The organism is Anaeromyxobacter sp. Red801, assembly GCF_049201065.2.
GTDB lineage: Bacteria > Myxococcota > Myxococcia > Myxococcales > Anaeromyxobacteraceae > Anaeromyxobacter.
In genome coordinates, this window is the sequence record NZ_CM181236.1 from 2,690,996 (window position 1) to 2,913,841 (window position 222,846).

The window sequence follows — 222,846 nt, forward strand, 5'->3', positions numbered from 1 at the left end:
GCGGTGTGGAAGGCGCGCGGCTGGACCATGGGCGTGCCCGCGGGCGCGCGGCTCTCGCCGGTGACCGGGTCGAGCAGCTCCTCGGTCGCGACCGAGCCCGGCGCCCTGCCCAGCCACGCGCCGCCCGTGACGAGCACGCGGCCGTCGCCGAGCAGCGCGAGCGCGTGGCCCGCGCGCGCCTGCGCCAGGGCGCCCGGCTCGCTCCAGCGCCCGTCCGCCGGATCCCAGACGGCGACCAGATCCTCGCGGTCGCGAAAGTTGCTCTGCCCGCCCGCCAGCAGCACCCGACCGTCCGGCAGCCGCAGCGCGACCGAGGCGGCCAGGCCCAGGCGCAGCTCGCCGGTCGCGGCCGAGGTCCCGGTGGCCGCGTCGTACACCTCCGCGGTCCAGCTGAAGGTGGAGATGTTCGCCGAGCCGGTGGCGAGGAGCACGCGCCCGTCCCCCAGGCCCACCGCGACGTGCTGCGCGCGGGCGCTCCGCGGCGGCCCGAGCGCGCGGACCGCGTCGCGGTAGGCGAACGGGACCTGCACCACCGCCTCGGCGCGCTCGGCGCCGTCCTCGACGATGAGCCGGTAGGTGCGCCCTTCCACCGCGGGGCCGACCGCGTAGCGGCCGCCGCTCGCCACCGGGCCGACGTCCGGCTCGATGCGCCCGGCGCCGCGCGCGAACGCCGGGACCAGCGTCACCGCCGCCCCGGGCGCGAACGCGGGCGGGTCGGCGGCGAGCGCCGCGGCGAGCGGGCGCGGGTCGGCGCCGGAGGAGCCGCCGGAGCAGGCGGCGAGCGGGGCCGCGGCGGCGCAGAGGGCGGCGACCATCACGGAGAGTGCGTGGCTGGAGCGCATGCGGGCGGCACGTGTACACCGGCGCGCGCCCGAAACGCACGCGCGCGGGCGGGTGCCGTCGGGGTGGCGCTTCCGGGCCACCCCGCGCGTCGTCCCCCCGCGGCCATCCCCCCGGGATCCTCCCCCGTTCCCCCCGGACAACGAACCGCAACGCCGGCCCGCCGGGGCGGGCTTAGGAGTGAAGAGGGGACGCGGATGTTCGACACGATCCTGAACCGGCGAGGCGCCGAACCGAGGGGGCAACGCAGCGCGCTGGACGCGGCGCAGGCGCGTCCGGCGGAAGGCGCGGCGCGGGGTGATCAAGCACCCTCCGTGAATCCAGGCACCGCGGACGGCCGGCCCACGCCGGTCGAGGTGCACGATCCGGAGCGCGCCCGGCGGCTGTTCGGCGACCTCGTCCCGCTGCCGCCCGGCGCGGCGGAGCCCCCGCCCCCGGACCTGAGCGCGCTGCTCTCCATCCTGTCCTTCCCGCCGCCGGATCCGGACCACCCGCTGTTCGAGCGGCTGGCGGGCCCGGGGACCTCGCCAGCCCCCCGTCGCGAGCGCCCAGAGGAACGCGCCGCGCGCCCGGCGATCGCGCCGGTGCCGGGCGTGGCCCCGCCGTCGTTCGCGTCGCTGCTCCGCCACGACCGCGCGGCGCGCGCCGGCCGCCGGGCGGCCTGGACCGGGCTCGGCGCGGGCGTGCAGGCGTGCCTCGTCGGCGCCGCGGTGGTCCTCGCCTCGACGGTGGCGGCGCCGGAGCGCGAGGAGATCGAGATGATCGTGCCGGTGCACCTGCCGGCGGCGGCGCCGCGCAAGGCGCCGGGGCCGCCCGGGCTTCCGGGGATGCCGGCGGCGCCCGCCCCGCGGCGCAGGGCGCCCGCGCCCGGGGCCCGCCCGCGCGCCACCATCCCGCCGCCGCCCCCGACCGCGCTGCTCCAGCCGCGCGAGCTGAAGAAGGCCATGCGCGTGCCGGATCCGGACGAGCCCATCGAGGCGCTGCCGGAGGGCGCGGACGAGGGCGAGTACGCGCCCGGCGAGGTCGAGGGCGGCGTCATCGGCGGCGTGGTGGGCGGCGGCGGGGGCGGCGCCTGGGGAGGCGGCGCGGCCGTGGCGGGGACCGCCGCCGGCGCGCAGCCGCAGGAGATCGAGGACGCGCCGCAGTACATGACCGCGGGCTTCCGCAAGCCGGTCGAGCTGGACCCGGGCTGCGTGCGGCGGGCCATCCGGCTGCCGCGCGAGCTGACCGGGTTCACCTCCGGGCCCATCACGGTGCGCGTGGCAGTGGGCGGCGACGGGCGCATCGGGCAGGTGGAGCTGCTCTCGAGCGTGCCCGACCTCCGCATCGCGCACGCGATCGAGGCCGCGGTGCGGGGCTGCGCCTGGCGCGGCGGCGCCGACGCGACCGGCCGGCCGGTGGCGATCTGGGTGGTGATGCCGATCCGCTTCGAGGGCGTGTAGCGACAGGCGAGGGCCCGCTCAGCCCGCCAGCCGGGCCCCGGCGCCCCCGATGCGCACCACCATCCAGCGCTGCTCGCCGAACGCGGCGGCGCTGCGCACGATCACGTCCTCGCCCGCGCCGCGCGAGCCGAGGCGCGCCTCGCTCATCACGTAGCCGGCCACGCCGCCGGCGTCGGCGTAGGTCACGCAGGCGAGGTCCTCGAAGCCGCGCTCCACCGCCTCGATGCGGAGCGCGCGGCCGCGGAGCGGCGCCGGGAGCGGGACGCACCAGGCGTCCGGCGGGAGCCGGAGGACCCGACCGTCGTCGAGGCTGCACACCGCGATGCCGTGGAGCGCCATGCGACACCTCCCGTGCGTGCGAGGCCCGACGCTACGCTGCGTCCGTGCCCGCCACCACTCCACGAACCGCGGGACGCGTGCGCTGGCCACATTCACACACGGGAAACGGGGCGGATCGTGGCGCCGCTCCACGCCCGGACCGCCCCGCTGCGCGCGGCCGCCGCACGTGATACACCAGGAGTGATGCAGACGCACCCACCTCCGCGCCTCTACGCGCAGGTCGCCACCGCCGCGCCGGTGGCGCTGGTGTTCCGCCGCGGGCCCGGCGGCTGGTGGCACCTGCTGCGCTGGCACCTGGAGCAGGACGCGCTCGAGCCGGGCGCGTGGTTCCGCGGGACGCTCTACCCGCGCCGCTGCGATCTCTCGCCGGACGGCGCGCTGCTCGCCGCGTTCGCCGGCTCGCCGACCTCGGCGGAGTTCCTCGGCGAGCACCCGTGGACCGCGTACCTGCTCGTCTCGAAGGCGCCCTGGCTGTTCGCGCTCGCCGCGTGGCACGAGGGCGGCACCTGGAGCCGCGGGCACCACTTCGCCGCCGCGGGCGAGGCGGGCGCGGTCGCGCCGGCGGATGCGGGCGACGCCTCGCCGCTCCGCGCGCGCGGCGGCCTCGCGCCGACGCCCGTCGTGCAGTACGCGGCCGAGCGCCGGCGCGGCTGGGAGGACGACCCGCGCGGCGAGCCGCGGGATCCGCGCCGCGATCCCTGGGACGAGCGGCGCCAAGCACGCTTGGTGAAGCCGCGCCCCGGCGGCGGCGCGCGGCTCGTGCTCGAGGACCAGGGGCTCGACCTGCGGGCGCCGCGCATCGAGGGGCGCAGCCCGGCCTACGCCGTCGAGCTGGGCCGGCGCACGGTCGCGCTGCCGGAGGCGGCCTGGGCCGACTGGGACGCGCGCGGGCGGCTGCTCGTCGCCACCCGCGACGCGCGGCTCGAGCTGCGCGACGGGCGCGCCGCGGGGCTCGCCCTCCGCGGCGCGCACGACCTCTCCGCCCTCCGCCCCGATCCGCGGCCGGCGCCGGGCTGGGCCCGGCGCTGGTGAGGGCTCAGCGGATCCAGTGCACCGCGTCCAGCTCCGCGTACGCGGGGATCCACTCGTACGCGATCCACGCGTCGGCGGCGCTCGCCGAGAGCAGCGCCGCGGTGCCGAGCGCGTCGTAGAAGTCCCAGTGGTAGAGCACCGGGATCCCGCCCGCCGGGGAGAGGCCGAGCTCCGTCCCGACCCAGCCCACCCGGATCGCGGGCCCCGGCTCGCCCCACGGCACCGGGTAGAGCTGCGCGTCGCCCCAGTCGATCGCGAAGCCGTCGCCGACCGGCACCGCGAGCGTCTCCGTCTCGTAGTCGAGCGGGCCGGCGAGCCGCACCGCGGCGCGCTCGGCCAGCGCACCCGGCGCCAGGCGGACCGCCGCGAGGTCGTAGGAGCCGTACGGCTGCCCCATGCGGCGCCAGGTGAGCAGGCACGCGGCGTCACCGCAGGCGAGGTCGCCCGGGTACTTGAAGTCCTGATCCGCGACCAGCCGGACCGGCGCCGCGTCGAGCGCCGCGCCCGCGGCGCTCACCCGCACGCCCACCACCTCGGTCCCGGAGGTCGGGCCGCGGCCCCAGATCACCACGTGCTCGGTCCCGCGACCGGCGGCCTGGAGGAACTGCACCGGCCCGGCGCCGAGGAAGATCGGCGCGCCCACCGCGCCGTCCGCGCCGACCGTGGCCGCGTACACCCCGGACGTCGGATCGTCGCAGCCCCAGGCGACCAGGGAGCCGTCGCCGGCGCGCGACGCCGCCACCGCGTAGCCCGTCCAGCGCGCGCACTGCGCCACCAGGATCCCGGAGGGCCCGTCCAGCGCGGCGCCGTCCGCGGTGACCCGCGCGGCGCAGATCTCGGCGGTGCTCGGCGCCTGGTCCGGCACCGCCGCGAAGGCGACCAGGTGCCGGTCCGGCCCCGGCGCGACCTGCGTGGCCATGTGCCAGGGCAGGTTCGCGTCGGCCGGCCACTGCGGGACCACCTCGAACGGCGCGCCGGCCGCGCCGCCGTCCACGAAGCGGCCCACCAGCCGCACCGGGCCGTCGCGCCAGGCGATCTCCAGCACCATCGCGCGGGAGGAGCCGCCGCGGGCGGGGACCACGCGCCACGGGGTCACGTACGGATCCGAGCTGGGCGGCGGGACCACGAGCCGGGTCAGCTCGGCGAGGCCGCCCCCGCCGGCCGGGCCGGACCAGCCCACCAGCTCGTAGACGGTGGTGGCGGACAGCTCGCCGCCGTCGCTCCGGCGCACGATGCCGACGCCGCGGGCGTACCAGGTCTCCTGCCAGGCGGTGGCGGTGACGACGGGCGGATATCCCGGATCCGTCACGTGCAGCGTGAGCGTCAGCGTGAGCCGGACGTGCGCGACGCCCGCGAACGTCCCCGCCGGCACGGTCACGTCCTCGAGCCCGAGCACCTGGCCGTGCAGCTCGAGGTCGAGCGTCTCGTGCTTCCCGTCGCCGCCCAGGTCCTCGCCGTAGTCGAGCCCGGCGCAGCGCTCCGACCACGTTCCACCCACGGTGATGGGGAAGCGGAGGTCGTAGGTGGACGGCGTCGGATCCGACGCGGTCCCGTCGCCCAGCTCGACCAGGCCGGCCGGCGCGGAGGCGAGGAGCGCGGTCGCGCCCGGGAGCTCGGCGCCGGTGGTCGGGTCCAGCTCGCGCAGCTCCATCGCCGCGAACCCGCGGTAGCTGCGCGTCCCGCCGACCTCGATGCGCAGGTCCGCGGGGCGGGTGACGGGCTGCCCGGCGATCCGGTAGCTCCAGCCCCATCCCGGCGCGAGCGGGAACCAGCCCTCCACGTCCCCTGGCCCGGCCGCCCCCGGATCCGGCGCTCCCTCGCACACCGCCGGCGCCGGCCCGTCGCCCCCTCCGCCGCTGCAGCCGCTGCCGCCCCAGGCGGCGAGCGCGAGCAGCACCCCAGCCGCGAGCCCGATCGGACGCGTCCGCATGGTCGCCCTCCCCCCCCGCGGCGCGCTCCCCCGCGCGCGCCGCTGCATCCGAGTGTCCGCCGATCGAGCGGGGGTCACAACGGCGCTCCGCGTCGCGGGCCTGCCGCGGTGCGGCACGGCTGCGCGTCGGTGCGCACCGTCCTCTCGGGGTCCAAGGGTTCGTTTGAATCCGGGCCCCCTCCCCAGTAGGAGTAGCGCGCAACCAACGCCCAGGGACCGACATGGACAAGCTCCCCGACCTCGATCCGCAGGAGACGCGCGAGTGGCTGGACGCCCTCGAGGGCGTGCTCCAGCGCGAGGGCACGGACCGCGCCCACTTCCTCATCGAGCAGCTGATCGACCGCGCCCGCCGCTCCGGCGCGTACCTGCCCTTCTCCGCCAACACGGCGTACGTGAACACCATCCCGGTGGAGAAGCAGCCCCGCTACCCGGGCGACTTCGCCATCGAGCAGACCATCCGCCACTACATCCGCTGGAACGCGATGGCGATGGTGGTGCGGGCGAACAAGCACACCAACGTCGGCGGCCACATCGCCAGCTTCGCCTCGGCCGCGACGCTCTACGACGTCGGCTACAACCACTTCTGGCGCGCCTGGACCCCGGAGCGCGGCGGCGACCTCGTCTACATCCAGGGCCACTCCGCGCCGGGCATCTACTCGCGCGCGTTCCTGCTCGGCCTGCTCAGCGAGGAGCAGCTCGAGAACTTCCGCCAGGAGGTGGACGGCAAGGGCCTGTCCTCGTACCCGCACCCCTGGCTCATGCCGGACTTCTGGCAGTTCCCCACCGTGTCGATGGGCCTCGGGCCGCACATGGCCATCTACCAGGCCCGCTTCATGCGGTACCTGCACGACCGCGGCATCGCCGACACCGCCGACCGCAAGGTCTGGGCGTTCTGCGGCGACGGCGAGATGGACGAGCCGGAGGCCATGGGCGCCATCGACCGCGCCGGCCGCGAGAAGCTCGACAACCTCATCTTCGTGGTGAACTGCAACCTGCAGCGGCTCGACGGGCCGGTGCGCGGCAACGGCAAGATCATCCAGGAGCTGGAGAGCACGTTCCGCGGCGCCGGCTGGAACGTCCTCAAGGTGATCTGGGGCCGCCACTGGGATCCGCTGTTCGCGAAGGACTCCGAGGGGATCCTCCGCCGCCGGATGATGGAGGTGGTGGACGGCGAGTACCAGCTCTACAAGTCGCGCAACGGCGCGTTCGTGCGCGAGCACTTCTTCAACTCGCCCGAGCTGAAGGCGATGGTGTCCGAGCTGTCCGACGAGGACGTCTGGCGGCTGAACCGCGGCGGCCACGATCCGTTCAAGGTGTACGCGGCCTACGACGCGGCGGTGAAGCACACCGGCCAGCCCACCGTCATCCTCGCCAAGACCATCAAGGGCTACGGCATGGGCGAGGCCGGCGAGGCCATGAACATCGCCCACCAGCAGAAGAAGATCGCGGTGGACGCCATCCGGCGCTTCCGCGACCGCTTCGACCTGCCGGTGCCGGACGACCAGCTCGAGAAGGTACCGTTCCTGAAGCTGCCGGAGGGCTCGAAGGAGCTCGAGTACCTGAAGGCGCGCCGGCAGGAGCTGGGCGGCGACCGCCCGCGGCGCCGCGCCAAGGCGAAGCCGCTGGAGGTGCCGCCGCTGTCCGCGTTCGACCGGCTGCTGAAGAGCAGCGAGGACCGCGAGCTGTCCACCACCATGGCGCTCGTGCAGATCATGACCATCCTCGCGCGCGACAAGGCCATCGGGAAGCGCGTGGTGCCCATCGTGCCGGACGAGGGGCGCACCTTCGGCATGGAGGGCATGTACCGGCAGCTCGGCATCTGGAGCCACGTCGGCCAGCTCTACACGCCCGAGGACGCCGACAAGCTCGCCTACTACCGCGAGGACAAGCAGGGGCAGGTGCTGCAGGAGGGCATCACCGAGGCGGGCGCGATGTGCGACTGGATCGCCGGGGCGTCGGCCTACGCCACGCACGGCGAGCCGATGATCCCGTTCTACCTGTTCTATTCGATGTTCGGCTTCCAGCGCGTCGGCGACTTCGCCTGGGCGGCCGGCGACATGCGCTGCCGCGGCTTCCTCGTCGGCGGCACCTCCGGGCGCACCACGCTGAACGGCGAGGGGCTCCAGCACGAGGACGGGCACTCGCACGTGCTCTCGTCGGTGATCCCGAACTGCCGCTCGTACGACCCGACGTTCTCGTACGAGGTGGCGGTGATCGTGCACGACGGCCTGCGCCGCATGCTCGCCGAGCAGGAGGACGCGTACTGGTACGTCACCGTCCTCAACGAGAACTACGCGCACCCGGGCATGCCGGAGGGCGTGGAGCAGGACATCGTCAAGGGCATGTACCTGTTCAAGCAGGGCGCGAAGGGGAAGGCGAAGGGGCCGCGGGTCCAGCTCCTCGGCTCCGGCGCCATCCTCCGCGAGGTGATCGCCGCGGCCGACCTGCTGAAGAGCCAGTGGGGCGTGGACGCCGACGTGTGGAGCTGCCCGAGCTTCACCGAGCTGGCGCGCGACGGCATGGCGGTGTCGCGCCACAACCGCCTCCACCCCGAGGACGCGCCGCGCCGCGCGCACGTGGAGACGTGCCTCGGCGGCACGCAGGGGCCGGTCGTCGCCGCGACCGACTACGTCCGCACCTTCGCCGAGCAGATCCGCCCGTGGGTGCCGCGCGCCTACCACGTGCTCGGCACCGACGGCTTCGGCCGCTCCGACACGCGCGAGAAGCTGCGCCGCTTCTTCGAGGTGGACCGCCACCACGTGGCGGTGGCCGCGCTGAAGGCGCTCGCCGACGAGGGCACCGTGCCCGCCGCCAAGGTCGCCGAGGCGATGAAGAAGTACGGCATCGACCCGGCCCGCCCCGCCCCCTGGACCGTCTAGACCGCGAGAACGAGGACATGCGCACGATCGAGGTCAAGGTCCCGAACATCGGCGACTACAAGGACGTCCCGGTCATCGAGGTGCTGGTGAAGCCCGGCGAGCAGGTGGACGCCGAGGCGCCGCTGGTCACGCTCGAGTCGGACAAGGCCACGCTGGACGTGCCCGCCCCCGCGGCCGGCACCGTCCGCGCGGTGAGCGTGAAGGTCGGCGACCGGGTCAGCGAGGGAACGCTGGTCGTCACCCTGGACGCGGCCGACGGGCAGGCGAAGGCGGAGGCCCCGGCCGCGCCCGCGAAGGCGGCCGAGGCAGCGCCGCCGAAGCCCGCCGCCGCGGCGCCCGCGCCGGCTCCCGCGCCCGCAGCCCCGTCCGCCGGGGGAGCGCCGCGCACGATCGAGGTCAAGGTCCCGAACATCGGCGACTTCAAGGACGTCCCGGTCATCGAGGTGCTGGTGAAGGGGCGACCGCGTGGAGGCCGACGCGCCGCTCGCCACGCTCGAGTCGGAGAAGGCCACGCTCGACGTGCCCGCGCCCGCGGCCGGCACCGTCCGCGAGGTGGCGCTGAAGGCCGGCGACAAGGTGAGCGAGGGGTCGCTGGTGGCGATCCTGGACGCGGTCGCGCCCGCCGCCGGGCCCACGGCGGCCGCTGCCGCGCCGCCCGCGCCGACGACGCAGGCCGCACCGCCCGCCGCCCCCGCGGCGAAGGCCGCCGCGCCCGCGCCGGTCCCGGCCCCGCCGCCGGTGCCGTCGGAGGGCGGCGCGCAGGGCCCGGTCCCGCACGCCTCGCCCTCGGTCCGCAAGCTCGCCCGCGAGCTGGGCGTGAACCTCGCCCGCGTGGAGGGCAGCGGCCCGCGCGGCCGCATCCTGCAGGACGACGTGCAGAAGTTCGTGAAGGCCTCGCTCGCCCGGATCGAGGCGGGCGGCGGCGGGGGCGGCGCGCTCGACCTCGCGCCCTGGCCCAAGGTGGACTTCGCCCGCTTCGGCCCGGTGGAGCGCCAGCCGCTCTCGCGCATCCGCAAGCTGTCGCGGACCAACCTGGCGCGGAACTGGGTGATGATCCCGCACGTCACGCAGTTCGACGAGGCGGACATCACCGAGCTGGAGCGCTTCCGGGTCGAGCTGAACCGCGAGCACGAGAAGCAGGGCGTGAAGGTGACGCTGCTCGCCTTCCTGGTGAAGGCCTGCGTCGCCGCCATGAAGCGCTTCCCCGAGCTGAACGCCTCGCTCGACGGCGACGAGCTGGTGCTGAAGCGCTACTTCCACGTCGGCTTCGCCGCCGACACGCCGCAGGGGCTGGTGGTGCCGGTGCTGAAGGACGCCGACCAGAAGGGCGTGTTGCAGCTCGCGAAGGAGCTCGGCGAGCTGGCCGCGAAGGCGCGCGACGGGAAGCTCGCGCCCGCCGACGTGCAGGGCGGCTGCTTCTCCATCTCCAGCCTGGGCGGCATCGGCGGCACCGCCTTCACGCCCATCATCAACGCGCCCGAGGTCGCCATCCTGGGCGTCTCGCGGAGCGCCATGCGCCCGGTGTGGGACGGCGCGCAGTTCCAGCCCCGGCTGATGCTGCCGCTGTCCCTCTCCTACGACCACCGCGTCATCGACGGCGCGCTGGCCGCGCGGATCACGACCTACCTGGCCCAGCTGCTCGGGGACCTGCGGCGGATCGTGCTGTAGGTCCCTCGACTCCGCGCCGCTGCCGCGGCGCTACGCTCGGGATGAGCGGGGGTCGAAGGCCAGGATGAGCGGGAGCCGAAGGGCCGGGATGAGTCGGCCATGAGGACTTCGCTCACCCTGAGCGTCCCTCGACTCCGCGCCGCTGCCGCGGCGCTACGCTCGGGATGAGCGGGGGGTTCGAAGGCCAGGGTGAGCGGGAGTCGAAGGGCCGGGATCAGCGGCCGGAGTCGAAGGCCTTCAGCTTCCGCCAGAGCGTGTTCCGGCCGATGCCGAGCACGCGCGCGGCCTCGGCCTGCGAGCCGCCGCAGCGCTCGAGCACCGCGAGCACGTGCGCCCGCTCCACCTCGGCGAGCGACGCCATCGGGGCCGGCCCGCCCGCGCCGTCGCGCGCCGCGGGGCCGGCCGGCGCGGTCAGCTCCTCCGGCAGGTGCTCGGGCCGGATCTCGGCGCCGCGCGCCACCGCCGCCGCGTAGCGGACCACGTTGCCGAGCTCGCGCACGTTGCCCGGCCAGCGGTAGGCGAGGAGCCGCCGCTCGGCCTCGGGGGAGAACCCCGGCCCGGGCCGCTTCTCCTCGGCGAGGAAGCGGCGCGCCAGCGGCAGCACGTCCTCCGGCCGATCGCGGAGCGGCGGGAGGCGCAGCACCAGCACCTTCAGCCGGTAGTACAGGTCCTCGCGGAACCGCCCCTCCGACACCAGGCGCGCCAGGTCCTGGTGCGTGGCGCACACGAAGCGGACGTCCACGCCGAACGCGCGCGTGTCCCCCACCCTGCGCACCTCGCCGTCCTCCAGCGCCCGCAGCAGCTTCGCCTGGAGCGGCAGCGGCATCTCGCCGATCTCGTCGAGGAAGAGCGTGCCCCCGTGCGCCGCCTCCAGCAGGCCCTGCTTCTCGGCGGTCGCGCCGGTGAACGCGCCCTTCACGTGGCCGAACAGCTCGGACTCGAGCAGCTCGGCCGGCAGCGCGGCCACGTTCACCGCCACGAACGGGCGGGCGCCCCGCGGGCTGCTCGCGTGGAGCGCGCGGGCGACCACCTCCTTGCCCGTCCCGCTCTCGCCCAGGACGACGACCGGCGCGTCGGCGTCGGCGAAGTCGCGCGCCCGGACCAGCACCGCCTGCATGGCCGGGCTCTCCGCGACCACGTGCGTGGTGCGCCGCACGCGCGCGACCACGGTCCCCAGGCCGCAGACCGCGCAGGCATCGCTCATCACCGGAAGGCGTTCCATGGTGTTCCAGGCTGGTGCTTAACCAGGCCCGCCCCCGCGCGCATCCGCGCATTCCGGCCGGAAACCGGGCCTCCCGCGGTCGGCACGGCCCGTGCTCTGGGGTCCCTCCGAGGAGACCCGAACGAACATGCCTGCCATCGACCGCAACGCCACCGTCGCCGAGATCGTCACCGCCCACGCCGTCACCGCCCGCATCTTCCAGAAGCACCGCATCGACTTCTGCTGCCACGGGGACGTGAGCGTCGCCGAGGCCTGCCGCCCGCGCGCGATCGACCCCGAGGCCGTCTTCGCCGAGCTGGACGCCGCGCTCCCGCAGGCGGACGGCGACGACGACCCGCGCGCGCTCTCCACCTTCGCGCTCGTCGCCCGCATCGTGGACCGCCACCACGCCTACCTGCGCCGGACCCTGCCCTTCCTCGAGCCGCTCGCGCACAAGGTCGCGAGCGTGCACGGGGACCACAACCCGCGCCTGTTCGGCGTGCGCGACGCCTTCCTCGAGCTGGCCGGCGCGCTCGAGCCGCACCTCGACCACGAGGAGGCGGTGCTGTTCCCCGCGCTCCTCTCGCCGGCGCCGGACCGCGAGATCCTCCGCAAGGAGCTCGACGGCATGATGAGCGACCACCTCCAGGTCGGCGCGCTGCTGGAGCGCATCCGCTCGCTGTCGGAGGGGTTCGACGTGCCGGAGTGGGGCTGCCGCAGCTACCGCGTCCTCATGAGCGAGCTGGAGACGCTGGAGGCCGACGTGCTCCGCCACGTCCACCTCGAGAACCACGTGCTCATGCCGCGCTTCGCCGGGCGCGCCGCCGCGGAGGCGCGCGGCTGATGGCCCGCCCGACCGACGCCCTGCGCGCCACGCGCGCCGGGATCCGGGCGCGGCTGCAGGAGGTGGCGGAGAAGGCGGGCGCGGTCACCGCCGGCCCGCCGGCGGCGCGCGCCGCCGCCATGCGCGAGGTGGTCGCCGGGCTCGACCGCTGCCTGCGTGGCCACCTGGAGTGGGAGGAGCGGACGCTCCACCCGGTGGTGGACAAGTTCGCCTGCGAGGGGCCGCGCGCGTTCAGCGCCTCGATGCGCTACGAGCACGACATCATCCACCGCTGGATGGCCGAGCTGGCGCGGCGCGCCGGCGACCCCGACGACGCCGCCGGCTTCGTCCGGCACACCGACCGCCTGCTGGGCGTGGTGCTCGCGCACTTCGAGCTGGAGGAAGCGGTGTTCTTCCCCATCCTCGACGAGACCGCGGCCGGACACGCCATCGGCGGTCCGCTGTCGCCCGCGCTCCCCTGAGCCCCGGCGGTCCGCGGCGCGCCCCGTCCGCGACCCATTCGTCGATGCCTCGACGCGGCGCGCGATCCCTGCCGGGCCGCGAGCACGCTCCGTGCGGGTCCACGCATTCACGAAGAGCGCGACCTTCACGGGGCGGCACACCTCGACAGGCCGTATCATCCTGCTTAATGGAGCCTTCCCCGGGGGCGGCGGAGGCGTATGGACGGCGAGACGATCCTGGAGACGCGCGAGCTGGTGAAGGCGTTCCAGGGGTTCGTGGCCGTGAACGGCGTCTCGCTGCGCGTGGCGCGCGGCAGCATCCACGCGCTCATCGGGCCGAACGGCGCCGGCAAGACCACCGTCTTCAACCTGCTCACCCGCTTCCTCCCCGCGACCCGCGGCAGCATCCTGTTCCGCGGCGAGGACATCACCCGCGCCCGCCCCGCCGAGATTGCGCGCCGCGGGCTGGTCCGCTCGTTCCAGGTCTCGGCGGTGTTCCCGGACCTCACCGCGCTCGAGAACGTGCGCGTCGCGCTGCAGCGCGGCCTCGGGACCTCCTTCCACTTCTGGCGGCCGGAGCGCTCGCTCGCGGTCCTCGACGCCCGCGCCCGCGAGCTGCTCGCCGCGGTGGGGCTGGAGGGGCAGGAGCAGGTCACCACCGTCGAGCTGCCCTACGGCCGCAAGCGCGCGCTCGAGATCGCCACCACGCTCGCGCTCGAGCCGGAGGTGATGCTGCTCGACGAGCCGACCCAGGGCATGGGCCACGAGGACGTCGGGCGCGTGGTGGGCCTCATCCGCAAGGTCGCCGAGGGCCGGACGGTGGTGCTCGTCGAGCACAACCTCTCGGTGGTGCGCGACCTCGCCGACCGCGTCACGGTGCTCGCGCGCGGGAGCGTGCTCGCCGAGGGGAGCTACGACGAGGTCTCGCGCGATCCGGCGGTGCTCGAGGCGTACATCGGGGCGTCCCCGTGACCGAGCCCTTCCCCGCGCCCGCGCCCGCCGGCGAGATGCTGCGCGTCTCCGGCCTGCACGCGTTCTACGGCGAGTCGCACGTGCTCCACGGCGTGGACCTCGCGGTGGCCGCCGGCGAGGTGGTGACGCTGCTCGGGCGGAACGGCTCCGGCCGCACCACCACGCTGAAGGCCATCCTCGGCCTCACCGGCCGGCGGAGCGGCTCGGTGGTGGTGAACGGGCGCGAGACCGTCCGCATGCCCACGCACCGGATCGTGCACCTGGGCGTCGGCTACTGCCCGGAGGAGCGCGGCATCTTCTCCCGCCTCACCGCCGAGGAGAACCTCACCCTGCTCCCCGAGGTGCGCAGCGGCGGGATGCCGCTCGAGCGCATCTACGAGATGTTCCCGAACCTGTGGGAGCGCCGCAGGAGCCCCGGGTCGCGCCTCTCCGGCGGCGAGCAGCAGATGCTGGCGCTCGCCCGGATCCTGCGCACCGGCGCGCGCCTGCTGCTGCTCGACGAGATCACCGAGGGGCTCGCCCCGGTGATCGTCCAGGCGCTGGGGCGGGCGGTCCGCGCGCTCAAGGACCACGGGTTCACGCTGGTGCTGGTGGAGCAGAACTTCCGCTTCGTCGCGCCGCTCGCCGACCGGCACCTGCTCGTCGAGCGCGGCCGGGTGGTCGGCGAGGTGGCGCGCGCCGAGCTGGACTCACGGATGGAGTCGCTGCAGCGGTTCCTGGGCGTCTGACGCCCGCACACACGGATGGGAGGAAGCATGCACCGGTTCGCCCTCGCAGCGCTCGTCGCCGGCCTCGCCGCCGGCGCCGCGCCCGCCCCCGCCGCGGAGAAGCTCTCCGACGGCAAGGTCAAGCTCGGCGTCCTCACCGACATGACCGGCTACTACGCCGACCTGGCCGGCCCCGGCTCGGTGCTGGCGGCGCGGATGGCCGTGGAGGACTTCGGCGGCAAGGTCCTCGGCAAGCCCGTCGAGCTCGTCTCCGCCGACCACCAGCTCAAGGCCGACGTCGCCTCCAACATCGCGCGCAAGTGGATCGACGAGGGGCAGGTGGACGCCATCGTGGATCTGGTGTCGTCGTCCACCGCCGGTGCGGTGATGCCGGTTGCGGCGGAGAAGAAGCGCATCACGCTCCTCTCCGGCCCGGGCACCACCGCGTTCACCGGCGAGAAGTGCACCCGCTACAACGTGCACTACACCTACAACAACTGGGCGCTCGCGAACGGCACCGGCCGCGAGGTGGTGAAGCAGGGCGGCGACTCCTGGTTCTTCCTGACCGCCGACTACATCTTCGGCAAGTCGCTCGAGGAGGACACCACCAAGGTGGTGAAGGCGGCCGGCGGCAAGGTGCTCGGCGCCGCGCGCTACCCCTCCCCCGGCACCACCGACTTCTCCAGCTACCTGCTCCAGGCGCAGGGCTCCGGCGCGAAGATCATCGGCCTCGCCAACGCCGGGGCCGACACCGTCAACTCGATCCGCCAGGCCGAGGAGTTCGGGATCACGCCGAAGCAGAGCCTGGCCGGCCTGCTCGTGTTCATCACCGACGTGCACAGCCTCGGCCTCGAGGCGGCCAAGGGCATGTACCTCACCACCGCGTTCTACTGGGACCTGAACGACGAGACGCGCAAGTGGTCGCGGCGCTTCTTCCAGAAGCACGGGAAGATGCCGACCATGGTCCAGGCCGGCGTGTACTCGTCGGTGATGCACTACCTGAAGGCGGTGCAGGCGGCCGGCACCGACGACGCCGACGCGGTGATGGCGAAGATGCGCGAGACGCCGGTGAACGACTTCTTCGCGAAGAACGCGCGCATCGGGCCCGACGGCCTGCTGCGCCACGACATGTACCTCGCCCGCGTGAAGGCGCCCAAGGACTCGAAGCAGCCCTGGGACTACTACCAGATCGTGAAGACCATCCCGGCCGCCGAGGCGTTCCCCTCGGTCGAGGCCCAGGCCTGCCCGCTGGCGAAGAGGTAGCCCGGCCCGCCCGCCCCCGCGCCCCGGGGGCGGGCCCGCTCCGCCATGACCCAGGCGCTCTTCGGCCAGCTGTTCCTCGGCCTCATCAACGGCTCGTTCTACGCGCTCCTCTCGCTGGGCCTCGCGGTCATCTTCGGCCTGCTCGACGTGGTGAACTTCGCCCACGGCGCGCAGTACATGATGGGCGCCTTCGCGGCGTGGATGGCGCTCACCTACCTGGACATCCCGTACGGCTGGGCGCTCCTGCTCGCGCCGCTCGCGGTCGGCCTCGTCGGCATGGTGGTGGAGCGCACGCTCCTGCGCCGCCTGCAGGGGCTCGATCCGCTCTACGGCCTCCTGCTCACCTTCGGCCTCACGCTCATCGCCGAGGGGCTGTTCCACCACGCCTACGGCAACTCCGGCTTCGCCTACCCGGTGCCGGGCTGGCTGCGCGGCGGCGTGAACCTCGGCTTCATGTTCCTGCCGCTGTACCGCGCCTGGGCGGTGGGGCTGTCGCTGGCGGTGTGCCTCGCCTGCTGGTTCGTGATCGAGCGGACCAAGCTCGGCGCGTACCTGCGCGCCGGCACCGAGAACCCGAGGCTCCTGCAGGCGTTCGGGGTGAACGTGCCGCTCATGTTCACGCTCACCTACGGCTTCGGCGCCGCGCTCGCCGCGTTCGCCGGCGTGGTGGCCGCGCCGGTCTACCAGGTGACGCCGCTCATGGGGTCGAGCGTCATCATGGTGGTGTTCGCGGTGGTGGTGATCGGCGGAATGGGGTCGATCGGCGGCGCCATCGTCACCGGCCTGGGCGTCGGGCTGCTCGAGGGGCTCACGCGCTTCTGGTACCCGCCCGCCTCGAGCGTGGTGGTGTTCGTGGTGATGGCGCTCGTCCTGCTCGTGCGCCCCGCCGGGCTGTTCGGGAGGGAGCGCTAGCCATGCCCGGCCGGCTCGTCACCTGGGGCTGGGTCGCGCTGCTCGCGCTGGGCCTCGCCGCGCCGTTCGTGGTGTACCCGGTCTTCGCCATGAACGTGCTCTGCCTCGCGCTGTTCGCGAGCGCGTTCAACCTGCTGCTCGGCTACACCGGCCTGCTCTCGTTCGGCCACGCCGCGTTCCTGGGCGCGTCCGCCTACGCCACCGGCTGGGCGCTCCGCAGCTGGGGGCTGCCGCCCGAGCTGGCGGTGCTCCTCGGCACCGCGCTCGCCGCCGCGCTGGGCCTCGTGTTCGGGGCGCTCGCCATCCGGCGCTCCGGCATCTACTTCGCGATGATCACGCTGGGCTTCGCGCAGCTCGTGTACTTCCTGGTGGTCCAGCTACCCTGGACCGGCGGCGAGGACGGGCTGCAGGGGATCCCGCGCGGCCGCGCGCTCGGGCTCTTCCCGCTCGACGACCCGCGCACCGCCTACTGGTTCGTGTACGCCGCGTTCCTCGGCGGCTTCTGGCTGCTCCACCGCGCCATCCACTCGCCGTTCGGCCACGTGCTCCGCGCCATCCGCGAGAACGAGCCGCGCGCCGTCTCGCTCGGCTACGACGTGGCCCGGTACAAGCTGCTCGCGTTCGTGCTCTCGGCCGGCGTGTCCGGCCTGGCCGGCGGGCTGAAGGCGCTGGTGCTCCAGTTCGCGTCCCTCTCCGACGTGCACTGGCACCGGTCGGGCGAGGTGGTGCTCATGACCCTGCTCGGCGGCATGGGCACCGTGCTCGGGCCTTCGGTGGGGGCGCTGCTGGTGGTGGCGCTCGAGAACTACCTTGCCGACACGGGATCCTGGGTGACGGTGATCACCGGCGCGGTGTTCGTCGCCTGCGTGGTCGCGTTCCGCCGCGGGATCGTGGGCGAGGTCCGCGCGCTGGTGCGGCGGTCGTTCACCGGAGGGAAGCCATGAGCGCTGGGCTGGAGGGGCGGGCCGCGCTGGTCACCGGCGCGGCGAGCGGCATCGGCCGCGAGATCGCGGAGCAGCTCGCGCGCGAGGGGGCCCGGGTGGTGCTGGCCGACCTCGACCCCGAGGGCGCCGGGCGGGCCGCCGCCGCGCTGGCCGCCGAGGGGCTCGCGGCGCAGGGCATCGGCTGCGACGTGACCCGCGAGGCGGACGTGGAGCGGGCGGTCGCCGCGGTGGTCGCGGCGCACGGGCGGCTCGACGTGCTCGTGAACAACGCCGGGCTGCAGCACGTGGCGCCGCTCGACGCCTTCCCGACCGAGCGCTTCGAGCTGCTGCTGCGGGTCATGCTGGTCGGCCCGTTCCTCGCCACCAAGCACGCGTTCCCGGTGATGCGCCGGCAGCGGCACGGGCGCGTCGTGAACGTGGCCTCGGTGAACGGGCTGGTCGGCTTCGCCGGCAAGGCGGCCTACAACAGCGCCAAGCACGGGCTGCTCGGGCTCACCAAGGTGGCCGCGCTGGAGGGCGCCGCCGACGGCATCACCGTGAACGCGCTCTGCCCCGGCTACGTGGACACGCCGCTCGTGCGCAACCAGCTCGCCGACCTGGCCCGGACCCGCGGCGTGCCGCTCGAGCGCGTGCTGGAGGACGTCATCTACCCGCTCGTCCCGCAGCGCCGCCTGCTCTCGCCGCGCGAGGTGGCCGACTACGCGCTGTTCCTCGCGAGCGACCGCGCCGCCGGCGTCACCGGGGCCGCGGCGGTGGTGGACGGCGGGTACACCGCCCAGTAGCGCGCCGCCCGGAAAGGCACGGCCCCGCCGCCCGTGAAGGGCAGCGGGGCCGTCTCCCCTCCCGGCGCGGCGCCGCTACGGCGCCGTGAGCGCCACGTTCGCCGTGGCGCCGTTCGTCACGGTCGCGGCCACCGGCGCGGCCACCGCGTGGCCGGTCTGGTCGCCGTTCGCGTCGAAGGTGTCGCGGACGAGCACCAGCGAGTACGCGCCCGTCGGCAGGTCCGGCGCCGCGAACGTCTCGGTCGCGGCCACCACCGGGGTGACCTCGCGGACGATCAGGTTCACCGGCGTCGCCCCGAAGGGCTGGATGACCTGCAGCAGGTCGCGCTGCGTGTCGGTGGCGATGGGCGTCACCGCCCCGGTGATCCCGCCGTGCTCGGCCGCCACGGTGAGCGCGACGTCCTGCACCGGCAGCGGCGCAGCCGCGGTGAGCGCGATGGGGCCGCTCGCGAACGTCTGGTAGACCGTGCCGGCGACCACCGGCTGCGTGACCACGTAGTAGGTGGCGGCGACCGGCAGCAGGCCGACCGCGTACTTGCCGTCGGCGCCGGTCACGGTGGAGCGGACCACGCTCGGCGCGCCGCCCTCGACCGTCTCGATCAGCACCTTTGCGCCCGCCACCGCCGTGCCGCCCGCGGTGACCGTGCCGGAGATCGTGCCGGTGACCACCTGGTCGAACGCGCGCACCACCGGCCGGAGGATGTACTGGTCGGAGTTGCCGGCGCGGTGGACGAAGATGGACTTGTGGGCGTCGAAGTCGATGAAGACGTCCTTGGTGGTGCCGGGCTCGACGTCGAAGTTGACGGTGAGCTTCACGCCGGACTGCATGCCCGAGGGCACCTTCAGCGGCTGCGGCTCGGCGATGCCGTCCACCACCACGGTGTTGTCCGGCCCGAGCAGCAGGCGCATCTGCCCGTAGTGGCCGGCGGCGATGGGCGCGTTGTCGGCCAGCGTCTGGCTCACGCCGTTGGTGAGCGTGAGCAGGTCGATGGGGCCGCCGGTCCAGGTGCCGAGCGTCTGCCAGCCGTCCGGTCCGTTGATCTGCACCTCGCGGACGTCGAGGAACAGCTGCACGTAGTCGCCGGGCGCGTCCACCAGCCGGACGTTGATCCGGGCGGGAGCGTCGTTGCTGCTGGACGAGCCGCACGCGGCGAGGCCGAGCGCGAGCGCGCCAGCGAGCGCGATGCGAAGACCCTGAAGCTTCATGTACGAACCTCCTTCGATGACCAGGGGAGCGACGCCAGCTACCGGGCTGGCGGTCGCAACCTTGAACACTCGGGCCCGGGGAACGCTCGTCTCAGGCCCTGAATTTCCTGTTAACGACCTCCACCCACCTCGGACGACTCCGGCGCCCCCGGGTTGCGCGACGCCACGTCAGGGCACAGCACGGCCCGCGCCGCCGCGGCGCTGCGACGCAGCGGGGAGAAGCTCCAGGCCGGCGCGGGTGCGGCGCGCCGGAGCAGCGCGCGCGGGCGTCGCGTCCCGTGGCCGATCGGGGCTAGGCGAGGTCCTCGAAGATCCCGGTCTGCCGGTTCTTGCGGACCTTGTCGCCCGCGAACACGCGGCCGTTCATGGCCACGTAGACGCCGGGCGGCAGCACCTGCGCGAACGAGAGCGCGCTGCCGAGGTTGAACAGGCCGTCGGAGCTGCCGAACGCGTACGGGATCATCGCGCCGGTGAGCACGACCGTCTTGCCCAGGCCGGCGGCGAGGAGCGCCCGCGCCGTCTCGGCCATGGTGTCGGTGCCGTGGGTCACGACGACGCGGTCCTCGGCGGCGGCGCGGCAGCTCTCCACGATGATGCGCCGGTCGGCGTCGGTCATGTCGAGGCTGTCCACCATCATGAGGTTCCGGACGCTCACCTCGAGGCGGCACCGCGCCAGCCGCAGCATCTCCGGCAGGTGCGTGTCCTTGAAGTAGAGCCGGCCGGACAGTTCGTCGTACTCCTTGTCGAAGGTACCGCCGGTCACGAACACGCGGATGGGCTGGCTCACGGGGCGCATTCTAATCCGGTCAGGCCGGGTTGCCGCGGATCCGTCGCGCGCCGCGGCGGGGGCGCGCCGCAGCCCGAGCGCCCACACGGCCAGCGCGGCCAGGAGGAACGCCGCGCCCGCCGCGCACACGCCGGCCCAGCCGCGGGCGGTCCAGGCCCAGGTGCCCACCGCGGTCCCGAGCGCGCCGCCGGCGAAGTAGGTCACCATGTAGATGGTGTTCATCCGGCTGCGCGCCTCCGGCCGGCGGGCGTGGACGCGGGCCAGGTTGGAGACGTGGTTCCCCTGCACGCCCACGTCGAGGAGCAGCACCCCCGCGACCAGCGCCGGGACGCTGCCGCTCGCGGCGAACACCGCGAACCCCGCCAGCGCCACCACGATGGAGATCCCGGCGTTCGCCCGCGGGCTGGTCCGGTCGGCGAGCCGGCCCAGCACCGGCGCCGCCAGCGCGCCGGCCGCGCCCAGCACGCCGAACAGCCCGGCCACGTCCGGCCCGAGCCCGTGCCGCGCCTCGAGCTGGAACGCGAGCGTGCTCCAGAACACGCTGAAGGCCGCGAACCCGAGCGCGCCGAGCGCCGCCGCCTCGCGCAGCACCGGCTCCTCGCGCGCGATGTCGAGCATCGACCGGAGCAGCGCCGGGTACGGCATGGCCGCGTCCGGCTCGCTGCGCGGGAGCAGCGCCCGGAGCGCGGCCGCCAGCGCCACCATGAGCGCCGCCGCGACCACGTACACCGCGCGCCAGCCCAGGTGCGCGCCCAGGAAGCCGCTCGCGGTGCGCGCGAGCAGGATGCCCACCAGCAGCCCGCCCATCACCGCGCCCACCGCGCGGCCGCGCTCCTCCGGTGGCGCGACGTGCGCCGCGAGCGGGACCGCCAGCTGCGGCACCACCGTCGTCATGCCGACCGCCAGCGACGCGCCCGCCAGCACCGGCAGCGCCGGCGAGGCGGCCACCGCGAGCAGCGCCACCGCCACCGCGCCGAGCAGCGCCAGCATGAGCCGGCGGCGCTCCACCACGTCGCCGAGCGGCACGAACAGGAACATGCCGGCGCCGTAGCCGACCTGCGTCAGCATCGAGACCAGCCCCACCGCCCGCGGCGAGGTCGAGAACGCGCGGGCCACCTCGGGGAGGAGCGGCTGGAGCAGGTACAGGTTGCCGACGCTCGCGCCAGCCGCGACGGCGAGCACGATCACGATGAACCGGACGGAGGGGGAGGCGCGCACGGCCCGACGTTGTAGATCCGATCGGGACGGCGCGCTCGCCCGAAGCGTTCGCCCGGACTTCCTGGCCGACCGCGGGTGCGCGGGAGCCGCTCGCGATGAGCCCGTCGAACCGCGGGCGGGCGCCCGTCAGCCGCGCGGCGCGTCGAACAGCGCCAGGAGCGCCGGCGGCTCCAGCTCCGACACCGCCAGCGCGGGCCGCCCCAGCGGCACCGCGCAGACCCGCTCGCCGAGCGGCCCCGCGGTGCAGCTCGCGCCGGCCCGGGACACGCGCTCGACGGCCGCGGACGCGGGCGAGCCCGCGCCGGGCACGAGCACCGTCAGCGCGCGCTCGCCGACCCGGTACAGGAGGTGCGCGGCCGGCTGCCCGCCCAGCGCGCACCGCCGCGCGCCCAGCAGCGTCGCGCCGGGGAGCTCCGGCACCGGGACCGCGAAGCCCAGCGCGCCCTCCAGCCAGGAGGCCACCGCGCCCGGGTCGCGCGACTCGAACTCGCAGGGCGAGGCGCGCGAGAAGGAGCGCAGGTGCGTGCGCTCCGCGTCGGAGGCGAGGCCGCGATCCAGCCCCGGCCCTCCCCGCCGCGCGAGCCAGGCGCCGCCCGCGATCCCGCCCGCCGCGAGCGCCAGGCCCGCCGCCAGCGCCGCCGCGCGGAAGGCCGGCCGGACCCGGCGCCGGCCCGGCAGGACCCGCCGCGCCCGGGCCACGCCCGCGCCGCGCCGGAGCGCCGCGCCGAGGCGCCCGAACGCCGCCGCCGCCGCGGCGCACCCGGGGCAGCCGGCGAGGTGGGCCTCCACCCGCAGCCGCTCCATCCGCTCGACCTCGCCGTCGAGCCAGGCCGAGACCCGCTCGTTCCACTCCGGGCTACAGGCCGACATGGCGGTCCTCCTCGCGCAGGCGTCCGGCCAGCTCCCGCCGCGCCCGCGCCAGGCGCGAGCGCACCGTGCCCACCGGGCACCCCTGCGCCCGCGCGATCTCCTGGTACGACAGCTCCTCCACCTCGCGCAGCCACAGCGCCTCGCGCCACTCCGGCGGGAGCGCGGCCAGCGCCGCCGCGAGCCCGTCGCCGAGCGCGCGGGCCAGCAGCGCCTCCTCGGCGGTGGGCGCCGCGTCCGGCGTCGCCTCCGCGGCGCGCCCGCCCTCCAGCACCTCCAGCCGCGGCCGCAGCCCGCGCACCGCGTTCAGGTGGATGGAGCGCTGCAGGGTGCCGAGCCAGCCGCGCAGGCGGGCCGGGTCGCGCAGCTCCTCCTGGCGCTCCAGCGCGCGCACCAGCGTCTCCTGCACGAGGTCGTCGGCGTCGGCGGCGTTGCGCGCGAGGCGGCGCCCGTTCCGGCGGAGGAACGGGACCTGCGCGAGCGCACGCTGGAGGAAGCCGCCGGCCACCGGAGGGTGAGACACGCGGGACCGCGAAAAGGTTCCCGGCGCGGGCGGCGGGGCCCACCGGGGCGCGTCGAGGCGGGAACTTTCCGGGCGCCCAGCCGTGTCGGGAGGTGCGCCGGCCCGCGTCCGCGGGCGGCGGGGGCCTCCCACATCGGCCCCGTGACGCCGGGCCCGCGCCCGGGGAGAATCCATCGATGGGCTTCGATCTGCCCGGCCTGTTCGGCGCCGGGATCCTCACCTTCGCGTCCCCCTGCGTCCTCCCGCTGGTGCCGGTCTACCTGTCGCTGCTCGGCGGCGCCTCGGTGGACGCGCTCCGGCGGGGCGAGCGCCCCCGCGGGCTGGTCCCATCCGCGATCGCGTTCTCGCTCGGCCTCGCCGCGGTGTTCGTGGCGCTCGGCGCGGGGGCGAGCGCGGCGGGGGAGGCGCTCTCGGCCCACCGGGACGCGCTGCTGGCGGTGTCCGGCGCGCTGGTCGTCGCGCTCGGACTGAAGGTGCTCGGCGTCCTCCGGCTGCCCGCGCTCGACGTGGAGCGGCGGCCGTGGCTGGCGCGCGTGCGCCCCGGCGGCTCGCTCGCCGCGTCGTTCGCGTTCGGCGGCGCGTTCGCGCTCGGCTGGACCCCCTGCGTCGGCCCGGTGCTCGGCTCGGTGCTCACCTGGACCGCGTCCGCGGGCGCGAGCCCGGCGCGCGGCGCGCTCTACCTCGGCACCTACGCGGCGGGCCTGGTGACGCCGCTCGTCCTCACCGCCGTGTTCGCGGGGCGCGCGCTCGGCTGGCTCGACCGGCTGAAGCGGCAGCTGCCCCGGCTCGAGAAGGCGACCGGGCTGCTGCTGGTCGGCGCCGGGATCCTGCTCGCCACCGACCGGCTGATGGTGCTGATGCCGCGGGCGGGCGACGCGCCGGCGGCCGAGGTCGCGGCGGGAGCTCCCGCGGCGCCGGCGGTCCCCCCGGCGCCGTCCGTCGCGGCGGCCGGCGCGGCCGCGGCCGGCGAGCCCGCGGTCTGCACCGACGCGACCTCGGCCGCCTGCGCCGTCACCGTGCCCGACGCCGCCGCCGCGGCTCCCGCGCGGCTCGCGCCGCGGCACGGCCCGGCGCTCGTCGAGATCGTGAGCCGGAGCTGCCCGGTGTGCCGGCGGATGGAGCCGGTGGTGGCGGCGGCGGAGCACGGCTGCCCGGGCGCGCGGGTCGAGCGGCACACGGTGGAGACGCCCGAGGGCGCGGCGCTGGCGCGGGCGCACCGCGTCGTGGCGGTGCCCACGTTCCTGGCGCTCGACGGCGCCGGCCGCGAGGTGCAGCGGCTGGTCGGGGAGCAGCCGCTCGAGGCGCTGGTGGACGCGCTCCAGCGCCTCTCCGGCCGCGTCTGCCAGGCGGCGCCGGGGGCGCCGCGGCCCGCCGCGGGCTGAGCGCCGGGCCGCGCGCCGCCGGGGCACGCCCGCCGGCGGCAACCCCGAAGACCCACCCTCCCCGGCGGACGCGGGCGCGCCGCGATGCGGCAGCGGGGGCACGATCGTCGCGTAGCCCATCTCTCGAGACGGGAGCGAACGGTCATGATCCCGACGATGATCGAGGCGCACCTGAAGGAGCATCACCGGGGGTACGAGCTGCACACGCACCCCTTCGCCATGTCGGCGCAGGACCTCGCCGCCACCGAGCACGTCTCCGGCCACCGCGTCGCCAAGGCGGTGGTGGTGCGGCTCGACGGTCGGTACGCGCTCGCGGTGGTGTCGGCCGCCGAGAAGGTCCGGCTCGGCGTGCTCGAGGAGGCGACGGGCGCCGCCGCCGAGCTGGTCCCCGAGCACGAGCTCGCGGAGCACTTCCGCCCCTGCGACCCCGGCGCGGAGCCGCCGCTCGGCCTGTTCGGCGTGCCGATCTTCGTGGATGCCACGCTGGCCCACGCGCCGCGGCTGCTCATGCCGGCCGGCACCTACATGGACTCGGTCCTGCTCGACACCGCCGAGTGGATGCGGTGCGAGCAGGTGCAGGCGGTCGCCAACCTGGGCGCGCCGGTGCACTGAACCGGAGTCCTCCCCACCGGGTGGGGCACGCCACGGCGTGCCGTGGATTCACGCCCTCCCGGAGCGACGAATGACTCTGGGTCGGGGGAAACAGGACGTAAGCGCTTGATTTCGCTCGGGGCCTGGACGGGCCCGGGCTGGTCCGGCGCATGCAATTCCGGGGGGTGGATGCCCGGCGCCCGCACGCCGGCCCGGCCCGGAGACGCTCCATGAAGAAGCCCGCCCTGCTCGCCCTCGCGCTGGTCCCGACGCTGCTCCTCCCCGCCTGCGTGACCACGACCACCACCACGCGCACCTGGGGAGATCCGTACGGCGGCGGCGGCAGCGACTGGGTCCGCTACGGCCGCGTCGAGTCGATCCGCGAGGTCGTCCAGAAGCAGCAGGGCAACCCCGGCGCCGGCGCGGTGGCCGGCGCGGTGATCGGCGGCCTGCTCGGCAGCGCCCTCGGCGGCCACACGCACTACGACCGCTACGGCTACGCGCACACGCACGCGAGCGCCGGCGGCGCGGTGGTCGGCGCGGTCGGCGGCGCCATGATCGGCGCGGCGGCCAGCCAGGGCTCGAACGCCGAGTACCGCAGCTACGAGGTGTTCGTGCGCTACGAGGACGGCGGCGTCGAGCGCTACGTGTACCAGGGCTACGCGCCGTTCCGCGTCGGCGACGCGGTGGCGCTCACGGCGAGCGGCCTCGCCCGCGAGTAGCCCCTCGCCGGCGCCCGGACCGCACGTCCGCACGTCCGCACGCAGCCTCGCGCCTCCCGCGCGCGCTCCCGCGGCTGCGCGCTCCGCACCCTGGGTGAACCCGGCGTTCCGGGGCGCGGCGCCCGGCCGCGCGGCCCGCGGGTGTAGGATCCGGCCATGGCCACCGTCCGCGCCGGGCTCCTCGCGGCCGGCCGCGCCGCTGCCGGCGCGACCCTGCTCCTCGCCTCCGTCCTCGCCTGCGCCGGCCCTCCGGCCGCCACCGCGCCGCTGCCGGAGCGCCGGACCGCCTTCGCGCGCCCGGAGCAGGATCCGGCGCTGCGCTCGCTGCCGCTCGACGAGCGCCTGCTGACCGGCGTGGAGCGCGTGGTGGTGCGGCTCTCGCCCGGCCCGAACGGCGGGGTGCGGCTGGTGGAGGTCGTGTCGCCGGACCTCACGCCCGCGGAGCGCGCCGATCTCGCGCGCGCCATCGAGGCCGGCGAGGCGAAGCCGGAGACCGGGCCGGAGCGCCAGGGCGCGACCTGGACCAGCACCGTGCTCCGCCGGCGCTGATCCACCGTCGGTGCACCCGCCTCAGCGGCCATCCCGGGTGGGATCGGGGTTGGAGCTCCCCGACCAGCCGCCCGTGGCGGTGTCCCCGCCGGACGACGTCCCGCCGCCCGCGTGCGACCCCGCCTAGCCGTCCGTCCGCGGCGCGGGCGGCTCCACCGGGCTCTCGGCGCTCGCGCCGGAGGCGGCGCCCACCTGCCCGCCCGCGGTGGTGCCGCGCTCGGCGCCGGTCCCGCCTCGCCGGCCGTGCACCGGGCGCCGGAGCTCCTGGGCGCTGCGCTGCTGCGGGACCGCCTTGCGCGCGCCCGGCGTGCCGGCCGCCTGGCCGCCCTTCGCGCGGGGAGCCTTGCTCGCGCCGGGACTGGACCCGGCCTTTGCATCGGCGGGCGCCTCGCGCTGCGCGCGCCCCGCGCCCGCGGGCCCGCGCCCGTCCTCCTGCGCGCGCTCCCCCTGCGCCCGCGCGCCGCCCGCGAGCAGCAGGCCCGCCGAGATGGCCCCGATCGCCCATCGCCGCGCCGCCATGGTCCCCTCCCCGCGGCGAGCCCGCCGCGCCCCCTCACGATGGGGAGCGGCGGGCGGCTTCGCAGCGACGGCGGGCGCCCGGGCGGCGGGCACCGGGGCGAGCGAGGGCTCCGGGACGACGCAGGCGGCGGGTCAGCCCAGCTCGAGCCAGGAGAACCAGACCGGGTGGTTCGCCTTGTACCACTCGAGCACGCGGCGGACCGCCTCCTGCTTGTGGCGCGGCACGACCTTCTCGTCCACGCGGTCGAAGTGGACGCGGATCTTCTCGCGGTCGTGCTCGAGCGCCTGCGAGAACATGGTCTGCAGCTCGTTCCGGATCCGGCCCGAGTCGGAGATCTTCACGGGGCGCTGCGTGTGGTCCACGCCGGACATGAAGCGCACCAGCAGCGGGCTGAAGACGTGCCGCGCCTGCTCGAGCGGCTCCATCAGCCGGAACGTGAACGCGATCTCCGCGGACGCGCTGTGCGTGGCGAGCCGGGTGGTGACCCGGTAGACGCCGTCGCGCACCTTCGTGACGCCGGGGCTGCCGGTGTACGGGTCGTCGCACATGTACCCGGTGCTCGCGAGCACCCGCCAGCTCTTCTCCGGCAGGAAGTCGGCCGCGCGCAGCACCCGGCGCCCGAGCGGCATGTTCGAGGTCTGGGCCTCGCGGATGGCCTCGGCGTAGCTCTCGACCTTGCCCACGTCGAGCTCGCGCCCGCCGAACACCTCCGCCAGCTTGCGCCCGAAGTCCGGCGCGGCCGGATCGAGCTGCATGATCCGCCCCTCGGCGTCGCAGGGCAGCTCGAACGACGGCGAGAACGGCGCCATGGTGGTCTCGACGTCGAGCACCTCCGAGAGGCTGGCCGCCTGCACCGCCTCGGCGGTCGCGGCGTAGCCGTCGGTGAGGAACACGTGCGTCGCGCCCTCGGCGTCCTTCCAGCTCCCCACCAGGAACGTGGGCGCGTAGGTGCCCGAGTCGGTGAACACCTCGACCCCGGACGGCGCCTTCCAGCCGTCCTCGACGAGGTCCACGCCGAGCGACTTCCACTCCTCCCAGAGCTTGCCGAGCCGGGCCACGCGGCTCTTCCCGCGCAGCGTCCACACGTGGACGTTCTCGCGGCGGATGCCCGGGTACGTCGCCTCGATCGCCTCCACCACCTGGCGGCGCGGGGTGCGGTAGTCGAGCAGCACCGAGGCGCGCTCGGCCGACTGCGCCACCGCGCGCGGCACGGTGAGGCTGCCCATGTACGACTCGTACGGCCGCGACATCGTCAGCGGCGAGTCGAACAGGTGGAACACCGCCATCGGCCCGGTGGGCTTCCCCTCGGCGAAGCGCGAGGTGTTCTCGAGCGTGTCCACCGCGGCGCCCCACACCGTGATGCCGCGCTTCTGCAGCCAGGCGTAGAAGTCCTCGAACGAGTGCGACGGGTCGTTGAGCAGGCGGCGCACGGCGCGATCGACCAGCCGCGCCACCTCGGGGCGGGCGTACACGCGCCCGAAGCCGAGCAGCGGGTTCGCGCCCATCTCCGGCGTCTCGCCGGCCTTGGGCATCAGCCCCTCGCCCAGCGACACCATGATGGCGTGGTTCTCGGGGAGCGTGCGGGTGAGGTGCCAGAGCCCCTCGCTCATCACGTAGGCGCTGATCGCGTCGGCGCCCTTCTTCACCTGGTTGTAGGTGGACTTGTCCTTGCCCGCGCCGCCGCCGTAGTCGCCGAACAGCCGCGTGCCGAGCGCGGTGGCGGCCGAGGTCATGGCCAGGCAGCGCGCGATGCCGCGCGGCGTGAAGGAGAACGCGGAGACCGGCTCGGTCTGCGCGCGCTCGACCTCGACGTCCTCCAGCCACAGGTGGAAGCGGAGGAGCACGGGCCGGGTGTCGAACGCCCACTGCGCGACCAGGTTTCGCTTTTCCGTGTCGGTCACAGGATCTCCGGAAGGTGGGCCGCTGCGGCGCGGCGCGGGCGGCATTGTAGAGGAAGGTCGGGCACTTTTGGGTCAGGATCGAAAAGCCGTCAATCCGGACTTCGAGTGACGGTGGGATCCCTCGATCCGGTGGCCAACGCCCCCTGCGGCCCGCGTGGATCCCCAGCGGCTGCCCTGTCGAGACGCCGGCGCAGCACGGACCGGCCCGGCGGCGCCGGCCGCACGCGCCCGGAGCGTCCGGGCGGCGGGGCCGGGGCCGCGACGCGTGTGCACCGTCCTGAGACGAGGGCTCGACCATGACCGCGCCGTTCATCTCGCCCACCGTCCACGGCATCCTCGATTACCTGCTCGGCGCGGTGCTCGTGGTGGCGCCCTCCCTGCTCGGCCTGCCCGCCGGGCCCGCGGTCATCGCGTACGCGGTCGGCGGCGCGCACCTCGCCATGTCGCTCCTCACCGGCTACGCCCCCGGCGCGCTGCGCCTGATCCCGTTCTGGGCGCACGGCGCGGTCGAGGCGGCCGGCTGGGCCGGGCTGCTCGTGTTCCTCGGCCTGCTCACCGCGCCGGCCGACGGGCTGTTCCTCGCGTCCGGCGTCGGGATCCTGGTCGTCTCGGCGCTCACCGACTACGGCGTCGAGGCCGACGGCGTCCGCCCTCGCGCGCGGCGGCACGCGCACGCGCGGACGTGAGGCGCGCGGCGCGCGCGGAGCGCGTGAATCCATCCCCGGACCGCCGCGGCGACGGGAGGGGATTGGTACACGCTCTCAGTCCCCCGGGCGCTCCGCGTCGCTCTCGTTCGGCGGCCAGGCGTCCACGTCGGGCGGGGCCACGCCCGCCACCGCGCGGAAGCGGATCTCCTCGGGCGTCTCCAGGATCAGCCGCGCCCCGCGCTTGAAGGTGAGGTAGTGCCAGAACCACTGGAACAGCACCGAGGCGCGGTTGCGGAAGTCGATGAGGAACCAGATGTGGATGAACAGCCAGGCGAGCCAGGCCAGGTAGCCGCTGATGCGGATGCGCCAGAAGCCCGCCACCGCGCGTCCGCGGCCCACGGTCGCCATCACGCCCTTGTCGAAGTAGGCGAACGGCGCGCGCGGCCGGCCGCGCAGCGTCGCGAGCAGGTTGCGCCCGGCGTGGCGGCCCTGCTGGATGGCGGCCGGGGCGACGCCCGGGATGGCGCCGCCGTGCTTGTCGCGGGCCAGCGCCAGGTCGCCCACCACGTAGATCTCCTCGTGCCCCGGCACCGTCAGGTCCGCGTTCACCGGGACGCGGCCGGCCGGGTCGAGCGGCACGCCCAGCGTCCGCGCCAGCGGCGCGCCGGCCACGCCCGCGGCCCACAGCACCGTCCGCGCCGCCACCCGCTCCTCGCCCACCTGCACGCCGCGCGGGTCGATGCCGGTCACCCGCTTGCCGGTCCACACCTGCACGCCGAGCCGCTCCAGGTCGCGCTGCGCCGCCGCGGAGAGGCTGGGCGGCAGGGCCGGCAGCACGCGATCGCTGCCCTCGATGAGGATCACGCGCGCGCGCTCGGTGGCGACGGTGCGGAAGTCGCGCGGGACGGTGAAGCGCGCGATCTCCGCGAGCGCCCCGGCCAGCTCGACGCCGGTGGGCCCGCCGCCCACCACCACGAAGGTGAGGAGCGCCTCGCGCCGCTGGCGATCCGGGTCCGCCTCGGCGCGCTCGAACGCGGTCAGCACGCGGCGGCGGATCTCGAGCGCGTCCTCGAGCGTCTTCAGGCCCGGCGCGAAGCGGGCCCACTCGTCGTGGCCGAAGTAGGAGTGCGTCGCGCCGGCCGCGACCACCAGGTAGTCGTAGTCGAGCGCGTACCCGTCGGCGAGCCGCAGGCGGCGCTGCTCCGGCTCGACCGCCGCCGCCTCGGCGAGCAGCGTCCGCACGTTGCGCTGGCGCGAGAGCACGTGGCGGATGGGCTCGGCGATGTCGGCCGGGCTCAGCGCGGCGGTGGCCACCTGGTAGAGGAGCGGCTGGAAGAGGTGGTGGTTGCGGCGGTCCACCAGCGTGATGCGCACCGGCGCGCCCGCCAGCTCTCGCGCCGCGTACAGCCCGGCGAACCCTCCGCCCACGATCACCACGTGCGGCGTGTGCTGCTCCTTCTGCTGCTGCGGATCCACGCCGCCTCCTTGCCCGCGGCCTGTATACACCGCCCCGCCGCGGGCCGGGGGAGCGCGCCGCGCGCGCCCGGTGCGACACGCGGCCGCCGCCGCCCCGCTCCTTCCCGGCCCCCCTCTCTTCCCGACCCAGAGTCATTTCCGCCGGTCCACCGCCTCCCGACCCTGCCCTTTCCCGCTTCTTCCCGACCCAGAGTCATTTTCGGGTCCCTGTCAGGCGCCTGCCCTCCCCGACCCAGAGTCATTTTCGGGTCCTGCCCGGCGCCTTGACGCCGCCCCCGCCGCCCGGCAGGTTCCGCGCACGGCGCCGGCGGACCGGCGCGGGAGGAACCCTCGATGTCCCAGGACGCACACGCCCTCGACGGCCTCGCGACCGGCCCCGACGGACGGGCCCGCTGCGGATGGGGCGTCTCGGCCGCGGACTACGTCCGCTACCACGACGAGGAGTGGGGCTTCCCCGTCTCCGACGACCGCCGCCTGTTCGAGAAGCTGTGCCTGGAGGGTTTCCAGTCCGGCCTGTCGTGGCTCACGATCCTTCGCAAGCGCGAGGCGTTCCGGGCCGCGTTCGCCGGGTTCGACTTCGAGAAGGTGGCCCGCTTCGGCGCCCGCGACGTGACGCGGCTGCTCGGGGACGCCGGCATCGTGCGCCACCGCGGGAAGATCGAGGCCACCCTGAACAACGCGCGGCGCGCCTGCGACCTCGCCGAGGAGGCCGGCTCGCTCGCGGCGTACTTCTGGGGTTTCGAGCCGGCGAAAACCTCGCGGCCGGAGCGGGTCACCTGGGCGGCGCTCCGGGCGCAGCCCGTCACCGCGGAGTCGACGGCGCTCTCGCGCGACCTGAAGCGGCGCGGCTGGGCCTTCGTCGGGCCGACCACCTGCTACGCGTTCATGCAGGCGATGGGGCTCGTGAACGATCACCTCGAGGGCTGCGCGCTGCGCGGCCGGGTCGAGCGGGCCCGGCGCGGGTTCGAGCGGCCGGTCGTGGTACCGGGGCCGGCGGCGGAGCCCGAGCCGGCGCCGCGACCGCGGGCCCGGGCGGCCGCGCGGGGCGCCGCTAGCCGCGATCGTCGGAGGGCGCGGGGGGACGCACCAGCCGCTCGAAGAGCCGCTCCAGCGCGCGCTGCGGGTCGTCGCACAGGCCGGAGTGGACCGGGGAGAGCTGGACCATGGTGCTGCGCGGCGCGGTGAGCCAGTGGAACCGCTCCCGCACCGAGAGCGCGCCGATGGGACCGGCGCCCGGGCCGCCCGCGCAGATGCGCGGGATCGCCTCGAGGTGGGCGGCGATGGCGTCCAGGTCCGCGTGCGGGCAGAGCGCCGTCACCCGCGCGCGGTCCAGCTCCACCCGCGCGCCCAGGAAGCCGCGCTCCAGGCAGAACAGCACCACGCCCGCGTTCACGAACTCCTCCCGCTCGACGCGCGGGACGACGCGGACCACCGCGTAGTCAAACGAGCTTCGCGCGGGCACGCTCGGCCTCCTCCACGAACGCGGGCGCCGCGGCCAGGCGGCGCGACAGGTGATCGACGTACGCGGCGCGGTGCGCGGCGGCCGTCCCGAAGCGCGCGTCGCCCTCCAGCCAGGCGTCCGGCACCTCGTCCAGCGCCCGCGCGATGGCGCCGCCGGCGAGCCGCGGCGCGAGCCGCTCGCCGGCGGCGGCCAGCTCGCCCGCGAACGGCAGGAGCACGTGCTGGCCGACCATCGGGAACGGCGCCCGCGCCGGATCGGCGGCGCGGTCCCAGTCGTGGTGGAAGTAGAGCGCCGCGCCGTGGTCGATGAGCCACAGCCGGCGGTGCCACCGGAGCAGGTTCGGGTTGCGCACGGTGCGATCCACGTTCGTCACCAGCGCGTCGAACCACACCACCTCCGACGCCTCGGCGGGCGACGGCGGCGGGTCGGCCACCGGGTCGAACGTCAGGCTGCCGGGCAGGTAGTCGAGGCCCAGGTTCTCGCCCGCGCTCGCCTTGAGCAGGTCGCGGATCTCGCCGTCGGGCTCGTTGCGGCCGAGCGCCGGGTCGACGATCACGCGCACGCGCTCCGGCACGCGCAGGCCGGCGGCCTCCGCCAGCGCGCCCGCGACGACCTCCGCCACCAGCGCCTTCGGCCCTTGCCCCGCCCCCCGGAACTTCACGACGTACAGGCCGTCGTCGTCGCCCTCCACGATGGCCGGCAGCGAGCCGCCCTCGCGCAATGGGGTGACGTAACGGGTGGCGACCACCGTCCTCATGGTCGGCACCGTAGCGCAGGGTCCGCGCGCAGTCGACGTGGCGGCTTGAACCGGGGCGTGCGGCGTGCGAGAACGCGCCCCTCGTGATCCGCCTCGACGCCATCTCCAAGCAGCACGGCAACCAGCTCCTGTTCGTGGAGGCCTCCGCGGTCGTCCACCGCGGCGAGAAGGTCGGCCTCGTCGGCCCGAACGGCGCCGGCAAGTCCACCCTGTTCCGCCTCATCACGCGCGAGGAGGCGCCCGACGAGGGCCAGGTCTCCATCGACCGCGGCGTGACCGTCGGCCACTTCTCGCAGGACGTCGGGGAGATGTCGGGGCGGACCGCGCTCGCCGAGACCATGGACGGCGCCGGCCCGGTGTCGGAGGTCGCCGCCGAGCTGCACGCGCTCGAGCACGCGCTCGCGGACCCGGAGCGCGCCGACGAGCTGGAGACGCTGGTGGAGCGCTTCGGCCACGTGCAGGCGCGGTTCGACGAGCTGGGCGGGTACGCGCTCGAGGCGCGGGCGCGGGAGATCCTGGCCGGCCTCGGGTTCACGCAGGAGATGATGGACGGCGACGTCGGCGCGCTCTCCGGCGGGTGGAAGATGCGCGTGGCGCTGGCGCGCATCCTGCTCATGCGGCCCGACGCCATGCTGCTCGACGAGCCCTCCAACCACCTCGACCTCGAGTCGATCATCTGGCTGGAGGAGTTCCTGCGCGGCTACGACGGCGCCATCCTCATGACCTCGCACGATCGCGAGTTCATGAACCGCGTCGTCGGGAAGATCATCGAGATCGACGCCGGCACGCTCACCACCTACTCCGGCGACTACGACCTGTACGAGCGCGAGCGGGCCGTCGCCGACCAGCACCAGCAGGCCGCGTTCGACCGGCAGCAGGCGATGCTGAAGAAGGAGCTCGCGTTCATCGAGCGGTTCAAGGCGCGCGCCTCGCACGCCGCGCAGGTGCAGTCGCGCGTGAAGAAGCTCGACAAGATCGAGAAGGTCGAGCCGCCCAAGGTGCGGCGCACCGTGGACTTCGAGTTCCGCCCGCCGCCGCGGTCCGGCGAGGACGTGGCGAAGCTCGCCGGCGTGGTGAAGCGGTACGGCGAGCGCACCGTGTACGGCGGCCTCGACTTCCTGGTCCGCCGCGGCGAGCGCTGGTGCGTGCTGGGCGCGAACGGCGCCGGCAAGTCCACGCTCCTGCGGATGGTCGCGGGCGAGTCGCAGCCGGATGCCGGGTCGGTGGCGATCGGCGGCAGCGTGAAGATGGGGTACTTCGCGCAGCACGCCATGGAGCTGCTGCGGGCCGACGAGACGGTGTGGGACGCGCTGCAGCGGACGTTCCCGCGCGCGTCGGTCGGGTCGCTCCGGACGCTCGCCGGCTGCTTCGGCTTCTCCGGCGACGAGATCGAGAAGCGGTGCAAGGTGCTCTCCGGCGGCGAGAAGGCGCGGCTCGTGCTCGCGACGCTGCTCTACGACCCGCCCAACTTCCTCGTGCTCGACGAGCCCACCAACCACCTCGACGCCGCCACCCGCGAGATGCTCGTGCGGGCGCTCGCCGGCTACGAGGGGACGCTCCTGTTCGTCTCGCACGACCGCCGGTTCCTGGCGGCGCTGTCGAACCGCGTGCTGGAGCTCGCGCCCGACGGCCCCGTCCCGTACGGGGGCGGGTACACCGAGTACGTCGCTCGGACCGGCCGCGAGGCGCCCGGCCTGCGCGCCGCCCCCGGCCGCAGCGCGAGGGCGTAGCCCGACGCGCGCTGCCCCGGACCCAGAGTCACCCGATTCCGAACCCAGAGTCATTCGGCGGCTCGCGGCTCGCCGCTGTAATGCCGCGGGGACACGGCGACCTCGCCGGCCCACGGGCACCCGATCAGGGGCTACGAACGACTCTGGGTCGGGAGCCAACGACTCTGGGTCGGGCGTCGACGGTGGGCGACGCCTGACTAGCCCGGCTCTGCTCCCCGGAGGGCCACGTAGACGCCCTCGTGGCGGCCACCGGCGCCGCCGCGGCAGGCCACCTCGCCCTCCACGGTGATGCGCGCGCGGGAGTGGCGGGCGAGCGTGGCGAGGAACCGGTCCCACTGCGCGGGCGGCGGCAGCCGGGCCGAGGCGGTGAAGTCGCCCTCGATCGACTCCAGGAAGTCGAGCGCGCTCCGCTGGATGACGAGCCGCACCTCGAGGCCGCGCTCCTGCAGGGCGAGGTGCAGGAGCGCCCACCCGGCGAGGATCGCGAGCGCCGAGAGGCTGCCGCCGAACGCCGTGCCGCGGTGGTTCAGGTTCGGCGCGAGCGGGGCCGAGAGCCGGATGGCGTTGCCCTCCCACGCCTCCACCCGCGCGCCCAGCGCTTGCGTGATCGGGATGTGCGCGTGGAGGTAGGCGGTGATCTCGTCGTGGCGCATGCCGCGATGGATACCGCGCGAGGCGGCGACGTGCCGCGCTTCCGTGTGGGAACCGCCGCGCGGGGCGACCTTCGCGGTTACGATGCACGCATGCGGCGCATCGAGAGCGTGGTGGTGTGTGGCGTGGGGGCGGTGGGCGCGGCCGCGGTCGAGCGGCTGGACGCCATGGATCCGGGGTGTGTGACGGTCGTGGCGCACGGCCCGCGCCGTGAGCGCCTGGAGCGCGAGGGGCTCACCGTCAATGGGCGGCGCATCACGCCGCGCGTCGCGGCGCCGGCCGAGCTGGCACCGGCGGATCTCCTCCTCGTCGGCGTGAAGCACGGCGACCTCGCGGCCGCGGTCGAGGACGCCCGCCGCGCCGTCGGCCCGCGCACAATCGTCGTGTCGCTGCTGAACGGGATCTCCAGCGAGGCGACGCTCGCCGAGGCCTACGGCGCCGACAAGGTGCTCCCGGCCTTCCTCGTCGGGAACGACGTGGTGCGCGAGGGAACGCACGTCCGCTACCAGAACATCGGCCGGCTCGTGTTCGGCGCGCCCTCGAACGACCCGGCGGACCCGCACGTCGTCGCCGTGAAGGACCTGCTCGACCGCGCCGGCATTCCGTGCCAGGTCGCCGCCGACATCCGGCGCGAGCAGTGGTGGAAGTTCATGCTGAACGTCGGCGTGAACCAGGTGTCGGCGCTGCTGCGAGCCCCCTACGGCGCGTTCCGGCTCGAGCAGGTCCGCGCGCTCGCCCGCGAGGCGGCGCTCGAGGTGGTCGCGGTCTCGCGGCACGAGGGCGTCGGACTGGAGCCCGCGGACGTGGAGCGGATCTTCCCGGTCATCGGCGGGCTCGCCCCGGCGGGGAAGACCTCGATGCTGCAGGACGTGGAGGCGGGCCGGAAGACGGAGGTGGAGATCTTCGCCGGCACCGTGGTCGAGCTCGGCCGCCGGCACGGGGTCGCGACGCCCGCGAACGCATTCCTCGGCCAGGCCATCGCGGCGCTCGACGCTATCGCGGCCGCGCGCGCCGCGAGGGACGTCCCATGACCGGCCATCCCGGGCTCGTCGGCCTGCAGGTCCGACCCGGCCACCCGGACTTCCTCGACCTGCCGTGGGATCTACCGCTGGCGCGCTGGGGCGAGCGGTGCGCGCGCATCGTGGAGGTGACGCGCGGGGTGTCGCGACACGACGTGCTCTTCCTCCAGTACGACCGGGCGCTGTACGTCGTGAAGGAGCTGCCGCCGGCGCTGGGCGAACGCGAGTACGGCGCGCTGCGCTGGCTCGAGGACCGCGAGCTCCCGGCGGTCGTCGCCGCGGGGCACGCCCACGTCCGGACCGGCGAGGGCGACGCGAGCGTGCTCATCACGCGGTTCCTCGACCGGTCGCTGCCCTTCCGCACCCTGTTCGAGAACGCCGGGCTGGAGACGTACCGGGCGCGCCTGCTCGACGCGATCGCGGGGTTGCTCGTCCGGCTCCACCTCGCCGGCTTCTACTGGGGCGACTGCTCGCTCTCGAACACGCTCTTCCGCAGGGACGCGGGCGAGCTGCGCGCGTACCTCGTGGACGCCGAGACCGCGGAGATGCACGAGCCCCTCTCCGACGGCCAGCGGCGCCACGACGTGGACATCCTGGAGGAGAACGTCACCGGCGACCTCCTCGACGTCGCCGCCATGCTGGGGCTCGCGCCGCCGCCGTGGCTGTACGAGACGGGCGCGGCGCTGCGCGCGCGGTACGAGCGGCTGTGGAGCGAGATCACGCGCGAGGAGATCATCTCCGCCGGCGAGAGCTGGCGCATCCACGAGCGCATCCGTGCGCTGAACGCGCTCGGCTTCACGGTCGGAGAGGTGAAGCTGGAGGCGACTGGGGACGGCAGCCGCCTCCGCATGCGGGCGGTGGTCACCGACCGCGACTACCACCGCGACCTCCTGCACGCGCTCACCGGGCTCGTGACGGAGGACCGCCAGGCGGCGCTCATGGTGAACGAGATCCAGGAGCTCCGCGCCACGCTGGTCCGCCGCGAGAACCGGAGCGTGGCGCTCGCCGTGGCCGCGTACCGCTGGCTGAACGAGCGATGGTTGCCCGCGATCCGCAAGCTCGCCCCGCACCCGGGCACCGACCCCGCCGAGCTGTACTGCCAGCTGCTCGAGCACAAGTGGTACCTGTCCGAGCGCGCCCGGCGCGACGTCGGCTTCGACGCCGCGCTCGAGGACTGGCTGCGGCGCTTCCCGCCCCCCACGCCTGCCGCTCCTCCCCCTCCCCCCGACCCAGAGTAGTTTTTCGCGGACGCGGGTCCGTCGCGCGGACCATTCCCCGCGTCGCGCATCGCTCCAGTACGGCGTTCTCGCGTGGCACGCCCGGTGCCACGGGCGACGCCTCATGACCGCGCCCCGCCAGATCTGCCCTGGGAAGACGTACTTCGTCACGCGGCGCTGCACGCAGCGCCAGTTCCTGCTCCGCCCTTCGCCCGAGACGAACGCCCTGTTCGGCTACGTGCTCTCGGTCGCCGCGGCTCGAACCGGCGTCCGCATCCACACGTGCGTCGTCATGTCGAGCCACGTGCACCTCGTGCTCACCGACCCCGAAGCACGCCTCCCCGAGTTCTCGCAGTACCTCTGGGCGCTGGTCGCGCGCGCGCTCAACGCGTCCCTCGGCCGCTGGGAGTCGTTCTGGGCCCCGTCCAGCTATAGCGCCGTCCAGCTCGAGACTGCCGAGAGCGTCGTGCGGGAGACGGCGTACGCGCTCGCCAACCCGGTGAAGGCCGGGCTGGTGCGTTCGGCGCGCGAGTGGCCGGGCCTGTGGCTGGCCCCCGAGCACATCGGGACGACGATGGTCTTCGAGCGGCCCGCGTTCTTCCGCGCCGAGGGGCCCATGCCCGAGTCCGCCCAGCTCACGCTCACCCCGCCGCCAGGCTTCGCCGGGGACGAGTACCTCACGCAGGTCCATGCGGAGCTCGCGGCGCGCGAGGAGGAAGCTCGCGCGGCGGTGTCGTCCAGCGGGCGGGGATTCCTCGGGATCCAGCGCGTGCTCACGCAGGACCCGACCGCCTCCCCCAGGACGCACGAGCCGCGCCGAAACCTGAGCCCGCGGGTCGCCGCGCGCGACCGATGGAGACGGATGGAGGCGCTCGCCCGACTCCGGTCGTTCCAGAGCGCCTATCACGACGCGCGAGCGCGCTTCAGCGCCGGGGTGCGCGACGCGCTGTTCCCGGCCGGCACCTACCTGCTCCGCGTCATGCACGGCGTACGCTGCGAGGCACCTTCCTAGCGCGCCGATGCGGGCTCCGGGCATGCGCCGCATCAGGCCGCGTTCGGCGTGGGCCGGTACACCTGCACCTGGACGGCGGCAGTCACGCGCACCGGTTCCTCGAGCGCCGCGACGCGTGCGGCGAGGACGTCCGCGGCGGTGTGGTGGGCGGACGGGCCCATCCGCGCAGCGGCGACCACGTCCTCACGCGCGAGCGAGAGCGTCCAGGCGAGCGACTCCGACGAAGCGAGCGCGAACCGGCCCTCCAGCGCCTCCGACACCCGTCGCGCCTTGTCGGGATCGACCTCGAGCAGCCCGAGCGGCCCGCGCAGCTCGGCGAGGTGCGCGGGCGCGGGCGTGACGAGCAGCAGCGCGCCGTCCGGCGCCAGCACGCGCCGGAACTCGGCGGCGTTGCGTGGGGCGAAGACGTCGAGCACCAGCGCGGCGCATGCATCCGCGACGGGCAGCCGCTCCCATGCGTCGGCGACGACCGCGGCCAGGCGCGGGTGCGCCCGCGCCGCCCGCCGCGCCGCGTGGCGGGAGAGATCCAGCGCGAGCCCGAACCGATCCGGAAGCGCCTCGAGCACGGAGCGGAGGTGATGTCCCGTGCCCGCGCCGACCTCCACCACCAGACCGTCGCGCCCGGCGTGCCCCTCCGCCGCCCGAGCGAGCGCGGCCCCGAGAGGCGCGAAGTGCCCCGCCCCGAGGAACGTCTCGCGGGCGGCCACCATGGCAGCGTCGTCGCCGGTTCCCGGCGAGCGGCCGCGGAGCAGGTTCACGTAGCCCTGGCGTGCGAGATCGAACGCGTGCCCCGCCGGACAGCGCACGGCGCCCGGAGCCGCGGCGAGCGGCGCCCCGCAGACCGGGCAGCGCAGGTGTCGGAGGACCTCGGGGAGCACGGGTCGCGGATGATACGCGAATCCCACCCCGGCGCCCCGACGCGCTACGCTTCTCGTATGCGCCTCGCCTCCCACCTCCCGCGGATCGGCCTGACTGCCCTCGCCACCGCCGCCGCGGCGCTCGCGGCGTGCTCCTCGTCCGCGCCGTACACGCTCGGGGCCGCAGCCGTGAACACGAGCCTCGCGCTCGGCGTGGCGGCAGGGCAGCGCGCCGGCGGTGGATGCTATGCGACCTGCACCGGCGGCACGGTCTGCAACCCCGTGAACGGCATGTGCGAGGCGGCCGCGGCGGAGCAGGTGTGCCAGGAGGCGCCGGGCGGCGGGATGCGGTGCGTGCCGGTCTCGGTCCGAGGCATGACCCGCGAGAAGGATGGCGGGCAGGTGCCGCCGCCCGTGCGCGCCGGCGTGTCGCCGGCCACCGGAACGGTGGCGCCGCCGCCGAGCGAAGCGTCCCCCCGCACTGCCCCCTGAGACGCGCGCATCGCGCGCACCGGGTCAGGGCTCCGGGTCCTCGGGCACGCTCGCGGCCTCGGGTTCCGATCCCGCTGCGTCAGCCGGGGCGTTTCCGGGCCCTGCCCCGGGCGGCCAGACGGGGGCAGGCACCTGGCCGTCCTGGAACTTCACTTTCCCGACCAGGATGCAGCCCTTCATCCCGGGGCGGCAGTACGCGCCCGCGACCTTCTTGCAGATTCCCTTCAGCTCGTAGCGGCAGCTCCAGGAGCTCAAGCCCCCTCCGTCGAACGGTCCACCCGGCAGGGCCGCCCGCCGGCGCAGGTCGCGGGGCGGGAGAATGACTCTGGGTCGGGTGGTCCGGCGAAATGACTCTGGGTCGGGTGGTGGCGGACAGTCTAGCCGAACGGGGTGGCGGCGCACTCCCGCGCTTGCGCCAGGCGCCGGGCGGGGCCTCGCCTGCTTCGGGGTTCGCCGCTGGCCGCGGTGACGGCGGGTGCCTAACTCACAGCGCGGCCGGGTGGACCCGGCCGACCGACCGCGTCAGGAGAGCACCACCCATGGCCATGATCCAGAAGCGCGACGACCCCATGCAGGCGCCGGCCGGAGACCTGCTGCTGGGCAAGGGGGTCGAGTTCGACGGCAAGCTCACCTTCGCCGGCACCGTCCGCATCGACGCGAAGTTCACGGGCTCGATCACCACCGAGGACGTCCTGGTGGTCGGCGAGCAGGCCCGCATCGACGCGCAGATCACCTGCGGCACGGTCATCGTCCACGGCGAGGTGAACGGCGACATCAAGGCGAAGACCTCGGTCGAGCTGCACCACACGGCCCGGGTCCGCGGCGACATCGAGACCCCCTCGCTCTCCATCGAGAAGGGCGTCGTGTTCCAGGGCTCGACCCGCATGCCGGGCGCCGGCGGAGAGCGCGGCGGCGGGGCGGTGAAGCCGGTGCCGCCGCCGGCGGGCACGCCGTAGGCGCTCGGCCGGGCCCCCGGTGTAGCATCCGGGCGAATGCCCGGCTCACCTTCCGCCGCTCCGCGCCCGCCCGCTCACCCGTCGCTCGTCCAGCGCTGCGCCCAGGTCATCCTCCACGCCGCCGGGTGGCGCGTGGACGTGCCCTGGCCGTCCACCCCGCGCTGCGTGATCGTCGTCTACCCGCACACGTCCAACTGGGACTTCGTGCTCGGGTACCTCGCGAAGCTCGCGACGGCGCTGCCGGTGCGATGGGTGGGGAAGCACTCGCTGTTCCGTCCGCCGTTCGGCGCCCTGCTCCGACGGATGGGCGGCATCCCCGTGGATCGGCGCGCACCCGCCGGCTTCCTCGCGCAGCTCGGCCGCGAGCTGGCGGAGGCCCCGTGGATGTGGCTCGCGCTCGCGCCGGAGGGCACACGCGCGCGCACGGATCACTGGAAGTCCGGCTTCTACCGGCTGGCGCTCGCCGCGCGCGTTCCGGTCGGGCTCGCGTTCATCGACTACCGGACCCGGACCATCGGCCTGGCGCGGTACCTCGACCTGACCGGCGACGAGGCGACCGACCTCGAGGGGATCCGGGCCGCCTACGCCGGCAAGATCGGACGCCACCCCACGCAGGCGAGCGACATCCGCTTCCGCCCCGGCGCCACCCCCTGAGCTCAGGGCGTCGTCTGCCCGGAGGCCTCGGCGACCCCGCGCCGCGCGCGGATCTCGCGGACGATCTCCGCGTCGATCGCGCCGGCCAGCAGCCGCCGCATGGCGGGGAAGATGATCTCCTCCTCGCGTCGCAGGTGGAGGTCGAAGTGGCGCTCCAGCTCGCCCACCGCGGCGGCCATCGCGCCGGCGAGCGCCGCGTGGCGCGACGGGTCGCGGGCGACCGCCTCGCAGGCCGCGACCAGCCGGCCCAAGGGCTCCTCGTGCTCGGCGTGCTCGTGGGCCATCGACGTGAGCGCGGCGTCCACCTCGGCCTCGCGCCCGCGCAGCCGCGGCAGGATCGACTCCTCCTCGTCCTGCGCGTGCAGCGGCAACGCCTGCGTGAAGTAGCGGCGCACCCGCGTCGCCGCCTCTGGCACCTCCGCGAGCTGGTCCGGCCGCGCCTCGGCCACCCGGCGCCCGAGCGCCAGGAACTGCCGGATGCGGTCGTGGCACTCGAGCAGGAGGTCCACCGCGTCCGCGGGCGCCGCCCGCTTTCCGATCACGTTCAGCATGGTCAGGTCCCCGCCTTGGCCTCCAGCTCCTTCACGCGCCGCGCGAGCTCCCGCTCGCGCTGAAAGCGCTTCGTCACGTCGCGGATGATGGCGAGCGGTCCGAGCAGCTCGCCGCCCGCGGTCCGCAGCATCTGGATCGTGAACTCGATCGAGATGTTCCGGCCGTCCTTCGTGATCGCGGGCACCGCGAGCACGTCGCCCGCGCCGTACCGGCTCTTGCCGGTCTGCATGGTCTTCATGTAGCCGTCCCAGTGCCGGCCGCGGAGCCGCTCCGGGATGATGATGTCCATCGACTGGCCCAGCGCCTCGGCCGCGGTGAAGCCGAAGATCGCCTCCGCGCCCGCGTTCCAGATCCGGATGCGGCCCTCGCGATCCCCGAGGACGAACGCGTCCGGGCTGCCGTCGACGATCTGCTGGTAGATGGCGGTGTCGGTCATTCGGCTCCTCTGCGGGCGGGCGGGCGCTCGAGCACCCATCCGGAAGGGGCTGCATGGCGGCCCGCCAAACGACTCTGGGTCGGGGTGGAGACGACCGAGAGTCGTTGGGAGCGGTGGCAACGTTCCCGCAGTGCGAGCCCCCTGCCATCGACCGGACCGGTCCAATTTCGCGGAGTTAACGCGCTATCCCCAGTTGAGCCACCCATTCCTCGGTGAATTGGGACCCACCCGTCGGTGCTCAAACGGCCGGCGGGTGTCTCTCCGCGCTCCATCCGGGCCGTGGCGGCGTTGAGCTCCGAGGCGCTTCCCTTGCGGAAGCGAGCAGCGTCACGGCGGATTTCGCGCCGGGCGCCGCGCGCAGCGGAGCGCGCCGGGGGCGTTGGCACACGGCGCGAAAACGTTCCGAACGTTCGCTTACGGTGAGCCCGAGGGCACCACCGACCGCTGCCGCGCACCCGCTGCCCAGAGTCGTCGAAAGGACTGCCTCATGGCCTCCGAGCACCTGCTCCGCGCCGGGGCGCTCGCGTTCCTGCTCGCCGCGCCGTCGCCGTGGCTCGCCGCGCAGCAGCCCGCCGCGGAGCCGGCCGCCGCCGCGCCCGCCGCGGCACCCCAGGAGCCCGCCGCGCAGGAACCGGCCGCCCCGCCCGGCGACCCGGCCATCGGCCGCGACCTCTTCATCGGCGCGCGCGCGCTCCGGAACGGCGGCGCGCCCTGCGGCGCCTGCCACGCCATCGGCGGCGAGGGCTCCGCGTTCGCCGCCTCCTTCGGCCCCGGCCTGCGCGCCAGCTTCGACGGCCTCGACGCGGCCGCGCTCGACGGGCTCCTCGCCGACCCGCCCTTCCCGTCGATGGTCCCGGTCTACGCCGGCCATCCCATCGATCCGGACGAGCGCGCCCACCTCGGCGCGTTCCTGCTCGGCGCGGCGGGGAAGCAGGAGCCGGGCGCCGGCCGCGCCGCCGGCATCGCCGCGCTGATCGCGCTCGCCTGCCTCGCCGTCATCGGCCTCGGCGCCCGCCGCATCCCGGGCTCCGCGCGCGCCGAGCTGGTGGCCCGCGCCCGCCTCGCGCCGCCGCCCCGGCGCTCGCGCTCTTCACAACCCACCCGGCCCGCAGCCTCCGCCGGTTCCCCCGCACCGGCCGCGCCGGCGAAGGCCACGCGCGCGCAGGGAGGTGTCCGATGAGCTGGATCGAGGACGTCATCGCCCCGTCGCAGCGCACCTGGGAGGACCTGTACCGGAGCCGCCACCAGGTGGACAAGGTCGTGCGCAGCACGCACGGCGTGAACTGCACCGGCGGTTGCTCCTGGAACATCCACGTGAAGAACGGGATCGTGGCGCTCGAGACGCAGGCGCTCGACTACCCGCGCTTCTCCTGCGACGTGCCGGGCTACGAGCCGCGCGGCTGCCAGCGCGGGATCTCCGCCTCCTGGTACCTCTACAGCCCGCTCCGCGTGAAGCACCCCTACCTGCGCGGCGCGCTCATGGACCTGTGGCGCGCCGCCCGCAAGGCGCACGCGGACCCGGTGGACGCGTGGGCGTCGATCGTGGACGACCCCGCCTCGCGCGCCCGCTACCAGCAGGCGCGCGGCATGGGCGGCCTGCGGCGCGCGAGCTGGGACGAGGCGCTCGAGCTGGTGGCGGCCTCCACCATCCACACCCTGAAGCGCCACGGCGCCGACCGCATCGTCGGGTTCTCGCCCATCCCGGCGATGTCGATGCTGTCCTTCGCCGGCGGCTCGCGCTTCCTGCAGCTCCTCGGCGCGGTGAACCTGTCCTTCTACGACTGGTACTGCGACCTGCCCAACGCGTCGCCCGAGGTGTGGGGCGAGCAGACCGACGTGGCCGAGAGCGCGGACTGGTATCACTCCAAGTACATCGTCTCGATGGGCTCCAACGTCGGGATGACCCGCACGCCGGACGTGCACTTCCTCGCCGAGGCGCGCCACGACGGCGCCAAGGTGGTGGTGCTCTCGCCCGACTACAGCATGACCTCGAAGTACGCGGACGAGTGGCTGCCGGTCCACGCCGGCCAGGACGGCGCGTTCTGGCTGGCGGTGAACCACGTCCTCCTCAAGGAGTTCCACGCCGACCGGCAGGTCCCATTCTTCGCCGACTACCTGCGCCGCTACAGCGACGCCCCGTTCCTCGTCGAGCTGGAGGAGCAGGACGGCCAGGTGACCCCGGGCCGCATGCTCCCGGCGAGCCGGCTGGAGCGCTACGCCGGCGAGGAGCACGGGGACTTCAAGTTCCTCGTGTGGGACGAGGGCGCGGACGCACCGCGCATGCCGCAGGGCACGCTCGGCTTCCGCTGGCAGCAGAAGAAGGGGCAGTGGAACCTGGAGATGAAGGACGGCCACGACGGCGCGGCGCTCTCGCCGCGGCTGGGCCTCCTCGACGCGCACGACGAGGTGGTGCAGGTCTCCTTCGTGGACCACGCCACCGGCCGGGTGTCCCGCCGCGGCGTGCCGGTACGGCGGGTCCCGACCGCGCGCGGCACGGTGACGGTCACCACCGTGCACGACCTGCTCTTCGCGCGCCACGGCGTGTCGCGCGGCCTCCCGGGCGACTACCCGGCGAGCTACGACGACGCCGACGCGGCGTACACGCCCGCCTGGCAGGAGCGCCACACCGGCCTCGACCGCCGGGACGTGATCCGCTTCGCGCGCGAGTGGGCCGGCACCGCCGAGCGCACGAAGGGCAAGTGCTCCATCATCATCGGCGCCGGCGTGAACCAGTGGTTCCACGCCGACCTCGCCTACCGCGCCGCCATCACCGGCCTCGTGCTGTGCGGCTGCGTGGGCCGGAACGGCGGCGGCCTCAACCACTACGTCGGCCAGGAGAAGCTCGCGCCGGTGGCCCCCTGGCAGGCGCTCGCGTTCGGCCTGGACTGGTCGCGCCCGCCGCGCCTCCAGAACGCGCCCAGCTTCCACTACGTCCACTCCGACCAGTGGCGCTACGAGGGCGCCGCCGACCTCGGGCAGCTCGACCCGGCGCGGAACGGCCACCCGCTCACGCAGGGTCACACGCTCGACCACCAGGTCCGGGCGGTGCGGCGCGGCTGGCTGCCGTTCTTCCCGCAGTTCGACCGGAGCCCGGCGCAGGTGGTCCGCGAGGCCGAGGCGGCCGGGGCGCGCAGCGACGCCGAGGTGGTGGACCACGCGGTGCGCCAGCTCCGCGACCGGAAGCTCCGCTTCGCGGTGGAGGACCCGGACGCGCCGGCGAGCTGGCCGCGGCTCTGGTTCATCTGGCGCGGCAACGCGCTCATGTCGAGCGCGAAGGGGCACGAGTACTTCCTGCGCCACTACCTGGGCACGCGCCACGGCACGGTGGCGCCGGAGGCGGCGAAGGGGGCGGTGACCGAGGCCACGTTCCGGGAGCAGGCGCCGGAGGGGAAGCTCGACCTGGTGGTCGATCTCAACTTCCGGATGGACACGACGGCGCTCTACTCCGACGTCATCCTCCCGGCGGCGAGCTGGTACGAGAAGGACGACCTCAACACCACCGACATGCACTCCTTCATCCACCCGCTGCAGGCAGCCGTGCCGCCCTGCTGGGAGTCGAGGAGCGACTGGGACATCTTCAAGGCGCTCGCGGAGAAGGTGAGCGCGCTCGCCCGCACGCACCTGCCGGAGAAGGTGCGCGACCTGGTGGCGACGCCGCTCATGCACGACACGCCGGCCGAGCTGGCGCAGCGCGAGGTGCTCGACTGGAGCCGCGGTGAGTGCGAGCCGGTGCCGGGCAAGACCATGCCGGGCCTGGCGGTGGTGGAGCGCGACTACGTGCACCTCCACGACCGCTTCGTCTCGCTGGGCCCGACGATCCGCACCGCGGGCCTCTCGGCGCACGGGATCAGCTGGCCGGTGGACGACCTCTACGACGAGCTGGTCCGCACCCGCCCGACCGTCGAGTGGGGCGGCGCGCGCTACCCGTCCATCGCCGAGGCGCGCGACGCGGCCAACGCCATCCTGCACCTCGCCCCGGAGACCAACGGCGAGTCGGCCTGGCGCGCGTACCACGCGGAGGAGAAGAAGGTCGGGCTCCCGCTGGCCGACCTCGCCGAGAAGACCCGCGGCGTGCGCATCACGTTCGAGGAGCTGGCGCGCCAGCCGCGGCGGCTGCTCGACAGCCCGTGCTGGACCGGGATCACCGGGGGCGGCCGGACCTACTCGGCGTACTGCCTGAACGTGGAGCGGCTGGTGCCCTGGCGCACGCTCACCGGGCGGCAGCACTTCTACCTCGACCACCCCGGCTTCATCGCGTTCGGCGAGGCGCTGCCCACCTACAAGCCGAAGCCGGAGCGCGACGCGGTGCGCGACCTGACCGCCGCGCCCGGCGGCGCCGAGGCGCTGACGCTCAACTTCCTCACCCCGCACGGCAAGTGGGGCATCCACTCCACCTACGGCGACAACCTGCGGATGCTCACGCTCTCCCGCGGCATCCACCCGCTGTGGGTGAACGACGAGGACGCCGCCGAGATCGGGCTCGCCGACAACGACTGGGTGGAGGTCGTGAACGACAACGGCGCGGTGGTGACGCGCGCGGTGGTGAGCGCGCGCATGCCGCGCGGCGTCTGCTACCTGTACCACGCGCCGGAGCGCACCATCGGCGTGCCCCGCTCGCCCTCGCGCGGCGGCCTGCGCGGCGGCAGCCACAACAGCCTCACCCGCGTCCGGCTCAAGCCCACGCTGATGATGGGCGGCTACGGCCAGTTCACGTTCGCCCTCAACTACTGGGGGCCCACCGGCAACAACCGCGACACCTACGTCCGCGTCACCAAGCTCGAGGGCGAGCCGCAGTGGTAGCGGCGGCCCGGCCGAGGACCCCCATGAACGTCCGCGCGCAGATCTCGTCGGTGTTCCACCTCGACAAGTGCATCGGGTGCCACACCTGCAGCGTCGCCTGCAAGAACCAGTGGACCGACCGGAAGGGCGTCGAGTACGCGTGGTGGAACAACGTGGAGACCCGGCCCGGCACCGGGTACCCGGTGCTCTGGGAGGATCAGGAGCGCCACCAGGGCGGCTGGAAGCTCGAGGGCGGTGAGCTCGCGCTCCGCCAGGCCAGCCCCGGCGCCACGCTGGGCCGCCTGTTCCACAACCCCAACCTGCCGGTGCTCCAGGACTACTACGAGCCCTGGACCTACAAGTACGACGACCTGTTCACCGCGCCCGCGGGCGACGTGCAGCCCACCGCCCGGCCGGTCTCGCTGGTGGACGGCAAGCCCATCGACATCGCCTCCGGGCCGGCCTGGGACGACGACCTGGGCGGCTCCGGCACCTACGCCGCGAACGACCCCGGCCTCGCCGCGCTCACCGAGGCGGAGCGGGCGCAGCTGTTCGACCTCGAGCGGATGGTGTTCTTCTACCTGCCGCGCATCTGCAACCACTGCCTGAACGCGGCGTGCGTGGCCGCCTGCCCCTCCGGCGCGATCTACAAGCGCGGCGAGGACGGCGTGGTGCTGATCTCGCAGGACGTCTGCAAGGGCTGGCGCATGTGCGTCTCGGCCTGCCCCTACAAGAAGGTCTACTTCAACTGGGAGACGGGCAAGTCCGAGAAGTGCATCCTGTGCTACCCGCGGCTCGAGGCGGGCGAGGCGCCGGCCTGCTTCCACACCTGCGTCGGCCGGATCCGCTACCTGGGCGTGCTGCTCTACGACGCCGACCGGATCGCGCAGGCCGCCTCGCGGCCGGACCAGGACCTGGTGGCCGCGCAGCGCTCGCTCATCCTCGACCCGTCCGACCCGGCGGTGATCGCGGCGGCGCGGGCCAGCGGCGTGCCCGACGCGATGGTCGAGTCGGCGCGGCGCTCGCCGGTGTACCGCTTCGTGAAGGAGTGGGAGATCGCGCTGCCGCTCCACCCGGAGTACCGCACGCTGCCCATGCTGTTCTACGTGCCGCCGCTCCTCCCGGCGCTGGCGCGCTCGGCGTCCGACCCGGACGGCCGGTTCTTCACCTCGCTCGAGTCGGCGCGCCTCCCGCTCCGCTACCTCGCCGGCCTGTTCGGCGGCGGCAACGAGGCGGTGGTGGAGGCCGCCTACCGCCGGCTCATCGCGGTGCGCGTGCACCGCCGCGCCGGGCAGGTGGGCGACGTCACCCCGGCGCAGGCGGCCGCGGCGCTGGAGGCCTCCGGGCTGCGCGCCGCGCAGGCGGACGAGATCCACCGCATGACCACGCTCGCGCCCATGGAGGAGCGGATCGTCATCCCGCCCATGGCGCGCGAGGCGGACACCGAGCCGGCCGTGGAGCCGCAGCCGCGCTCGGCGAGCGGGCTCGGCTTCCTGCGCCCGCTGGGGAGGTGAGCCGATGGAACGCACGCACGCCGAGCTCTGCCGCACCCTCTCCGCGCTGCTCGCCTACCCGACCGGCGACGCGGCCGCGCTGGCGCACGAGGCGCGCGGCCTCGCCGGGCCCGGCCCCGCCGCGGCGGCGCTGGGCCGCTTCGAGGACGCCGCCCGCGAGGCGGGCCGCGAGGGGCTGGAGGAGCTGTACACCGCCGCCTTCGACCTGCGCCCGGCCTGCGCGCCGTACCTGGGCGCGCAGCTCCTCGCCGAGGACAGCCCGGTGCGCGGGCCGCTGCTCGCGAAGCTCGCCGAGGTCTACGCCGCCGAGGGCTACCGGCCGCGCGAGGAGCTGGCCGACCACGTGGCCGAGGTGCTCGGGTTCCTGGCGGTGGCGCGCCCCGGCCCGGTGCGCGACGACCTGGTCCAGGACGGCCTGGCGCCGGCGCTCGACAAGATGATCCACGCGTTCGCGGATCGCGCGAACCCCTACCGCGAGCTGCTGGTGGCGGTGCGCGCGGTGTTCGCCGCGCCGGCCGCCGCCCGGCCCCGCGGCGCGGAGGCGAGGCCATGAGCGACACGTTCCTGTTCGCGGTGTTCCCCTACCTCGCGACCGTCTTCGCGGTGGGCGGCGCGATCTACCGGCGGCGGGCGCTGGGCGGCTCGGTCAGCGCGCGCTCCTCGCAGCTCATCGAGGGCCGCGCGCTGCGCTGGGGCTCGATCGCGTGGCACCACGGCATCCTCGCCATCCTGGCCGCGCACCTGCTCGCGGCGGTCGCGCCGGGCGCCTGGGGCCGGCTGCTCGGCGCGCCGGCCCGGCTCTACGCGCTCGAGCTCACCGGGATGGCGCTGGCGATGCTGGCGGTGTTCGGGATCGCGCTCCTGCTGGTGCGGCGCGCGTCGCTGGCCCGGCTGACCGCGCCGATGGACTGGGTGGTGCTCTCGCTGCTGCTCGTGCAGGCCGCGACCGGGCTGTGGATCGCCTACGCGCTCCGCTGGGGCGGGCTCTGGTACCTGCACACCGCCGCGCCGTGGCTCGCCTCGCTCGCGACGCTCTCGCCGCGGGTGGACGCGATGGCGGTGCTGCCGCCGGTGGTGAAGGTCCACGTGGTGAACGCGTTCCTGCTGCTCGCGCTCGTGCCGGTGTCGCGCCTGGTCCACGCCACCAGCCTGCCGCTCGCGTACCTGTGGCGCGCGCCGCAGCGCGTGGTGTGGCGCCGCGCGCCGGCGCCGTCCGGCGTGCCCTCCCATGACGCGAGGTGATCGATGAGCCCCATCCCCGCCCCCGCGCCGCTGCCTGCCCCCGCCGCGCCCGCGCGCCGCCGCGCGCACCTCATCACGCAGTGGGACCCGGAGGACCGCGCCTTCTGGAGCGCCGCGGGCCGCCGGGTGGCCCGCCGCAACCTGTGGCTGTCGATCTTCGCCCTGTTCCTCGCGTTCGCGGTCTGGATGGTGTGGAGCGTGGTGGCGGTGAAGCTGCCCGCCATCGGCTTCCGGTTCACCACCAACCAGCTCTTCTGGCTGGCCGCCCTCCCCGGCCTCTCCGGCGCGACGCTGCGCATCTTCTACGCGTTCGCGGTGCCGGTCTTCGGCGGCCGCCGCTTCACCGCGCTCTCCACCGCCTCGCTGCTCCTGCCGGCGATCGGCATCGGCGTCGCGGTGCAGGATCCGGACACCTCCTACGCGACGTTCCTGGTGCTCGCGCTCCTCACCGGCCTCGGCGGCGCGAACTTCGCCTCGAGCATGTCCAACATCAGCTTCTTCTTCCCGCGCGCGGAGAAGGGCACCGCGCTCGGCCTGAACGCCGGCCTGGGCAACCTGGGCGTCTCCGGCGTCCAGCTGGCGGTCCCGCTGGTGGTGGCGGCCGCGCTGCTCGGCCCGCTGGCGGGCGGGCCGCAGCTGCTGCCGGGCGGCAAGCAGGTGTGGCTGCAGAACGCCGCGTTCGTGTGGGTGCCGCTCATCGTGGTCGCGTCCGTGCTCGCCTGGTTCGGCATGGACGACCTCGCCACCGCGAAGGCGTCCTTCCGCGAGCAGTCGGTGATCTTCCGGCGCAAGCACAACTGGCTCGTGTCGCTGCTCTACCTCGGGACCTTCGGCTCGTTCATCGGCTACTCCGCCGGCCTGGCGCTGCTCACGCAGGCGTCGTTCCCGGCGGTGGACCCGACCCGCTACGCGTTCGTGGGGCCGCTGGTGGGCGGGCTGGCGCGGCCGGTGGGCGGATGGCTCGCCGACCGGCTCGGCGGCGCCCGCGTGACGCTGGTCACGTTCCTGGTGATGGGCCTCGCGGCGATGGGCGTGCTGGCGGCGCTCCCGCGCGGCGGCGGGGCCGGCAGCTTCGGCGGCTTCCTCGCCGCGTTCGTGGTGCTCTTCACCGCCACCGGCATCGGGAACGGCTCGGTGTACCGGATGATCCCGGTGATCTTCTCCACCTTCCACCAGCGGCGCGCGGGCTCCGACCCGGCGGCGCTGGCGCAGGCGCAGAAGGACGCGCTCCGCGAGGGCGGCGCGGTGGTCGGGTTCGTCTCGGCCATCGCCGCCTACGGCGCGTTCTTCGTGCCGCGCACGTTCGGCATGTCGGTGGAGCTCACCGGCGCGCCGCACGGCGCGGTGCTGGCGTTCGTGGCCTACTACGCGGCCTGCATCGCGCTGGTGTGGTGGTACTACGCCCGTCCGCGGGCCGAGATCCCGGCCTGACGGCGGCGCGCCGGGGCGCCGCGCCCGTGCGCGCGCCCCGGCTCAGCGCCGCCCCTCCGCCCCCATCCGCGCGAACGCCGCCGCGAGCCCGTCCACGCGGGCGAGGTACGCGGCGAGCTCGTGATCGCCGCAGCGTTCCCCCGGCGCCGCCGCGAACCCGCGCCGCGCGAACGCCGCGCCGCGCTCCCGCCCGCACAGGTGGATCACGGCGGCGAGCCGGCGCGCCTCGGTGGGCCCGGCGCCGGCGGGCCGCGCGGCCGCGAGCGCGTCGGCGGCGCACACGTGCAGCCACGCGGCGGTCATCTCGACGGCGTGGCTCGGCACGGTGCGCAGGTAGAGCGCGTTGAACCAGCAGGCGTCGGGGTCCCACCAGGCGCCGTCGCGCGCCACCCGGTGATCGTGGATGCAGAGCCGGCGCGCCTGCGCGTAGGTGCCGTCGGTGATCTGCAGGATCCCGACCGCGCTCGAGGCCGGCGCCCACACCCGCAGCGGATCCAGGGTCCAGCGCCAGCGCCAGTAGGTCCGCGCCAGCGGGTCCCCGGCGCTCTCCACCTGCACCAGCGCGGCGAGCAGCTCGGGCCGGACGAGGTCGGTGGCGTGCGCCTCGAAGAGCCCGCCGTACTCGGCCCAGGTCTCGGCGGGCGGCTTCGGCGAGGTCGGGACGACGGCGCCGAGCAGCTCGGTGGGCTTGCGGATCACCTGGACCGCCAGGTTCAGCGCGAGGAGCAGCGCGACGGCGAGGAGCGCCCAGGCCGCCACCGGCAGCTCCGCCCAGCGCCGCGCCGCGAGCCACCGGCGCACGCGCGCGACGAGACGCTGCCGCGCCGGCCCGCGCCCGGTCCGCCGCCGCCCCGTTCTCCGCGTGCCCTGCGCCCGCCGCCGCGCCATGGCCGCATGCTACCGCGGACCGGACGGCCGGCAGCCCGGCCTGCTCGGGCGCTCAGACGAACAGGTCGCCGGGCAGCGGCGGCGCGTCGGGGTTCACCTGCCGGTACACGTCGAGCAGCGTCCCGACCGCGCGCCGACCCGCCTCGCCCAGGTCCACCGAGTAGGCGTTCACGTACAGGTCGATGTGCTGGCGCATGACGGCCTCGTCCATCTCCTGCGCGTGGCACCGCACGTACCCGGTGACGAGCGGCCGCCGCGCGAGCGCGTGCTCGGCGCTGGCGCGCACGAGCCGCTCGAGCTTTCGCAGCACCTCCGACCCGAGCGACCGCCGCGCCACGATCCCGCCGAGCGGGATGGGCGACCGGGTCCGGGACTCCCAGTGCTCGCCGAGGTCCATCAGGCGCTCCAGCCCCTTCGCCTGGTACGTGAAGCGGCCCTCGTGGATGATCACGCCCGCGTCCACCGCGCCGGAGAGCACCGCCCGCTCGATCTCCGAGAACACCATGAACTGCTTGTGCGCGGCGCCGGGATACGCGAGCGAGAAGAGCAGGTGCGCGGTGGTGTTCCGGCCCGGGATGGCGACCGTCATCCGCGCCGGGTCGAACGCGCCGAGCCCGGGCCGCGCCACGAGCAGCGGCCCGACCCCGAGCCCGAGCGCGCCCCCGGACGCGAGCACCGCGTACTCGCGCGCGACGAGCGGCAGCACCCCGTAGCTGATCTTGCTCACGTCGAGCCGCCCGGCGAGCGCCCACTCGTTCAGCGTCTGCACGTCCTCGAGCCGGACGTCGAGGTCGAGCCCCTCCGCGTCCACGGCCCCGTTCACCAGGGCGTCGAAGATGAACGTGTCGTTCGGGCAGGGCGAGAAGCCGAGCGTGAGCCTCATGCGGCGCGGTCCTCCGCGCGGCCGCCACGGCCGCGGGCCGGGCATCATACGCCCCGGCGCGCCGGGGTGCAGCGGGCCCTCATCCAGCGGGGCCGCATCCAGCGGCGCCGGTCCTCCTGTGTCCGCTTCCAGCGGGCCCGGTCCTCTCGTTGTCTGCCTCCAGCGGGCCCTGTCCTGGAGGGGGCCGCGGGGTCGGCGCTCCGGGCATTCGCGGCGGTGCTCGCTCCGCAAGGCCCGGGACGTGGATGGATGGCCGGAACCGGGGCCGTGGGATCGATCAAGCCGACGCACCGGACGGGCCAGCCGCGGGATCGGGGCCGGCGCCGGCTGCGCCGGTCCCTTCGCAGCGGCTGTCCACGGCGGTGCAGGTCCAGGATCCTGGGGACGTGGCGAGGGCTTGCTGCGCTGCGCTCCGGCGCGAACGCCCGGATCGCCTCCGTGGCGGCCTGGCGTGGATGGGAGGCGTGGGAGGATCCGCGCGGCCGGCCCCTTCAACCGGCGCCTCGAAGCCGCACCCACTGCCTCCCGGCTTCGAGGAACGCGGTCCCGACCTGGGAACGCGGCCGCTCACGCCGTGTCGCGCAGGTACTCGCGGATGAGCTCGTCCACGACCTCGGCGCGACGGCCGGCGTCGAGGACGATGACGGGCGCGACGGGATGCGGCGTGCCCTCGCGCGCGAAGTCGGTGAGGACCGCGAACGCCCGGCGCCAGCCCTCGGGATCGGCGGTGGGGCGCGCGACGGTCACCGTCCCGGCGGCGAGCAGCGCGAGCACCGCGTCCGCGCCCGACTGCGAGCAGGCGATGACGCCCAGCGGATCGCCGCGGCGCACGCGCCGCAGCACCGCGGTCTCGGCCTCGCCCAGCGCGACGCCGGGCGGCGCGCCGAGCTGGAGCTGGACCGCGCCGAGCGCGCCCAGCCGCCCGCCGCGCCGCAGCACCGTCCGGAGGCGCTCCGCGAGCAGGCCGTCGAGCCAGGCGCCGTGCCCGGCCTCGGGCGCCGGGCCGCCGCGCACGTCGCCGGCGAACGCCACGCCGATCTCGAGCGGCGCGGTCCGGCGGGCCCACACCACCTGGCCCACCGCGAGGAGCGGCGCGCACCCGGTCTCGATGGCGATCTGCACCAGCGCGCCCGGGCTCACCGGCCGCCGCGCCGTCAGGCGGCAGCCGCGGGCGGCGATGTCGAGCGTCTCGCCCGTCCACTCCGCCAGCTTCTCGGTGACGACCACCCGGCAGGCGAGCGGGATCCGCGCCAGCCGGCGACGCTCGTCGTTGCCCGATGCCATCCCCCCTCCTCGCGCCCGGCGCCGGCCCCTCCGGCGCTCGTCCCAGTTGCTCAGCTTCCGGGCGGGCGCGGCATCGAGCGGTGAGGTGTCACCGGACCGCGGCGGTGGGACCGTGTCGGGCGCGCGGCGTGGCCGCCCCACGTGCCGGGGCGCCGCTCCACGCCGCCGGGGCGCGACGCCCCGGGCTCAGCCCCGGGCTCAGCCCCGGGCGAAGAACGCGGCCGCCATGGCGAGGCCGGTGGCGACGATGCCGCGGCGCAGCCACGCCCCCGGGATGTGCCGCGCGGCGCGCGCGCCGAGGTAGCCGCCGGCCGTCGCGCCGGCGGTCATGAGCGCTGCCTCGGGCCAGCGCACCAGCCCGCCGGCGGCGTAGAGCGCCACCGCGATGGCGGCGAGCGCGGCCGAGAGCAGGTTCTTCAGGCCGTTCATCGCGTTCAGGTCGGTCTGGCCGAGCAGCGCGAAGAGCGCCAAGAGGAGCACGCCCAGCCCGCCGTTGAAGTAGCCGCCGTACGCGCTCACCGCGAGGACGCCCGCCGCCGCCCAGCGCGCCGGCGATCCGGCCGCGTCCGCCGCGGCTTGCGCGGCGCCCCTCGCGTCGCGGCGCGCCGCCCGGAGCAGGCGCGGCGCGAGCGCGAACAGCGCGGTGGCCGCGAGCAGCAGCCACGGGACGAGGCGCCGGAAGGCGGGCGCCGGCGTGAGGAGCAGCAGCGCCGCGCCGGCCGCGCCACCCGCCAGGCCGAGCAGGAGCAGCGCGCGGAGCGAGAGGCCCGGCGGCGGCCGGATGTCCTCGCGGAAGCCCCAGGTGCCGGACAGGTAGCCGGGCAGGAGCGCCACCGTGCCGGTCGCGTTCGCGACGATGGGCGAGGCGCCCACCACCACCAGCGCCGGGAGGGTGAGGAAGCTCCCCCCGCCCGCCACCGCGTTGAGGGCCCCAGCCCCGAACGCCGCGGCCGAGAGCAGCGCCGCCTCGGCGAGGGTCACTGCCCCACCTCTGCGCGACCCCGCGCAGGCCGGACGCGCACGGTTGGCGCACCGCGGCCCCTGGCCGCTTCACCCTGCGTCCGGGTGCGCCCCGCGATCGGCCCCTCCGAGTCGGAGGCCCATCTCATTGACGTCAAAGGCATTCTCTCGCTCCGTCCGACCCGGAGTCCGCCGGGTTCGGTTCGACCGGCCCCAGCAGGGTGACTGATTCGTCGTGCTAGCGTATCGCGCCGGCGCTTATTTTGCGTGTCCCGCAAGGTATTTTTTGCGTTCACTCCGCGTCACCACCCACGGAGCACCATCCATGACCAAGCTGTTGGGTACCCTGCTTCTCTGTGCACTTGCCCTGCCCGCCGGGGCAGCAGACACCGTCAAGATCGCCGTCACCGGGCCGTTCAGCGGCGGGTCCGCGCCCATGGGCGCCTCGATGCGGGACGGCGCCAAGCTCGCCATCGCCGAGATCAACGCGGCCGGCGGCATCCAGGTCGGCGCGCGCAAGCTGAAGATCGAGGTGGTCGAGCGCGACGACGAGGCCAAGAACGAGCGCGGCGCGCTGATCGGCCAGGAGCTGGCATCCATGCCCGACCTCGCCGGCGTGATCGGCTCGGTCAACACCGGCGTGGTGATGGCCGGCGACAAGCACCTCCAGGAGAAGGGCATCACCAAGATCATCACGCCCGCCGCGGGCTCGGCCTCGATGACCCAGTGGGCCAAGGGCGCCGAGGGGCCGAAGACGCTCTCCATCTTCCGCTTCGCCGCGCACGACGGCATCCAGGCCGCCATGGTGGTCGAGGAGGCGATCAACCGGAAGCTCACCAAGGTCGCGCTCCTGCACGACTCGACGAACTACGGCGTGTCCGGCCGCGACGACCTGCTCCGGCAGATCAAGCTGCAGGGCGACAAGCTCCAGGTGATCGCCACCGAGAAGTTCAACATCGGCGACAAGGACATGACCGCGCAGCTGCTCCGGGCCAAGGCCGGCGGCGCGCAGGCGATCCTGATCTGGGGCATCGGGCCCGAGCTGGCCGTGGCCGCGAACGGCATGGCCAAGCTGAACATCAAGGCGCCGCTCATCGGCGGCTGGACGCTGTCGATGTCCAACTACATCGACAACGCCGGCAAGAACGGCAACGGCACGCTCATGCCGCAGACGTTCATCGAGGAGCCGGTGACGCCGAAGGCGAAGGCGTTCGTCGAGGCGTACCACAAGGCGTACGGCGTGACCCGCATCCCGTCGCCCGTCTCCGCCGCGCAGGGCTACGACGCCGTGTACCTGTTCGCCGCCGCGGTGAAGCAGGCCGGCACCACCGACACCCGCAAGATCTCCGAGGCGCTCGAGGACCTGAAGGAGCCGGTCCCGGGCGTGATCGCGACCTGGATCCGCCCGTACACGAAGTGGGATCCGTCGAACGTCGAGACGCACGAAGCCTTCCGCCGCGAGCAGGTGGTGATGGGCATGGTCAAGGACGGGCGCGTGGTGTTCGCGAACGAGTCCGACCGCGCCCGCCTCGCGAAGGGCGCCCAGAAGAAGATGTAGCGGGCGGGCGGGCTCGCGGGGAGGAGGCCGCCTCCTCCCCGCGCCCGCAGGCCTCTCCCCCGCCTCCCCGAGGACCACACCCGCGTGCCAGCGTCGATCATCGCGCAGATGGCCGTCAGCGGAGCGTTGATGGGGCTCGTCTACGCCCTCATCGCCTACGGCTTCCAGCTCACCTACGCCACCAGCAAGAGCCTGAACTTCGGCCAGGGCGAGCTGGTGATGGTGTCCGCCTTCTTCAGCCTGACGCTGCTCGACCTGGGCGTGCCCTACTGGCTCATGGTGCCGGGCGGCCTCGTCTTCGGGGCGCTGCTCGGCCTCGCGGTGGAGCGCGCCGGCGTGCGGCTCGCGCTGGAGCAGAAGAGCGAGGGCTGGATCCTCCTCACCATCATCCTCGGGCTGTTCCTGTTCTCCGCGGCCGAGAACGTGTGGGGCCGCGACGACCGGCCCTTCCCCACGCCCATCTCGTCCGACCCGATCCACGTGCTCGGCGTGGACGTGACCCGCTCGAGCTGTCCGTCGCGGTGGGCGTGCTCGCGGTGATGGCGCTCATCGAGGTGTTCAAGCGCCGCACGCTGCTCGGCAAGGCGTTCGAGGCGGTCTCCGCGGATCGCGACGCGGGCGAGCTGATGGGCATCTCCGCCACGCGCACGGTGATGCTGTCCTACGCGCTGTCCGGCACCGTCGCCGCGCTCGCCGGCATCCTGGTCTCGCCCATCACCACGGTGGGCCCGACCATGGCGTCCGCGCTGGTGCTGAAGGCGTTCTCGGTGGCGGTGGTGGCCGGGCTCGACTCCGGCTTCGGCGTGGTGCTGATCGGCCTGCTGCTGGGCGCGCTGGAGAGCCTGGCGAGCTTCTACGTGGGCAGCGGCTGGCGCGAGGCGCCGGGGCTCGTCCTCCTCATCCTGGCCCTGGCCGTCCGCCCCACCGGCGTGTTCGGCAAGGCCGCCATCCGCAAGGTCTGACCGGAGCCGCCCCATGCTGAGACGACTGCTCCTGGTCCGCGGCGCCGAGGTGGTGCTGTTCGCGCTGCTCGCCGCGGTCCCGCTCGCCGTCCACAACCCGTACGCGCTCGGCCTGCTCACGCTGCTCGCCATCTACGGCATCCTGCTCATCGGCCTCGACGTCACCGTCGGCTACCTGGGCCAGGTGAACCTGGCGCACGCCGCGTTCCTGGGTCTGGGCGCCTACACCGCCGGCATCGCGGTGACGAAGCTCGGCCTCGGGCTCGTGCCGGTCCTGCTGCTCGCGCCCACCGTCGCGTTCGTGATCGGCGCGCTCCTCGCCCTCCCCTCGCTGCGGCTGGAGGGCCCGCAGTTCGCGCTCGCCACCCTCAGCTTCCTGGCGCTCACCACCACCGCGCTGAACGAGCTGGAGTGGCTGACCGCCGGCGCGCAGGGCCTCAGCCTGGACCGGCCGCCGCTCCTCGGCCACGAGCTCAGCCCGCGCGACTTCTACTGGCTGTGCATGCTGCTGCTCGCCTGCGTCTGGGTGGCCATGCGCAACCTGCTCTCGTCGCAGTGGGGCCGCGCCTTCGAGGCGCTCCGCGACAGCCCCATCGCCACCGACGCCATGGGCGTGGGCACCTACCGCCACAAGGTGGCCGCGTTCGCGTTCGGCTCCGGCCTGGGCGGCCTGGCCGGCGCGCTCTACGCGTTCAACTTCGAGTACCTGCAGCCGCAGTCGTTCGTGTACGAGCTCACCATCACGCTGTTGCTCGGCGTGGTGCTGGGCGGGCGCAAGAGCCTGTGGGGCGCGTTCGTGGGCGCGACGCTGGTGGCGCTGCTCCCGAACCTGCTCTCCAACCGCGTCCTGTTCCAGGTGTTCTCGGGCCTCGGCCTGGTGGTGGCGCTCGCCGCCGGCGGCCGCGGCCTGGCCCGCCGCACGATGCGCCCGTTCCAGGCCATCGCCCCGGCGGTCGCCACCGGCGCGCTGGTGGTGGGCGGCATGCTGGTCGAGAACACCGAGGACTGGCGCAAGGCGATCTTCGCGCTGATGCTGTTCGCGGTGGTGGTGGGGCTGCCCGAGGGGCTGATGGGCTTCGCGGGCAAGTTCCTGGCGCGCCTGTTCCGCGTGGCGCCGCCGCCGCTCCCCGCGCCCGCCCCGCTCGACCACGTCCTGCCGCCGCGCACCGCCGACGGCGCCGCCATCCTCGAGCTGCGCGACCTGAAGCGCCACTTCGGCGGCGTGAAGGCGGTGGACGGGGTGAGCCTCACGGTGCGCGCCGGCGCGGTGCACGGGCTCATCGGCCCGAACGGCTCCGGCAAGAGCACGCTCGTGAACGTGGTCTCCGGGCTGTACACGCCCAGCTCCGGCGAGATGACGCTGCGCGGGAAGCCGCTCCCCGCGGGCAGCCTGTTCCACACCGCCCGCACCGGCGTCGCGCGCACCTTCCAGAACCTCCAGCTCTTCGTCGGGCTGACCGCGCTCGAGAACGTCATGGTGGCGCTCCAGGGCGTGTACCGCGCGCCGCTCCCGCTCGTGCTGCTCGGCCTCGGCCGCGCCGAGGAGCGCCGGGCGCAGGCCGACGCGCTCGCGCTGCTCGAGTTCGTGGGGCTGGCCGACCAGGCGCGCACGCCGGCCAGGGACCTCACCTACGGCGCCCAGCGCTTCCTGGAGATCGCCCGGGCCCTGGCGCGGCGCCCCGAGGTGCTCATCCTCGACGAGCCGGCCGCCGGCCTGGCCCACCCCGACGTGGTGAAGCAGGTGGAGCTGATCCGGCGGATCCACCAGCGCGGCGTCACCGTGGTGCTCATCGAGCACCACATGGACGTGGTGACCTCGCTCTGCAGCACGGTGACCGCGCTCGACGGCGGCAGGCTCATCGCCGAGGGCACGCCGGACGAGGTGAAGCGCAACCCCAGGGTGGTCGAGGCCTACCTCGGCAACGTGGCGCCCGACGCGGCGCCGCAGCCCGCCGCCGGCGCGCCGGCCTGAGACGGAGCCCAGATGCTGGTCGTCGAGGATCTCTACGCAGGATACGGGCTGAGCGAGGTGCTGGTGGGACCTCGCTCCAGGTGAAGGCGGGCTCGGTGGTCGCGCTCATCGGCGCGAACGGCGCCGGGAAGACCACCACCATGCGGGCGGTGTCCGGGCTGCTCCGGCCCGCGCGCGGGCGGGTGCTGCTCGACGGCGCGCCGGTGCAGGGGCAGGCCGCCTCGCGGATCGCGCGGCTCGGGCTCGCCCACGCGCCGGAGGGGCGCAAGGTGTTCGGGCCGCTCCCGGTCGAGGACAACCTGCTGCTCGGCGCCTACCGCCGGCTGCCGCGCTTCTTCGGCTTCCACCGCCGGGCCGCGGCCGACCTCGAGCACGTCTACGAGCTGTTCCCGCGCCTGAAGGAGCGGCGCCGGCAGGCCGCGGGCACGCTCTCCGGCGGCGAGCAGCAGATGCTCGCCATCGGCCGCGCGCTCATGGCCCGCCCGAAGGTGATGCTGCTCGACGAGCCGTCGATGGGGCTCGCGCCGGTGATCGTCCAGGAGGTCTTCCGGACCATCCGCCGGCTCAAGGCCGAGGGCATGACCATGCTGCTCGTGGAGCAGTTCGCGAAGACCGCGCTCGAGGTGGCCGACTACGCCTACGTGATGGAGCGCGGCCGGATCGCCATCGAGGGGACGCCCGCCGAGCTCGCCCGCGACGAGCGCGTGCTCGCGGCCTACCTCGGGTGAGCGCGCCCCCGGCCGCGGCCACGGCCGGCCCGCGGGCGCGCGGCGCGGCCGCCGCGTACCTGTTCCTCGCGCTCGCGGCCGCGTTCTGGTCCGGCAACTTCGTGGTGGGCCGGGCCGTCCACGGCCGCGTGCCGCCGGTCGGCCTCGCGTTCTGGCGCTGGGCGGTGGCGCTCGCCGTGCTCCTGCCGCTGGCGCGCCGCCCGCTCGCGGCGCAGTGGCGGACGATCCTCGGCGCGTGGCGGATCGTGATCCCGCTCGGCGTCCTGGGCGTCGGCAACTTCAACCTGTTCGTCTACCTCGGCCTCACCCGCACCACCGCCACCAGCGCGCTCCTGCTCCAGTCGGCCTGCCCCGCCTTCATCGCGGCGCTCTCCCCGCTCCTCGGCGGCGGCCGCCCCGGGCGGCGGCAGCTCGCGGGCATCGCGGTCTCGCTCGCCGGCGTGCTGGTCATCCTGGGCCGCGGCACGCTGTCGGCGCTGGCCGGGCTCGCGTTCGGCGCCGGCGACCTGTGGGTGCTCGCCGCGGTGCTGAGCTGGGCGTTCTACACGCTGCTCCTCGCGCGCCGGCCGGCCGGGGTGGACCCGGTGGCGCTGCTCGCCGCGCTGGTGGCGGTGGGCGTCGCCTGGATCGCGCCGTTCTACGCCTGGGAGCTGGCCTCCGGGGCGCGGATGGCGCTCGACGGCGTGACCGTGGCGAGCGTGGCGTACGTGGCGGTGTTCGCCTCGGTGCTGGCGTACCGGCTCTGGAACGAAGGGGTGGCCCGGGTGGGCGCGAACCGGGCCGGCCCGTTCATCCACCTCATGCCGGCGTTCGGCTCGCTGCTGGCCGTGGCGCTGCTCGGCGAGGCCCTCCGGCCCTTCCACCTGGCCGGCCTGGCGCTCGTGCTCGGGGGCGTGACGCTCGCCGGGACCTCCGGGCGCCGCGGGCGCGCCGGGGCCTGAGCGCAGCCCGCCGGGACGTCCCCGGCCCGGCGCTGGCCCGCCCGGCCGCCCCGCGCCGGCGGGACGCGGCTGCGGGAAGGTGTTGCGTCGGGGGCCGCGGGTGAGATATCCGCCGGGCGCGGGGACGACGGGCTGGACGCCGGTCCCCGGAGCGAGGACAGCCCATGGGTCGCATCTTCGAGACGCGCAAGGCCACCATGTTCGCCCGGTGGAACAAGATGGCGAAGGCCTTCACGCGCATCAGCAAGGACATCGCCATCGCGGTGAAGGCCGGCGGCCCGAGCCCGGACAACAACCCCGCGCTGCGGCGCGTCCTGCAGAACGCCCGCCACGTCAACATGCCGAAGGACAAGGTCGAGGCCGCCATCAAGCGGGCCAGCGGCCAGGACCAGCAGGCGTACGAGGTGGTGGTCTACGAGGGCTACGCGCCGCACGGGGTCGCGGTGATGGTCGAGACCGCCACCGACAACGTGGTCCGCACCGTCGCGAACGTGCGGATGCACTTCAAGAACAACGGCGGCAACATGGGGAACACCGGCAGCGTGGCGTTCCAGTTCCGCCGCATGGGCGTGTTCCGCCTCTCGCCCGAGGGCATCGACCAGGACGCGCTCGAGCTCGACCTCATCGACCACGGCCTGGAGGAGATGGGCGAGAGCACCGGCGAGAAGGGCGAGAAGGTGCTCGTCATCCGCTGCGCGTTCGAGAGCTTCGGCCAGCTCCAGGCGGCGCTGGAGCAGCGGAAGCTCAACGTGCTCTCCTCCGAGTCGGAGTACGTGGCGCAGACGCCGGTGCAGCTCCCCGAGGAGCAGGCGCGCGAGGTGCTCGAGCTGGTGGACGCGCTCGAGCAGGACGAGGACGTCCAGCACGTGTTCCACAACCTCGCCTGACGCCGCCGCCGCTCAGCGGGCCGCGCCGGCGCCTTCCGCCGTCCGGGTCCCCACCTCGTAGGCCAGCCGGAGCGCCTCGCGGAGCACCGTGAAGCGCTCGCGCTCGCGCAGCGCCGGGCAGAGCCGCACCAGCTCGCGGACCTCGGCGTCGAACCGGGCGGCGATGGCGGGCCGGCTCGCCTCGACCCGCTGCAGGTCGGCCTCCACCCCGAAGTAGGCGAACAGCCGCGGCAGGTCCAGCGTCCGCACGGCCTCCAGCGCTCGTCCCATGTCCCGGCACCTCCGCCGCGCCGGAGATGCGCGCCGCGTGCCATCGCCGGGGGAGCGCAAACGCGCGACGCCAGCGCGGCCGGGAGCGCGCCGGCGTCGCCGCGGCGACGCCGGGTGCCGGGTTTCCAGGCAGACCGCGCCCGTCAGGGCGGCGGGGCCGAGGCCGCGGCGGCCTCGGGCGCGGCGGCCTCCGGCTGCTCCCCCGCCTCCACCGAGGCGTCGACCTGCCCCTCGGCGACGGGCTCGGCGGCGCGCTCCGGCTCGGCGTCGCCCGCGGCCAGGACCCGGTCGATGTCGAGGAGGAGCACGAAGCCGCGCCCCACCTTGCCCATGCCCACCAGGTACTCGACGCTGACGCCGGTCCCGAAGGACGGCGAGGGCTCGATCTCGTCCGGGCGGAGCGCCACCACCTCGTTGACCGCGTCGGCCAGCACGCCGAGCGTGAGGCTCCCGCCCGCCACCTCCACCTCGACCACCAGCACGCAGGTGAAGCGGCCGGGCCGGGAGGCGGACCCGCCGAACTTCACGGCCAGGTCCACCACCGGCACCACCGCCCCGCGCACGTTGAGCACGCCGCGCACCGACGGCGGCGTGCCCGGCACGCGGGTGATCTCCTCGTGCTGCAGGATCTCCCGGACCTTCAGGATCGGGACCGCGTAGTCGATCCCGTCGATCCGGAACGAGAGGTACTGCGCCTGCTCGCCGGCCGCCTCGACCGCGTCGCGCATGGCCGCCCCCTAGAACCGCTTGAACTCGCCCGCCGCGGCGGGCTTGCCATTGCGCTGCTCGGCCTGGGGCCAGGGGCGGTCCAGCGCCGGGAGCGGCGCGGGCGCCGGCGCGCGGGGCGGGACGTAGCGCGGCGCGCTCCGCCGCTCCTCGCGGACCGTGAAGAAGCCCATGAGCTGCTGCAGGCCCTCGGCCTGAGAGGCGAGCTCCTCGGCGGTGGAGCTCAGCTCCTCGGCCGCGGTGGCGTTCCGCTGCGTGACCTGGTCCACCACCCCCATCGCCTTGCTGACCTGCGAGACGCGCTCGCTCTGCTCCTGCGAGGCCGCCGCCACCTCCTGCACCAGGTCGGCGGTCTTCTGGATGGCCGGGACGAGGTCGGTGATGAGCCGGCCGCTCTCCTCGGCCACCGAGAGCGAGCTCTCCGCGAGCGTGCCGATCTCGCCGGCCGCCTTCTGCGCGCGCTCGGCGAGCTTGCGCACCTCGGTGGCGACGACCGCGAAGCCCCGGCCGTGGTCGCCGGCGCGGGCCGCCTCGATGGCCGCGTTCAGCGCGAGCAGGTTGGTCTGGTAGGCGATCTCCTCGATGATCGAGATCTTCTCCGCGATGGAGCGCATCGCCGAGACCGTCTCGGTGACGGCGGTGCCGCTGCGCCCGGCGCTGGCCGCCTGGGCCTTCGCGGCGGTCTCGGTCTGGCGCGCGCTCTCCGCGTTCTGCGTGATGGAGGCGTGCATGGCCTCGAGCGAGGAGGTCGTCTCCTCCACGCTGGCCGCCTGCTCGCCGGTGCCCTGCGAGAGGGTCTGGGCGGTGGAGGAGACCTGCGAGGAGGCGCCGGCCAGCGCGTCGGCGCCGGAGCGCACCTCGGAGATGACCTGCGCCAGCTTCTCGCCCATGGTCTTCATGGCGCCGAGCAGCTTGCCCAGCTCGTCGCGGCCGGTGACCTCCACCGCGTCGCGGAGGTCGCCCGCGGCGATCCGGTCGGCGGCCTTCACCGCGCTCCCGAGCGGCAGGACGATGGTGCGCGTCACCCAGAACGAGAGCACGATGGCGAGCACCGCGGTGGAGAGCAGCACCCCCACCACCAGCACCCGGGCCGACTCGTACATGGCGTGGCCGGACTCGGCCGCCTCCTGCATCTGGGCGCCCTGCGCCTTCGTGTAGTCGGACCAGCCGAACTCCACCGCGGTCAGCGCCGGCACGAGGTCGTCGCGCGTCACCCGCTTCGTCTCGGCGAGGTTCAGCGTGCGGGCGGTCTCGAGCGTCTTCTGGAACGTCTTGCCGAGGTGGGCGCGGCGCACGGCGAGCTCCGCCAGCACCTGCTTGGTCCGCTCGTTGTCCACCACGGTGATGCCGCCCTCCATCGCGGCGATCTTGTCGCCCTCCTCGTTGGCGCGCTGCGCCTCCTTGCGCAGCTCGAGGATGGTCTCGATGCGGCGGAGCGCCTCGGCCGGATCGTCGGTCGAGAGCATCACGCCGACGTGGTTCGCCTGCTGCGCCGTCACGTGGAGCCCGCGGATGGCCATCTCGAGCGAGCGGAGGCGCTGGCGCGCCACCTCGTCCAGCCCCTGGTCGAGCTGGGCCAGGCGCGAGAGCGCGAAGAAGCCGACCGCCACGAACGCGGCGGTGACGAGCATGAAGGCGAAGGTGAGGCGGACGCCGATCGGGAACTTCCGCATGGTGACCTCTGGTGCAAGGGACGCGGGCGTGGCGGGGTGGACCGCCGCCCCGCCGGGACCTCCGGCGGGGCGGCCATCCGGGCGCGGGCTAGATGACGCCCATCGCCGCGCGGAGCTGCGGGTGGAAGATGCGCTTGGGGATGACGCCGTAGATGCCCTTCTGGCCGTTCACCACCTGCGTCACGCGGAAGCTGACCGCGAGGCTGCAGAGGGCGTAGGCGTCGAGCCGGGTGAGGCCGGCGCGGGCCTCGAGGAAGTCGATCGCGTTCAGCAGGGCGATCCGGAACGCGGTGTCGAGGTCCGGGTTGGTGCCGTGGACGATCCAGGCGTCCGGCGTCTCGTGCATCGGCCAGGCGAGCGCGACCTGCTTGTGGAGGATCACGCGGACGCGGATCTCCTTCATCGCGGTCTCCATCGCGGTGAGCGTCACCTCGCCGTCGCCCTGGAGCGCGTGCGAGTCACCGGTGAAGATCTTGCCGCCGCGCTGGAACACCGGGACGAACAGGCGCGAGCCCTCGCCCGCCTCGCGGCAGTCCACGTTGCCGGCGTGCTGGCCCGGCGGCACCGAGCTGATCACGCCGTAGGCGTGGCCCGGGGGCGTGGGGAAGACGCCGTTCGCCGGCGCGACGCCCATGGTGCCCTGGAACGGCGCGAGCCGGAGCTGGATGCCCGGCGCGAACTCGGAGGTGTTGTTGGCGGTGTCGAGGTCGAAGTACTTGGCCTGCCCCTGCGGGAAGACGTCCGGCAGTGCGCCGGTGCCGAGCGCGCCCGGGTTGTTGAAGCAGACCGCCCAGTCGGTGGGGCGGACGCGCAGGTACTGGATCTCGAGCACGTCGCCGGGCGGCGTCGCGGACGCCGACCGGGCCGATGATCGAGTGCGGGCCGACGCCCGGGTGGGCGAGGCGCAGGCGGGCGATCTCCTCGATCGGCATGCCCGGCTGCAGGTCGTTGAGGAAGTGGCTCCAGGTGTTCGGGTACGAGACGACGTCCCCGGACTCGATCTCGACGACGTTGGGCAGGTTGGAGTCGAAGATGCCCCACTTCGTGGTCTCGTAGCTCGACTCGACCACGTGCACCCGGCCGCCGCCCTGCTGGAACAGGCTGTAGCCGCCGGTGCCCTCCGCGCGGGCGCGCGAGAGGACCGGGGCCGCCGCCGCCAGCGCGCCGAACAGGCCGCCCGCCTTCAGGAACCCGCGGCGGCTGCGCGCCGAGAGCAGGTGGTCCACGTCGTCGCCGCGCACCTCGTCGAGGCGGGTGAGGCCCTCGCCGCGCTGCTCGATGGCGAGGTCCACCTCGGCGCCGGACATCCCGCGCGTCGCGCTCGGCCCGCAGCAGCCGCAGATGCCGCCGTGGAAGTCGTGCGTCGCCCCGGCCTCGTGCCCCTTGTCGTGCTTCACGCTCATTGACGCCTCTCCTGGCTGGTCCGTCCTCACCACGTCCGCCCCGTCGAAACGACGAAGCCCACGCGTGCTCAGGGCAGACGTGGGCTGGGCCGGAGGACCGGTCTCGCCACGGCGGCCACGGCCGTCCGGTTTCGCCGGACCCGCGGCTTTGCGCTTCACCCTGGGTACGGGTGAATTGCCCTGAAGCGTGGTGCCTTCACCGTAAGCAACTCCCCCCTAGGAGGTCAAGACTCGGCGTCACAGTACTGACGGTCTACCCATCGGGAGTCATGAGGGCGTCTGCGCGGCGTACGCCGCTCGACGCACATCCGCTCACCGTGAAGACGCGCTCAGGTGCGCGCCGTGAACGCGCCGAGCACGTGGACGCGCGTCCCGGTCCGGTCGCGGAGCGCGAACCCGAGGCCGCCCGCGACCGGCCAGTCCCGCAGCGTCACGGTGGCGGGCAGCAGCACCGGTGCCTTGAATGCGGCGTCCAGCCGGACCGGGCCCGGCGGCAGGGCCGGGCCGAGCGCCGCGGCGATCCGCGCGAGCGACCACATCCCGTGCGCGATCGCCCGCTCGAAGCCGAACGCGCGGGCGGTGAGCGCGGAGAGGTGGATCGGGTTGAGGTCGCCCGACGCGCGCGCGTACCGGCGGCCGGTCGCGCCCGGCACCTCCCACCGGCGCTCGCCCGCGCCGGAGGGATCCGCCTCGGCGACCGGCGGCGGCCCGCGGCCGGCGCCGGGGCGGCGGGCGAGCAGCACCGCCTCCTCCACCCACGCCAGCTCGCCGCCGGCCCAGGCCTCGGTGAGGAGGTCCAGCTCCTGGCCGCGGGCGGTCTCGCGGAGCCCGGAGAGGCGCGCGCGCAGCTCGAGGGGCTCGCGCGCGGGCAGCGGCCGGAGCGCGTCGATCCGGTTGCGCAGGTGGACGAGCCCGAGCGCCCGCACCGGGAGCTCCGGCGCGGTGAGGAGCGCGAGGTGCAGCGGCCACGCGAGCACGTGCGGGTAGGTGACCGGCAGGTCGGGGCCGGCGTCGAACCCGCACACGGCGCGGTAGGCGGCGAGCCGCGGCGGCGCGGCGACGATCCCCGCCGCGCGCCGCTCCAGCGTGAAGCCGCCCTGCCCCGGCGCGGCGACGCGGGGCTTCCGCGAGAGGAGCGCCCTTGCGTAGCGGGTCCAGGGTCCGGGGAGCCGGGTGGCGCGCACGGCCCTTCTTACCCGATCCGCGACCGCGCGGCCTGCCCGGCGCGCCCCGCCGCGGGAGCGCCGGGGCGGGCGCGACCACCCGGGCAGCGCAGCCGGCGCCTGGACGGGCGCCAGCGGGCGGTTACGCCCTCTCCGGCTGCGCACGATCCGTACGAACGTCGGATGTCTCCGCCGCCGGGTCGGGCGTAGCGTGCGCGCCCATGTGCGACGGCGGCGCCGTGCGGGGGCACGGCGGCGGCGGCGCCGAACGGTGCGGGCGATCGCTCGCGGAGGGACGGCGGATGGCTTCGAGGCGCATGCGGACGAGGTTCGGGTCGATGGCGGGCGCGGCGGTGCTGGCGGCGGCGGCCGCGGGCTGCGGGGGGCAGGCGCCGGGGGACGCGGCCGCGTCCTCGGCGGCGGCGCGGGCCGCGGCGGACAGCCAGGCGCTGGCGGCCGCCCGCGCGGCGAGCGCGCGCTACCACGACGTCGCGGTGGCCGAGGCGGAGGGGTTCGTCCCGCTGAGCCCGTGCGTCGCGCTCCCGGGCGTGGGCGCGATGGGCATCCACTACATCAACCTCGCGCGGCTCCTCGATCCGGCGATCGACGCGGCGGAGCCGGAGGCGCTGCTGTACTTCCCCACCGCGGACGGCCTCGAGCTGGCCGGGGTCGAGTACGTCCTGCCCATCTTCCACGACGGCGCGCCGTGGATCGGGAGCACGCCGCCCGACGCCGCCGACGTGCCGCCCCGGCCCAGCCTGTTCGGCCAGGCGTTCCAGGGGCCGATGGAGGGCCACGGGCCCGGCGAGCCCTGGCACTACGACCTGCACGTGTGGGTCTGGCGCAACAACCCGGCGGGCACGTTCGCGCAGTGGAACCCGGCGCTGTCCTGTCCCTGAGCACCGCGCGCGATCCGCGATCACGCTGCGGTGGTCGCGGATCGCGCGCCGTGCCCGAGGATCAGGGGGGCGGCGGCGCCGCCGCGCCCGGAGCGCGGCGCGCGGCGGCCTCGGCGAGCAGGCGCTCCAGCTGGTCGAGGTCGGGCGGCTTCGCGAGGTGGGCGTCGAACCCGGCGTCGCGCGCGCGCTGCACGTCCTCGGGCTGCGCATAGCCGGTGAGTGCCACCGCGTACGTCGCAGCGCCACCGGGCAGGGCGCGGACGCGTGCCACCACCTCGTAGCCGTTCAGGTCGGGCAGCCCCACGTCGCAGATGAGCGCGTCCGGTCGCCGCTCCCGGACGGCCTCGACCCCCTGGCGTCCGTCCGCGGCGAGGCGGACCTCGTGCCCCTGCATCCTCAGGATCTCGCCCAGCGTCTCGCGCCCGTCGGCCTCGTCCTCGACGAGCACCAGATCGAGGCGCGGGGCGGTGGGCGTCACGGCGCGACCGACCACGCCGCCGGGGCGCGGCGCCAGCGGAAGGGTCACGACCAGCTCCGCGCCGCGGCCGGCCCCCTCGCTCCGTGCGACCACCGTCCCACCGTGCATGCCCACCAGGCTACGCACCAGGGAGAGGCCGATCCCCATCCCCCCGCGCGCCGTCCAGCGGGTGCGCTCCGCCTGCGCGAACGGCTCGAAGATCGCCTCCAGGAGACCCGGATCGATCCCCACGCCGGTGTCGCGGACCCGCAGCACGCAGGCCCCGGCCTCGCCGCGCACGGTCACGTCCACCCGCCCGCCCGGCGGCGTGAACTTCACCGCGTTGGTGAGCAGGTTGCCCGCGATCTGGCCGAGGCGCGTCGGATCGGCCTCCACCCACACCGGCTGATCGCCCATGTCGAGGTGCAGGGCCGGCCCGCGCTCGTCGAACAGCGGCCGGAGATCGTCGCTGGTGCGGCGCACCACCTCCCGAGCGTCGAGCACCGTGCGCTGCAGCGCGATCTTCCCGAAGTTCACGCGGCTCAGGTCGAGCAGATCGTCCACCAGCTTGGCGAGGTGATCCACCTGCCGCTCGATCACCGCGTTCGCCCGCTCTGCCTGGGCCCCCCCCGGCGGCACGCGATGCAGCAGGTAGACCGCGTTGCGGATCGGCGCGAGCGGGTTGCGCAGCTCGTGCGAGAGCACCGCCAGGAAGTCCGTCTTCCGCCGGTCCGCGTCGCGCAGCGCCTGCTCGCGCCGGCGGTGCTCGATGAGATCCGCGGCCTGCCTGGCCAGCAGGTCGAGCATCCTCAGCGTCACCTCGTCGGGCCGGTGCGGCTCGCGCCAGTGCGTGGAGATCATCCCGAGCGGCCGCCCGTCGCGGGCGACCAGCGGCGTGGACTGCAGCGCCCGCACGCCGGCGTCCTCGAGCAGGCGCCGCGCCTGCGTTCCGGCGAGCCACGGGCACGCCCGCGCATCCTCCACGACGTGCCGCTCCCCCCCGCGCAGCCGCTCGGGGCAGGCGATGGGATCGTCGGGCGCGCCCGCGAGCGAGCGCACCACCTCCGGCGGAAACCCGCGCTGCGCCACGAGCCGGAGCGCGGCGGAGCCCTCCTCCAGGATGTGGAGCGTCCCCATGCGCGCGCCCGTCACGGCCAGCGCCGCGTCCATCACCGCCTCGAGCAGCGTGGGGAGCGCGTCCTCGCCGACCAGGCGGGCGGCCACCTCGTGCAGCCGCTCGAGCGCAGCGCGATCGGCGACCAGCCGCGCCTCCGCGTCCATGCGCTCCGTGATGTCGAACACCAGCCCGGCGCTCCGGTCCGGGCGCTGCCCGCTGCGGGTGACCGCGGTGATCACCAGGCGTACCCAGCGCCAGCCGCCGTCCCCGCCGCGCACCCGCAGCTCGCGCTCGAGCTCGGCGGCCTTGCCCGTCGCGTAGGCGGCCAGCGCGGAGACCAGGCCCGGCGCATCCTCGGGGTGCAGCCGCTCCATCAGCCAGGGCACGAGCTCCGGGCAGCCCGGGAGCGCCTCCGGCGCGAAGCCCAGGACCTCCGCCATGCGGGGCGTGGTGAAGCCGCTGGAGAGGTCGGCGGAGTGCTCGAAGTAGGCGCCGCCGGAGGCGCGGATGACCTCCTTCAGCTTGCGCTCGCTCTCCCGCAGGTGTTCCTGGAGCTGCTTGTGCGCCGTCACGTCGGTCACGTACCCGTGCCAGATCACGCCCTCGCCGGGCTCCGGCTGCGGGGACGACCAGCCCTCGATCCAGCGCAGGCCGCGCGTGGGATGCTGGTAGCGGAACACGTCGTGCCAGCGCGAGAGCGTCCGGGCGGACGCCGCGATCCGCCGGATCACGCCGGGCAGGTCGTCGGGGTGGACGTTGCGCGCCCAGGCGGACATGTCTCGCGCGAGCTCCTGGCGCGAGACGCCGTACAGCTCCTCCGCCGCGGGCGTCGCGAAGGGCATCGACGCCGTGCCGTCCGGCCGGAGCCGGAACGAGCAGATGACGCCGGGCACGCTCTCGGCCAGCTTCGCGAACTGCTCGCGCAGCGAGACCTGCGGATCGGCCGGACCCCGGCCCGTCGCCTCCTCTCGCGAGGGTTCGCTGCCTGCAGGCGGCTCTGCCTCGCGGCGGGACATGCCTGCGATCTGCTCAGCGTGGCGCTGCGCCGCACGGCCCCGAGGACCCGAACCCTGCGTGCTAGGTCCGGCGGGTGCGGCCTGGCGCGATCCGGCGGAACTTCCGGGGGAGCGTGCCCCTCGGCCTCACGCGCCCACCGGCGGCGGTCGCGGATCGCGCCGACCTCGGCGCATCCGTCAGGCCTCCTCGCGCGCGCCGGTTCCGGCCAGGATCGCGCCGGGCCCGGCGCCGCGGGCGCGCTCGGGCGGGCGCGCCGCGGCGAGCCGCGCGAACAGCTGCGCCCGGCTGCGCGCGCCGGTCTTGTCGAACACGTGGGTGAGGTGATCGCGCGCGGTGTACGGCGAGATGCCCAGCGCCGCCGCGATCTCCTTCGTGCACAGCCCCTGGAGCGTGAGCTGCAGCACCCGGCGCTCGGCCGGCGTGAGCCCGAACGCGCAGACCTGCAGCTCGGCCAGCTCCACCGGCGCGGCCGGCTCGATCACCGCCGCGAGCTCCACGCCCGGGCTGCCGGCCGGGCGGAAGCCGTGCACGGTCAGCCAGCGCCCGGAGCGCGCGCGGGCCCGCACCCGCGCCGGCCCCTTCGCCTCCCCCGCCTCGTCGCGCCGGCGCGCGGCGGCGGCCACCGCCTGGATCGCGAGCGGCGGCGCCGACGCGGCCCCGCCCAGCTCCTCGAGCCAGCGCTCCGCGGCCGCGTCCGCCGCGACCCGCTCCAGCCCGGGCCCGAGCAGCACCAGCCCGGGCGCGTCCTCCGGCGCCCGCGCCGACGCGCCCTCCAGCAGCAGCGACGCGCGGAGCGCCTCCGCGAGCGTCGCGGCGATGCGCCCCAGCGCGCGGGCCTCCGGCGCGGTGAACTCCGGCCGGCCGCGCTCCCGGTACAGGTCGAGCCAGGCCCAGCAGCCGCCGCCGGCCACGCACGCGCTGCGCGCCTGCCGGCCCAGCCCGATGGGCGCGAGCACCTCGCGGAAGCGCGCGCTCCGCTCCGGCCGCCCGGCGGTGCTCACGCCGAGGACGCCCACGTGCCGCGGCCCGCGGGCGAGCGCGGACAGCTTGTCGTAGTCGTCCTCGCGGATCTCGTTGTCGAGGATGGCGGCGCAGTAGCGCTCCGGCAGCTCGTGGAGCACGCCGGCGGTGGGCAGCAGCGTGGCCGGGTCGGTGGCCGCGAACGCCGCCGCCTCGAACGGGATCGCGTCCGCGATCCGGCCGCGGGCGGCGTCCCAGAGCGTGGTCCAGGGCAGGCCCTGCCGGCACAGCGCCGCCACGTCCCGCTCCGCGCGCTCCGTCACGCTCCGGCGTTCCGGCATGGCCCACCCTCCTCGCCGGGGGCGCCGCGCCTCCGGTGCCGCTCCCCATAGCCGCCGGGCCCGCCGCGCCGCCAGGGCCCGCTCCAACTGGTGCAGCGGCGGGCGGCCCGCCCCGTGCCCCTACGCCCGTCGGATGGTGGCCGGCCGGCGAGGGCGCGAGATTGGGCGCACGCGCGGCGGCGGAGGCGGCCGGCGGAGGAGGCGACATGACGAGGGACGAGATGGATCGGCTGGTGAACCGGCACTTCCAGCAGGAGGCGCAGGACGACCTCGAGGGCGTGCTCTCCACGTTCACCGAGGACCTGCAGCACCGCTGCGTGGGCTCGACCTGCGGGCCGCTCTCGGGCAAGGAGGCGGCCCGGGGCTTCTACCGCCGGCTCTTCGCCGACCTGCGCGGCGAGGGCGTGCGCCCCATCGCGCGCCGCTACGGCGAGGACTTCCTGGTGGACGAGGCCGAGTGGACCGGGACCGTCGCCGACGCGAGCTTCTGCGGGCTGGCCGGGTGGTCCGGGCGCGCCACGTTCCGGATGCTCCACGTGTTCGAGCTGCGCGGCGAGCGGATCTCGCGCGAGGAGCTCTGGTTCGACGTGGCCGCGCTCCGGGCGCAGCTCGCGCCGCCCGCGCGCGCCCAGCGCGGCGACGGGGCCGCGGCGCTCGGCGCCGCGACCCCGGGGTGAGCCGGGCTACGCGATCTTCTCGAACCGCGACGCCGGCGTGCCGCAGACCGGGCACTTCTCGGTGGGGACGCCGAACTCGACGTCGCCGCAGACCGGGCACAGGTACACGTCCATCTTCGACAGGTCCTGCCCGGACTCGAGCGCCGCCAGCGCCTGCTCGAACAGCGTCGCGTGCACCTTCTCGACCCGGTTCGCCCAGTCGAGCATGGTCTTCGCCTTGTGCTGCTCGGCGATGGCCTGCTCGACCATGGGCGGGTACATCTCGGTGTACTCGTAGGTCTCGCCCGCGACCGCCTCGCGCAGGTTCTCGAGCGTCGAGCCGACGCCGCCCATGTTCTGGAGGTGCGCCAGCGCGTGGATGGTCTCGGCGTCCGCCGCGGCGCGGAACAGGCGGGCGATCTGCGGGTAGCCCTCCTTCTCCGCCTTCCTCGCGAAGGCGAGGTACTTCCGGTTGGCCTGGCTCTCGCCGGCGAACGCGACCTTCAGGTTCTCCGCGGTGGTGGGCATCGGCTGTCTCCTGTGCGGGTGGGTGAAGTGATCGGGGGCTACCCGGCCAGGCCCGGCCGCCCCTGCGCGCGGCGCTGGGCGAAGCCGCCCCACGCCAGGAACGCGATCTCGGCCGCCGCGATGAGGACCATCCAGATCACGATGGGCGAGTCGCCGAAGCCGTAGGCGTGGAGCCCGGTCCCGAGGACGTAGTTCACCCCGAGGTACGTCATGAGGATGGTCTGGAACGCGATGATGCTCCAGGCCGCCACGCCGAAGCGCCCGAGGAGCCGGTCGGAGCGGGCGTGCAGGATGGCCATGTACGCGAGGAACGCGACCAGCGACCAGACCTCCTTCGGATCCCAGCCCCAGTACCGGCCCCACGACGACGCCGCCCAGATCGAGCCGGTGAGGATGCCGGCGATGAGCAGGATCGAGCCGACCATCGTGTACCAGTAGTTCAGGTCGGCCATCTTCTCGATGAGGTCCTCGCGCTTCGGCGCCAGCGCGCCGAACGCGATCTGCATGTGCGCGATGATCACCCCGAGCGCCAGCACCGCGTAGCTCACCATGATGATGGGCACGTGGATGGCGAGCCAGGGCGTGCCGGTGAGCACCGGCGGCATCGGGTGGATGAAGCCGTCCATCGGCAGCAGGTCCACGAGCAGCATGGTGACCGCGGCGCCGGCGCTCGCGTTCACCAGCACGAGCCGGTTGCGGATGAACACGAGCGCGATGAGCGCGAACAGGCCCACGCCCCACGCCAGGAACATCATCGACTCGTACATGTTCGACGCGGGCACCCGGCCGCCCACCGCCCAGCGCACGCCGAGCCCCCAGGTCATCACGCCGAACCCGATCACCAGCAGCACCGCCGCGGCCGCGTCGAGCGTGCGGTTCCGCGTGCGCCAGCCCGCGATCGCGGCCACCAGCGCGCCGACCAGGACGATCCAGGCGATGCGGCTCGGGCGCGTGGCGTTGTACGAGACCTCGCGGTCCATGGCGGCGGCCGCCGGCCAGCCCTCCAGGCGCGGCCCGCGGGCCAGCTCGAGCAGGCCGGGCAGCCCCGGCTGCGCCGCCGGGTTCCAGCGCGCCTCCGCCGGCCCGCCCACCGGCACCGGGCGCACGCCGCCCGAGATGAGGTCGCCCATGCGCTGGGCGCGCTCGTAGAGCTTCTCGACGTCGGCGAGGACGCCGCGCCGCGGCTCGTTGCGCGCCTCCTGCGCGGAGGCCTGCTGCATGAGCTGACCGAACTGCGGGCTGCGCGCCACCTGCACCAGCGCCGCGTGCGTGGCGCCGGAGAGCCCGATCGCCTCGGCGAGCTTGGCGTCGTCGAGCGCGATCACCGGCTCGTTCGCGGCGGCCTGCGGGTTCGCCAGCCAGCGCGCCGCGACGGCCACCGCGTCCCGGCCCTGGAACTGGCGGCGGCCGGTGATCTTCCAGACGTTCTCGCGCGCCCAGGTGTCGAGCGGCATGATGCGGCCGTCGTACTGCACCGGCAGCCGGCGCAGCGCCTCCAGGTCGGCCTTCGTGACCTCGTCGGGCGCGGCGGCGGCGGGGCGCGCCAGCGCCAGCACGGCCAGGCTCGCCAGCAGCGCGGCGGCGCGGCGGCGCTGCACGATGCGGGTGCCGAACACCACGCACATGCCCAGCACCAGCAGCACGTAGCCGGCGAACACGATGGGCTGGCCCGGGTCCTTCGACACCGAGAACACCGACGCCTCGCGCCCGTTCTCCTGCTGGTAGCTCGACTGGAAGATGGTGTACCCCGCGACCTCCAGCGGGTGGTTCATCCAGAGCGCGCCCGGCGTGCCGGCCCCGGTCTGCGGATCGAGGATGACCACGTAGCTGCGGAACTGCGCCGGACGCATGGTCCCGGGGTAGTGGTCGATCTGGAAATCCATCAACCGGACCGAGAACGGCAGCGTGTGGCGCGCCACGAGCTGGCCGTTCTCCACCTGGTCGATCTCGTTGCCGGTCTGGCCCTCCCACAGGCCCAGCGTCCCCTCCACCTTGAAGAAGTACGTGACGAGCGCGCCGACCAGGATCAGCACCAGCGAGCCGTGGGTGAGCAGGTAGCCGATCCGCATCTTCCCGTAGGGGAAGAGCGACACCAGCGACGCGACCACGTTCACCGTGAACAGCGCCTGCAGCGCCAGGAACCAGGGCGCGTAGTAGACGAGCCGCCCCGCGACCTCGACGCCGGACCGCGACTCGATGATCGTGCCCGCCGAGAGCCCGAGCAGCAGCAGCACGAGCAGGATCACGGCGAGCTTCAGGGAGGACAGCAGCGCGAGGAGCTTCGGCATCGAACGACCTCTGCAGCGGAAGGGCTCCGGGCCGGGGTGTGTGCCGGCGCGGCGCTTTCGGGGGAAAGCGGCGGCATGGTACCACCAGGGGCGTCCCGGACGCGCCCCGAACCGGCGGCGGCAGGCCGGCGCAGCGCAGGCGTAAGTGCCCGGGCCGACGGTTCTTCCGGTGGTCGTGGGGCGGGCGCGACATCGCGCCGCAGGACTCCGGCGTCAGCGCCGGGGATGGCGCCGCGGACCCGGGGGATGGGACCCCGGTGCGCGACCGTGCTGGGAGGGCGCCGCGGACGCCGGGCGCGGCGGCTGCGCGTGCCCGGGCCGGTCGCGGGGGCCGGCGAGCGGGAGCCGCTCGACGCGGATCACCTCGGGGCCGGCGACCGGTCCGCTGCGGCGCCGTTCGCCGCCCCGATCCGCGCCGGGCTCGCGGCGCTCGGCCGGGCGGCCGCCGCGATCCGCGGGGCGTCCACCGCGATCGGCGGGGCGGCCACCGCGATCCGCGGGGCGGCCACCCCGGTCGCGCGGGCCTGGCGCGCGCTGCCGGTTCTCCGGCCCGCGCCGCTGCGGCGCGTCGTCGCGAGCGGGCGCGGCGCGCGGGACGGCCGCGTGCGCGGGGGCCGCGTGCGCAGGCGCGGCGTGCGGGGCCGCGGCGTGCGGCCGCTGGGGCTGGCCGCGCCCGCCGCCGCGGGCGGGCGGGTGCGCGGGCGCGCGGGCGGGCTCCGGGGCGCGGCCGGACGGGACGAAGTCGGGGGTCAGCTCGCGCCGGACGTAGGCGCGCCAGATCTCCCGCGCGTCGCCCGCCGCGGCGTGGAGCGCGGGGTCGAGCGCGGCGAAGAAGCGGCGCAGGTTCTCGAGGTCGCGCCGGAAGAACGCCTCCGCCTGCCCGTTGTGCGCCGCGCCCACCACCTGCGGGAAGTCGATGACCACGGGCCCTTCGTGCCCGAGCAGCACGTTGTAGGGCGAGAGATCGCCGTGGATGAGGTCGCAGCAGAGCATGCGCACCGCCTGCGAGCGCAGGTCGGCGTAGAGCGCGGCGGCGCGCTCGCGCGGCACGCGCGCGTCCACCAGGCGCGGCGCCGGGTGGCCGTCGGGGCCGACCACCAGCTCCATGAGCAGCACGCCCTCGTAGAACAGCACCGGGCGCGGGACCCGCACGCCCGCGGCGTGGAGCGTGTGGAGCGCGTCGGCCTCGCGCGCCTTCCAGGCCTCCTCCGCGGCCGCCTGGCCGAAGCGGCTCCCGCGGTCCATGGCGCGCTGCGTGCGGCTGTCGCGGACGCGGCGGCCCTCGCGGTAGGCCGCGTCGTTGCGGAACGTGCGCGTCTGGCGCGCCTTGTAGACCTTGGCCGCGACCACCTCGCCGCCGGCCTGGACCAGCCAGACCTCGGCCTCCTTGCCGGTCTTCAGGCGCGCGCCGACGGCTTCGACGACGCCGTCGGCGAGGAGCGGTGCGAGGGGGTCGTGCATGCGCGAGAGGGCGCGGGGCTACTTCTTCGGCGCGCCGCCGGGACCGCCGGGGCCGCGCCCGCCGCCGGGACCGCCCGGCCGCCGGCCGCCGCCGCCGCCCGGCCGCCCGCGCCCGCCGCGCTCGTTGCGGCGGTCCTCGCGGAGCGAGTCCATCGAGAAGCCGCCGGTCGCGGCGCCGGCTCCCTTGCCGCCGCCGCCACCGCCGCGGCCGCCGCCGCCCCCGCCCCGGCCGCCGCGACCGCCCCGGCGCCCGCCGCGATCCTCGCGGTCGCCGCCGGCGGTCTGCTTCATGCTCGCGGGGAAGATATCGACCAGGAACTGATGGCCGCCGAGCGTCTTGGCGCCGGCGACCGGCTCCTCGGCCCCGAAGACGCGGACCAGCCGGACGTCCTCGGCGCGGCGCCCCACCACCTCGACCGCGGCGCGGAGCAGCGCCAGGCGATCGCCGGAGACGCCGGTCGCCTCCGCCACCGCGGCGTCGAGCGCGGCCTTCACGGCCTCGCTCTCGCCCTGGGGTGCGGGCTGTGCGGGGGCCGCGGCCGCCTCGGGCTGCGCGGCGTCGGCGGCGGGCGCCGCCTCGGCCGGCGCGGCGGCCTCGGGCGCGCCGGCCTCCGGCGCGGGCTCCGTCGTGGGCGCCGGGGCGGGCGCCGCCGCGACGGGCTCGGGCTCGGCCGGGAGGTTGCGCCGCGCGGCCGCGATCGCCGCCGCCGCCGTCCGGATGAGGGTGCCGCTCAGCTCGGTCAGGGTCTTCATGGGGCCGTAGCCATACACCATCGGCCCGCGCCGACAAAGCGCCGCGGGGACCCGCCTCGGCGGCGGCCTAGGGCCTGGGCGGCGGGTGCTGGCGCGCCCAGGCCTGGAACCGTCCGGCGGCCCCCTGGAGGCGGGGTGAGGCGGTTGCCCAGGAGAAGGACCGGGTCAGGCGCAGGTCGCGGAGCGGCAGGATGCGGAGCGTGCCGGCCGCCACCTCGAGCTGCACGCTCCAGCGCGAGACGAACGCCACCCCCAGCCCCGCCACCGCGGCCATCTTGATCGACTGGTTGGAGCCGAACAGGAGCTCGGAGCGGCGCACCGAGCGGGCCCCGAGGACGCCGGCCAGCGCCTCCTCGACCACGGCGCGGGTGTTGGACCCGGGCTCGCGCAGCAGCAGCGGCGCCGAGGCGAGGTCGGCCGCGCGGGAGATGCGCAGGAGGTCGCGCGCGGACGCTGCGGCGACCGCCACCAGCTCGTCCTCCAGGTAGCGCTCCAGGTGGACGCGCGGCGAGCGCAGCCGGCCCTCCACGATGCCGAGCGGCACCTTGCCGTCCGCCACCCACTCCAGCACGCGGGCGGTGTTCGCGACCTGGAGCCGGAAGGGGACGCGGCCGTGCACCGCGCGGTAGCCGGCCACGAGCGGCGGGACGAGATAGGCCGCGGTGGTCATGCTGGCGCCGAGCACCACCTCCTCGCCCACCCCCGGCTCGTCCTGGAACGCACCCTCCACCTCGCCGAGCAGCGCGTGCACCTGCTTGGCGGTGTCGAGCAGGCGCAGCCCCCAGTCGTTCGGCGTGACGCCCTTCGACGAGCGGACCAGCAGCGCGCGGCCGCACTCCTCCTCCAGCGCGCGGATCTGCGCGGTGACCGCCGGCTGCGACAGGTGGAGCAGCTTGGCGGCGGTGGAGATCTTCCGGGCCTGCGCGACCACGCGGAAGGTCTCGAGCTTGCGGGGATCGAGGCGGCGCACGCGCGCAGGCTATCAGATCCCCTGCGCGGCCGGGAGGCGGCCATCAGCTCCGCCTATGGTCCATCCGATCTTGCGTGGAGGCGCGGCGCGCCGGCGGGCGCATCATCGCCTCCGGAACACGCCGGGCCGCGCCCGGCCGCTCAGCCCCGGAGGGCACCGCACATGGCCTCGATCCAGAACCGCGTCACCCGCACCGTCGTCGCGCTCGACGACACCGCCAGCTGCGCCGAGGCCGCCCGCCTCATGACCGACCGCGGCATCGGCTCGGTCGGCGTGCGCCGCGGCGGGACGCTGGCCGGCCTGGTGACCGAGCGCGACGTGGTCGCCGCGGTCGCGCGCGGGATCGACCCGGCCAAGACGCCGCTCGCCGCGGTGCTGCGCCCCGACTTCCCCGCCGTCGCGCCGCAGGCCACCGACGCCGAGTGCGCCCAGCTCATGCGCGCCCGCCGCACCCGCCACCTGGCGGTGCGCGAGGGCGGCGCGGTGGTGGGCGTCATCTCGATGCTCGACCTGGTGGACCTGGTGGTCGAGGAGAAGCAGTCGGACATCGAGCAGCTCGAGAGCTACATCCGCGGCGGCCGCGCCCACCAGCTGAGCGAGCCCATCACCACGCTGTTCTCGCACGCCGCGAACACGGCCTATTAGGCCAGGCTCGCTCCACGGGGCTGCGCCCCGATCTCACCACGGCACCGGCCGGTAGTCCTTGAAGAACTGCCCGGCCGGATGCCGCCCGGTGCGGAAGCCGTCGAAGATGGGCGCGACGATCCGCGCCGCGCCGTCCACGATGTCGAGCGGCGGCGAGAACGCGTGCTCCTCCGCCTTGCGCGCGGCGAGGTGGACCGGGTCCTCGTCGGTCACCCACCCGGTGTCCACCGCGTTCAGGAAGATCCCGTCCTTCGCGTAGTCCGCCGCGCTGGTCCGCACCAGCATGTTGAGCGCCGCCTTGGCCATGTTGGTGTGCGGGTGCCGGTCGGTCTTGTGCTCGCGGTAGAACTGCCCCTCCATCGCCGACACCATCACCACGTGGCGGGCCGCGTCGCCGCTGGTGGCGGTCCCTTCGGGCGCGCCCGGCGCCCGCGTCATGAGCGGCTTCAGCCGCGACGCCATCACGAACGGCGCCGTCGCGTTCACGAGCAGCACCTCCAGCAGCTCCAGCGTGGGCACCTCGTGCAGGCGCAGGCGCCACGAGTTGTGCGTGCGCAGGTCCACCTGCTGCAGGTCCTGGTCGAGCACGCCGCGCGGGAACAGCTCCAGCGCGCTCTTCCCCGGCAGGAGCGGGTCCGCGTCGCTGCGGGCTTGCGAGAGCAGCGCCGGCCCGGTCACGCCCGCCGCGCCCCCCTGCCCGCGGAGCGCGTCCCGGAACGCCTCCCAGTCGCGCAGCAGCGCGCGCTCGGCCGGCGGCAGCGCCGAGGGCGGCGCCTGCTCGGCCTCGAGCAGGTGCGCGTAGAACCCCGGGGGACGCCGCACCGTCTGGCAGGCGTTGTGGACCTGGAAGTCGAGCCGCGGCAGCGTCGCGTCGAGCCGCTGGCAGAGCAGCTCCACGCTGGGGGTGTGGCGCAGGTCCACGCCGTGGATCGAGAGCCGGTCGCGCCAGCGCCCGAAGTCGGCCTCTCGCGCGTAGCGCGCCGCGGCGTCGCGCGGGAACCGGGTCAGCGCCACCACGCTGCAGCCCGCGCGGAGCAGCAGCAGCGCCGCCTGGTAGCCGATCTTCACGCGCGCGCCGGTGACGAGCGCCACCCGGCCGCGCAGGTCCGCGCCGGCGGTGCGGCGCGCCTGGTTCTCGTCCCCGCAGGCGCGGCACAGCTGATCGTAGAACGGGTGCAGGCGGCGGAACGTCGCCTTGCAGACGTAGCACTTGCGCGGCTCCGACAGCTCCGGCCCGGTGTCGTCCTCCGCGCGCGGCGCGCCCGCCTCGGCGCCGGCCCCGCGCGCGCCGGGCAGCCGGGGCCACCAGCCGGACGCGTCGGCGCCGGGCGGGGGCAGCTCGGGGAGCGGCGCCACGAACACCGGCGCCTGCCGGAGCCGCTGGATGCCGGTGTCGCGGCGCAGGTCCGCGTCCCGGGACCGGCGCGCGCGGTGCTCCTCCTTGAGCAGGGCCTTCTGCAGCTTCTTGCGGGCCTTCAGGTCCGGCCGCGCCACCTCGCCGGCCAGCCGCTGCAGCGCCACGCGCGCGTCCGCGTCCACGCGCGCGAGCACGGTGCGGTCCTCGGCCACCCGCGCCAGCACGCGGAGCGCCGCCGCGAGGTCGGCCGGATCGAGGTCCGGCCCGCCGCCGTCGCCAGGTGTCGCCATGGGGGCGCATCCATACCCCGCCCGCGGGCGCGTGCCCACCCCCGGCGCGCGGCGGCGCGCCGCAGGCGTCCCTCGTCCGCGCGTCCCGGCCCTGCGGGTCGGGCGCTCGCGCGACTTTTCCCGGCGGAGCGGGCGGGCGACGCTGGGCACGGTCGCAGGGGCCGGCGAACCTGAGGGGGGACGCGATGATCCACTTCTACGAAGAGGCGGCGGGCGGCGCGGCGTGCCGGGCGGAGAACGGCCGGTTCTGGACCATCGTCCCCGTCACCGTGTCCTGCCCCGCCTGCCAGGCGGTGCTGGCCGAGCGCGAGGCGGAGCGCCGGGCGCAGCGGGCGGCGCCGCCCCCGTGCGCGCCGGTGCTGCTCGGCCGGCTGCGCTCGGCCTGAGCCTCAGGGCTCGGGCGTCCCGTCGCCCGGCGTCCCGCGGCTGCCCGCCTCGAGGACCTGCGCCAGCGTGGCGGGGTCGAGGGGCTTCTCCACCCGGGCGTTCGGGACCCGCTCCAGGAACTCGCGCGCCCGCGCGGTGAACGCGCCGCCGGTCATGAACACGATGCGCGCCGCCTGTCCGGGGTCGAGCTCCTGCACGGACGCGTGGACGTCCATCCCAGCCAGCTCGGGCATCATCAGGTCGCAGAGGATCACGTCCCAGCGCTCGCCCGAGTGGAGGCGCCGGAGCGCCTGCGCCGGGTCGGTGCTCACGTCCACCGCGCAGTCGCGCGACAGCGTCCGGCCGATGGCGCGCGCCACCAGCGGATCGTCGTCGAGCACCAGCACCCGCCGCCGCGGCGGCCCGGCCGGCTCCGCGGACGCCTCCGCCGGCCCGGTCGCGGCGCCGGCCGGCGCGGGCGGGAGCAGCACCCGGAACCGGCTCCCCCGTCCGACGGCGGTCTCGACGTCGATCTCGCCGCCCAGCGCCTTCACGATGCCGTGGCAGATCGACAGGCCCAGCCCCGTCCCCTCCCCCACGCCCTTGGTGGTGAAGAACGGGTCGAAGATCCGGGGCAGCACGTCGGGCGCGATGCCGGTGCCGGTGTCGGCGACCGCCACCTCGACGCGCCCGTCCGCGGCGAGCGCCGTGGAGACCTCGATGCGGTTCGCGCCCGGGTCGCCCTCGGGGATGGCGTGCGCGGCGTTCACGACGAGGTTCAGCATCACCTGGCCGATGCGCGCCTCGCTCGCCAGGACCCGCGGGACCGGCCCGAGCCGCAGGATGACCTGCGCGCGCTCGCGGGTGAGCGTGCCCGTCATCTTGAGGCAGCCCTCGATGACGCGCACCACGTCCACCGGCTCGAGCCGGTCGTTCTCGGCGCGCGAGAACGCCTTCAGGTCCCGGACGATGTGGCGGACGCGGTCGGCGCCGGCCAGCGCCTCGCGCAGCGCCTGGAGCGCCTCGCCGAGCGGCGCCTGCCGCCCGCGCGCGTCCAGCGACCCCAGCCGCTCCAGCGCGAACGCCACGTTGCCGTACACGTAGGTGAGCGGGTTGTTCACCTCGTGGGCGACGCCGGCCGCCATCGTCCCGAGCGACGCCATCCGCTCGGCCACGTGCACCCGCGCCTGCATCTCCCGCCGCTCGGTCACGTCGCGGGTCACGCCGATGGCGCCGAGCACCTGCCCGTCGGCGCTCCACAGCAGGCTGAAGCGCGACTCGGCCTGGACCCGCCGCCCGTCCTTCGCGACCACCTCGTGCTCGATGAGCGCGTCGGCGAACGGCTGCGCGTGCGGCGCCACCGCGCCGAGCCGGGCGAGCGCCGAGCGGATCCGCTCGATGGAGGGCACCGACAGGAGCCTCGGCCAGCGGAGGCGGCAGGCCTCCTCCGGCGTCCACCCGGCCAGCCGCTGCACCGCCGGGCTCACGTAGGTGAGGCGGCGCGACGCGTCCACCATCCAGATCACGTCGGTGGCGCTCTCGGCCAGCAGCCGGAAGCGGGTCTCCTGCTCGGCGAGATCCTGCACGGCCGCCTGGTGCCGGCGCCACGCGCGGAGCGTCAGCCAGGCCGCCGCGGCGGTGAGCAGGCCGAAGGCGGCGAGCACGGCGGTGGCGAGCAGCGTGGAGCGGCGCCAGCCGGCGAGGTAGTCGTCGAACGCGAGCCCGACGATGACGAGGTGCCCGGTGCGCGCCATCCGCCGGAACGTGAAGGTGCGCTCGATGCCGTCCACCGCCACGCCGGAGTACGTGGCCGAGCGGTGGCCGTCGCGGAGCAGCGCCTGCAGCTCGGGCGAGACGGTGCGGTCGCCGAGCGCGATCGGCGCGCCGGAGGTCTGGCGGCGCACGACCAGGCCGAGCTCGGGATCGCGCAGCACGATGACGCCCCGCGCGCCCACGTCGTAGCCCTCGAACGCGCTGCCCAGGTCCTCCAGCAGCACGCTCGCGACCGCCACGCCGGCGAAGCTCCCGTCCGCGCGCCGGAGGGCGCGCGCCAGGACCAGCAACGGGCGGGCGGTGAGCCGTCCGACGAGCGGCCTCGAGACGATCACGCCGAGGCCGGGCTCGGCCCGCAGCCGCCGGAAGTAGTCGCGGTCGGAGATGTCGATGACCGAGCCGGGGGGCGCGTCGCGGCCGTGCGCCAGCTTGCCGTCCGCGTCGAACGTCTCGAGCGAGTGGAGCTGCGGGATGCGCCCGCGCTGGCGGGCGAGGAAGTCGTCGAACACGGGCCCGTCCACCCGGCCCTCGGCCGACTCGCGCGCGTACTCGTCCGCCACGGTGAGCAGCGTCAGCTCGACCTTCTCGAAGACGCCGGCGAGGTACTGCTCGAGCGCGGCGGCCAGGTTCTGCGTGGCCGCGGTGGCGCGCTCGCGGTGGTGCTGGCGGCTGGCCTCGACCGACGAGCCGACCAGCAGCACCGCCAGCAGGTCGATGATCGCGACCGCCACCGCCAGCGCGCGGGCCGCTCGCGGCGACGACCAGGCCGGGACCGAGGACCGCTGTTCTCCGTCGCTCACGCGCGCGCTCCGGGGGGCGACCCGGGGCCACGAGCCCCCGGTCGAGCGGCGAGAGTACCCTCCGGACCGCGCGCTCGGAAGCGCCCTCGCGTGCGGGCGCCGGCCGCCCCCGCGTTCACGGGACGCGCGCGGGGCAGGTGTTCCCTGCTCCCACCCGGCGGCGCGCTACGCCGGGAGGAGCTCGCGCACCGCGTCCTCCAGCCGCGCGCGCGGCACCGCGCCGACGAGCTGGCGGGCCACCTTGCCGCCCTTGAAGAAGAGCAGCGTCGGCATCGAGCGGATCCCGTAGCGCTCGGCGGTGGCCGGGTGCCGCTCCACGTCGAGCGCCGCGACCTTCACGCGGCCGCGGTACCCGCTCGCGAGCGCCTCCAGCGTGGGCGCGAGCGCCTTGCAGGGCGCGCACCACGCCGCGGTGAACTCCACCAGCACCGGCTCCGGCGCGGCCAGCACCTCGCGCTCGAACTCCGCGTCCCCGATCTCCATCACCGCCGCCATGGCCGCCTCCGCCGCGCCGCCGGGCGGAGTGCCCGGCCGCCGCGCGGGAAGGGATCTACCCGCGGCGGCGCGCCGGGGCGACCCGCCGCGCCGGAACGCTGCGTTCCGCCGCGTCCCCCGGCCCGCCGGCCGGCGCGCGCCCCGGCGGATCCCAGGGCAGCGCCGCGGCGCCGCCCGACACCAGCTCGAGGAACGCGCGCACCTTGGGCGCGAGGTGCCGGCCGCTCGGGTACACCGCGTGGACCGGCATGCCCGGCGGCGTCTCGGCCTCGAGCACCGCCACGAGGCGCCCGGTCCGCACGTCCTCCGCGACGAGCGCCGCGGGCAGCCGCACCACGCCCAGCCCGGCGCGGGCGGCGAGCTGCCCCGCGCGCACGCTGGGCACGCGCAGGCGGCCGGCGGGGCGCACCGTCCGCGCCGTCGCCCCCGCGCCGAAGAACCAGACCTCGTCGGTGCCCGCCTCGGCGAGCAGGATGCAATCGTGCGCCCCCGCCTCGCCGCGCAGCGCGTCCGGGCCGGCGGGCGTGCCGCGGCGGGCCAGGTAGGCCGGGCTCGCGTAGCAGCCGGTGCGCAGCGTCCCGAGGCGCCGCGCCACCAGGGAGGAGTCGGCGAGCGGTCCGGTGCGCAGCGCGAGGTCGTGCTCCTCCGCGAGCAGGTCCACGTGCGGCGGCGCGAGCGCGAGCTCGACGCTCAGGCGCGGGTGGCGGAGCAGCAGCTCGGCCACCGCGGGCGCGAGCAGCTCGCCGAGCAGGGCCGGGGTGGCGATCCGCAGCGTGCCCTGCGGCGCGCCGCGGGCCTCGGCCGTCTCCCGGTCCAGCGCGCGGGCCTCGGCCACCAGCCGGGCGGCGCGGGCGTGGTACGCGCGGCCCGCCTCGGTGAGCCGCAGGCGGCGCGCGTTCCGCTCCAGGAGCCGCACGCCGAGCCGCTCCTCGAGCGCGGCGAGCCGGCGGCTCACGGTGGACTTGCGCAGGCCGAGGCGCGCCGCGGCCGCCGTGAGGCCGCCGGTGGCCACCACCTCCACGAGCAGCCGGAGGTCGTCCAGGCTCGCGTCACCGGCGATCATGGCGCGGGGCGCGGCCTCACCCCGCCCGCTCGGCGGCGGCCGGGGCCACCGCGCCCGGCGCGGCCGGGGCGGAGGCCGGGGCCGCGGGCCTGGCGCGCACGGCGGCCCCCGACGTCGCCAGCCAGGAGCCGCCCAGGATGAGCGCGAACCCCACCGCGGTGCCCACGGTGAACGGCTCGCCGAGGAGCGTCACCCCGGCCGCCACCGCCACCGCGGGGTTCACGTACGCGACGACCGTGGCGCGCACCGGGCCGACCTCGGCGATGAGCTGGAAGAACAGCGTGAACGCGAGCGCGGTGCACAGGACGCCGAGCCCCGCCACCGCGCCGAGCGCCTCGGCGGGCGGCCAGGCGGCGGGGAGCTGCGCGATCCCGAACGGCGCGTAGGCGAGCGCGCACATCGCGAGCGACACCGCCACCACGTCGAGCGCGGGGAGGTCGGAGAGGCGGCGCGCCACGATGCGCGGCGCGAGCGCGTAGCCGAGCACGACCACCGCGAGCTCGGCCACGGCGCGCGCGTCGCCGCGGCCGAGGTCGAGGCCGAGCAGCGCCACCACGCCCGCGAGCCCGACGGCGAGGCCGGACATGCGGCGCGCGCCGAGCGGCTCGTGGCCGGCGCTCAGGCGCGAGGCGAGCGCGCCGACCAGCGGCGTGGCGGCGATGACGAGCCCCGCGAGCGAGCTGGTGACGTGGCGCTCGGCGTCGGCGAGCAGGAGCCAGGGGACCGCCATCTCGCCGAACGTGAACAGCGCGATGGGCCGCCAGCGCGCCAGCACCGGCCGCAGGTTGCCGCGGAGGAGCACGAACGGGAGCAGGAGCACCGCGCCCGTGGCGGTCCGGAGGAACACGAGGCTGGCGGGCGAGAGGTCTCGCACCGCCACCTTGATGAGCAGGTACGGGATGCCCCACAGCACGCACAGCGCGACGAACAGGATCCAGCCTCGGCGGGTCACCCGGATCTCCTTGGCGCCGCACAAGGCCGGCGCGAGGACGCACGAATAGTCGGCCCGGCGCCTGCGGGCAAGCGCGCCGGCGCGCGCATCCGCGCGCCGGGGACGGGCGTTCTCGCGCCCCCCCGGGAGCCGCGGCGGCCGTCAGTAGACGACCACCGCGTCCGGCGCGAGCAGGCCCGACGTCGCGTCCACCTGCACCAGCGCGACGCGGCGGGTCGCGTCGGCGGAGAAGAAGGCGAAGCGGCCGTGCGAGACGTAGCCCTTGCCGCCCACGCCGATGCGCGCGAGCGGGATGGTCTCCTGGAGCGCCAGGAAGTCGTCGCCGAACAGGCGGAGCTCGGCGTCCGCGCCGGGATCCGCGGGCCAGTACGGCAGGCCCCGCACCACCAGGATCTGGCCGGCCGCGGCCGAGTGGTCCGCCCACTTCACCTGCCCGGTGCCCTCCAGCGCGCCCGCGTAGGTCATGTCCGAGCCGGCGGTGGAGCCCTGGGTGGTGTTCGCGTGGAAGGTGTTGCCGCACGCGGTCACGATGCGCAGGCCGTCCTCGGTGATCCAGAGGTCGCCGCACATCTCGTAGTCCCCGTGGTACGGCGAGTCGTACAGGAACGAGGCCGTCCCGCCGGCGATCGAGAACTTCCGGATGTCCTCGGGCGAGACGAAGTTGTCCGCGCCGTAGATGGCGGCGCCGCCCGGGTGCAGCCTCCCCTTCGTGCCGTCGTACGGGCTCCAGCCCGTGCTCGCCGTGTCGGCGCCGGTGGAGATCCGGATGGAGTGGAGCTGCTCCCAGGTGGCCGGGAACACGTAGATGTAGCCGTTGCCGGCCAGGACCACGTCGGACGGAACCACGCTGGTGGTGAACGTGCCGACCAGCGCCGGCGGCGCGTCGAGGCTCACGTACGAGACCAGGGCGTCGTGGCCGACCGCGGCGTAGCGGCCGTCGGGCGAGACGCTCACGGCGAGCGCCGCCTTGGGGAGCGCCACGGACACCTCCGTCCCGGCGACGGGGTCGGCGACGTAGAGCTTCGAGCCGCCCACCGCCACGAGCCGATCGAGCGCGCGCGAGTACTCCGCGTCCACCACCGCGTGCCCCAGCATCCACACCTTGCGGTGGACCGTGACCTGCACCACGTCCGTCGCGGCGCTCGCGAGCTCGCCGTCGTGGACCGCCAGCGAGAACGCGTACACGCCCTCCAGGTCGTAGCTGACGGAGGGGGCGCAGGCGGCCGGATCCGAGAGGGCGGCGGCGCTGCCGGTCGGCTTCGATACCAGCGCCCAGGCGCAGGTGATCGGGTCCTGGTCCGGGTCGCTGGACGCGGCGGCGCTGAGCGCCAGCGTCGCGCCCGCGTTCGACTCGAGGTCCGGCCCGGCGTCCGCGACGGGCGCGTGGTTGCGGACGGTGATGGTCGCCTCGTCCTGCGCGGAGAGGCCGCCGGCGGTCACGGTGAGGCGGACCACGTAGGCGCCGTAGACGTCCGGCGTGAACGAGGCCTGCGAGAGCGTCGCGCCGCCGAACGCCGCCGCGCTCCCGGCCGGGCGGGACACCAGCGCCCACGCGTAGGTGAGGGCGTCGCCGTCCGGGTCGGCGCTGGCGCGGCCGTCGAGCGCCACCGCGATCCCGCGGCTCCCCTCCCGGTCCGGCCCGATCGACGCCGTGGGCGGGAGATCCTGGCTGGTGATGACGACGTCGTCCGAGACGGGCGGGTTCACGCCGTCGGAGACCTGCAGGCGCACCCCGTACACGCCGGGCACGTCCGCGGTGAAGGACGCGTGCGCGCTGCCGGCGGACTGGATGAGGGCGGCGCTGCCGCCGGGCCGGGAGGTGAACGTCCAGCCGTAGGTGAGCGGAAACCCCTCCGGATCGCTGCTGGCGGCGCCGTCGAGCTGCACCAGCGCGCCCTTGCCGACGGTGCGATCGAAGCCCGCCTGGGCGACGGGCGGGCCGTTGCCCGGGATCACGGGGAGCGAGGGCTTGTCGCTCCCGCCGCTGCAGGCGAGGGCGGTGCAGAGCGCGAGGGCCGCGGCGGTGCGGCGGCGGGCGGGGTGCATGGAGCCTCCGGCGGTGGCGGACGGGCGCGCGCCGTCATGGCGCCGGCGGTCCACCCCGGTCACTGGGGGTGCATGCTATGGCATGGGCCGCGCTTCACCGTGCGCCAAACGCGCGGCCGGCGCGCCCGGGCATGGGCGCGCGCCGCACACGCGACCGCCCGGGCGCACACCGGACCACCGGAGGCGCGCCCCGGCGCCGGGCCAGCGCGCGCGGCGGCGCGCCGGCCCGCGCCGCCGGGCGGCGACGCTCAGGGCTTGATGAACGTCCCGCTGCGCAGCTCGTGGAGGGCCTGCTCGATCTCCTCCTCGGTGTTCATCACGAACGGCCCGTAGCGCGCGTACGGCTCGTTCAGCGGCTGCGCCGAGAGCAGCAGGAAGCGCGCCGGCGCGGCGCCGGCGTGCACGCGGACCACCTCGCCGTCGCGGAGGATGGCGAGCCTCGGGGCCCCGACCGCCTGCGCGGCGCGGCCGGCCTGCGCGCCGCCCACCGTCACCTCGCCCTCGAACACGTACAGGAGCGCGGTGTGGCCGCGCGGCACCGGCTGCTCGAACGTCTTGCCCGCGGGCAGCGCGACGTCGAGGTAGGTCGGGCCGGCGAAGATGTCCTTCACCGCGCCGGCCACGCCGTCCACCTCCCCGGCGACCACCCGCACGCGCGCGCCGCCGGGGCGGGCGACCTCGGGGATGCGCGCCGCCGGCACGTCCTGGTACCGCGGCCGCGTCATCTTCAGCTTCGCGGGCAGGTTCACCCAGATCTGGAAGCCGTCGAGCCGGCGCGGGCCGACCTTGGGCATCTCCTCGTGCAGGATGCCGCTGCCGGCGGTCATCCACTGCACGTCGCCCGCGCCGATCACGCCCGAGTTCCCGATGCTGTCGCGGTGCGCGACGCTGCCGTCGAGCATGTAGGTGATGGTCTCGATCCCGCGGTGCGGGTGCATGGGGAAGCCCGCGATGTAGTCGTTCGCGTCCTCCGAGCCGAAGTGGTCGAACAGGAAGAAGGGATCCAGGTGGTCGAGCGTCCGGGTGGCGATGCTGCGCTTCAGCCGCACGCCGGCGCCGTCGCTGGCGGCGATGGGGGTGACGACGGTCTCGAGTCCGCGTTCGGTCATGGTGATCTCCTGCCCCGGGATGTGCCGGCGGGACCGGCCCGGCGCAATGTCCGGGGGCGCACCGGATCGTTGCGCGGCGCGGAACGGCCGCGGCCGGGGGACTCCGGTCAGGGCCGGAGCGCGAAGCGCTCGAGCGTCATCACCGCCGACTGGAGCCCCTCGCAGAAGGTCGGGTGGGCCATCTCCATGTCCACGAGCGCCCGCGCGCTCGCGCCCGCCTGCATCAGCGCGGCGACGACGTGCACGAGCTCCCCGCCCTCCGCCCCCACCACGGCCGCGCCCAGGATCCGCTCGTCGCGCGGGTCCACCAGCACGCGCACCACGCCGTCCGGCTCGTCCACCTCGACGGCGCGCGCCACCGCCGAGTACGGCAGCGTGGCGAGCTCGAACGGCACGCCCCGCGCCCGCGCCTCGCGCTCGGTCAGCCCCACCACCCCCACCTGCGGATCGGTGAACACCACGTGCGGCACCAGCCGGTCGTCGCGCGTCCGCCGGCCGCCGCCGAGCAGGAGGTCGAAGAGGATGCGGTGGTCGTCCCAGGCGCTGTGGGTGAACTGGGGGCCGCCGGCCACGTCGCCCACCGCGTACACGCCCTCGGCGCTGGTGCGGTAGCGCGCGTCCACCTCGACGAACCCGCGGCGATCCAGCGCCACGCCGGCCGCGTCGCAGCCGAGGTCGTCGGTGTTCGGGCGCCGCCCGGTCGCGACGAGCAGGTGCGACCCCTCCACCACCCCGCCGCCGGCGAGCCGCACCCGCACCGCGCCCGCGCCGCCCTCGACCGCCTCCGCCGGCGCGCCGAGCGCGAGCCGGAGCCCCTCGCGCCGGAACACCTCCTCCAGCGCCGCGCTCACCGCCTCGTCCTCGCGGGCGAGCAGGTGCGGCGACGGGTCGATCACCGTCACGCCGGCGCCGAGCCGCCGGAACAGCTGCCCGAGCTCGCAGCCGACGTAGCCGCCCCCGAGGACCACCAGGTGCGCGGGGAGCGCGCGCAGCGCGAGCGCGCTCGAGCTGGTGAGGAACGGGACCCGGTCCAGGCCGGGGACGGGCGGCACCGCCGGGCGCGCGCCCACGTTCACGATCACCACCGGCGCGGCGAGCCGCTCACCCGCGACCTCCACCTCCCGGGGTCCCACGAACCGCGCGGCGCCGGGCACCACCCGCAGCCGCGGCGCGGCCGCGTCCAGGCGGCGGCGCACGCCCTCGCGCCAGCGCGCCACCACCGCGTCCTTGCGGTCCATCACCGCCCCGAGGTCCACCGCCACCTCGCCGGCGCGGATCCCGAGCCGCCCGGCCGTCCGCGCCACGTGCGCGGCCCGCGCGCTCGCGAGGAGCGTCTTCGTGGGCGTGCAGCCCGCGTTCACGCAGGTGCCGCCCAGCGCGCCGCGCTCGACCAGCGCGACCCGCCGCCCCGCGGCCGCGAGCCGCGCGGCGAGCGGCACGCCCGCCTGGCCGGAGCCGAGGACCAGCACGTCGAGATCCGATGCCATGCGCCACCTCCCCGCCCGCGCCGGGCGGTCCGGCCTATGTGCCGCCGGCGGGCCGCGCGCGCCAGGCCGCTCCCAGGTGTCGCTCGCCCGCGAAGACGCCTCGCCCGGGCCGGGAGCTTCCGCTAGATAGAGGCGGATGGACCGGATCCTCTCGGACTGGGTGCGGGACGCGCGGGCGCGCACGCTCGGGCTCGCGGCGTCGCTGCCGGCGGACGGCCTGCTCGGCCCGCGGCTCGCGATCGTCAACCCGCCGCTCTGGGAGCTGGGGCACGTGGCCTGGTTCCAGGAGCGCTGGGTGCTGCGCCACGCCGCGGGCCGGCCGCCGCTCCGGGCCGGCGCCGACGCGCTCTACGACTCCATCGCCATCCCGCACGACGTCCGCTGGGACCTGCCGCTCCCCTCGCTGGCGGAGACGGTCGGGTACCTGCGCGAGGTCGAGGCCGGCGTGCTCGCGCTGCTCGAGCGCGGCGAGGCCGATCCCTACTTCGCGCGGCTCTCGGTGTTCCACGAGGACATGCACTGGGAGGCGATGGCGTTCTCGCGCCAGACGCTGGGCTGGCCGGCGCCGCCCGGGCTCCCGGCCTCCGCGGCCGGCGCCGGACCCGAGGGCGACGCGGCCCTGCCGGGCGGGACGTTCCGGCTCGGCGCGGCGCCCGGCGACGGGTTCGTGTTCGACAACGAGAAGTGGGCGCACCCGGTGGAGCTGGCGCCGTTCCGGATCGCCCGCACCCCGGTGACCGAGGCGCGCTTCGCCGAGTTCGTGGACGACGGCGGCTACCGCCGGCGCGCGCTGTGGAGCGAGGCCGGCTGGCGCTGGCGGGAGGCGGCCGGCGCCGAGCACCCGGCGTACTGGGAGCGCGCGGGGGACGGGTGGCGCCGGCGGGAGTTCGACCGGCGCGTGCCGCTCGCGGCGGGCCGGCCGGTCGCGCACGTGTGCGCGCACGAGGCGGACGCCTTCTGCCGCTGGGCCGGGCGGCGGCTGCCGAGCGAGGCGGAGTGGGAGGCGGCGGCCACCGCCGAGGGCGCCCCGCTCGGCGGCGCCGGCAGCGTCTGGGAGTGGACCGCGAGCGACTTCCTCCCCTACCCCGGCTTCGTCGCCGATCCCTACCGCGAGTACTCGCAGCCCTGGTTCGGCACGCACCGCGTGCTGCGCGGCGGCAGCTTCGCCACCCCGGCGCGCCTGCTGCGCCCCACCTTCCGCAACTTCTACACGCCCGACCGCCGCGATCCCTGGGCCGGGTTCCGGACGTGCGCCGCGTGAGGATCGTCATCGCCACGCCGGCCGCCCGCGGCTCGCACAAGGGCAACCGCGTCACCGCGCTGCGCTGGGCCGGCCACCTGCGCGCGCTCGGCCACCGCGTGGCGCTGGCCGACGCCTGGTCCGGCGCACCGTGCGACCTGCTCGTGGCCCTGCACGCGACGAAGAGCCACGCCTCGGTGCTCCGCTGGCGCGAGGTCCGCCCCGCGGCGCCGCTGGTGGTGGGGATGGCCGGGACCGACCTGTACCAGGACCTGCCCGCGTCGCCGCAGGCGCGCCACTCGCTCGCGCTCGCCACCCGCGTCACGGTGCTCCAGGCGCGCGGGCTCGACGCGCTGCCGCCCGAGATCCGCCCCCGGGCCCGGGTCATCGAGCAGTCGGCGCAGGCGGCCCCGCCCGCGCCGCCGCCGCAGGGCGTGTTCCGCGCCTGCCTGCTCGCGCACGTGCGCGCGGTCAAGGACGCCTTCCTCGCCGCCGCGGCCGCGCGGAGGCTCCCGGCCCGCTCGCGCGTCCAGATCGCCCACCTCGGCGCCGCGCTCGACGCGGACGCGGCGCCCGCCGCGCGGGCCGAGATGGCGGCGAACCCGCGGTACCTCTGGATGGGCGAGCACCGCCGGCGCGAGGCGCTCTCGATCCTGGCCGGCAGCCAGCTGCTCGTCATCACCTCGCGCCTCGAGGGCGGCTCGAACGCGCTCTCCGAGGCCGTCGCGGCCGGGGTCCCGGTGCTCTCCACCCGCATCGACGGCACCGTCGGGCTCCTCGGCCCCGACCACCCGGGCTACTTCCCGGTCGGCGACGATCAGGCCCTCGCCGGGCTCCTCCTCCGGGCGGAGCAGGACCCCGCGTTCCTGGCCGAGCTGCGCCGCTCGACGGTCCGCGCGAGGCCGCTCGTCGAGCCCGCGCGCGAGCGGGAGGCCTGGCGCCGGCTCCTCGGCGAGCTGTTCCCCGCCTGACCTCCGGGTCGCGCCGGGCGGGCGCGCATGGGCCCGGCGGCGCGATGCCACGGGCGGCGGATCACCGCTCCTCCGGACCTCCGACGTGGTACACAGGCCGGGGCGGGGACCCGAGAAGAGGAGCGCGTGCGCGTCGCCTCGCTGATCGCGGCCATGGCGCTGCTGGCGGCCTGCGGGGATCGCCGGCCGCCGCGGACGCGCCTGGTCCTCGCCTCCGTGCGCCAGCCCGCCACCGCGCTCCCGCTGCTCGCCGCCGCGAGCGGCTGCTTCGCGGCGGAGGGGCTGGACCTCGAGGAGCGGTCGTTCGACCTGGGGCGCGACGCGCTCGCGCTGCTCCGCGAGGGCGGCGCCGACGTGGCGGTCGCGTTCGAGACGCCGGTGCTGCAGGCGGCCTACGCCGACGACCGGCTGCGCGCGCTCACCGCGCTGCACACCTCGACCCGCAACACGCGCCTGGTGGTGCGCGCCTCGAGCGGGATCCGCGGCTTCTCCGACCTGGGCGGGCGCCGGATCGGCTTGGCGCCGGGGACGAACGCCGACTTCTTCACCGACCTGGCGCTCCGCCTGGGCGGCGTCCCGCGCGACCAGGTCCGCCTCGTCCACGGGGCGCCGGCCGAGTCGATCGAGGGGCTCGCCGCGGGCGCGCTCGACGCGGCGGTGCTCTCCGACCCGGCCGCGCAGGAGGCCGAGCGCCGCCTCGGGGACGACGCGCAGGTGTTCCAGACCGACCTCTACGTCGAGATCTCGCTCCTCGTCACGCGCGACGACGTGCTGGCGGCCCGGCCCGCCGCGCTCCGGGCGCTGCTGCGCGGCCTGGCCTGCGGCGAGCGGCGCGCCCGGGCCGATCGCGAGGGAGCGCGGGCGCGGATCCGCGACCGCTTCCCGGAGACCGGCGACGCCGCGCTCGCCGGGCAGCTGGAGCGGGTACGCTGGGGGCTCGGGCTCGACAACGTGCTCGTGGACGTGCTGCGCCGCGAGCGCGACGCGCTCACCGCCGCGGGCGCGCTGCGCGGCGACGCGCCCGACCTCCACCAGCTGGTGGCGCCGGCGCTGCTCGAGCAGGTGGCGCCCGAGTCGGTCATGCTGCTCCCCGGGGACGCGCGATGGTGACCGTCGGCCGGCGCCTGCTCGTGCCGACCACGGTCCTCGCCGCGGTGGCCTGCGCGGCGCTGGCGTACGCGGCGTGGTCGTCCGCGCACCAGGCGCGCACCCTGGAGCGCGACGCGCGGGCGGTGCGGACCGCCATCTCCCTGGCGTTCGCGCTCGGCGACGCGACGCACGAGGAGGAGCGCTGGTTCCTGTCGCTGCCGCGCTCGCCGGCCGGCGTGCACGAGACGCGCCTCGACGAGGCCGGCGCGCGCATCACCGGGCTGATGCGCGACGTCGAGGCGCTCCCGCTCCCGGCGCGCGTCGCCGACGTCTGGCGCGAGTACGTCGCGGTCCGGGCCGCGCAGGACGCGCTCGGCGACGAGATCCGCCGGGTCGCGCCGGAGGGCGGCCCCCCGCTCGAGCGCGCCCTGGATCGCTGGCGGCTCATGTCGTTCCGCAGCGAGGCGCTGCTGAAGGACGTGTCCGGCTACTACCTGCGCTTCCTCGACCGGATCGTGGTCGAGCTGCAGGCGCGCCGGGCCCGCGCCCTGTGGATCTCGGCGGCCGCGGTGGTGGTGGGCCTGCTCGCCGCCGCGGCGCTCTCGCTGCTGGCGGCGCGCGCGGTGGTGCGGCCGCTCGAGGCCATCGCCCGCACCGCCGAGCGGATCGCCGAGACCAGCCTCCCCGCCGAGGTGGCCGGGGCGGAGCGGCCCGACGAGATCGGCACCCTCTCCCGCGCGTTCAACCGGATGACCGGGCGGCTCGTCAGCGCGAACGCCCGCCTCACCGAGATCGACCGGCGCAAGGACGAGTTCCTGGGGATGCTCTCGCACGAGCTCCGCAACCCGCTCGCGCCCATCCGCAGCGCGCTGCACCTCCTCTCGCACCCCGCCGCGCGCCCGGCGCAGACCCGGCGCGCCCTGGAGGTCATCGGCCGGCAGGTGGACCACCTGACCCGCATCGTGGACGACCTGCTCGACGTCACCCGCATCGCGCGCGGCAAGATCGAGCTGCGCCGGGAGCGCATCGACCTCTCCGAGGTGGTCGCGCGCACCGCCGAGGACTACCGGGACCTGCTGGACGACCGCCGCATCGCGCTCGAGGTGGAGCTGCCGGGCGGGCCGCTCTGGGCCGACGCCGACCCCACCCGCGTGGCGCAGGTGGTCGGCAACCTGCTCAGCAACGCGGGCAAGTTCACGCCGCCCGGCGGCCGCGTCACGGTGCGCGCGGACGCGCGCGGCGGGCGCGCGGTGATCCGGGTCGTCGACACCGGCGTGGGCATGCCGCCCGAGCTGCTCGGGCGGATCTTCGAGCCGTTCGTGCAGGCGGACCGATCGCTGGCGCGGAGCGCCGGGGGGCTCGGGCTGGGGCTCTCGCTGGTGAAGGGGATCGTCGAGCTGCACGGGGGCACGGTCGAGGCCCGGAGCGCCGGGCCCGGCGCCGGCAGCGAGCTGGTGATCGAGCTGCCGCTGGCGGCCGAGGAGCCGGTGCCGCTGGCGGCGCCGTCCGCGGCGCCGGCCGGCGCGGCGGGGCCGCGGCGCGTGCTCATCGTGGACGACAACGTGGACGCGGCCGAGACGCTCGCCGAGCTGCTCCGCCACGCCGGGCACGAGGTCGCGGTGGCGCACGACGGCCCGGGCGCCCTCGCGGCGGCCCGCGCCGACCCGCCCGACGTGGTGCTCTGCGACATCGGCCTGCCGGGGATGAGCGGGTACGAGGTGGCGCGGGCGCTCCGGCGCGAGCGCGGGCCGGGCCTGCTGCTGGTGGCGGTGAGCGGCTACGCGCAGCCCGAGGACGTGGACGCCGCCCTCGAGGCCGGCTTCGACCGGCACCTGGCGAAGCCGCCGCGGCCGGACGAGGTGGAGCGGGCCGTGGCCGCGCCGCCGGCCGGGGTCAGGGCCGGGCTGGACGCATGACCGAGGCCGGGTCGGGTCGTCCGCCGACGGCGGGCGCGCCGGCACCCGCCGTGCTAGAGACGTGTCCTCGGAGGAACCCATGCCGCTCGTCCGGATCGACACCACCCTGCGCCTCGGCCCCGAGCAGCGGCGCGCCGCCGGCGACGCGGTGCACCGCGCCCTGGTGGACACGTTCAAGGTCCCGCCCGACGACCGCTTCCAGGTGATCGCCGGCCACGGCGACGAGGGGCTGAGCATCGCCCCGAGCTACCTCGGGATCGACCACGGCAAGGACGTGGTGGTGGTGCAGATCACCGCCAACGCCGGGCGGACCGTGGACATGAAGCGCGCGCTCTTCCGGCGCATCGCCGACGACCTGCACGCGGCGGTGGGCGTGCGCCGCGAGGACGTCATCGTCAGCCTGGTGGAGGTGGCGAAGGAGAACTGGTCGTTCGGCAACGGCGAGGCGCAGTACGCGACCTGACGCGGCGCCGCGCGCGGGCTGGAGCGCGCGCCGCAGCAGCGATCCAGATCAGCAGGCTCGGCCTCAGCCGCGGCGGAGCACCTCGCGCACCACCGCCACGAACCGGGCCACCGGCGGCGAGGGCTCGCCGGGGCGGCGCAGCGCGACCAGGCGCGTGCGCGCCCGCGGCGACGCGATGGCGCGGTAGTCCACCCCGGTCCGCCGCAGGTCCTTCACCGAGGCCGGCACGAGCGTCACGCCGATCCCGGCCGCCACGAGCGCCATGGCGGTGGCGAGCTCGGGCGCGTCCTCGGCCACCCGGGGCTGGAAGCCGGCCTCGCGGCACAGCCCGAGCACGAAGTCGTACCAGCCCGGCCGGCGGTCGCGCGGGAACAGGACGAACGGCTCGCGCGCCAGCGCCGCCAGGCGCAGGGCGCGGCGCGCCGAGAGCGGGTGCCCCGCCGGCAGCGCCACCACCACCGGCTCCTCCAGCACGGTCTCGGCCACCAGCGTCTCGTCGCCGAACGGCGTGCGCGCCAGCCCGAGGTCGAGCTGCCCCGCCCGCAGCGCGGCCACCTGCGCGCCGGTGCTCATCACCGCCACCCCGAGCGCCACGTCGGGGTGGCGGGCCCGGAACGTGCGGAACACGCGGGGCATGAGGCCGTAGGTGGCGGACGCCACCACGCCCACCGAGAGCGCCCCGGTCTCGCCCCGCGCCGCGCGCCGGACGTCCTCCGACGCGTGCGCGGCGCGCTGGAGGATGGCCCGGGCGTGCCCGAGCAGCACCCTGCCCGGCTCGGTGAGCTCGACGCGCCGCCGGGCCCGCGCGAACAGCTCCACCCCGAGCTCGCGCTCGAGCTGGCGGATCTGCTGGCTGAGCGGCGGCTGCGCCATGCCGAGCCGCGCGGCGGCGCGGCCGAAGTGCAGCTCCTCCGCGACCGCCACGAAGTACCGCAGGTGCCGGAGCTCCATGGCGTCGAGATCTAGGACGTCTCGACACGAGAGCAAAGATATATTGGACGTCTCGACCGTCCCTCCGCATGTTCCCGGGCCCATGCCCGAGGCCGCGCGCACCGTCCCCATCCCCCGCCTCGCCCCCGCCGACCCGGCCCCGGCCGCGCCGGTGCCCGAGGCCGCGCCGGAGGTGGCGCGCCCCGCGGCGGGGCTGTTCGCCATCGGGCTGGCCGGCTTCTGCGCGTTCGTGGGCTTCTACGCCACCCAGCCGCTGCTCCCCACGCTGGAGCGGGTGTTCGCGGTCTCGAAGGCCGCGGCGGCGCTCACCGTGAGCGCCCCGACCATCGCGGTGGCGCTGGCCTCGCCGTTCGCGGGCCGCGCCATCCGGCGCTGGGGGCACCGGCGCATCATCGTCGCCTCGCTCTTGTTCCTGCCGGTCCCCATGCTGCTCACCGCCGCCTCCCCCGGCGTCCCGGCGCTGGTGGGCTGGCGCTTCGTGCAGGGGCTGGCGGTGCCCGGCATCTACGCGGTGGGCGTGGCGTTCCTGGCCGAGGAGTGGCCGCCGGCGGCGCTCGGCAGCGCCATGTCCGCGCTGGTGACGGGCAACGTGATCGGCGGCTACACCGGGCGGCTGCTCGCGGGCCTCGCCGCCGACCGGTGGGGCTGGCGCGCCGCGTTCGTGGTGCTCGCCCTCGTCACCACCGCCGCCGCCGTGGCCGCCGCGCGCCTGCTCCCGCGCGGCCGCCGGGCGCGCCCCGCCGGCCCGGCGCCGCGCGCCCGGCCCGGCGACCTGCTCCGCGCGCCACGCCTCCTCGCGACGTTCGCGGTCGGCTCAACGTGCTCTTCACGCAGGTGGCGGTGTTCACCTACGTCACGTTCCACCTCTCGGCGCCGCCGTACCGGCTCGGCACCGCTGCGCTGTCCTCGGTGTTCACCGTCTACCTGATCGGCGCCGCCGTGACCCCGTTCGCCGGGCGCTGGATCGACCGGGTCGGCTCGCGCCGCGCCGTCACGGTGGCGCTCGCGGTGGCGGCGGCCGGCGCGCTCGTGACGCTGGCGCCCTCGGTGACGCTCGTGGTGGCGGGCCTGGCGGCGGTGTGCACCGCGGTGTTCGTGAGCCAGTCCGCCTCCACCGCGTTCCTGCGCACCGCCGCGCCGCCGCGGCTCCGGTCGTCGGCCTCCGGCCTGTACGTGTCGAGCTACTACCTCGGCGGCGCCGCCGGCGGCGTCGCGCCCGCGCTCGCCTGGCACGCGGGCGGCTGGGGCGCGTGCGTGGCGATGGTGGTGGCCGTCCAGCTCGGCACCGTCGCGCTCGCCCACCGCGCCTGGGCCCGGCCGCCTGAGCCGCCCGCCTCAGCGCCGCGCCTCCCCCGCCCCCGGCTCGCCGAGCGCGGCCACGATCGCGTCCCGGAACCGCGCCACGGCCACCGGCTCGTAGCGCCGGCTCGGCCACACCACGCTCACCGGGCCGCCGCGCCGGACGTACTGCGGCAGCACCCGCTCGATCGCGCCGGTGCGCAGGTGCGCGGCGATCATGCCGGTGGGCACCAGCGCGATCCCCGCGCCCGCGAGCAGCATGCCGCGCACGAACGCGAACTCGTCGGCGGCGGCGCGGCCGTGCACGGTCACCTGCTCCTCGCCGCGGCGGCCGGTGAGCCGCCAGACCGCGGTCTCCCCGCCGGCGCGGTAGAGCAGGCAGTCGTGCCGGGCCAGGTCGGCGAGGCGCCGCGGCCGCCCGCGGGCGTCGAGGTAGGCGGGCGCGGCGAACAGCGCGAGCGCGCTGTCCGACAGCTTGCGCGCGAGCAGCGACGAGTCGGCGAGGACGCCGGCGCGGATGGCCAGGTCGAAGCCCTCCTTGACCAGGTCCACGTAGCGCGCCGTGAGCGACACCTCCACGCGCACCTGCGGGTGCGCGCGCAGGAACGCGTCCGTCAGGCGCGCCAGGTCCGGCGCCAGGTCCACCGGCGCGGTCACCCGCACCGTCCCCCGCGGCTCGGCGCCGAGCGCCGCCGCCTCCTCGCTCGCCTCGCGGAGCCCGGCGAGCGCGTCGCGGGTCCGCTCGTAGTAGGCGCGGCCCGCGTCGGTGAGGCTGAGGCGGCGGGTGGTCCGCTGCAGCAGGCGGATCCCCAGCTCGCCCTCGAGCGCCGCCACCGCGCGGCTCACCGACGACTTGCGGACGCCCAGCGCCGACGCCGCGGCGGTGAAGCTGCCCGCCTCCACCACCTGCGCGAACACCGCGATCCGGTTCAGGTCCATCGTTGCTCCTCGCGCATCGGTCTTTCCCGGAACCACTATCTAGTCCACCCGGCCGCAACGGCCTAGGTTCCTCGCCATGACCCCCGTGACCCCCCTCCCGGCCGCCGCCGCGACCCCCCGCCGCCCCGAGCACCCCATCGACGCGCCGTTCGTCGCCCGCTGGTCGCCGCGCGCCTTCACCGACGAGGCGATCCCGCGCGACACGCTGCTCGGCCTGCTCGAGGCCGCCCGCTGGGCGCCCTCCGCCCTGAACGCGCAGCCCTGGCGCTTCGCCTGGGCGCGCCGGGGCACGCCCGCGTTCGAGCGGTTCCTGTCCGCGCTCGCGCCCGCGAACCAGGTCTGGGCGCGGAACGCCGCGGCGCTCGTGGCGGTGGCGTCGCGCGAGGCGATGGAGCTGCCCGGGCGCCCGGGCCCGGTGCCGAACGCGAGCCACGCGTTCGACGCGGGCGCGGCCTGGGCGCAGCTCGCGCTCCAGGCGCAGCGCTGGGGCTGGGCGACGCACGCCATGGGCGGCTTCGACGCGGCCCGCGCGCGCGAGGCGCTGGCGCTGCCGGCGGGCCTCGCGCTCCACGCGTTCGTCGCGATCGGCCGCCGCGGCGATCCGGCGGCGCTCCCCGAGGCCCTGCGCGCGCGCGAGCGCCCCAGCGAGCGGCGCCCGCTGTCCGCCCTCGCCTTCGAGGGCGGGTTCGAGGCCGCGGGCGCGTAAGCAAGCTTTGACACTCCGCGACCGCGCGGCGGCGCGCGCACGCTTCGCCCTGCGACCGATTGCCCTGGGTCGAAGCTCCGCGATCGCGGCGGTCCGCTCCGACCCGGTGCGACATGGCGCCGCGAAAAGCGCGCCGGCGTTGACGTGCATCAAGATCTCGCTGGCCCCTGCGGGACTATCAAGGCGATAGTCAAACCTATGGGTGCGGTCGAATGCGCGCCCCAAGGAGCCAGACGCAATGATCCGACGGACACTGCTGCTCGCGGCGCTCGGCCTCGCGGTCGTCGCCTGCGAAGGCGCGAAGGGCCCTGCCGGCGCCCCCGGGCGCGACGGCACGAACGGCCAGGACGGCCAGGACGGCAGCAACGGCACCTCCTGCACCGTCACCGACAACCACGACGGCACCCACACCATCACCTGCACCGACGGCACCTCGGTGACCGTGTCGAACGGCGCGACCGGCGGGAACGTCGCGATCGGCGACTTCCACGGCGCCGCATTCCTGAAGTCGAGCGGCGAGTACGCCACCGGCAAGTTCGACGTGAAGGTGACCATCACCGGCGCGACCGCCGCGGCCGACGGCACGCTGACCGTGGACTTCACCGCCGCGACCCCCGGCGCCGGCGGGCAGCCGGTCCCGGGCATCGCCGCCATCACCGCCGACGTGGCGAAGCTCGTCCCCGGCACCGCCACGGAGCGGGCCTCCCGCTTCGTGCCGTACATCACGCGCATCGAGACCGCGACCGCGGGCGACTGGCCGAACCCGGCCGGCACCACCGCGGTCCAGGGCAACACCGAGGGCAACGGCGCGCTCACCGATCACGGCGACGGCAGCTACACCTACGTGTTCGCCACCAACCTCGCGAACGCGACCACCGAGGGCGCGCCGGTCGGCTACCAGCGCAACCTGCTGCACCGCGTGTCCGTCATGATCGGCGGCCACGACGGGCCCACCGGCGAGGCCACCTACGACTTCGTGCCGGACGGCTCCGCCATCACCACCACCCGCAACATCGTCCAGACCGCCGCCTGCAAGGCCTGCCACGGCGAGGAGTTCCACGGGCACGGCGGCAACCGCCTCTCGGTCGAGAACTGCGCCACCTGCCACGTGCCCGGCACCGCCGACGCGAACGGCGGCCAGAGCCTCGACCTCGCGGTCATGATCCACAAGATCCACGCGGGCGGCGAGCTGGCCAGCCTGCCCGGCCCCGACGGCAAGGTCTGGGACGACCCGAGCACGCCGCAGGACGAGTCCGCCGACAACGGCGAGTACGCGATCTGGGGCTACCGGAACACCAAGCACGAGTGGTGGAAGGCCGAGTTCCCGGCCGTGCTCGCGAACTGCCAGAAGTGCCACACCGGCACCGGCGCCCAGGTGGACAACTGGAAGACGAACCCCACCCGCGCGGCCTGCGGCTCCTGCCACGACACCGTGGACTTCGCCACCGGCGCCAACCACCTGGGCGGCGCGCAGGCGGACGACTCCGGGTGCGCGACCTGCCACGGCGCCACCACCGGCTGGGCGCCCATCGTGCCCGCGCACGACTGGACGACGAAGGACCCGCGCAACGTCCCCGAGTTCGACGCGGAGCTGTCGCTCTCCGCGCCGGCGAACGGCAAGTACTACGTGGCCGGCGAGGCGCCGGTCGTCACGGTGGTCCTGAAGGACAAGGCGACCGGGACGCCGATCGACCACGACCTCGTCACCGGCGCGGCGCTCGGGTGCCTCCCCACCGGCTGCCCGGCCCCGACCAGCCCCACCACGTTCGCCAACACGGCGTTCTTCGTGAGCGGCCCGCGCGCCACGCGCAACCCGGTGCTCACCACCACCGCGCGCGCCAAGATCGAGGTCGCGGCGCCCGCCTCCTGGGACCTCTCCGGCGGCGCCGCGCTGGCGCTCAAGGTGGACAGCGGCCGCGACGTCACCCTGTACAACCAGACCGGCGGTGACTTCGTCGCGTCCGGCACCATCTCGGTGACCGTGCCGCCGGCGGCGTTCGCGAACCCCGCCGCGGCGACGCCCGCGGAGCTGGCCGCCGGCCTGAACGCCATCCCGGCCTTCGGCCGCCGCGCCATCGCCTACGTCGAGGGCGGGCGCTTCGGGATCCGCAGCCGCAACCTGGGCCGCGTCTACGCGATCCAGCTCGACCCCAGCGCGGTGACCACCGCCGTCTTCGGGGGCGACACCGCCCTGAAGATGCCGGGCGGCTACTACCCGTCCAACACGCTCGCGTTCAACGCGGCCCCCGGCGCGGCGAACGACCGGAAGGTGACCCGCTCCGCCGGGTCGATCACCTACCAGCTCGATCCGGTGGACGACCTGCAGCCCGGCACCTACGTCGCGAGCGTCGAGATCTCGCGGCTCGGGCGCGTCAGCGAGACCAACTACCGCACGCCGACGGTGGCGAAGGTGGCGTTCCAGGTGAAGACCGCGGCGGTGGAGAAGCCGATCGCGAGCAACTGCAACTCCTGCCACCAGAGCGCGGACGGCCGGGGCTTCGTCCTCGACTTCTCGCGCCACAACAAGATCTTCTCCGACGACGCCGTGGACCAGTGCGGCGCGTGCCACGACTACCAGCCCGGCTCCGCCACCGGCGCCTGGCTGGGCGGCCACCCGATCTCGAAGCGCGTCCACGCCGTGCACTTCGGGTCGAGCCTGTTCACCCCGCTCGCCACGGTCGCCTACTCCAACGGCGACCCCGTCGCCGGCCGGAACTGGGACATCACGTTCCCGCAGGACGTCCGGAACTGCCAGGCGTGCCACCCCGACGGCACGTCGAGCGGCACCTGGGCCGCGCGCCCGAACCGGCTCGCCTGCTGGGGCTGCCACGACTCCGAGGCCGCCAAGGCGCACATGGCGCTGCAGACGCTCGACCCGACCCCGGCGAACCCGTGGAGCGGTGACGAGCAGGAGTCCTGCCAGGCCTGCCACTAGGCCCGGCGGCCGCTGAACCCAGGGCCCGGCGGGGCGGCTTCGGCCGCCCGCCGGGCCCTTCCCTTTTCCGCCCGCCGCGCCGGCCGGCCCGCTAGAGCGCGTCCTCGCCGCGGTCGCCGGTGCGGATGCGGACCGCCTCGTCCACCGGCGTGACGAAGATCTTCCCGTCGCCGATCCGCCCGGTCCGCACCCAGGCCTCGAGCTCGGCCACCATCCGCGGCACGAGCGGGTCCGGGACGACCAGCTCGACCCGCAGCTTCGGCACCAGCTCGATGGTGTACTCGGCCCCCCGGTACAGCTCGACGTGCCCGCGCTGCCGCCCGAAGCCGCGCGCCTCGGACACCGTCATCCCCGAGATCCAGGGGTGGGCCAGCGCGGCGCGCACCTGCTCGACGCGCGACGGCCGGATGATCGCCTCGATCCGCTTCATGGACACCTCCGCGCCGGCGCACGTGCAATCACCGTGCGTGCACCGCGGACCGCGACCCGGGCCACCTCGCCGCGCCTCGCCCCGCCCCCCGCGCCGCATCGCCGTGCACCGGGCTGCCCGCCCTCCCGGCAGCAGCCCCCGCCGGAGCGCGCGACCGCGCCGGAAACCGCCCTTAACCGGCCTCCGCGGGCTCCGGTACGCGCGCTGCAAAGGCGCCTCGCGTCCCATCCAACGCGACCGCGTCCGGCCGCCCACAGCACGGGAGATCTCGTCCGATGAAGAAGCTCCGAGCCATGCTCCTCCTCGCAGCGCTGGCCGCCCCGGCGGCCCTGCTCCTCCATGCGCCGGTCGCGCGCGCCGACGAGGCCGCCGCGGCCGCGCCGGTCGCGTTCACGCAGGGCATGGCCGACGCCATCGCCGCCCAGAAGGTCGGGCTCGACACGATCTGGGTGATGATCGCGGCGTTCCTCGTGTTCTTCATGAACCTGGGCTTCGCGCTGGTCGAGTCCGGCTTCTGCCGCGCGAAGAACACCGTGAACATCCTGTTCAAGAACTTCGTGGTGTTCGCGATCTCGTCGCTCGCGTTCCTGGTGATCGGGTACGGCCTGATGTTCGGGGACGGCAACCCGCTCTTCGGCACGAGCGGGCTGCTGTTCGCCTCCGGCGCGGACAACAGCCCCGCCGTCGGCGACGCGTACCAGGGCGTCTACCACGCGCTCAACTGGACCGGCGTGCCGCTGTGGGCGAAGTTCTTCTTCCAGCTCGTGTTCGCCGGCACCGCCGCCACCATCGTGTCCGGCGCGGTCGCCGAGCGGATCAAGTTCAAGTCGTTCATCGTCTTCACGCTGTTCCTGGTCGGCGTGGTCTACCCCGTGGGCGGCCACCTGATCTGGGGCGGCGGCTGGCTCGCCAGCAAGGGCTTCCTCGACTTCGCCGGCTCGACCGTGGTGCACTCGATCGGCGGCTGGGCCGCGCTCGCCGGCATCCTCGTGCTCGGGCCGCGGCTCGGGAAGTACGGCCCCGGCAAGCAGATCAGCGTCATCCCCGGCCACAACATGACGAGCGCCGCCATCGGCGTCTTCGTGCTGTGGTTCGGCTGGTTCGGCTTCAACCCCGGCTCGACCATGGCGGCCGACGGCGCGTCCATCGCGCACATCGCCACCACCACCAACGTGGCCGCCGCGGCGGGCACCGTGTCCTCCATGCTCGCCGCCTGGATCTTCCTGAAGAAGCCGGACTTCGGCATCACGCTGAACGGCTGCCTGGCGGGGCTCGTGGCCATCACCGCGGGCTGCGCGTTCGTGAGCGTGCTCAGCTCGCTCGTCATCGGCCTCGTCGCCGGCGTGCTGGTGGTCGCCGCGGTCGTGTTCTTCGACAAGATCCGCGTGGACGACCCGGTCGGCGCGACCGCGGTGCACCTCGCGAACGGCGTCTTCGGCACCATCGCGCTCGGGCTGTTCGCCGATCCCACCGTGGCGCCGTGCGCGGCGGTCGCGAAGCCCGGCCTGTTCCTGGGCGGCGGCATGGCGCAGCTCGGCCCGCAGCTCCTGGGCGTGGGCGTGGTGGCGGTGGCGGTGTTCACGCTCTCGCTGGCGGCCTGGTACGTGACGAAGCTCGTGACCGGCGGGATCCGCGTGACGGCGGAGGAGGAGCTGGAGGGCCTGGACGTCGGCGAGCACGGCAACTCCGCCTACCCGGAGTTCCAGATCCGCTCCGGCGGCGCGTTCGGCGGCACGGCGGCCCACGGCGCCGAGCCGGTCGCGGTCGCGGTCGGCAAGACGACCCCGGCCTACTGACCTGGGGCGGGGGGATCGCGAGGCGGGGCGGGGCGCTGCCGGGCAGCCGGCGGCTCCCCGCCCTCGCCGTCCCGGGCGCTCACCGCGGCGGCAGCGCCGCGCGGAGCGTCCGGGCGCGGCCCGAGAGCGCCTCCTCCGGCTCGGCGTCCACCGCCGCGCGCGCCTCGGCGTCGAGCGCCGCGCCGCGGCCCGCCGCCTCCAGCCACAGCTCCACCGCGCGCCGGCGCCAGCCCGCCTCCAGCGGATCCGCCTGCTCGCGCGCGATCTCCGCGCGCTCCAGGCAGAGCCGCGCGAGCACCAGCAGCCGCTCCGGCTCCGCCACCAGCGCGGCCGCGGTGGCCGACTCCACCGAGGCGACCATGCGCAGGTCGATGCCGACCAGGCCGGTGGCGGTCGCCTCGAGCTGCTGCACCGCCTGCTCGTGCGCGCCGGCCCGCCGGAGCTTCAGCACCCCTGCGAGCGCCCAGCCGAGCTGCTCCAGCATCCGCTGGATGAAGTCGCGGCGGAGCGTCATGTCCGCTCCCCGCCCGCCGCGTCGCCGGCCTGGCCCGCCACGGCCGGCGGCGGCGCGCCGCCGGCGCCCGCCCAGCGCGTCGGCCGCGCCTCCAGCCCCTGCACCAGCCGCTCCGCGCCGAGCGAGGCCGCCCAGGCGCCGAGCCGCTCGCGCGAGAGCCCGGGCCAGCGCAGCCCCTCGAGCCCCTCGGGCAGCGGCGCGTCGGTGACGAGCGTCGCGAGCCGCCGGTACAGCAGCGCCGCCTCGCGCCCCTCCTCCAGCGCCCGCGCCAGCTTCGCCGCGCCGCGCACGCCCGCCGGCCAGCGCGCGGGGTCGGCGGGGACGTCCTCCAGGTGCCCGTACACCGCGAGCAGCGCCGACGCGCTGCGCTCGCCGAACCCGGGCAGCCCCGGGATCCCGTCCGCCGCGTCGCCCACCAGGGCCAGCCAGTCCGGCACGCTCTGCGGCGGGATGCCCCGGCGCGCGAGCAGCGCCGCCTCGTCCACCTCGCGCCCGCGCATGCGGTCCACCTGGATCACCCGCCGCCCGCGGAGGCACTGGCCCAGGTCCTTGTCCGGCGTGAGGATGCGCACCTGCTCCACCTCGTCGCGGAAGCGGGCCGCCGCGGTGGCGAGCGCGTCGTCCGCCTCCAGCGCGTCCATCGACCACACCACCAGCCCGAGCGCCCGCGCCGCCTCCTCGGCGGCCTCGAGCTGCGCGAGCAGCTCGGGCGGCACGCCCTCCTCGCTCTTGTAGCCGGCCCACAGGTCGTTCCGGAACGAGCGGATGGGCCGGTCGAACGCGATCGCGACGTGCGTCACCGCCTCGCCGGCGTCGTGCAGCAGCGCCAGGAGCGAGGCGGCCAGCCCGAGCGTCGCCTTCACCTCGCGGCCGTCGGGCGCACGGTGCCCCGGCCGCCCGGAGAAGTGCGCGCGGAACAGCTCGTAGGTGCCGTCCACCAGGTGGAGCCGCATGCCGCGGAGTATACGCTCCGCGAACCCGCGCCCGGGGCCTGCGCGCCCCGCCGCGCCCCGGAGGGCACGCGGGGCGACGAACCCCTCCCGCGCGGGCCGCGCCCCGCGCGTGCGCCCCCGATGCGCGGTGGCCTCCCGGACCGTCCGGGTCCAGCCTGTCGGGACGCGCCGCCGACGGCGCCAGGAGACGACAGATGGACTTCGAGCAGGAGGTCGCGGCCCTCCGCCGCTGGTTCGAGAGCCCCCGCTTCGCCGGCATCCGGCGCATCCACACCGCGCGCGAAGTCGTCGAGCAGCGCGGCACCATCCGCCAGGACTACCCGGTGGCGCGCGAGGCCGCCGAGGCGTTCCACGCGCGGCTGCGCGAGCTGTTCCAGCAGCGGCGCTGCATCACCACCTTCGGCCCCTACTCGCCCGGCCAGGCCGTCGCGATGAAGAGGATGGGCATCGAGGCCATCTACCTCGGCGGCTGGGCCACCTCGGCGAAGGGCTCGGTGCAGGAGGACCCCGGCCCCGACCTCGCCAGCTACCCGCTCAGCCAGGTGCCCGACGAGGCGGCGCCCATCGTCCGCGCGCTGCTCACCGCCGACCGGAACCAGCACCACGCCCGCTCGCGCATGACCGAGGAGCAGCGCCGCGCCACCCCGGCGGTGGACTTCCGGCCGTTCATCATCGCCGACGCCGACACCGGCCACGGCGGCGACGCGCAGGTGCGCAACCTCGTCCGCCGCTTCGTCGAGGTCGGCGTGCCCGGCTACCACATCGAGGACCAGAAGCCGGGCGTGAAGAAGTGCGGCCACCAGGGCGGCAAGGTGCTGGTCGCGGAGGACGAGCAGCTGAAGCGGCTCTCCGCGGCGCGGTTCCAGCTCGACCTGATGGGCGTGCCGGGGATCGTGGTGGCGCGCACCGACGCGGAGTCCGCCACGCTGCTCGACGGCCGCGGCGACGAGCGCGACCAGCCGTTCATCCTGGGCGCGAGCAACCTCTCGATCCCGGCCTTCCGCGCGGCGTTCCTCGCCATCCTGCGCCGGTTCCACCGCGCCGGGGTGGAGGAGCTGTCCGGGCACGAGCTGTACGCGGTCTGCGAGGAGGAGTACGCGGCCGCGGACGCCTGGCTGGAGCGCGCCGGCTTCGACAAGGGCATCGCCGCCGCCGCTGCCGAGCACCAGCGCGGCGCGCTCGCGGTGGACGCGGCGCTGGACCGGGTCTTCGACCGGTTCGTGGACGCCTGGCAGCAGGAGGCCGGCGTCTGCACCTACGCCGAGGCGGTGGCGCAGGCGATCGCGTTCCGCGAGCACGAGGGCGAGCGCCCTGCCATGCGCCGCGACGAGTGGATGGCGTTCGCCGCGCGCGCGCCGTTCTACCGCGCGCGCGAGAAGGCGCGGGCCATGGGGATCGACCCGCCCTGGGACTGCGAGCACGCCAAGACGCCCGACGGCTACTACCAGGTGCGCGGCGGGATCGACTACGCCATCCAGAAGTCGCTCGCCGCGGCGCCGTTCGCCGACCTGCTCTGGATGGAGACCAAGACGGCCGACCTCGCCGACGCGCGGCGCTTCGCCGACGCCATCCACGCGGTCCACCCGGACAAGATGCTCGCGTACAACCTGTCCCCGTCGTTCAACTGGGACACCACCGGCATGGACGACGACCAGATGCGCCGCTTCCCCGAGGAGCTGGGGAAGCTCGGGTTCGTCTTCGACTTCATCACCTACGGCGGCCACCAGATCGACGGGCTGGCCGCGGAGGAGTTCGCGACCGCGCTGCGCGAGGACGGCATGCTGGCGCTGGCCCGGCTGCAGCGGAAGTTCCGGCTGCTCGAGTCCGGCTACCGGACGCCGCAGACGCTGGTGGGCGGGCCGCGCCTCGACGCGGCGCTCATGGCCGTCTCCGGACGGACCGCCACCACCAAGGCCATGGGCCAGGGCTCCACCCAGCACCAGCACCTCGTCCAGACCGAGGTGCCGCCCCGGCTGCTCGACGACTGGCTCGACCTGTGGCGCGACCAGCACCACGTGGCCGGCAAGCTCCACGCCACGCTGCGGCCGGTCACCGCCGGCTCCGACCTGCTCGAGCTCGTGGTCACCTCCGCCGACGGGGAGCGGAAGCTCGACGTCACGTTCGCGAGCATCACCGACCGCCGCGGGCGCAGCATCCTCTCGGTGCGCGACCAGAACACGCACGACCTGTCGCTCCGGCGCAAGCGGCTCATGACGCTCGCGCAGCTGTTCCTGTTCCACCGCTACCGGGTGGACTCGGCGCACTACGTCACGCCCACCGAGGACAACCAGCGGCAGGCGGAGGGCATGAAGGCGCTCGGCCTGTTCCGCTCGGTGGCGCAGGAGGTGGGCGAGATCATCGTCGCCGACGTGGACCGGGCCCGCGTGAAGGCGCTCGCCGCGCGGGACCACGCGGCCCTGAAGGCGCTCATCGCCGGCACCTGACGCCTCCCTGCCCGGGGCGCCCCGACCGGCGCGTTGCGGCGGGGGGTCACGTCCACCATGCGTGAGCCTCGCTTCTGCGAGGCCCGCATGCCGCACGTGACCTTCACCGCGACGCTCCGGCGCCACCTCGACGCGCCGCCCGCCGAGGTGCCGGGCGCGACCGTGCGCGAGGCGCTCGAGGCCGCGTTCCGCGGCAACCCGCGCCTGCGCGGCTACGTGCTCGACGATCAGGGGCGGCTGCGCAAGCACGTGGCCGTGTTCGTGGACGGCGCGCTCGTGACCGACCGCGACGGCCTCGCCGACCCGGTGCGCCCCGGGAGCGGCATCCACGTCATGCAGGCGCTCTCGGGAGGGTGAGGCCATGGGCTCGAGCGATCGGCTGAGCGTCGCCACGCGCAAGGGGCTGTTCCTGCTGGAGCGGCGCCCGGGCGGCTGGGAGATCGAGCGCTGCGCGTTCCTGGGCGACCCGGTCAGCATGGTGCTCGACGACCCGCGCGACGGGACGCTCTACGCCGCCCTGGCGCTCGGCCACTTCGGCGTGAAGCTGCACCGCTCCGACGACCGCGGCCGGACCTGGGCCGAGGTGGCCGCGCCCGCCTTCCCCGCCGAGCCCGCGGGCGCGGGCGAGGCGCCCAGCGTGCAGCAGCTCTGGGCGCTCGAGCCCGCCGGACCGGACCGGCCCGGCGCGTTGTGGGCGGGGACGATCCCCGCGGCGCTGTTCCGCTCCGGCGACCGCGGCGCGTCCTGGAGCCTGGTGCGCGCGCTGTGGGACCGCCCCGAGCGCAAGGACTGGGGCGGGGCGGCTACGATCAGCCCGGCCTGCACTCCATCGCGGTGGACCCGCGCGACCCGCGCCGGCTGCTGTGCGCCATCTCCACCGGCGGCGTGTGGGGCACCGCGGACGCGGGCGAGACCTGGGCGCTGCGCGCCACCGGCATGTACGCGGAGTACATGCCGCCGGAGCGGCGCGGCGATCCCAACGCGCAGGACGTCCACCGCCTGGCCCAGGCGCCCACCGCGCCGGAGCGCCTGTACGCGCAGCACCACAACGGCGTGTTCCGCAGCGTGGACGGCGGCGAGCGGTGGACCGAGATCACCGCCATCCGGCCGTCCAAGTTCGGCTTCGCGGTGGCGGTGCACCCGCGCGATCCCCGCACCGCCTGGTTCGTGCCGGCGGTGAAGGACGAGCGGCGCGTGCCGGTGGACGGGAAGCTGGTGGTGGCGCGCACGCGCGACGGCGGCGACACGTTCGAGCTGCTGCGCGAGGGCCTCCCGCAGGAGCACGCGTACGACCTCGTGTACCGCCACGGGCTCGCGGTGGACGCGGGCGGCGACCGGCTGGCCATGGGCTCGACCACCGGCGGGCTGTGGATCTCCGAGGACGGCGGGGATCGCTGGGTGCAGCACCCGGCGCGGCTGCCGCCGGTGTATCAGGTCGCCTTCGGGCAGGCCTCCCGGTAGGGCGCCCCCCGACGGCGAGCCCGCCCGGACAGGCGCCGGGCGGCCGGGCGTGCCCTAGCGTGAGGCGCCTCGCGACCGTCCGCCGCGACGCCCACCCCGGAGGCCCCCATGCCGACCGCTCGCCTCGCGCGGCCGTTCCCGGTCGCGATCCTGCTCGCCCTCGGCCTCGCGCTCCCGCTCGCCGCGCGGCCGCAGGACGTGCGGGTCCTCCAGTGCGGCACGGGCGTCCACCAGGACGAGGCGTCCGGGGTGGTGTGGCTCCCGCAGGGCGACGTCTTCTGCCCGCTCGTCGCCGACCCGAAGGCGGTCCGCTCCTTCGTCTCGTACCTGTACGGCAAGTTCCCGACCAGCCACGGCTCGCTCCACCTCGGCTCGGTGGGCATCGGCGACGGCCTGCCGCTGCTGCGGATCGGCGGCCCGCGCGCCGCGGACGGGCTGCAGGTGGGCCTGGAGGCGGCCGTGTTCGCGCAGTTCGACCTCGACTCGCGGAGCGACGACCTCCTCAACGCCGACTACACCGTGAGCATCCCGGTGACGTTCCGGCGGGCGGGCTTCTCCGCCCGCCTGCGCGTGTACCACCAGAGCTCGCACCTCGGCGACGAGCTGCTCCTGCGCGCCGACAGCGAGATCGCGCGGCAGAACCTGTCGTTCGAGTCGGTGGAGCTGATCCTCTCGCAGGAGGTCGGGCCGCTGCGCGTCTACGCGGGCGGCGAGCACCTCTTCGACCGCAACCCCACCGCGCTGGATCCGCGCGTCGTGCACGCGGGCGCGGAGCTGCGCGCCGGGCCCGACCGCGGCGCCCGGCTGGTCGTCGCCGGGGACGTGAAGTCGAGCGAGCAGCAGCAGTGGAAGCCGGCCTGGAGCGCCCGCGCCGGCGTGGAGGTCGCCTGGTGGCGCGCCCCCGGCCACCCGCCGCGGGTGTGGAGCCTGCTCGCGGAGTACTACGACGGCCCCTCGCCGTACGGGCAGTTCTTCCTCGAGTCCACGCGCTACGCGGGGCTGGGCCTGCACCTCCAGCTGTAGCGCGGCGGCCGCGGCACCGCGCCCGCGAGACGGCGAGGCCCCGACCGCCTGGCGGCGATCGGGGCCCCGGATCCTGCTCCGCGGCGAGGCCGCGGCGGCCGCTACTTCAGCGTGGCGACCAGGTCCTTCACGGCCTTGACGGACTTGTCCATCATGGCCTGCTCCTCGGCGTTCAGCTTGAGCTGGAGGACGCGCTCCGCGCCGCCCGCGCCGATCACCACCGGCACGCCGACGTAGAGGCCGTCCACGCCGAACTCGCCCTTGAGGAAGGCGCAGGTCGGGAGCACGCGCTTCTGGTCCTTGAGGAACGACTCGGCCATGGCGATGGCGCTGGAGGCCGGCGAGTAGAACGCGGAGCCGGTCTTGAGGAGCGCGACCACCTCGCCGCCCGCGCCGCGGGTCCGCTTCACCATCGCGGCCATCACCTCGGCGGCCTTGGCGGCGCCGTACTTCTGCTCGAGCAGCTCCATCACCGGGACGCCGCACACGCTGGTGTAGCGGACGAGCGGCACCATGTCGTCGCCGTGGCCGCCGAGGGTGACGGCGGTGACGTCCTTCACCGAGACGCCCAGCTCCCAGGCGATGAACGCGGCGAAGCGGGCCGAGTCGAGCACGCCGGCCTGGCCGACGACGCGGTTGTGCGGGAAGCCGGTGATGCGCTGGCAGAGCGTCACCATCGCGTCGAGCGGGTTCGAGATCACGATCACGAAGGCGTTCGGGGCGTACTGCTTGATGCCCTCGGCCACGGTCGTCATGATCTTCGAGTTGACCGCGATGAGGTCGTCACGGCTCATGCCCGGCTTGCGGGGCAGGCCGGCGGTGACGATCACCACGTCCGCGCCCTTGATGTCCTCGTAGGTGTTCGTGCCCTTGAGGCTCACGTCGAAGCCGTCGACCGGCGCGGCCTCGGCGATGTCCAGCGTCTTCCCCTGCGGCAGCCCCTCGACGATGTCGAAGAGGACCACGTCGCCCAGCTCGCGGAGCGCCGCGAGCTGCGCCAGCACGCCGCCGATCTGCCCACCGCCGATCAGTGCAATCTTGGACCTGGCCATGTTCGTCTCCCTCGCCTGACTGGTTGGATTCCTGCAGCTACGCCATCGCGTCGATGATTGCGTTCAGCGTCGCGCTGGGACGCATCGCCTTCCCCGTCTTCACCGGATCCGGGCGGTAGTAGCCGCCCATGTCCACCGGCTTGCCCTGGGCCGCGAGCAGCTCCTGGTCGATCTTCGCGGCGTTGTCCGCCAGCTGCTTCGCCAGCTTCGCGAAGCGGGCCTGCAGCTCCTTGTCCGTCGACTGCGCGGCGAGCGCCTCGGCCCAGTACAGCGCCAGGTAGAAGTGGCTGCCGCGGTTGTCGATCTGGCCGACCTTGCGGGCCGGGGACTTGTTGTTGTCGAGGAACTTGCCGATGGCCTGGTCCAGCGTCTCGGCCAGCACCGCCGCCTTCGCGTTGCCGCTGACGCGGCCGATGTGCTCGAGCGAGGCGCCCAGCGCCGAGAACTCACCCAGCGAGTCCCAGCGCAGGTAGCCCTCCTTCACGAACTGCTGGACGTGCTTGGGGGCCGAGCCGCCCGCGCCCGTCTCGAACAGGCCGCCGCCGGCGAGCAGCGGGACGATCGACAGCATCTTCGCGCTGGTGCCGATCTCGAGGATGGGGAACAGGTCGGTGAGGTAGTCGCGGAGCGCGTTGCCGGTCACCGAGATGGTGTCCTGGCCCTTGCGGATCCGCTCCAGCGAGTAGCGCATCGCCTCGACCGGCGCGAGGACCTTGATCTCGAGGCCGCGGGTGTCGTGGTCGTTCAGGTACTTCTGGACCTTCGCGATCACCTGCGCGTCGTGGGCGCGGTTCTTGTCCAGCCAGAACACCGCGGGCGCGCCGGTGGCGCGGGCGCGGTTCACCGCCAGCTTCACCCAGTCGCGGACCGGGATGTCCTTCGTCTGGCACATGCGGAAGATGTCGCCCGCCTCGACCGCCTGCTCGAGCAGGGTCGCGCCGGCGCCGTCCACCACCCGGATCTTGCCCTTGGCGCTCGCGATGAACGTCTTGTCGTGCGAGCCGTACTCCTCGGCCTTCTGCGCCATCAGGCCGACGTTCGGCACGCTGCCCATGGTGGCCGGGTCGAAGGCGCCGTTCTTGCGGCAGTCCTCGATGATCTCCTTGTAGATCGTGGCGTAGCAGCGATCCGGGATCACCGCCTTGGCGTCCTGCAGCTTGCCCTCGGCGTTCCACATCTTGCCGGACTCGCGGACCACCACCGGCATGGACGCGTCGATGATGATGTCGTTCGGCGCGTGCAGGTTGGTGATGCCCTTGTCCGAGTCCACCATCGCGAGCGCCGGGCGCTTCGCGTAGGTCGCCTTGATGTCGGCCTCGATCTCGGCCTTCTTGTCGGCCGGCAGCGTCTCGAGCCGCTTGTACAGGTCGCCGAGGCCGAGGTTCGGGTTCACGCCGAGCTGCTTGAACGTCTCGGCGTGCTTCGCGAACACGTCCTCGAAGAACACGGTCACCGCGTGCCCGAACATGACCGGGTCGGAGACCTTCATCATGGTGGCCTTGAGGTGCAGCGAGAACAGCACCCCCTGGCGCTTCGCGTCCTCGATCTGCTCCGCGACGAACTTCCGCAGCGCGCGGACGTCCATGATGGTCGAGTCGATGATCTCGCCGTCGAGGAGCGGCGCGTCCTTCTTCAGCACCGTCACGGCGCCGTCCGGCGCGACGTGCTCGATGCGGAAGGTGGTGGCCTTCGCGACCGTGGTGGAGGTCTCGTGCCCGTAGAAGTCGTCCGCGGTCATGTGCGACACGTGGGCCTTCGACTCCGGGTTCCACGCGCCCAGCTTGTGCGGGTGCTTCTTCGAGAACGCCTTCACCGACAGCGGCGAGCGGCGGTCCGAGTTGCCCTCGCGGAGCACCGGGTTCACCGCGCTGCCCAGCACCTTGGCGTAGCGGGCCTGGACGGCCTTCTCGGCGTCGTCCTTCGGGGCCTCCGGGTAGTCCGGGACCGCGTAGCCCTTGCCCTGCAGCTCCTTGATCGCCTCCTTGAGCTGCGGGATCGAGGCGCTGATGTTCGGGAGCTTGATGATGTTGGCGTCGGGGCTCTGGGTGAGCTCGCCGAGCTGCGCCAGGTAGTCGGGGATGCGCTGCGCCTCGGTGAGCTTCTCCGGGAACGCGGAGATGATGCGGCCCGACAGCGAGATGTCACGCGTCTGGACGTCGACGCCGGTGCCCTTGGTGAAGGCCTGGACGATGGGCAGCAGCGAGTAGGTGGCGAGCGCCGGCGCTTCGTCGATTTCGGTCCAGATGATCGTGGAGGTCTTCGTCGTCATTTTCCCTCGTCCTTAGGCTTGCGTGATCCTCGTCGTCGGCGACCACCACGGCTGCGCCGGCCCCGTCCCGAGTGAGGTGCCCGACATGCCACGATTCCTCACGCGAGATCAATGATGGAAGTCACGGATCTTCGGCCGGAAAGTGGACTGCCAACGTCTACGAACAGCCCCGCCGCGCAATGGATTCCGGGGGCCATCCGGTGAGCGTGCGCGCCGTCCGCCGCGCCGCGTCGAGCACCCTCAGCCGCGGGCGCGCGCCGGCCGCCCGACCGCCTGCTCCGCGTACCACGCGGCCCGGCTGCGCGGGATGGCCTCGGCCCGTCCGCCGGGGTCCGGCCGGGCGAGCAGGAGCTGGAACACGCTGATCCGTCCGAGCCGGAAGCCGGCGGCGGAGGCGGCGAGGTAGAGCCGGTACAGCCGGGCCCGCCGCTCGCCCACCAGCCCCACCGCCTCGCCGTACCGCGCCTCCAGCCGCTCCAGCCAGGCGGCGAGCGTCTCGGCGTAGTGCTCCCGCAGGCACTCCAGGTCGCGCACCTCGAACCCGGCCCGCGCCGCCCGGGCGATCACCTCGGCGATCGGGACGAGCTCGCCGTCCGGGAACACGTAGCGCCAGATGAACCCGCCGCCGCGCTGCCCGGCCCAGGGCAGCGTCGGCCCCCACCCGTCCACCGAGGCGATGGCGTGGTTGAGGAACAGGCCCCCCGGCCGGAGCAGCCGGTGGACCGCCGCGAAGTACGCGTCGAGGCGGGCCCGCCCGACGTGCTCCATCATGCCGACGCTCGCCACCTTGTCGAAGGGGGCCTCGGGGCGGAGCGTCCGGTAGTCCTCCGGGCGCACCGCGATCTCCGCCCGCCCCCGCAGGCGCTCCGCGCGCGCCTCGGCGGCGCGGAGCTGGTGCTGGCTGAGCGTGATGCCGGTGGCGCGCGCCCCGTGGCGGAGCGCCGCGTGCTCCACCAGCGCCCCCCACCCGCAGCCCACGTCGAGGAACCGCTCGCCCGGCGCGAGCGCGAGCTTGCGGCACACCAGCTCCAGCTTGGCGCGCTGCGCCTCCTCCAGCCCCTCCCCGCCCGTCGCGAAGTACGCGCACGAGTAGACGAGGTCGTCGCCGAGGAACAGCCGGTAGAACGCGTCGGAGACGTCGTAGTGGTGGCGCACCGCGTCGCGGTCGCGCCGGACGCTGTGCCGTCCCCCGTGCAGCCGGGCCTCGAGCGGCGCGGGGCCGAGCGCGTGCAGCGCGCGGCGGGCGAGCGCCCCCGCGATGGCCGCGGCGAGCGCCGCGTGCGGGCGCGGGCCGGTCCACCGGGCCGCCGCCTCCACCAGCGCGATGGCGTCCCCCTCCAGCTCGATCCGGCCGTCGAGGTACGCCTCCGCGAGGCGCCGCTCCGCGGCCGGGGGCACGAGCGCGTCGAGCGCGGCGGGGTCCCGCAGGACCACCGCCCCGCGGACGCCGGCGTCGCGCGCCGGCGGGAGCAGCGTGCCGTCCCAGAGCCGCACCGCGAACGTGCGGGACTCGGAGTCGAACATCGCCGCGGCGACCCGGGCCGGGTCCATGCTCCGAGCATATGCGACCGCGCCATCGCGCGCGGAGGCGCCGGCGGGGGCGCCACGGAAGCGACTGCCGCGCTGCGGCAAAGCCCCCCGTGCACTCAGGGCGCCGGGGCCGGATCGCGGAGCATGACGAGCAGCATCCGCGTCCGCGACACGGCGTCCACCGCGTGCGGGACGTTCGCCGGCATGCGCGTGAGGCTGCCGGCGGGCGCCTCGACCGCCTTCCCGCCGATCGTGAGCGTCAGGGCTCCCTCCAGCACCACGACCAGGGCGTCGAAGGGCGAGGTGTGCTCGGTGAGCCCCTGCCCCGCGTCGAACGCGAACAGGGTGACGTTGCTCGTCCCCTTCTTCGCGAGCACGCGGCTGGCGATGCCGTGCTCGGCGTAGCCGAGCAGCTCGACGAAGCGGTGGGCCTCCGCGGGCGGCAGCAGGTCGTCCTTGGCCATCGGGGCTCCTCTCCGCCCCTGGCGCGGCGCCGCGTCGGGCGGCGGCCGGGGCGTCATCGATCGTTTGCGTTGCAACGCTCCGCGCCGCGACCGCTCCGTGCATGGTACGCCCCCGCCGGCCCGTTGCCACCTCCGCGCCACGCCGGACAGGAGAGCCCCTTCACGCCGTCCTGTCCCCCCGGAGAGCGCATGCCGATCACCCGCCGATCCCGAATCGCCGCCGTCACACTCGCCACCGTCGCCGCCGTGTCGCTCGGCGCCGCCACGCTCCAGGGCGGCAGCCGCGCCGCGGTGCGCGACATCACCGTCCACGAAGGCACCAACGTCGCCGTGACCGCGTCCCCGGACGGGCGCGAGCTGGTCATGGATCTCCAGGGCGTGCTCTGGTCGCTGCCGCGCGGCGGCGGCGAGGCGCGGCGCCTCACCGACGGGCTCCTCGAGCCCGCCCGCCCCGACTTCTCGCCCCGGGGCGACCTGATCGCGTTCCAGGCGTACGCGGGCGGGACGTTCCACATCTGGACCATGCGGCCGGACGGCACCGAGGTGCGCCAGCTCACCTCCGGCCACGGCGACGACCGCGAGCCGCGCTTCTCGCCGGACGGGACGCGCATCGCGTTCTCCTCCGACCGCGCGTTCCAGGGCAGCTACGACGTGTGGGTGGCCGACGTCGCCACCGGCGCGCTGACGCGCTGGACCGACGCGCCCGCGGACGAGTTCGAGCCCGCCTGGACGCCCGGCGGCGGCGAGATCGCGTTCGTGAGCGGCGCCGGCTCGACCGGCACCGCCATCGAGGCGGTGGACGCGGCCGGCCACCGCCGGACGCTCGCGACCGCGCCCGCCGGCGCGCGGCTCAACTCGCCGTCGATCTCCCCCGACGGCGCGCACCTCGCCTGGATCCAGTTCGCCGCGAACCGCAGCCGGCTCCTGGTGGACGGCGCGCCCGCGTCGCCGTTCGAGGACGTGTTCCCCTTCCCGGCCCACTGGCTGTCCGCGCGGACGCTCCTCTACGGCGCCGACGGCGGCATCCGCGTCACCGATCTCGACGCCGGCACGAGCGAGCAGGTCGCGTTCGAGGCGACGTTCCGCCTGGTGCGGCCGGCCTGGGAGCGCAAGCGCTTCGACTTCGACCGGACCGCGCCGCGCCAGGCGCTCGGCATCGTGGCGCCGGCGCTGTCGCCCGACGGCACGCGCGTGGCGTTCCAGGCGCTGAACCGCCTCTGGCTGATGGACGTGGGCGGCGCGCCGCGCCCGCTCACCGACGGGCCGTACTACGCGCAGGATCCGGCCTGGTCGCGCGACGGCACGCGCCTCGCGTACGCCTCGGACAAGGCCGGCACCGCGGACCTCTACGTGCTCGACGTGGTCACCGGCGCCGAGCGGCGCGTGACCTCGCTCCCCGGCGCCGAGATGGCGCCGGCGTGGTCGCCGGACGGCGGGCGGCTCGCGTTCCAGGACCAGGCCGGCGCGACGCACGTGCTCGACCTCGCCACCGGCGCCGTGCGCCAGGTGGTGGCGCCGCTGTTCGCGCCGGGCCGCCCGACCTGGTCCGCCGACGGGCGCACGCTGGCGCTCGCCGCGCTGAAGCCCTACACCCGCCGCTTCCGTGAGGGCACCAGCCAGATCCTCACCGTGGACGTGGAGTCCGGCGCGACGCGCTACCAGGAACCCGCGCCGTTCGAGTCGCTGAGCACGCGCGGTGACGACGGCCCGGTGTGGTCGCCGGACGGGACCGCGCTCGCGTTCGTGATGCAGAGCACGCTGTGGGTGATGCCGGTGGACGCCGCCGGCCGCGCCGCCGGGCCGGCGGTGCGCATCACCTCCGAGCCCACCGACGCGCCCACCTGGAGCGGCGACTCCCGGCGCCTGCTGTACCTGTCCAACGGCGCCCTGCGAATGGTGGCGCGCGAGGGCGGCGCGCCCGCGACCGTGCCCGTCGAGCTGCGCTGGCGCCAGGATCGCCCGGAGGGCACCGTGCTGGTGCACGCCGGGCGGCTCTGGGACGGCCGCGGGCCCGAGGTCCGGCACGACGTGGACCTCGTCGTCGCCGGCAACCGCATCCGCGCCATCCTCCCGCACCGCGCCGACGCCCACGCGCGCGCCGCCGCGCAGGGGCAGCGGGTGGTGGACGCGTCCGGGCTCACCGCCATCCCGGGCCTGTGGGAGTCGCACACGCACGAGTGGATCAGCGGGAAGTTCTACGGCGCCCGCCTCGGCCGCCTGTGGCTGTCGTACGGCGTGACGTCGGCGCACTCGGTCGGCGATCCGGACTACCGCGCGGTGGAGACGCGCGAGGCGTACGCCTCGGGCGCCCGCGTCGGCCCGCGCTTCTTCGCGAGCGGCGAGGCGATCGACGGCGAGCGCGTCTACTACAACTTCATGCGCCCGACCACGAGCGCCGCGCAGCTCGACCTCGAGCTCGCGCGCGCCAAGGCGCTCGACTACGACATGCTGAAGACCTACGTGCGCATGCAGCACGAGTGGCAGGCGAAGGCGGTGCGCTTCGCGCACGAGGAGATGGGCGTGTGGGTCGGCTCGCACTACATGCTGCCCGGCATGTCGTACGGGATGGACGGCCAGACGCACGTGAGCGCCACCACCCGCCTCGGCTTCGCCTACACCCGCTCGTCGGGAGGGGTGAGCTACGGCGACGTGCGCACGCTGTTCGCGCGCTCCGGCATGTTCGACATCTCCACCACCTTCAACCCCTCGCTCTACGCGGACGACCCGGCGATGGTGGACGACCCGCGCCTGCTCGCGCTCAACACGCCCTGGGACCAGGCGCTGCTGCGCGCGAAGCGCGACCGCGCGGTCACCACCGACCAGACCGTCAGCCTGGAGACGCTCCAGCGCGAGGAGGAGACGCTCGCGGCCGTGCTGCGCGGCGGCGGCACCATGCTGGCCGGGACCGACTCGCCCCTCGACAACGTGGCCACCGCGCTGCACCTCAACCTGCGCGCGCAGGTGAAGCTGGGCGGCCTGGCGCCGTGGGAGGCGCTGCGCACCGCGACCGCCCTGCCCGCCCGCGCCTTCGGGGTGGACGCCGACCTCGGGACGCTCGAGGCGGGCAAGCTCGCCGACGTCGTGTTCGTGCGCGGCGATCCGCTCGCCGACGTGGCCGACGTCGCCAACGTGGAGCTGGTCATGAAGAACGGCCGCCTCCACACCGTCGCGGAGCTGATGGCGCCGTTCACCGGCGGCGGCGCGGCGGCCGCCTCCGCGCCCGCGCACCGGCGGCTGCCCGCGGCGCGCGGGGTGGCGGTGACGCCGGCGCGGTGGTGGCACGACCCGGAGGCGATGGTCGAGGAGGACCACCGGTAGCGCGGTCGCGCCGAGCCGGACGGAGCCCGCCCCGGCCTCACGGGCCGGCGGCGGGCTCCACCCCGGCGGTCCCCGGCCGCCGCGCGTCGCGGCGCGCCGGCGCGGGCGGGGCGGCCAGCGCCAGCAGGACCGCGGCGGCGGACGCGGAGAACACCGAATAGTCGAGCGGCGACTTCGGGCCGAACGAGACGCCCATGGCCGTGCCGAACACCGCCAGCAGGCCGGCGCTGGCGAGCGCCACCCAGCGCAGCCGCACGCCGGCGAGGAGCGCGAGGCCGAGGGTGGTCTCGGCCACCGTCGCGGCGCGCGCGAGGTAGGGCGCGAGCGCCGCGGGCAGGAACGCGTTCACCTCGGCGGTGTAGCGCACGAACGCGTCGAAGTCGTTGTTCCCCCAGAGCCCGAGCCGGCTGCCGACCGCTGACAGGAACGCCGCCGCCAGCGCCAGGCGCGCGTACAGGACGGCCCAGCGGAGCGCCGGGCCGCTCACCGGCCCTCCCCGTGCCGCGCGAGCACGCCCCGGTAGTACTCGGCGATGCCGGCCGTGGTGCTCCGCTCGGCCACCCCGCCGTCCGCGCCGAGCGTCTCCATGGCGCCGCGCACGGTCACGAACACCACCACCGGCTCGTCGCCCACCGCCATCCAGCTGTCCTCGTTGCCGGCCGGCTCGTACACGTAGCCGCGGGCCGACCACCTCGCCGGTGTCGAGCAGCTTCCGGTGGCCGGCGAGGTTGAGCGCGTGGACCTCGCCCTCGTGCCGGTGCCGCGGGACGAGGGTGCCGGGCTCGAGGCGGAGCAGCAGCGCGCGCGTGTCGCCGTCCGCCTCGCCGCGGAGGAGCTTCAGGGAGAAGCCGGGCGACACCTCCGCCCAGGGCAGGTGATCGGTTCCGTTCGGGTGATTCGGTTCGTGGGTCATGCCACCCGGATAGCGGCCGGAGTGGCTCCCTCACAGGTCCACCCTGGCGAAATCTGATGGATCCATTACCGTCCGGTGCCGTGGACCTGCACGTCTCGCTGCACCGCCGCGGCCGGCTCGCCGCCGACGCCTACCGCCAGCTCCGGGAGGCCATCCTGGACGGCCGCCTGCGCGCCGGTGAGCGGCTCCCCGCCACCCGCGAGCTGGCCCGCCGCCTCGAGGTCTCGCGAAACACCGTGCTGCACGCGTACCAGCGGCTCGCGGCGGAGGGGTTCCTCGCCGGCCGGGCCGGCGCGGGGACCTACGTGGCCGCGGGCATCCGCGCGGACGCCCGTGGCCGCCGCGCGCCGGCCGGCGCGGCGCTGCGGCCCCGCGCGGCCTGGCCGTCGCTGCCCGCGCCGCCGGCCCCGGACCCGCCGGCGGCGCCCTACGACTTCCAGGTCGGCGCGCCGGACCCGGCGCTGTTCCCGTGGGACGCGTGGCGCTGGCGGGTGTCGCGCCAGCTCCGCGGCCGGCGGGCGCGCCCGGGCTACCCGCCGCCGGAGGGCGATCCCGGCGCACGCGCGGCGGTGGCGCGCCACCTCGGCGTGGCCCGCTCGGTGCGCGCCGGCGCGGACGACGTCCTGCTCACCTCCGGTGCGCAGCAGGCGCTCGACCTGGTCGGCCGGGTGCTGCTCGCGCCCGGCGATCGCGTCGCGGTGGAGGACCCGGGGTACCCGCCGGCCCGCGCGGCGTTCGAGGCGCTGGGCGCGCGCGCGGTGCCGGTGCCGGTGGACGCGGAGGGGCTGGTGGTGGACGCGCTGCCCTCGGACGCGCGGCTCGTCTACGTCACGCCGTCGCACCAGTTCCCGCTGGGCATGCCCATGTCGCTGCGCCGGCGCCAGGCGCTGCTCGCCTGGAGCGAGCGGACCGGCGCGGCGATCGTCGAGGACGACTACGACAGCGAGTTCCGCTTCGACGGCCGGCCGCTCGAGCCGCTGCAGGCGCTGGATCGCCAGGGGCGGGTCGTCTACGTGGGCTCGCTGTCGAAGGTGCTGCTGCCGACGCTGCGGCTCGGGTTCCTCGTCGCGCCCGCCTCGCTCGTCCCGGCGCTGCGCGCCGCGAAGGCGCTGACCGACTCCCACGGGCCGCTCGAGCTGCAGCGCGCGCTCGCGGAGCTGGTGGACGACGGGCTGCTCGCGCGCCACGTCCGCCGCGTGCTGCGCATCTACCGGGAGCGCCGCGACCGGCTCGCCGCCGCGGTGGAGCGTCACCTCGGCGGCCGGGTGATCGCGCTCCCGGCCTCGGCCGGCCTGCACCGGAGCTTCCACCTCGCCGACGCGTCCGGGGACGAGGCGGAGGTCGTCCGGCGCTCGCAGGCGCTGGGCGTGGCCGTCCAGCCGCTCGCGCCGTACCACGCGCGGCCCGGCCGGCCCGGCTTCGCGCTCGGCTACGGGGTCGTCCCCGCCGCCCGGATCGACGAGGGCATCCGCCGGCTGGCGGCGGCGCTGGAGCCGCCGCCCGCCGCGCGACGCCGCCGGCGCTGAGGGCTACCCGCGCTCCGGCCCGCCGCGGTCGTGCCCGCGGCCGCCGCGATCGGCGCCCCGATCGCCGCCGCGGTCGGGGCCGCGGTCGCCGCCGCGCTGCTGCGGCGCGGGGCCGGCGTCGCGCCCCGGACCGCCGCGGTCGTACCGCGGGGCCGCGACGCCGCCGCGCTCCTGCGGGCGGCCGCCCTGCCCGCCGCGATCCTGCCAGCCGCCGCGGTCCTGGCGCGGCTCCGGCTGCTGCCGCTGCCACCCGTCGCCACGGCCGCCGGGGCCGCCGGGCCCGCGCGCCGGCTGCGGCTCGCCCCGGCTCCAGCCCTGCGACTCGTGCGGCCGAGCGGCGGGGCCGCCGCGGTAGCCCGGGCCCGGGCCCGGGTCGTGACGCCGCGAGAAGTCCTCGCGCGGGCGGTAGCCGTAGCTCGTGCTCCGGATCGAGCGCTGCTGCTCGACGGCGCGCGGGTAGCGGTCGCCCGAGTAGCCGCGCTGGTACCTCGGCAGCGGGGCCGGGCGCGGCACGGCGCGCCGATCCCACCGGTCCCAGCCAGCGCGGCGGTGCTCCCAGTCGTGGCCGTAGTGGTGGCCCCAGCGCGGCGGCGCGGCGGCGCGCCAGCCGCGGAAGTACGGCGGGGGCGCGCGGTAGTAGCGCACCGGGACGCGGAGCACGTACGCGGGCACGTAGTACGGGTCCACCGCGTCCCACGGGCCGTCGTACCAGCTGCTCGCGTACCAGTTGTCGTTCGCGTAGACCCAGTACAGCCCGTCGTAGAAGAAGTAGTTCGCCGGGAGGCGCGGGGCGTAATAGACCGGGTAGCCCGGGACCGCGACGAGCTCCGGGTACGCCGGCACGTTGATGCCGATGGAGACGCCGGGCGCCGTGATCCCGATGCCCACGCTGACCTGGGCGCGGGCGGGGGCCAGCGGGGCGAGCAGCAGCGCGAACGCGACGGGCAACCAGCGCATCTCGACCTCCTGTCGGAGCCGCGACCCTCCAGCGGGCCGGGCGAGCACCGATGGAGGGACGAACCACCGACCCCGGGGATTCATGCCCCGCCGCGCGATCCCCGAGTTTCCAGCCGCCGGACCCACACCGGCGCCGGGCGGCGCCGATGTGGTCCGGCCCGGCGTCAGACGCCGCCGGCCTGCGCGCCCTTGCCCCGTGCGGCGGCGAGCGGCCCCGCCGCCCAGGCGAGCCCGAGCGCCGCCGAGGCCGCGAGGAGGACGGCCGCGGCCGGGCCGCCGGTCGGCTTCATCGCCATGAGCGCGAGCACGCCCACGCCGAGCGCGGCGCGGAGCCGGAGCGACGCGTCGAGCACGGGGCTCGCGAGCCGCGCGCGCAGCTCCGGCGTCAGCGCCGGCCCGCGCTCCTGCTGCACCGCCGGGCCGACCCGCTTCAGCCACCGCCCGGTCACGGCGCCGCCGAGCGCGCCCATCAGCACCATGCCGATGAAGCCGCTCGCGATCCAGGGCGCGTGCCCCCAGACCGACACCGTCATCCAGATGCCCGAGGCGAGGATGGCGAGCATGGCGAGCCCGCCGAGGCGCCCGGGCAGCACGAGCTGCCCGAGCCAGCTCCGCGCCTCGTCCGGCGTGGCGGCGCGCCGGAGCCTCGCGAGCGCCACCGCCTCGATCCCGCCGGCGACGCCCAGCAGCACCGCGCCGGCGACGTGGGCGAACACCGTGATCGGATAGACCCAGTCCATGACGGCTTCCTTTCCGCCCCTCAGGGCTCGGTGCCGGAGGGGAGCTGCGGGTGGAGCGGCACGTTCACCGGCGGCTCCAGCACCGCCGGGCGCGCCGCGAGCGCCTCCTTCCGGTGGTCGCGTGCGATCAGCACGTAGATCGACGGGAGGAAGAGCAGCGTGAACGCCGTGCCCACCGTCATCCCCGCCACCAGCACCAGGCCGATGCTGTTGCGGGCCTCCGCGCCCGGACCGGTCACGTAGGTGAGCGGCAGGTGCCCGAAGACGGTCGCGAAGGTGGTCATGAGGATGGGCCGCAGCCGCGTGACCGCCGCCTGCCGCACCGCCTCCACCTTGCTCAGCCCCTGCTCCTGGAGCTTGTTCGCGAACTCGACGATGAGGATGCCGTTCTTCGCGACCAGGCCGACCAGCGTCACCAGGCCCACCTGCGAGTAGACGTTGAGCGTGGTGGTCCAGCCGTCCGTGAAGAACGGCATCTGCGGGTTGGGCATCTTCAGGAACACCAGCGCGAGCGCGCCGAACATGCCGAGCGGCACCGAGCCGGCCAGGATCACCAGCGGGTCCCGGAAGCTGTTGAACTGCGCGGCGAGCACCAGGAAGATGAGCACGATGGCCAGCAGGAACGCGGGGAGGAACTTGTTGCCCTCGGTGCGGAGCTGGCGCGACTCGCCGGTGTAGTCGATGACGTACCCGGCGGGCAGGATCTTCCCGGCCTCGTCCTCCAGGTACGACAGCGCCTCGTCGAGCGGGCGGATGGCGACGCCGCTCAGCTTCACCGCGTTGAGCTGCTGGAAGCGGTTCAGCGAGCGCGGCGTCACCTGGTCGCGGATCTTGGCGATGGAGGCGAGCGGGATGAGCCGCCCGTCCGGCCCGGTCACGTGGATGTCCTCGAGCTGCTCGGGGTTGAGCCGCTCCGAGCGCAGCAGCTGCGGGATCACCTTGTAGCTGCGGCCGCCCACGTTGAAGCGGTTCACGTAGTTCCCGCCCACCGCCGAGCCCAGGTCCTGGCCCACGGTGCGCAGGTCGAGGCCGAGCTCGGCCACCTTCTCGCGGTCGATCTCGATCTCCGAGGACGGCTGGTCGATCTTGACGTCGATGAGCGGCGGGAACGCGAAGATGCCGCTCTTCGCCGCCTTCTCCTGGAGCTGCTGCGCGAACCCGAGGATCTCCTGGGTGTCCGCGGTGGAGGCGAGGACGATCTCCACCGGGAAGTTGCCGCCGCCGGGCAGCGCCGGGGGCAGGATCGCGAACGTCTGGATGCCGGGGATGACCGCGAGGCGCCCCTGCACCTCGTGCAGCACCTCGGCCGCGGTGCGGTCGCGCTCGGTCCAGGGCTTCAGGCCGACGCCCCAGAAGCCGCCGGTGGGCTGCGTGATCTGGAAGGTGAACTGCGACTCCGGCATCTCCATGAGCGAGCGGTTCACGGCCTTGGTGTTCGGCACGAGCTGCTCGAGCGTGGAGTTGGACGGGGTGTTCACGATCCCCATCACCACGCCCTGGTCCTCGGTGGGCGCGAGCTCGCGGGGCGCCATGGCGAACATGACCCCCACCAGCACGATGATGGCGACCCAGGCGGCGTAGATGGCGCCGCGCGCCTGGAGCGACTTCTCCAGGTGGCGCGCGTAGACCTCGCGCACCCGCTCGAAGCCCCGCTCCAGCAGGCGGGCCAGGCCCTTCGCCTCGCCGCCCTCGCGCAGCAGGTGCGCGGACATCATGGGCGAGAGCGTGAGCGCGACCACGCCGGAGATGGTCACCGCGCCGGCGAGCGTGAGCGCGAACTCGCGGAACAGCGAGCCGGTCAGGCCGCCCTGGAACGCGATGGGCGTGTAGACCGCCGCGAGCGTGATGGTCATGGCGATCACCGGCCCGACCAGCTCCCGGACGCCGGCGAGCGCCGCCTCCATCCGCGACTTCCCCTCGCGCAGGTGGCGCTCGACGTTCTCGACGACCACGATGGCGTCGTCCACCACCAGGCCGACCGAGAGCACGATGGCGAGCAGCGTGAGCAGGTTCAGGGTGAACCCGAACGCCTGCATCAGGAACACCGCGCCGATGAGCGACACCGGGATGGCCACCACCGGCACCAGCACCGAGCGGAGCGAGCCGAGGAACAGGAAGATGACGATCACCACGATGACCAGCGTCTCGGCCAGCGTGTGCTCGACGTCCTTGATGGCGTCCTGGATGTAGGCGGTCGCGTCGTACGCCACCACCGCCTTGATCTGCTCCGGGATCTGCGTCTGCATCGCGCCCATCTCGGTGCGCACGCGCTTGATCACGTCGAGCGAGTTGGCGTCGGGCAGGGCCCAGATGCCGACGAACACCGCGGTCTCGCCGGTGAAGTTCACCTCGGCGTCGTAGTCCTCCGCCCCCAGCGCCACGTCGGCGACGTCGCCCAGGCGGACGGTGGCGCCGTCGTGCTCGCGCACCACCAGCTGCTGGAACTCGCGCACCGAGCGGAGGTCGGTGTTGGCGGTGAGGTTCACCTGGACCAGCGAGCCCTTCGTCTGGCCGACCGCGGCCTGGTAGTTGTTGCGGGCGAGCGCCTCGCGCACCTGCGCCGGGCTGACGTTGAGCGCGGCCATCCGGTCCGGCCGCAGCCAGACGCGCATCGCGAAGGTGCGGGCGCCCAGGATGTCGGCCCGCTGCACGCCCTCGATCGACGAGAGGCGCGGCTGGACCACGCGGACCAGGTAGTCGGTGATCTCGTTCTGCTTCAGGAACCTGGACGAGAAGCTCAGGTACGCGGAGGCGAACTGGCTGTCGGCGGTCTCGATGCCGACCACCGGGACCTCCGCCTCGGGCGGCAGGTCCCCGCGCACCTGGTCGATCTTGGAGCCGATCTCGGCCAGGGCGCGGTTGGAGTCGTAGTTCAGCCGCAGGCGCGCCCGGATGATCGAGACGTTCTGCTTGCTCTCCGACTCCAGGTAGTCGATGCCGTCCGCGGAGGCGATGACGCGCTCGAGCGGCGTGGTGATGAAGCCGCGCACCAGCTCGGCGTTCGCGCCCACGTAGGTGGTGGTGACGGTGATCTGCGCGTTCTCGCTGCGCGGGTACTGCCGCACGTTCAGCGTGCGGATGGCCTGCAGGCCCGCGATGACGATGACGAGGTTGACGACGACCGCGATGACCGGGCGCCGGACGAACAGGTCGGTGAGCTTCATCTCAGTTCTCCGTCGGCTTCGGCGCGAGCTGCGCGCGCGGCGCCAGCGAGTCGTTCACCGCCACGGCGGCGCCGTTCCGCAGCTTGAACACGCCGCTGCTGACCACGGTCTCGCCGCCCTTCAGGCCGTCCAGCACCGCCACCAGGTCGCCGCGGCGCTCCCCGGTGCGGACGAACTGCTGGCGCGCCACCAGCGTGGGCTTCCCGTTCGCGTCCTTCTTCTGCTCGATCACGTAGACCGAGTCGCCGTAGGGGGCGAACATCACCGCGGTGGCGGGGATGGCGAGGACCTTGCGCTTCTCCGCCGACAGCACCGCCACGTTCACGAACATGCCGGGGCGGAGCCGCCCGTCCTTGTTCGGGAAGGTGGCGCGCACCCGCACGTTGCGGGTGGCCGGGTCCACCTCGGGGTTCACGGTGGTGATCTCGCCGGTCCAGTCGGCGCGCGGGAACGTGTCGGTCCGCAGCCGCACCTTCTGCCCCGCCGCGAGGTCCACCAGCGCCTGCTGCGGCAGCCAGAAGTCCGCGTGGATGGGCGTCACCGACTGGAGCGAGGCGATGGGGCTGCCCGGCGACACCACCTGGCCGAGCTCCACCTGCCGGATCGAGATCCGCCCGTCGAACGGCGCGCGGATGGTCTTCTTCGCGATGATCGCCTGCAGGTTGCGCACCGTCGCGTCCGCCTGCTTCGCCTTCGCGTCGGCCGCGTCGAGGTCGGCCTGCGCGTTCGCCTCGCCCTGCCGCAGCCGCTGCGCGCGCTCCAGGTTGACCTTCGCCAGCGCGGCGTCCGCGGTCGCCGCGGCGAGCTGCGCCTCCTCGGCGGAGGTGTCGAAGCGGACCAGCAGCTGGCCGCGACGCACGTTGCTCCCGGACTCGAACGCGATCTGCCGCACCGTGCCGGGCAGCTCGGCCGCGAGCGTCACGCCCTGCACCGCCACCAGCGAGCCGACCGCGGCCCGGGTGGCCTCCCACTCGGCCGCCTCGACCTTCGCCGAGGTGACCGACTCCGGCGGCGGCACGAACGCCTCGCCGGCCCGGACCATGGTGACGATCTGCCCGGCCTTCACCCCGACCAGGATGGCGAGCACCACCACCAGGCCCACCGCGAACACTGCCCACTGCTTCTTGCTCTTCATGTGCGCTCCTGCTGGAAGACGTGTGTGAAGGTCAGGGCGTGACGCCCGATCAGGGTGCCCGCGCGTCGAGGAGGTTGCGGCCCGCGGCGAGCCGGAGCTGCGCGCGCGCGTCGGACACCTCGGCGTCCGCCTGGATGCGGGCGGCGTCGGCGTTGAAGGCGTCGCGCTGCGCCTGGAGCAGGTCGAGCTGGTCGGCCGCCCCCGCCTGGTAGCGCTCCAGCGCCAGCCCGGCGGCGCGCTGGCTCACCTCCGCCTGGACCCGCGCCGACCGGCTGCGCGCGATGTCGGTGCGGACGGTCATCCACGCGCGGTGGACGTCGTCGTGCGCCGCCAGCCGCGCCCGCTCCTCGCGCGCCCGCGCGCCGTCCGCGACGGCGTCCTGTGCGCGCATGTTCGCGAGCGTGGTGAGGTCGAACGACCAGCTCAGCGACACCACCGCCTGCCAGGTCCGCTCGTGCCCGGCCAGGCCGGTGTAGTCGGTCACGTGCTCGGTGGCGCTCGCCGACAGGCTCGGGACGAGCACCAGCCGCCTCGCCCAGGCCTCCCGCTCCTCGGCCACGCGCGCGCGCACCGCCGACGCGATGGCCGGGACGTCCTCGTCGCGCGCCTGGAACGACTCGATGGGCGGCTCCTCGTGCAGGTCGTCGCCGAGCGCGACCTCCCCCTCCAGCTCGGGCTCCATCCCGCTCAGCGACCGGAGCGCGCGCGCGGCGAGCGAGACCTGCAGCTCCGCCGTGGCGAGCTGCTGGACGTTGCGCTCCACCTCGGCGCGGGCGCGGTCCACGTCGAGCAGCGCGGTGGAGCCCGCCCCGTGGCGCGCCTCGGCGATCCGCAGGCCGGCCCGGGAGACGTCCAGCGCGCGCCGCGACGCCTCGACCAGCGCCCGGCTGGCCACGAGCTGGTGGTACTCGCGCGACACGAGCGACTGGACGCGCAGCTCGGTGGCGTCCTGCTGCTCGGCGGCCGCTCCGGAGGCGGCCTTCGCCGCGCCGATGCGCGCGAAGGTGGCGAGGTCCACCAGCGGCACGTGGACGGTCGCGTACCCGTCGAGCTGGTCGCGCGGCGTGACGACCACCGGCCCGGTCGCGCTGGGGATGCGGGTCTCGTACTGGTTGCGGGTGTACGTCCCGAGCAGCGACACGCCGGGCAGCGCCCGGCCCAGGGCCGCCTGCGTGCCCGCCGACGCCTGCGCGCGCGCCGCGCGCGCCTCGGCGTTGTCGGGGCTGGCGTCGCGCGCACCGCGCAGGAAGGACTCGAGCGGCTGCAGCGCGCTCGCCCGGCCGGCGAGCGCGAGGACCGCCGCCGCGAGGCCGTACTTGAGGATTCGAAGGTGGATGCTCGGCATGGTTCGCCGGCGACCTTGCACCGGGCGCGCCAGCGCCGACACGGCCCGGGAAACCGAGGGACTCCGCGGGATCCAGGCGTGCGGCTGGCCCGCGCCACCGCGCCGCCGTACCGAGGTCCGACGGGATCGCTCAAGCGCTGAGCACCGCGATCGGGTACGGCGGCCGGGGGCCGGCGCTCAGCGGGCCGCGCCGGCGGTCGCCGCCGCGCCGTCGCCGGCGTCGGTGACGAGCTCGTAGCGCCGCAGCCGCTCGGTGAGCGTGTTCCGGCTGATCCCGAGCCGCCGCGCCGCCTCGGACTGGTTCCCGCGGACGGCGGCCATGGTGCGCGCGATCACGGCGCGCTCCAGCTCGTCGAGCTGCGCGCGGAGCGTGCGCGTCTCCTCGCCGTCGCGCGGCGCGGCCGCCGGCCGGGCCGCCCCGCCGGCCGGGGCGCCGGTGGCCTCGAACGCGTCCGGGCCGATCTCGCCCCCGCCGCTCAGGGCCACCAGCCGCGCCACCACGTTCTCGAGCTGGCGCACGTTGCCGGGCCAGTCGGCCTTCACCAGCCGGTCGATCAGGGCCGGCGCGAGCCGCACGTCCTCCGACCCGAAGCGCTCGGCGTAGCGGAGCGCGAACTCGTGGGCCAGCGCCGGGATGTCCTCGCGGCGGTCGCGCAGCGGCGGGACGGTCAGCTCCACCACCGCCAGCCGGTAGTACAGGTCCTCGCGGAACCGCCCCTCCTGCACGTCGGCGCGCAGGTCGCGGTGCGTGCACGCCACGATGCGCACGTCCACCCGCTCCACCCGGCCCGAGCCGACCGGCTGGATCTCGCCCTCCTGCAGCGCCCGGAGCAGCTTCGCCTGGATCCCGAGCGGCAGCTCGCCCACCTCGTCGAGCACCAGCGTCCCGCCGTCGGCCTGCGCGAAGAACCCGGGGCGCGCCTGGACGGCGCCGGTGAACGCCCCGCGCACGTGGCCGAACAGCTCCGCCTCGGCCAGCTCCGCCGGGATGGCGCTGCAGTTGAACCGGACGAGCGGCCCGCCCGCGCGCTTGCTGAGCGCGTGGAGCAGCGTGCCGATGAGCTCCTTGCCGGTGCCGGTCTCGCCCCGCACCAGCACCGTGATCTCGCGCGCCGCCACCCGCGCGGTGGCGGCCAGCACCTGGCGCATGTTGGCGGACTCGAACACCAGCCGCCGGCCGATGGCGTGCTCGACCGTGAGCTGGCGGTTGCGCTGCCGCAGCAGCCGCGCCTCCAGCGCCCGGCCGATGGCGAGCGCGAGCTCGTCCACGTCGAACGGCTTCGGCACGTACTCGTACGCGCCCGCCTTCATGGCCCGCACCGCCAGGCGCTCCGAGCCGTGCGCGGTGAGCAGGATGACCGGGAGCCACTCGTCGCGCTCGCGCACCGCCTGGAGCAGGGCGAGCCCGTCCATCTCCGGCATGGAGAAGTCGGTCACCAGCACGTCGGCGCGCTCGAGCTGCTCGAGCGCCTCGGTGGCCGAGCACGCCAGCACCGGCTCCCAGCCGCGGCCCTGCACCAGCTCCTTGAGCGCGGCGCGGACCGACGGCTCGTCATCCACCAGCAGCACGCGCGACATCCCCGCTCCTCTTCGCGGCGCGCGGCAACGTGACGAGCACCTTCGTCCCGCTCCCCGGCTCGCTCTCGTAGCGCAGGGTACCACCGTGCTGCACGATCACGGCCCGCGCCAGCACCACGCCCAGCCCGGTGCCGTCGTCGCGGGTCGTGAAGAACGGGGTGCCGATGCGCCGGAGCGTCTCCGGCGGCATGCCGCGCCCGGTGTCCCGCACCACCAGCTCGACCTCGTCGCCGGACAGCTCGCGCGCCTCCACCACCACCTCGCCGCCCGCCGGCGTCGCCTCGATGGCGTTCGCGACCAGGTTCAGCAGCGCCTCCTTGAGGCGGCGCGGGTCCGCCTCGAGCGACGCGTCGCCGCGCGCGTAGAGCCGGACTCGGGCCTCGTCGGCGCGGGCGGACAGGACCAGCATGGTGTCGGAGACGAGCGGCCCGAGCGCCACCTGCCGCGGGTTGACCGACTGGAGCGGCCGGTTGAACGAGAGGTAGTTCTGGATGATCTCCTGCATCCGCGTGACCTCGCGGTCCACCACCTCGAGCCGCTCGTGCGAGGCCGCCTCCGCCGGGCTGCGCAGGCCGAGCTGCACGAGCGCCTTCACCCCGGTGAGCGGGTTCTTCAGCTCGTGGGCCACCTTGGCGCCGACCTGCTCCAGCCCCTGCGCCCGGCTGAGCGCGTCCGACACCATCTCGGCCCGGGCCCTGGCCACCTGATCGCGCTTGCGCCGCGTCTCGGCGTGCGCCGGCGCGAGCAGCGCCCCGACGCCGAGCACGCTCACCACCGTGAGCACGCCGCGCTGCAGCGCGGGCAGCTCCGGGCCGGCGACCGCGTCCGGCAGCAGCGCCAGCACGGCAGCGCCGAACGCCGTCGCCGCGAGCAGCCCGCGGGTGGCGACGCGGTCCCCCACCACCGAGACCGCCACGAAGTACGACCCGAGGAACGGGAGGATGAGCGGGCTCTGCTCGCCCCCCGTCACCGCCGCCGCCAGGGCGGTCGTCACGAAGAAGGACGCCTGCCCCAGCACCACGTACAGCGCGATCCGGTCGAAGGTCGCGTTGACGCACCGGCTCGCGTCGCCCCGCCGGCAGCTCCGCACGCCCACCTGCTGCACGGCGCCGCCCGCCAGCACCACGCCGATCCGCCAGGCCGCGTAGCCCGCCCACGCGAGCACCGCCGCCGCCGCGAGGTAGTAGGCGATCGCGAACAGGTCCTCCCGGCGCGGCCACCGGTCGGCGCGCTCCCGCGGCGCCGCCGCCGTCATCGGGCAGGGCGGCGCGGCGGCGACCAGCGGGTGGGTGCGAGCAGGGGCGACCACGTCGCCGGAGCGAAAGGCAAGTTCCGGGCCGGCGGAGAGGACTCTGACCATTGCCCGGCTCGATTAACCCGGCCCTGAAGGCACGCGCTCGCCCCGGAACGTGACCAACGGCCGTTTCCGCCCCGCCGCGCAGAAGTCCAACAGCCTGCTCAAACCTTGAGCAGGTCACGTCGCCCCGGCGACGCCCGGCGGGCCGCCCGCACGATCGCCCGTCCGTCGCCGCCCGCTCAGGGCGGCGGCGGCGCGAGCGCGCGCAGCCCGTCGGCCAGCGCGCGCGAGAGGTTCTCGATGAGGTCCTCCTTCGCGCTCGCGACGTAGAGGTGCGGGCCGAGGGCCCAGGTGTCGCGCACCAGCCGCCGCGGCTCGGGCGCCGCCCCGCCGGCCCGGGCCAGCGCGCGGCCGAGCAGCGGCAGGACCTTGTCGCCGAGGCGGAGCGCGGTGTCGATGGCGAACACGGCGAGGTCGGGCCGGAGCGCGCGCAGGCGCCGCACGAACGCGTCCGCCTCGGCGTCCATCAGGTGCTTGGGCGGCCCGGACTTCAGCTCGAGGTACATGAGCTTGCCCTCCGCGGCGGCGACGACGTCGAGGTCCCCGCCCACGCCCGGCGCGCCGCTGCGCACGCCGGTCGCCACCTGGAGGCCCAGCCGCGAGGACAGCTCGCGCGCCACCCACCACTCCAGCGTCCCGCCGAACGACCGCGCCCGCCGCAGGAGCCGGTAGCGCCCCCGCGGGCGCCGCTCGGCGAGGCCGAGCGCGACGCAGTCCTCGGCCATGGCCCGGGCGCGGGCAGCGTCCACGTACCGGGTGGCCTCCGACGGCAGGAAGCCGGCGGGCGCGAGGATGGCGCCGCGCAGGAACAGCCGGAACGCGTAATGCCCGAGCCGCTCGGCGATGGCGTCGAGCGCGGGCGCCGGCAGGTCGGGGTCGAACGGCAGGTCGGGGCGGGAGGGCCGCGGCTCGAGCCCGCGGCGGACCAGCATGGCGAGCGGCTCCGACGCGGGGACGCGCCGGCGGCCCGGCGGCGGGGACCGGGCCGCGGCGGCCGCCTCCAGCTCCCGGGCGCCGGGGCGCTCTCGCATGGCGCGATTCTACGCGCGCGGCGCCGCGCGCGGCGTGCGCTACGGCGCCCCGCTGGCGCGCGGGGCGGACGGGGCCGGGGCCGGCTCGTGGAGGGTGACGGCCGGCGCGAACGGCCGCACCCCGAGCGCCCGGTGGATCTCCTCGGGCAGGTACACGGCGCCGTCCTTCATGACCAGCCGCACCCGGCGCAGCACCGAGAGGTCGCGGGTGGGGTCGCCCGGGACGAGCATCAGGTCGGCGCGCATGCCCGGCGCGACGCGGCCCGACCGCTGGTCCTCGCGCAGCCACCGGGCCGAGCCGATCGTGGCGGCCCTCAGCGCGTCCGCCGCCGGGATCCCCGCGCGCGCCCAGGCCTCCAGCTCGCTGTGGAGCGTGACGCCCGCCATCCCGTCGTCGGTGCCGGGCACGAGCGGGATTCCGGCGCGGTGGAGCATGAGCACCACCTCGTCGAGCTTGCGGGACGAGGCCTCGTACGCGGCGTACTGCCCCGGCTTCACGTCCAGGACGGCGGTCCGGCGGGCGCGCTGCACCGGGACCGGCATGTGGTCGAGCCACGGCGCGTCGGCCGCGTTCACCTTGCCCGGGCGGCCGAGCAGCATCTGCTGGAAGATCGCGAGCGTGGGGTCGAGCACCGTGCCGCGCTCCTTCATGAGCGCGACCATGCGCTGCACCGGGGCGCTCGCGAGGTCCAGCTTGCCGAGCCGCTCGCCCAGCGCGGTGAAGCGCAGCGGCGTGCGGGTGTCCTCGCGCGCCGGGTCGATGATGAAGCTGAGCACGAGCTGGTTGACGTGGTTGATCTCGTCGTAGCCGTCGCGGACCGCGCGCTCCGAGGTGCCGAACGCGGGCACGTGGCCGCTGACGCGCAGGCCCAGCCGGTGGGCCTCCGCCGCGAGCGGCCTCACCCAGTCCGGCGGCATGGAGTTGTAGATCTTGATGGAGGCGTAACCGTGGTCGGCGTACCAGCGGACCTTCTCCAGCCCCGCCTCCAGCCGGTCCACCACGAACCCGTTCCGCGCCGAGTACGGGCTGCGCCCCTCGAGGAACCCGGCGCGCTCGACGCGCGGGCCCATCATCTCGCCCGCGTCGATCCGCGCGGTCAGGTCGAGCAGGGTGTCGTTGACGTTGCCGCGGTCGAGGATGGAGGTGACCCCGGCGGCGAGGTACATGGGCCCGGCCCAGTCCCAGTCGTGCGAGTGCAGGTCGTGCAGCCCGGGGAGCACCGTGCCGCCCTCCCCGTCCACCACCACCGCCCCGTCCGGCGGCGGCCCCTCGCGCACCGAGGCGACCGCGCCGCGGAACACCACCACGTTCGTGAGCGGGCCGAGCGCGCCGGTGTCCGGATCGAGCACGCGCACGTTCGTGAGGCACACCGGCGCGGCGAAGCGGTGCGTGAGCCGGCCGGTGAGGCGCCGCAGCGACTCGGCGCCGAGCTCCCCGGCCAGCCGGGACAGCGCCTCGAACCGCGACGCGTGCCGCTCCTCCACCAGCACGATGCCGGGCGCGATCATGCCGGCGAGCGCGCCGTCCGCCCGGAGGAGCAGGAACGTCGGCGACAGGTCGAGCCCCCACAGCGCGTACACGCCCAGCGGCGGACCGTCCTCGAGCGCCAGCTCCCGGACGCGCTCGACGCGGACCTCCCCGCCGGGCAGCGCGGCGACGCGGTGGCCCGGCGCGGCGAGCGCCGCGCGCGCCAGCAGCCCGAGCCCCCACGGGCTCCCGTTGTTCGGCACGTACACCTTGCCGGCGGCCGCCGCCTCGCCGGCGTCGTCGAGCGTGCGCCAGCGCGCGCGGCCGCGCCGGACCGAGAACTCCTCCTCCACCGGCGCGCCCACCCACCCCTTGCCGCGGATCTCCCAGCGCGCCGGCAGCCCGTCCGCGCCCAGCTCGACCCGCTCCTTCACCTTGGGGCCGCGCCCGTTGTTGTCCACCTGCCAGTCCACGTCCACCCGGCGGCCGGCGCGCGTCACCGCGAGCGTCCCGACGCGCTCGCCGCCCATCAGGAAGGCGAGCCGCTCCGGCGCGGGGACCGCCGGGCCGGAGCGGGCCGCCGCGGGCGCCGCCGCGAGCGACAGCGCGAGCAGCAGCTGACCGAACGTGAACGGGCCGGGACCGGGCATGGCGCACCTCGCACGGGCGCCGTCGCCTGCGCCGGATCGGCACGCTAGCGAGCCGGCGGCGCGCGTGACAATCCGGCGCCCCGCCCGGTGCGCGGGATCCTCCCGGCGCGCCTCAGCCGGCGTCGCCGGCGAAGAGCGCCCTCGCGTCCGTGAACAGCTGCGTGAGCGCCGCGGCGACCGCGCCGATGGCCGGGTCGCCGCGCGAGCTGGCGCGGCGCAGCAACCAGACCGGTCGCGGCGCCGGGACCGGGCCCTCGACGCGGCGGAGCCCGGCGTCGGGGTCGCCCATGTAGCAGGGCAGCAGCGCGAGCCCCAGGCCGGCGCGCGCCGCGAGCTGCTGCGAGCCGAAGCCGTTGGCGCGGAAGGACGGCCGCTCCTCCGGGTGCGCCTCGGCCAGCCACACCGCCTCCGGCAGGTGCGCGCTCGCCTCGTCGAAGCCGATCCAGCGCGCCCGCGCGCCGCCGGCGATGGCCCGCGCCACCGCCGGCGCGGCGTAGAGCCCGTACGCGAACGTGGCGATGCGGCGGCCCACCAGGTCCTCGCCGCGCGGCGAGCCGAGCCGGATGGCGAGGTCGGCCTCGTGGCGCGCGAGGCTGAGCGCGCGCGACTCGCCGATGAGCTCCAGCTCGCAGCCGCGCAGGCGCCCCTGGACGCGGGCGAGCCGGGGCAGGAGGAACGCGTCGATCACCGGCCGGGTGGCGGTGACGCGGACCAGCGCGGCCTGCTCCGCCGCGCCCCGCGCGGCGGCGAGCGACGCGGCGGCCCGCTCCATGTCCCGGGCCCGCTCCAGCGCGGCCGCGCCGGCGGCGGTCAGGCGGACCCCGTCCGGCCGGCGCTCCAGCAGCCGCCGCCCGAGGACGCGCTCCAGCGCGGCCACCCGCCGCGCCACCGTGGCGTGGTTCACGCCCAGCGCGCGCCCCGCGCCGGAGAGGCTGCCCGCCCGCGCCAGCGCGGCGAAGCAGCGGACGTCCTCCCAGTCGAGCGCGCCTGTGCGATGTCGATCGGCGATCGTGCGCATCTGCGCATTGTCGCACAGGTGGCGCCGCGGCAGGTTCCGGCGTGCGGCGCGGCCCCTCCGATGCCCGGAGCCCGCCCCGGAGGTCCCACATGGCCCGGACGGTTCGCATCACCCTGATCGGCGGCCCCACCGTGCTCCTCGAGCTGGGCGGGCTGCGCCTGCTCACCGACCCGACGTTCGACGCGCCCGGCGCCTACCCGTCGTCGGGCGGCGCCGTCACGCTCACCAAGCGCACCGGCCCCGCGCTCGCCGCCGCGGAGGTGGGCGCGGTGGACGCGGTGCTGCTCAGCCACGACCAGCACGCCGACAACCTCGACCCGGCCGGGCGCGCGTTCCTGCGCGGCGCGCGCCGGGTCCTCACCACGCGCGAGGGCGCCGGCCGGCTCGAGGGCGCCGAGGGGCTCGCCCCGTGGGAGCGCCGCGTCCTCGCCGCCGGCGCCGGCTCGCTGCTCGTCACCGCCACGCCGGCGCGCCACGGCCCGCCCGGCATCGAGCCGCTCTCCGGCGAGGTGACCGGGTTCGTGGTGAGCGAGCCGGAGGGGCGCGACCTCGTCTACGTGACCGGCGACACCGTGTTCTACGAGGGCGTGGCGGAGGTGGCGCGCCGCTTCCGGCCGGCGGTGGTGCTCATGTTCACCGGCGCGGCCCGCACCCGCGGCCCGTTCCACCTCACCATGAGCGTCAACGACGCGCTCGAGACCGCCCGCGCCTTCCCGGGCGCGGCGCTGGTGGCGGTGCACAACGAGGGCTGGGCGCACTTCACCGAGTCCGCCTCCGACCTGGAGCGCTCCTTCGCCGCGCTCGGGCAGCAGGCGCGCCTCGTGCCGCTGGCGCGCGGGGGGACCGCCGAGATCCCGCTGCCGCCGCCGGGGACCTGACCCTCGCGGCGCCGCGGGCGTATGCTCGCGGGGGACCGGCGCGGAGGAGCCCATGGCCTTCGGACGACGAAGCTTCCTCGGGAGCGCGCTCGCCGGCGCCGCCGCGGTCCGGCGCGCCCGCGCCGCGGCCGGCGCGGCCCCGCCGCCCGGGGCGCGGCGGCACGCCCTGCCCGACGCGCCGCGCCCGCCGGCGCAGAGCACGGTGGCGGTGGTGCGCACCGCGGCCTTCGGCACGCTCCGCGAGGCGCTGGCCGAGGCCGTGCGGCTCGCGGGCGGCCTGGCGTTCGTGCGCCCCGGCGACCGGGTGCTCCTGAAGCCGGCGGTGAACAGCGGGAACCGCTACCCCGCCACGACGGATGCCGAGGTGGTGGCGCTGGTGGCCGCGATGGTGCGCGAAGCCGGCGGCCACCCGCTGGTGGCCGACCGGACCATGTTCCTGCGATCGACCCGCACCGCGTTCGAGCGGACCGGGATCCTGGAGGCCGCCCGGGCGGCCGGGATGCCGTGCCTCGCGCTCGACGGCGCCGAGGAGGTGACGATCGAGCACCCGCTCGCCGCGCACTGGTCGGGCGCCCGGGTCCGCGTCTACCGCGCCGTCGCCGAGGCCGACCACGTCGTCGATCTCTGCACCCCGCGGACGCACGCGCTGGCCGGCTTCACCATGGGGCTGAAGAACCTGGTGGGCGTGGTGGCCGGCTCGGCGCGCCCGGGCATGCACCTCGGCGCCGGCTTCGTGCCGCGCGTGGCGGAGATCGCCGCCGTCGTGCGCCCCGCGCTCACCCTGCTCGACGGCCGGCTCGGGTTCGCCGACGGCGGGCCGGACGAGGGCGACCTGGTCCGGCCCGGGCTGGTGGCCGCCTCCACCGACCCGCTGGCGCTCGACGCGCTGGGCGTGGCGGCGCTGCGGCTCGCCGGCACCAACGACGCCATCGGGCGTGGGCCGGTGTGGTCGCTGCCGCTGCTCCGGCGCGCGGCCGAGATCGGCGTGGGCGTGGCCGAGGGCGCGCGGATCCGGATCGCGGGGCTGGCCGCCGCCGACGAGGTCGCGCTGCGGGCCCGGCTAGGGTGAGCGTGCCCCGCGCCGGTCGATTTCACGGACGGGCGCGGACGCCCCGGCTACCTCCCCACGTCAGGAGGAAGCCATGGACTACCCCGATCTCGCGCCGCGGGCACGCACCTGGGCGCCGCACCTGCTCGGCGTCCTCAGGATCGTGTCCGCGTTCCTGTTCATGCAGTTCGGCACCGCGAAGCTGTTCGCGTTCCCCGGCGCCGTCATGCCCGGCGGCGGAACCGCGCCGCTCGCCTCGCTGGCCGGGGTCGCCGGCGCCCTCGAGGCGTTCGGCGGCGCGCTCCTGCTGGTGGGCCTGTTCTCCCGCCCGGTCGCGTTCCTGCTCTCGGGCGAGATGGCCGTCGCCTACTTCTACGGGCACGCGCCGCAGGGCTTCTGGCCGGTGCTGAACCAGGGCACGCCCGCGGCGCTGTTCGCGTTCCTGTTCCTCTACCTCGCCGCGGCCGGGCCGGGCCGCTTCAGCCTGGACGGGCTGCGCGACCGGGGCGCGCGCTAGCGCGGGCGGGCCACGCTCAGCGCGCGGCCGGCGGCGCGTTCGGAATCGGCACGACGTCCGTGTTCTGGGCGGACTCCGCCACCCACCGCCCGCGGTCCCGGACCAGCACGAACGAGAGCACGCCGCGCCGCGGCGGCATGGGCTGGCCGGTCAGCCCGGTGTCGCCCTCCAGCGTCCAGCTGGCGTGCACCAGCGCCACGTCCGGCCGGAGCGTCCGCGCGGTGGTGGCGCCCAGGGTCAGCCGGCTGTCCTTCATGCGGGTGGCGTGGATCTCGGCGTGCGCGCGCTCGATCTCGGCCCGGCCGCGCCAGTGCAGGCCGATGACGTTCACGAAGTCGGCCCGCTCGGAGAACAGCGCCGCGAGCGCCCGCGCGTCGTGGCGGTTCCAGGCCTCCTCGAACGCCCGCGCCACCGCGACGGGGTCACCGTCGCTCCCGGCCGCGGCCGGCCCCGCCGCCGCACCCACCCCCGGTCCCGCCGCCACGCCCGCCGCCAGCCCGGCCGCCGCGGCGAGCGCGAACCCGCGCCCCCGCCGCCCTGCACGCCCGGAAGCCGCCATGGTGCACCTCCTGCTCCGAGATCTGGTCAGGTAGCCTGACGATCGAATCGGTATGGTAGCCTGACGAGGATGTCAAGCCGCCCTCCCCGCCCGGTCCCGCAGCCGCGCGCGCTCCGCCCCGCGCGCGCCAACGCCGGCACGCTGCTGCTCGAGTCCTACCGCCGCTTCGAGCGGGAGCTGTTCGACGAGCTCCACCGCGCGGGCCACGCCGCGCTGCGCCCGAAGCACGGCGCGGTGCTCGCGAACGTGGACCGCGACGGCACCCGGGCGACCGAGCTGGCGGCCCGCGCCGGCATGACCAAGGCCTCGATGGGCGAGCTGGTGGACGAGCTCGAGCGGCTCGGGTACGTGCGCCGCGCCGCGGATCCGCAGGACCGGCGCGCCAAGCGCGTGGTGCCGACCGCGGCGGGCCTGGAGGTCGCGCGGCTGGCCCGCGCCGCCATCGCCGGGCTGGAGCGCCGCTGGGCCGGCCGGATCGGCGAGGGCCGCTTTCGCGCGCTGCTCGCCGCGCTGGAGGCGCTCGCCTCCGCACCCCCCTGAGCCTCGCGACAACCCACCGCATGCCCGGCGCCTCCGGCCGCGACCTAGAGTCCGGGTCATTCCCGGACCGGAGGTTCGCCGTGTCGCCTGCCATCCTCGCCGTCGCCGCCCTCGTCGCCGCCGCGCCCGCCGCGGACGTCCAGCAGGCTCCCTCCTGCCAGCACTGCGGGATGGACCGCGAGAGGTTCGGCCACAGCCGCATGGTGATCGAGTACGAGGACGGGAAGTCGGTGGGAACGTGCAGCCTGCACTGCGCCGCGGTGGAGCTGGCGGTCGCCATCGACCGCGTGCCGCGGCGGATCCTGGTGGCCGACCGCGACACGCGCGAGCTGGTGGACGCGGAGCGGGCGGTCTGGGTGCTGGGCGGCAAGGAGCCGGGGGTGATGACCGGCAGGGCCAAGTGGGCCTTCCGGGATCGCGCGGCGGCGGAGGCGTTCGTGGCCCGCGCGGGCGGCGAGCTCGTCTCGTTCGAGGACGCCATCGCGGCGGCCTACCAGGACATGTACCGGGACACGCGCGCCATCCGCGAGCGCCGGCGCGCGCACCGCCAGGCCCCGCCCCCGAGGCCCTGACCGCCCTACGCGTGCGTCGGCATGGCGAAGCCCCCGCGCGCCTCGTCGGCGCCGGCGGGCCAGCGGCTCGTGACGACCTTGCTGCGCGTGTAGAACGCGATCCCCTCCGGCCCGTGCACGTGGAGGTCGCCGAACAGGGAGGCCTTCCAGCCGCCGAAGGAGAAGAACGCCATGGGCACGGGGATGGGCACGTTCACGCCCACCATCCCCACCTCGACGTCGCGCGCGTAGCGCTGCGCCGCGGCGCCCGAGCGGGTGAAGATGGCCGTGCCGTTGCCGTACGGGTTGCGGTTCACCAGCGCGAGCGCCTCGTCGAGGCTCGCGGCGCGCAGCACCACCAGCACCGGCCCGAAGATCTCCTCGCGGTGGATCGACATCTCCGGCGTCACGCGGTCGAACAGCGTCGGGCCCACGAAGAACCCGCGCCCGCCCCCGGGCACCTCCCGCGCGCGCCCGTCCACCACCAGCCGCGCGCCCTCGCGCACGCCCGCGTCGATGAAGCCGCGGATCCGGTCGCGGTGTGCCGCGGTGATCACCGGCCCCATCTCCACCCCGCGCGCCGTGCCGGGACCGACCGGCAGCCGCCGCGCGCGCTCCGCCAGCGCCTCGACCAGCGGATCGGCGGCGGCCCCCACCGCCACCACCGCGGAGATGGCCATGCACCGCTCGCCCGCCGAGCCGTAGGCGGCGCCCGCGAGCGCGTCGGCGGTGAAGTCCGGGTCGGCGTCGGGCAGCACGACCGCGTGGTTCTTCGCGCCGCCGAGCGCCTGCACGCGCTTGCCGTGGCGCGCCGCCGTCTCGTAGACGTGGCGCGCCACCGGCGTCGAGCCGACGAAGGACACCGCCGCCACGTCGGGGTGGGCGAGGAGCGCGTCCACCGCCTCGGCGTCCCCGGGCACCACGTTCAGCACGCCGGCGGGCAGCCCGGCCTCGTGGAACAGCTCCGCCATCCGCAGGCTGGTGGAGGGGACCTTCTCCGACGGCTTCAGGACGAACGCGTTCCCGCAGGCGATCGCGACCGGGAACATCCAGAGCGGGACCATCGCGGGGAAGTTGAACGGGGTGATGCCGGCGCAGACGCCGAGCGGCTGGAGCGACGAGTGCACGTCGATGCCGCGCCCGGCGTCCTCGGCGCGCTCGCCCTTCAGCAGGTGGGGCGCGCCGCACACGAACTCCACCACCTCGATGCCGCGCTGCACGGAGCCGGCCGCGTCGGCCAGCGTCTTGCCGTGCTCCTCGCAGACCAGGGCCGCGAGCGCGTCGCGGTTCGCCTCGAGCAGCTCGCGGAAGCGCGCCAGCACGCGGGCGCGCCGGAGCGGGGGCGTGTCGCGCCAGGCGGGGAAGGCGGCCTTCGCGGCCGCGACCGCGGCGGCGACGTCGTCCGCGCTCGCGAGCGGCACGCGCCGGATCACCTCGCCGGTGGCCGGGTCGAACACCTCGCCGGTGCGGGCGCCGCGCGGGGCGGTGCGCCGGCCGGCGATCCAGAGGTCGAGCAGCGGAGCGGTCACGGGAGGTCCCTCCGAGGGCGGCAGGTGGAGCCGCATGCCACCCCGGTAATGATGCCCGCTCGCGCGCTCAACGTCGCCCCGGCCGCCGGATGGGGCGGCGCGGCCTGCGGCCGTGCGTCCGGGCCCTCCGCGGCCCACGTTTGGCGCAGGCGCCCCGGCGCCGGCCGTGGCCTCCCGACGCACCAGATCGCGACCGAGCGACCCCGCGGGCCCCGACGCGCGCGTCCGGGCGCTGTTCGCCGCGCCGTCCGCGGAGTTCGTGGCCCGCCGCGACGCGCTGGCGCGCGAGCTCGCCGCGGAGCGCAGCCCGGCGGCCGCCCACGTCCGCCGGCTGCGCCGCCCGCCGCTCGCGGCCTGGCTCCTGAACGCGCTCGCCCGCGAGCGGCCCGAGGTGCTCGCGGCGGTGCTCGACGCAGGGGATCGCCTCCGCCAGGCGCAGGCGCGCGCCGTGCGCGGCGACGGCGGCGCGCTGCGCGAGGCGGCCGCGGCGCTGCACGAGCGGATCGGCGACGCGCTCGAGGAGGTCCGGGCGATGGAGGGCGCCGCGGGGCACGGCGGGTCCGCGGCGCAGCTCGGGCCGGTGGAGCGCGGCCTCCGGGCGGCCGCGACCGCCGCGCCGGGCGAGCGCGAGGCCCTGCGGGCCGGCGTGCTGGAGCGGCTGCCGGAGGCGGGCGCGGCTGGAGCTGCTGGGCGGGCTCGCGCCGCAGGCGGGCGCCGCGCCGGAGGCGGCACGTCCAGGGCGCTCCCGGGCCGGGCGCGAGGCGGAGCGCGACGGGCGGCGGGCGCGCGCCGAGGCGGCGGAGCGCGAGCGCGAGCGGCGGCGGGCCCGGGCCGAGGCCGACCGCCTGGACCGGGAGCGGCAGCGGGCGGCCGAGCGCCTGCGGCGCGCGGCGCAGGCGGTGGAGCGCGCGCAGGGCGCCCTGCAGGCCGCGCGGGCCGCGGCCGAGGCCGCGAGCGCCGCCGCGGAGGCCGCCCGGGCGAGGGCGCAGGCGGCGGTGCCGGCGGGACGGACCCCCGCCCTCCCCGCTCGCCCGCGCAGGGGTCGTGGCCGCGCCGGCGGCCGCGCCCTATGACCGCGGCATGTGCCGCAACATCCGCGTCCTCCACAACTTCGACCCGCCCACCACCGACGGCGAGATCCGCGACGCCGCGCTCCAGTTCGTGCGCAAGGTGAGCGGGCTCCGGGAGCCCTCGGCCGCCGACGCCGAGACGTTCGGACGGGCGGTGGACGAGGTGGCGGCGTCCACCCGCCGGCTGCTCGGCGCCCTGCGCGCGCGCACCGCCGTCCGCACGCGCGAGGGCGAGCGCGAGAAGGCGCGCGCCCGCGCCGCGCGGCGGTTCCACGCACCGTGATCGGCGCCCCGCGGGGTCGCCCACTCCGGGCGCGTTCCCGTGCCGCGCCGCCGGGCGCGCTCCCCGGCGGCCAACGGTGCTCTGATGGTGCGGAGGCCCGCCGTGGTCCCGCGCCCACCGCTCGCGTCGCTCCTGCCGATCGCCGTCGCGGCCGCGCTCCTCGCGCCGGTCGCCGCACGCGCCGAGGAAGCCGGCGCGCCCGCCTGCGGGCCGGACGCCTCCGCCGAGCCCTGCCCGCCGGCATCGGCGGCGCCGGCCTCGTCGCCGCCCGTCGCGGCGCCCGCCTCGTCGCCGCCCGCCGCCGCGCCGGCGCTGGCCGTCTACTGGGGCGTCGGCTGCCCGCACTGCGAGGAGGCGCTGCCGTACCTGGACGCGCTCGCCCGCGCCCACCCGTCGCTGGTCGTCGCGCGATACGAGGTCCGCCAGGACGCGGCCGGCCGCGCGCGCTTCCGCGCCGAGGTCGAGCGGCTCGGGATCTCGCCGCCCGGGATCCCGCTGTTCGTCGCCGGGGACCGGTACGTCCTCGGGTTCGCGCGGGGGCGGAGCGAGGCGGAGGTGGAGGCGCTCGCCCTCGGCGCGCTCACGGACCGTGAGCCGGCCGCGGCGGTGGTGGACCTCCCGCTGCTCGGGCCGCGCGAGGCGCGGCGGATCCCGCTCGCGGCGCTCACCGCGGTGGTCGGCCTGCTCGACGGCCTCAACCCGTGCGCGATGTGGGTCCTGGTGGTGCTGCTCGGGCTGCTCGCGAACGTCCGCTCGCGCCGGCGCGCGCTCGCGTTCGGCGGCGCGTTCGTGCTCGTGTCCGGCGTGGTGTACTTCGCGTTCATGACCGCGTGGTCCGGCCTGTTCGCCGCGCTCGGCGGCTCGAGGCGGGTGACGGTGGTGCTCGGGATCGCGCTCGTGGCGATGGGGCTCGTCAACGTGAAGGAGCTGTTCCTGTTCCGCCGCGGCCCGTCGCTCACCATCCCGGACCGCGCCAAGCCCGCCCTCTACCGGCGCATGCGCCGGATCGCCGGCGCGACGCGGCTCCCGGCCGCGCTGCTGGGCGTGCTGGCGCTGGCGCTGCTCGCGAACCTGGTCGAGCTGGGCTGCACGGTGGGGCTGCCGGCCCTGTACACGCGGGTCCTCTCGCTGCGCCCCGAGCTCGCGCCCTGGCAGCGGCTCGGCTGGATCGCGGCGTACAACGCCTTCTACGTGATCCCGCTCGGCGCCATCGTGGCGGCGTGGGCGGCGTTCGCGCCGCGGGCCCGGCTCGGGGAGCGGGGGGCGCGGGCGCTGAAGGCGGTGAGCGGCCTCCTGCTGGTCGCGTTCGGCGTGGCCCTGCTCGCCGCCCCCGGCCTGCTGATCTGACCCGGACCGGCGCGCGTTGACCCGCTGCGTCGCGGGCGTCGCGCGCCACGGGCCCCACGCGGGACGGCGCGCCCGGCCGCGGCGTTCAGCATCATCGAACCATCCGTTTACCCCTGCACGCCGTCCCGCCCTCGCCCGGGTCGGGCCGCGGCACCGGAGGCCGCTTGGAAGAGGACACGGGGCAGCTCGCTCCCCCCCGCCACGGGCCCCGCGTCCGCGCGCCCCGCGATCTCGCGGCGGGCCTGCTCGTCGCCGGGATCGCGGCGGTGGCCCTGCTCGCCACCGGCGACCTGGACCCGGGCCGGCTCCGCGCCATGGGCCCGGGCATGCTCCCGCGCGCCATCGCGGCCATCCTGGGCCTCGCCGGGCTGGCGCTGATCGCGGCCGCGTTCCTGAAGGACGGCGAGCCGATCGGCCGGTGGCCCCTGCGCGGCCCGGTGTTCATCTCGCTCGCGGTGGTCGCGTTCGCGCTCACCATCCGGACGGTCGGGCTCGCGCTGGCCGGGCCGCTCGTGATGCTGCTCGGCGGCGCGGCGTCGCCGGAGGTGCGCTGGAGGGAGCTGGCGATCTTCGCGGTGGTGACGACCGTCGCCTGCGCCGGGCTGTTCCGCTTCGCGCTCGGCCTGCCCATCCCGGTGCTCATCCTCCCCGGGTTCCGCCTCTAGCCCGCCGCCATGAGCGACCTGCTCTCGCACCTCGCGCTCGGCTTCTCGGTCGCGTTCACGGTCCAGAACCTCGGGCTGGCGCTCGTCGGCTGCCTCATCGGCACGCTGGTGGGCGTCCTCCCCGGCGTCGGCCCCATCGCCACCATCACCATGCTCCTGCCCATCACCTACGGCGTGGAGCCCACCGGCGCGATCATCCTGCTCGCCGGCATCTACTACGGCGCGCAGTACGGCGGCTCGACCACCGCCATCCTGGTGAACATCCCGGGCGAGGTGACGGCGGTCGTCACCACGCTCGACGGGCACGAGATGGCGAAGCAGGGGCGCGCCGGGGCCGCGCTCGGCATCGCCGCCATCGGCTCGTTCTTCGCCGGCTGCGTGGCCACGCTGGTGGTGGCCGCGCTCGCCGCGCCGCTCACGCGCGTGGCGCTCCTGTTCGGGCCGGCCGAGTACTTCTCGCTCATGCTGGCGGGCCTGGCGTTCGCGGTGGTGCTGGCGCGGGGCTCGGTGCCGCGCGCGCTGGTGATGATCCTGCTCGGCCTGCTGCTCTCCACCGTCGGCACCGACCTCGAGACCGGCGCCGAGCGCATGACGTTCGGCTGGGCGCCGCTCGCCGACGGGATCGACTTCGCGGTGCTGGCCATGGGCGTGTTCGGGTTCGCCGAGGTGCTGCGCAACCTCGACCTCACCGAGCAGCGCGACGTGGTGCGCCGGCCCATCGGCCGCCTGCTCCCGACCGGCGAGGACCTGCGGCGCTCGGCCCTGCCCATCGTCCGCGGCAGCCTCCTCGGCGCGATCCTGGGCATCCTGCCCGGAAACGGCGCGGTGCTCGGGCCGTTCGCGTCCTACACGGTGGAGAAGCGGCTCGCCCGCGACCCGCGCCGCTTCGGCCGCGGCGCCATCGAGGGCGTGGCCGGCCCGGAGTCGGCCAACAACGCCGGCGCGCAGACGTCCTTCATCCCGCTGCTCTCGCTGGGCATCCCGCCCAACGCGGTGATGGCGCTCATGGTCGGCGCCATGACCATCCACGGCATCGTGCCCGGCCCGCTGGTGATGACGCGCAGCCCGCAGCTGTTCTGGGGCGTCATCGCCAGCATGTGGATCGGGAACCTGATGCTGCTCGTCATCAACCTGCCGCTGGTGGGCGTGTGGGTCCGGTTCCTGAAGGTCCCCTACCGCCTCATGTTCCCCGCCATCCTGGTCTTCTCCTGCATCGGGATCTACTCGGTGAACAACTCCGCCGCCGACGTGCTCCTCACCGCCGGCTTCGCGCTCGCCGGCTACGCGTTCGTGCGGCTGGACCTCGAGACCGCGCCGCTGCTGCTCGGCTTCGTGCTCGGCCGGCTCATGGAGGAGAACCTGCGGCGCGCGCTCGCCATCTCGCGCGGCAGCGCCGCGTCGTTCGTGCAGCGTCCCATCAGCGCGGCGTTCCTCGCGCTCGCCGTCGTCGTGCTGGTCCTCGCAGTGCTGCCCGCGGTGCGCACGCGCCGCAAGGAGGTGTTCGTCGAATGAGAACGCATCGGATGACCCGAACCGCCGCCCGGCTCGCCGCCCCGGTCCTCGCGGCCCTCGCGCTCGCGGCGGCCCCGGCCCGCGCCGCCTACCCGGAGCGCCCCATCACCATGATCGTCCCGTTCGCCGCGGGCGGCCCCACCGACGTGGTGGCGCGCATCGTGGCCGAGCACATGTCGCGCACGCTCGGCCAGCAGGTGGTGATCGAGAACGTGGCCGGCGCCGGCGGCACCACCGGCATCCTGCGCGCCTCGCAGGCCGCGCCGGACGGCTACACCATCATGATGGGCCACATGGGCGCACGGCGCCGCGCCGGCCGTGTACCCGGACCTGAAGTACGATCCGCGCAAGGACTTCGCGCCCATCGGCCTCGCCGCCGGCACGCCCATCGTGGTGGTCGCGCGCAAGGACTTCCCGGCCAAGGACTTCAAGGAGTTCGTCGCCAAGGTGAAGGCGGACTCCGAGAAGCTGAACGAGGCGCACGCCGGCGTGGGCTCGGTCTCGTTCACCACCTGCTCGCTGTTCAACTCGCTGCTCGGCGCGAAGCCGACGCGCGTGGTGTACCGCGGCACCGGGCCGGCCCTGAACGACCTGGTGGCCGGCCAGGTGGACTACATGTGCGACCAGATCGTGAACCTGGTCCCGCAGATCCAGGCCGGCACCATCAAGGCGTACGCGGTGGCGCTGCCCGAGCGCTCGCCGGCGCTGCCCGACGTGCCCACCACCAAGGAAGGCGGGCTGCCCGAGTTCCAGGTGACCGCGTGGAACGCCGTGTTCGCGCCCAAGGGGACGCCGCCCGCGGTGGTGAAGCGGCTCTCGCAGGCGCTGCTCGCGGCACTCGACGACGCGGCCACGCGCAAGCGGCTGCTCGAGCTCGGCGGCGACCTCTCCAACACCGCCGCGCGCACGCCGGAGGGGCTGCAGAAGCTGGTGGAGAGCGAGGTGGCGCGCTGGAACAAGGTGCTGAAGGCCACCGGCGCCGCGAAGTGAGCCGCTCCCGGCACCGCCCGCGCGCCCTCCCGGCGCGGGCGGTGCCCGGCACCCCGCTACCCGCCGGCGTGGGCGCGCTTCGGCACCCGGTTGGAGCGCTCGCGGCGTGAAGGCGTGCCGCCCGTATCCCGCGGTGGCATCCATCCGTCTCCACCGCATGACCACGCCTCCAGAGCCGACCCCTTCCCTCGCCGGCGCCGTCCAGGCGTCCTGGCACCGCTTCCTCGACACCTACGAGCCGCTGCGCCCGGAGCTGTACCGGTACTGCCGCAGCCTGGCGCGCAGCCCCTGGGACGCCGACGACCTGGTGCAGGACGCGATGGCGCGGGCGTTCGTGACGCTCGGCTGCATGGACGGCCCGCCGGACAACCCGCGCGCCTGGCTGTTCCGGGTGGCGTCGAACCTGTGGATCGACCGGCTCCGGCGCACGCGCGAGGACGCCGGGGAGGTGCCGGAGGGCGCGACCGCGCCCGAGCCGAGGGCGTCGCGCGAGGCGGCCGGCACGCTCATCGGCCGGCTGTCGCCGCAGGAGCGCGCCGCGGTGGTGCTGAAGGAGGCGTTCGACCTGACGCTGGAGGAGATCGCCGAGGCGCTCTCCACCACCGTCGGCGCGGTGAAGGCGGCGCTGCACCGCGGCCGCGGGAAGCTGGCCGAGCCGGACGAGGCGGTCGCCGCCCCGCCGAGCGCGCCGGTGCTCGACGCGTTCTGCCAGGCGTTCAACGCCGGGGACCTCGAGCGCCTCGTTGCGCTCCTGCTCGACACCGCCAGCGTGGAGGTGGTGCGCGTGCACGCCGAGTACGGCCGGGACGCCGCGCGCAAGGGCGTGTTCCAGGGCATGATGTACGGCAGCCGGCGCCTCGCCGGGGTGGACGGCCAGACCACCGGCATCGACCCGCGCTACCGCGTGGGCGCCCTCCCCGACCGCCCGCGCTGCGAGGTGCGGCTGCACCGCGGCGAGCCGATCATCGTGCACTGGTACGCGCACGCCGACGGCGAGGCGGTCCGCGCGCTCACCCGCGTCGAGACGTCCGGCGACCGGCTCTCGCGCGTGCGCAACTACTTCTACACGCCGGACGTCCTCGCCGAGGTGTGCGGCGAGCTCGGCCTCCCCTACCGCATCAACGGCTACCGCTACTGGTGAGGGGAGCCCGCCCATGACCGCCCTCGCCCCCGCCGTCGCGGCCGCGCTGCTCGCCGCCGCCCCCTCCGACGCCCCGGCGCGCGCCCCCGCCGACGCCGTCCAGCGCGGCTACGCGCCGGTGAACGGCCTGCGCATGTACTACGAGCTCCATGGCCCCGCCGGCGCGAAGAAGCCGCCGCTCGTGCTGCTCCACGGCGGCGGCTCCACCCTCGACACCACCTTCGCCCGGCTGATCCCGGCGCTGGCGCGCCACCGGCGCGTGATCGCGTTCGAGCAGCAGGGCCACGGCCGCACCGCCGACCTCCCGGACCGCCCGTTCACGTTCGAGCAGTCGGCCGACGACACCGCCGCGCTGCTCCGGCACCTGGGCGTCGCCCGGGCCGACCTCTTCGGCTTCAGCAACGGCGGGACCATCGCGCTCCAGGTCGCCGTCCGTCACCCCGCGCTGGTGCGGCGGCTGGTGGTGGCCTCGACCCTGGTCCGGCGCGACGGGCTGGCGCCGCAGGCCTGGGAGGCGATCCGCCGCGGGCGCCTCGAGGACATGCCCGCCGAGCTGCGGCAGGCCTACCTCGCGGTCGCGCCGCACCCCGAGCAGCTCCCGTCCTTCCACGCCAAGTCGGCGCGCCGCATGCTGGAGTTCCGCGACTGGACGGACGCCGAGGTGCGGTCGATCTCGGTCCCGGTGCTGGTCGTGGCCGGGGACCGCGACGCCGTGCTGCCCGAGCACGCGGTGGCGCTGGCGCGGCTGCTCCCGGACGCGCGGCTGGCGGTGCTCCCCGGCACCGATCACGACGGCGTGGTGCGCGGGCGCCCGGGCTGGCTCGTGCCGATGATCGAGGCGTTCCTCGACGAGCGGTAGGGCGGGCGCGGCCCCCGGCCGCGCGTTTCGTGGACCGGAGCGCTCCACGCCCGGTGCGCCTCCGCGTGCCGCGACACTTTGTCGCGGGGCGCGTTCCGGTGAACCCACGAGGGGGCGACCGGGTTCTCATGGCCGGGGGTCTCCGTCGGTCCGCGCGGCGCGCCGGGCTTGCGGGCAGCGGCCAGCGTCCGGCGGCCGACCGACGAGCGACGGCGCGCCACACGCAAGGAGCCCCGCATGTCCGCCACCCTCTGCATCCCCATCGAAGAGAACCGCGGCCTCCTCAGCCCGGTGTCGCGCCACTTCGGCCGCGCGCCCGCGTTCCTGCTCGTGGACGCCGCCACGCTCGCGCACCGGGTCCTCCCGAACGCGCCGAGCGAGCACCCCTGCGACCCGTGCCGCGCGCTGGTGAACGAGGACATCGACGTGTTCCTGGTCGGCGGGATCGGCGCGCACGCGCTGGAGAAGATCCGCGCGCGCCGCCGCATCGCGGTGTTCCGCGCGCCGCCGGGCCGGGTCGCGGACGCGCTCGCGCTCCACATCGCGGGCCGCCTCCCGGTGGTCCACGAGGAGTGCCGGCCCCCCGACGCGCCGCCGCGGACGGCGCTCCCGGTGCTCGCCGCGGCGGGCGGTGGCTGCCGGGCGGCCTGCTCCGGGAGCTGACCGCGCCCCGGGCCGCGCCGCGGTTCCGCCCCGAGCCGATCCGCAGATCACCTTGCGTGAACGCGGGCGCCGCGCGCAGCGCCGCACGCCCCGTCGCGGAGGTGGACCGCGGCCCGGAATCGGGACTCTCATTGGAGGGTGACATGGCTCCGCCGCGCCGCGCTGGTGCTCCTCCCCGTCGCCCTGCTCGGCGCGGCCGCCTGGACGCTCCACGCCGAGCTGCGCGGCCTCCACCTGCACCAGGTCGAGCGCGAGCTGTCGGCGCTGCCGGCCGCCCTGCTCGCGCTGGCCGCGGGGCTCACCGCGCTCGACTACCTGCTGCTCTCCGCCTACGACGTGCTGGCGCTGCGCTACGCGGGGCGCCGCCTGCCGTACACGCGGGTGGTGTTCACCTCGTTCGTCTCCTACGCGTTCGGGAACAACGTCGGCTTCGCGCTGCTCTCCTCCGGCTCGGTGCGCTTCCGCCTCTACTCGCAGTGGGGGCTGTCCGCGCTGGAGATCACGCGCGTGGTGGCGTTCACCGCCGCGCAGCTCTGGGCCGGCCTCCTGCCCATCGCCGGCGTGGCGCTGCTGTCCGGCCTGCCCGTGCCGCTCCCGGGGTGGGCGGCCCACGCGCTGGGCGCGGCTGCGCTGGCGATCACCGCGTCGTACGTGGTCGCCGCCGCCCGCGGCACGACGCTGTCGGTGAAGGGCGTCCGCTTCGCGCTGCCCTCGCTGCCGCTGACGCTCGCGCAGATCGCCGTCTCGGCCGCCGACTGGGCGCTGGCGGCGCTGGTGCTGCACGTGCTGCTCCCGGCCGGCTCGCCGCTCGGGTTCGTGCAGCTGCTCGGGCTGTTCGTGGCCGCGCAGGTGGTGGGCCTGGCCTCGCAGGTGCCGGGCGGCCTGGGCGTGTTCGAGTCGATCGTGCTCGCCGCGCTCACGCCCGCGGTGCCGGCGCCGGCGGTGGTGTCGAGCCTGGTCGCGTTCCGGCTGGTCTACTACGTGGCGCCGTTCCTGCTGGCGTTCGCCCTGCTCGCGACGCACGAGCTGCTGCTGCGGCGGGCCTGGCTGGGGCGGGTCCTGCGCGGCGCGCACGCCTCGTTCGCCCCGGTGGTGCCGTGGCTGGCCGGCGGCGCCGCCCTGCTCGCCGGCACGGTGCTGCTCGTCTCCGGCGCCACCCCGGCGGAGGCGGAGCGGCTCCACCTGCTCCGCCGCGCGCTGCCGCTGCCGGTGCTGGAGGCGTCGCACCTCGTCGGCAGCCTGGTCGGGACGGCGCTGCTCCTCCTCGCCCGCGCGCTGGTCCGCCGCATCGACGCGGCCTGGGCCGTGGCCATCGGCCTGCTCGCCGCCGGCGCGGTGGCGTCGCTCGCGAAGGGGCTCGACTGGGAGGAGGCGACGCTGCTCGTCGCGCTGCTCGCGGCCATCGCCCCCTTCCACCGCCAGTTCTACCGGCGCAGCTCGATGCTCGAGGGCGTCCCCTCCGCCGGCTGGGCGCTCGGGGTGGCGCTGCTGGTGGCCGGCTCGATCGCGATCGGCGTGCTCTCGTATCGCCACGTGGAGTGGTCGCGGGACCTGTGGTTCACGTTCGCGTTCCACGGCGACGCGCCGCGGTTCCTGCGCGCCTCGGTGGCGGGGGTCTCGCTGCTGGTGCTGTTCGGGGTGGCGACGCTGCTCCGCCCCGCGCCGCCGGAGCCCCCGCGCACGGGCGCGACGGAGCTGGACCGGGTGCGCCCGCTGGTGGACCGCGCGCCGGAGTCCTACGCGCACCTCGCGCTCACCGGCGACAAGTGCCTGCTCTTCGCCGAAGGCGACGCCGCGTTCCTCATGTACGCGGTGGAGGGCCGGAGCTGGGTGGCCATGGGCGATCCGGTCGGCCCGGATCCCGCCGCCACCGAGCTGGCCTGGCGCTTCCGCGAGCTGTCCGACCGGCACGGCGGGTGGGCCTGCTTCTACCAGGTCGGGCCGGCCGCGCTGCCGCGCTACCTCGACCTGGGCCTCTCGCTGCTGAAGCTGGGCGAGGAGGCGGTGGTGCCGCTCGAGGGGTTCTCGCTGGACGGGAGCGCGCGCCGCGGCCTGCGGCAGGCGCACGCCCGGGCGGAGCGCGACGGCCTCTCCTTCGAGGTCGCGCCCGCGCCGGCGGTGCCCGGGCTCCTCCCGGACCTCGCCGCGGTCTCGGACGCGTGGCTGACCGAGAAGGGCGTGCGCGAGAAGGGCTTCTCGCTCGGGTCGTTCGATCCGCGCTACCTGGCGGAGGGGCCGGTCGCGCTGGTGCGCCTCGATGGCAAGATCGTGGGCTTCGCGAACGTGTGGGCCAGCGCCGCCCGCGTGGAGCTGTCGGTGGACCTGATGCGCTACCACCCGTCCGCGCCGCGCTCGACCATGGACTACCTGTTCACCTCGCTCATGCTGTGGGGAAGGGCCGAGGGCTACCGCGCGTTCAACCTCGGCATGGCCCCGTTCTCCGGGTTCGAGCCGCGCCAGCTCGCGCCCCTGTGGACGCGGATGGGCGCCCGGCTCTACCGCCACGGCGAGAACTTCTACAACTTCCAGGGGCTCCGCGCGTACAAGGAGAAGTTCGCGCCGGAGTGGCGGCCGCGCTGGCTGGCCGCGCCGGGCGGGCTCCGCCTGCCCGCGATCCTCGCGAACCTGGCCGCGCTCGTGTCGCGTGGCCTGAAGGGCGTGGTGACCCGATGATCCCTGCCGCGCTGGCGCTGGCCCTCGCCGCCGTCCCCGCCACGCTCGACGTCCCCGGGCTCGGCGCCGTGCCCGTCGCCGCGCCGCCCGGCGCGCCGCAGCGGGCGATCCTGCTCGTCTCCGGCGCGGGCGGCCGCGACGCCGCGCTCGACGCCCTGGCGCGGGCGCTCGCCGCGCGCGGCGCGCTGGTCGCGACGGTGGACCTCCCCGCGTACCTGCGCTCGGTGCGCGAGGCGCGCTGCGCCTACCCGGCGGCCGACCTCGAGACGCTGGCCCAGCGCCTCCAGAAGCGCGCCGGCCTCGGCGCGTACCTGCGGCCCATGCCGGTCGGCGTCGGCCTGGGGGCGTCGCTCGCCTGGGCCGCGCTCGCCGAGGCGCCCGCGGGGACGTTCTCCGGCGCGGCGCTCCTCGGCTTCTGCCCCTCCCGCCCGCTGCCGCTCCACCTCTGCCACGGCTCCGGCCCGCTGCCCGAGGCGACGCACGGCGGCGAGGTCGTGCCGGCCGCCCCGCACCTGGAGCAGCCGCCCGCGGTCCTGGAGGAGGCCGCAGGGCGGGGCTGCCCGGCCGGCGAGGTGCAGGCGTTCGCGCGCGAGGTGCCGGGCGCGACGCTGGAGACGTTGCCCGCGGGCGCGGGCGCGGAGGCCCGGGCCGAGGCGGTGACCGCGCGGGCCCGCGCGCACGAGGCGGCCGCGACCGCCGCCGCCCCGCCCCCGCCCGCGCCGCCGCCGCCGAACGCGCCGCCCGTCTCGGACCTGCCGGTGGTGGAGAACCCGGCGCCCGGCCCGGGCCGCCGGATGGCGGTGATGCTCACCGGCGACGGCGGCTGGGTGGGGCTCGACAAGGGGCTGGCGAGGGCGCTCGTCGCCGCCGGCGTCCCGGTGGCCGGCCTCGACTCGCTCAAGTACTTCTGGAGCGCCAAGACGCCGGAGCAGACCGCGTCGGACGTGGGCCGGATCATCGCGCACTACCGCGCGAAGTGGGGCCGCGACGAGGTGCTGCTCATCGGCTACTCGCGCGGCGCGGACATCGTCCCGTTCCTGCCGCCCCGCATGCCGCCCGCCGAGCGCGCCGCGCTGAAGCTGGTGGCGATGCTCGGCCCGGAGTCCTTCGCCGAGTTCGAGGTCCACGTGGTGGACCTGTTCACCTCGGTGCGCCGCAGCTCCGCCACCTCCACGCTCAAGGCGGTCGAGGCGCTGGACGGCTCGGTGCGGATCCTCTGCGTCCAGGGCGTCGAGGAGAAGGACAGCGTCTGCCCGCAGCTCGAGGGCCGGCCCGAGGTGCGCCGGCTGGTGCTGCCGGGCGCCCACCACTTCGACCGCGACTACCCGAAGCTCGCGCGGCTGGTGCTCGAGGCGGCGCCGTAGGCGAGGCGGGCGGCGGCCTTGCGCGCGTCGTCGAGCAGCACCATCGCGACCGGGCACAGCGCCAGCCACGGCCAGGCCGCGGCGGGCAGCGGCGCGGTCCCGAACAGCGCCTGGAGCGGCGGCAGGTAGACGATCGCCGCCAGGATGGCGAGCTCCACCGCGACGCCCCAGCGCAGCAGGCGGCCGCGGGGCAGGCCCAGCCGCGCCACCGGGAGCCGCTCGGAGCGGCACGCGAGCAGGTTGCCGACCTGGCAGCACACGATGGCGGCGAACGCCGCCGAGGTGGCCTGGCGCTGGAGCGCGGCCAGCGGCGCCGGGGCCGCGTGGGCGAGCAGCGCCGGCGCGACCGCGCGCAGCTCGGCCAGGCCGTACCCGGCGGCGCGCCAGGCGGCGAAGAACGCGACCAGGCACGCCGCGGCCTCGGCCACGCCCAGGAACGCGTACGCGCGCGCCAGCAGGCCCGCGTCGAGCAGCTTCCCGGTGCGCGCGCGCGGCGGCACGTCCATGGCGCCCGGCTCGGGGGGCTCGGCCCCGAGCGCCAGCGCGGGGAGCAGGTCGGTGCCGAGGTCGATCGCGAGGATCTGGAGGATGCCGAGCGCGGGCGGGACGCGGAGCGCGACCATGGCCAGGAACGGCGCGATCTCCGGGACGTTCGAGGTGAGCACGTACGCGAGGAACTTGCGGACGTTCGCGAGCGTGGCCCGCCCCTCCTCGATCGCCGCCACGATGGTGGAGAGGTCGTCGTCGAGGATCACCACGTCCGCCGCGGCGCGTGCCACGTCGGTGCCGCTGCGGCCCATCGCCACGCCCACGTGCGCGGCGTGCAGGGCGGGCGCGTCGTTCACCCCGTCGCCGGTGACCGCCACGACGTGGCCGAGCCGCTGGTACGCGTGCACGAGCCGCAGCTTCTGCTCCGGGGCGACGCGCGCGAACACCAGCCCGCGGCCGCCGGCGAGCAGCGCGTCGAGGTCGCCGTCCGGGAGCGCCTCCAGCTCGGGGCCGTCCACGGCGCGCCACCCGGCGCCCCACAGCCCGACCTCGCGGGCCAGCGCGCAGGCGGTGAGCGGGTGGTCCCCGGTGACCATGGTGACGGTGATCCCGGCGCGCCGGCAGGCCTCCAGCGCCGCCTCGACGCCCTCGCGCGGCGGGTCCTCGAGGCCGATGAGCCCGGCGAAGGCGAGCCCGGCCTCCAGCCGCTCCGGCGGCAGCCCCGCGAGCTCCTCGCCGCCCTCGCGCACGGCCAGCGCGACCAGGCGCAGCCCGCGCGCGGCGGCCGCGTCGTGGGCGGCCGCGATCCGGTGCCGGCCGGCGCCGTCGAGCGGCCGCGCGGCGCCGCCGGCCAGCACCCGGTCGCAGCGCTCGAGCACGGCCGCGAGCGCGCCCTTGGTGACGGCCAGGCACGGCGCCTGCCCGGGCGCGCCGAGCGGCGGACCGGCCCGCACCACCGCGGTCATGCGCTTGCGCCGCGGATCGAACGGCGCCTCCCCGAGGCGCGGGCACCCGGCCCGCAGCCGCCCCGGGTCGAGGCCGGCCGCCGCCGCCGCCTCGAGGAGCGCGCGATCGAGCGGGTCGCCGGAGCTGACGCCCCCGGTGCGCCGCGCGTCGTTCGCGAGCGCCCCGGCCGCGAGCAGTCGCCGGGCGGGGCCGGGCTCGCGCGCGGCCGCCGGCGCGGCCTCGCCGCCGTCCGGCGTCCACAGCGCCCGCACCTCGAGCGCGTTGCGGGTGAGCGTCCCGGTCTTGTCGGTGCACAGCACGTCCACGGCCCCGAGCGTCTCGACCGCCGACAGCCGCGACACCAGCACGCGGCGGCGAGCCATCCGCTGCACGTTGGCGGCGAGCGTGACGGTGATGGTGGGCAGGAGCCCCTCCGGCACGTTCGCCGCCAGGATCCCGATGGCGAACAGCAGGCTCTCGGCGAGCCCCGCCCCGAGCAGTCGCAGCAGCGCGAACACCCCCACGCCCATGGCCACCGCGATGCCGGTGACCAGGCGCACCACCCCGCCCACCTGCAGCTCGAGCGTGCTCGGCGCCCGCGGCGACGCGGTGGCCAGCCGCGCCACCCGGCCCAGCTCGGTCGCGGCGCCGGTCGCGAACACCACCGCGCGGGCCCGGCCCGCCGCGACCGTCGCGCCCGCGGGCGCCAGGCAGGGCAGCGCCGCGGCCGCGAGCTCGCCGGCGCGCGGGCGCGGATCGCGGTCCACCGGCAGCGACTCGCCGGTGAGCAGCGACACGTCCAGCCGGAACAGCGCCGCCTCGACGAGGCGCGCGTCGGCCGGGACGCGGTCGCCCTCCTCCAGCGCGAGCACGTCCCCCACCACCACCTCGCGCGCGTCCACCTCCAGGAGGTGCCCGCCCCGCGCCACCCGGGCCCGCGCCGGCACCAGCGCCTCGAGCGCCTCCAGCGCGCGCTCCGCCCGCCGCTCCTGCCAGAAGCCGAACACGCCGTTCAGCGCGATCACCAGGAAGACCGCCCAGGCGAGCTGCGGCATCCGCGACACGAGCGCGAGCGCCCCGGCGGCCCAGAGCAGGAGCGCCATGGGGTGCGCGATCTGCGCGACGGCCCGGCGCAGCGCCGGCCGGCGGCGCCGCCGTGGCAACGCGTTCGGGCCCGCCTCGCGCAGCCGCCGGGCGGCCTCCGCCGCGTCGAGCCCGTCCGGCGCGCTGCCGAGCGCGGCGTGGACCGAGGCGATGGGGAGCGCCGCGACCTCCCGCCGATCCATGAGGGCAGTGTAGGCTGGGTCTGGGCCCCGCCCGGCTCCTGCCGCTCGGGGCTGTGCCGCGGGGCGCAGCGGCGCCGGCCCCCTCCGCTCGGGCGGCCCCGTCCGCGCTCCTGTCGCGCGGGGCTCCGCCCGCCGATGCTGCCGCGGGGGGACGCGCCATGGGACACCTCGTCGGCAAGGACCTGTACCGCCGCCTGGGCGGAAAGGTGGACGGGCTCACCGTGCGTGCGCCCTGGAACGCGGCGCTGTTCGCGATCCTGAAGGAGCTCTACTCCGAGGCCGAGGCCGAGCTGGTGGTGAAGATGCCCTACGGCCTCGCGCCGCTGGAGCGGATCGCCCGGGTGACCGGCCTCGCCCCCGACGACGTGCGGCGCCGGCTCGACACGCTCTGCCCGCGCGGCCTGGTGCTCGACGTCGAGGTGCGGGGCCGGACCTGGTACGCGCCGTCGCCGATGGCGATCGGGATCTTCGAGTACACGATGATGCGCACCGGCGGCGCGACCGAGGACGACCACGCGCGCTGGGCGCGGCTCTTCCACGAGTACCTGGAGGACGGCGCGTTCTACCGGGCCAACTTCGCCGGCGGCCAGCGCGTGTCGCTCATGCGCGCCGTCCCGCACGACGGCGCGGTCCGGCCCGAGGAGTACGTCGAGGTCCTGGACCACGAGAAGGCGGTCGCGATGGTGGAGTCGGCCCGCCGCCTCGCCATCGGCACCTGCTCCTGCCGGCACGAGAAGGCCCACCTCGGCGAGCACCGCTGCGCCGCGCCGCTCGACACCTGCTCGTCGTTCGACCACGGGGCCGACTACCTCATCCGCCACGGCTTCGCGCGCGAGGTGTCGCGCGCCGAGATGCTGGACAACCTGGCGCGCTCGCGCGCGCTCGGCCTGGTCCTCAACGCCGACAACGTGCGCCGCGGCGCGACGTTCATGTGCCACTGCTGCGGCTGCTGCTGCAACATGCTGCTGGGCGTGACGCGCCACGGGTATCCGAACGCGGTGGTGACGTCGAGCTACGTCGCCGCCTCGGACCGGGCGCGGTGCCTGGGCTGCGGCAAGTGCTCGAAGCGCTGCCCGGTCGGCGCCATCCCGCGCGTGCCGGATCCCGACCCCAGGTTCCGCAAGCACGGCCGGCCGCAGGTGGACGAGGCGCGCTGCCTGGGGTGCGGGGTGTGCACGCTGACGTGCAACCCGGGCGCGATGAAGCTCCACCACCGGGCGCAGCGCGTGCTGCACCCCGAGGACCTGCTCGAGCGGCTCATCCTTCAGTGCCTCGAGCGCGGCACGCTGCAGAACCAGCTCTTCGACGATCCCGGCAGCAAGTCCCAGGCGTTCCTGCGCGCGCTGGTGGGCGGCTTCCTGCGGCTGCCGCCGGTGAAGCAGGCGCTCATGAGCGACGCGCTCCGCTCGCGGTTCCTGGCCGGGGTGAGGGCGGCGGCGGGAAGGCGGGCGCCGGAGGAGCGCGCGAAGGCCTGAGCGCGCGCCCCCAGCGAGGCCGTCGCGGCGGTGGCGGCCCGGCGCCGGCGGCGCTAGGACCGGCGGGTGCCCACCCTCCCCGTCCGACACCTGAGCGTCTCGATCTCGCGCCCGCCCGCGGAGGTGTACGCGTTCGCCTCCCGGCCGGAGAACCTTCCGCAGTGGGCCTCGGGGCTCGCCGCCGGCATCCGGCAGGTGGCCGGCGAGTGGGTGGCCGACGCGCCCGCGGGCACGGTCCGGATCCGCTTCGTCCCGCCGAACGAGCTCGGCGTCCTCGACCACGACGTGCTGCTGCCCACCGGCGAGACCGTCCACGTCCCGCTCCGCGTGATCGCGAACGGCAGCGGCAGCGAGGTGGTGCTCGCGCTGCTGCGCCTGCCGGACATGACCGGCGAGCGGTTCGAGGCGGACGCGCGCTGGGTCGAGGCGGATCTCGCGCGGCTGAAGGCGCTGCTGGAGCGCTGACCGATCCGCCGCGTCAGCCCTGCGCCACGGCCTGCGCCTCGCGGGCCAGCCCCTCCACCACGGAGTGGAAGCCCTTGAACTGCTCCATGCGGGCGGCGGGGAAGCGGCGGCGGATCTCCTCGGCGAGGCGCGGGACCCGGGCGGTGCCGCCGGTGCAGCAGACCACGCCCACCTGCTCCGGCGCGACGCCGGCCCGGCGCACCGTCTCGTCCAGGCAGGCCAGGATGGCGTCCACCTCGCGCCGGCAGGCCTTCTCGAAGCCGGCGCGGGTCACCGGCTCGCGCACCTCGATGCCGGGGTGCGACAGCTCCACCCGCGCGCGGGCGGCGCCCGACAGCTCGCGCTTGGCGCGCTCGATGGCCTCGAACACCTGGAAGCCGAGCGTCTCCTCGACCATGACCGTGAGCTGGTCCATGCGCCGCCGGTCCTCGTCGGACAGCGACCAGCGGCGCACGTCGGCGAGGAAGCTCGCCACGTCGCGCCGCTGGAGGATCGACAGGTGCGCGGGCGAGCAGAGGTGCTGCACGATCCCCTGCGGCATCCGGAGCACGTTGTTGCCGAACGGGACCCGGTACAGCACCTCCGCCCCGAAGTGCCGCGCCACCCGGTCGCGCATGATCGACGCGTCGAGCGCGTCGCCGGCCACCGCCACCCCGCCCACGGCGAGCACGTCCTCCCGGGCGAGGGCGCGCGGGCCCACGCGGAGCACGGTGAAGTCCGAGGTGCCGCCGCCGAAGTCGCCGATGAGCGCCAGCTCCTCGCGCTCCGCGGCGGCGCCGAACGCGCGCGCCGCCGCCACCGGCTCCGGCAGGAAGCGCACCTCCTCGAAGCCGGCCAGCTCCGCGGCCCGGCGCAGCCGCGCCTCCGCGAACGCGTCGTCCTCGCCGTCGAAGTGCACCGGGCGGCCCAGCAGCGCCCGCCGCACCTCGACGCCGTAGTGCGCGTCGGCGCGCTCGCGCATCCGGCGCAGCACCGCCGCGACCAGCTCCTCCGCGGAGAGCATCCGGCCGCGGATGACCGTGCCGCGGAACGAGCGGGTGCCGAGGTGGTGCTTGATCGAGCGGAGGAGCCGGGCCTCGCCCCCGTGCTCCACGAACTGCCGGAGCGCCTCCACGCCCACGTGGACGCCCCCCTCGTCGGGGAAGCAGACGATGCTGCGCAGGACGGTCGGATCCGGCGCGTCCGGGTCGAGCGGCGCGGGATCGAACGTGCGATCGGCGCTGGCCGCGGCGAGCAGCGAGTTGCTGGTGCCGAAGTCGATCGCGTAGTGGGTGGGCTGCCGGGGCATGGGGCGCGGGTTCTAACCCGGGGCGGGGCGCGAGGAAAGTGCGCGAGCGGGCCGGTTTTCGCTTGAGCCGGCCGCGGGCCGCGTGCGAAGCGAGGAAGGACGATGCATGGCGCTCATACCTTCCTCCTCGCGCTCACCGTGGTGCTCGGCGTGGCGGCCGTCACCACGGTGCTGTTCCAGCGGCTGCGGCAGCCGGTGGTGCTCGGCTACATCCTCGCCGGCCTGATCGTCGGACCGTACGTCCCGGTCCCGCTCGTCGCCGACCGCGAGATCGTCCAGACCCTCTCCGAGCTGGGCGTCATCCTGCTCATGTTCGCGCTCGGGCTCGAGTTCAGCCTGCGCAAGCTGGTCCAGGTGGGCCCCACCGCCGGCGTCACCGCGGTGGTCCAGTCGAGCATCATGGTCTGGCTCGGGTTCGTGGCCGGGCGCGCCTTCGGCTGGACCGTGCTGGAGAGCGTGTTCGCCGGCGCGATCGTGGCGATGTCCTCCACCACCATCATCGCGAAGGCCTTCGACGACCTGCGCGTCCGCGGGCCCCTGCGCGACCTGGTGGTGGGCGTCCTGCTGGTCGAGGACCTCTTCGCGATCCTCTTCATGGCGGTGCTCACCGCCGTCGCCACCGGCGCGGGCGTCTCCCCGGGCGAGCTCGGCGCCACCCTGGGCCGGCTGGGCGCGTTCCTCGCCGTCCTGCTGGGGGGCGGGATGCTGCTCGTGCCGCGCGCGGTGCGCTACATCCGCCGGCGCGGCAGCGACGAGACGCTGCTGGTCGGGAGCCTGGGCCTGTGCTTCGGGTTCGCCTGGCTGGCGCTGGCGGCCGGCTACTCGGTGGCCCTGGGCGCGTTCATCGCCGGCTCGCTCGTGGCGGAGTCGGGCGAGGCGCACGCGGTCGAGGAGCTGGTCCGGCCGGTGCGCGACCTGTTCGCCGCCATCTTCTTCGTCTCGGTGGGCATGCTCATCGACCCGGCGCTGGTGGCGCGCCACTGGGTGGCGGTGGTGGTGTTCATCGGCCTCGTGGTGGCGGGGAAGTCCGCGGCCGTAGGGCTGGGCGCGTTCCTCACCGGCAACGGGGTGCGCACCTCGGTGCAGACCGGCATGAGCCTCGCACAGATCGGCGAGTTCTCGTTCATCCTCGCGGCGCTCGGGACCTCCCTCGGCGCGACGCGCGAGTTCCTCTACCCGGTCGCGGTGGCGGTCTCGGCCGTGACCACCCTCACCACGCCCTGGCTCATCCAGGCGTCCGGGCCGGCCGCGACCTGGATCGAGCGCAAGCTGCCCTCGCGCCTCCAGACGCTGGTGTCGCTGTACGGCAGCTGGCTCGAGCAGCTCCGCAGCGCGCCGGATCGCCACACGCTGGGCACGCGCCTGCGCGCGGTCGCGGTGGCGCTCCTGGTGGACGCGGTGGCGGTCGTGGCCATCACCATCGGCGCGTCGGTCGGGGCGCCGCGGGCCACGCGGCGCATCGCCGAGGCGCTCGGCGCCGGACCGGACACCGCGCGCTGGATCCTGTTCGCCGCCGCCACCCTGCTCGCCGCGCCGTTCCTGGTGGGCCTGGTCCGCAACGGCCGCCGGCTCGGCCTGGCGCTCGCGTCCACCGCGCTGCCGGAGGGCGCCGCCGGCCGGCCCGACCTGGCCGCCGCGCCGCGCCGCGCGCTCCTCGCGGTGGTGCAGCTCGCGGCGACCATGGCGGTGCTGCTGCCGGTGCTCGCCATCACGCAACCCTTCCTCCCCGGCGTGCCCGGCGTCGCGGTCGTGCTGGCCGTCCTCGGCGTGCTCGGCATCGGGTTCTGGCGCAGCGCCGCGGAGCTGCAGGGGCACGTCCGCGCCGGCGCGCAGGTGATCGTCGAGGCGCTCGCCCGGCAGGCCTCGGGCGACGGCGCCGGCGGCGCGCACCCGACGGGCCCCCCCGAGCGCACCGACGGCCTGGAGCGGATCCGGGCCATGTTCCCCGGCATCGGCGAGCCCACGCCGGTGCGCCTGCGCGAGGGCAGCCCCGGCGCCGGCCACAGCCTGTCGGAGCTGGGCGTCCGCGGCCGGACCGGCGCGACCGTCCTCGCCATCTCCCGCGCCGGCGCGTCGGTGATGGTCCCCAGCGCGGCCGAGGTGCTGCGGCCGGGCGACGTCCTGGTGCTCGCCGGCGCGCACGAGGCGGTGGACGCGGCCCGCGACCTGCTCGGGGCCGAGCCGTTCGCGCCGGGTCACGCGGACGCGCGGGAGGACCGCGCCGGCTGAGGCGCCGGCGCGATCGCCAGCGCCACGCCCGCCAGGATGGCGGTGCCGGCCGCGAACAGCCGCGGGGTGATCGCCTCGCCGAGCAGGCCGGCGGCGGCGAGCGGCACGATCGCCGGCACCGCGAGCTGCACCGCCGCGGCCCGGGCCGCGCCCAGCGCCGGCACGACGGTGTACCAGAGCACGTAGCCGACGCCGGAGGCCACCGCGCCGGAGGCGGCGGCGAGCGCGGCCCCGCGCGCCGTGAGGTGCACGCTCCCCGCCGAGGCGATCACGAGGGCGAGCGCCAGCGGCACCGCCAGCGCGAAGTTCGCCGCGGTGGCGCCGGCGGGATCCCGGACGCCGCGCCCGCGCAAGGTGTAGGCGCCCCAGGCGACGCCGGCCGCCAGCATGAGCGCCGCGCCGCGCGCGTCCGGCGCGTGCGCGCCCGGCAGCGTGAGCCAGCCCAGGCCCGCGAGCGCCACCGCGAGGCCCGCCCACTGCCGCCGGGCCGGGCGGGCGCCGCGCAGCACGCTCCAGCCGACCATGGTGGCCTGCACCGCGAAGAACAGCAGGAACGCGCCCGGGCCGGCGTCGATCCGGCGGTAGGCGAGCGAGAACGCGGCGGCGTACGCGAAGAGCGCGAGCGCCGACCCGGCGCTCCCGCCGCGCGGCCGGGCCCGGCGCGAGGCGAGCGCGAGGAGCGCGAGCGCGGCCGCGCCGGAGGCGAGCCGGATCGCGGTGAAGGTCGCGGCGTCTGCGAGGCCCGGGCGCAGCGCGGCGCGCGCCAGGAGCGAGTTCGCTGCGAAGAAGCCGAGCGTGAGGAGCGTGAGCGCGGCGAGGCGTGCGCGCCCGGGCGCGGCGGGCGCCGCGTCCGGCGCGAGGGGGGCCGGACGTGCCGGGCTGCCGTCCATCCGCGCTCCTTCCGACTCCGCCTGGCAGTAGCGAACGGCGGGTGGGCGGCGCAAGGCTCCGCCGGGGCCGGGCCGGAGCCCGCGGCGCAGGCTACGCTGCCGGGATGGCCTCGACCGACGAGCAGCGCAGCGCCTTCCGCGCGCTCCACCAGCAGGGCTGCTTCGTGCTCCCCAACCCGTGGGACGCCGGCACCGCCCGGGCGCTGGAGCGCGCCGGCTTCCGGGCGCTCGCCACCACCAGCGCGGGCTTCGCGTTCTCGCGCGGCCTGCCCGACGGCGCGGTGGGGTGCGAGGAGATGCTCGCGCACGTCCGCGAGCTGGTCGCGGCCACGCCGCTGCCGGTGAACGCGGACTTCGAGGACGGCTACGGCGCCACCGCGGAGGAGGTCGCGGCGAACGTGCGGGCGTGCGTGGACGCCGGGGTGGCCGGGCTCTCCATCGAGGACGCCACCGGGGATCCGGCGGCGCCGCTCTACCCCGCCGACGAGGCCGTCGCGCGGCTGCGCGCGGCGCGCCGGGCCATCGACGCGGCCGGCGGCGGCGTGGTGCTCACGGGGCGCAGCGAGGGCTTCGTCGCGGGCCGCCCCGATCTCGCCGAGACCATCCGGCGGCTGGTGGCCTACGCGGACGCGGGGGCCGACTGCCTCTACGCGCCGGGCCTCACCACGCGCGAGCAGGTCGCGGCGGTGGTCCGGGCGGTCGCGCCGAGGCCGGTCAACGTGCTCGCAGGCGGTCCGGCGTTCACCGTCGCCGAGCTGGCCGCGCTCGGCGTCCGGCGCGTCAGCGTCGGCTCCGCGCTCGCGCGCGCCGCGTGGGGCGCGTTCCTGGAGGCGTCGCGGGAGATCGCCGAGCGCGGCACGTTCGAGCGGCTGGGCGAGGCGGCGGGGTACGCCGCGCTGAACGCGCTGTTCCGGCCGGTTCGCTGAGCGCCCCACCAGCGCCCGCCCCCGGCGCGATGCCGCTGCTGTCCATCGCGGCCGGCGTGCCGCGGCGGGCCTGACGCAGCGTACGGGCACCTCGCGTGACCATCAGCTGCCTTCGCGCCGCACGATCCAGTCCATAACCAGCGCTGATGGCGCATCCGTTCTTGCGCGTTCCGCGGCCGCGGGTTCGCGGGCATGTTGCCGACCACCAAGGAGGTCACATGCACCACCTCACCGCAGCCCAGGCCGTCAAGGGGACCTTCGCGTGGGCGGTCCTCGCCACGCTCGTCCCGCTGTTCGGCATCGTCCTCATCCCGATCCTCACCGTCGCGGCGATCTGCCGCGGGATCGCCGTGGCCGGCGCCGCGCTCGCGTCGCTCGTGCGCACCACGCCCTCCCCCTGGACCCCGGTGGCCGCGCGCGGCCCGATGGCGCGCAGCGGCAACCCGGCGGCCTGATCGGAGCGGCGGCGCGAGGAGCTCCCGCGCGCCGCCGCACGCGCGTTCCCGCGCACCCTCAGGCCGTGGTGCGCCGCACGCTCGCCTCGCCGAGCTGGACCGCGGCGCCGCGCCGGAGCGTGCCCGGGATCTCCGCGATCCGATCCACCCGCTCGACCAGCGCCGCGAGCTGCGCCTCGCTCGCATTCCCCGCGACCTCGACGTCGTAGCGGATCCCGGTGGACACCGCCGGGTCGCCGCCGAACTCGCCGCGGACGCGGACCCGCACCGAGTCGAGCCGGATCCCGGCCGCGAGCGCCTCGCGGAACAGGTCGTTGGAGACGCAGCCCGCGACCGCGAGGTGCAGCAGCTCCCCCCCGTTGAACCCCAGCCCTCCGCCGCCGGCGGCCTCCGGCCGGTCGATCACGAGCGTGTGCCCGCCTGCGCTGCCGATCGCCGTGACGCGCCCTTGCAGGCTGCGGGTCTCCACCTCGAAGGCCATGCCGTTCCCCCTCCCCGGCGCGCTCGGCGCCCGGCCGCGGCCGCGCCGCGCGGCCTTCTCGTAGCGTGATGGGCTCCCGCCCGCCGCCTCCACCCACCGTCCCACTCGGGCGCCGCCGGCGGCGGCCGCTCACGCCACCCGCGGCGGCGCCGGCGCGGCCGCGCCCGGCGACGGTGGCCGCGCCGCCGCGTCGCGCCAGCCGGCGTTCTTCCCGTGCATCGCGGCGAGCACGCCGACCATCCGGTCCATGACCGCCTCCGGGGCGACGCCGCCGCCCGCCGCCTCGTAGACCGCCGCCGCCACCACGTGCGCGGCGTAGGCGCCGCCCCCGTACGCGCGGCCGGCGCGGGCCGGGCCGGAGCGCCCGCCGCGCCCCGACACGACCTCGCGCAGGTCCGCCACCACCGCCTCGTCGCGGTCGCGCCAGTCCTGGATCTGCTGCAGCGCCCGCCCCTCCAGCGCCGGCAGCCGGGTGCGCGCGATCGCCTGCGCGACGAGCGCCGCGGACGCCTTCACCACCGCCGGCGCCACCTCGGTCTTGCCCAGCCACACGCGCCCGAGATCGCGGTCGGCCTCCGCCACCAGCCGGTCGGCCCACCGGCCCGCGCCCTCGAACGACAGGAGCCGCACGGTCTCCGCCGCCAGGTACGCGCGCGCCAGGTCGGCCGGGTGCGGGTCCTCCGCGCGCCCGACGTTCCGGAGCGCGGCGCGGCCGTGCGCCGCCGCGTTCATGGCGCGGAAGTAGCCCACCAGCCCCACCGCCGCGGCGGGCCCCATGTTCAGCACCCCGAGGACGTCGGCCGCGGTCTCGTCGATCCGCTCCGCCCAGTAGCCGGCGACCGCCGGGGCGATCCCGGCGCCGAGCAGCCGATCGCGCACCGCCCCCGCGAGCTGGGCACGGACCCCGACGTCGGCCTCGAGGACGTCGTGCCCGGCGGTCTCGTGCGCGAGCGCCGGCCAGGCGAGCAGGCCGGCCGAGGCGTTCGCGGCCGGCAGGCTCACCACCGCCGCCTTCACGCCGACGGCCGCGGTGGCCGTCGCGGGCCAGGTGTACGGCCCCGTCTCCGCGCTGCCCCACCGGACGAGCGGCGGGACCACGCCGTGGTCCGGGGGCTTCACGCCGCGGCGGTCCTCGGCCGAGAGGAAGCCCTCGTAGAGATCGCTCACCACCTCCTGGAACGCCGCGGTGGCGCGGGCCCGGTGGCCCTCGCCGCGCTGCAGGACCGCCTGCGCGACGTCGAGCAGCAGCCGCGCCTCCCCCTGGCGATCCGGATCCTCGCGGAGGAGGCGCGCGAAGCCGCCCGGGCCGAGCTGGTCCAGGGTCCGGACGAGCGGCTCGGCCACGGCGCGCCGGTACGCGGGCGGGAGCGCCGCGGACGCCTTCGCGAGGCGCGCGCGGAGCGCGGCGAACGTGGCCGGGTCGGGCGGGCCGCCGGCGCCGGACAGCGCGGCGGCGCGCGCCTCCTCGATGGCCGCGGGCAGGCCGGCGAGCGCGACGGGATCGGGCCCGGCCGGCGCCGCGACGGCCTGGACGGGCGCGGCGGCGGGAAGGGAAAGCGGGAGCGGCGAGGCGGACGCGGTTCCGACGGGCATGTGCACCCTCCGTGTTGGGGACGGGCGCAGATGCCACGGGCGTGCCGGGCCGCGGCCGCGGGATCTCGCGGGTGGCGCCGCCGGAGGCGGACGCGGCGCGGACGGATCGGCGGCTACGCGGCCGGGCCGGGGCGGACGTCGGGCCGGGGGGCGGCGCGCCGCCGGCGCCAGGTGGCGGGCGGCTCGCCGACGCACTTCTTGAAGGCGCGGTTGAACGCGGCCTCGGAGGCGTAGCCCACCTGCCCGGCGATGGAGGCCACCCCCTCGCGCGTGGTGGCGAGCAGCCCGGCCGCGACCTGCATCCGCCACCGCGCCAGGTACTGCATGGGCGGCTCGCCGACGAGCGCCGCGAACCGCTCCGCCAGCGAGGACCGGGCCAGCCCGGCGGCGCGGGCCAGCCGCTCCAGCGACCAGGGGTCCCCGGGGCGCGCGTGGAGCGCCGCCAGGGCCCGGCTCACGTGCGGATCCGAGAGGCCCGCCAGCCAGCCGGCGCGGCCGGGCGGGAGCGTCTCCAGGTGCCGGCGCACCATCTCGAGGAACATCAGCTCCGCGAGCCGGCTCAGCACGCCCTCGCCGCCCGGCCCCGGCGTCCCCGCCTCCGCCTCCGCCACCTCGAGGAACCGCGTCAGCCACCCGCGGCGCGGGCCGTCCCGATCGCTCGCCCGCAGCACGCGCGGGAGCGCGGCGAGCAGCGGGTTGAACGGGCGCGCGTCGCAGCCGAAGAACCCGCACACCACCTCGGTCTCGGAGGGCCCGGCGCCGACCCTCACCAGGAACGGCCGCGGCGCGCTCCGCGCCACCGCGTACGGCGCGAGGTCCGGCGCGCCGCCGCGGAGGCCGGCCGCGCTCGACAGCACGTGCGGGTCGCCGTGCGGGAAGCAGATCACGTCCCCCGCCTCGAGCGCGACCGGCTGCTCGCCCACGATCCCGGCCAGGCAGCGCCCGCGCGCCACCGCGTGGAACTCGATGACGTGGTCCGCGCCGGGCATCACCTGCGCGGCGATGGCGCGGGAGGCGGGCGCCTCGGCGACCCAGGGCGGCGCGCCCTCGACGCGGAAGAACACCGAGCCGGTGAGGCGGACCGTGGTGAGCACGTCGGCCAGCGGATCCGCGCCCATCGAGCCCCCCTCGTGACGCTTCGGTGGCCGGCAGGCCCCGGTCAGGTCGCGGACGGACGGGCAACGAACGCGGCGGCGCGAGCAGGTCCGGACCGGCCCGGGTTTCCTAGATCCCGCGCGGCATCCACGCCACCCGACCTGAACGCAAGGAGACCGCAGATGAACGGCATCGCTTCCCCCTCCCCCGCCCCGACCCCCGCGCCCATGCCGCCCCCGGGCCTCGACCTCGCCGCCGTGAAGGCCCGGCAGCAGTCCACCTGGAGCTCGGGCGACTACGCGGTGATCGGCACGACGCTGCAGATCGTCGGCGAGACGCTCTGCGAGGCGGCCTCGGTGTCCGCCGGCGAGCGCGTGCTCGACGTGGCCTGCGGCAACGGCAACGCCGCGCTCGCCGCGGCGCGCCGCTTCGCGCGCGTGACCGGCGTGGACTACGTCCCCTCGCTCCTCGAGCGGGCGGGCGCCCGCGCGGCCGCCGACGGCCTGGCGCTGGAGCTCCGCGAGGGCGACGCCGAGGCGCTGCCCTTCGAGGACGGCGCGTTCGACGTCGTGCTCTCGACGTTCGGCGTGATGTTCACGCCCGACCAGGCGCACGCCGCCGGCGAGCTGCTCCGGGTGTGCCGGTCCGGCGGCCGCATCGCGCTCGCCTCCTGGACGCCGGACGGCTTCATCGGGAAGGTCTTCCAGGTGGTGGGCCGGCACGTCCCGCCGCCCGCCGGGCTCCGGCCGCCCGCCGCGTGGGGCACCGAGGCGCGCCTCCACGAGCTGTTCGTCCCGGGCGCCCGCGACGTCCGCGCGCACCGCCGCGAGTACGTCTTCCGCTACCGCTCGGCGGCGCACTGGGTCGAGGTGTTCCGCACCTGGTACGGCCCCATCCACCGCGCGTTCGCGGCGCTCCCCGCCGAGGCGCGGCCCGCCCTGGAGCGCGACCTGCTCGCGCTGCTCGAGGAGGCCAACACCGCGACCGACGGGACGCTCGTCGTGCCGGGCACGTACCTCGAGGCCGTGATCGTCCGGGCGTAGCGCCGGGACCGGCCCGGCGTCCGCGATCCGCGCGACGCCAGCCGCATGGCGCCACGCGCGCGCGGAGCCGCGCCGGGGCCTCGGGGTGGACCCCGACCCCGCGCGGCGACCCGCGCACGCGCGCGGTTCGCGGGCCTCCGCGGCGCGCGGGCCCGCGGCACATCGGGTGCAACCGCCCTCCGCGACACCATCATGACGGAGGGTGAATGACCGGATCCCGCTCGCGTGGCAAGCGCCGCGTCACCTGCCTGACCTGCCCAGCCTCGCTCCTGCGCGCGGCGGCGCCCGCGCTCCTGTGCGCCGCCGCCGCGCTGCCTCCGCCGGCCACGGCCCAGTGGGACGGGGCGACGGCGCGGTGGGAGGAGATCCACCCGCCGCTCGCCGACGCGCCCGTCGAGGCCTGCGTCGCGTGCCACGAGGAGGCCCTCATGCCGAACGGGAACCACCCGGTCGGCAGGGTCTACGCGCCCGGCGCGGCGTCCTCGCTGCGGCCCCGCGCCGAGGTGGAGCGCCGGGGCGTGGCGCTCCCGGACGGCCGCGTGCACTGCTGGAGCTGCCACGCGCTGCGCTCGCGCTGGCGCTACCACCTGGCCATCCCCGAGGGCGCGGCCACGCGGCCCCGCGTCGTCCCCGGCGACCCGTCCCCCTACGAGCACGCCTCCGGGGCGCCGCTCCCGCCGGGCGCCGACGTGAGCCCGAAGCCGCTCTGCCAGGCCTGCCACACGTACGGCGACTGACCCGGCGCGCGCGGCTCGCGAGCGCCTTGGGCCTCGAGGCCGTCTGCCAGCTGGCGCCGCCCGCCTGAGCGCCCGGACGACCCCGCCCGGCCCCGGCTGCGGTAGGCTGGTCCCAGGCGAGCATCGCCAGGGAGGGAGCGCGGTGAGGATCGCGATCTACGGCGCCGGCGCGGTGGGTGGGCTCGTCGCCGCGCGGCTGGCCCAGGCCGGGCACGAGGTGAGCGCGGTCGCGCGCGGCGCGACGCTGGACGCGCTGCGGTCGCGCGGGCTGCGGCTCGTCTCGACGGGTGGGGAGGCGCGCGTCCGCCTCCCGGCCTCGGACGATCCGGCCGAGCTCGGGCCGCAGGAGCTGGTGGTCGTGGCGGTGAAGGCGCCCGCGCTCGTCCACGTGGCCCGCGACATCGGCCCGCTGCTCGGCCCGGAGACGGTCGTGCTCACCGCCATGAACGGCGTGCCCTGGTGGTTCTTCGACCGCTTCGGCGGCCGCTTCGCCGGCACGCGGCTCGCGTCGGTGGATCCCGGCGGCGCCATCGCGGCGGGCATCCCCTCCCGCCACGTCATCGGCTGCGTGGTCCACCTCGCCTGCGCGGTGCCGGAGCCCGGCTTCGTGTGCCACTCCGCGGGCAACCGCCTCATCGTGGGCGAGCCGGGCGGCGAGGACTCCGCGCGGCTCGGCCGCCTCGCCGCGACGCTCCGCTCGGCGGCCTTCGACGTGGAGGTGTCGCGGCGGATCCAGGCGGACGTCTGGTACAAGCTCTGGGGCAACATGACGATGAACCCGGTCTCGGCGCTCACCGGCGCGACCTGCGACCGGATCCTCGACGATCCGCAGGTGTACCGCTTCTGCCTCGAGGTGATGGGCGAGGCGGCGCGGATCGGCGCGGCCATCGGCTGCCCCATCTCCGAGAGCGGCGAGGATCGCATGGCGGTCACCCGCAAGCTGGGCGCGTTCAAGACCTCGATGCTGCAGGACGTGGAGGCGGGCCGGCCGGTGGAGCTGGACGCGCTCGTGTCGGCGGTCCGCGAGATCGGCGCGCTGGTGGGCGAGCCGACCCCGCGCATCGACACGCTGCTCGGGCTGGCGCGGCTGCACGCGCGCGTGCGGGGGCTGTACCCGGGGTGAACGCCGCGGCCCCGCGCCGGGGAGCCGGGACCGCGGCGTGTGCGCGCGCCCGCCGGGCGGCGCGGGCGTCAGAACACGATCGAGTCGCCGTTCCCCACGTACCGGGTGCTCTTGCTCCCGTAGTTGGCGGAGCCCGCCACCACCGGCAGGCCGCGCTCGATCATCCGCTCGACCGCGGTGATGCCCGTGCAGTGGTTGCTCGCCACCACGTCGAACTGCGCCGCCTGCATGGCGTCGAGCATCGTGTCGGCGGCGGGGCTCCACACCTCGAGCGAGGAGATGTGCAGCCCGCCGAACAGCCCGTGGAAGCGCCCGGTGGAGGTCGAGATGTTCGAGCGCGCGAACGCGATCGCGTTCTGGATCCCCACGTGGCCACACCCGGTCACGATCACCATGCCCTTGTCCTTCACGTTGAAGAACAGGATCTGCTCGCCCCGCACCCCGAGGATGATGGGCACGTCCATCACCGCCGTGGCGAAGCCGGGGAAGTGCTTGTGGACGACGCCCGGGGTGACCTGCGTCACCGGCCCCTTCAGCTTGCAGCGATCCATGTAGTTCCAGGCGTCGCCGCTCAGGGTGGACGGCACCCAGAACGGAACCTTGCGGTTCACGGCCGTGATCGCCGGCAGCCCCCAGAAATGATCGATGTGCTCGTGGGAGAGGATGGCCCGGTCGATGAGGCCGTGCTCGAGCTTCTCGGTCACGCCCTCGCGGCGGAAGACCCAGCTCATGTACTGGGCGTCCCAGCCGGTGTCGAGCAGCACGGTGTGCCTCGTGCCGTCGCATTCCTCCGCCTCGATCAGCGCCGAGTAGCCGGCCGAGTTCCGCTCGGTCCACGGGATGGTCCACTGGTTGGTGCTCATCCCGCCCGCGGCGTCGATGTCCGCGAGGAACTGCGGGGTGGACCACCAGCCGACCTCGCTCAGGCAGGTCACCTTCAGGCTCTTCAGCTCGCCGATGGCGACCGGCGCGCCGAGCGGGACCTCCAGGTCGTACCCGCCGCCGTCGCCGGGGCAGGCCCGCGCCGCCGCCGGCGCGCCGAGCGCGCCCGCCGCCAGCACCGCGGCGCCGCCCAGCGCCACGTCGCGGATGAAGCCCCTGCGGTCCATGGTCCGCGGCGCCCGGCCGCCCTCGCCCCGCTTCACGTCCACCTCGTCGTTGGCCACGTTGCCACCTCTCGTCGTGGGTTCACTGCCAACCGGCGCGTCTCCGCGCCGGCACTCGCGCGCCTGCCGCCGCTCGCGCGGGGAGGCGCGGCTCAGACGCGGTACTCCTTGATGATCCCCTCCACCTGCGCGGTGACGGACTTCACCGCCTCGGTGGCGCGGTCGGTCGTCTCCACGCGCTTCACGGTGTCGTCCACCGCCTTCGAGAGCTCGGTGACCGAGCCGAAGATCTGCGCGATCCCGGCGTCCTGCTGGCTCACCGCCGCCGCGATCTGGCGGACCGCCGCCGAGTTCTCGCGGACGATGTTGGACAGCCGTCGCAGCGTCTCGCCCGAGGTCCGGACCTGGGTGAGCCCGCTGTCGATCTTCTGCGCGCCCTTCTCCGAGATGGCGATGGTGGAGGTGATGGCGTTCGCGGTGTCGTCGAGCACGTCGCTCACCCGGTGCGTGGCCTGGATGGACTGATCGGCCAGGCTGCGGATCTCGCGCGCCACCACCCCGAAGCCCTTGCCGTGCTCGCCGGAGCGCACCGCCTCGATGGCGGCGTTCAGCGCGAGCATGTTGGACTGGTCGGCGAGGTCGCGGACCGACTGCGTGATGTGGCCGATCTGCCGGGTGCGCGCGCCCAGCTCGCCGATCTTGGTGGAGATGTCGCTCGCCTCGGTGCGGATGTCGGCGAGCCAGGTGAGCGTCTGCTCGATCGAGGTCTCGCCGGAGCGGCCGATCTCGTCCGCCTCGGAGGCGACCTTCAGCACCACCTCGGCCTTCTGCGCGGCCATGTTGGAGGTCTGCTTGATCTCCTGCGCGGTGACCTGCGTCTCCTGGAGCGCGGCCGCCTGCCGGGTGATGGTCTCGCGCTGGTCGGCGTTGGTCGCCTCCAGGTTGGTGACCGCCTCCACCAGCGACGCGAGGCTCTGCCGCAGGCTGCTCGCCATCTCGCGGAGCCTGTCCACCATCTGGTTGAAGGTGCGGCTGAGCTCGCCGATCTCGTCGTTCGAGTGCGCGTCGATCTTCTGCGTGAGGTCGCCGGACCGGACGATCTCGCCGGCCGCGCGGGTGAGCTCGAGCAGCGGCTGGGTGATGGTCCGGGTGGTGTGCCGGTAGAGCAGCGCCCCCAGGAACACCGACAGCAGGATCGAGAACCCCAGGTACGAGTAGACCTGCGTGGTGGACGCCCGGACGATCTCGGACTTCGGCTGGCCGGAGACGATGTACCAGTCGTTCGCCATCAGGTGCGCCGAGCCGGCGGCCGCGCCGGGCGGGTCGAACGTGTTCTTGGTGAGCCGCGAGACGACGTAGAGCTTCTCCACGTCCTCGTACGTCTCGAAGAACGACTGGTCGGCGCCGTCGAGGATGCGGTGGGTGAGCTGGGCGACCTTCTCCTTCTCCTTGTCGTTGAGGATGAGCCGCTTGTCCGGGTGCGCCACCACCTGGCGGTTCTCGTCGAACATCATCAGGTAGCCGGAGTCGCCGATCTTCACCTTGTCGAGGAAGAGGTCGGTGAAGTAGTCCATCCGCGGCGCGACCAGCGCGTAGCCGATCACGCGCCCGTCCGACTTCACCGGCGCGGCCACCACGAACAGCGGGTTGCCGCGGAGCAGGCTGGGGTAGACGTGGCTGACGTAGTACGGCGCGCCGTCGAACATGGCGCGCACGTAGTTCAGGTCCAGGCCGGCCTTCCCCAGCGTGCGCCCCTGCACCGTGTCGAGGAAGAAGCCGCCGTTCCGGACGACCTTCTGCTGCCCCTCGTAGTCGATGGTGAGGCTCTGGCCCTCGGGCAGCCGGATGCCCACCGGGACGTTCTCGTAGTACTGGTACCGGTCGTGGATGCCCTGGAGGTAGGCGCGGGCCTCCGCGCGCGCCTTGTCGTCGGTCGGGTTCAGGCACGCGTGCACGACCTTCGGGTTCGCGGCGATCGACTGGGCCAGGTAGATCTGGTCGTGGATCCAGTTCACCAGGGCGACGCGGGTCTGGTCGGTGAGCAGCGTGGACGACTGCTGCGAGAACGACACCAGCGAGGCGCGGGTCACGAAGAAGCCCGCCACGCCGAAGGCCACGAACGACACCGTGACCAGCGGGATGATCCAGCGCAGGAAGCGGAAGGAGAGACTGGTCTGAAGGGCCTGCTTCTGCTTGCCGAACATCGGGGTTCCTCCGGTGGGCTGCGACGGTGCGCGATGGGTGAGGGGGCGAGGGGTGCGGGTCAGCGGTCCGCCGGCGGGCGGGCGGCGGCGAGCAGCGCGGCGATCTCCGGCGGCGCCGCGCGCGCCTCCGGCGCGCCGAGCGCGGCCGCGGCGCCGGGCATGCCGTTCACCACGCAGGTGGCGGCGCTCTGGGCGAGCGCGAGGCCGCCGGCGCGCCGGATGGCGAGCAGTCCGCGGGCGCCGTCCTCGCCCATGCCCGAGAGCACCACCCCGCCTGCGCGAGGCCCGAGCGCCTCGGCGAGGGACCGGAGCAGGTCGTCGCCGCTCGGGCAGACGCAGCTCGCACAGGGCGGCGTCGAGAGGCGGCCGGCGCGCGACCAGAGCAGGTTCCGGCCGGGAGGGGCGAGGTAGACGCAGCCGGCCCGCGGCGCCTCGCCGTCCTGGGCCACCCGCACCTCGAGCGCGGTGGACTCGGCGAACCAGCGGCGCATCCCGTCCACGAACCCGGAGGCGATGTGCTGCGCCACGAGCAGCGTCAGCGGGAGCCGGGCCGGCAGCGCGGCCAGGATCGCCACCACCGCCTGCGGCCCGCCGGTGGAGGCCGCGAGGCCGACCGCGTCCAGGGCGCGCGGCGCCGCCGCGCGGGCCGGCGCCGCGCCGGCGAGCGCGCGCCGGGTCACCACCGGCACCTCGCTCATCAGCCGCACCGCCTCGCGCACCGCGACGCCCCAGCGCCGCAGATCGTCCGGCCCGCCGACCTGCGGCTTCGCGAGGAGCTCCACCGCGCCCGCCGCGAGCGCCTGGAACGCCAGGCTCTGCTCGCGCTCCGCGAGCTGGCTCACCACGATGATGCGCGTGGGGGCGACCGCCATGATCTCCTCGGTGGCCCGCAGCCCGTCCAGCCCGGGCATGACCACGTCCATGGTGACCACGTCCGGCCCGGCGGTCCGCGCGAGCGCCACCGCCTCCGCGCCGTCGGCGGCCTCCGCGACCACGCGGATGCCCGGGTCCTCCTCGAGCAGCGTCCGCAGCGCCCGCCGCAGCGTGGGCGAGTCGTCGGCGACGAGCACGCGGGTGGGCGGCCGCGCCGTCACGCCCGCCTCCGGCGCCGCGCCATCGCCCCGTCGATCTCGGCGAGCAGCATGCCCGCGGCGCAGTCCGCCTTGCTCACGAACGCGTCCGCGCCTGCCTCGCGCGCCCGGCGGCGGGCCGCGTCCTCGTCGTGCGAGGAGACCAGCACCACCGGGACCGCCTCCAGCTCGGGCCGGCCGCGGATCAGCGCGGTGAGCGCGATCCCGTCCATCCCCTCCCCCAGGTCCACGTCGCACACGATGGCGTGGTAGGCGCCCCGCCGCAGGTGCTCGAGCGCCTGCGCGGCGCTCGCGGCCGCGTGCGCCGCGTAGCCGGCGGACTCCAGCACCGCCCGGTGCGCGGCGCGCGCGGTGAGCGAGTCGTCCACGACCAGGACGCTCGGGCCGGCGCCGGCGGCGGGCGCGGCCGACCGCCGCTCCAGCAGCCAGGACGGCCGGAGCACCAGCAGCGGCTCGCCGCGCGACAGCGTGGCCGCGCCGAGGTACGGCTCGAGGTGCCGGAGCTCGTCGGGGAGCGGCCGGACCACCGGCCACCGGTCGCCGGGGGTGGAGTCCACCGCCAGCGCGGTCTCGCGCCCCTCCGCGCTCACCACCAGCACCGGCTGGCCGTCCCCGGGCGCGAGCGGCTGCCGGAGCCCGAGCAGGCCGCCCAGGTCCTCCAGCGGCAGCAGCGCGCCGTCGTCCTCGAGCTGCAGGCCGAAGTGGCCGGCGCGGATCCGCGTGGCCTCGGCCCGGAGGGCCTTGCGCACCGCGTGCATGGGGATCCCGAACACCTGGTCGCCCACGCCGACCAGCGTGAGCGGGGAGCTGCCCAGCTCGGCGGGGACGCTCAGGACGAAGCGGGTCCCGTGGCCGCGGACGGAGTGGATCTCGATCCGGCCGTGGATGGACTTGACCGCGTCGGCCACCACGTCGAGCCCGACTCCGCGGCCGGAGACCCCGGTGGCCGCGGCGCGCGTGGAGAACCCGGAGCGAAAGACGAGCGCCGCCAGCTGCCGCTCGTCGAGGCGGGCCGCCTCCTCGACGCCCACCACGCCGCGGCTCACCGCGGTGGCGCGGATGCGCTCGCCGTCCAGCCCGGCGCCGTCGTCAGAGATCTCGAGGAGCACCTCGTTGCCGGCCTGCTCGACCCGGATGGCCACGATGCCCTCGCGGTGCTTCCCGGCCTGCTCGCGCACGTGCGGCGCCTCGATCCCGTGGTCGACCGCGTTCCGCACCAGCTGCACCAGCGGCGCGCGCAGCGCCTCCAGGATCCGCCGGTCCAGCGCGACCTCGACGCCCACCGCCGAGACCTTCGCCTCCTTCCCGAGCTGGCGCGCGAGGTCCCTCACGGTGCGGTGGAGCGGCTCGATCACGGTCTCGCACGGCAGGGTGCACACCGCCTTCAGCCACTCCTCCATCGCCTCGACCCGTGCCCCGAGCTCCGCCGCGTCGCCGGACAGCGCCGCGCGCGCGGCGAGCAGCGCGCCCCGGAGCGCGTCGGCCACGTCGGGCGCGAGCCCCTTCGGCAGCAGCGAGAGGATCCGCGCGGCCTCGCGCCCCTGGTCCTCGAGGCGCAAGGCGATCTCCCGGAGGCGCTCCACGTCCGCCACCAGCGAGGCCACGTCGCGCGCGTCCACGCGCCACCCGCCCACCTCGGGCTCGGCGCCGGCGGCGGACGGGGCGGGACCGGCCGGCCCCGCGCCGCCGCCCCCGGCCTCCGCCGGCGCGCCGCCCCGGAGCGATCGCACCACCCGCGCCAGGTCCGGCCGGTCCGCGCGGTGGGCCGCGCGCCGCCGCATCCACTCCAGCCCCTGGTCGAGCGCCGCCAGGAACGCGTCCACCAGCGAGCGCGGCAGCGCGGTGTCCCGGGCGTGCGGCGCGAGCTGCTCCTCCATCTCGTGGGCCAGGTCGGAGAGCTCCGCGAGCCCCACGGTGGCCGCGCTCCCCTTCAGCCGGTGCAGGCCGCGCCGCAGCTCCGCGTGCGCCGCGCCCAGGGCGTCGGTCCCCTGCTCCGGCTTCTCCACCACCAGGAGCGCGCGAGTGAGCTGCGCGCCCAGCTCCTCCGCCTCGCGCGAGAACGTCGCGACGAGCGCGTCCATCACCGCCTCATCCATGGGACGCCTCCGCGCCGCGGGCCAGCAAGGCGGCCACGTCGAGCAGCGCCACCGGGCGGAGGCCCTCCGCGGTGACCTCGTGCACCGGCCCCGCACCGCGGGCGCGCGCCTGGTCCACGGCCCGCTGGGGCAGCGCGTCGATGCGCGGCACGTGCTCGCAGTCGATGGCCACGCGGCGCCCGTCGTCCCGCTCCAGCACGAGCAGCACCGCACAGTCCTGCCGCCAGCCCTTCACGCCGAGCAGCGCCATCAGGCTGTGCGCGGTGACGAGCTGCCCCTGGAACCGGAGCAGGCCGATCACGTGGGCAGGGGCGCGGGGGATCGGGGTGACCAGGCGCAGCGGGAGCACCGCCCGGAGCGACGCGAGCGGGATGGCGTAGCGCTCGGCGCCCAGCCCGAACTCCGCGACCGGGAGCGCCACCTCCGACCGGTCCGCCGCCGGGGCGGCGCGGGCGCGCTCGGCGCGCCGGGCCAGGATCTCGTCCACGTCGCTGCCGTGGATCCGCGGGGATGAGGCGCTCACCGTGGGACCTCCCCGCCCAGGAACCGCCGGGCGGCTGCGGCGTAGAAGCGGGCGGGCAGCGTCTCCGGCCCCGCCACCGGAGCCTCCGAGGGCAGCGCCTGTGCGCGGTCCAGCACCGAGCGCATCAGCTCGAGCGCGTGCGCGCGCCGGCCCTCGCGCGCGCACAGCAGCGCGCCCTCCAGCAGGCCGGGCAGGTACTGCGGCGCGGCCCGCCGGAGGTCCCCGAGCAGCGCCCGCGCGCCGGCGTGGTCGCCCCGCTCGATCTGCGCGAGCACGCGGAGGTGCAGCGACACCGGCTCCGGCGCCGCGGCGGGCGGCGGCGGGGGCGCGGGGCGGTGGGCCGCCCTCGCGGACGGGGGACGGAGGGGCGCCCCAGGCCCGGTGCGCGGAGGCGGGGCCGGGACCGTGCTCACCGGGCGAGCCGGCTCCGGCGCTGCGCGCAGCGCGCCGTCCACCGGCGGGCGCTGGAAGACCTGCAGCTCCGGCGCGCCGAGGCGGACCAGTGGCGCGGGCGCCTCGGACAGGTCCATGGTCGCGAAGGCGATGACGCCCCCCGGCGCGAGCGCCGCGGCGAGGGAGGACAGCGCGCGCGCCGCGGCGGCGTGGGTGAAGTAGATGAGCACGTTGCGGCAGAAGATCAGGTCGAACCGGCCCGGGGGCGGCGCGGCGTCGAGCAGGTTGTGGACCTCGAACCGGGCGCGGCTGCGCAGCGCCGGGTCGACCTCGCGCGGGCCCTCGCCGGCCGCCGGGAGGAACGGGTCCTCGACCGCGGGGACGCTGGCGCGCAGCGACCATGCGCCGTACCGCGCGGCGCGCGCGGCCGCGACGTTCGCCTCCACCAGGTCGGTCCCGACCACCTCGAACGCGCGGACGCCGGCCGCGCGCAGCACCGCCGCGAGCGAGTACGCCTCCTCTCCCCCGGCGCAGCCCGCGCTCCACACCGCGCGCGGGCGCGCCGGCTCCGCCGCCCAGCGCGGCGCGAGCACGTTGCGCACGAGCGCGAAGTGCTCCGGGATCCGGAAGAAGTAGGTCTCGCCCACCGGCACCGCCTGCGTGAGGCGCCGCCGCAGCGCGGGGTCGTCGCGCTCGGCCAGCGCGATCAGCTCGTCGGGGGCGGTGCCGCCGTCGAGCAGCGGCGCCAGCGCGCGGAGCACGGCGCGCGCCCAGATGGCGTCGGGGTGGAACCCGGTCCAGCGGCTGATGCTGGCGGTCAGCCGGGACCAGGTGGCCGGGGTGAGCGGGGTGGCGGCCACGGGTTCAGGGGGCGGCGGCGCGTGCCGCCATCAGGCCGGGGAGCGCGTCCATCACGCGCGCGCAGACGAGGGAGACGGCGGAGAGGACGGGCAGCGTCTCTCCGCCGTGACGGACGAACGCGAGGAGCGCGGGGGCCAGCGCATCGCGCCCCTCCCCGCCGATCGGCTCCCGCGGCAGCACCTGCGCCGCGGGGATCTCCACGGGATCGTGGATGCGGTCGACGGCGAGCGCGACGGTCTGGCCGCCGGCCAGCCCGAGCACCACGAGCACCCGGTCCACCAGCGGCGTGGCGTGGGGCACGCCCAGCGCTGCGGCGAGATCCAGCACGCCCATCGGCGTGCCCTCCAGCTCGAACCAGCCGGCCACCACCTCTGGCGCCCCCGGGAGCGGCGAGAGGCGCACCTGGTGCAGCACGCGCGTCACCCCTTCCAGCGGCAACGCCAGGTCGTGCGGACCGGCGCCGACCGGCAGGACCGCCAGGCTGCCGGCGCGCCGCCGCGCGCGCTCGGCCTCCACCAGCGCGAGCGCGGCCGACCGCAGCCGATCGGCCGCGGCGGGCTTCCCGAGGAACAGGTCGGCGCCGGCGGCCATCACCTCCGGCTCGCGGAACGCCTCCGACGAGAGCACGATCACCGGCACCGCGCACAGGCGCGGGTCCGCCTTGAGACGCGCCAGCACCTCGGCGCCGTCCATCTCGGGCATGGACAGATCGAGCAAGATCACGTCGGGCGGCACACGGCCGGCCTTCTCGAGCGCCTCCCGGCCGTTCGAGGCGACGCTGGTCTCGAAGTGGCCGGCGAGCGCGGCGCGCCCGAAGGTGAGCACCGCGTCGCTGTCGTCCACGAGCAGCGCGAGCGGCAGGCTCACGTGACCCTCGGCGGCATCACGTCCTGGATGGTCCGGAGCAGCGTCTTCGCGTCCACCGGCTTGCGGACGAACGCGTCGGCCCCGGCCTGCAGCCCCTGCGCCCGGACCTCCTCGGAGCGGTCGCCGGTGAGCATCACCACCGGCACGGTGCGCAGCGCCGGTCGATCCGACCCGCGCAGCGCCCGCACGAAGGCGATCCCGTCCATGGGCGCCATCTGCACGTCGGCGATGACGAGATCGACCGGGGACAGCCGCAGGAGGCGCAGCGCCCGCTCCCCGTCCTCGGCCTCCAGGAAGGTCGGGTGGAGTCCCATCAGGTACACCTGGAGGATCGCCCGGACGGATGCGCTGTCGTCGACGAGGAGGACGTTCATTCGGGCTCGCGCGTGGTGAGACCGCCCGTCGTGCAAGAACGGGACACACCCTCGGTGACTTCGCGGCCTGCACGTCGGGGTGACGCCGCGTTCACGCGGAGCGCACGGCCATCACCATGCGTGACGAGGACTTGAGCGCCGCCGAGCGCAGCGTGAACGTGCGTGAACGCTTCGTGAACGTTCACGCTGCGCGCGCGTGACGGCGAGCCTTCCGCGCGCCGCCGGGTCGGCCCGACCTCGCCCCGGAGCGCCGGCGCCGCGCGCCGAAACCGCCGCCGGCGCGAGGAACGCGCCGCCGACCCTCACTCTTGGTGAGTTCTACCCGGGGTGCACCGCCACCGGCGACAGAACGCCACAGCCGCGCGCAGCCCGCCGCTCACAGCACCTGGTCGATGGTCACCACGTCCACCAGGCCGTGCACCTGGTAGAGCGCCGGGATCACCTTCTCCGGCGGGTGGCGCCGCCGCAGCTCGGCGACCTTCTCGGTGCCGGCGCGGTAGCACGGCAGGTACATGCGGCCGTTCAGCGGGTGGCGCGCCCACGCACCGGAGATCTTCGCGGCGCGCTCGTCGGACAGCAGGTAGTCGCGGCGCAGCACCGCGGCGACCTCGGCCTGCGGCCGCCCCTCGGCCCAGGTCAGCCAGGACGCCTGGTTCTTCGCGTCGTCCTGGAGGAGCACGAGCAGCTTCCCGATCTGGAGGTCGGGATCCGGGAGCTGCTCCACCTCGGTGACGCCGAGCGCCATCATCATGGCGTTGTTCGCGAGCCCCTCCGAGAGCGCCGCGCCGCGCGTGTTCATGGTGAGGACCGTGCCCTCGAAGCCGAGCCGTCCCTGGACGTGGAGCGCCTGGGCGAGCGCGAAGTTCGTGACGTGACCGGGGACCACCTCGTGCGCCACGAGGTCGAGGAACTCCGGCATGGAGATCTGGAGGGCCGCGTTTATCTCGTAGGTCGCCTCGTAGCGGGGCGAGCCGTCGGGCGTGCGCGCCCGCCCGATGTAGTTCATCGACCCCGAGAACCAGGCGTTCTCGATGGGCAGGAACTCGATGTTCGCCCGCGGGATCCCGTGGAGCGAGGCGGGCAGGTGCGGCACCACGTGCCGGCGCGTGCCCTCCTCGAGCTGCGCGATGCAGGCGTCCGCGAGCAGCTTGATGACCTTCCTCGGGACGAGCCGCTCGCCGCGCCACGCGTCCACCGCCGCGAGCAGCCGGTCCGGCTCCGCGGGCACGCCGAGCAGCCCGGCCAGCCGCTCGCGCTTCGCCTCCGGCCTGGACGGCTCCGGCGGGCGCCCCGTCGAGGCGACGACGCAGCGCTCGTACGGCACCTCCGGCCCGCGCCCGAGCAGCTCCTCGGCGAGCGCCCACATGACGCGCAGCGACTCGCCCTGCGCGGCCAGGTACGCCCCGCGGACCCCGCCCGCGTCGCGGCCGAGCGCGGCGAGCGCGTCGATGGCGCCCGGGACGTCCACGGCGGCGAGGTACGCGTCGATCGCGGCCAGGTCCGGCGACGGCGCCGCCACCCCGCCGGTCTCGCGGAGCCGCGCGGCGGCGGGCAGCGCGTACGCCGCCGGCAGCGGCTCGTCCGAGAACCACGAGTCGGCGATGTACCGGCCGGTCCCGGAGGCGCTCATCACGTCGCCTCCCCAGAGCGTGTCGATCCCGAGGATCGCGTTGGCGGTCGTGCTCGCCAGCTTCGCTTCGTCGGACATGTGCGGCCTCCGGGGTGGCCGCGGAACATAACACCGCCCCGGCACGGCGGCGTGTCCCCGGCGGGCGCGGGCCGCGCCGCGCCGGGACCCACCCCGCTCAGCGCGCGGTCTCGGCCGCCTTCGCCCGCACCGCCTCCTCGTGCGCGCGCACGTCGGGGCGGTACTCGGAGGCGTCGAACATCACGAAGCTGCCGAACAGCACCGCGAACAGCACCGCGCCCACCAGGATGACGAGGTGGAACTTGTGCTCGTACTTCAGGTGCATGAAGAACAGCGCCACCAGCGAGGCCTTCACGGTGGCGATGGCGAGGGCCACCGGCACGTTCGCGGCCCCGAGGTGCACGCGGGCGACCGCCACCGTCAGCACGGTGAGGACCCCCAGGGCCGCGGCCGTGCCGAGCAGCACCGAGGGCGGGAGCACGTGCGGGCCGGCGTGCGCGCCGTCCCCGTGCGCGGGGTGGGAGGAGGCGTTCTCGACGACGTTCATGGGGCCGGCCTCAGATCAGGTAGAGCAGCGGGAAGAGGAAGATCCACACCAGGTCCACCAGGTGCCAGTAGAGCGCCACCGCGTCCACCGGGCCGTAGTAGCCGGGGCCGAAGTCGCCCCGCCGCGCGCGCACGATCAGCCACACGTAGAGCCCGATGCCGACGAGCACGTGGATGCCGTGCAGGCCGGTCATCAGGTAGTAGAGGCTGAAGAAGGTGCCGAGGTGCGCCGGGACCGGGAGCGCCCGCACCGCGGCGGGCAGGCTCGCGAGCAGCTCGGGCGACGGGTTGCAGGCGGTGCCCCACCCCACGCCGTTGTGGAGCTTGTGGCTGTACTCGAAGTACTTCACCACCATGAACGTGGCGGCGAGCACGACGGTCAGGACGAGCGAGCGGATCAGCGTGCGCTGGTTCCCGAGCTGCGCGGCCCGGACCGACCAGGCCGCAGCGAGGCTGCTGCTGATGAGCACGAGGGTGTTGGTCGCGCCCATCCGCCAGTCGAGGAACTGGCTGGCGTAGCGGAACAGCTCGGGGTGGTGGGAGCGGTAGACGCCGTACGACACGAACAGCGCCGAGAAGAACAGCACCTCGTTCGCGAGGAACAGCCAGATCCCCAGCTTGCCGGTGGCGAGCTGGGCGGCCATGTCCTCGAACTGCACGGCCAGGAACCGGCCGCGCTCCTGGCGGGCGGCGGGGGCCGGCTGGGCGGTCGCGTCCATCTAGCGTCCCTCCTCGCGCACCCAGCCCGCTTCCTCGGAGACCTCGTACAGCCCCGAGTAGTCGTACGGGCCGCGGGCGCGCGGCGTCTCGTCGAAGTTGTGGTGGGTGGGGGGCGAGGCGATGGTCCACTCCAGCGACGCCGCGCCCCACGGGTTCGGCGGCGCGCGGCGGCCGCGCCGGAGCGAGTGGAGCAGCCCGGCGAGCGCCACCACCAGGCCCAGGGCGAGCACGAAGGCGCCCACGGTGGAGAGCCGGTTGTGCCCGGTGAACTGCGGCGCGTAGGTGGCGTAGCGGCGCGGCATGCCCAGCACGCCGGCCAGGAACTGCGGCACGAACGTCAGGTTGAAGCCGAGGAACACAAGCCACGCGGACGCCACGCCCACGCCCTCGTGGTACATGCGCCCGGTCATCTTCGGCCACCAGTAGTGCAGCCCGGCCAGGAACGCGATCATCACCGCGCCGACCATGACGAAGTGGAAGTGCGCCACCACGAAGTAGGTGTCGTGCAGCGGCACGTCGGTGGCGAGCAGGCCGAGGAACAGCCCGGTCAGCCCGCCCACGCCGAAGATCGCGAAGAAGGTGAGCACGTACACCATGGGCGTCTTCAGGACGATGGCGCCCTTGTACATGGTGGCGATCCAGTTGAACGTCTTGATGGCCGAGGGGATCGACACCAGCATGGTGAGGAAGCTGAAGGCCAGGCTCGCCCAGCGCGACTGGCCCGAGACGAACATGTGGTGGCCCCACACCAGGAAGCCGATGATCGCGATGGCCATCGAGCTCACCGCGATGAAGCGGTAGCCGAAGATGGGCTTGCGGCTGAAGACCGAGACCACCTCCGACACCACGCCCATGGCCGGCAGGATCATGATGTAGACGGCGGGGTGCGAGTAGAACCAGAAGAAGTGCTGGAACAGGATGGGATCGCCGCCGTACTCGGGCATGAACAGGCCGAGGTGGAAGATCCGCTCGAGGAAGCCCATCGCCGCGGTGATGCCCAGCACCGGCGTCGAGATGATCTGGATGACGCCGGTGGCGTAGAGCGCCCACAGGAACAGGGGCATGTCGAACCAGCCCATCCCCGGCGGCCGCATGCGGTGGATGGTGGCGATGAAGTTCACGCCGGTGAGGATCGAGCTGAAGCCGGTGAGCACCACCGCAGCGCCAGCAGGATCCCGAGGCCGCGCGCGCTCTCCAGGCTGTAGGGCGGGTACAGCGTCCAGCCGGTGTCCACCCCGCCCACCACCAGCACCACCACGAAGAAGATGGCGCCGGCCACGAACAGCCAGAAGCTGAGCAGGTTGACGCGCGGGAAGGCGAGGTCCTTCGCGCCGAGCTGGAGCGGCAGCACGAAGTTGCCGAGCGCCGCCGGGATGCCGGGGATGATGAACAGGAAGATCATCACCGCGCCGTGCAGCGTGAACAGCTTGTTGTAGGCGTCGTTCGAGACCAGCGCGCCCTGCGGGCTCCACAGGTGCAGGCGGAGGACCAGCGCGAACACGCCGCCCAGCAGCAGACAGGCGGAGATCGCGGTCAGGTACATGATCCCGATGCGCTTGTGGTCGAGGGTGAAGAGCCAGGAGCGGACGCCGCGCCCGTGCTCGAGGTAGCTCTCGGTCTCGTGCGCCGGCGCGCGCACGGCCACTGCCGCGGTGCTCATCGCTTCGTCTCCTCGCCCTTCGCCGGCGCGCCGCCCTCGGCGGCGAGCGTCTCGAGGTACGCGGCGACGGCCTTCAGCTCGCGCTCCTCCAGCGGCATGGGCGGCATGATGTTCGGGTACCCGGCCACCACCTTCGCGCCCGGCTTGACCAGCGACTCGCGCAGGTACTCCTCGTCCACCAGCGCGGTGGTGCCGTCCGCCAGCTTCTCGTGGCGCTTCCACAGGCCGCGGACCGACGGGCCGACGCTCCGCGTCCCGTCCACGCTGTGGCAGGCGGCGCAGCCCTTCTCCGCGAACACCTGCTCGCCGAGCTCGGCGAGCGTGGCGTCGGCCGGGAGGCCCTCCTTGGACCAGGCGTCGAACGAGGCCTGGTCGGCGTGGACCACCACGGTGGAGAGCATGCGCGAGTGGTCGGTGCCGCAGTACTCGGCGCAGAGGATGGGGTAGCTGCCCGGGACGGTGGGCGTGAAGGTGAGCCGGGTGAAGCGCCCGGGGACCGCGTCCTGCTTGAGGCGGAACTCCGGGACGTACAGGGAGTGGATCACGTCGGTGGCGGAGAGGATCAGCTCGACCGGCCGCCCGGCCACCACGTGCAGCTCGTTCGCGCCCTTGCCGCTCGGGTGGTCGAACCACCAGGACCACTTGCGCCCCGTCACCTGCACGCGCACGGGATCCGCGCCGGGGTCGGCCGAGGTCATCTGGATCCAGGTGCGGGTGGACATCGCGAACAGCGCCAGGACCAGGACCAGCGGGATGACGGTCCACACCAGCTCGAGCCGGGTGCTGTGCGCCGGCGAGGGCTCGGGGTGGAGGCGCGTCGCGCGGCGGCGGTACCGCAGCACGAAGACGATGGTGAGGAGGATGATGAGCGCCAGGAAGAAGGCGCTCCCCCAGAACAGGAACAGGAAGACCCGGTCCACCCCCGCCGCCACGCTGGAAGCCTGCGCGGGGAGGTAGCCGGGGCCTGCCCCGGCGAGGAGGTGGAGGGTGCGAATGGGCAGCTCGGTCACGGTGCGTTCCTGATTCGGCGCCGACGGTCGCGGGCGACGTGGACGCCGACGAAGGAGACGAGGAAGAGCCCGACCACCCCGCCCGCCGCGCGCATCACCTTGAGCGCGAGCGGGAGCGGGTCGTCGGGGGAGAACCCGATGCAGGACAGCAGGAAGCCGCCGAGCGCCTTCTGCTCGGCCGCGGTCGCCACGCGCCCGTCGGCGGCGCGGCGCACCGCGGTGCGCAGCGCGTCCGGCTCGTAGGAGACGCCGTGCAGGTACCCGGAGACCTTGCCGTCGCCGGTGAGCACGACCAGCGTGGCCTGGTGCGCGAACTCGCCGGTCTTCGGGTCGTAGCGGTACCGGAAGCCCACCGCCTCGGCGAGCGCGTCGATGTCGGCCTTCGCGCCGGTGGCGAAGTGCCAGGCGCGGGTCACGCCCTCCCCGCCGCCGGCCTGCTGCACGAACGTCTCCTCGTACTTCTGGATCTGCGGCAGCGTCTCGGCGGGATCGATGCTGAGGGTGAAGACGGAGAAGTCCTCCCCCTTCCAGCCCGCGTCGCGGAGCGCCCGCGCCAGGCCGGCGAGCTGCAGGCTGCAGAGCTTCGCGCAGCTCGTGTAGTTGAAGGAGAGCAGGACCGGGCGGCCGGCCAGCGCGCGCAGCGTCACCGGGCGCCCGTCCTCGCCGGTGAAGGCGAGGTCGCGGGGCACCTCGGCGCCGAGCCGCTCCACCACGCCGATGGCGGCGAGCTCGCGGCGGAGCTGCTCGGGCGTCTGCGCGCGGGCGGCGCCCGCCACGAGGACGAGGACGGCCGCCGCGAGCGCGAGGGGTCGCGGGAGTGAGGTCACGGGGAGGGGGGACGGGGGTGGCGCGGCTACTTCTTCGCCTTGGCGCCCTTGGCGCCGCGGAGGTCGAGCACGTAGTACGTGAGCGCCCAGCGCTCCTCGGCCGGCAGGTGGCCGAACGCGGTCATGGTCGTGCCGGCGATGCCCTGCTCGAGCGTCGCGAACACCTTGTCGGCGGTGGTGCCGTTCCGGTACGCGCCGGTCACCAGGTTGCGAGGCTTCGGGTCCAGCGCGGCCGCGGCCGCGCCGTCGCCCAGGCCCTTGTCGCCGTGGCAGGCGGCGCAGTTCGTGGCGTAGGACGCCTTGCCCTTGGCGAGCAGCTCGGGGGTCTTCTTCGGCGCCGGGCCGGCGGCGCGGGCGCCGGCGGCGGAGAGGACGGCGGCGGCGGCGAGGGACATCGCGATCGACTTCTTCATGTGGGGTTCCTCCAGCTGCGGGGTTGAACGGGAGCTCCGGGCTGCCCGCGGCGCCGGCTCAACGCCGGCCCGCCTCGAGCATCTCGCGCTCCATGGTGAGGTAGGTCCCGTAGGCGTTGATCCGGTTCGCCGGCTCGAACGCGGGGAGCTTCGCGTACGCGCTCCAGTCGGCGGCGGCGTACGCCTCCTCGAACGGGACGAGGTCCTGGACCGCCGCCCCCATCACCGCGCGGAGGTGGCGGAGGTAGTCGCGGGTCAGGGCGAGGTGGGTGGCCGGGTCCCGCGAGGCGGGGCCGTGGCCGGAGACGAGCAGCTTCGGGCGGCGCTCCAGCAGCCGGTCGATGGCCGCGAGCCAGCGTCGGCTGTCGGCCTCGCCCACGAACGGGATGCGGCCGGCGAAGATGACGTCGCCGGAGAACACCACGCCGTCGTCCGGGAGCACGACCATCAGGTCCTCGGGGGAGTGCGCCGGCCCGAGCCGGACCACCTCGAAGCGCGCGCCCCCCAGCTCGAAGGCGGCGTCCGCGTCGAGCCAGCGATCCGCCGGGAACAGCGGGTTCCCGGCGTCGAACCAGGGCGCGAGCTCCTTGCGGCGCTGCTCGAGCCGCTTCGCCGCCTCGTCGCCCTCGAGGTACGCCCTGCCCTCCCCGCTCGCCCAGACCTCGGCGCCCGCCGCCTTCAGCGCGCCGAGGCCGTAGACGTGGTCGGCGTGGTAGTGCGTCAGGATCACCCGCCGGATCGGCTGCCGCGTCACCTTGCGGATCGCGCGCACCAGCGCGCGGCCCAGCGCGGGCGTACCCAGCGCGTCGATCACCACCACGCCGTCGCCGGTCACGACGAACGCCGCGTTGGAGTTGAAGCCTCGGTTCGCGGCCGACGCGACGCCCGGGTCGCCCTGCACCAGCCAGACCCGCGGCGCGAGCCGGACCGGCTCGAGGACGGGATCGGCCGCGCGGGCGGGCGCGGGACCGGCGGCGGCGAGCGCCGCGACGAGGGTGGCGAGCGCCGGGGTCATCAGGCGGCCATCCCGGGGTCGCGGCCCACGCCGACCAGGCGCGGCAGGTTCGGCGTGCGCGGCGCGACCGTCTTCCGGGCGCGCAGCCAGCGGCCCACCACGTCCCAGATCGGCTCGCCGCCGGCGTCGCGCGCCGCCTCGCTCACCGAGGCCCAGGTGGCGACGCGGTACGTCTTCGACGCCTCCAGGGGCTTCCCGCGCAGCCGCAGGTCCTGGATGCGCTCGCCGCTCGCGCGCGCCGGGGTGGCACGCGTACTCGAGCCCGCCGACCCGGACCATGTCGCCGCCCTGCTGGTAGTAGGGGTCCGGGTTGAAGATGTTGTCGCAGACGTCCTCGAGCACCGCCTTCACGGTCGCGCCGGTCATCTCGTTGACGCCGACGGCCGGGTAGCTGATGGCGGTGGCCGCGAGCAGGTCCTCCTGCGTGATGGTGTCGCCCGGCAGGAGCGACGCGCCCCAGCGGAAGCCCGGCGAGAACGCGATCTCGGCGTCCTTCTCGGCCATGAGCGCGTCGAGGATGAGCTGGTCGTAGGTGCCGTTGAAGTTGCCGCGGCGGTAGAGGACGCCCTCGGTGACGGCCAGCGGCGCGGCGAGCCGCTCGCGGAACGGCGCGCGGACGCGCTCGATGTGCGCGGCCATCTCCGGGTCGGCCGGGAGCAGGTTCGAGAACACCGGGAGCAGCCGGTACCGGTGGCTCGCGATCTTGCCGCCGCGGACCTCGAGGTCGAGCACGCCCAGGAACTTGCCGTTCGAGCCGGCGTTCGTGACCAGCGTCTGGCCTCCCCGGTTCTTCACCGGGATCGGGCGCGGGACGCCGTCGTGCGTGTGGCCGCCCAGGATCGCGTCGATCCCGCTCACGCGCGACGCGAGCTTCAGGTCCACGTCCATGCCGTCGTGGGAGAGCAGCACCACCACGCGCGCGCCCTTCGCGCGCGCCTCGTCCACGGTGCGCTGGAGGTTCTCCTCGTCGATCCCGAACGTCCAGTCGGGCACGAGGTACCTCGGGTTCGCGATGGGCGTGTACGGGAACGCCTGCCCGATCACCGCCACCGGGACGCCGTTCACCTCGCGCATCACCCAGGGCTCGAACACCGGGTCGCCGAAGTCGGCGGTGTGCACGTTCTGGGCGACGAACGAGACCTTGCCGGCGAAGTCCTTCTCCACCGCGCGCTTCACCCGGTCGGCGCCGAGCGTGAACTCCCAGTGGCCGGTCATCACGTCCACGCCGAGGAGCTTGGCGGCGTCGATCATGTCCTGGCCGTCGGTCCACAGCGCCGTGGCCGAGCCCTGCCAGGTGTCGCCGCCGTCGAGCAGCAGCGCGCCGGGCCGGCTGGCCCGGAGCCGCTTCACCAGCGTGGCGAGGTGGGCGAAGCCGCCGACCTTGCCGTAGCGCCGCGCCGCGGCCTCGAAGTCGAGATACGTGAGCGCGTGCGCCTCGCGCGTCCCGGGACGGATCCCGAAGTGCGAGAGCAGCGCCTTGCCCACCAGGTGCGGCGGGCGCCCCCGGGCCGGGCCGGCGCCCAGGTTCACCGCCGGCTCGCGGTAGTGGAGCGGCATGAGCTGCGCGTGCACGTCGGTGAAGTGCAGCAGGCTCACGTTGCCGTGGCGCGGCAAGTCGTACAGCCCCGCGCCCTCCGGCCCCGCCGCGCGCGCGCGGAGGGTCATCCCGCCGGCGGCGGCCGCCGCCAGCATCCGCATGAACTCCCTGCGATCCATGGTCTCGCTCGCTCCGCGCTACTGGTTCACCGGGGAGGCGGGATCGAGGAGCAGCGCGACCAGGTCCTTGATCTGCTCCTCGGTGAGGATGGCGTGGTGCCCGAAGCGCGGCATGGTGGAGCACGCCGTGAACGCCTGCGGGTTGAAGATCTTCGCGTAGGTGTAGCGCTGCATGGCCTCGCCCTGCCCGCGCACCTTGCCGTACTGGTAGAGGCTCGGGCCGAGCGTGCCGAACGACACCTCCTGCTTCGAGAGGCGGTGGCAGGCGTAGCAGTTGCCGCCGGACGGCTTCGCGGGATCGTCGGAGAACTGCTTGCCGACGCCGCTCTGGGCGATCTGCTCGCCCTTCTTCCAGTCGCCCATGAGCTTGCCGTCCGCCGGGTAGGCCAGCGTGGCCTGCTGCGCGGCGACCAGCTTCTTCGCGGCGGCCGCGGGCAGCGGGCCCTGGCCGGGCGTGCGGCTGCAGGCCGCCTGGACCTCGTCCTGCTCCAGGCGGTCCAGGCCGGCCTGGCCCTTCTCCTTGAAGGAGGCGCGGATGACCTCGCGGGCGCGGGCCTCGTCCTTCGCGCCCCGCTGCGGCTGGGCGGCGTGCGCGAGGCCCGCGAGCGCGAGGCCGGCGAGCGTGACGGCTACGGTTCGAGCGAACGGCATCGTCTTCTCCTCAGCGCTTGATGGCGGGGGCGTCCATGCCCGCGCCGTTGGCCTGGCGGGCCAGGTAGGTGATGAGGGCGACCGAGCCCTCCGAGCCGAACACGAGCTCCGGGAACCGCTGCTGGCGCAGGCAGTCGTTCATGCGCCACTGCATGGTGCGCACCTCGCCCTGCGAGACGCGGTAGGCCGGCCAGGTCGCGAAGGCGCGCTTCGCGTCGGCGGGCGTGGTGAGGTTGGGGAGCTCCTGCAGGCGGATGCGCTTGCCGCTCTGGGCGTGGCAGGTCGCGCAGGAGAAGTCGTGCGGCCCCCCGCGGTAGAAGAAGATCCGCTCGCCCAGCGCGTACGCGGCCTTCTCCTTCGGGTGCGCGAGCGCCACGCGCACCGGCAGGCCGCGCGACTGCGCCACGATCCAGGCGGCGAGCGCCTCCAGGTCGGAGCGCTTGTCGCCCGCGCCGAACTTCTGCTTGGTGGCCTCCGCGGCGTCGATCCCCTGCAGCGTGCCCATGCAGTGCACCAGGCGCGTCTCGAGGTCCATGACGCGGTCGCCGTCGGCGAAGTACCGGGGCAGCTCGGCGTAGGCGCCCTTCACCACGCCCGGCCCCTTGCCCAGGTCGCAGCCCTCCAGCGACGCGGCCTTCGGCCCGCGCTTCTCCTGCCAGAGCGCCTCGCCGCGCGCCTCCCACAGGTCGGCGGGGTTGCCGTCCTGGAGCAGCTCGCGGTAGCGCGCGATGGCGGCGGTGGCGTCCTCCTCCTGCGCGCGGTGGGCGGCCGGGGCCAGGGCCGCGGCCGCGAGGAGCAGCGCCGGCCCGATCGATCGACGGGTCATCCGAATCTCCTTCAAGGAACGGTTCGTGAAGCTCAGGGCCTGAGGTAGGCGAAGCCCTCGCGCGCCTGGAGGCGCGCGGCCTCCGCCACGCCGGACTGGACCAGCGTCGCCTCCGGCAGGAGCTTCGAGGGATCGATGTTGCGGGTGACGAGCGTGTTGCGGCACGCCCGGAACTCGACGTGGCGGGTGACGAGGTCCTGCACGATGGCGTCGAACGGGTTGCCGTTCTTGTCCATGGCGCCGTCGAGCAGGAAGTCGATGCCGGCGCCGTTCGCCACGACCACGATCTTCGCGGTGGGGTCCGCGTCGAGGTGGTTGCGGATGTTGCGCATGGCGCGCACCGCCTCCTCGAGCCCCTCGGTCAGGTGGTACACGACCTTGATCGGCGCCGCCCTCGGGGCGGCGGCGCGCGCGGGGGGCGGCGCGGCCCGGGCCGCCGGGGCGGCCGCGAGGCCGGCGGCGAGGACGAGGAGCCAGCGGGCTCCCCTCCCCGCCGCCCGCGCCGCGTGGCTGGCGAGCGGCGCGCTCAGGCGATGGTCCCTTCGTCGGTGCGGGTCTCGCCCTTGTTGTCCACCCAGGTCACCTTGACCTTGTCGCCCTTGGCCGCGCCCTTGAACTTGAAGGCGAGGTACGGGTTCTTCGACACCGCCGGGCCCCAGTGCGCGGTGAGCACGGCCTTGCCGTTGCACTCCGCCTGGACCGAGCTGATGAAGTGGGCCGGCACGATCGCGCCGCTCGCGTCCTTGCGCTGGCCCGTCTCCATCTCGTGGCTCATCAGCACCTTCACCTCCACGACGTCGCCCTGGAGGCTCGCGCGGATCTTCATCGGATCTGCCATGGCTGTCTCCTCGCTCCCTACCCGCCGCAACCGCCCAGGGTGACCTTGATCTCCTTCGTCGCCACGTAGAACCTGCCGCCGGCCTTCACCAGCACCGACACGTTCGAGGTCCGGGCCATCTTGACCCGCGTGGAGACGACCGGCAGCGAGGCCGGGGTCAGGAGGAACGACGCGGCGAGCATGTTGGGGTTGGCCTCGACCAGGAACGCGATCGACTCGGTGTCGGGCAGGTTGCTGGTCGCGGTGATGGGCACCACGGCGCCGTTCTCGGCGATGTCCGGCGCGGTGACGGCGATGTCCTTCGAGTCGGCCGGCGCGCCGGCGCCGAGCGCGTCCAGCGCCTCCTTCATGGTCCGTGCCTCGAACGCCGCCTTGTTCCAGTCGGCCGCGCGGCCCCAGCTCGGCTTCAGGATGCCGGCGGCGACCAGCATGCCGAGGAGCGTGGCCCCGCCGGTCGTCTCGAGGAACCGACGCCTCCCGATGCCCGCCTGCTCTACCTCTCTCATTCCGCTCTCCTGTACGGGTTCTGCCGGGCGCGGCGACCGTCGCCGCGCCGCGGGCGCCTCAGCGTGCTCCCTCGAGCACCCACTTCACGATCGTGTCCACGTCGCCCTCCGCCACCTGGCGCTGGGGCGGCATCGGCACCGGCCCCCACGCGCCCTGGCTGCCGCCGCGCACCCGCGCGGCGAGCTTCGCCGCCGCGGCCGCGTCGCCGGCGTACCGCGCCTTCAGGTCGCGAAAGCTCGGGCCGAGCCGCTTCGCCTCGACGTCGTGGCAGGCCAGGCAGCCGCTGGCGCGCGCCAGCGTCAGCCCGGCGGCGGGCTTCACCGCGGCCGGGGCCGCCGCGGGCGCGCCGGTCCGGGCCGCGCCGGCGGGCCGGGTGGTGTCCGCGCCGCGCACCGGGCCGAAGGTCCGGTTCTGCTCGGCCAGGTTCCCGTGGGCGTTGCGGGCGAAGTCCGGCAGCGTCGAGGCGACGCGCGGCTCGGGCCCGCAGTCCTTCATGCACGCGACCGCGCGCACGTCCGGCTTGCCCTTCACGTCCCACAGGCCGTGGGCGCGGGTCATGCCGTTCCGGTTGGGCAGGCGCTGCTGCACCGCGCGGATCGAGTCCTGGTCGAGCACGAAGTCGGACGGGACCACGTCGCCGAGGTTCAGGAGGTACGCGAGCACCGCGTAGGTGTCGTCGTCGCTCAGCGAGCGCGGCGCGTCCCACGGCATGGCGCGGCGGATGTAGTCGAACAGCGTCGAGACCGTGGCCACCTTCATGAGCGTGGTGCGCTGCGGGTGGCCGTTCCCGGTGAGCGCGGCCACGCGCCCGCGGGCCTGGTCCTCGGCGGTGGTCCCGCCCACCAGCGGCGTGAAGACCTCGTTGCTCTCGCCGAAGGTGCCGTGGCACGAGGCGCACTTCGCGTCCCAGAGCTCCTGCCCGCGCAGGACCGAGCCGGAGCCGCGCGGCAGGCCCTGGAAGTCGGGCCGCACGTCGATGTCCCAGGCGCGGAGCTCGGCCGGCGTGGCCGGACGGCCGACGCCCTCCGCCGCTTGCGCGGCGCCGGCGGCCAGCAGCGCCGCGAGGACGAGCGGCTCACGCCAGCTGCACATTGGACACCTCGCCGTTGGGATCGACGCGCCAGGTCTGGATCGCGTTGTTGTGGTAGATGGACCTCGTCCCGCGCACCTCGCGCAGCAGCCGCGTGGTCGGCTGCACGTAGCCGGTGTCGTCCACCGCCCGGCTCTGCAGCAGCGCGGCGCGCCCGTCCCACCGCCAGCTCACGCTGAACCGGGTCAGCGCCTTCGAGAGCACCGGCGTCTCCAGCCGCGCCGGGGTCCAGCTGCGCCCGCCGTCGAAGGAGACGTCCACCCGCTTGATCTTCCCGCGCCCGGACCAGGCCAGGCCGGTCACCTCGCAGGCGCCCTGCTCCACCAGCACCTGCCCGCCGGAGGGCGTGGTGATGACCGACTTCGCCTCCTGGATCGAGGTGTACTGGCGGTGACGACCGTCGGGCATGAGGTCCACGTAGTGGATGGCCTCGTCCTTGGTGGCCCAGGGCTGGTCGCCCACCTCGATGCGGCGGAGCCACTTCACCCAGGAGACGCCCTGGACGCCGGGCACCACCAGGCGGAGCGGGTAGCCGTTCTCGGGCCGCAGCATCTCGCCGTTCTGGCCCCACGCGACGAGCACGTCGTCGAGCGCGCGGTCGATGGCGACGGTCCGGGTCATGCCCGAGCCGTCGGCGCCCTCGGCGAGCACGTAGCGGCCCTTGGCCCGGTCGAGGCCGCAGTCGTCGAGCAGCGTGGAGAGGCGCACGCCGGTGAACTCGCTGCACGACAGCATGCCGTGGGTGTACTGGACGGTGGGCACCGCCACGTTCCCCCACTCCATGCCGGTGTTGGCGCCGCACTCGATGAAGTGGATGCGCGAGACGGACGGCAGGCGCATCAGGTCGTCCATCGTGTAGACCTTGGCCTGGCGCACCAGCCCGTGGACCATCAGGCGGTGCTTCGCGGGATCGACGTCCTGCCAGCCCTGGTGGTGGCGCTCGAAGTGCAGGCCGCTCGGCGTGATGATCCCGAACAGCCCCTGCAGCGGCGCGAAGGAGACCGACGCCGCGTTCACGCGGGTCAGGCCGGGGCTCTCGCGGCGCTGGAGGTTCGCCTCGTAGGGCGACGGCAGGCCGTAGCCGCGCGCGGCCACGGGCTTGCCGAGCGAGGTGTTCCAGGGCTGGCGCTCGAGGATGGCCGGATCACCGGCCGGAGCGCCGACCGGCGCCGCGCCGGCGCGTACCGCGACCGCGCCCGCGGCGATCCCGCCGGCGGCGAGGAACGCGCGCCGCAGGAAGCTCCGCCGTCCGGCGGAGACCTCGGTGATCTGCTCTTGGGTGAGGAAATTCTCAGGAGCCCGGAGGATGCGGGCGGACTTGGATGGCACGCGTGGGCTGTAAGAGAACGAATAGTCGTCGTCTCCGTCCTGAGTGGGGCTTGACGGCGTTCACGCATGGTGACGCATCGCCTGCCAGTGTGGGTGACGCGCGGCGTTGAAACATGGACGGGGGCCGCGCTTCACGTTTCGTGCGCTCTCGTGGGGCGCGCGCGACGCGCTCGGCGCCCGGAGCGGCTCTCAGGCCCGGCTCTCAGGCCCGGCGCCCGGCGCGGCGCTCCGGGCGGCCGTACCGCCACGCCGCCCAGGTCAGCACGCCGGCGACCACCGGCGCGAGCAGCACGAGCGCCGTGAGGGCGAACAGCGCGAGCGCGGCGCCCGCCGCGACGACGGCGGGGACGCCCACGAACGCGGCGACGTAGACCGCGGCCTGGCGCGCCTCCCGCTCCGCGCGCTCCCAGTCCGCCGCCGGCGCCTGCAGCACGACCGCTCGTTCCACGCTCATGACCGGCCCTCCTCGCGTGTCGCGCCATCATCGCGCGCCGCGCGGCCCGACCGGACGCCCCACCCGCCCTAGCCTGTGCGCGTCGGACAGGATGCCGCGCGCGCGCCGCCTGGCGGCGCGGTCTCCTTCGCCCATGGCAAACGGCCCTCGCGCCCTCCTCGTCGCCGCCGCGCTGGCCTCGGGCGCCTGCGCGCACGGCTCCTTCGGCCGCGCCGACCCCGAGGCGGAGCTCCGCACGGCGATCGGCGCCGCGAACGACGCGTTCATCCGCGCGCTCGTCGCCGGCGACGCGCGCGGGATGGCGGCGGTGTTCACCGAGGACGCGCTCGTCATCCCCGCGATGCAGCGCGGCTTCGTCTCCGGCCGCGCCGAGCTCGAGGCGTACGACGCCCGGCGCCTGGGGTCGCTCCGGTACCTCGAGGCGACCATCACCACCGTGCAGCTGGAGGTCTCGGGCGATCTCGCCTGGGAGGCGGGGACGAACCGCCTGGTCGTGCAGCAGGGCAACGGCGCGCCCATGACGGTGACCGGCCGCTACCTGGCGGTCTGGCGGCGCGGGAAGGACGGGCGCTGGCGGATCCGCGCGGAGCTGCCGGTCCCCGACCCGCTCCCGTAGCGCCTCAGAAGACGTCGATCGACACGTCCACCGGGATGCCGCGCCGGGCCTCGAGCGCGGCGGCGAGCTTGCCCGCGTCCACGCGCGCGGTGAGGCCGCGCCGCTCGAGCTGGCGCTGCGCCTCGGCGCGGAGGTCCACCCGCGCGTCCGGATCGTCGTGGGCCTCCACGACCACGCGGCTCCCGCGCACGCCGACCTTGACCGGCTCGCGGACCATCCGGACCGGCGTCTTCAGCGGCACCACCTCGAACAGGCGGGGGATGTCCTCGGGGTAGAGCCGGACGCAGCCGTGGCTGAACTTGCGGCCGATCCCGAACGGCTCGTCGGTGCCGTGGATGAGGATGCTGCCCGCCGAGAGGCGCAGCGCGTGTGTGCCGAGCGGGTTGTCCGGTCCGGGCGGGACGCGGTCCGGGAGCGTGGGGTCGTCGCGGCGCATCGACGCCGGCGGGTACCAGGTGGGCGCGACCGTCTTGCCGATGACGGTGAAGGATCCCAGCGGCGTCTTCGCGCGATCCTTGCCGATGCCCACCGGGTACGTGACCGGCGCGGCGCCGCCGCCCGGGAGCAGGTAGAGCCGCATCTCCGAGAGGTTCACGACGATCGACCCCGGCGCCGCGGAGGGCGGCAGGATCCAGGCCGCGGGCACCACCAGCGGCGCGCCCGGCGTCGGGACGTACGCGTCGAGCCCGGGGTTCGCCGCCTCGATGGCGTTGAAGCCCACGTCGTGCGCGCGGGCGAGCTCGATGAGCGAGTCGCCCTGCTTCACGATCCGGGTGCCGAGCACGCCGAGGACGTCGGCGCCGCCGGCGGCCGGCTCGAGGAGGGGCACCGTGGCGAGGAGGAGCGCGAGGAGCGGCTGCATCGGCACAGGCTTCGCGTGCGGGCGGCCCCGCGTCAACCCCCGCTCAAGGGAACACCAGCAGACCGAGGTTCGCCCCGCCCTGGAGCGCGGGGGTGATGCCCGGGTCCCGATCCGCCGGATAGGCGTGATCGCGCTCCAGCCGGTCCATCGCGTCCGGGAACACCGCCAGCCCGAAGGACAGCTCCACCGCGGTGCGCGGCCCCACGTCGAACAGCACGCGCACGCCGCCGCCGGCGCCGTGGCCGAGCACGCCGTTGTACTTGTAGCCGGCGAGCAGCGCGATCTCGGTGGTGGAGGGGCCGTTCACCCGCAGGCTCACGTCGCCGTTGAGCTGGTACGCGTTGTAGTAGTCGAAGCGGAGGTCGCGCTCCGGCGTCCGCTCGTTCGAGAAGACCATCACCGGCGCGTAGCCGCCCGACACCCACCCCTTCAGCCGGCCGGTCCCGCCGCCCGCGATGAGGCCCGCGCCGGACCAGAAGCCGAGGGTCGGCCCGACGCCGAAGCTGCGCTGGCCCGGCGTCGCCGCGACGGCGGCCGGCGCCTCGAGCACGCCGGCGGCGCCCGCGGCCGGCGCGGCGCCAGGCTCCGCCCCCGTCGCCGCGGCCGGCGCGAGGGCGACGAGCAGCAGCGCGGCGATGGCGGAGCGGCGGCGGGCGGCGGCAGGACGGGCTGGGCGCATGGAGCTCCTCGCGGTGGACACGGTCCGCCGCCAGTGTAGCCCGTGCGCCGCCCGAGGCTACTCCGGCGCCGGCCCGAAGGACCGCTCGAAGAGCGCGCGGATCGCCTCGAGCCCGGCCGCGGAGAGCGCGCGGGTCCCGGCGCCGGCGAAGCGCGGGTGCGTGATGACCGGCGGCGCCTCGGTCGCCCAGCCCCGCCCGTCCCAGCGGAACCAGCCGTCCCGCTCCTGGTCGAAGACGTGGACCGGCTTCCCCCAGTGGCGCGCCAGCTCGACCGCCCAGCCGGTGCCGCCCTGGGCCGTGTCGTCGGGGTTGAGCGCGCCGACGGCGAACACCTCGCCCGCGGTGCCGACCTGGTGCCAGATGAGCTGGAGCACGCGCCGGTGCTCCGCCGGACCGGCCAGCGCGCGGGGCAGGTGCGCCTTCAGGTAGGCCTCGCTGACGTCGCCGAGGCGCAGCTCCGCCTCGGTCAGCTCCGTGAGTCCGCGGGTCCGGGCCAGCGCCGGGCGGCCGGCGAAGGTGAAGTTCACCTCCTGCACGCCCCAGCGCTCCGCGCAGGCGCCGAACGCCTCCTCCGCGCCGGCGGACCCGCCCGCGAGCAGCGTGAACGCCTCCGGGCCGCGCGCGTCGCCGCCGTCCTCGTCCTCGCCGCCCGCGTAGCGCAGCGAGCCGCCCTCCACCACGAGCGGCAGGTCGGCCTCGTCCGAGCCGTCGAGATCCCGGAGCAGCCGCACCCGCGCGCCGCGCCCCTGCGGCACCAGGGACAGGATCACGTCCACCTGCTCGCCGCAGCGCTCCGGCGGCGCGGCAGGGTCGTCCGGGTCGGCCTCGCACGGCGGGCGCCCCGGGGCGGACCGGGCGGTCATCCACAGCTCGGCGCCCGCGCGCGCCGCGCTCGCCTTCAGGCCGGCGAGCGTCCCGGCGACGTCGGGCCGGGGCCCGGCCCAGGCGAAGCCGTCCACGAGGAGCGTCGCGGGGGTGCAGCCGAGGTGCGCCTGGAACGCGGCCAGCGCCTCGTCCAGCGTCCGGACGCCGAGGCCGCCGTCCATCGCCGACCAGATCAGCCGCTGGCGCGAGACCATCTCGTGGACGCCCCGGCGGTCGGCCAGGTCCACGCGATCGGCCAGCTCCTCGAAGAACGCGTCGTAGCGGGCCGAGACGTGCTCGACCGGCTGACCGAGCGCCACGTGCAGCACCGGGCGGCCGCGCAGGAGCGCGTCCAGCCCGAGCTGCACCAGGACGGCGGACTTGCCGACGCCGGCGGGCGCCACGATCACGCCGAGGCGACCCTTGCCGAGGCCGCCGCGGATCCTCCGGTCGAGGATCCGCAGCGGGCTCTGGAGGATCGCTTCCTGGCGGATCATGGCTCCGGCATCGCTACTTCTTCCCGCCTTCGGCCTTCTTGGACGCCTTCGTCATGAGCTCCTCGGCCATGGCCGCCGGCACCGGCAGGTAGCGCGAGAACTCCATGCTGAACTCGGCCTTGCCCTGGGTCGCGGACCGCAGGGTCGTCGAGTAGCCGAACATCTCGGCCAGCGGCACCTCGGCCTCGATGCGGGCCAGGCCGCCGTCGTCCTGCGAGCCGATGATCATGGCGCGCCGCTGCATGAGCGTGCCCAGGATGCCGCCGGAGAACTCCGCCGGGCCCTCGCACACCACGCGCATGATCGGCTCGAGGAGGCGCGGCTTGGCGCGGTCGAAGCCCTCGCGCCAGGCGCCGCGGGCGGCCTCCTGGAACGCGATGTCCGACGAGTCCACCGCGTGGCTGGCGCCGTCGTTGATGACGACGCGCACGTTCACCACCGGGAACCCGAGCAGGCGGCCCTTGGCGATCATCGAGCGGAAGCCCTTCTCCACCGAGGAGATGAACTCGCGCGGGATGGCGCCGCCGACCACGTCGTCCACGAACTCGAACTGCTGCTCGCAGGGCTCGATGTAGCCGCACACGCGGCCGAACTGGCCGGAGCCGCCGGTCTGCTTCTTGTGCGTGTAGGCGAAGTCGGCGCGCTGGCTGACCGTCTCGCGGTACGCCACCTGCGGCGGCGACACCTCGACGATGCAGTTGTACTCGCGCTTCATGCGCTCGATGTAGACCTCGAGGTGCAGCTCGCCCATGCCGCGGATGATGGTCTCGCCGCTCTCCTCGTCCAGGCCGGCGCGGAAGGTCGGGTCCTCGCGGGTGAAGCGCCGGAGCGCCTTGCCCATGTTGGTCTCGCTCTTCGAGTCCACCGGCTTGATGGAGAGCGCGATCACCGGCTCGGGAACGTGCATCGAGGTCATGTTCAGCTTGACCTTGCCGTCGGTGAACGTGTCGCCCGAGTTGCAGTCCACGCCGAACATCGCGACGATGTCGCCGGAGCCGGCGGCGTCGATGTCCTCCATCTGGTCGGAGTGCATGCGCACGAGCCGGCCGATGCGGTGGTCCTTCTTCGTGCGCATGTTCGTGATGAACATGTCGCGCGAAAGCTTGCCCTGGTAGATGCGCAGGTAGGTGAGCTGGCCGTAGCGCCCGTCCTCGAGCTTGAACGCCAGCGCCACCGTCGGCTTCTCGTTGTCGATGGTGAGGGCGACCTTCTCCTCGTCCTTGGTCAGGTCGTGGGCCTCGTTGACCACCTCGGTCGGATCCGGGAGGTAGTCCACCACGCCGTCGAGCAGCTTCTGGACGGCCTTGTTCTTGTAGGCCGAGCCCATGAACACCGGGGTGAGCTTGAGCGCGAGCGTGCCCTTGCGGACGGCCGCCTTGATCAGCGCCTCGGTGACGCGGTCCTCGAGGATCGCCTCGGTGAGCTCGTCGGAGAACATCGACGCCGCGTCGAGCAGCTCCTCGCGCGCCTTGGCCGCGTCGGCCTGCATGCCGGCCGGGATCTCGGACTCGGTGATGACCTCGCCGTCGTCGCCGCTGAAGCGGTACGCCTTCATCGTGACGAGGTCCACCACGCCCTCGAACTTGTCCTCGAGGCCGATGGGGAGCTGCATCAGCACCGGGTTGTGCTGGAGCTTCTCGCGGAGCTGGTCCTTGACGCGCAGCGGGTTCGCGCCGGAGCGGTCGCACTTGTTGACGAACGCGAGGCGCGGCACGTTGTAGCGCCGCATCTGGCGGTCCACGGTGAGCGACTGGCTCTGGACGCCGGCCACCGAGCAGAGCACGAGGATGGCGCCGTCGAGGACGCGGAGCGACCGCTCCACCTCGATGGTGAAGTCCACGTGGCCGGGGGTGTCGATGATGTTGAGGTGGAGCCCCTTCCACTCACAGTGCGTCGCGGCGGAGGCGATGGTGATGCCGCGCTCGCGCTCGAGCTCCATCGAGTCCATCGTCGCGCCGACGCCGTCCTTGCCCTTCACCTCGTGGATGGCGTGGATGCGCTTCGTGTAGAAGAGGATCCGCTCCGTCAGCGTGGTCTTGCCGCTGTCGATGTGGGCCGAGATCCCGATGTTCCGGAGCTTCGAGAAATCCGTGTACACGTCTTACCTCCACCCGCGGGGGCGGACCGAGCTGCATGGGCGAATCGGTTGCGCGGCGTCGCTCGCCAGTCCCGCCGGCGGGGCGTGAGAGCCGCGTGTCTCGAACCCGTTTCGGCGCGCGTTTCATCCACGCGAGCCGGCCACGGATACGACGAAGCCCGCGCCGTCCACCCACATCCACGGCCGCGAGCGGCGCGCACCCTCGCACGAACCGGCGTCGAGATGCAAGCCGCCGCCCACGGCGCCGCCGCCGGCGACCGGAACCCTCCCCCGCGGCAGGCTTTTTCGGCCCAGCTCCCCCGGAAGCGGGGGCGCGCCTGCGGCCGTCCGTCCGCTAAGACCGGTCGAACAGGTTGAGGACGAGCGACTTCCGCCCTCCCGACGCCTTCACGTTGGCCCAGCGGCGCCGCTCCCGGAGCTTGTGGACGACGATGAGGGTTCCGGCGGCGGCGACGACGACGAGGGGGACGACGGTGGCGAACACGGCTGGGCTCACGTGGCGGCGTTGAAGGTGGGGGCGCCCGCCCGGCCGGGCGGCGCTCCTGTGGCGCCGGGGCTCGGCCCTCCGAGACCCCCGCGCTCGCGCCACCTCTGGCACGGATCGACCGGCCTTGCACCACTCGGACGGGGGAGCGCTCGAGCCCGCGCTCGCAGCGGCGACCGCGGGGCTCAGGGGAGCAGCGTGCCGTCGTAGCAGAGGCGCGCGCGGGTGGCCGGGAAGTACCAGCCGATGGCGGCGCAGAGCTCGTCGCTCGCCGGGTCGTCGCCGGGCTGGACGGGGCTGGCGGTGGTGTTCAGGTAGTCGCAGCGCGTGGTGAGCCGCCCGCTCGCGAACGCCAGGAACGGCGCCGCGTCGCGGCGCGCGAAGCCCGGCGCGGACCAGTCGGCGCTCTCGAAGAGCGTGGTGGAACCGTCCGCGATCGAGGTCGCGACCGAGTGCTTGTACGTGCGCGTCGTCAGCGCCACGAAGCGCGCGCCGGCGGGGACGTCGCAGGTGGTCTCGGCCGTCGCCGAGCCGGAGGCCGGGATGCTGAACGAGGCCGCCACCGACACGTACGGGCTCGCGAGCGTCGTCGCCGTCCCGGCCGGCCAAGCCTCCGCGTCCAGCTCGACGTGCGCGGTGATCGGCTGGTCCGACGCGTTCACCCAGTGCACGCGCAGGTAGCCCGCCTGGCCGGCGGGGATCCGGAGGCCGACCGCCTTGCCGCTGCCGTCGTCGGGCGGGAACGAGAACGAGGCGGTGCCGGACGACCCCACGTACGCAGGCACGGGGCCGCTCGCGGGCGCCCACGCGCAGCCGGTGGACTGCGTCCCCGGCGCCTGGACGTCGTCCGGCGTGAGCATCATCGCGACGCTCGCCGCGACCGCGGGCAGGCGCGAGGTGAAGGACCGGACGACGAGGTCGTCCGCGTTCGGGGTGCGGAAGTACCAGCAGGACGCCAGCTCCTGCCCCGCGCCCACCACGAGGTCCGGGCTCCGGAGCTGGAAGGTGCGGGGAGGCGGCGGGGCCGCGCCGCCGGAGCCGCCGGAGCCGCCGCCGCACGCCACGGCGGCGAGGGCGGCGGCGATCGAGAGCCATCGGGACGCGTGCCTCACGTGGACCTCCCGTCCCGGTCAGCCGGTGGGACGCGACACGGTAGCCGAGGCCCTCGACCCGGCCCACCGGTCCGGGTGGGTCGGGGCGGGGAGACGGGCGACACCCGTCGATGCAGGTCAAGGGGCGGCGGCGTCGATGCACCGGCGGTCCCGCGCGTCCCGCCGGCGCGTGGGCGCGAGGCGGACGGCGAGCGCGGTGGCGGCGGCCAGGGCGCCGAGCGCGGCGACCCCCACCCAGCCCGCGTGCGCGAACACCTCGCTGGCGGCCGCGGCGCCGGCGGCCATGCCGAGGAACATCGCGCTCACCAGCACCGCGTTGAGGCGGCCGCGCGCGGCGGGATCCAGGCCGTAGACGACGCTCTGGTGTGCGATGAGGCTGGCCTGCACCCCGAGGTCGAAGACCACGGTCGCGACCACCAGCACCACCAGCGATCCCGGGAACAGCGCGATGGCCGCGAAGGACCCCACCCCCAGCGCCGCGCCGGCGCGGATCACCGGCTCGGGACCGCGCCGGTCGGCGGCGGCGCCCGCGAGCGGGGCGATGGCCGCCCCGGCAGCGCCGGCGAGGCCGAAGGCTCCGGCGGCCACGGGGCCGAGCCTGAACGGCGGCGCCGCGAGCGCCAGCGTCAGCGTGGACCAGAAGGCACCGAACGCGACGCTGAGGAGCGCCTGCGCCAGCGCGGCGCGGCGCAGTGGAGCGAGGTCGCGCGCGAGCCGGACGATGGACGCGAGCAGCGCCCCGTACCGGGCGCGTGACCCGGGGGGCATGGGCGGCAGCCTCAGCCCGACCGCGACGGACAGCGCCGCCACGGCGGCGGCGGCGCCCAGGTACACCGCCCGCCAGCCGACGTGCGCGCCGACGACGCCGCTCACCACGCGCGAGAGCAGGATCCCGAGCAGGAGGCCGGTCATCACCGACCCGACCGTCCGCCCGCGTGACGCCGCCGGCGCGAGCGCCGCCGCGGCGGGCACGAGGTCCTGGGCCGCCGTCGCGACCAGGCCGATGGCGAGGCCGGCGACGGCGAGGAGCCCGGCGGATGGGGCGAGCGCGGCCCCGAGCAGCGCGACCGCGAGCGCCGCGAGCTTCGCGACGACCACGCGCCGGCGGTCGAGCCGGTCGCCGAGCGGCCCGAACAGGAGGATGCCGGCGGCGTAGCCGAGCTGCGTGAGCGTGGGCACCGCGCCGATGGCGGAGGACGATGCGCCGAGGTCGCGCGCCATCGTGTCGAGCAGCGGCTGGTTGTAGTAGAGGCTCGCCACCGAGAGCCCGGCGCCGCCCGCGAGCAGCAGGAGGAGCGGCCTGGCGATCGGGGCCTCGGGCCGGGGGGAGGTCGCCCCAACCGGGTGGCCGGCGGGGGCGGCGAGGGCGGTGGGGGCCGGTTCGTGCGTCGTCATGGCGGGCACGATGCGCCGTGCGGTGGCCCTGCGGTAGACGCGTGACCGGGAGATCCGTTATGCGTCGTACGTATGAAGGCGACGACCGATCGTCTGGCCCTCGCCGAGACGTTCGTGCGCATCGTCGAGGCGGGGAGCCTCTCCGCCGCGGCGCGACAGCTCGGCACCTCCCAGCCCACCATCAGCCGGCGCCTGCACGCGCTCGAGGCCGCCCTCGGCGTCCGCCTGCTGCAGCGATCGACCCATGCCATCCACCTCACCGAGGCCGGGCAGAGGTACGCCGCCCGGGCTCGGGAGCTGGTCGGCGAGTGGCGCGCCTTCGAGGCGGAGCTGCGCGGCGACGGAGACGAGCCGGCGGGGCACCTCCGGGTGGTCGCGCCGCACGCGTTCGGGCAGCAGCAGCTCGTCGGCCCGGTGGTCGAGTACCTGCGCCGCTACCCTGCCCTGAGCGTCGAGTGGCGCCTGCACGACGGCCCGGTGCGGTTCGTGGAGGACGGCGTCGACTGCTGCGTCTCGGTGGACGCGCCGGAAGGCGACGCCATCGTGGTGCGGAAGATCCACGAGGTGCAGCGGATCGTGGTCGCTGCGCCGTCGCTCGTCCCGGGGCACGCCCCCTCGCGCCCCGCGGCCCTCGCCGCGCTGCCCTGGCTCGCGCTCGTGCCGTACTACCGCAACACCGTCCGCCTCGAGGGCGCGCGCGGCGCGACCGCCGCCCTCCGGATCCGGCCGCGCTTCGTGACCGACAGCCTCTTCGCGCTCCGCCAGGCCGCGTGCAGCGGGCTCGGTGCCGCGCTCGCCTCGGACTGGATCCTCGCCGAGGACGTCGCCGCCGGCCGCCTCGTGCACCTCCTGCCCGGGTGGCGCGGGCCCACGCTGCCCGTCTACGTCGCGTATCCGAAGGCGCGGTTCTACCCGGCGAAGCTCCGCGCGTTCGTCGAGATCATGCGGACGGCGTTCACCGCGCAGGGCGCCGGGATCGGCGGCACGAGGTCCCAGCGCCGCTGATGGCGCTGCCTGCGAGGCGGACCGCGGCACGCCCGTCCCGGCGCGCCGCGGCCGCCCCGCGCCCGCTCAGTTCCAGTTGTCGATCTTGAGGTCGTCCGGGGCCGGCCTGCCCTTCCCCGTCTCGGCGAGCTCCCGGAGGCTGAGCAGGAACGTCGCCCACTTCATGGAGCAGTGGGCCGTGAACTCCGACGCCTCGCGCCAGCCCCGGTGCCCGAAGGCCACCAGGGTCTGGTCGCCGTCCCGGGACAGCCGGAACGCCACCTCCGTCCCGATCCACTCCTGCGGCCCGCCCGTGCAGCGCCAGCGCACCTCGCGCTCCGGCTTCAGCTCCAGCACCTCGAACTCCGCCCCGCCGATCTCCGTCCCGTCCGGCTTGCGAAACATGAAGCGAACCGTCCCGCCGGGCGCGGAGCGCCCCGTCGTGTCCCGCGTCCACCAGCCCGCGAGCCCCTCCACCGTGGCCAGCGCCTCGTAGACCTTCGCCGCGGGGGCCCGGATCCCGAGCCTGTGAATGATGTCCGGCATGTCGTGCTCCTCCTCGCGCCGGGGACCTCGCCCCGCGCCTCGCCTTGTCTAGGCGGCGGGGCGCGAGGGAAGGGAGTGACAAGTGCGGCGCGATTCGGAGCGGCCCGGATCAGTCGAGCTCGTCCCAGCTCGTCGGGATGGTCGCGTCCACGGTGCCGTCGCCGTTCGCGTCGAGCAGGAGCGTGATGGCGCCGCCGCTGCCCATGCGCGCGACGACGCTGGTCGCGTCGGTCGCCGTGACCTTCAGCTCGCCGGCGCCGGGCGGCGCCGGCTCGACGCCGGTGAGCGCGCCCGTCACGCTCACCGCCAGCGGCCCGGGCACGCCGGTCGCGGCGAGGGTCATCGCGTCGCCGGCGGAGGCCATGGTGTAGCCCGGCGCGTCGGACCAGGCGTTCCGCACCGTGAAGGCCGTGAGCCGCGTCTCGGTCGCGCCGGCCCCCTCGCCCTCCGACATGGCGAGCGCCACGCCCGGCTCCGCGGTGGACTGCTCGGTGACGCCGGCCGGGGTGGCGGTGCGCGCGAACCGCAGCGCACCGGTGATGCGCGCCTCCCCGACGTCGTCCAGAAGCCCGATGTCCACGGTGGTGAACCGCGTCGCCACCGAGTAGCCGTCGGTGAGGGGATCCCCGGTCACCTCGGTGAAGGTGAAGGTCACGCTGCCACCCAGCGTGACGGGGTCGCCCGCCTCGCCGGTGACGCAGCCGCCGAACGCCACCGTCGCCACGTGGCCCGCCGCCAGCGGGCCGGGCGTGATGGTGACGGTGTACCCGCCGGCGCTGCAGAGCGGGACGGGATGGCCGGCGGCCACGCCGAGGACCAGATCCAGGCCGACCGCCCCGACCTGCCGCGGGAGGTCGAGCGCGAACGCCGCGAGGCCCGCCACGTCCACGGCGTTGGTGCCGTTGATGACGCCGCCTGCGCTCGGGTGGAGCAGGTCGTCCCAGTGGCACGCGTCGGTGTGATCCGGGTGCGTCGAGCCGCGGAGGTAGAGCTCCAGGCGCACGTCGCCCGGCTCGCCCGCGACCGTCATGTTCACCATCGAGTTGTCGGAGCGGACGCCCCCGGGGTCCACGCCGATGTCGGTGCAGAGCGGCTGCGCGAGGGACAGGAGGCCGACCCTCCCGTCGCCCGGGACGTCGTCCGCGCGGTACAGGAGCCTCGAGCCCGGGTCGAACGAGATGATCTTGTCGTCCATCCGGATGACGCCGAGCGGCACCACGCGGCGGGTGAAGCCCAGCTGCGGATCCGGATCGTCGCGCACGTCGAAGCAGCCGAGCTGGTAGGGCAGGCTGCCGGTCGCGGTGAGCAGCGACGTTCCCGACGCCTGGTACACGAGCCCGTGGTGCACGCCGTCCGCGGAGGTGGCCGCGAGCGCCGCCCGACCGCGCAGCGTCCCCGGCTGCCCGTCGTCCGTGTCGAGCGCCAGCTCCAGCGTCGCCGCGACCGTGCGCGGAGGTCCCCGGACCACGTTCGAGAAGGTGAGGCTCAGCGCGCCCCCGAGCACCACGCCGTCGCCGGCGTGGACGCGGCAGCTGGTGAGGTCGATCCGGGCCGTGTCGCCCGCGGACCAGGCCCCGTCGCCCGAGCCGTCGGTCCACCGCAGCGACGCGCCGCCGCTCGCGCAGGCCTGCAGCGCCCGGGCCTCACCGCTCCGCAGCGTGCCCCCACCCAGCTCGACGAGCGCGGGCGTCAGGAGGTCCGTGACCGCCGGGAACGTGTCCACGACGCGCGAGGCCAGCCCGGCCGCGAACTCCATGTTCGCCGGGTTGAACGCGAAGCCGACGACGTCGCCGTCCCCGTCCCCGCCGCCGTCGCCACCGCCACCGCCGCTGCAGGCGACGACTCCCGCGGCAGCGATGGCGACCAGTCCCGGAACGATCCCGTGGAGCGCGCGCACCATGGCCCTCCTCCTGCCCCCCGGCGCTGGGAGGATCGTGCGCCGCTGGCGCCCACCGGCCGCGGGGAGGACGGGGTCGGCCCTCGGCGCGGGACGGCGTGCCGCAGCCGCCATCCCCTCGGCTCGGCAGACCGGGGTTCCCCCGCGGGGAGGCGCTCCGCCCGGTGCGAGCCTCGATCGACCCTCAGCCGCGGTACGGGTCCTCCACGCCGATCGAGCCGTACACCGCCCGGCGCAGCGCGGCCGCCCTCGGGTCGTCGAGGTGCGTGCCCATCTTGTTCGGGACGTAGCCGAAGCCCATCCCTGCGTGCGGATCCGCGAACCCGAACGCCCCTCCCGCCCCCGGCGCCCCGAAGGCGCTCGGATGGGCCCAGGGGCTGCCGGCGCTCGGCCTCGCGAACCCGAGCGAGAACGGGATCTCGACCTTCAGGCACGCGTCGCGGAACCCGCGGGACGGCCGGACGGGCGGCGCCGCGAGCTGCCTCAGCGTCTCCTCGCGCAGCGCCAGCTCCGTGCCGCCCGACGCGAACGCACCGTAGATCCGCGCCATGCCGCGCGCGGTGCCGACGCCGCCGCCCGCGGGGATCTCGAGGTTGCGCGCGTAGACGCCGCGCGCGCACTGCTCCGGGAGCTCCGACCCCTGCAGCGCGCGGCGCAGGCGGGACCGCGCGCTCAGGCCGGCGAGCGCGAGCAAGGGAGGCATGGTGAGGAGCATGCGCAGCATGGACCCGGACCGGACCAGCGGCGCGAGCCTCGCGTCCGGGATGTCCTCGGGCAGCCGGATGTAGAAGTCCGCGCCCAGCGGCGCCGCCAGCTCCTCCTGGAAGAATCGGCCCAGCGTCCGGTGTGCGGGATCCACCCGGCGGAGCAGCTCGCCCTGGTAGAAGCCGACGGTGATCGCGTGGTACGCCTGCCGCGTCCCGGCGGGCCAGGCCGGCCGCTGGCGGGCGAGGACGGCGGCCAGCCGATCGGGATCCGCGACGAGGTCCATCACCGGCCGCTCGTCGAGCGCGAACAGGCCGGCCTGGTGGGCGAGGAGCTGCCGGACGGTGATCTCCGCCTTCCCCGCCTGCGCGAACTCCGGCCAGTACGTGCTCACCCGCTCGTCGTATTCCAGCAGCCCGCGGGAATGGGCGAGCGCGATCGCGAGGCTGGCCAGGCCCTTCGTGGCGGAGAAGACGAGCGCCATGGTGTCCTCGCGCCACGGCTCGCCCGTCGCCGCGTCGCGGACGCCGCCCCACAGGTCCACCACCTTCTCGCCGCGCAGGTAGACCGCGCAGGCGGCGCCGACCTCCCCGCGCCGCTCGAAGTTCTCCTCGAAGGCCCGCCGCACCGCCTCGAACCCCGGCCGGACGAGGCCGGCGACGCGGAGCTCCCGCGTCGGCGACCTGCCGTGCGCCCTCAGCGTCCCCGCGATCGACCCCGCCATGGCGCCCTCCTCGCGCATGGGTTCGCGGAGCGATTCCCCCGCGCCCGCTCCGGCCCGTCAATCGGGCCAAGGGTCACGGCCTCGAGGAGGAGCGGCGGCGTGACGCGCGCGGCGCTGCCGCCGCCCGGTACGCGCGAGATCGCGCGCGCCGGCTACTGCGCCGGATCGGGGACCAGCGCGTCGCGGTGGATGCGCCACGCGCCGTCCGGCTGGAGCTTCCAGATGGTCAGGTAGCGGCCGGTGCGCGTGACCGGCGGCGCGTCGCCGGTCTGCACGGTCAGGCGGTTCGTCCCGAGCTCGTAGGCCGCGTCGCCCTCGACCTGCACCGAGGCGGTCGCGATGGTCACCTCCAGGAACCGTGCGGCCTGGAACCTCGCCGCGAACAGCGCCTGGATCGCGGGCCGCCCGGTGACGAAGCCCTCCTTCGCGGACGACATGTACACGGCGTCGTCCGTGAACAGCGAGGCGATCGCGGCCGCGTCCGCGCGCTTCATGGCGCCGCTGAAGCGCGCGAGGTTCTCCCCGATGGCGGCGCGCACCGCCGCCGGATCGCGCGGCGCGCCGGCGCCGGGACCTGCGTGGGCGCAGCCCGCGCCGGAGGAGGCGATGACCGACGCGACGAACCAGGACCGCAGCGTGCTCAGGCACATGATGGTCTCCCTTGGCGGGAATCCTCTTCGCGATGACGGACCGTGCAAGGCACCTCGGGGGGCCTCATCGCGTTTCCCGCCCCCGCGTCCCTCCGTCGAGACGCGGTGCTCGCCGCCCCAGCCGCCTCCGAACGTCCTCGCCCACGCGGGGTCGCGTCCGCGGCGCGCAACCCAGCTCAGGTGCGCCGCGAAGGCGAATGGACCGGCGCCGGTGATCTCCTCAGCATCGCGCGGGGGGAGCACGGAGGGATCCATGATCACGAGACCACGGGCTGCCGTACTGCTGGCCATCGCCGCGACCGTGTCGGTTCCGGCGCTGGCGGCGACCAATCCCTACTACCTGGAGCCGGGCTGGATGTCCGACCCGCTCTTCACGGGCAGGGAGAAGTACTGCCCTCCCTACCCCGACGTGCTGCAGTGCCCCGGCGCCTGGTGGCGCGACACGGCCAACCAGAACCTGCTGTCGCAGCACACCGTGGACGAGTTCGACCGGCGCATCGACCTCGTCTACGCGACCCCGCCCGTGCCCGGCGAGACGCCGTGCTGGACCGACCCCGCGGGCAACGAGCACTTCTGCTCGGGGTTCGAGGTGTACGTCTGGCGCGGGGGCTCGCCCTCGAACGTGGTCCTCGTCACGACGCGGTACGCCTACCTGATCGTCGGCTGCGGCGGGGGCGACGGCGCCGCGGGCGACGTCAGGACGGAGATGTTCCGCTTCTTCTCCACGCATCCGACGCGGCTGTCCAGCCGCAGGCTCGCGGGCGTCGTCCTGCCCGCGGCGCTCCCGCAGTACGACTGGGGCTGCTCGACCTGGACGGCCGGCACCGCGAACGTCGGCGTGTACGCCGCGGCGAGCTACGCGTCGGAGCTGGAGCGTGAGCGCCTCCTCGTCGACGAGCTCACGAGGCGGCGCCGCTACGCGTACGGCGCCGGTCCGACCTGGGGCGCGGACGGCAAGATCGGTGCCGGGTCGGCCCGGAACGCCGCCTGGATGCCGCCGGAGGCCGCCGCTGAGCCGACGGCGTTCATCTCGACGGCGACGCCCATCCTGCTGCAGCCGCCCGCCGTGACGGTGCAGCTCATCCCGACGGGCCGCGGTCACGCCGACCTCCTGACGTACATCCCCGCAGCGAGCCTCCTCGTCGCCGGGGACATGGGCACGTACCTCCCGGACGCCGGCACCATCGCGGAGCAGCCCGTCTCGGTGACCGCCTGGATCGACGCGCTGGAGGAGCTGCGCCTGCTCGCGCCCGACGTCCTCGTGCCCATGCAGGGTGGGCCGACCGTCGGCGCCGAGGCGGTGCTCGCGAGGTTCGTCGCCCAGAAGGCGGCGCTCGTGCACGTGCGGGACCGGACCCTGGAGCTGGCGAACGCCGGCACTCCGCTGGAGGAGATCGTCGCCGCGATCACGCTGCCGGAGGAGCTCGCCGGCCGTCCGGAGCTCGAGGAGTTCGCCGGGACGATCCCGTTCCTCGTCCGCTCCGTCTTCCACGAGCGCCTGGGCTGGTTCGGCGGCGCGCCCGTCGAGCTCACCACCACCCTGACCGAGCTTCACCAGGCCCAGATCCTGGTGGGGCTCGCCGGCAACATGGACACGCTGCTGACGCGGGCGCGCAAGGCCGAGCTCGCGGCGCAGACCCTGGCCCAGGCCGAGGAGGCGCTGTTCCTCGCGAGCGCGGCGTACCGGTACGCGCGCGACGTGAACACGAGCTACCTGACCGACGCCACCGCGGTCTACGCCCAGGCGCTGAGGAAGGTGGCCTACATGCAGAACAGCGCGCACGTCAGGAACTACCACCTGTGCAAGGCGCTCCAGATCGAGGGGCACATGTACTAGCCGTCGGCGTCCCCGCGGCGAGCGGTCCGGGGCGTCGCCGCGGGGGCCTCACTCCCGGTCGGAGGGCAAGAGCCTTGCGACCGCGAGGCAGCCAAGGCCGACCAGGATCAGGAGGAGGCCCGGCCGAGCGAACGCGCCGGTGCTGGCGACCCGCGCGAAGAGGCCCTGGGTGAAGACCTTCGGGTTCGTGATGGGGAACGGCAGCGCCATCGCGCCGATCGCCGCGACGCAGGTCCCCACGATGATCAGGGTGGTCTTCGCGCGCCCCACGGGCTGACCATACCATCCGTGCACCGACGCCGCGAGGCCCGCGCCCGTCGGGCCGCGGCCGGTCGGGCGACCCCGCAATCCCGGGCCTGCTCCACCACTGAGCGTGAGGCATACTTCCCGTCCCAGGGGGGAGCATGAACGCGGTTCGGGGACGGAGCCTCGCTCGCGCCGGCGCGGCGCGATGGCGCTGGCGGAGCCGTGGAGCGACTGCGGATGGCCACCCGGTGTGCCCCCGTCCAACGAGCTGAACCTCGACAGCGGGAGCTTCACCGAGCACCTCCTCGGCGCCGAGCTCCTCCTCCGCTGGCTCTCCTTCCCGGCGAGCGGCGGCGGTTCCCGCGGCGGAGTCACCACCAAGCTCGGCTTCGACTGGAACGTCCCGTGCTCGTTCGCGCTGGGACGTCTGGATGGTCGGGTACCTGGTCGAGTTCACGGCGCCGCTCGTGCTGGACGGGCCGGGCGCTTGACCGCACGCGCGCGTCAACAAGCCGCAGGGAGGCGGGCGGGAAGCCAGAGATGGCGCCGGCCACCTCGGCCATGATGCCCGCGGGGCGGCGCGCCGGCGCGCCTCCGGGAGCGGACCAGCGATGGCGCCGATTCGCTGCCACGGCGGCGCCCACGGCCGGCGAGCGGCGAACAGGTCGGGACCGACCGAGCGGGGGACGCCGTGGAACACGCGATCTGGGAATGGGCCGCCTTCGGCGGCTTCGTGCTGGTGATGCTCGCGCTGGACCTGGGCGTCTTCCACCGGAAGGATCACGCCGTCGGGCCACGCGAGGCGCTCGCGTGGTCGCTGCTCTGGATCGCCCTCGCCCTCGGCTTCGGCGCATACGTGTGGCAGCGCCACGGCGCCGACAGCGGCCTCGAGTACCTGACCGGCTACGTCATCGAGAAGTCGCTCTCGGTGGACAACATCTTCGTGTTCGTCGTGATCTTCGGCGCGCTCGGGATCCCGGCCCTGTACCAGCACCGGGTCCTGTTCTGGGGCATCCTCTCCGCCCTGGTGCTCCGCGGCGCGATGATCGCGGCCGGCGCCGCGCTCCTCGAGCGCTTCCACTGGATCATCTACGTCTTCGGCGGCTTCCTGGTCCTCACCGGCGTGAAGCTCTTCCTCGCGCGCGGTGGGGTGTCTCACCCGGAGCAGAGCGCCGTCTTCCGCGTGCTGAAGCGCGTGGTCCCGGCCACCCCTCGCCTCGACGGCAACCGCTTCTTCACCGTCGAGGGCGGCAAGCGCGTCGCCACCCCGCTGTTCTTCGCGCTGGCCCTCATCGAGTTCACCGACGTCGTGTTCGCCGTGGACTCCATCCCGGCCATCTTCGCGATCACGCGCGACCCGTTCATCGTGTTCACCTCGAACATCTTCGCCATCCTGGGGCTCAGGTCGCTGTACTTCCTGCTGGCCAGCTTCGTGGAGCGGTTCACGTACCTGAAGCCCTCGCTGGCGGCCGTCCTGGTGTTCGTCGGCGCGAAGATGGCGCTGGTGGACTTCGTCAAGGTCCACCCCGCCGTCTCGCTCGGCGTGGTCACGCTGATCCTGGCGACCGGCGTCGTCGCGAGCCTGGTCGTCACCCGGCGCAGCGCGGCCGCCCCCCGCGGCAGCGCGGGGACGTAGTCCCCGAGCCGTCGCGCGGAACGCGGCTCACGCCCCGGCGTGCACCTCGGGGCGGGTCGCGGGCGGCGCGCCCTCGCGCGCGGGCGGGCTCGCCGGCTCCCTGCCCCGCCAGCGGCCGCGCGCGGCGAGGGCGAGCGCGCGAACGCGGCCGATGTCCTCGTCGCTGAACGGCCCGTTCACGCCGGAGATCGCCGCCAGCCGCATGCCGTGCTTGAGGCCGAGCTTGTAGATCTCCTTCACCTTCTCCCACTCGATGTTGCGGCCGACGGTGTAGCTCTCGAACCGGCCCTCCAGCGCGAGGACGATCGTCTCCGCCAGGCAGGCGTACACGACGCCGTCCGGCAGGCCGATGTCGCGCATGCGCACGCCGCCGGGCAGCTGGATCTCGCCCGATTCGACCACGAGCACGTCCGGGCGCTTCGCCACCTCCGACGCCGGCAGGTCGAGCGGCCGCGCCACGTCCGTGATCACGCAGCCGGGCTTCACCTTCATGATGTCGAGGACCTTCTTGCCGGCGCCGGACGTGGCCGTGACCACGAGGTCCATGTCCCGCAGGTTCTCGTCCGCCTTGCTCGACAGGTGCACGCCTGCGTCGGGCGTGTCCGCCAGGATCGTCTCGCGCAGCGTGAGCAGCTTCCCGATCTCGGGCGAGACGAGGTAGACGTCGTCGAAGGACATGGCGAGGAGCCGCGCGCACGCCGAGCCGATCGCCCCGGTCGCCCCCACCACCATCGCCTTGCCGGCGACCCGGCCGTCCTCGCTCCGCGAGAGGAGCCCCAGGCGCTTCACGGCGTCGGCGGCGGCCCAGAGCGCCGCGGACGCGCTGTAGCTGTTCCCGGTGGTGATGGGGATGCCGGCGCGCTTCGCGACGGTCACGCCCGCGTCGCCCACCACCTTGGTGAACGCGCCGAGGCCCATGATCTGGGCGCCGAGCCCCTCCGCGATCTTCGCCGCGGCGAGCAGGCGCCGGTAGGTGAACTCGGGGCTGGCGCCAGCAGCTCCTTCGGCGTGCCGCCCACGGTGATGAGCCAGCCCTCCGCCTCGGTGCCGGTCGGCGACCGGATGCCGGTGATCTTCGAGTACACGAACGGCGGCGAGTAGGCGATGAGCTTCTCGACGGCGGGGAGCACGACGGAGGGCGCGATGCGCGACACCAGCTCCACCGGCTTCGCCGCCTTCAGGTACTCGCGCGACAGCGGGTGGATGACGAAGGCGAACCGGTTCACGCGCCGGGGCCTGCCGGACGGGAACAGGATGCGCGGCGCGAGCTTCATGTCGCCGAAGATCTCCAGGTACTCGTCGTGGAGCACGTCGTCGCGGCTCTGCCTGCCCAGGGCGGCGATGATCATGGCCTCGATGACGTTGAGGCCGACGACGCGCTCGAGCAGCTGCGGCGTGCGGTCGATGACGACGTCCACCCCCTGCTCCCCGAGCCGCTTCACCTCCGCGTCGGGGATCGCCGAGGTGAGGACCATCTTGTGGTTCAGCGCGCCGCGTCCGACCGCGGCGAGGTCGTCGTGGGGCCCGACCAGGACGCTCGCGTCGCGGGCCGCCCTGCCGAGCATCAACCGCGTCCAGACGTCGCGAGCCGAGGCCGGCGCCTTCCCCCAGAGCGCCTGGAGCGGACGCTGCACGGGGGCCGTGAGCGCCGCGTACGCCTCGAGCTGCGCGACCGAGCCGAGGATCGCCGGGATCCCGAGCTGGAGCAGCGGGTCGGCGAAGCTCAGGTTGTGCGTGTACTCGGACACCGCCTGCGCGATCGCGTAGTTCGCGAGCCCGGAGAGGAAGAGCACCCGCGCGTTCGTGAAGCAACGCTGCTCGTGCGCCTGGATGTGCCGGATGGCCCACTCGTCGAGGAAGCCGCGGAGGCGGGCGCCGGTGGTGACCGGCACCTCGCACACGGCCGCCTCGAGCTCGGCCGTGATGGGATCCTCCCACCGGCGCGTCCCCACGAGCAGGTGGTCGGAGACGAGGCCCAGGCCGATCGCGTCGCACTCGCCCTGCCAGCGCGCGAGCAGATCGAGCGCCCTGCCGACGTCGTGGTCCACCCCGAAGCGTCGGAGCCGGAACTGCTGCCCCATGAACCGCGTGGTGTAGTCGTAGTCCCCGGCGCTCGCGCCGAGGCTGATGCTGACGACGTTCTTCGTTTGCATGGTCCGCTCGCCGCAATGATGCGCCAGCCCGTGGGCACGTTCGCCGGCACGGGCGGGGCCGGTTCGAACCGGTCCCCTCGGGCTGGTGTGACCGACGAGCAGGACGATCGGCTGGCGGTGGCGCCGCGCCGCTCGCTCCGGGACGCGTCTCTCCCTGGTCTGCGACCATCGGGCGCAGCCTCATCGATCCACCCGAGGAGCAACGTCGGCGAGGACGAGCGTGGAGGTCGCCATGAAGGCGTGGAAGGGGAAGCGCGTCCTCATCACGGGCGCCGCGGCCGGGATCGGCCGGGCGCTCGCCGAGCGGCTCGGCGCCCGCGGCGCCGAGCTGATCCTGACCGACCGGGACGAGGCGCCGCTGGCCGCGACCGCCGACGCGATCCGCGGGGCCGGGGCCATCGCGACGCACCACGTCCTCGACGTGACGAAGGGCGCCGCCATCCTGCAGGTGCGGGACGCCATCCACGCCAGCGGCGGGCCCATCGACGTGCTGGTCAACAACGCCGGGGTGGTCTTCGGCGGCGCGTTCCTGGACGTCCCGCTCCAGAAGCACCTCGACACGTTCTCCGTGAACGTGCTCGGGCTGGTGTCGATGACGAACGCGTTCCTCGCCGACCTCGTCGGCAGGCCCCGCGCCCACCTCGTCAACGTGGCGAGCGCGGCGGGCCTCACGGCCGTGCCGTTCGCGAGCACCTACGCGTCGAGCAAGTGGGCCGTGGTCGGGTTCTCCGAGTCGATCCGGCTGGAGCTCGCGCGCCTGGGGCACCGCCACGTGCACGTGACGACGGTCTGCCCGCTGTACGTCTCGACCGGCCTCTTCGAAGGGGCCCGGCCGCCGCTGTTCACGTCGATGCTCACCGCGGCGCAGCTCGCGGACGAGATCGTCGAGGGCGTCGAGCGGGACGACGTCTTCGTCCGCACGCCCTGGCTCGTGAAGCTCGTGCCGTTCCTGAACGGCGTCCTCCCCACCCGGCTCGCCGACGCGCTGTCCACCGCGCTCGGCGCCGCGGGCAGCATGGAGCAGTGGACCGGGCGCGCCCCGGAGGCGCCGAAGGCGCCCGCGCGCCGGGCCTCCGGCCGCCGCCCGCGCTGACGCGACCCCGCGCATGCAGCGCCCTCGGCGTGGACCATCTCGGGTTCACGGACAGAGACGTCTTGCCGCTGCGGCGGGGGTCGGCTAGGAGGGGCGTGACCGAAAGGAACGCATGAGCCGCTACCTGGTGCTGCTTCGCGGGATCAACGTCGGCGGCAAGAACCTCATCGGCATGCCCGCCCTGAAGGCGGCCTTCGAGGCCGACGGGTTCTCCGAGGTCGCGACGTACATCCAGAGCGGCAACGTCCTCGTCTCGACCTCGGAGCGCGGCGCCACCCTCGTCCCGCGCATCGAGGCGATGCTCTCGAGCGCGTTCGACTACCCCGCCAGCGTGGTCGTGCTCTCCCGCGCGCAGCTTCGCCGGGTAGTGGAGCACGCGCCCGACGGCTTCGGCACGCGGCCCGAGCGCTTCCGCTACGACGCCATCTTCCTGAAGGCGCCGCTGTCGCCCGCCCAGGCGGTCGAGCGCGTCCCGGTGAACCCCGAGGTCGACGAGGTCACCGCCGGCCCCGGGGTCCTCTACTTCTCCCGGCTCATCGCGAAGGCGTCGCAGAGCCGCATGAGCCGGGTCATCGGGCAGCCGATCTACAAGCAGATGACGATCCGCAACTGGAACACCACGACGCGGCTGCACGAGCTGATGGGCGAGTGACCCGGGCGTCAGGTGACGCGGCTGCGCCAGGGGGCGCTCACAGGGTGAGCAGGAACCCCGCACCGACGCGGACGCCGGGGCGGCCGTCGTGCCAACCTGCCGCGCTCATCACCGCGAGATCGACGAACGGGAGGTGGAGCGTGACGGCCGGCCCGGCGCCGATCCACACGCGGGTGCGGTCCGGCCCCGGGGACGGGATGGTGTGCCAGCCGGCCTCGAGGCCGAGCGTCGCGTACTCCAGGACGTCCCAGACGATCTCCGCGCTCGCGGCCCCGCCCGGCCGATCCCGGGCGGTGCGGGATTCGTGCGCGCCGTAGGCGGCGAGCCGCCCCCGCAACGCGACGTCGGGCGCGAGCCGCTTCCGGCCCATGGCGCTCACCCCGTACGACCAGACGGTGCCGCGGTCCGCGTCGTGCTCGATCCCGACCAGCCCGGCTTCGACGGCGAGCTCGGGACGCTCGAGCGCCTCCACCTCTCCGAAGGAGAGGCGCAGGGACCCCGGCGCGCCGACCTCGAGGCGATCGGTGATGCCGAGCGCGAGCCCCCAGCCCCCGGTGAAGCCGCCGTGGGCGAGCCACCGCTCGCGCGCCACCCACCACTGGAATCCACCCGCCGGCAGCGTGAGCGACCGTCGCGCGAGCCCCGGCTCGAAGCGCTTCGGGAAGTCGTCGGCGCGCGCCGCGGCGGCGACGTTCGCGGCGCTCGCGGGCCTGAGCTCGACCCCGTCGACGAGCGTGCGCCACGACTCCGCGAAGCCATCGTGCGGGAGGCCGCCCGTGTCCAGCGCGGTGTACGCGATGACGCATGCGCGATCCGGGGCGGCCGGTGGCACGAAGGCGATGAGCGCCGAGTGGACGACGCGCTTCTGGAGGAGGCCGGCCTTCGCGGCGGTCTCCTCGGCCCGGATCGCCACGGCGACCGCGGCGCCGCCGAAAGTCCGCGGCGGGCTCGCGTCGAGCGCCTCGATCGCCGCGGCCGGATCGCCGAGCTTGCTCCTCGCCTCGGCGGAGAGCTGGGCGAGGACGGCCTCACCGGACGGCAGCACCGTCCGTCCGTCCTGCTCGGAGATCTCGATCCACCGATCCCGCGCGCGACCGTCCACTGCGTGGACCAGCTCGAACCCGCGCACCGGCACGTCGAACGTGCGCGCCACCTTCCAGCCCGGGCCCGCGGGCGCCGGAACGACGGCGGACTGGAGCTGGAGCACCTCGCGATCGCGCACCGGCCGCGTGCGCGGCCCCCAGGAGCATCCGGACATGAGGAGGCCCACCACCAGCACCACTGCGAACCGGTCCATCCGTCTCCTCTTCGACCCTCGGCGCCGATGCCGTGGAGTCCTCGATGTCACTCAGGCCGTCGGCGGCCGTTCCAGCGAACGCGAGGCTCTAGCAAGCGCGATACCACACCATTCGTGACATCATGGAACGCTTCGTGCTCCGACGCCTTCGGCGACCTGTTCCTCGGCGGCGCCGACCTGTCGAACGACGCGACGCACCTGGACGGCCATCGCGCGGTCATAGCTCCACGGATCACCGCCTTCAGCTACCGGTATCCCTGGCCGTCGATCTTCACCAACAGCGGCGAGCTCGCGATGTCCATCCACGTCGCGTTGCTCGACGCGCGCGGCGCCGTCGCCTTCGAGCAGACCTACGTGGCCGAGCGCGTCGAGGTCCCTGGCCGGCCCGGCGTCCTGGCGGCCGAGAACATCACCCGGGCCGCGCACGTCGCCGCCCAGGCCGTCATGTTCCGGGCTGCCGAGGACATCCGGGAGCGGCTCGCGCCCCAGGCTGCACCGCCTGCTCCATCGACCGAACCGGTGGCGGAGGGCGCGCGCCTGGGGACGGCCTCACCGTGAACCCGGCGCACAGTGTGGCCCGGACGTGACGCCCACCGCCTCAGGGCGAGCGCTGGTGCGCCTGCCCCGTTCCGTTCGGGCTGAGCCCCAGGACGGTCCAGCCCGCGGCGACATGGCGGCCCAAGGGCACGGGTGATGGCGCCCGGCCACCCGACTTCGGAGCGCGTCCGCACGTACTGCGCGCTGTGCGTCTCGCGCTGCGGCGCGATCGCGACCATCGAGGACGGGCGCTTCGTCCGCCTCGATCCCGACCCGTCGCACCCCACGGGCCAGGCGCTCTGCGCGAAGGGACGGGCCGCGCCGGAGCTCGTCCATCACCGCGACCGCCTGAAGTACCCGTTGAAGCGCACGCGACCGAAGGGCGATCCCGATCCGGGCTGGCAGCGGATCGGCTGGGACGAGGCGCTGGAGCTCACCGCGTCGCGGCTCGGCGCGCTCGCCGCGGAGTCCGGGCCCGAGAGCGTCGCGTTCAGCCTGGTGTCGCCCTCGACCTCGGCGTCGGACGACTCGATGGCCTGGGTGGAACGGCTGATGCGCGCGTTCGGCAGCCCGAACCTCGTCGGCGCGATGGAGCTCTGCGGCTGGGGCCGGTACTTCGCGACGGGCTTCACGTTCGGTGCGCCGGTGCCCGGGAAGTACCTGCCCGACCTCGAGAACGCCGGCTGCATCCTGTTCTGGGGATACAACCCCAACCACGCGCGGCTCGCCCACGCGACCGCCACCCTCGCAGCGCAGAAGCGCGGGGCCCGCCTCGTCGTGGTCGACCCGCGGCGCACCGAGCCGGCACGGCGCGCCGACGCGTGGCTGCAGGTGCGCCCCGGCACCGACGCCGCGCTCGCGCTCGGGCTCGCCGGCGTGATGATCGAGCGCGGCTGGTTCGACGAGCCGTTCGTGCGTGAGTGGACGAACGGCCCGCTGCTCGTCCGCTCGGACACGGGCCGCCTCCTCACCGACGCGGACGTCTCGGAGGGCGGGGACGCGGGACGCCACGTCGCCTGGGACCGAGCCGCCGGCCGCCCCACCGGCTACGACCCGCGCCGTGGACGGTACGACGTGGACCCCACGGACCTCGCCCTGTCCGGCGAGCACACGGTGAGGACGTGGAAGGGCGACGTGCGCTGCCGGACGGCGTTCGAGCTCGCGGCCGCGCGCTGCCGCGCCTACCCGCCGGAGCGCGTGGAGGCGATCACCGGCGTGCCGCGCGCCGAGGTCGAGCGCTCGGCGCGGCTCCTGTGGGAGTCGAGACCCCTCGCCTACTACGCGTGGAGCGGCGTCGAGATGCAGACGAGCTCGACGCAGATCGCACGGGCGATCGCGCAGCTCTCCGTGCTGACCGGCAGCCTCGACGCACGCGGCGGCAACGTGCTCTTCCCGGCGGTCGCCAGCCCCGCGGTCGGCTCCGAGGTGCCGGCGCGGCCGGCGCGCCCGGCGGTGGGGCTCGGCGTCGCGGAACGTCCCCTCGGCCCGGCGCGGTGGGGTTTCGCGACGACCGACGAGCTGTACCGCGGCATCCTCGAGCGCGAGCCGTACGCCGTGCGAGGTCTCGTCGGGTTCGGCTCCAACCTGCTGCTGTCGCACGGCGACGTCCTGCGCGGACGCGGGGCGCTGGCCGCGCTCGACTTCTACGTCCACGCGGACCTCTTCATGAACCCGACCGCGGAGCTCGCC

General features: G+C 75.4%; 195 protein-coding genes, 7 pseudogenes and 1 riboswitch (2 of these 203 only partly in view). Of the genes and pseudogenes, 92 read left to right on the forward strand and 110 right to left on the reverse strand.

Translation table 11 applies throughout. The features are described 5' to 3' along the window. Positions 1-842 carry the 5' portion of a tRNA wybutosine-synthesizing protein 4 beta-propeller domain-containing protein gene (locus ACOQFB_RS12410; protein ID WP_421609882.1) on the reverse strand. The gene continues 532 nt to the left of window position 1, outside the view, so 842 of the gene's 1,374 nt are visible here — the first part of the coding sequence; it begins with the start codon at positions 840-842; the stop codon falls past the left edge of the window. 312 nt (positions 843-1,154) lie between these two features. Between ACOQFB_RS12410 and ACOQFB_RS12415 the strand changes: the two genes are divergently transcribed. Beyond that, positions 1,155-2,282 carry an energy transducer TonB gene (locus ACOQFB_RS12415; RefSeq protein ID WP_421609883.1) on the forward strand — a complete coding sequence of 376 codons (1,128 nt, stop codon included), beginning with the start codon at positions 1,155-1,157 and terminating at the stop codon, positions 2,280-2,282. Between the two features lie 18 nt (positions 2,283-2,300). Here the strand turns inward: ACOQFB_RS12415 and ACOQFB_RS12420 are convergent, their stop codons facing one another. After that, positions 2,301-2,621: a hypothetical protein gene (locus ACOQFB_RS12420; protein WP_421609884.1), complete on the reverse strand. Its 321-nt coding sequence runs from the start codon at positions 2,619-2,621 to the stop codon at positions 2,301-2,303. A gap of 183 nt (positions 2,622-2,804) precedes the next feature. Here ACOQFB_RS12420 and ACOQFB_RS12425 point away from each other — a divergent pair, with 183 nt between their 5' ends. Continuing rightward, positions 2,805-3,653, forward strand: a complete 849-nt coding sequence (locus ACOQFB_RS12425; protein WP_421609885.1) for a hypothetical protein — start codon at positions 2,805-2,807, stop codon at positions 3,651-3,653. Positions 3,654-3,657: 4 nt separating this feature from the next. On the opposite strand, the gene ACOQFB_RS12430 is transcribed toward ACOQFB_RS12425, so the two are convergent. Beyond that, positions 3,658-5,583 carry a hypothetical protein gene (locus ACOQFB_RS12430; protein ID WP_421609886.1) on the reverse strand — a complete coding sequence of 642 codons (1,926 nt, stop codon included), beginning with the start codon at positions 5,581-5,583 and terminating at the stop codon, positions 3,658-3,660. A 221-nt stretch (positions 5,584-5,804) separates the two neighbouring features. On the opposite strand from ACOQFB_RS12430, the gene aceE reads away from it, so the two are divergent. The 3 genes and pseudogenes from aceE (at position 5,805) to aceF (ending at position 10,130) form a co-directional block, all read left to right on the forward strand. Further along, a complete protein-coding gene (gene aceE / locus ACOQFB_RS12435; protein WP_421609887.1) occupies positions 5,805-8,462 on the forward strand; it encodes a pyruvate dehydrogenase (acetyl-transferring), homodimeric type in 2,658 nt (885 codons plus the stop codon). A 17-nt stretch (positions 8,463-8,479) separates the two neighbouring features. Beyond that, positions 8,480-8,647 (forward strand): annotated as a pseudogene (locus tag ACOQFB_RS12440) (biotin/lipoyl-containing protein); the annotation flags it as partial. Between the two features lie 280 nt (positions 8,648-8,927). After that, complete coding sequence (gene aceF, locus ACOQFB_RS12445) at positions 8,928-10,130, forward strand: dihydrolipoyllysine-residue acetyltransferase (RefSeq protein WP_494492231.1); 1,203 nt, start codon at positions 8,928-8,930, stop codon at positions 10,128-10,130. A 214-nt stretch (positions 10,131-10,344) separates the two neighbouring features. Here aceF and ACOQFB_RS12450 read toward each other — a convergent pair whose 3' ends face one another. Further along, positions 10,345-11,352, reverse strand: coding sequence for a sigma-54 interaction domain-containing protein (locus ACOQFB_RS12450; RefSeq protein WP_421609889.1), 1,008 nt, complete (start codon positions 11,350-11,352; stop codon positions 10,345-10,347). A 127-nt stretch (positions 11,353-11,479) separates the two neighbouring features. On the opposite strand from ACOQFB_RS12450, the gene ric reads away from it, so the two are divergent. From ric to ACOQFB_RS12490, 8 genes are all read left to right on the forward strand, one after another. Further along, the gene (gene ric / locus ACOQFB_RS12455) at positions 11,480-12,175 is read left to right on the forward strand and encodes an iron-sulfur cluster repair di-iron protein (protein WP_059438504.1); all 696 of its coding nucleotides are present in this window, start codon (positions 11,480-11,482) and stop codon (positions 12,173-12,175) included. After that, positions 12,175-12,636: a hemerythrin domain-containing protein gene (locus ACOQFB_RS12460; protein ID WP_059438505.1), complete on the forward strand. Its 462-nt coding sequence runs from the start codon at positions 12,175-12,177 to the stop codon at positions 12,634-12,636. The genes ric and ACOQFB_RS12460 overlap by 1 nt, the downstream gene beginning before the upstream one ends. Positions 12,637-12,834: 198 nt before the next feature. Beyond that, the gene (locus ACOQFB_RS12465; RefSeq protein ID WP_059438506.1) at positions 12,835-13,587 is read left to right on the forward strand and encodes an ABC transporter ATP-binding protein; all 753 of its coding nucleotides are present in this window, start codon (positions 12,835-12,837) and stop codon (positions 13,585-13,587) included. Continuing rightward, complete coding sequence (locus tag ACOQFB_RS12470; protein ID WP_059438507.1) at positions 13,584-14,315, forward strand: ABC transporter ATP-binding protein; 732 nt, start codon at positions 13,584-13,586, stop codon at positions 14,313-14,315. Before ACOQFB_RS12465 ends, ACOQFB_RS12470 begins: the two co-directional genes overlap by 4 nt. Before the next feature lie 27 nt (positions 14,316-14,342). After that, positions 14,343-15,557, forward strand: a complete 1,215-nt coding sequence (locus ACOQFB_RS12475) for an ABC transporter substrate-binding protein (RefSeq protein ID WP_421609890.1) — start codon at positions 14,343-14,345, stop codon at positions 15,555-15,557. Between the two features lie 45 nt (positions 15,558-15,602). Next, complete coding sequence (locus tag ACOQFB_RS12480) at positions 15,603-16,469, forward strand: branched-chain amino acid ABC transporter permease (RefSeq protein WP_421609891.1); 867 nt, start codon at positions 15,603-15,605, stop codon at positions 16,467-16,469. 2 nt (positions 16,470-16,471) lie between these two features. After that, a complete protein-coding gene (locus ACOQFB_RS12485; RefSeq protein WP_421609892.1) occupies positions 16,472-17,413 on the forward strand; it encodes a branched-chain amino acid ABC transporter permease in 942 nt (313 codons plus the stop codon). Next, positions 17,410-18,195: a 3-hydroxybutyrate dehydrogenase gene (locus ACOQFB_RS12490; protein WP_421609893.1), complete on the forward strand. Its 786-nt coding sequence runs from the start codon at positions 17,410-17,412 to the stop codon at positions 18,193-18,195. Before ACOQFB_RS12485 ends, ACOQFB_RS12490 begins: the two co-directional genes overlap by 4 nt. A 75-nt stretch (positions 18,196-18,270) precedes the next feature. On the opposite strand, the gene ACOQFB_RS12495 is transcribed toward ACOQFB_RS12490, so the two are convergent. The 4 genes from ACOQFB_RS12495 to ACOQFB_RS12510 form a co-directional block, all read right to left on the reverse strand. Further along, entirely contained in the window at positions 18,271-19,401 is a 1,131-nt protein-coding gene (locus tag ACOQFB_RS12495) for a DUF4382 domain-containing protein (RefSeq protein WP_421609894.1), read from the reverse strand. Between the two features lie 292 nt (positions 19,402-19,693). Continuing rightward, positions 19,694-21,406 carry an MFS transporter gene (locus tag ACOQFB_RS12500; RefSeq protein WP_494492232.1) on the reverse strand — a complete coding sequence of 571 codons (1,713 nt, stop codon included), beginning with the start codon at positions 21,404-21,406 and terminating at the stop codon, positions 19,694-19,696. A 126-nt stretch (positions 21,407-21,532) separates the two neighbouring features. Further along, positions 21,533-22,276 (reverse strand): zf-HC2 domain-containing protein, encoded by a 744-nt coding sequence (locus ACOQFB_RS12505; protein WP_421609895.1) that lies wholly within the window; start codon positions 22,274-22,276, stop codon positions 21,533-21,535. Then, complete coding sequence (locus tag ACOQFB_RS12510) at positions 22,263-22,796, reverse strand: RNA polymerase sigma factor (protein ID WP_421609896.1); 534 nt, start codon at positions 22,794-22,796, stop codon at positions 22,263-22,265. Before ACOQFB_RS12510 ends, ACOQFB_RS12505 begins: the two co-directional genes overlap by 14 nt. A gap of 176 nt (positions 22,797-22,972) precedes the next feature. Between ACOQFB_RS12510 and ACOQFB_RS12515 the strand changes: the two genes are divergently transcribed. The 4 genes from ACOQFB_RS12515 (at position 22,973) to ACOQFB_RS12530 (ending at position 26,040) form a co-directional block, all read left to right on the forward strand. Beyond that, entirely contained in the window at positions 22,973-24,178 is a 1,206-nt protein-coding gene (locus ACOQFB_RS12515; RefSeq protein WP_421609897.1) for a cytochrome c biogenesis protein CcdA, read from the forward strand. Between the two features lie 144 nt (positions 24,179-24,322). Then, positions 24,323-24,790: an aminoacyl-tRNA deacylase gene (locus ACOQFB_RS12520; RefSeq protein WP_421609898.1), complete on the forward strand. Its 468-nt coding sequence runs from the start codon at positions 24,323-24,325 to the stop codon at positions 24,788-24,790. A 209-nt stretch (positions 24,791-24,999) separates the two neighbouring features. Further along, the gene (locus ACOQFB_RS12525; RefSeq protein ID WP_059436557.1) at positions 25,000-25,491 is read left to right on the forward strand and encodes a hypothetical protein; all 492 of its coding nucleotides are present in this window, start codon (positions 25,000-25,002) and stop codon (positions 25,489-25,491) included. A 156-nt stretch (positions 25,492-25,647) separates the two neighbouring features. After that, positions 25,648-26,040, forward strand: coding sequence for a hypothetical protein (locus ACOQFB_RS12530; protein WP_421609899.1), 393 nt, complete (start codon positions 25,648-25,650; stop codon positions 26,038-26,040). A gap of 123 nt (positions 26,041-26,163) precedes the next feature. Here the strand turns inward: ACOQFB_RS12530 and ACOQFB_RS12535 are convergent, their stop codons facing one another. Continuing rightward, positions 26,164-26,559 carry a hypothetical protein gene (locus ACOQFB_RS12535; protein WP_421609900.1) on the reverse strand — a complete coding sequence of 132 codons (396 nt, stop codon included), beginning with the start codon at positions 26,557-26,559 and terminating at the stop codon, positions 26,164-26,166. 132 nt (positions 26,560-26,691) lie between these two features. Beyond that, complete coding sequence (locus ACOQFB_RS12540) at positions 26,692-28,461, reverse strand: hypothetical protein (protein ID WP_421609901.1); 1,770 nt, start codon at positions 28,459-28,461, stop codon at positions 26,692-26,694. Positions 28,462-28,757: 296 nt separating this feature from the next. On the opposite strand from ACOQFB_RS12540, the gene ACOQFB_RS12545 reads away from it, so the two are divergent. Further along, positions 28,758-29,147: a hypothetical protein gene (locus tag ACOQFB_RS12545; RefSeq protein ID WP_059436553.1), complete on the forward strand. Its 390-nt coding sequence runs from the start codon at positions 28,758-28,760 to the stop codon at positions 29,145-29,147. Between the two features lie 75 nt (positions 29,148-29,222). Here the strand turns inward: ACOQFB_RS12545 and ACOQFB_RS12550 are convergent, their stop codons facing one another. Continuing rightward, positions 29,223-30,584 (reverse strand): NAD(P)/FAD-dependent oxidoreductase, encoded by a 1,362-nt coding sequence (locus ACOQFB_RS12550; protein WP_059436552.1) that lies wholly within the window; start codon positions 30,582-30,584, stop codon positions 29,223-29,225. A 333-nt stretch (positions 30,585-30,917) separates the two neighbouring features. On the opposite strand from ACOQFB_RS12550, the pseudogene ACOQFB_RS12555 reads away from it, so the two are divergent. Further along, positions 30,918-31,454: pseudogene (locus ACOQFB_RS12555) on the forward strand (DNA-3-methyladenine glycosylase I); the annotation flags it as partial. 181 nt (positions 31,455-31,635) lie between these two features. Here the strand turns inward: ACOQFB_RS12555 and ACOQFB_RS12560 are convergent. After that, on the reverse strand, positions 31,636-32,046 hold the full coding sequence (locus tag ACOQFB_RS12560; protein ID WP_059436550.1) for a DUF3037 domain-containing protein: 411 nt from the start codon (positions 32,044-32,046) through the stop codon (positions 31,636-31,638). Further along, the gene (locus tag ACOQFB_RS12565) at positions 32,024-32,803 is read right to left on the reverse strand and encodes a HipA family kinase (RefSeq protein WP_059436549.1); all 780 of its coding nucleotides are present in this window, start codon (positions 32,801-32,803) and stop codon (positions 32,024-32,026) included. Before ACOQFB_RS12565 ends, ACOQFB_RS12560 begins: the two co-directional genes overlap by 23 nt. 83 nt (positions 32,804-32,886) lie before the next feature. On the opposite strand from ACOQFB_RS12565, the gene ACOQFB_RS12570 reads away from it, so the two are divergent. Beyond that, the gene (locus ACOQFB_RS12570) at positions 32,887-34,533 is read left to right on the forward strand and encodes an ABC-F family ATP-binding cassette domain-containing protein (protein WP_421609902.1); all 1,647 of its coding nucleotides are present in this window, start codon (positions 32,887-32,889) and stop codon (positions 34,531-34,533) included. A gap of 197 nt (positions 34,534-34,730) precedes the next feature. On the opposite strand, the gene ACOQFB_RS12575 is transcribed toward ACOQFB_RS12570, so the two are convergent. Then, positions 34,731-35,186, reverse strand: a complete 456-nt coding sequence (locus tag ACOQFB_RS12575; protein ID WP_059436547.1) for a thioesterase domain-containing protein — start codon at positions 35,184-35,186, stop codon at positions 34,731-34,733. Between the two features lie 90 nt (positions 35,187-35,276). Here ACOQFB_RS12575 and ACOQFB_RS12580 point away from each other — a divergent pair, with 90 nt between their 5' ends. The 3 genes from ACOQFB_RS12580 to ACOQFB_RS12590 all read left to right on the forward strand — a co-directional run bounded on the left by ACOQFB_RS12580 (position 35,277) and on the right by ACOQFB_RS12590 (position 38,432). Further along, the gene (locus ACOQFB_RS12580; RefSeq protein ID WP_421609903.1) at positions 35,277-36,215 is read left to right on the forward strand and encodes a ketopantoate reductase family protein; all 939 of its coding nucleotides are present in this window, start codon (positions 35,277-35,279) and stop codon (positions 36,213-36,215) included. After that, positions 36,212-37,441: a DUF4032 domain-containing protein gene (locus tag ACOQFB_RS12585; protein WP_421609904.1), complete on the forward strand. Its 1,230-nt coding sequence runs from the start codon at positions 36,212-36,214 to the stop codon at positions 37,439-37,441. Before ACOQFB_RS12580 ends, ACOQFB_RS12585 begins: the two co-directional genes overlap by 4 nt. A 103-nt stretch (positions 37,442-37,544) precedes the next feature. Further along, positions 37,545-38,432, forward strand: coding sequence for a hypothetical protein (locus tag ACOQFB_RS12590; protein ID WP_059436544.1), 888 nt, complete (start codon positions 37,545-37,547; stop codon positions 38,430-38,432). Positions 38,433-38,464: 32 nt separating this feature from the next. Here the strand turns inward: ACOQFB_RS12590 and ACOQFB_RS12595 are convergent, their stop codons facing one another. Further along, positions 38,465-39,310, reverse strand: a complete 846-nt coding sequence (locus ACOQFB_RS12595; RefSeq protein WP_059436543.1) for a putative RNA methyltransferase — start codon at positions 39,308-39,310, stop codon at positions 38,465-38,467. Positions 39,311-39,367: 57 nt separating this feature from the next. On the opposite strand from ACOQFB_RS12595, the gene ACOQFB_RS12600 reads away from it, so the two are divergent. The 3 genes from ACOQFB_RS12600 to ACOQFB_RS12610 all read left to right on the forward strand — a co-directional run bounded on the left by ACOQFB_RS12600 (position 39,368) and on the right by ACOQFB_RS12610 (position 41,391). Beyond that, on the forward strand, positions 39,368-39,781 hold the full coding sequence (locus ACOQFB_RS12600) for a hypothetical protein (protein WP_059436542.1): 414 nt from the start codon (positions 39,368-39,370) through the stop codon (positions 39,779-39,781). A gap of 539 nt (positions 39,782-40,320) precedes the next feature. Then, the gene (locus ACOQFB_RS12605; protein WP_059436541.1) at positions 40,321-40,737 is read left to right on the forward strand and encodes a bactofilin family protein; all 417 of its coding nucleotides are present in this window, start codon (positions 40,321-40,323) and stop codon (positions 40,735-40,737) included. 36 nt (positions 40,738-40,773) lie between these two features. Then, positions 40,774-41,391, forward strand: coding sequence for a 1-acyl-sn-glycerol-3-phosphate acyltransferase (locus tag ACOQFB_RS12610; RefSeq protein WP_059436540.1), 618 nt, complete (start codon positions 40,774-40,776; stop codon positions 41,389-41,391). A 2-nt stretch (positions 41,392-41,393) separates the two neighbouring features. On the opposite strand, the gene ACOQFB_RS12615 is transcribed toward ACOQFB_RS12610, so the two are convergent. Next, positions 41,394-41,942, reverse strand: coding sequence for a hemerythrin domain-containing protein (locus ACOQFB_RS12615; protein WP_059436539.1), 549 nt, complete (start codon positions 41,940-41,942; stop codon positions 41,394-41,396). Between the two features lie 2 nt (positions 41,943-41,944). Beyond that, positions 41,945-42,379, reverse strand: coding sequence for a PAS domain S-box protein (locus ACOQFB_RS12620; protein WP_421609905.1), 435 nt, complete (start codon positions 42,377-42,379; stop codon positions 41,945-41,947). Positions 42,380-42,866: 487 nt separating this feature from the next. On the opposite strand from ACOQFB_RS12620, the gene ACOQFB_RS12625 reads away from it, so the two are divergent. Genes ACOQFB_RS12625 through ACOQFB_RS12650 form a run of 6 tightly spaced genes read left to right on the forward strand, consistent with a single transcriptional unit; the run spans position 42,867 to position 51,345 of the window. After that, positions 42,867-43,559: a hypothetical protein gene (locus tag ACOQFB_RS12625; RefSeq protein ID WP_421609906.1), complete on the forward strand. Its 693-nt coding sequence runs from the start codon at positions 42,867-42,869 to the stop codon at positions 43,557-43,559. Beyond that, the gene (locus tag ACOQFB_RS12630; protein ID WP_421609907.1) at positions 43,556-47,179 is read left to right on the forward strand and encodes a nitrate reductase subunit alpha; all 3,624 of its coding nucleotides are present in this window, start codon (positions 43,556-43,558) and stop codon (positions 47,177-47,179) included. Before ACOQFB_RS12625 ends, ACOQFB_RS12630 begins: the two co-directional genes overlap by 4 nt. Positions 47,180-47,202: 23 nt before the next feature. Then, positions 47,203-48,672 (forward strand): nitrate reductase subunit beta, encoded by a 1,470-nt coding sequence (gene narH, locus ACOQFB_RS12635; protein ID WP_421609908.1) that lies wholly within the window; start codon positions 47,203-47,205, stop codon positions 48,670-48,672. A gap of 4 nt (positions 48,673-48,676) precedes the next feature. After that, positions 48,677-49,225 (forward strand): nitrate reductase molybdenum cofactor assembly chaperone, encoded by a 549-nt coding sequence (locus tag ACOQFB_RS12640; RefSeq protein ID WP_059436534.1) that lies wholly within the window; start codon positions 48,677-48,679, stop codon positions 49,223-49,225. Next, the gene (locus ACOQFB_RS12645) at positions 49,222-49,914 is read left to right on the forward strand and encodes a respiratory nitrate reductase subunit gamma (protein ID WP_421609909.1); all 693 of its coding nucleotides are present in this window, start codon (positions 49,222-49,224) and stop codon (positions 49,912-49,914) included. The genes ACOQFB_RS12640 and ACOQFB_RS12645 overlap by 4 nt, the downstream gene beginning before the upstream one ends. 3 nt (positions 49,915-49,917) lie before the next feature. Then, the gene (locus ACOQFB_RS12650; protein ID WP_059436532.1) at positions 49,918-51,345 is read left to right on the forward strand and encodes a NarK family nitrate/nitrite MFS transporter; all 1,428 of its coding nucleotides are present in this window, start codon (positions 49,918-49,920) and stop codon (positions 51,343-51,345) included. A 42-nt stretch (positions 51,346-51,387) separates the two neighbouring features. Here the strand turns inward: ACOQFB_RS12650 and ACOQFB_RS12655 are convergent, their stop codons facing one another. The 4 genes from ACOQFB_RS12655 to ACOQFB_RS12670 all read right to left on the reverse strand — a co-directional run bounded on the left by ACOQFB_RS12655 (position 51,388) and on the right by ACOQFB_RS12670 (position 55,381). Beyond that, positions 51,388-52,146, reverse strand: a complete 759-nt coding sequence (locus tag ACOQFB_RS12655; protein WP_237757820.1) for a transglycosylase SLT domain-containing protein — start codon at positions 52,144-52,146, stop codon at positions 51,388-51,390. 139 nt (positions 52,147-52,285) lie between these two features. Further along, entirely contained in the window at positions 52,286-53,116 is an 831-nt protein-coding gene (locus ACOQFB_RS12660; protein WP_059436530.1) for a 1,4-dihydroxy-6-naphtoate synthase, read from the reverse strand. A 567-nt stretch (positions 53,117-53,683) separates the two neighbouring features. Then, positions 53,684-54,400: a PilZ domain-containing protein gene (locus tag ACOQFB_RS12665; RefSeq protein ID WP_421609910.1), complete on the reverse strand. Its 717-nt coding sequence runs from the start codon at positions 54,398-54,400 to the stop codon at positions 53,684-53,686. A gap of 198 nt (positions 54,401-54,598) precedes the next feature. Then, on the reverse strand, positions 54,599-55,381 hold the full coding sequence (locus ACOQFB_RS12670) for a sulfite exporter TauE/SafE family protein (RefSeq protein WP_421609911.1): 783 nt from the start codon (positions 55,379-55,381) through the stop codon (positions 54,599-54,601). 304 nt (positions 55,382-55,685) lie between these two features. On the opposite strand from ACOQFB_RS12670, the gene ACOQFB_RS12675 reads away from it, so the two are divergent. The 7 genes and pseudogenes from ACOQFB_RS12675 (at position 55,686) to ACOQFB_RS12705 (ending at position 62,408) form a co-directional block, all read left to right on the forward strand. Then, a complete protein-coding gene (locus ACOQFB_RS12675; protein WP_421609912.1) occupies positions 55,686-56,918 on the forward strand; it encodes an ABC transporter substrate-binding protein in 1,233 nt (410 codons plus the stop codon). A 108-nt stretch (positions 56,919-57,026) separates the two neighbouring features. Beyond that, positions 57,027-57,458 carry an ABC transporter permease subunit gene (locus ACOQFB_RS12680; protein ID WP_494492233.1) on the forward strand — a complete coding sequence of 144 codons (432 nt, stop codon included), beginning with the start codon at positions 57,027-57,029 and terminating at the stop codon, positions 57,456-57,458. Then, positions 57,440-57,880, forward strand: coding sequence for an ABC transporter permease subunit (locus ACOQFB_RS12685; RefSeq protein WP_494492234.1), 441 nt, complete (start codon positions 57,440-57,442; stop codon positions 57,878-57,880). The genes ACOQFB_RS12680 and ACOQFB_RS12685 overlap by 19 nt, the downstream gene beginning before the upstream one ends. A 13-nt stretch (positions 57,881-57,893) precedes the next feature. Continuing rightward, complete coding sequence (locus ACOQFB_RS12690) at positions 57,894-59,852, forward strand: branched-chain amino acid ABC transporter ATP-binding protein/permease (RefSeq protein WP_059436525.1); 1,959 nt, start codon at positions 57,894-57,896, stop codon at positions 59,850-59,852. 12 nt (positions 59,853-59,864) lie between these two features. Beyond that, positions 59,865-60,580, forward strand: a pseudogene (locus ACOQFB_RS12695) (ABC transporter ATP-binding protein). Then, positions 60,577-61,521, forward strand: a complete 945-nt coding sequence (locus ACOQFB_RS12700) for a DMT family transporter (protein ID WP_421609913.1) — start codon at positions 60,577-60,579, stop codon at positions 61,519-61,521. Before ACOQFB_RS12695 ends, ACOQFB_RS12700 begins: the two are co-directional and overlap by 4 nt. A gap of 164 nt (positions 61,522-61,685) precedes the next feature. Beyond that, positions 61,686-62,408, forward strand: a complete 723-nt coding sequence (locus ACOQFB_RS12705) for a YebC/PmpR family DNA-binding transcriptional regulator (RefSeq protein ID WP_059436522.1) — start codon at positions 61,686-61,688, stop codon at positions 62,406-62,408. Positions 62,409-62,420: 12 nt separating this feature from the next. Here the strand turns inward: ACOQFB_RS12705 and ACOQFB_RS12710 are convergent, their stop codons facing one another. From ACOQFB_RS12710 to ACOQFB_RS12725, 4 genes are all read right to left on the reverse strand, one after another. Beyond that, a complete protein-coding gene (locus tag ACOQFB_RS12710) occupies positions 62,421-62,678 on the reverse strand; it encodes a hypothetical protein (protein WP_421609914.1) in 258 nt (85 codons plus the stop codon). A gap of 143 nt (positions 62,679-62,821) precedes the next feature. Continuing rightward, entirely contained in the window at positions 62,822-63,406 is a 585-nt protein-coding gene (locus ACOQFB_RS12715) for a chemotaxis protein CheW (protein ID WP_421609915.1), read from the reverse strand. A gap of 9 nt (positions 63,407-63,415) precedes the next feature. After that, a complete protein-coding gene (locus ACOQFB_RS12720; protein WP_059436519.1) occupies positions 63,416-65,077 on the reverse strand; it encodes a methyl-accepting chemotaxis protein in 1,662 nt (553 codons plus the stop codon). An 88-nt stretch (positions 65,078-65,165) separates the two neighbouring features. After that, positions 65,166-65,909 carry an acetamidase/formamidase family protein gene (locus ACOQFB_RS12725; protein WP_494492235.1) on the reverse strand — a complete coding sequence of 248 codons (744 nt, stop codon included), beginning with the start codon at positions 65,907-65,909 and terminating at the stop codon, positions 65,166-65,168. A 238-nt stretch (positions 65,910-66,147) separates the two neighbouring features. On the opposite strand from ACOQFB_RS12725, the gene ACOQFB_RS12730 reads away from it, so the two are divergent. Beyond that, positions 66,148-66,483: a hypothetical protein gene (locus ACOQFB_RS12730; RefSeq protein ID WP_494492236.1), complete on the forward strand. Its 336-nt coding sequence runs from the start codon at positions 66,148-66,150 to the stop codon at positions 66,481-66,483. A gap of 104 nt (positions 66,484-66,587) precedes the next feature. Continuing rightward, positions 66,588-66,670: riboswitch (cyclic di-GMP riboswitch) on the reverse strand. A 139-nt stretch (positions 66,671-66,809) separates the two neighbouring features. Here the strand turns inward: ACOQFB_RS12730 and ACOQFB_RS12735 are convergent. After that, positions 66,810-67,664, reverse strand: a complete 855-nt coding sequence (locus tag ACOQFB_RS12735) for a MaoC family dehydratase (protein ID WP_421609917.1) — start codon at positions 67,662-67,664, stop codon at positions 66,810-66,812. Positions 67,665-67,960: 296 nt separating this feature from the next. On the opposite strand from ACOQFB_RS12735, the gene ACOQFB_RS12740 reads away from it, so the two are divergent. Further along, positions 67,961-68,542, forward strand: coding sequence for a hypothetical protein (locus ACOQFB_RS12740; RefSeq protein ID WP_494492237.1), 582 nt, complete (start codon positions 67,961-67,963; stop codon positions 68,540-68,542). A gap of 61 nt (positions 68,543-68,603) precedes the next feature. Here ACOQFB_RS12740 and ACOQFB_RS12745 read toward each other — a convergent pair whose 3' ends face one another. Further along, positions 68,604-71,132, reverse strand: a complete 2,529-nt coding sequence (locus ACOQFB_RS12745) for an ATP-binding protein (RefSeq protein ID WP_421609919.1) — start codon at positions 71,130-71,132, stop codon at positions 68,604-68,606. A gap of 177 nt (positions 71,133-71,309) precedes the next feature. Next, the gene (locus ACOQFB_RS12750; protein ID WP_421609920.1) at positions 71,310-72,434 is read right to left on the reverse strand and encodes a helix-turn-helix transcriptional regulator; all 1,125 of its coding nucleotides are present in this window, start codon (positions 72,432-72,434) and stop codon (positions 71,310-71,312) included. A 206-nt stretch (positions 72,435-72,640) separates the two neighbouring features. On the opposite strand from ACOQFB_RS12750, the gene ACOQFB_RS12755 reads away from it, so the two are divergent. Next, positions 72,641-73,111, forward strand: a complete 471-nt coding sequence (locus tag ACOQFB_RS12755; RefSeq protein ID WP_059439129.1) for a nuclear transport factor 2 family protein — start codon at positions 72,641-72,643, stop codon at positions 73,109-73,111. Between the two features lie 6 nt (positions 73,112-73,117). On the opposite strand, the gene ACOQFB_RS12760 is transcribed toward ACOQFB_RS12755, so the two are convergent. The 5 genes from ACOQFB_RS12760 to ACOQFB_RS12780 all read right to left on the reverse strand — a co-directional run bounded on the left by ACOQFB_RS12760 (position 73,118) and on the right by ACOQFB_RS12780 (position 79,090). Continuing rightward, entirely contained in the window at positions 73,118-73,618 is a 501-nt protein-coding gene (locus ACOQFB_RS12760; protein ID WP_059439128.1) for a rubrerythrin family protein, read from the reverse strand. Between the two features lie 38 nt (positions 73,619-73,656). Further along, positions 73,657-75,906: a cytochrome c biogenesis protein CcsA gene (locus ACOQFB_RS12765; RefSeq protein WP_059439127.1), complete on the reverse strand. Its 2,250-nt coding sequence runs from the start codon at positions 75,904-75,906 to the stop codon at positions 73,657-73,659. A gap of 213 nt (positions 75,907-76,119) precedes the next feature. Continuing rightward, positions 76,120-77,367 (reverse strand): RIO1 family regulatory kinase/ATPase domain-containing protein, encoded by a 1,248-nt coding sequence (locus ACOQFB_RS12770; protein ID WP_494492238.1) that lies wholly within the window; start codon positions 77,365-77,367, stop codon positions 76,120-76,122. An 18-nt stretch (positions 77,368-77,385) separates the two neighbouring features. After that, complete coding sequence (locus ACOQFB_RS12775) at positions 77,386-78,120, reverse strand: translation initiation factor 2 (protein ID WP_421610644.1); 735 nt, start codon at positions 78,118-78,120, stop codon at positions 77,386-77,388. A gap of 67 nt (positions 78,121-78,187) precedes the next feature. Next, entirely contained in the window at positions 78,188-79,090 is a 903-nt protein-coding gene (locus ACOQFB_RS12780) for a LysR substrate-binding domain-containing protein (RefSeq protein ID WP_059438750.1), read from the reverse strand. Between the two features lie 162 nt (positions 79,091-79,252). On the opposite strand from ACOQFB_RS12780, the gene ACOQFB_RS12785 reads away from it, so the two are divergent. Beyond that, positions 79,253-79,735 (forward strand): CBS domain-containing protein, encoded by a 483-nt coding sequence (locus ACOQFB_RS12785; protein WP_059438751.1) that lies wholly within the window; start codon positions 79,253-79,255, stop codon positions 79,733-79,735. Positions 79,736-79,768: 33 nt separating this feature from the next. Here the strand turns inward: ACOQFB_RS12785 and ACOQFB_RS12790 are convergent, their stop codons facing one another. Further along, on the reverse strand, positions 79,769-81,382 hold the full coding sequence (locus tag ACOQFB_RS12790; RefSeq protein ID WP_421610645.1) for an SDR family oxidoreductase: 1,614 nt from the start codon (positions 81,380-81,382) through the stop codon (positions 79,769-79,771). Between the two features lie 185 nt (positions 81,383-81,567). On the opposite strand from ACOQFB_RS12790, the gene ACOQFB_RS12795 reads away from it, so the two are divergent. Further along, positions 81,568-81,768 (forward strand): hypothetical protein, encoded by a 201-nt coding sequence (locus tag ACOQFB_RS12795; RefSeq protein WP_059438753.1) that lies wholly within the window; start codon positions 81,568-81,570, stop codon positions 81,766-81,768. A gap of 3 nt (positions 81,769-81,771) precedes the next feature. Here ACOQFB_RS12795 and ACOQFB_RS12800 read toward each other — a convergent pair whose 3' ends face one another. From ACOQFB_RS12800 to ACOQFB_RS12830, 7 genes are all read right to left on the reverse strand, one after another. Continuing rightward, entirely contained in the window at positions 81,772-84,321 is a 2,550-nt protein-coding gene (locus ACOQFB_RS12800; RefSeq protein ID WP_421610646.1) for an ATP-binding protein, read from the reverse strand. 165 nt (positions 84,322-84,486) lie between these two features. Then, entirely contained in the window at positions 84,487-84,816 is a 330-nt protein-coding gene (gene trxA / locus ACOQFB_RS12805) for a thioredoxin (RefSeq protein ID WP_059438755.1), read from the reverse strand. Between the two features lie 55 nt (positions 84,817-84,871). Continuing rightward, positions 84,872-85,879, reverse strand: a complete 1,008-nt coding sequence (locus tag ACOQFB_RS12810) for a LysR family transcriptional regulator (protein ID WP_059438756.1) — start codon at positions 85,877-85,879, stop codon at positions 84,872-84,874. Positions 85,880-85,895: 16 nt separating this feature from the next. After that, entirely contained in the window at positions 85,896-86,831 is a 936-nt protein-coding gene (locus ACOQFB_RS12815; RefSeq protein WP_421610647.1) for a DMT family transporter, read from the reverse strand. Between the two features lie 141 nt (positions 86,832-86,972). Beyond that, positions 86,973-88,877 carry a PKD domain-containing protein gene (locus tag ACOQFB_RS12820; RefSeq protein WP_421610648.1) on the reverse strand — a complete coding sequence of 635 codons (1,905 nt, stop codon included), beginning with the start codon at positions 88,875-88,877 and terminating at the stop codon, positions 86,973-86,975. Positions 88,878-89,125: 248 nt separating this feature from the next. After that, positions 89,126-89,986, reverse strand: a complete 861-nt coding sequence (locus tag ACOQFB_RS12825) for a pirin family protein (protein WP_059437014.1) — start codon at positions 89,984-89,986, stop codon at positions 89,126-89,128. Positions 89,987-90,093: 107 nt separating this feature from the next. Further along, positions 90,094-91,473, reverse strand: a complete 1,380-nt coding sequence (locus ACOQFB_RS12830) for a mercuric reductase (RefSeq protein ID WP_421610649.1) — start codon at positions 91,471-91,473, stop codon at positions 90,094-90,096. A 136-nt stretch (positions 91,474-91,609) separates the two neighbouring features. On the opposite strand from ACOQFB_RS12830, the gene senA reads away from it, so the two are divergent. The 5 genes from senA (at position 91,610) to ACOQFB_RS12855 (ending at position 97,152) form a co-directional block, all read left to right on the forward strand. Then, positions 91,610-92,734 carry a selenoneine synthase SenA gene (gene senA, locus ACOQFB_RS12835; protein ID WP_421610650.1) on the forward strand — a complete coding sequence of 375 codons (1,125 nt, stop codon included), beginning with the start codon at positions 91,610-91,612 and terminating at the stop codon, positions 92,732-92,734. Beyond that, entirely contained in the window at positions 92,731-93,684 is a 954-nt protein-coding gene (senB, locus tag ACOQFB_RS12840; RefSeq protein ID WP_059437017.1) for a selenoneine biosynthesis selenosugar synthase SenB, read from the forward strand. The genes senA and senB overlap by 4 nt, the downstream gene beginning before the upstream one ends. 126 nt (positions 93,685-93,810) lie before the next feature. Further along, positions 93,811-94,794 (forward strand): ABC transporter substrate-binding protein, encoded by a 984-nt coding sequence (locus ACOQFB_RS12845; RefSeq protein WP_421610651.1) that lies wholly within the window; start codon positions 93,811-93,813, stop codon positions 94,792-94,794. Further along, positions 94,788-96,689 carry a hybrid sensor histidine kinase/response regulator gene (locus ACOQFB_RS12850; RefSeq protein ID WP_421610652.1) on the forward strand — a complete coding sequence of 634 codons (1,902 nt, stop codon included), beginning with the start codon at positions 94,788-94,790 and terminating at the stop codon, positions 96,687-96,689. Before ACOQFB_RS12845 ends, ACOQFB_RS12850 begins: the two co-directional genes overlap by 7 nt. Positions 96,690-96,768: 79 nt before the next feature. After that, the gene (locus ACOQFB_RS12855) at positions 96,769-97,152 is read left to right on the forward strand and encodes a tautomerase family protein (protein ID WP_059437020.1); all 384 of its coding nucleotides are present in this window, start codon (positions 96,769-96,771) and stop codon (positions 97,150-97,152) included. Between the two features lie 63 nt (positions 97,153-97,215). Here the strand turns inward: ACOQFB_RS12855 and ACOQFB_RS12860 are convergent, their stop codons facing one another. After that, positions 97,216-98,103, reverse strand: a complete 888-nt coding sequence (locus ACOQFB_RS12860; RefSeq protein ID WP_059437021.1) for a LysR substrate-binding domain-containing protein — start codon at positions 98,101-98,103, stop codon at positions 97,216-97,218. Between the two features lie 82 nt (positions 98,104-98,185). Here ACOQFB_RS12860 and ACOQFB_RS12865 point away from each other — a divergent pair, with 82 nt between their 5' ends. Beyond that, positions 98,186-99,031 (forward strand): MFS transporter, encoded by an 846-nt coding sequence (locus tag ACOQFB_RS12865; RefSeq protein WP_494492239.1) that lies wholly within the window; start codon positions 98,186-98,188, stop codon positions 99,029-99,031. A gap of 11 nt (positions 99,032-99,042) precedes the next feature. Then, a pseudogene (locus ACOQFB_RS12870) lies at positions 99,043-99,390 on the forward strand (MFS transporter); the annotation flags it as partial. Between the two features lie 48 nt (positions 99,391-99,438). Here the strand turns inward: ACOQFB_RS12870 and ACOQFB_RS12875 are convergent. Next, positions 99,439-100,341 (reverse strand): LysR family transcriptional regulator, encoded by a 903-nt coding sequence (locus ACOQFB_RS12875; protein WP_421610654.1) that lies wholly within the window; start codon positions 100,339-100,341, stop codon positions 99,439-99,441. Positions 100,342-100,417: 76 nt separating this feature from the next. Here ACOQFB_RS12875 and ACOQFB_RS12880 point away from each other — a divergent pair, with 76 nt between their 5' ends. Together ACOQFB_RS12880 and ACOQFB_RS12885 are read left to right on the forward strand one after the other, a co-directional pair. Beyond that, positions 100,418-101,047: a nitroreductase family protein gene (locus ACOQFB_RS12880; protein ID WP_421610655.1), complete on the forward strand. Its 630-nt coding sequence runs from the start codon at positions 100,418-100,420 to the stop codon at positions 101,045-101,047. 238 nt (positions 101,048-101,285) lie between these two features. Next, entirely contained in the window at positions 101,286-103,982 is a 2,697-nt protein-coding gene (locus ACOQFB_RS12885; RefSeq protein ID WP_421610656.1) for an OmcA/MtrC family decaheme c-type cytochrome, read from the forward strand. A gap of 91 nt (positions 103,983-104,073) precedes the next feature. Here the strand turns inward: ACOQFB_RS12885 and ACOQFB_RS12890 are convergent, their stop codons facing one another. Beyond that, positions 104,074-104,412 carry a P-II family nitrogen regulator gene (locus ACOQFB_RS12890; protein ID WP_059437025.1) on the reverse strand — a complete coding sequence of 113 codons (339 nt, stop codon included), beginning with the start codon at positions 104,410-104,412 and terminating at the stop codon, positions 104,074-104,076. A gap of 275 nt (positions 104,413-104,687) precedes the next feature. Here ACOQFB_RS12890 and ACOQFB_RS12895 point away from each other — a divergent pair, with 275 nt between their 5' ends. After that, the gene (locus ACOQFB_RS12895; RefSeq protein WP_421610657.1) at positions 104,688-106,208 is read left to right on the forward strand and encodes an ammonium transporter; all 1,521 of its coding nucleotides are present in this window, start codon (positions 104,688-104,690) and stop codon (positions 106,206-106,208) included. 79 nt (positions 106,209-106,287) lie between these two features. On the opposite strand, the gene ACOQFB_RS12900 is transcribed toward ACOQFB_RS12895, so the two are convergent. Continuing rightward, a complete protein-coding gene (locus ACOQFB_RS12900) occupies positions 106,288-106,722 on the reverse strand; it encodes a hypothetical protein (RefSeq protein ID WP_059437027.1) in 435 nt (144 codons plus the stop codon). Next, positions 106,719-107,675, reverse strand: a complete 957-nt coding sequence (locus tag ACOQFB_RS12905) for a 5'-3' exonuclease (RefSeq protein ID WP_421610658.1) — start codon at positions 107,673-107,675, stop codon at positions 106,719-106,721. The genes ACOQFB_RS12900 and ACOQFB_RS12905 overlap by 4 nt, the downstream gene beginning before the upstream one ends. 194 nt (positions 107,676-107,869) lie before the next feature. Here ACOQFB_RS12905 and aceA point away from each other — a divergent pair, with 194 nt between their 5' ends. The 4 genes from aceA (at position 107,870) to ACOQFB_RS12925 (ending at position 112,603) form a co-directional block, all read left to right on the forward strand. Beyond that, positions 107,870-110,119, forward strand: coding sequence for an isocitrate lyase ICL2 (gene aceA, locus ACOQFB_RS12910; protein ID WP_421610659.1), 2,250 nt, complete (start codon positions 107,870-107,872; stop codon positions 110,117-110,119). Positions 110,120-110,176: 57 nt separating this feature from the next. Then, positions 110,177-110,476, forward strand: a complete 300-nt coding sequence (locus ACOQFB_RS12915) for a MoaD/ThiS family protein (RefSeq protein WP_237757866.1) — start codon at positions 110,177-110,179, stop codon at positions 110,474-110,476. Positions 110,477-110,884: 408 nt separating this feature from the next. After that, complete coding sequence (locus ACOQFB_RS12920) at positions 110,885-111,580, forward strand: WD40/YVTN/BNR-like repeat-containing protein (protein WP_494492240.1); 696 nt, start codon at positions 110,885-110,887, stop codon at positions 111,578-111,580. Positions 111,581-111,688: 108 nt separating this feature from the next. Beyond that, on the forward strand, positions 111,689-112,603 hold the full coding sequence (locus ACOQFB_RS12925) for a DUF1207 domain-containing protein (protein WP_059437032.1): 915 nt from the start codon (positions 111,689-111,691) through the stop codon (positions 112,601-112,603). A gap of 101 nt (positions 112,604-112,704) precedes the next feature. Here ACOQFB_RS12925 and mdh read toward each other — a convergent pair whose 3' ends face one another. The 4 genes from mdh to ACOQFB_RS12945 all read right to left on the reverse strand — a co-directional run bounded on the left by mdh (position 112,705) and on the right by ACOQFB_RS12945 (position 117,918). Next, entirely contained in the window at positions 112,705-113,655 is a 951-nt protein-coding gene (mdh, locus tag ACOQFB_RS12930; protein WP_011421278.1) for a malate dehydrogenase, read from the reverse strand. A gap of 37 nt (positions 113,656-113,692) precedes the next feature. Next, a complete protein-coding gene (locus ACOQFB_RS12935) occupies positions 113,693-115,924 on the reverse strand; it encodes an NADP-dependent isocitrate dehydrogenase (protein WP_421610661.1) in 2,232 nt (743 codons plus the stop codon). A 240-nt stretch (positions 115,925-116,164) separates the two neighbouring features. Beyond that, positions 116,165-117,475 (reverse strand): class I SAM-dependent methyltransferase, encoded by a 1,311-nt coding sequence (locus ACOQFB_RS12940; protein ID WP_059437034.1) that lies wholly within the window; start codon positions 117,473-117,475, stop codon positions 116,165-116,167. A gap of 95 nt (positions 117,476-117,570) precedes the next feature. Then, complete coding sequence (locus tag ACOQFB_RS12945; protein ID WP_059437035.1) at positions 117,571-117,918, reverse strand: cupin domain-containing protein; 348 nt, start codon at positions 117,916-117,918, stop codon at positions 117,571-117,573. 189 nt (positions 117,919-118,107) lie between these two features. Between ACOQFB_RS12945 and ACOQFB_RS12950 the strand changes: the two genes are divergently transcribed. Continuing rightward, positions 118,108-121,236: an amidohydrolase family protein gene (locus ACOQFB_RS12950; protein WP_421610662.1), complete on the forward strand. Its 3,129-nt coding sequence runs from the start codon at positions 118,108-118,110 to the stop codon at positions 121,234-121,236. A gap of 37 nt (positions 121,237-121,273) precedes the next feature. Here the strand turns inward: ACOQFB_RS12950 and ACOQFB_RS12955 are convergent, their stop codons facing one another. The 3 genes and pseudogenes from ACOQFB_RS12955 to ACOQFB_RS12965 all read right to left on the reverse strand — a co-directional run. After that, the gene (locus ACOQFB_RS12955; RefSeq protein ID WP_059437037.1) at positions 121,274-121,723 is read right to left on the reverse strand and encodes a MauE/DoxX family redox-associated membrane protein; all 450 of its coding nucleotides are present in this window, start codon (positions 121,721-121,723) and stop codon (positions 121,274-121,276) included. Further along, on the reverse strand, positions 121,720-121,908 hold the full coding sequence (locus tag ACOQFB_RS12960) for a cupin domain-containing protein (RefSeq protein ID WP_494492604.1): 189 nt from the start codon (positions 121,906-121,908) through the stop codon (positions 121,720-121,722). The genes ACOQFB_RS12955 and ACOQFB_RS12960 overlap by 4 nt, the downstream gene beginning before the upstream one ends. A gap of 94 nt (positions 121,909-122,002) precedes the next feature. Further along, a pseudogene (locus tag ACOQFB_RS12965) lies at positions 122,003-122,149 on the reverse strand (anti-sigma factor); the annotation flags it as partial. Between the two features lie 80 nt (positions 122,150-122,229). Between ACOQFB_RS12965 and pdxR the strand changes: the two are divergent. Continuing rightward, positions 122,230-123,675: a MocR-like pyridoxine biosynthesis transcription factor PdxR gene (gene pdxR, locus ACOQFB_RS12970; RefSeq protein ID WP_494492241.1), complete on the forward strand. Its 1,446-nt coding sequence runs from the start codon at positions 122,230-122,232 to the stop codon at positions 123,673-123,675. 3 nt (positions 123,676-123,678) lie between these two features. Here pdxR and ACOQFB_RS12975 read toward each other — a convergent pair whose 3' ends face one another. From ACOQFB_RS12975 to ACOQFB_RS13020, 10 genes are all read right to left on the reverse strand, one after another. Beyond that, entirely contained in the window at positions 123,679-124,632 is a 954-nt protein-coding gene (locus ACOQFB_RS12975; RefSeq protein WP_421610665.1) for a chromosomal replication initiator protein DnaA, read from the reverse strand. 164 nt (positions 124,633-124,796) lie between these two features. After that, complete coding sequence (locus ACOQFB_RS12980) at positions 124,797-125,372, reverse strand: hypothetical protein (RefSeq protein ID WP_059439289.1); 576 nt, start codon at positions 125,370-125,372, stop codon at positions 124,797-124,799. Between the two features lie 20 nt (positions 125,373-125,392). Then, on the reverse strand, positions 125,393-128,536 hold the full coding sequence (locus tag ACOQFB_RS12985; protein WP_059439288.1) for an efflux RND transporter permease subunit: 3,144 nt from the start codon (positions 128,534-128,536) through the stop codon (positions 125,393-125,395). 1 nt (position 128,537) lies between these two features. Next, positions 128,538-129,671: an efflux RND transporter periplasmic adaptor subunit gene (locus ACOQFB_RS12990; protein WP_421610666.1), complete on the reverse strand. Its 1,134-nt coding sequence runs from the start codon at positions 129,669-129,671 to the stop codon at positions 128,538-128,540. A gap of 49 nt (positions 129,672-129,720) precedes the next feature. Further along, positions 129,721-131,016 (reverse strand): TolC family protein, encoded by a 1,296-nt coding sequence (locus tag ACOQFB_RS12995; RefSeq protein WP_421610667.1) that lies wholly within the window; start codon positions 131,014-131,016, stop codon positions 129,721-129,723. Positions 131,017-131,193: 177 nt separating this feature from the next. After that, complete coding sequence (locus ACOQFB_RS13000; protein WP_059439095.1) at positions 131,194-132,594, reverse strand: sigma-54-dependent transcriptional regulator; 1,401 nt, start codon at positions 132,592-132,594, stop codon at positions 131,194-131,196. Then, a complete protein-coding gene (locus ACOQFB_RS13005) occupies positions 132,569-133,903 on the reverse strand; it encodes a two-component system sensor histidine kinase NtrB (protein ID WP_421610668.1) in 1,335 nt (444 codons plus the stop codon). Before ACOQFB_RS13005 ends, ACOQFB_RS13000 begins: the two co-directional genes overlap by 26 nt. Positions 133,904-134,130: 227 nt before the next feature. Then, a complete protein-coding gene (locus ACOQFB_RS13010; RefSeq protein WP_059439097.1) occupies positions 134,131-134,982 on the reverse strand; it encodes a hypothetical protein in 852 nt (283 codons plus the stop codon). A gap of 39 nt (positions 134,983-135,021) precedes the next feature. Continuing rightward, positions 135,022-137,100, reverse strand: a complete 2,079-nt coding sequence (locus ACOQFB_RS13015) for an amidohydrolase family protein (protein ID WP_421610669.1) — start codon at positions 137,098-137,100, stop codon at positions 135,022-135,024. A 112-nt stretch (positions 137,101-137,212) separates the two neighbouring features. Next, positions 137,213-138,118: a LysR family transcriptional regulator gene (locus tag ACOQFB_RS13020; protein ID WP_059439099.1), complete on the reverse strand. Its 906-nt coding sequence runs from the start codon at positions 138,116-138,118 to the stop codon at positions 137,213-137,215. An 89-nt stretch (positions 138,119-138,207) separates the two neighbouring features. On the opposite strand from ACOQFB_RS13020, the gene ACOQFB_RS13025 reads away from it, so the two are divergent. The 3 genes from ACOQFB_RS13025 (at position 138,208) to ACOQFB_RS13035 (ending at position 140,561) form a co-directional block, all read left to right on the forward strand. Further along, complete coding sequence (locus ACOQFB_RS13025; RefSeq protein ID WP_421610670.1) at positions 138,208-138,996, forward strand: MBL fold metallo-hydrolase; 789 nt, start codon at positions 138,208-138,210, stop codon at positions 138,994-138,996. A 52-nt stretch (positions 138,997-139,048) separates the two neighbouring features. Beyond that, a complete protein-coding gene (locus tag ACOQFB_RS13030) occupies positions 139,049-140,065 on the forward strand; it encodes a DUF362 domain-containing protein (protein ID WP_421610671.1) in 1,017 nt (338 codons plus the stop codon). Positions 140,066-140,138: 73 nt separating this feature from the next. After that, entirely contained in the window at positions 140,139-140,561 is a 423-nt protein-coding gene (locus ACOQFB_RS13035; RefSeq protein ID WP_059439431.1) for a DoxX family protein, read from the forward strand. A 16-nt stretch (positions 140,562-140,577) separates the two neighbouring features. Here ACOQFB_RS13035 and ACOQFB_RS13040 read toward each other — a convergent pair whose 3' ends face one another. After that, positions 140,578-141,120 carry an SgcJ/EcaC family oxidoreductase gene (locus ACOQFB_RS13040; RefSeq protein ID WP_421610672.1) on the reverse strand — a complete coding sequence of 181 codons (543 nt, stop codon included), beginning with the start codon at positions 141,118-141,120 and terminating at the stop codon, positions 140,578-140,580. A 69-nt stretch (positions 141,121-141,189) separates the two neighbouring features. On the opposite strand from ACOQFB_RS13040, the gene ACOQFB_RS13045 reads away from it, so the two are divergent. Together ACOQFB_RS13045 and ACOQFB_RS13050 are read left to right on the forward strand one after the other, a co-directional pair. Beyond that, complete coding sequence (locus ACOQFB_RS13045; RefSeq protein WP_421610673.1) at positions 141,190-141,660, forward strand: MarR family winged helix-turn-helix transcriptional regulator; 471 nt, start codon at positions 141,190-141,192, stop codon at positions 141,658-141,660. Positions 141,661-141,740: 80 nt separating this feature from the next. Further along, positions 141,741-142,232, forward strand: a complete 492-nt coding sequence (locus tag ACOQFB_RS13050; protein WP_202813235.1) for a nitrous oxide reductase accessory protein NosL — start codon at positions 141,741-141,743, stop codon at positions 142,230-142,232. A gap of 5 nt (positions 142,233-142,237) precedes the next feature. Here ACOQFB_RS13050 and ACOQFB_RS13055 read toward each other — a convergent pair whose 3' ends face one another. Continuing rightward, positions 142,238-143,740 carry a CoA-acylating methylmalonate-semialdehyde dehydrogenase gene (locus ACOQFB_RS13055; RefSeq protein ID WP_494492242.1) on the reverse strand — a complete coding sequence of 501 codons (1,503 nt, stop codon included), beginning with the start codon at positions 143,738-143,740 and terminating at the stop codon, positions 142,238-142,240. 1,080 nt (positions 143,741-144,820) lie between these two features. Here ACOQFB_RS13055 and ACOQFB_RS13060 point away from each other — a divergent pair. From ACOQFB_RS13060 to ACOQFB_RS13110, 11 genes and pseudogenes are all read left to right on the forward strand, one after another. Continuing rightward, positions 144,821-145,093, forward strand: coding sequence for a DUF2277 domain-containing protein (locus tag ACOQFB_RS13060; protein ID WP_421610019.1), 273 nt, complete (start codon positions 144,821-144,823; stop codon positions 145,091-145,093). Between the two features lie 102 nt (positions 145,094-145,195). Further along, positions 145,196-146,440, forward strand: coding sequence for a glutaredoxin family protein (locus tag ACOQFB_RS13065; protein ID WP_152643378.1), 1,245 nt, complete (start codon positions 145,196-145,198; stop codon positions 146,438-146,440). Between the two features lie 164 nt (positions 146,441-146,604). Further along, positions 146,605-147,105, forward strand: a complete 501-nt coding sequence (locus ACOQFB_RS13070; RefSeq protein ID WP_059438861.1) for a tripartite tricarboxylate transporter TctB family protein — start codon at positions 146,605-146,607, stop codon at positions 147,103-147,105. Positions 147,106-147,114: 9 nt separating this feature from the next. Further along, on the forward strand, positions 147,115-148,617 hold the full coding sequence (locus ACOQFB_RS13075) for a tripartite tricarboxylate transporter permease (RefSeq protein ID WP_421610020.1): 1,503 nt from the start codon (positions 147,115-147,117) through the stop codon (positions 148,615-148,617). Positions 148,618-148,790: 173 nt separating this feature from the next. Further along, positions 148,791-148,859, forward strand: a pseudogene (locus ACOQFB_RS13080) (hypothetical protein); the annotation flags it as partial. 76 nt (positions 148,860-148,935) lie between these two features. After that, the gene (locus tag ACOQFB_RS13085; protein ID WP_494492243.1) at positions 148,936-149,607 is read left to right on the forward strand and encodes a tripartite tricarboxylate transporter substrate-binding protein; all 672 of its coding nucleotides are present in this window, start codon (positions 148,936-148,938) and stop codon (positions 149,605-149,607) included. A gap of 157 nt (positions 149,608-149,764) precedes the next feature. Further along, positions 149,765-150,748, forward strand: a complete 984-nt coding sequence (locus ACOQFB_RS13090; protein ID WP_421610021.1) for an RNA polymerase sigma factor — start codon at positions 149,765-149,767, stop codon at positions 150,746-150,748. A gap of 13 nt (positions 150,749-150,761) precedes the next feature. Further along, positions 150,762-151,607, forward strand: a complete 846-nt coding sequence (locus ACOQFB_RS13095) for an alpha/beta fold hydrolase (protein WP_421610022.1) — start codon at positions 150,762-150,764, stop codon at positions 151,605-151,607. A gap of 237 nt (positions 151,608-151,844) precedes the next feature. Then, complete coding sequence (locus tag ACOQFB_RS13100; protein WP_421610023.1) at positions 151,845-152,270, forward strand: NifB/NifX family molybdenum-iron cluster-binding protein; 426 nt, start codon at positions 151,845-151,847, stop codon at positions 152,268-152,270. 138 nt (positions 152,271-152,408) lie between these two features. After that, positions 152,409-154,943, forward strand: a complete 2,535-nt coding sequence (gene mprF, locus ACOQFB_RS13105) for a bifunctional lysylphosphatidylglycerol flippase/synthetase MprF (protein ID WP_421610024.1) — start codon at positions 152,409-152,411, stop codon at positions 154,941-154,943. Then, positions 154,940-156,307, forward strand: a complete 1,368-nt coding sequence (locus ACOQFB_RS13110; protein WP_421610025.1) for a virulence factor family protein — start codon at positions 154,940-154,942, stop codon at positions 156,305-156,307. The genes mprF and ACOQFB_RS13110 overlap by 4 nt, the downstream gene beginning before the upstream one ends. Here the strand turns inward: ACOQFB_RS13110 and ACOQFB_RS13115 are convergent. Continuing rightward, on the reverse strand, positions 156,265-159,027 hold the full coding sequence (locus ACOQFB_RS13115; RefSeq protein WP_421610026.1) for a cation-translocating P-type ATPase: 2,763 nt from the start codon (positions 159,025-159,027) through the stop codon (positions 156,265-156,267). The two genes, ACOQFB_RS13110 and ACOQFB_RS13115, sit on opposite strands and share 43 nt — an antisense overlap. A gap of 158 nt (positions 159,028-159,185) precedes the next feature. Between ACOQFB_RS13115 and ACOQFB_RS13120 the strand changes: the two genes are divergently transcribed. After that, positions 159,186-160,502 carry an ATP-binding protein gene (locus tag ACOQFB_RS13120; RefSeq protein ID WP_059435600.1) on the forward strand — a complete coding sequence of 439 codons (1,317 nt, stop codon included), beginning with the start codon at positions 159,186-159,188 and terminating at the stop codon, positions 160,500-160,502. A 66-nt stretch (positions 160,503-160,568) separates the two neighbouring features. Next, entirely contained in the window at positions 160,569-160,967 is a 399-nt protein-coding gene (locus ACOQFB_RS13125; RefSeq protein WP_059435601.1) for an SRPBCC family protein, read from the forward strand. 13 nt (positions 160,968-160,980) lie between these two features. Here the strand turns inward: ACOQFB_RS13125 and ACOQFB_RS13130 are convergent, their stop codons facing one another. Then, positions 160,981-162,255 (reverse strand): Hsp70 family protein, encoded by a 1,275-nt coding sequence (locus tag ACOQFB_RS13130; protein WP_059435602.1) that lies wholly within the window; start codon positions 162,253-162,255, stop codon positions 160,981-160,983. Positions 162,256-162,357: 102 nt separating this feature from the next. On the opposite strand from ACOQFB_RS13130, the gene ACOQFB_RS13135 reads away from it, so the two are divergent. Next, positions 162,358-164,484 (forward strand): monovalent cation:proton antiporter family protein, encoded by a 2,127-nt coding sequence (locus ACOQFB_RS13135; protein WP_421610027.1) that lies wholly within the window; start codon positions 162,358-162,360, stop codon positions 164,482-164,484. On the opposite strand, the gene ACOQFB_RS13140 is transcribed toward ACOQFB_RS13135, so the two are convergent. Next, entirely contained in the window at positions 164,451-165,374 is a 924-nt protein-coding gene (locus tag ACOQFB_RS13140) for an EamA family transporter (RefSeq protein ID WP_421610028.1), read from the reverse strand. The two genes, ACOQFB_RS13135 and ACOQFB_RS13140, sit on opposite strands and share 34 nt — an antisense overlap. A 104-nt stretch (positions 165,375-165,478) precedes the next feature. On the opposite strand from ACOQFB_RS13140, the gene ACOQFB_RS13145 reads away from it, so the two are divergent. Further along, positions 165,479-166,300 (forward strand): isocitrate lyase/PEP mutase family protein, encoded by an 822-nt coding sequence (locus tag ACOQFB_RS13145; protein WP_059435605.1) that lies wholly within the window; start codon positions 165,479-165,481, stop codon positions 166,298-166,300. A 218-nt stretch (positions 166,301-166,518) separates the two neighbouring features. Continuing rightward, positions 166,519-166,755 carry a hypothetical protein gene (locus tag ACOQFB_RS13150; protein ID WP_059435606.1) on the forward strand — a complete coding sequence of 79 codons (237 nt, stop codon included), beginning with the start codon at positions 166,519-166,521 and terminating at the stop codon, positions 166,753-166,755. A gap of 58 nt (positions 166,756-166,813) precedes the next feature. Here the strand turns inward: ACOQFB_RS13150 and ACOQFB_RS13155 are convergent, their stop codons facing one another. From ACOQFB_RS13155 to ACOQFB_RS13165, 3 genes are all read right to left on the reverse strand, one after another. Continuing rightward, positions 166,814-167,236, reverse strand: a complete 423-nt coding sequence (locus ACOQFB_RS13155) for an OsmC family protein (protein WP_421610029.1) — start codon at positions 167,234-167,236, stop codon at positions 166,814-166,816. 129 nt (positions 167,237-167,365) lie between these two features. Further along, the gene (locus ACOQFB_RS13160; RefSeq protein ID WP_421610030.1) at positions 167,366-168,829 is read right to left on the reverse strand and encodes a hypothetical protein; all 1,464 of its coding nucleotides are present in this window, start codon (positions 168,827-168,829) and stop codon (positions 167,366-167,368) included. 113 nt (positions 168,830-168,942) lie between these two features. Continuing rightward, positions 168,943-169,947, reverse strand: a complete 1,005-nt coding sequence (locus tag ACOQFB_RS13165) for an AraC family transcriptional regulator (RefSeq protein WP_421610031.1) — start codon at positions 169,945-169,947, stop codon at positions 168,943-168,945. Between the two features lie 159 nt (positions 169,948-170,106). Here ACOQFB_RS13165 and ACOQFB_RS13170 point away from each other — a divergent pair, with 159 nt between their 5' ends. From ACOQFB_RS13170 to ACOQFB_RS13180, 3 genes are all read left to right on the forward strand, one after another. After that, positions 170,107-170,967 carry a class I SAM-dependent methyltransferase gene (locus tag ACOQFB_RS13170; RefSeq protein WP_421610032.1) on the forward strand — a complete coding sequence of 287 codons (861 nt, stop codon included), beginning with the start codon at positions 170,107-170,109 and terminating at the stop codon, positions 170,965-170,967. Positions 170,968-171,173: 206 nt separating this feature from the next. Next, positions 171,174-171,704, forward strand: coding sequence for a hypothetical protein (locus ACOQFB_RS13175; protein ID WP_421610033.1), 531 nt, complete (start codon positions 171,174-171,176; stop codon positions 171,702-171,704). Between the two features lie 142 nt (positions 171,705-171,846). Next, positions 171,847-172,827 carry a 2-dehydropantoate 2-reductase gene (locus tag ACOQFB_RS13180; protein ID WP_421610034.1) on the forward strand — a complete coding sequence of 327 codons (981 nt, stop codon included), beginning with the start codon at positions 171,847-171,849 and terminating at the stop codon, positions 172,825-172,827. A gap of 68 nt (positions 172,828-172,895) precedes the next feature. On the opposite strand, the gene ACOQFB_RS13185 is transcribed toward ACOQFB_RS13180, so the two are convergent. The 24 genes and pseudogenes from ACOQFB_RS13185 to ACOQFB_RS13300 form a co-directional block, all read right to left on the reverse strand. After that, positions 172,896-173,993, reverse strand: coding sequence for an MBL fold metallo-hydrolase (locus tag ACOQFB_RS13185; protein WP_059435612.1), 1,098 nt, complete (start codon positions 173,991-173,993; stop codon positions 172,896-172,898). A 92-nt stretch (positions 173,994-174,085) separates the two neighbouring features. Then, positions 174,086-176,137 (reverse strand): methyl-accepting chemotaxis protein, encoded by a 2,052-nt coding sequence (locus tag ACOQFB_RS13190; protein WP_421610035.1) that lies wholly within the window; start codon positions 176,135-176,137, stop codon positions 174,086-174,088. 59 nt (positions 176,138-176,196) lie between these two features. Then, complete coding sequence (locus tag ACOQFB_RS13195) at positions 176,197-177,231, reverse strand: chemotaxis protein CheB (protein WP_059435614.1); 1,035 nt, start codon at positions 177,229-177,231, stop codon at positions 176,197-176,199. Beyond that, on the reverse strand, positions 177,228-179,324 hold the full coding sequence (locus tag ACOQFB_RS13200; RefSeq protein ID WP_082100058.1) for a hybrid sensor histidine kinase/response regulator: 2,097 nt from the start codon (positions 179,322-179,324) through the stop codon (positions 177,228-177,230). The genes ACOQFB_RS13195 and ACOQFB_RS13200 overlap by 4 nt, the downstream gene beginning before the upstream one ends. Then, on the reverse strand, positions 179,317-179,847 hold the full coding sequence (locus ACOQFB_RS13205; RefSeq protein ID WP_059435616.1) for a chemotaxis protein CheW: 531 nt from the start codon (positions 179,845-179,847) through the stop codon (positions 179,317-179,319). The genes ACOQFB_RS13200 and ACOQFB_RS13205 overlap by 8 nt, the downstream gene beginning before the upstream one ends. Further along, complete coding sequence (locus ACOQFB_RS13210; RefSeq protein ID WP_421610036.1) at positions 179,844-181,100, reverse strand: CheR family methyltransferase; 1,257 nt, start codon at positions 181,098-181,100, stop codon at positions 179,844-179,846. Before ACOQFB_RS13210 ends, ACOQFB_RS13205 begins: the two co-directional genes overlap by 4 nt. A 4-nt stretch (positions 181,101-181,104) precedes the next feature. Beyond that, positions 181,105-181,968 (reverse strand): response regulator, encoded by an 864-nt coding sequence (locus ACOQFB_RS13215; RefSeq protein ID WP_059435618.1) that lies wholly within the window; start codon positions 181,966-181,968, stop codon positions 181,105-181,107. Further along, a complete protein-coding gene (locus tag ACOQFB_RS13220; protein WP_059435619.1) occupies positions 181,965-182,342 on the reverse strand; it encodes a response regulator in 378 nt (125 codons plus the stop codon). The genes ACOQFB_RS13215 and ACOQFB_RS13220 overlap by 4 nt, the downstream gene beginning before the upstream one ends. Before the next feature lie 376 nt (positions 182,343-182,718). Next, complete coding sequence (locus tag ACOQFB_RS13225; protein WP_059435620.1) at positions 182,719-184,050, reverse strand: hypothetical protein; 1,332 nt, start codon at positions 184,048-184,050, stop codon at positions 182,719-182,721. 97 nt (positions 184,051-184,147) lie between these two features. Continuing rightward, positions 184,148-184,537, reverse strand: a complete 390-nt coding sequence (locus ACOQFB_RS13230; protein WP_059435621.1) for a cytochrome C oxidase subunit IV family protein — start codon at positions 184,535-184,537, stop codon at positions 184,148-184,150. A 10-nt stretch (positions 184,538-184,547) separates the two neighbouring features. After that, positions 184,548-185,255, reverse strand: coding sequence for a cytochrome c oxidase subunit 3 family protein (locus tag ACOQFB_RS13235; RefSeq protein ID WP_059435622.1), 708 nt, complete (start codon positions 185,253-185,255; stop codon positions 184,548-184,550). Next, positions 185,256-186,916, reverse strand: a pseudogene (locus ACOQFB_RS13240) (cytochrome c oxidase subunit I). It abuts the gene before it with no gap. After that, on the reverse strand, positions 186,913-187,926 hold the full coding sequence (gene coxB, locus ACOQFB_RS13245; RefSeq protein ID WP_059435624.1) for a cytochrome c oxidase subunit II: 1,014 nt from the start codon (positions 187,924-187,926) through the stop codon (positions 186,913-186,915). Before coxB ends, ACOQFB_RS13240 begins: the two are co-directional and overlap by 4 nt. Further along, positions 187,923-188,753 carry an SCO family protein gene (locus ACOQFB_RS13250; RefSeq protein WP_059435625.1) on the reverse strand — a complete coding sequence of 277 codons (831 nt, stop codon included), beginning with the start codon at positions 188,751-188,753 and terminating at the stop codon, positions 187,923-187,925. The genes coxB and ACOQFB_RS13250 overlap by 4 nt, the downstream gene beginning before the upstream one ends. 26 nt (positions 188,754-188,779) lie before the next feature. Next, on the reverse strand, positions 188,780-189,166 hold the full coding sequence (locus tag ACOQFB_RS13255; RefSeq protein WP_059435626.1) for a c-type cytochrome: 387 nt from the start codon (positions 189,164-189,166) through the stop codon (positions 188,780-188,782). A 58-nt stretch (positions 189,167-189,224) separates the two neighbouring features. Further along, positions 189,225-191,897 carry a thiosulfohydrolase SoxB gene (soxB, locus tag ACOQFB_RS13260; RefSeq protein ID WP_494492244.1) on the reverse strand — a complete coding sequence of 891 codons (2,673 nt, stop codon included), beginning with the start codon at positions 191,895-191,897 and terminating at the stop codon, positions 189,225-189,227. An 18-nt stretch (positions 191,898-191,915) separates the two neighbouring features. Next, complete coding sequence (gene soxX / locus ACOQFB_RS13265) at positions 191,916-192,548, reverse strand: sulfur oxidation c-type cytochrome SoxX (protein WP_059435629.1); 633 nt, start codon at positions 192,546-192,548, stop codon at positions 191,916-191,918. Positions 192,549-192,558: 10 nt separating this feature from the next. Then, a complete protein-coding gene (soxA, locus tag ACOQFB_RS13270; RefSeq protein WP_059435630.1) occupies positions 192,559-193,374 on the reverse strand; it encodes a sulfur oxidation c-type cytochrome SoxA in 816 nt (271 codons plus the stop codon). A gap of 32 nt (positions 193,375-193,406) precedes the next feature. Then, positions 193,407-193,748: a DsrE family protein gene (locus ACOQFB_RS13275; protein WP_059435631.1), complete on the reverse strand. Its 342-nt coding sequence runs from the start codon at positions 193,746-193,748 to the stop codon at positions 193,407-193,409. A 152-nt stretch (positions 193,749-193,900) separates the two neighbouring features. Next, positions 193,901-194,212, reverse strand: coding sequence for a thiosulfate oxidation carrier complex protein SoxZ (gene soxZ / locus ACOQFB_RS13280; protein ID WP_012525641.1), 312 nt, complete (start codon positions 194,210-194,212; stop codon positions 193,901-193,903). Positions 194,213-194,229: 17 nt separating this feature from the next. Continuing rightward, positions 194,230-194,718 (reverse strand): thiosulfate oxidation carrier protein SoxY, encoded by a 489-nt coding sequence (gene soxY / locus ACOQFB_RS13285; RefSeq protein WP_059435632.1) that lies wholly within the window; start codon positions 194,716-194,718, stop codon positions 194,230-194,232. Between the two features lie 58 nt (positions 194,719-194,776). Continuing rightward, on the reverse strand, positions 194,777-195,811 hold the full coding sequence (locus ACOQFB_RS13290; RefSeq protein ID WP_059435633.1) for a c-type cytochrome: 1,035 nt from the start codon (positions 195,809-195,811) through the stop codon (positions 194,777-194,779). Continuing rightward, a complete protein-coding gene (soxC, locus tag ACOQFB_RS13295; protein WP_059435634.1) occupies positions 195,795-197,138 on the reverse strand; it encodes a sulfite dehydrogenase in 1,344 nt (447 codons plus the stop codon). The genes ACOQFB_RS13290 and soxC overlap by 17 nt, the downstream gene beginning before the upstream one ends. Before the next feature lie 202 nt (positions 197,139-197,340). Further along, a complete protein-coding gene (locus ACOQFB_RS13300; protein WP_059435635.1) occupies positions 197,341-197,592 on the reverse strand; it encodes a hypothetical protein in 252 nt (83 codons plus the stop codon). 133 nt (positions 197,593-197,725) lie between these two features. Here ACOQFB_RS13300 and ACOQFB_RS13305 point away from each other — a divergent pair, with 133 nt between their 5' ends. Next, entirely contained in the window at positions 197,726-198,208 is a 483-nt protein-coding gene (locus tag ACOQFB_RS13305; RefSeq protein WP_059435636.1) for a YybH family protein, read from the forward strand. A 4-nt stretch (positions 198,209-198,212) separates the two neighbouring features. On the opposite strand, the gene ACOQFB_RS13310 is transcribed toward ACOQFB_RS13305, so the two are convergent. The 7 genes from ACOQFB_RS13310 to ACOQFB_RS13340 form a co-directional block, all read right to left on the reverse strand. Next, entirely contained in the window at positions 198,213-199,070 is an 858-nt protein-coding gene (locus ACOQFB_RS13310) for a L,D-transpeptidase family protein (RefSeq protein WP_059435637.1), read from the reverse strand. A gap of 43 nt (positions 199,071-199,113) precedes the next feature. Beyond that, positions 199,114-199,749, reverse strand: a complete 636-nt coding sequence (locus ACOQFB_RS13315; RefSeq protein WP_059435638.1) for a hypothetical protein — start codon at positions 199,747-199,749, stop codon at positions 199,114-199,116. A 57-nt stretch (positions 199,750-199,806) separates the two neighbouring features. Beyond that, entirely contained in the window at positions 199,807-201,111 is a 1,305-nt protein-coding gene (locus ACOQFB_RS13320; RefSeq protein ID WP_059435639.1) for an AAA family ATPase, read from the reverse strand. Between the two features lie 13 nt (positions 201,112-201,124). Further along, a complete protein-coding gene (gene fusA, locus ACOQFB_RS13325; RefSeq protein WP_059435640.1) occupies positions 201,125-203,209 on the reverse strand; it encodes an elongation factor G in 2,085 nt (694 codons plus the stop codon). A 334-nt stretch (positions 203,210-203,543) separates the two neighbouring features. Continuing rightward, positions 203,544-203,705, reverse strand: a complete 162-nt coding sequence (locus ACOQFB_RS13330; protein WP_160308979.1) for a hypothetical protein — start codon at positions 203,703-203,705, stop codon at positions 203,544-203,546. A 173-nt stretch (positions 203,706-203,878) separates the two neighbouring features. After that, positions 203,879-204,805 carry a hypothetical protein gene (locus ACOQFB_RS13335; protein ID WP_421610038.1) on the reverse strand — a complete coding sequence of 309 codons (927 nt, stop codon included), beginning with the start codon at positions 204,803-204,805 and terminating at the stop codon, positions 203,879-203,881. A 117-nt stretch (positions 204,806-204,922) separates the two neighbouring features. Then, on the reverse strand, positions 204,923-206,200 hold the full coding sequence (locus ACOQFB_RS13340) for an MFS transporter (protein WP_421610039.1): 1,278 nt from the start codon (positions 206,198-206,200) through the stop codon (positions 204,923-204,925). 72 nt (positions 206,201-206,272) lie between these two features. Here ACOQFB_RS13340 and ACOQFB_RS13345 point away from each other — a divergent pair, with 72 nt between their 5' ends. Beyond that, on the forward strand, positions 206,273-207,205 hold the full coding sequence (locus ACOQFB_RS13345; protein WP_059435643.1) for a LysR family transcriptional regulator: 933 nt from the start codon (positions 206,273-206,275) through the stop codon (positions 207,203-207,205). Positions 207,206-207,271: 66 nt separating this feature from the next. Here the strand turns inward: ACOQFB_RS13345 and ACOQFB_RS13350 are convergent, their stop codons facing one another. From ACOQFB_RS13350 to ACOQFB_RS13365, 4 genes are all read right to left on the reverse strand, one after another. Next, the gene (locus ACOQFB_RS13350) at positions 207,272-207,730 is read right to left on the reverse strand and encodes an SRPBCC family protein (RefSeq protein ID WP_059435644.1); all 459 of its coding nucleotides are present in this window, start codon (positions 207,728-207,730) and stop codon (positions 207,272-207,274) included. A 109-nt stretch (positions 207,731-207,839) separates the two neighbouring features. Then, positions 207,840-209,630, reverse strand: a complete 1,791-nt coding sequence (locus ACOQFB_RS13355; RefSeq protein WP_421610040.1) for a hypothetical protein — start codon at positions 209,628-209,630, stop codon at positions 207,840-207,842. 181 nt (positions 209,631-209,811) lie between these two features. Further along, positions 209,812-211,056 (reverse strand): serine hydrolase domain-containing protein, encoded by a 1,245-nt coding sequence (locus ACOQFB_RS13360; RefSeq protein ID WP_421610041.1) that lies wholly within the window; start codon positions 211,054-211,056, stop codon positions 209,812-209,814. Between the two features lie 152 nt (positions 211,057-211,208). Next, the gene (locus ACOQFB_RS13365; protein WP_421610042.1) at positions 211,209-211,706 is read right to left on the reverse strand and encodes a YybH family protein; all 498 of its coding nucleotides are present in this window, start codon (positions 211,704-211,706) and stop codon (positions 211,209-211,211) included. A 253-nt stretch (positions 211,707-211,959) separates the two neighbouring features. Between ACOQFB_RS13365 and ACOQFB_RS13370 the strand changes: the two genes are divergently transcribed. Then, a complete protein-coding gene (locus tag ACOQFB_RS13370) occupies positions 211,960-213,543 on the forward strand; it encodes an alkyl sulfatase dimerization domain-containing protein (protein ID WP_421610043.1) in 1,584 nt (527 codons plus the stop codon). 48 nt (positions 213,544-213,591) lie between these two features. On the opposite strand, the gene ACOQFB_RS13375 is transcribed toward ACOQFB_RS13370, so the two are convergent. Further along, positions 213,592-213,813 carry a hypothetical protein gene (locus ACOQFB_RS13375; protein WP_421610044.1) on the reverse strand — a complete coding sequence of 74 codons (222 nt, stop codon included), beginning with the start codon at positions 213,811-213,813 and terminating at the stop codon, positions 213,592-213,594. A gap of 718 nt (positions 213,814-214,531) precedes the next feature. Between ACOQFB_RS13375 and ACOQFB_RS13380 the strand changes: the two genes are divergently transcribed. After that, complete coding sequence (locus tag ACOQFB_RS13380) at positions 214,532-215,425, forward strand: TerC family protein (protein WP_237757764.1); 894 nt, start codon at positions 214,532-214,534, stop codon at positions 215,423-215,425. Positions 215,426-215,452: 27 nt separating this feature from the next. On the opposite strand, the gene ACOQFB_RS13385 is transcribed toward ACOQFB_RS13380, so the two are convergent. Together ACOQFB_RS13385 and ACOQFB_RS13390 are read right to left on the reverse strand one after the other, a co-directional pair. Further along, positions 215,453-216,343 (reverse strand): hypothetical protein, encoded by an 891-nt coding sequence (locus tag ACOQFB_RS13385; protein WP_494492245.1) that lies wholly within the window; start codon positions 216,341-216,343, stop codon positions 215,453-215,455. Next, a complete protein-coding gene (locus tag ACOQFB_RS13390; RefSeq protein ID WP_494492246.1) occupies positions 216,298-217,578 on the reverse strand; it encodes a DUF8754 domain-containing protein in 1,281 nt (426 codons plus the stop codon). The genes ACOQFB_RS13385 and ACOQFB_RS13390 overlap by 46 nt, the downstream gene beginning before the upstream one ends. A gap of 232 nt (positions 217,579-217,810) precedes the next feature. On the opposite strand from ACOQFB_RS13390, the gene ACOQFB_RS13395 reads away from it, so the two are divergent. Then, positions 217,811-218,671 carry an SDR family NAD(P)-dependent oxidoreductase gene (locus ACOQFB_RS13395; protein WP_421610046.1) on the forward strand — a complete coding sequence of 287 codons (861 nt, stop codon included), beginning with the start codon at positions 217,811-217,813 and terminating at the stop codon, positions 218,669-218,671. Between the two features lie 112 nt (positions 218,672-218,783). Next, the gene (locus tag ACOQFB_RS13400) at positions 218,784-219,323 is read left to right on the forward strand and encodes a DUF1697 domain-containing protein (RefSeq protein ID WP_421610047.1); all 540 of its coding nucleotides are present in this window, start codon (positions 218,784-218,786) and stop codon (positions 219,321-219,323) included. 37 nt (positions 219,324-219,360) lie between these two features. Here ACOQFB_RS13400 and ACOQFB_RS13405 read toward each other — a convergent pair whose 3' ends face one another. Beyond that, on the reverse strand, positions 219,361-220,620 hold the full coding sequence (locus tag ACOQFB_RS13405) for a hypothetical protein (RefSeq protein WP_421610048.1): 1,260 nt from the start codon (positions 220,618-220,620) through the stop codon (positions 219,361-219,363). A gap of 114 nt (positions 220,621-220,734) precedes the next feature. Between ACOQFB_RS13405 and ACOQFB_RS13410 the strand changes: the two genes are divergently transcribed. Further along, positions 220,735-221,178 carry a hypothetical protein gene (locus ACOQFB_RS13410; protein WP_059435656.1) on the forward strand — a complete coding sequence of 148 codons (444 nt, stop codon included), beginning with the start codon at positions 220,735-220,737 and terminating at the stop codon, positions 221,176-221,178. 135 nt (positions 221,179-221,313) lie between these two features. Continuing rightward, positions 221,314-222,846, forward strand: partial view of a molybdopterin-containing oxidoreductase family protein gene (locus tag ACOQFB_RS13415; protein WP_421610049.1) — the 5' portion only. Its footprint extends 879 nt past the window's final position; only the first 1,533 of its 2,412 coding nucleotides appear in the window; it begins with the start codon at positions 221,314-221,316; its stop codon lies beyond the right edge, outside the window.

Excerpts from the sequence above, each read along its gene's own strand:
- ACOQFB_RS12820 (WP_421610648.1), bottom strand. The coding sequence starts at position 88,877 with ATGCACCCCGCCCGCCGCCGCACCGCCGCGGCCCTCGCGCTCTGCACC.
- ACOQFB_RS12710 (WP_421609914.1), bottom strand. The coding sequence starts at position 62,678 with ATGGGACGAGCGCTGGAGGCCGTGCGGACGCTGGACCTGCCGCGGCTG.
- ACOQFB_RS12625 (WP_421609906.1), top strand. The coding sequence starts at position 42,867 with ATGGCCTCCGAGCACCTGCTCCGCGCCGGGGCGCTCGCGTTCCTGCTC.
- ACOQFB_RS13405 (WP_421610048.1), bottom strand. The coding sequence starts at position 220,620 with ATGGACCGGTTCGCAGTGGTGCTGGTGGTGGGCCTCCTCATGTCCGGA.
- ACOQFB_RS12615 (WP_059436539.1), bottom strand. The coding sequence starts at position 41,942 with ATGCTGAACGTGATCGGAAAGCGGGCGGCGCCCGCGGACGCGGTGGAC.
- ACOQFB_RS12935 (WP_421610661.1), bottom strand. The coding sequence starts at position 115,924 with ATGACGACGAAGACCTCCACGATCATCTGGACCGAAATCGACGAAGCG.
- ACOQFB_RS12895 (WP_421610657.1), top strand. The coding sequence starts at position 104,688 with ATGAAGAAGCTCCGAGCCATGCTCCTCCTCGCAGCGCTGGCCGCCCCG.
- ACOQFB_RS13160 (WP_421610030.1), bottom strand. The coding sequence starts at position 168,829 with ATGCCCGTCGGAACCGCGTCCGCCTCGCCGCTCCCGCTTTCCCTTCCC.
- aceA (WP_421610659.1), top strand. The coding sequence starts at position 107,870 with ATGGACTTCGAGCAGGAGGTCGCGGCCCTCCGCCGCTGGTTCGAGAGC.
- ACOQFB_RS13060 (WP_421610019.1), top strand. The coding sequence starts at position 144,821 with ATGTGCCGCAACATCCGCGTCCTCCACAACTTCGACCCGCCCACCACC.
- ACOQFB_RS13020 (WP_059439099.1), bottom strand. The coding sequence starts at position 138,118 with ATGCGCACGATCGCCGATCGACATCGCACAGGCGCGCTCGACTGGGAG.
- ACOQFB_RS13305 (WP_059435636.1), top strand. The coding sequence starts at position 197,726 with ATGGCAAACGGCCCTCGCGCCCTCCTCGTCGCCGCCGCGCTGGCCTCG.
- ACOQFB_RS13400 (WP_421610047.1), top strand. The coding sequence starts at position 218,784 with ATGAGCCGCTACCTGGTGCTGCTTCGCGGGATCAACGTCGGCGGCAAG.
- ACOQFB_RS13390 (WP_494492246.1), bottom strand. The coding sequence starts at position 217,578 with ATGCAAACGAAGAACGTCGTCAGCATCAGCCTCGGCGCGAGCGCCGGG.
- ACOQFB_RS12630 (WP_421609907.1), top strand. The coding sequence starts at position 43,556 with ATGAGCTGGATCGAGGACGTCATCGCCCCGTCGCAGCGCACCTGGGAG.
- ACOQFB_RS12430 (WP_421609886.1), bottom strand. The coding sequence starts at position 5,583 with ATGCGGACGCGTCCGATCGGGCTCGCGGCTGGGGTGCTGCTCGCGCTC.
- ACOQFB_RS12890 (WP_059437025.1), bottom strand. The coding sequence starts at position 104,412 with ATGAAGCGGATCGAGGCGATCATCCGGCCGTCGCGCGTCGAGCAGGTG.
- ACOQFB_RS13355 (WP_421610040.1), bottom strand. The coding sequence starts at position 209,630 with ATGGTGCGCGCGCTCCACGGGATCGTTCCGGGACTGGTCGCCATCGCT.
- ACOQFB_RS13340 (WP_421610039.1), bottom strand. The coding sequence starts at position 206,200 with ATGACGACGCACGAACCGGCCCCCACCGCCCTCGCCGCCCCCGCCGGC.
- ACOQFB_RS12925 (WP_059437032.1), top strand. The coding sequence starts at position 111,689 with ATGCCGACCGCTCGCCTCGCGCGGCCGTTCCCGGTCGCGATCCTGCTC.
- ACOQFB_RS13095 (WP_421610022.1), top strand. The coding sequence starts at position 150,762 with ATGACCGCCCTCGCCCCCGCCGTCGCGGCCGCGCTGCTCGCCGCCGCC.
- ACOQFB_RS12985 (WP_059439288.1), bottom strand. The coding sequence starts at position 128,536 with ATGAAGCTCACCGACCTGTTCGTCCGGCGCCCGGTCATCGCGGTCGTC.
- ACOQFB_RS13315 (WP_059435638.1), bottom strand. The coding sequence starts at position 199,749 with ATGCGCCCAGCCCGTCCTGCCGCCGCCCGCCGCCGCTCCGCCATCGCC.
- ACOQFB_RS13115 (WP_421610026.1), bottom strand. The coding sequence starts at position 159,027 with ATGGATCGGCGGGAGGTCGCGGCGCTCCCCATCGCCTCGGTCCACGCC.
- ACOQFB_RS13385 (WP_494492245.1), bottom strand. The coding sequence starts at position 216,343 with ATGGGCCTCGGCGCGTTCACCAAGGTGGTGGGCGACGCGGGCGTGACC.
- ACOQFB_RS12885 (WP_421610656.1), top strand. The coding sequence starts at position 101,286 with ATGATCCGACGGACACTGCTGCTCGCGGCGCTCGGCCTCGCGGTCGTC.
- ACOQFB_RS13075 (WP_421610020.1), top strand. The coding sequence starts at position 147,115 with ATGAGCGACCTGCTCTCGCACCTCGCGCTCGGCTTCTCGGTCGCGTTC.
- ACOQFB_RS12940 (WP_059437034.1), bottom strand. The coding sequence starts at position 117,475 with ATGGACCCGGCCCGGGTCGCCGCGGCGATGTTCGACTCCGAGTCCCGC.
- ACOQFB_RS12995 (WP_421610667.1), bottom strand. The coding sequence starts at position 131,016 with ATGCCGAGCATCCACCTTCGAATCCTCAAGTACGGCCTCGCGGCGGCG.
- ACOQFB_RS13130 (WP_059435602.1), bottom strand. The coding sequence starts at position 162,255 with ATGCCCCGGCAGCCCACCCACTACGCGATCGACTTCGGCACCAGCAAC.
- ACOQFB_RS12720 (WP_059436519.1), bottom strand. The coding sequence starts at position 65,077 with ATGCGGAAGTTCCCGATCGGCGTCCGCCTCACCTTCGCCTTCATGCTC.
- ACOQFB_RS12660 (WP_059436530.1), bottom strand. The coding sequence starts at position 53,116 with ATGAGGCTCACGCTCGGCTTCTCGCCCTGCCCGAACGACACGTTCATC.
- ACOQFB_RS13345 (WP_059435643.1), top strand. The coding sequence starts at position 206,273 with ATGAAGGCGACGACCGATCGTCTGGCCCTCGCCGAGACGTTCGTGCGC.
- ACOQFB_RS13090 (WP_421610021.1), top strand. The coding sequence starts at position 149,765 with ATGACCACGCCTCCAGAGCCGACCCCTTCCCTCGCCGGCGCCGTCCAG.
- ACOQFB_RS12795 (WP_059438753.1), top strand. The coding sequence starts at position 81,568 with ATGATCCACTTCTACGAAGAGGCGGCGGGCGGCGCGGCGTGCCGGGCG.
- ACOQFB_RS13150 (WP_059435606.1), top strand. The coding sequence starts at position 166,519 with ATGCACCACCTCACCGCAGCCCAGGCCGTCAAGGGGACCTTCGCGTGG.
- ACOQFB_RS13235 (WP_059435622.1), bottom strand. The coding sequence starts at position 185,255 with ATGGACGCGACCGCCCAGCCGGCCCCCGCCGCCCGCCAGGAGCGCGGC.
- trxA (WP_059438755.1), bottom strand. The coding sequence starts at position 84,816 with ATGGCGGCGGTGATGGAGATCGGGGACGCGGAGTTCGAGCGCGAGGTG.
- ACOQFB_RS13135 (WP_421610027.1), top strand. The coding sequence starts at position 162,358 with ATGCATGGCGCTCATACCTTCCTCCTCGCGCTCACCGTGGTGCTCGGC.
- ACOQFB_RS13155 (WP_421610029.1), bottom strand. The coding sequence starts at position 167,236 with ATGGCCTTCGAGGTGGAGACCCGCAGCCTGCAAGGGCGCGTCACGGCG.
- ACOQFB_RS12520 (WP_421609898.1), top strand. The coding sequence starts at position 24,323 with ATGATCCCGACGATGATCGAGGCGCACCTGAAGGAGCATCACCGGGGG.
- ACOQFB_RS12460 (WP_059438505.1), top strand. The coding sequence starts at position 12,175 with ATGGCCCGCCCGACCGACGCCCTGCGCGCCACGCGCGCCGGGATCCGG.
- ACOQFB_RS12855 (WP_059437020.1), top strand. The coding sequence starts at position 96,769 with ATGCCGCTCGTCCGGATCGACACCACCCTGCGCCTCGGCCCCGAGCAG.
- ACOQFB_RS12505 (WP_421609895.1), bottom strand. The coding sequence starts at position 22,276 with ATGTCGGCCTGTAGCCCGGAGTGGAACGAGCGGGTCTCGGCCTGGCTC.
- ACOQFB_RS13225 (WP_059435620.1), bottom strand. The coding sequence starts at position 184,050 with ATGTCCGACGAAGCGAAGCTGGCGAGCACGACCGCCAACGCGATCCTC.
- ACOQFB_RS13300 (WP_059435635.1), bottom strand. The coding sequence starts at position 197,592 with ATGAGCGTGGAACGAGCGGTCGTGCTGCAGGCGCCGGCGGCGGACTGG.
- ACOQFB_RS12585 (WP_421609904.1), top strand. The coding sequence starts at position 36,212 with ATGACCGGCCATCCCGGGCTCGTCGGCCTGCAGGTCCGACCCGGCCAC.
- ACOQFB_RS13230 (WP_059435621.1), bottom strand. The coding sequence starts at position 184,537 with ATGAACGTCGTCGAGAACGCCTCCTCCCACCCCGCGCACGGGGACGGC.
- ACOQFB_RS12865 (WP_494492239.1), top strand. The coding sequence starts at position 98,186 with ATGCCCGAGGCCGCGCGCACCGTCCCCATCCCCCGCCTCGCCCCCGCC.
- ACOQFB_RS13145 (WP_059435605.1), top strand. The coding sequence starts at position 165,479 with ATGGCCTCGACCGACGAGCAGCGCAGCGCCTTCCGCGCGCTCCACCAG.
- ACOQFB_RS13010 (WP_059439097.1), bottom strand. The coding sequence starts at position 134,982 with ATGCGAGAGCGCCCCGGCGCCCGGGAGCTGGAGGCGGCCGCCGCGGCC.
- ACOQFB_RS12650 (WP_059436532.1), top strand. The coding sequence starts at position 49,918 with ATGAGCCCCATCCCCGCCCCCGCGCCGCTGCCTGCCCCCGCCGCGCCC.
- ACOQFB_RS12575 (WP_059436547.1), bottom strand. The coding sequence starts at position 35,186 with ATGCGCCACGACGAGATCACCGCCTACCTCCACGCGCACATCCCGATC.
- ACOQFB_RS13380 (WP_237757764.1), top strand. The coding sequence starts at position 214,532 with ATGCTCGCGCTGGACCTGGGCGTCTTCCACCGGAAGGATCACGCCGTC.
- ACOQFB_RS12680 (WP_494492233.1), top strand. The coding sequence starts at position 57,027 with ATGGCCGTCAGCGGAGCGTTGATGGGGCTCGTCTACGCCCTCATCGCC.
- mdh (WP_011421278.1), bottom strand. The coding sequence starts at position 113,655 with ATGGCCAGGTCCAAGATTGCACTGATCGGCGGTGGGCAGATCGGCGGC.
- ACOQFB_RS13030 (WP_421610671.1), top strand. The coding sequence starts at position 139,049 with ATGGCCTTCGGACGACGAAGCTTCCTCGGGAGCGCGCTCGCCGGCGCC.
- ACOQFB_RS13110 (WP_421610025.1), top strand. The coding sequence starts at position 154,940 with ATGATCCCTGCCGCGCTGGCGCTGGCCCTCGCCGCCGTCCCCGCCACG.
- aceE (WP_421609887.1), top strand. The coding sequence starts at position 5,805 with ATGGACAAGCTCCCCGACCTCGATCCGCAGGAGACGCGCGAGTGGCTG.
- ACOQFB_RS13025 (WP_421610670.1), top strand. The coding sequence starts at position 138,208 with ATGGCCCGGACGGTTCGCATCACCCTGATCGGCGGCCCCACCGTGCTC.
- ACOQFB_RS12480 (WP_421609891.1), top strand. The coding sequence starts at position 15,603 with ATGACCCAGGCGCTCTTCGGCCAGCTGTTCCTCGGCCTCATCAACGGC.
- ACOQFB_RS12825 (WP_059437014.1), bottom strand. The coding sequence starts at position 89,986 with ATGACCGAACGCGGACTCGAGACCGTCGTCACCCCCATCGCCGCCAGC.
- ACOQFB_RS12740 (WP_494492237.1), top strand. The coding sequence starts at position 67,961 with ATGCGGACGAGGTTCGGGTCGATGGCGGGCGCGGCGGTGCTGGCGGCG.
- ACOQFB_RS12485 (WP_421609892.1), top strand. The coding sequence starts at position 16,472 with ATGCCCGGCCGGCTCGTCACCTGGGGCTGGGTCGCGCTGCTCGCGCTG.
- ACOQFB_RS12450 (WP_421609889.1), bottom strand. The coding sequence starts at position 11,352 with ATGGAACGCCTTCCGGTGATGAGCGATGCCTGCGCGGTCTGCGGCCTG.
- ACOQFB_RS13290 (WP_059435633.1), bottom strand. The coding sequence starts at position 195,811 with ATGTGCAGCTGGCGTGAGCCGCTCGTCCTCGCGGCGCTGCTGGCCGCC.
- ACOQFB_RS13220 (WP_059435619.1), bottom strand. The coding sequence starts at position 182,342 with ATGAACGTCCTCCTCGTCGACGACAGCGCATCCGTCCGGGCGATCCTC.
- ACOQFB_RS12515 (WP_421609897.1), top strand. The coding sequence starts at position 22,973 with ATGGGCTTCGATCTGCCCGGCCTGTTCGGCGCCGGGATCCTCACCTTC.
- ACOQFB_RS13190 (WP_421610035.1), bottom strand. The coding sequence starts at position 176,137 with ATGTTCGGCAAGCAGAAGCAGGCCCTTCAGACCAGTCTCTCCTTCCGC.
- ACOQFB_RS12915 (WP_237757866.1), top strand. The coding sequence starts at position 110,177 with ATGCGTGAGCCTCGCTTCTGCGAGGCCCGCATGCCGCACGTGACCTTC.
- ACOQFB_RS12790 (WP_421610645.1), bottom strand. The coding sequence starts at position 81,382 with ATGGCGACACCTGGCGACGGCGGCGGGCCGGACCTCGATCCGGCCGAC.
- ACOQFB_RS12490 (WP_421609893.1), top strand. The coding sequence starts at position 17,410 with ATGAGCGCTGGGCTGGAGGGGCGGGCCGCGCTGGTCACCGGCGCGGCG.
- soxB (WP_494492244.1), bottom strand. The coding sequence starts at position 191,897 with ATGGATCGCAGGGAGTTCATGCGGATGCTGGCGGCGGCCGCCGCCGGC.
- ACOQFB_RS13200 (WP_082100058.1), bottom strand. The coding sequence starts at position 179,324 with ATGGATGAGGCGGTGATGGACGCGCTCGTCGCGACGTTCTCGCGCGAG.
- ACOQFB_RS12465 (WP_059438506.1), top strand. The coding sequence starts at position 12,835 with ATGGACGGCGAGACGATCCTGGAGACGCGCGAGCTGGTGAAGGCGTTC.
- ACOQFB_RS13040 (WP_421610672.1), bottom strand. The coding sequence starts at position 141,120 with ATGGCGGCTTCCGGGCGTGCAGGGCGGCGGGGGCGCGGGTTCGCGCTC.
- ACOQFB_RS12590 (WP_059436544.1), top strand. The coding sequence starts at position 37,545 with ATGACCGCGCCCCGCCAGATCTGCCCTGGGAAGACGTACTTCGTCACG.
- ACOQFB_RS12665 (WP_421609910.1), bottom strand. The coding sequence starts at position 54,400 with ATGGCATCGGGCAACGACGAGCGTCGCCGGCTGGCGCGGATCCCGCTC.
- ACOQFB_RS12690 (WP_059436525.1), top strand. The coding sequence starts at position 57,894 with ATGCTGAGACGACTGCTCCTGGTCCGCGGCGCCGAGGTGGTGCTGTTC.
- ACOQFB_RS12900 (WP_059437027.1), bottom strand. The coding sequence starts at position 106,722 with ATGACGCTCCGCCGCGACTTCATCCAGCGGATGCTGGAGCAGCTCGGC.
- ACOQFB_RS13165 (WP_421610031.1), bottom strand. The coding sequence starts at position 169,947 with ATGGGCGCGGATCCGCTGGCCGACGTGCTCACCACGGTCCGCCTCACC.
- ACOQFB_RS12875 (WP_421610654.1), bottom strand. The coding sequence starts at position 100,341 with ATGGACCTGAACCGGATCGCGGTGTTCGCGCAGGTGGTGGAGGCGGGC.
- ACOQFB_RS13320 (WP_059435639.1), bottom strand. The coding sequence starts at position 201,111 with ATGATCCGCCAGGAAGCGATCCTCCAGAGCCCGCTGCGGATCCTCGAC.
- ACOQFB_RS13100 (WP_421610023.1), top strand. The coding sequence starts at position 151,845 with ATGTCCGCCACCCTCTGCATCCCCATCGAAGAGAACCGCGGCCTCCTC.
- ACOQFB_RS13120 (WP_059435600.1), top strand. The coding sequence starts at position 159,186 with ATGGGACACCTCGTCGGCAAGGACCTGTACCGCCGCCTGGGCGGAAAG.
- ACOQFB_RS13015 (WP_421610669.1), bottom strand. The coding sequence starts at position 137,100 with ATGCCCGGTCCCGGCCCGTTCACGTTCGGTCAGCTGCTGCTCGCGCTG.
- ACOQFB_RS12975 (WP_421610665.1), bottom strand. The coding sequence starts at position 124,632 with ATGCGCTGGTTGCCCGTCGCGTTCGCGCTGCTGCTCGCCCCGCTGGCC.
- ACOQFB_RS13170 (WP_421610032.1), top strand. The coding sequence starts at position 170,107 with ATGAACGGCATCGCTTCCCCCTCCCCCGCCCCGACCCCCGCGCCCATG.
- ACOQFB_RS12645 (WP_421609909.1), top strand. The coding sequence starts at position 49,222 with ATGAGCGACACGTTCCTGTTCGCGGTGTTCCCCTACCTCGCGACCGTC.
- ACOQFB_RS13365 (WP_421610042.1), bottom strand. The coding sequence starts at position 211,706 with ATGTGCCTGAGCACGCTGCGGTCCTGGTTCGTCGCGTCGGTCATCGCC.
- ACOQFB_RS12610 (WP_059436540.1), top strand. The coding sequence starts at position 40,774 with ATGCCCGGCTCACCTTCCGCCGCTCCGCGCCCGCCCGCTCACCCGTCG.
- ACOQFB_RS12880 (WP_421610655.1), top strand. The coding sequence starts at position 100,418 with ATGACCCCCGTGACCCCCCTCCCGGCCGCCGCCGCGACCCCCCGCCGC.
- ACOQFB_RS12905 (WP_421610658.1), bottom strand. The coding sequence starts at position 107,675 with ATGCGGCTCCACCTGGTGGACGGCACCTACGAGCTGTTCCGCGCGCAC.
- ACOQFB_RS12545 (WP_059436553.1), top strand. The coding sequence starts at position 28,758 with ATGACCGCGCCGTTCATCTCGCCCACCGTCCACGGCATCCTCGATTAC.
- soxA (WP_059435630.1), bottom strand. The coding sequence starts at position 193,374 with ATGACCCGTCGATCGATCGGGCCGGCGCTGCTCCTCGCGGCCGCGGCC.
- ACOQFB_RS12785 (WP_059438751.1), top strand. The coding sequence starts at position 79,253 with ATGGCCTCGATCCAGAACCGCGTCACCCGCACCGTCGTCGCGCTCGAC.
- ACOQFB_RS12535 (WP_421609900.1), bottom strand. The coding sequence starts at position 26,559 with ATGGCGGCGCGGCGATGGGCGATCGGGGCCATCTCGGCGGGCCTGCTG.
- ACOQFB_RS12950 (WP_421610662.1), top strand. The coding sequence starts at position 118,108 with ATGCCGATCACCCGCCGATCCCGAATCGCCGCCGTCACACTCGCCACC.
- narH (WP_421609908.1), top strand. The coding sequence starts at position 47,203 with ATGAACGTCCGCGCGCAGATCTCGTCGGTGTTCCACCTCGACAAGTGC.
- ACOQFB_RS12425 (WP_421609885.1), top strand. The coding sequence starts at position 2,805 with ATGCAGACGCACCCACCTCCGCGCCTCTACGCGCAGGTCGCCACCGCC.
- ACOQFB_RS12765 (WP_059439127.1), bottom strand. The coding sequence starts at position 75,906 with ATGCCGAAGCTCCTCGCGCTGCTGTCCTCCCTGAAGCTCGCCGTGATC.
- ACOQFB_RS12580 (WP_421609903.1), top strand. The coding sequence starts at position 35,277 with ATGCGGCGCATCGAGAGCGTGGTGGTGTGTGGCGTGGGGGCGGTGGGC.
- ric (WP_059438504.1), top strand. The coding sequence starts at position 11,480 with ATGCCTGCCATCGACCGCAACGCCACCGTCGCCGAGATCGTCACCGCC.
- ACOQFB_RS13045 (WP_421610673.1), top strand. The coding sequence starts at position 141,190 with ATGTCAAGCCGCCCTCCCCGCCCGGTCCCGCAGCCGCGCGCGCTCCGC.
- soxX (WP_059435629.1), bottom strand. The coding sequence starts at position 192,548 with ATGCCGTTCGCTCGAACCGTAGCCGTCACGCTCGCCGGCCTCGCGCTC.
- soxY (WP_059435632.1), bottom strand. The coding sequence starts at position 194,718 with ATGAGAGAGGTAGAGCAGGCGGGCATCGGGAGGCGTCGGTTCCTCGAG.
- ACOQFB_RS12755 (WP_059439129.1), top strand. The coding sequence starts at position 72,641 with ATGACGAGGGACGAGATGGATCGGCTGGTGAACCGGCACTTCCAGCAG.
- ACOQFB_RS12990 (WP_421610666.1), bottom strand. The coding sequence starts at position 129,671 with ATGAAGAGCAAGAAGCAGTGGGCAGTGTTCGCGGTGGGCCTGGTGGTG.
- ACOQFB_RS12715 (WP_421609915.1), bottom strand. The coding sequence starts at position 63,406 with ATGCGCGACGCGGTCGAGGCGGCCGGCGAGCAGGCGCAGTACCTCTCG.
- ACOQFB_RS12420 (WP_421609884.1), bottom strand. The coding sequence starts at position 2,621 with ATGGCGCTCCACGGCATCGCGGTGTGCAGCCTCGACGACGGTCGGGTC.
- ACOQFB_RS12980 (WP_059439289.1), bottom strand. The coding sequence starts at position 125,372 with ATGGACTGGGTCTATCCGATCACGGTGTTCGCCCACGTCGCCGGCGCG.
- ACOQFB_RS12640 (WP_059436534.1), top strand. The coding sequence starts at position 48,677 with ATGGAACGCACGCACGCCGAGCTCTGCCGCACCCTCTCCGCGCTGCTC.
- ACOQFB_RS12750 (WP_421609920.1), bottom strand. The coding sequence starts at position 72,434 with ATGCCGGAACGCCGGAGCGTGACGGAGCGCGCGGAGCGGGACGTGGCG.
- ACOQFB_RS12705 (WP_059436522.1), top strand. The coding sequence starts at position 61,686 with ATGGGTCGCATCTTCGAGACGCGCAAGGCCACCATGTTCGCCCGGTGG.
- ACOQFB_RS13035 (WP_059439431.1), top strand. The coding sequence starts at position 140,139 with ATGGACTACCCCGATCTCGCGCCGCGGGCACGCACCTGGGCGCCGCAC.
- ACOQFB_RS12495 (WP_421609894.1), bottom strand. The coding sequence starts at position 19,401 with ATGAAGCTTCAGGGTCTTCGCATCGCGCTCGCTGGCGCGCTCGCGCTC.
- ACOQFB_RS12775 (WP_421610644.1), bottom strand. The coding sequence starts at position 78,120 with ATGAAGACCCTGACCGAGCTGAGCGGCACCCTCATCCGGACGGCGGCG.
- ACOQFB_RS12620 (WP_421609905.1), bottom strand. The coding sequence starts at position 42,379 with ATGACCGACACCGCCATCTACCAGCAGATCGTCGACGGCAGCCCGGAC.
- ACOQFB_RS12530 (WP_421609899.1), top strand. The coding sequence starts at position 25,648 with ATGGCCACCGTCCGCGCCGGGCTCCTCGCGGCCGGCCGCGCCGCTGCC.
- ACOQFB_RS12745 (WP_421609919.1), bottom strand. The coding sequence starts at position 71,132 with ATGTCCCGCCGCGAGGCAGAGCCGCCTGCAGGCAGCGAACCCTCGCGA.
- ACOQFB_RS12675 (WP_421609912.1), top strand. The coding sequence starts at position 55,686 with ATGACCAAGCTGTTGGGTACCCTGCTTCTCTGTGCACTTGCCCTGCCC.
- ACOQFB_RS13255 (WP_059435626.1), bottom strand. The coding sequence starts at position 189,166 with ATGAAGAAGTCGATCGCGATGTCCCTCGCCGCCGCCGCCGTCCTCTCC.
- ACOQFB_RS13000 (WP_059439095.1), bottom strand. The coding sequence starts at position 132,594 with ATGTCGCGCGTGCTGCTGGTGGATGACGAGCCGTCGGTCCGCGCCGCG.
- ACOQFB_RS12810 (WP_059438756.1), bottom strand. The coding sequence starts at position 85,879 with ATGATCGCCGGTGACGCGAGCCTGGACGACCTCCGGCTGCTCGTGGAG.
- ACOQFB_RS13395 (WP_421610046.1), top strand. The coding sequence starts at position 217,811 with ATGAAGGCGTGGAAGGGGAAGCGCGTCCTCATCACGGGCGCCGCGGCC.
- ACOQFB_RS12565 (WP_059436549.1), bottom strand. The coding sequence starts at position 32,803 with ATGAGGACGGTGGTCGCCACCCGTTACGTCACCCCATTGCGCGAGGGC.
- ACOQFB_RS13350 (WP_059435644.1), bottom strand. The coding sequence starts at position 207,730 with ATGCCGGACATCATTCACAGGCTCGGGATCCGGGCCCCCGCGGCGAAG.
- ACOQFB_RS12945 (WP_059437035.1), bottom strand. The coding sequence starts at position 117,918 with ATGGCCAAGGACGACCTGCTGCCGCCCGCGGAGGCCCACCGCTTCGTC.
- ACOQFB_RS13360 (WP_421610041.1), bottom strand. The coding sequence starts at position 211,056 with ATGGCGGGGTCGATCGCGGGGACGCTGAGGGCGCACGGCAGGTCGCCG.
- ACOQFB_RS12770 (WP_494492238.1), bottom strand. The coding sequence starts at position 77,367 with ATGCACGACCCCCTCGCACCGCTCCTCGCCGACGGCGTCGTCGAAGCC.
- ACOQFB_RS12475 (WP_421609890.1), top strand. The coding sequence starts at position 14,343 with ATGCACCGGTTCGCCCTCGCAGCGCTCGTCGCCGGCCTCGCCGCCGGC.
- ACOQFB_RS13310 (WP_059435637.1), bottom strand. The coding sequence starts at position 199,070 with ATGCAGCCGCTCCTCGCGCTCCTCCTCGCCACGGTGCCCCTCCTCGAG.
- ACOQFB_RS12760 (WP_059439128.1), bottom strand. The coding sequence starts at position 73,618 with ATGCCCACCACCGCGGAGAACCTGAAGGTCGCGTTCGCCGGCGAGAGC.
- soxZ (WP_012525641.1), bottom strand. The coding sequence starts at position 194,212 with ATGGCAGATCCGATGAAGATCCGCGCGAGCCTCCAGGGCGACGTCGTG.
- ACOQFB_RS12600 (WP_059436542.1), top strand. The coding sequence starts at position 39,368 with ATGCGCCTCGCCTCCCACCTCCCGCGGATCGGCCTGACTGCCCTCGCC.
- ACOQFB_RS13175 (WP_421610033.1), top strand. The coding sequence starts at position 171,174 with ATGACCGGATCCCGCTCGCGTGGCAAGCGCCGCGTCACCTGCCTGACC.
- ACOQFB_RS12605 (WP_059436541.1), top strand. The coding sequence starts at position 40,321 with ATGGCCATGATCCAGAAGCGCGACGACCCCATGCAGGCGCCGGCCGGA.
- senA (WP_421610650.1), top strand. The coding sequence starts at position 91,610 with ATGGACCGGATCCTCTCGGACTGGGTGCGGGACGCGCGGGCGCGCACG.
- ACOQFB_RS12830 (WP_421610649.1), bottom strand. The coding sequence starts at position 91,473 with ATGGCATCGGATCTCGACGTGCTGGTCCTCGGCTCCGGCCAGGCGGGC.
- ACOQFB_RS12860 (WP_059437021.1), bottom strand. The coding sequence starts at position 98,103 with ATGGAGCTCCGGCACCTGCGGTACTTCGTGGCGGTCGCGGAGGAGCTG.
- ACOQFB_RS12850 (WP_421610652.1), top strand. The coding sequence starts at position 94,788 with ATGGTGACCGTCGGCCGGCGCCTGCTCGTGCCGACCACGGTCCTCGCC.
- ACOQFB_RS12525 (WP_059436557.1), top strand. The coding sequence starts at position 25,000 with ATGAAGAAGCCCGCCCTGCTCGCCCTCGCGCTGGTCCCGACGCTGCTC.
- ACOQFB_RS13140 (WP_421610028.1), bottom strand. The coding sequence starts at position 165,374 with ATGGACGGCAGCCCGGCACGTCCGGCCCCCCTCGCGCCGGACGCGGCG.
- ACOQFB_RS13370 (WP_421610043.1), top strand. The coding sequence starts at position 211,960 with ATGATCACGAGACCACGGGCTGCCGTACTGCTGGCCATCGCCGCGACC.